This window comes from Photobacterium damselae, from assembly GCF_003026815.1.
Taxonomy (GTDB): domain Bacteria; phylum Pseudomonadota; class Gammaproteobacteria; order Enterobacterales; family Vibrionaceae; genus Photobacterium; species Photobacterium damselae.
Genome location: NZ_PYOG01000003.1, coordinates 1 through 230686 on the forward strand (window position 1 = coordinate 1; position 230686 = coordinate 230686).

Genomic DNA, 230686 nt, shown 5'->3' on the forward strand with positions numbered 1-230686 from the left:
TACGTATTAAGTGCAGGATGTATGCCAACTTAGACAAAAATTTAACTCATTGAATAAAAAGGAATTTAATTTTAAATGTTTTTGAGAATATTTTTTCTGGGCAAGATCTTGCTCAGAGGCGGGCAAGAAGTTGCCCAGCGAGCAAGATCTTGCCCGATAAAAAACAATATTTAACAAAAACAAAACATTTAATTTAACACTAAACCATAAAAAAAGACCTCAGACCGAATGGAACACGATCTAAGGTCTTTTTCACTCAATAATATTAATGATCTTTATTTATCATCATCCAACTCAACTAATTTTGTTGAACCACCGTGAAACTTCTCACGCTTACGTTGAACAACCGCGAAGAAACCAGGAATTAAGAAGGTGCCAGCAAGAAGCACACACAATAAGCCACCGGTTAAGGAAATACCTAAAGAGTTCTGACTGATATGCCCAGCACCTGATGCAAAGATCAGTGGTAAAATACCTAGGATAAATGACCATGACGTCATATTTACCGCTCGGAATCGTAGCTTACCACCTCGAACAGCCGCTTTATCAATATCAAGGTTATTATCTTCACGCTCGTTTTTCGCAAACTCAACAATCAAAATGGCATTCTTTGCGGCAAGAGCAATCAAGAGAACTAAACCAATTTGAGCATATAAGTTCAATGGAATCCCCGTAATGGCTAAAGCTAAGAACGAACCTAACGTTGCAACTGGCACAACTAAGATAATAGCTAGTGGAATACTCCAACTTTCATACTGAGCAACCATAAATAGATAGATAAAGATCAGAGCCAAAGCAAACGCGTAAATCGCCTGATTGCCCGCTTGAACTTCTTGATATGCCATACCAGTCCATTCAAACTGATATCCTTGCGGTAAAACTTCGGCTGCAACACGTTCCATTGCCGCAATGGCATCACCACTTGAATAACCCGGAGCCGGCCCACCTTGAATCACGGCAGAACGGTACATGTTATAACGCCAAGCCACATCAGGTTCAAAGACTTGATCAATGGTCACCAAAGTACTCAGAGGGATCATATCACCTTGAGAAGAACGAACATGGAAACGTTCTAGTGCCGATAAGTCATTACGATAATCACTGTCGGCTTGTAGTGTTACCCTAAAGTTCTTGCCGTACATCGTAAAATCATTGATGTACATAGAACCAAGGTTACCCTGTAACGTCTGGAATATTTCAGTTAAAGGAATTCCTAGTTGTTTGGCTTTAACACGATCAATATCAACGTAAAAATGCGGAACGTTAGCGCGGAACGTACTGAATGTATATTGGATTTCAGGCTGTGCATTAGCCGCTTGAATCACATCTCCCATCACTTCGGCTAAATCGGTACGACTGCGGCCTAATGTATCTTCAAGAACAAACTCAAAACCTGAAGCCGCCCCCATACCAGGAACCGCAGGAGGTCCCATGGCAAAAACAATCGCTTCTGGTAATGTCATCGCAGCTTGTGCATTAATACGATTAGTAATTGCAAATGAAGAGTTATCTCCGGCCATATTATTACGCTCATCCCAAGGCTTTAGCTTGATGAACATAGATGCACCGTTAGATGCCGCAGCTCCCGTTAAGAATGCATAGCCATTAGCAATGGTCACCCCTTCAACCGCAGGTTCAGCCTCTACTATTTTACGCAGTTTGGCAGTTGTTTCTTCAGTACGCGACAAAGAAGCTGAATCGGGTAATTGAACGTTAACTAATAAGATACCTTTGTCTTCTTGAGGAACAAAAGCCGTCGACGTCGTTTTGGCATAAAAGCCCACCGCTGCAACCGCAATGACAAATATTGCAGCAAGCAATGTCGCTTTTCTAACTAAGAAACCTGCAATCGCACCGTATTTTAGCGTTATCTTATTCAACCCTTGATTAAAGACTTTGAACCAACGAGCTGTATTGTCTCCCCCTTGTTTTAAAACCAGAGAACACATAGCAGGTGATAAAGTTAAGGCGTTAATAGATGAAATAACAACAGAAATACAAATGGTTAATGCAAACTGGCGATACATGATACCAGTAATACCCGGCAACATAGCCACAGGTAAAAATACCGCAAGTAGTACCAGAGTTGAGGTAATGATAGGACCTGTTACCTCTTTCATCGCAATTAAGGTTGCTTGACGAGGGGTTAAGGTTGGATCTTTTGCCATATTGGTATCAACGTTCTCGATAACCAAGATAGCGTCATCAACCACAATACCAATGGCTAATATCAATCCAAATAAAGTCACTGTGTTTATCGTAAAGCCCGTTGCCAACATAATGGCAAAAGTACCAATAAGAGAAACAGGAATCGCAACGACTGGAATTAACGTTGCCCGCATACTACCTAAGAATAGATAGGTAACAGCAATAACCAATAAGATCGCTTCAATTAATGTCTTAACTACGCCTTTAATCGATTCAGCCACAAATAGCGTCGTATCGTAGCTGGTCTCATACTCCATTCCCTCAGGCATATTGACTTTAAGCTTAGATAGTAGCTCCATCACAGCCTGTCCACTTTCCAATGCGTTGGCATCAGATTGTAGTGACAGTGTCACGATAGAGGCAGGTTGTCCATTAAACAGACCATTACCATCATAGAACTTTTTACCTAACTCAACTCGTGCAACATCTTTTAGGTAAACAATAGAGCCATCAGGGTTTGCACGCACAACGACCTGTTCAAACTCCTGTGCTGATTCTAAGCGCCCTTTTGTTACTAAGTTAAATTGCACTTCTTGAGCATTATTATAAGGAGGTGCGCCAACCTTACCTGCAGCGACTTGAACGTTTTGTTCAGCTAATGCGTTTTTGATATCCGTTGTCGTCAGTTTTAGGTTAGCCATTTTTTCAGGATCTAACCAAACACGCATGGCATACTCACCACCACCGATAACATTAACTTCACTGATCCCTTTCACACGAGCTAGCTGATCTTTTACATTCAAATTAATGTAGTTAATCAAAAACTGATCATCATATTTGCCATCGGGTGAGAAGAAGTTAAGAACCATCAATAGATCAGGTGAGCGTTTTTTAACCGTCACCCCAACCATGCGAACTTCAGCAGGAAGCTTTGATTCTATTTGTGAAACTCGGTTTTGCACATTCACCTGAGCCATATCAGGATCAGTGCCAATATCAAAGGTAACATTGAGACTGTATGATCCGTCATTGGCACTTTTAGATGACATATAGATCATATTTTCTACGCCATTTACAGACGCTTCAATAGGATCGGCCACCGCTTCTTCTACAACTTCAGCACTCGCACCTGAATAGATAGCCGTTACACTCACTGAAGGTGGACTGATTTTTGGGTATTCAGCAACGGGCAGATTTAATAATGCGATCGCCCCTGCTAAAGTCAAAATGATGGAAATAACCAAGGCAAATTTAGGCCGTTGGATAAAAAAGCGACTTAACATATCCCGTCCTTATGCCTTTGGCGCTGAGTCTTCATTTTGTAATCGCACAGTCATACCATTACGAATACGCTGCAAACCAATGGTGATCACCTCCTCATCCGCTTTTAGGCCTTGAGAAATGATAACACCTTGATCTGTTTGGGAGCCCATTGTGACATTACGACGCTCAGCAACCTTGCCGTCTTTAAGAACCATAACAAAATCACCTTCTAGATCACTTTGCACTGCACTTCGAGGTATCACCATCACTTGTTGTGGCGTTTTCTCTCGTAAGAAGATCTGCACATGCTGACCTGGTAATAATTGCTGATTCGAGTTGGCAAATTGTGCTCGCATGGCAAGAGTACCTGTATTGAGATCTATACGGTTACCCACAAAATCAAGCGAACCAATCTCGGAATACTGCTGGCCGTTATTCAAGGTTAATACCACTTCAACTAAACCTTTATTATTGCCATTACCACTGCCATCGAGTTTGTCTAATCCCATATTTAGACGCTCTCGCTCACTGATGGTGAACGCGGCATGCATAGGGTCAAGACTCACCAAGGTTGTTAATACGCCAGATGATGGTGAAATAAGATCACCGATACTCACTTTGCTATCACTGACTCGTCCACTAAAAGGTGCAGTAATCGTGGTATGAGACAAATCAACCTTAGCAGCAGAATACATCGCTTGGGCTGATTCTAGTTGGGCTTGCGCATTCAGTTTTTCAGCCAGCAAACGATCGTACTCAGACTTACTGATATTGCCTTTTGGAAGTAGATCCTGTGCGCGAGCAAAATCCATATTTGAGCGTTGTACTTGTGCTTTAGCTTGAGAAATAGCAGCAGCGGCACTTTTAACTTGGGCTTCATAAGCTGCCGATTCGATACGAAATAGAGGCTGCCCTTTCTTAACCATCTGACCTTCTTCAAATAGGCGCTCTTTTAAATAGCCAGATACTTGAGCAGAAATAGCGACATCTTCAACCGCTTCTGTTCGACCAACATAGCTTTTACCTTGCTGATATTGGATAAGTTGAACCGACTGGGCTTGAGCAAGAGGTGCCATTGCAGGCTTTTGACCTGAAGCGGTCTCTCCACATCCAACCAATAAGGCAGAACCAATTAAGGTGGCTAACAAAAGTGGTTTTTTCATTGTTGTGACCATAGATTTCTCAGTATATAGAGCACTTGCTTAACCCAAGTAGCATTAAGCAAAAAAGTGCCATTAGTGATAATATCTACGGTACCAAGTTGGGGTTAATGAAAGCTGAATACAATCAGGGGATTAGTCACAATTTTAGAGGGAAAGTGTTGCAAAATATTTCAAATCAACAGAAATATATACTTAAGTAGAATCGATATGAGATTGTTATTAGATAATCTTAAACAAGCAAACATAAGTGATTGTTTATTAGTAAAATAATTTGAATACCAATGAAGAATAACCCAAAGAGCAAAATGTAAGCAATGAAACATTTTAAACGCTTTTTCAGAGCAAGTTAACAATAAAAAAGGCCAGTAAAATACTGACCTTTAGAATATTTTATGCCTAACTATTAAAACTTAATCTTTACAACATTCCACAGCGTGTTGTTGGTTATTAAGTTTATCGTGTAACCATACGCCAGACGCTTTCATCGCATATCCAAAAATGGCACCTACGACTAACGATGGAACCACCAATTTCCAATCACCAGCGGCAGCAAAAGTTGCACATGAACCGATAAAAGTTCCTGGGATATATGCCAGCCATGATTTTTTCGCTTGGATACACATAAAGAAAGCAACAATGGCTGTTACAAAGTAACCAACGATTTCCAGACTGACTAAACTTGAAAGCCAAATGATCACCATTGCCCAAAACACACCACTAAGCATGGTTAGCAAACTTAAGCCCAGTCCTTTTATCCCATCTTTAGGACAAGCAAAATAAGCCGTGCAGCCTAAAAATCCCCCCCAACTTAATAAGCCAAGAGAAACCGCTACCCAAGCCCAGACGCCAGATAAAATTCCTGTTGTTAATGCTATTGCAGCCAATACGCTCATGATATGTCCCAGCCTTAATATATACCGATTAGGCAAAGAGCGTAGTCTACCTAACCAATAACTCAGATGAAACGATCTTGATCACGCAAAATCCATTTCGGTTGCATTGCTTTCTTTATATTTAGGACTCAGATCACAATTGACCATCAATAAATTTACTTTTCGGTTTTAAAATACTTCTGCCAATTTTCAGATATTGTTTGATAATGTTCGATACAAAATGTTTGGCGATCTTTGACATCTAACTTATTGATCTCATCAAGTAAGTTAGGATATTGCTTAGGTTCAGCGCCATAAACCAAACATAAAGTTGAAAAATAACGTTGTAAATCAAAACTATGTTCATCAATGTATTCTGATGAGTCGTAATAATCAGGCTTATCATCTGACTCAAAAGCAAACATATCTGCCGCACTTATCGTAATATCTGCACCTTTTTTGACGTAATTGATTAGTACGATTGCAGCAAAATTATCAACCGCATCTTCTTCCTTACCTAAAATCGGAATGCCATTATCATCGATGTATGCATGACCAACTTCATGTAATAGCGTATGCAAAATGGTATCAACTGCCGCCTCTTTTGCCGACTTACCATACATTTTTTGGTAACGATTCTGAGCAAAATAATGAATCGCTTGCGTATAAAATGCGTAAGGTATGAAGATAGTATGCAAGTCAGGATCGTATAATGGTCCATCCTCCCCGCCATAATGTATGGTCAATGTTTGGGTAAATGGAAAATGCTCATTAGATAATTTCCCAACCAACTGATTCACTCGGCTTGCTTTTATTTCATCGTAAGCCGATTTTTGTGACTGGGTATTTGGAGACTGAAATGTATATTCAATCCCTCCTGCTGCTGAAGTGGTGCCAGATAACGTCGTACATATCAAAGCCGAAGCAAAACACAGTTTCTTAAACACTAGCCTATCTCTGTTCTTTCTTGTTATACCGAAAGAGTATACATATACCCAAGTGACTTTATGTCATAGCGAGAAGAAGTTTTGTCTGCAATTGTAATAATAGTAGCAAAACTGCTGTTTTCTTCATCGACAATAAGAACAGAGCGATTACAGTACATCAAGAATATGCTAGCTTATGAACCAATAAAATGGACTCACCCTTGGAGCACACACATGGGACCTTTAATGCTGGATGTATCAGGTTTTGAACTTGATGCAGAAGAACGCGAAATTATCCAACACCCGACCGTTGGCGGTATTATCTTTTTTGCTCGTAACTATCATGATCGTAAACAGCTACGAGCACTGGTAAAAGACATTCGTCAAACGGCAAAAAAACCACTACTTATTGCAGTTGATCAAGAAGGTGGTCGCGTTCAGCGTTTTAGAGATGAATTTACAGCTCTACCACCAGCACGTGCTTTTGCTCAATCACCTAACGGCTTAGATCTCGCAAAGCAAGGTGGTTGGTTAATGGCTGCGGAACTTTTAGCTATGGATATCGATCTTAGCTTAGCTCCTGTACTTGATTTAGGTTTTGATTGTAAAGCCATTGGTGATCGTGCCTTTTCTAACGATCCTGCTGAGATTGCTCTGTATGCGGGCGAATTTATTCAAGGAATGAAGCAAGCTGGCATGGCTGCAACAGGTAAACATTTCCCAGGTCATGGTGGCGTAATCGCCGATTCTCACTTAGAGACACCGTATGACTCAAGAGACAATATTAAACAACATGATATGCAAGTATTCCAAACATTGATCAATAAAGGTTTGCTTGATGCCATGATGCCAGCTCACGTTGTCTTTGATGCTTATGATTCACAGCCTGCCAGTGGCTCTGAATATTGGTTAAAGCAAGTGCTTCGCCAAGACCTAGGCTTTAATGGTGTTATCTTCTCAGATGATCTTAATATGAAAGGCGCGGATGTTTTAGGTAGTTATAGCGAACGTGCGGTGGCATCAATGAATGCGGGTTGTGACATGGTTATGTTATGTAATAACCGCCAAGGTGCAATTGAAGCATTAGATGGCCTACCACAAATTCAAGTACCAAGTCTTGAAGCTCTGCTTAAACGCCCTACTGGTGAATACAGCGATCTTGTGCAAACTCGTACTTGGATTGAAACCTCTCGCAATATTGCGCGTTTGACTCAAGAATGGCAAGAACGTCAGAGCTAATCGACCTATTTTACAGATAACAAAAAAGCGCCTTCCTTTTCGTTGGCGCTTTCATCTTTCTCTCTACTATCGACTTTCTACTGACTGCCGTTTTATTGTTAATTTGGCTTATAAACTGTCACGAGAATAGTCTACATCTTTAGTACACTTCTTCTCTTTTAAAATGATATATGCCGCACCAATAATAAAAGCAATAACCAGAATGGTTTTCATAACTGACCTTTATCTTCAATTGTAAACATTTGCCTAAAGCTAATGAAAAGCAGAAAATTTATTGAGCGATAAACTGTAAATCTACCAATCTAGAAGCAATTTTTAGACACGAATAAAGATACCTTATTTGTTTAAATATTGCACCATATAGTTTAGTTTATGTGCTTCTTCACGCAAAAAATTTATAAAAAAAGCGACCCTTATAATGAGTCGCTATGTATTACCAATTAAGTAGAATGTAAAGTTATAACCAACGTTCTTGAGTGGTAAAGCTTACTGAAAACCAAGCATTTCCAAGGTCATCTTTGAGTTTTTCCCAAATCTTTTGACGCACTAAATCTTGGCGTTTCATGCTCCACTGTTTATCGTCTTTGATCAGAATATTAACTTCTAAATCGTATTGACGCCCCGTTTTTGCAAGGTGATGAGTATAATCATCAAAATTATATGTTTCAGAAAGCTCTGCAATAACGGTATCAACGTGAGTTTGAACTTCATCTTGAGGTGCAACTAATAGCACTTCTTTTACGTTACGACGTAAGACACTAATGGGTAATACAGATGCTGCAATAGCAAGTGTTGAAACCAAAATTGGGTCAACATAACGGTTCCACTGTGAATGACCAAGAGAATCAAAAATCATCACAGCAACAAAACCAACGAGAATCGCGGCACTTAAAATACCATCAATCAACCACTCTTGAGAGTCTACTCGCACCAATTCTGAATCCACAGAACGCGCAGTATATGTCTCAAAAAAGTAGATACCAAAACATGAGACGGTTGATAGCACAGCATAGACGAGTGCATCTTCAATTACGATATCACGACCACCACTGGCAATGGTTTGCACACCACTAACAAAGGCAAACAAACAGGTGACAAGGATGAGCAAGCCATTGACGACATTAATCAGCGGCTCGATATGAGCATAACCAAATTGGAACTGCTCGTCGTCGGGTTTAGATACAAGATATGCAGTATAAAGGCTAAGACCTGTCATACCCATACTGAGGAACGAAAACATGCCGTCTAACAAAATGGCGTTGGATCCGACATACAATCCATAACCAATACCCAAACTCGCTACCCAAATGGTACCTAGCAGGGAAAGTTTCAGCGCTAAACGTTCTTTACTAATTTTACGGCTGTGTGTTGCCATAAAATCCTCCTTATCGTTACTCAAAATAAAAACTAAAATTTGTGACTGCTAACATAAATTTTATGCTTCCCACCCATTTGCAAGAGGTCAAATTTTTGCTAGTTGTGCTCTTAGCTTACCATTAAAAATCGTTAAAAGAAAAAATTTACACTGTTTCTTTCATACCAACCGTCTACAAAAAAGATGACATATCGAATAAAAAACAATAAATATCAACAAATTAAAACGTTAAAATATAAAAAGCATTAATAATAACGATACTCAATAATTGAGGCAAAAACAGTGCCATAATCAGAAGGTTCAGCAGAAAAACTCTAATTGAAATGAATCTCTAACCGTTCAATTTCTGCATAAAATTCAACCAACTGTAAACGTGTAAGATCGTATTCAAATAAGGTCTTAGCGCAACTTTGATCAGCCAGCTCAGGTTTATCCCCTTGCTGACCATTCTGATACATACAGATTGCATTTTGTTTGCATGACCTGTTTCGACTATCAATTAATGAAGCCCATGTGTCGTTAAATTCTGAAATTGCTTGATTGAGTTGATTGATGTTCTTTGTGCTAAGTTGGTCTTTAAGCTGTGATATGTGAATTTGATGGCGGGTTATCATCGATGCAAAAGAACGATCATAATAATCAACCGAACCGCTGTCACAATACGATTCAGCAAATGCGTCTTGCGCTAAAATGGCTGTGATATCGGGTTCTTTTTCAGCGCAAGCACTAAGGCTAAGTACCAACACGCTAAATAAATAGATTTTCATAATCACCTCACCATCAGAGCGTTTAAACACAGTGCTTTGATATTAAGTATGAACAAGGAAACTCTATTTCGCTTATTTTACAGACATAAAAAAACCGAAAGCCCTATTTTGAACCTTCGGTTTTTAATGAACAGATCCAATTTACGATCAGTTAACCACTGTTGGTATACCCGTCTGTTGCTTTAACTCTTGTGCTAAACGCTGTTTTGCTGCGTTATCATCGCCAAGGCTCGCAATTAAAGAGTCATCGGCGGTTACAGGCTTAAATTCACCTAACTGCTCTTCATCTTTAGAAAGTGGTTGATGAACCTCAACGATAATTGAACCGTCTTTATCTACTGTGTGCTTTAACGGATCATTAATAATACGAACAGGAGTCCCTTTAGGTATTTGTGGGAACAACCATTCAATATCCCAAGGGTTCATTCGAATGCAACCAGAGCTTACACGCATACCAATACCAAAATCTTTATTGGTACTGTGGATCAAATACTCACCGTGGCCATAAGCTAAGCGCATTGCATAATCACCTAGCGGGTTATTTGGGCCAGCGGCAACAACGGGAGGTAGAGTCACCCCTTTAGCTGCGTACTCTTTACGAATGTTCGCCGTAGGTGTCCAAGTTGGATGACGAATTTTCTGACTGATCGATGTCGTCATACTTGGTGTTTCACGCCCTACACGGCCAATACCGATTGGGAACACATACACTTTAGATGGATCATCTTTCGGGAAATAGTAAAGACGAAGTTCCGCCAAATTAATTGTCACGCCATTATGCGGCACATTTGGCAAAATAACTTGGGTTGGAATTTCTAACAACGTTCCAGGTTGGGGTAAAAAAGGATCGACATCCTTATTCGCTGCCAATAACGCTAAAAAGCCAACATTAAACTTATTTGCGATATCAGACAGGCTCTCTCCTTTCTCAACTTCATAATATTCGATAGTACCAACGATATTGCTACCATCATCTGGTAACTTAAACTCAATCGCATTAACTGCACTTGAGAATAAGCACGTTAGTGAGAAAAGTAATGCACGATACACAACATCTACTCCTTCCTAGTCGTGATTGACTTATGTGTTTATACCCAAACCTAATTAAAAATATAGTGTTTAATCAAACTGATTTGGATATGGATATAATTAATCATATTACTTTATGTCTTATTATTGCGCCAGTGTAATCATTTGACTTGACAATGAACTAACTTGTGACTGTTATGCAACACTAAGCAAAGGTGATACCCACCGTTTCAAAACGTGCCATGGCGTTAAGATGATCAGAATGACCTACTTGGTAATAAGCTTTTGGCATACTCTTATCCAAACCTTTATTCACAAGTCGTTTATATTCTTCTCGAGTTACAATTACGTAATCTAATTGAGCATCCAGTAAATGTTGAATATTGGCGATGGTTGCTTGATCGTCTCGAACTAAGGCTTTTAATTGACCTATGATCACCGTCATTGGTAACCATAAATCACGACTCAACAATTTACGATCGCTGCATTGTTGCGCTTTAAGACTGTAGTTTGCCGTTGTAAATATGCCTAACCAATCTGGCTTACCATGACGAGTAACTAGATTATGCTTATAACAATAATACGCTTCACAATACTCTTTTAGATTATGGAAACGTTCGTTATACACTTCCAAATAAATATGTTGCAATTCTAGTTGCATATTAAATTGATTCACGTAATGAACTCTTATTCTTTTTTGAAATAAAAATAGGACTAACTCGGTCTATATGGAACAACGATGTCTGAATGAAGACGACACCGATTTACGATGATTATAAAGGATTAGTCTGTGATCAAAAAATCCCAATCTTGGATGATTTCAGAAAACGAAGTCACGCCTGAAACAATTTTTAAGCAACGCCGTGATATTTTGCTCAAACTCGGTATCACTGCCACAGCCTTACCCTTTGCTGCGCAATCAAAAGCTGGGTTACTGGATCTTTTTTCCTCCGATGAACCGAGTAAAACCGTTGATCATCGCCAAAACTTAGCGGGGGTTAGCTCTCCACTTTCAACATCTGATCTTTCGTTAACACCAGAGAGTAAAATACTTGAATACAATAATTTCTATGAATTTGGCGCAACAAAATCAGATCCAGCCCGTCTTGCTGCTAACTTCAAAACAGATCCATGGACAGTGGAAATTGATGGTTTAGTCAAAAACCCTATTAAGCTCCATCATGAAGATCTATTAAAGAAATTTACCATTGAAGAGCGTATTTATCGCATGCGTTGTGTAGAAGCATGGTCGATGAATATACCTTGGCTCGGATTTCAATTATCTGATCTATTAAAACTAGTTGAACCAACCTCTGAAGCAAAATATGTGGCCTTTCAAACATTGTATGATCCTAAAGAGATGCCAGGCCAAGCTTCTCGAAGTCTCGGCGGTGGTATCGATTATCCTTATGTAGAAGGTCTGCGTTTAGATGAGGCTATGAACCCATTAACCCTAATGTCGGTTGGTTTATACGGTAAAACACTCGCACCGCAAAATGGAGCCCCTATTCGCTTGGTCGTACCTTGGAAATATGGTTTTAAAAGCATTAAATCCATTGTGAGAATTACCTTAACCGATAAAGAACCGCCAACAACTTGGAATCGACTTGCCCCTCAAGAGTATGGTTTTTATGCCAATGTGAATCCTAATGTCGATCACCCTCGTTGGAGTCAAGCATCCGAGCGTTTTATTGGTCAAGGTAGTGTCTTTAGTAGCCGTCGCCAAAAAACGTTGATGTTTAATGGATACGAAGATCAAGTTGCCTATTTGTATAAAGGAATGGATTTAAGGAAAAACTATTAATGCGCATCACACCAAAGCAGATCACCATAATCAAGAGTATGGTTCATATCTTCTCTCTTATTTTTATGATTTATTTTATCTTGCTTACTCTGCAAGGGGGCTTTGGTGCAGATCCTGTAAAAGGTATGGAGCATTTTACCGGTAAAGCGGCGCTTAATATGTTGATCCTTACTTTACTTGTGTCGCCGCTAGCTAAGGGTTTTCGTCAAGGTTTATTGATGAAATTACGCCGAATGCTGGGGTTATACAGTTTTTTCTGGGCAACGCTGCATTTTGCCATCTATATTAGTCTGGATTTAGGTTTTGATTTTTCCCTATTGGGTGAAGAAATCTTCAAGCGTCCATACTTAACTATTGGGGCGGTTTGCTGGGTGATCTTACTACTATTAGCAGCAACATCATTTCAGAAAATACAGCGAAAAATGGGTAAAAAGTGGCAAACTTTGCACTATTGGGTCTATTTAGCTCTGATTCTGGCTCCAATTCATTATTACTGGTCGGTTAAATCGGGGCTTATCGAACCCAGCCTTTATCTTGTGGTCACCGTGCTTCTTTTAATATGGCGAAAAGATTTCTTTATGCGCTTACTTGGGAAGTTTTCGATTTCAGTGAAAAGTTGAGGTTATTATTGAAAAATAACGACATATTGACACACAAAGAATAAGACAAATTACAAATATCTGATACGATAACCCTATTCATATGCATGTTGAGGTTATAGTTTGTGATTAGCGATATTCTGGAACTCAGTATTGAGCAATTTATGCAAGATTGCTTACAACTGTGTGAACAGCAATACCCTACAATCCATAACCGAGGCATGCGAGAACAGCACATCGCCAAAGCGCTATTACGTCGAATTCAAAGTGGACTGCAGCAACGTGGTATAGAAGCTGAAATTAGCCAACCGTTAGAGCTGAAGTCTCTATTTAAAATCACGACGACCGACAGTGAACTTTGGTTAGTCGCTCATCATTTTCTCAGTGCTAACCTTGCCACTCGTAAAGCATTAATTGAAACCATTGATCTGGTTGTTCAGCAACCTAAAGAGCGAGTTTCAAGCTACCTTCTGATCATGGCCGATCATTGGTTTGATCGAACCAAAGCCAGTAAAGAGCTTCCAGCATGGTGGTTAGATGAACAACCTGAAGATTGGCAAGATTACCTTCATTCAGGAGTTCGCTTATTGCCAGCAGATGAGACTCTCTCACACCAGCTGAATCAAAATCATTACCCTCTGCTCGTAATGGATCGTCAACTGCATCACCCTTTGATACACATAAAACACCAAACGCATGTCAAACGTTACGTTGTCATGAGTGGTTTATATCAACTACGCTAGTTAATACCCAGACTTTCTCTTTATTGTTCTCGAATTAGCCGATATTATTCGGACACTTTACTATTCTTCTCACTTCAAGGACTGAAGTTATGACCTCGCACGCCAATAGTGCCACTCTCGCCCTTCGCGATGATTCTATCTATGCTTTGTTTTGGCGCTATAGTTTACCAACCATTGCAGCTATGTTGGTTACGGGTGTTTACGTCGCAATCGATGGCATGTTTATCGGTCACTTTATTGGTGAAGATGGATTGGCAGCCATTATTCTTGGTTACCCAATTGGCTCGATTTTGTATGCCCTTGGTGCTCTTATTGGTATGGGGGCATCTGCATTAGTCTCAATGAAATTAGGTGAAGGTAAACAAAAGCAAGCCCAACTTATTGTCGGTAACGCTTTTAGCCTCTCTCTTATTATTTCTCTTATTACCTGTATTTTAGGCATTAATTACGGCAAATATGCTTTGATCTGGCTTGGGGCTGAAGGCCATATCTTGCAAATGGCAACCGATTATCTGTTTTGGTATTTTGCGATGGGCGCTTTCGCAGTACTGTCGATGGCCTTCTCAGCACTATTACGCAACGATGGTCAGCCTAATCGCGTTACCTATATCATGATTTTGGGTGGTGTTTTAAATATCATCCTAGATTGGTTGTTTATTGTCGTGATCCCATGGGCGCTAACTGGTGCCGCTATTGCCACTATGTTATCTCAAGCGGTTACGGCTATTTTATGTCTTCAGCATTTTTTCTCCGACCGAACCCAACTAAAAATCACCTGGAATACGTTAAAACTTCGGGTAGCCATTGTTGTTCGTATTATTAAGTTAGGTACATCTAGCCTATTGATGTACATGTATTTATCTGTTGTATTAATGCTCCACAATAAAGCTTTTTTAACGGTAGGTAGTGCCCTTCATGTTGCAGCATATGGCGTCGTAACCTATGCCGAATCTTTCTTCTATTTAGTATTTGAAGGGATCGCTCTTGGTATTCAACCTATCACTAGCTTTAACTATGGCGCAGGCCAACAACAGCGAGTATTGCAAGCTCGTAATTTAGCCATTGCTATTACCATCGCCTTCTCTCTATTAGGTGTTGTTGTTCTCTATAGTTTTCCAGAAACTGCAGTATTTGTTTTTGCCGGTGATAACCCGACCCTATTACCAGAGGCTGTCCAAGGCATGCAGCTCTATTTTTGGGGGCTACCTTTTGAAGGACTGCTTTTGGTTGGTGCAACCTATTTCCAATCGATTAATCGAGTCAAGCAAGCTTCCATTCTTACAGGTGGTAAACTGATCTTTATAACGCTTTTTGTCATTCTTTTTGCCAAATTATGGGGTGTAACTGGTGTGTGGCTAGCACTTCCTGTGTGCAGTTTATTATTGGTTATCTGGATGGCTGGACAGATGATAAAAGAGCAAAAAAGTTATCAGAACGAAAACAAATGAGCTTGGTTTTATATCACATTATAGGTTGATAAATTTTGGGATAAATCACTAATGCAAACGATTTCTTTTGCAAAAAACTGGTGATTTAACCCATTTTTGACTCAAAGATAAGATTGTTTAAGATCGAGATCACAAATGAAAAGCAAGAAATGAAATAGTTATTTGCAATACTTTTTTGCTCTGTATTATCAACGCGAAATTCATCGTTCACGGTAATACTTCATGTTCAAAAAAACTTTACTTGCTGTATCGTTAGCTGCAACCTCTTCTTATGCTTTTGCGGTTGAAAATGTTGATCTATTAATTAAGAACGCTCAAGTTCTGACAATGGATAAAGACAAAACTGTGTTTGACCACGGTTTAGTTGCTATCAAAGGAAATAAGATCGTTGCCGTAACAGATGGCTCTGACATTAAAGAGTACCAATCAGCAAAAACTATCGATGCTGATGGCGATATCGTTATGCCAGGTCTGATTAATACCCATACTCACGTTTCTATGACGGTATTTCGTTCATTAGCTGATGATGTGCCTGATCGTCTGCACCGCTACATCTTCCCTCTTGAGAAAAAGCTAGTATCTCGTGATATGGTTCGCATCGGTGCGCAACTGGGTAATGTTGAGATGCTAAAAGGCGGCGTGACTACTTATGCTGACATGTACTACTTTGAAGATGAAGTAGCAAAAACCGTGGATCAAATTGGTATGCGTGCCGTTCTTGGTGAAACCATCATCAAGTTCCCAGTGGCAAGCGCGGCAACACCAGAAGATGGTATCAAGTACACGCTAAACTTTATTGAACAATATAAAGACCACCCTCGCATTACCCCTGCGTTTGCTCCTCATGGTCCTTATACCAATACCACTGAGATTTTGCAGAAGATCACTGAGCTATCGCTTAAACATGATGTGCCTGTGATGACTCACCTTGCTGAATCTGAGCGTGAAAACCAAGTGATTGCTGAGCGCTCTGGCGGCCTATCTCCAATCAAATACATGGAGTCTATTGGTGCATTAACGCCTAACTTTGTGGGTGCTCATGTTATTAATGCAAACGATGAAGACATTCAAATTCTGAAAAAGCACGATGTTGGTGTTGCGCATAATATGAGTGCGAACATTAAATCAGCTAAAGGCGTAGCCCCTGCGATGAAGATGTTTGATGAAGGCCTTCGTATTGGTCTAGGCACTGATGGTCCAATGTCGGGTAATACACTAAGCACTATCGATGAATTTAACCAAGTTGCTAAAGTTCACAAGTTGGTGAATAAAGATCGTGCAGCAATGCCACCGAAGAACGTGATTGAAATGGCGACCATTGGTGCGGCTCGTGCTCTTCATATGGAAGATAAAATCGGTTCTCTTGAAGTGGGTAAATTAGCTGATGTTATCGTAGTTGATACAAAAGCACCGAACATGGTTCCTGTCTACAATCCGTACTCTGCATTGGTTTACTCAGCGTATGCCACTAACGTTAAACACGCGATTGTTGACGGTAAACTGCTGATGGAAAACCGTGACGTATTAACCGTCGATGAAGAGAAGATCCGTATTGAAGCACAAAAATATGCAGACACTGTTCGTAAAACGGTCATTGAAAGCGGTGAAATCGTTCAGTAATGGTTGAATGATTTTATATTGAGGTTTGAAGGGAGGCATTGTGTCTCCCTTTTATTTTTATGGTGGTACTCTCCATCATGAGTGCATTAATCAACAGAGATGACACATAGACCTTCACTCATCGAACCTTGACCTTATTTGAGAATGGTTAGCTAATAGAATCCAAACTTATCTCCATGATGCATTCGTCATCACTAAGTCCAGTATTCCAACCTTGATAGAAGAAAATAGTGTGTTTAACGTCGATGAATTGTTGGAAATTTCTGCGAGTGTTAATTAGAAGGTCGTGCAGTTGGCGAAGCATTTAGTGGGAATATTAGCCCCTGTTTATGGGGGCTAGATTATATTTGGGCAGAAACAGATTAGGCTGTTTTCTCTACTAAGCCTGGATATTAGAAGAGGTAAAACTAACGTTCGGCATCGCCCTTTATAGTATTTCCAATATTTACTTATACAAGTTGGCGAGGGCTTGTCCAACACTTCGGATAAGTGTCGATTATGCGACACTTATCTTTATTTGTTAATCACTGATAGTAAATAACAAGTTATAATTGTAATTTTTAATAAAGCATCTTAATCTTGATGTTTATTTTATTATGCGGTTCTCCTTTCAACCATCATAGGTTCTTCTATTGAACCAATATGTTTAGTTAGAAAAGAAGCCAAAGAATCATGAGGTCTAATTCTTGGACCCATAATATCAATAACGTTAGCACTATTAATCTCAACATGAGCTTTGATATTAACAGCAGAAACACTTGATGAAACTTCCTTTAAGACCTTAACAAACTCAATAAAGAAATCCATTTCATTGTGGCCTCTAGAAATTTCTTTAATTTCAAATTTAGATAATTCATGTTTACAAGATTCTATACCTAAAAAATCCTCAGGACTTGTAGTAACTTTAGTTTTTACACTTAAATAATTATATAATTCTTCTTTAGTAAAAAGTTTTGTTAGCTTAAGGTTTTCATCAATACTGAAAAGATCTGTCGTTTTTATACAATCTAAATTAAGTCTTACACCACCTTTACGTCGTTGATACAATACCCAAGACATTAATTCTAGGGCAATAGTATTGTATTCATTATGTGCAATTTCAAATAACTCTTTTAGCTTCAACGATACTGATGTACCTGATGTTTGTCTAAAAATCTCAGCCCAAACTTGCTCTAAACTAGTACTATTAACTATATAGTTTTCAATCGCATATAGCGTTGTTTCGTAAATAGTTTCAGCTCTTACAACATCTACAGGTATTATATTATCAATATCTTTATCAATGAAAAATAATAACGGTTGAATAATACTTGTTTTATGTCCTATTTCTCTATAGTGATAAAGTACACTATCTTTTTTACCACATATATAGGTCTTTAATTCATAATCATCATCCAGCATATTTCTAATAGCTGTACCATAAAATGACTCATCTGTTTTTCCTTCAAAGAAGGCATGAACTACTTTTTTTGAAGGGTTAAAGTCAATAAGAAACAAATGATGCTCAATATTTTCATTACTTAATTCATTGTTTAAATAATCTAAGAAACTCATATTTAAATATAGAACTCCATCAATGATTTTGCCTTATTTTTCAACGTATTGTTATAAATAAATGGAGAATGTGTCACTGCAATTAATCCACTACAATTTGATGTTAATGCAATATCTTCAAGTAATCTTTTTTGCCAAGGAACAGATAAAGATAACTCCGGTTCATCAATAATAACAAGATAATCATCAAAGTCAGATAAGTACATATGAGCAAATAAAGAAACTATTTGTTTTTCACCTGATGATAACAACCCTAAGTCTATTTCATTTGGTGACTCACATAAAATGAATTCGCTATTTTCAAAATCTGGTACTAGTGGTAACCTAAATTCTTTATTATCAAACTCAAACTTTTTACCTTTTAGATAACTGTTTGTTAACTTGGCAAAAGTTCTAACTTTATCCTCTTTATTTAATTGATTTTTGTGTAAGTTCAATAATTGCTTAATCAAGTGTGCAGAAAGCATGTCAATGTCAGATGATAAACTTCCTTCATTAAGTGCATGGGCTGTTCTTCTTAAGTTAATCAAGTCATCACTAGAGAAAAACGATCCATCTCTTTCAATCTTTTCAAAAATAGCATCTAATTCAGAATCATTGAACTTATAAGTTGGAAGCGATTCCTCTTGCATATATTCTTTTCTTAAAATAACTCTCAAATAACCACTAGTTAAGGTTTCTAATGATGACCTAAACTCATTTTCTAATTCATTCATTTTTGAAGAAATCATAGACTGCACATCTTGCATACCGAATTCGACCAATTCAATATGTTCTCGGTTTCTAATAAAACTAGAATGATATCTATTATATTTTTTCAAATCATCCTCTAAAGATGGGAATATTTGTTTTAAATCTCTTTCTATTCTTCTATATGTCGGTAGATATAATACATGAAAATTTAATGCTGATTCTAAAGCGACTAAACTCTGTGGAATATCATTTAATGAATAATTAGATAGAGACAAGTCACCAAGCACTTTTCTAACTTTACTAGGACTACTAAAATTTTCATTACGTAGTTGTCCAAATAGCTTTGGTGTGAAATTATTATAGGCTTGAGTCGCAGTTAAACCCATTGACTTAAGCTTCATTAGTAACTGAAGTATGGGGGTATCACTAGCATCATCATAAATACTCTCAATTTCTTCAAATGTAAATTTATAATCTTTTCCATCAACACCGACTTCAATACTTTTAAACTGGTACTTAAGTAGTTTTTGCCACTGACTTGTTAAGGTGTAAAAGAGTATATTAATTATTGTGCTTTTACCTAATCCATTTTCTCCAACAATAATAAGTTGATTATCATCAAATTTAACGTCAAAACTCTTATGACCATAGAGTTTTTCAATTCGAACATATTCAATTTTTGACCTTTTCATATATTTCTCCTACTAATTTATAGTGTTAAATTTAATTTCATTATTCAGGGCACTTAATAGCTTATTAATAAGCATTCTTACTTCACGGAAGTGATGCCCCTAAAGTCAAATAATTATAATCAATTAAGTTCATAAACATAATATTCTTGATTAAATTAATTTTTTCAAAGTTTTTATTTAAAATTTAGAAAGTAAAAAAGGATTTAATCAGTATTATTAAAAACAGCACTCAAACTATAAAATCACCACGTTTTATTATAACTATTCATATATACAGAAAATAAAACTAATTAAAAATTACGTTAATACGATATGAACGAGTATTTGATCTAACAAGGAAAGGGGCATTAATGTGCTAGTTTCATCACTTTCTATCGAAAACAACTAGTCATCAATCCAGCCTTAATACCTACTAAGCTTATCCATGAACCCGCTATCAATATGCGTCAATTTGCTCACGCATTATCAATGCAACAACACGAAAAATCAATAGTTTTTCCATACAAAACCACACTTAGCGCCTTGTTATTTATACTAAAAATGGAAAAACCATTCCATGGTGGAATATTCAATTTGGAATGGTGTAGAAACGCTTCAGGACGGGATGGAACTTGAAAATTACTAGCTCAATATTCTTTAGATATCTGAAACTTTCAACAGACATAATAGGCATTGGTTTCAATTTGGGACTCGGTGCGTACCTAATTGTGTTGGAGCCCTTATCGCAATTTGACAAATTAGGGAGTTTGATAACGCATTTTTACTCTGACAATTCGTTACTTGCCTATTAAGCATATTCAAAGATAATAAAACCATGCTTATTATGGATTTTGAAAATGAAAATAGTCAAAACGGCGATACTTCTTACTGCCCTATTCGCTTATGCTCCATCTGCGATAAGTGACGCTGTCACAAATAGTAATCAAGAAGAAATCTTTAATGACATCCAAAATGATACTATTTATGGCTCATGGAAGATTAAAACGCCACAAAAAATAGGGAAACGAATTATTGCTGGCGCTTTGTACTTCGAAAAAAACGAGCAAGACCAGAACCAGTTCACTTTTGCCCTATTAGAGTCAAATGGTCATCATGGTTGTACTGATTTTATCGCGAATGGTCATGTGGAGTTTATTAAAGATGGTGATGTGTTTGCTCAGCAAGGATATTGGAAGTTTTTTATTGATGAGGACGTAAAAACGCTTCATTCTGGCGATCTATTCCGAGCGGAGGATCATCTTATTCTAAAGCTTAATAATGCCAATGATGAGTTAATTTTACAACCAGTATCAAAAGATCAATTAGAACACGATGTCTCGGTTGCTTGTCAGGCTAACAAAGATATTCCTGAATGATTTCAATTCATTAGGCTCGGAAAACATCATAGATATAAAGCCAAATAATAAATTGATAGTTTTATTTGGCTTCATACCGTGATTATTAACTATTCAAAGAATGCTGGATGATAGCTTACCTCACCAGATGGGATCTCACCTTCTAATGCTTTAACCAAAAAGAATTCAGGCGGCACACCATCAAGAGTCAGTTTTGGTGAAGGTGTAAACCCAAAGCGAGTATAGTATTCAGGCTCACCTAGAAGAACGACACCTTTAAAACCTAATTCTTGTGCTTGTAATATCCCTTGCTGGATAAGCGCATGACCAATCCCCTTACCTTGTTGGCTTGGAATCACAGATACCGGTCCAAGGCCGCACCATTGGCTCTCCTTTCCATTAATGCGTACAGGAGAAAATGCGATATGCCCAACAAGTTGCGAATCATCTTCACACACAAGCGAAATAGTCAGCGCATTACTCTCACGAAGTTTATTTACAATGAGATGTTCTGTTGGCTTTGCGCCTGGTTCATGATGTGGGTGATTTTCAAATGCTGCATAAGTTAGTGATTCGATCTGTTCGATATCTAATGGGCTTTCAGCTCTAATATTCATAGCGTTATATTCTTTGTTAATTATGTATATGGCTAAACTATAAAGTGTAAAGCTATAGACAGGTCAATAAAAAATTATAACCATCTTCGCACTTTTTTCTGGTAGTTCGTGTACTCATTGCCAAAACGCAACCACAATGCTCGCTCTTCTGGTTGAATCTGAAATCGGTCTAAATACCAGATAAAACCCAAGACAAAAACTAAAGTTAGCGGGGCTTGCAACCACATAGTAAGAGCCGCGGAACAGAGCACAAAACCAATATACATAGGGTTGCGACTTATTTTAAATATCCCATGTTGAACCAGTTCACTCGCTTTTTCTGGCACCATTGGATCCACTGTAGTTTGAGCAAGACGAAACGAATAAACCGCAGAAAAGCAGAATAGTAAACCAACAATCATTAATGTTAGTGCTAGCATCAAATAGATTGGATTAGGCATAGTGAATACGCTGTGCTCAGAAAATAAAGGGAGCAGGCAAAACATAATAAGGAGTTGAACCAAGGGCGGAATTTTCTTTTCAAGTCTGATCATGCTGCCTCTCTACACAAACATTGTTGTTTACTTTGCATACAGAGTAATAAAAAAGCATGCGGTTGAATGCATGCTTTTACGAATCATTTTCAGTCTCAAATTATGATCACAGTTAGATATGCTTTGCTAAAAACTGTTGCAGCTTTTCTGTGACCAGTTCTGGTTGCTCAAGGTTAGATATATGTCCTGCTTGTGGAATAACCACATATTCACTGTCTTTGATCGCATCATGCATTAATTGTGCTTCTAGCGGTGGACGAGGCATATCTTCCATTCCCACCATGATCAGTGTTGGTAGTTGCAAATGTTCAATATCATCAAATGTATCACGACGACCAAAAACCATCTTGCCAACTCGTGCAACGGCTTGAGCTTTATCACCTTGAAGTGCCGCTAATGAGCTACGAAACGCACTGACTAATTCAGGGTTTTGCTGTTCACCATTGCGAGCAAAAAACATTGGCGTTACTACATCAATCATCGGTGGCGGTACCATCTTCAATTCAGCAATAGTATCAAGCATTTGGAAATATTTGGCACAGGTTACCTCTGGCTCATAACCGATAAACGTATCCATCATAACTAGAGCTTGAACTCGCCCTTGAGCTTTGATCGCTAATTCAGCCCCCCACATACCACCAACAGATAAACCAACAATGGCAAATTTATCAATCTTTAGGTGATCAAGCAGAGCTAAAACATCATCGGCATAATCGCGTAACGTATTGGTTGAACTTGGCGCGGCATCTGAACCACCATGAGCCCACAAATCAGGAACAATACAGCGATAGTGCTGGCTAAGTACATCTATCTGAGGTTGCCACATTTTGTGATCCCATAAATAGCTGTGACCAAAGACAATCACAGGGCCTGTACCTTGGTCTAAATACGTCATGGTTTGAGAACCAACAGAAAATGTTTGCATCCTTTATCCTTCGAGGCAAATGTTAACCCGTAACTGGGTATACTTATAGCACATTTAATCATAAATAAACTACTAGTTAACTACAGCTTAGTCCTGAAAAATAGTTATAATTACAAAGCCATACTAAAAACGACAGGTACTTACTTTTGCTGATCACAACCAATCACGTTTACAAATCCGATGCACTTAGCTGGCTAAAGGAAATTCAAGATCAGTCTATCGATCTGGTTATTACTGATCCCCCTTATGAATCTCTAGAAAAGCATCGCGCAGTCGGCACTACAACTCGATTGAAGCAAAGTAAAGGATCCAGCAACGATTGGTTTCGTATTCTACCTAATGATCAATTTGAACCTTTATTACAAGAGATCTATCGAGTTCTCAAAAAGAATTCGCACTTTTATTTGTTCTGCGATCAAGAGACGATGTTTATCGTAAAACCTATTGCGGAGAAAATTGGGTTTAAATTTTGGAAACCTATCGTGTGGGATAAATGTGCAATCGGCATGGGATACCATTACCGCTCTCGCTATGAATTTATTCTGTTTTTTGAGAAAGGTAAGCGGAAACTGAACGATTTGAGTGTTCCTGATGTTTTAGAATTTAAGCGCGTGTGGCGAGGATACCCAACAGAAAAACCCGTTGAACTTCTAAAAACATTAATAGCCCAAAGTAGTGAGCCTAACGATATTGTTATCGATCCATTCTTTGGTTCAGGCTCAACATTGGTGGCAGCCAGTCAACTTCAGCGCTATTACATAGGTTGCGATGTTTCCGACAATGCCCATCAGCATTTTAGTCAACGTATTTCAGAGCTCTAACTCCAACTGTTTTAGATAGGCGTACATAAACTCAGTGCGCCTCCCCGCCTCTTCTTGAGCCGATCTGGTGTTCATTGTGTCGGTGAGTTTTAGTAACTTGGTATAAAAGTGATCAAGCGTATATTGGCTATCATCAGGTGATCGCTGCTGGCAGAAAGGATCATCAAGCTGATAAAGCGGCCTTTTAAGCTTTGCACTAACTAAAATACATCGCGTTACCCCAATAGCTCCTAACGCATCAAGGCGATCGGCATCTTGCACAATTTGAGCTTCTAAGGTTGTTGGTGTGACTTGCGCACTGAAACTGTGAGCGACAATTGCATGGTGAATCGCTTCAAAATACTCAGATGGGTAGCCAATACTGTTTAAAAATTCGACTGCTTTGTCTGCTGCTTTGTACGAGCTTAAATGACGGTCTGGATGATCTTTTGGATAAGAAAAGCAATCATGCAAGTAAGCCGCAGGTAGAACAATTGCTATGTTCGCCCCCTCTTGCTGACATAACATTTTGGCACTTTTAACCACCCTAAGTATGTGGTCGACATCATGTGCCATATCTTGGCTCATTTCTGATTTTAAATACTCAACTAAATCGACTTCAAATGCCAAGCAATCCATTTTATTTCCTTATTAAACCCACTAACGATGAGAAAAAAGAGCAACCCATTCGCTGCTCTTCTTCTGTTTATTCGTGACGATCACAATATTTAATTTTAACTTTTTTGATCCCTTGCTGATAAAACACCCATGCCATGATGCCCGCAGCAAAGTTACCTAACATCGCTCCAACAAACAGACCATGTAAGCCAGCCAGTTTCGCTCCCAACCAAAGTAGAGGCAAGAAGCAAACAAACAGACGTAAACCCGAAATAACCAAAGCGCGCATTGGGAGTGCCAACGCATTACAGATCGACACCATCAACATACAGATACCTAAAGAGCCTAAACTGATAGGTACCCAAGTAAGGTGAATAAGTAAGATAGAGCTTACAGATTGTTCTGGTGTGAGTAGCGTAACAAGGTATGGTGCCACCAGCCATAAAATTACTGCGATAACCAATTGCCATACAAGCACAAATCGAACAGCAATAGAAACTAATGCTTTGATCTTTGCAATCTCTTTGCTGCCAAGCATACGACCAACCATTGGAGGCATAGCCATGGTTAACGCTAACACAGTTACAATTGAGAAAAACTCTAAACGTGACCCCATTGCCCAAGCAGCAACTGCAGATGCGCCAAAACCCGCCACTAATTTGGTTGCGACCATTGAAGAGACTGGCGGTAATAACTGACTTAACATCGCTGGAGCCATAATATGCCCCAGTTCCTTAATGGAATAAATAATATCCAGCCCATGCCAGTTAAAGCTCATCCATTGACGTTTCATTACGAGAGGAAAAACAATCAGCATACCTAAAGAGAAAGAGGCAATCGTCGCCCAGGCAGCACCATTAATACCTAAACCAAACTTAAAGATGAACAGAGGATCTAGTACCATATTAAGGACACTGGTTATCATCATCATAACGCCAGGAAGCATGGTGTTACCATTGGCTCGGCATAAACTGTAAGCAAAATAGAGCATAGCTCCAACCCAAGTACTGCCTAACCAAACTGGCCAATAATCCTGAATTACGGGATAGACATTAGCAGGAGCATCTAACAGCTGCAAAATCGGCTCTCGAATAGCCCAAATCAGTAAACAGATGAGAAATACACCAACCGCACCAGTTGCGACAACCAGTCCACCAAGTTGCTTGGCTCGTTGAATTTCATTAGCGCCAATAACTCGAGAAATCAGTGCTGTTGTTGCAATCCCAAGCCCAACTTGTAAGCCAATCACCACCATCCCCATAGGTAGAGTGAAACCTTGAGCGGCAAGAGGAAGAACGCCCAATTGACCAATAAATGCACTATCAACTAGTTGGAAGCTCATTAAAGAGAGGACGCCAAACAGCATTGGCCACGTCATGGTAAATAACTGACGTGCAAGGCCCGGAAAATGTTCTGATTGTTGAGATGATGATCGCATGATGAAACGCTATTTTTGCAAATTATCCTAGTAGTTTACTGGGTTTTATTCGGTAATAATAGCGTCTAATGTATTGTGGTATGAAGCCTTGCATAATGTTAACAAGGCTACGGTTTATGATGGTTAATAATTATTGATACCAATTAGCGTATGACTAACTTAACCAAATCGGCAGGTCGATAGTAGAGCGATTTAAGAACTTTACCTTGACGAATGATCTTATCTTCTAGCTCAACATCTTTAGCACACTTCACAATAAGGTACTCGCCCTTCGGAGTTGAAGTCACTTCGATATTTTGTTTCGCATAATGGGCTTGAGTGTCATCGAACTCTTGTTGATTACGACATACTTTACTCATATTACTCGAGTGAATTTCATCCCAACAGGCGACAAAATCAATATTTAGACGCTGTGCTATCTGAAGTAGCAAATCAATCAAATAGCTTATGCCTAAGTTATCAGAGACTTGCTTATCACCAAGATGAACTAAACGACCCATTAAAACATAAACAGAATCAACAATAGCATCGGCTTGCTCAACTAAAGAATCAGCTTCGGCAAGCTCAGTCATTTCCTCAACAGCGAGAGAAGTGTGTAGTGTATCTGATTGTTCATTAAGAGATTCTGGCGCTTCAATAGCTAAATCAAAGGTCTCTCTAAACTCTCGAATATCACGATAGAGATGGTCATATAAGGGTTGGTCTAAAACAGTCAATTTCATATCGCGATTCCTTTTCGAGTAACAAACAGCGGGCGATCGTAATCCAAACTGAACCAAGTTACAAAGGCAATATGATTATTTTGATAAAACTATGACAGTTCATTTCTATTCTTTATACTCAGCCTAAATCAAACGAAATAAGCTTTGTTTTCTATATTAAAGTCACTTGGATCTCTATATTAAAGTCACTTGGAGCTCTCATCTTTTCATGCCAGAGCGACTTCCTAATTTATAGAACAAAAATACTCACTTTATTTGCGGTTAGGTTTAAACTAATAGTAATCCTACCTATACCATTTCATGTCTATTGAGCATAAAATACAGTTATGCAAGGTTATGAAAACTCAATTTCATAGCAGAGATTTTCTGTTGGAGCAGTAATGATCACAGGACACCGCGGTGCAAAAGCAATTGCACCAGAAAATACATTAATTTCATTTTCGATTGCCGCTCATTGTGGCGCAAAATGGATTGAGACCGATACCCAACTTAGTGCTGACCTTGTGCCAGTTATCTACCACGATAAAAACATTAATCGTTGTACCAATGGTTCAGGTATTGTTCGCAAACTGACCGTAGATGAATTAAAAAAATTCGATGCTGGAAGCTGGTTCGACCCTCAATTTAGCGAAGAGACGATTCCGACATTAGAAGAGTTACTTATTTGCTGTGACCATAACAACCTCAATCTGAATCTTGAAGTGAAGGTTCATGACGAAGATGAAGCTGAACTGCAAGTAGAAAAGACCATTGATGTCATTAAAGCGCATGGCTTCCCTATTGAAAAACTGATTCTATCTAGCTTTTCATATCGTGCAGTAAAACATTTTAAAGCATATTGGCCAGAAGTTCGCCGTGGCTTAATTATTGAAGAGTGGGTTCCTCAAATTGACCGCCTTGATGAAGAGTTAGAGCTTTTCAGTATCCATTTGGATCACCACCTATTAACTGAAAGCCTAGCTTCTGAAATTAAAGCAGCAGGAAAAGAGCTTCATATCTGGACAATGAATGATTTAAACTCAGTGATGAAATTTCGCCGCTGGGGTGTAGATAATATCATCACAGATAACCCAGGTGATTTAATCCCGATCGACAGTGCTTTCGATCTAGGCTATAGCGAATAGCTTAATCTTTTCATCACATCTACCTAGGTGATTCAATTAAACTTAGGTAGATGCTTTTCTTAATCAATTGAACGTTTCGGCAATATCTATTATTGAAATTTATCTTTCCACAATATTTGCCCGCTAACATATGAAAATTAATTAAAATACCCTCCTATTTTATTCATCCCCTATTCAAATAATATCCAATATTTTTATAGGGATTAATGCCAAGCTGATTGTCACTGATTTTGGTCTAAGAATCGATTTTTTCTGTCTATAGTTATTAGACGGCGTTAGGTCTTGCTAAGTGAACCATAATCCGCCATGGAGAGTTGTACCCTATGTCTGTATACGACACCATTTGTATTGTCGCAGCAATTGCTGTTTTTATTTCAATGTTCAACCATAGGTTTGGTAAATTTCAAACCACGATAGCCATCACTGGTTGGTCTATGATCATCGCTTTTAGCATCATGCTATTAGGCAAAATGGGGGTGATTGACTTTAATGACGAGCATTATCTGGTTCAGTTAATGAACAACATCCAGTTTGATGATTTCTTACTTAAAGGTGTTTTAGGCTTCTTATTGTTTGGTGGTGCTCTAAATATTGAGCTTAGTCATCTTAAAGACCAAAAAATTGAAATATCCATTCTTGCTCTTGCAGCAACCTTATTTTCGACCTTCTTTATTGGCACGCTTTTGTGGGCTATCTTAGCGGTAATAGGCGTTAATATCGGCTACATATATTGCTGCTTGTTTGGTGCTCTTATCTCTCCAACAGACCCAATAGCCGTGTTAGCGATTGTTAAGAAACTGAAAGCGCCACAGCGTATATCAACTCAAATTGAAGGCGAATCACTGTTTAATGACGGTGTCGGTTTGGTCATCTTCGTCACTCTATTTGAGGTCGCATTCGGTAACCACGCTCCAACCGTTTCCGGTACTGTCGCCCTATTTATTCATGAGGCCGTTGGTGGTATCGCTTATGGTTTAATTATTGGCGGTATATTCCACTATTTAATTAAGCATACCCACGACAGCATGATGCGCCTAATTTTGACTATGCTGGTTCCAACCTGTGGTTATGTTATTGGTGAGCAATTAGGGGTATCAGCGCCATTAGCCATGGTTACTGCTGGTATCATCATTGGTAACTGGACTCGTTCACTGATCAGCGCAGAAGAATCACATCAACTTAGCCACCTGTGGGAATTAGCAGATGAAATCTTAAATGCGATTTTGTTCCTATTAATCGGCTTTGTTATGGTGACTTTCTCTTTCCATGCCGTAGATTTAGTGGCTGTTATCATTGCTATACCTTTAGTATTGTTGAGTCGTTATATCAGCGTTAAGCTCTCTTATGTCGGTTTTGGTTTCTTTAGACGATATAACCCAATGTCGGTGAAAATCTTAACTTGGGGTGGTTTACGAGGCGGTCTTGCTCTTGCTATGGCGATGGCGATTCCAACCGGGATCCCAAGCGGTTTTGAAGGCGTTGATATCAAAGAGCTTATTGTTTTAATGACCTATGCGGTGGTTGTCTTTTCTATCATTATTCAGGGTTCTACTATTACCCCAATGATTGAAAAAGCTAAAAAATACGAAGAAACCGGTTATTAAGATCTAGCACCTAACAAATATCCAACAGCTTAGATGCATCGCGATATATTGATTATACCGACCCAATTAATTTAACGTTGATTTGGTCGGTATTTTTATATCCAATCTATCGCACAATTAAGATTGGATAAGTTTTCAATCGCTAGATGAGCATCTCGGGCAGGTGTTTTTCGTGTTGTCTTTAAAAAACCATGAAGAATAATCAGATTATGATCACTTCGAGCAAAAAGAATACGAGCTGACTGCTGACCACAATCGATACGTAGCTTATAAATTAGACCTTTATATTTCCAAATCTTAGGATTCAAGGTTTTTAAACTCTTGCAAGGGATAACATCACCATACTCTTTGTAGCGAGTAAACTTACTGCGGATCAAGCTCAAAAATTCTGTTGGGATAGATTGAAAGAAAACAGCTAGTGGATCGACATGTTCATTAAGAGAAATAATTTGGATTTTCATTATTAATAGTCATTTGAGTATATTTTTCAGTAAAACAAATCATCAAGCCATTTTCGAATCAATTTTTCTGAAGCTTTGCTTTAATAATCTTTAACCATTCATTGACCCAATCAATACAGCATAGGTATATACTATATTAAGTATTCAAATTAAGTCGCTCTCACTAAAACTTATGAGATAACTTGATTATTAATCTTAATGACTCAATGGATGAAAAAATGAAAGGAAAACGATTTTCTCTAACTTTACTGTCTTTGTTTGCTCTACCTACTCTAGCAGCAACGCCTAGTTTTGATTGCACCAAAGCCAGTAGCAGCGTCGAAGAACTTATCTGCTCAAACAATGAATTAGCAACATTAGATAACACATTGAATACGGTTTACAAACAAGCGATGGCAAATTATCCAAGTACTGAAAAGAAACAGCAAAAAGCCATGCAGCGTGGTTGGATTAAAGGCCGCAACGAATGTTGGAAAAGCAGTGATGTGCTATCTTGTGTTGCAGATAATTATCGAGACCGGATTCTAGAATTACAAATCACAGGAGGCTTACTTAAAGCGCCTGAAACCATTACTTTACAATGTAATAATGAAAAACAACCCGTAACAGTCGCATTTTATAACCAAACCGATCCTTCAAGTATGGTTTTTACTATAGGTGACGATCAACTTATAGCTCAGCAACAGCCGACGGCCAGTGGTATCCACTATTCTGGACAAAATCTAGAGTACATTGAACATCAAGGTAAGATTGATATTACTTACATGGCGAAAAAACTGCACTGCCTAGTACAATAATATGTATTAGACTCTTCTCTTACTGCACCATTAGTAGGCTTAAATTGAGAGTGATGAGTTAAATGGCCCAAATGCAATGTAATATTGTTGGGCCAATTGCTAATTCTATCCCTCTCAACTTACCTTCACTAGTGCATTAGCCAGATAATCAATATGCTGTTCTTGTAATCCAGCAATATTAATTCTGCCATCACCTACTGCGTAAATAGCATATTCATCACGAAGTCGTTGGATTTGAATAGGAGATAGGCCTGTCACAGAAAACATACCTTTATGTTGAGCTATAAAATCAAACTGGTCAGAGCCTAAATTACGAACCGCAACAGCAAGTTGATCTCGTAATCCGATAATTCGATGATTCATACTGATTAGCTCTTGCTGCCAAATACGAGTCAAATCCTCGTTCGTTAGAATATCGGCTACCAGTGCCGCACCATGATCGGGTGGCATCGTATAAGTTGAACGAGCTAATGTCAGAATACGTCCTTTTGCCTTTTGTGCATCAGATAATGTAGCCCCTATTACTATGGCAGCTCCCGTACGCTCACGATATAAGCCAAAGTTTTTTGAACATGAAACAGCAATGAGCATCTCTTCTACATGGTTAGCCATATACTTTAGACCAAGACCATCTTGCACTAACCCATCGCCGAACCCTAAATAAGCCATATCTACAAAAGGGGTAAATCCATTTTTAACCGCAAGTTCTGTCACCGCTTTCCAGTCTTCAAAGCCAATATCAGCTCCTGTTGGGTTATGACAACAGCCATGCAACAAAACAACATCGTCTTTACCTGCAGCAGCTAAAGCATTTAGCATGGCTTCACTATTAACTTGCTTGCTCTCTCGATCAAAGTAAGGGTAAAACTTAACCTTCAAACCAGCCGCTTCCATAACCGGTTTATGATTAACATAGCTTGGATCGGTAAGCCAAACAGTTGTATTTGGTTGAGCAACACGCATTAAATCAGCCAGCATACGCAGTGCGCCACTACCACCTGGAGTTTGAACACCAGCGGCACGGCTATGAGCTTGTGTACCTGATAGAAGCAGGTCTATCATCACTTCATTAAATAACTCATACCCTGCTAGTCCAACGTAAGACTTAGTTTTTTGGCTTTCAAGTAATCTCTCTTGGGCCAACTTTACCGCAGCCATAATGGGCGTTTCACCCACACTATTACGATAAACACCAATACCGAGATCGATTTTCGTATCACGAGTATCTTCTCGAAATGCTTGGGTCAACGACAAAATAGGATCCAGTTGCGCTGGTGCTAAGTCTTTAAACATACAATCAATTCCATTTAATTTTGTGAAATTTTATTCACGTTATCACTTCCTTTTTGCAACGTCATTAAAAAGTTGATCCAGATTAAGAATTGGTTCAATAACATGGTGAAGTGCCATCACTTATCTACACTAAACAAAGGGAAAACGCCTAATCATTGGGAGGCGATATGAAAAATAACTTAGATATCATCACGCTACTCTCCGCTTACGAGAAAATCTGTAAAAATGGGAAATTAACTGAGAGAGGAACCGAACTGAACGGTATTATCTGTAGTGAAAGTCATGATGGTTATAACGTGTATTTTGCTGATGAAGAAGTCAGTTTGGATATCAATTTTCACAACACCTATCGCTTTTCAACAGTAAGTAAAGAGCACAATATTAATCATACTCAAGCTGATCATGTTGATGTCGATGAAAAGAAAATAAAAACCTTTGTTAGTAAACTTCAACATATTAATGACGCATACAATTAACGAAAAAAAGCCCTTACAAAATTGTATAGTAAGGGCTTTAGCTTATATGCTGAAATTTAGGATTCTAATAAATTAATAACGTTCTATTACAGTTGCTATACCTTGTCCCATACCAATACACATAGTTGCAAGGCCGTAATGTCCATCTTTTTGTTCTAGAATATTAAGCAAAGTTGCAATCAAACGAGCACCAGAACAACCTAGAGGATGACCCAAAGCAATTGCACCACCATGTAAGTTTACTTTGTCATCTCTTACATCCCACAGATCAAGATCTTTAAGACATGGAATGGATTGTGCGGCAAACGCCTCATTAATTTCCACATAATCCATATCATGAATGGTCAGTTGGGCTTTTGCTAATGCTTTTGACGTTGCAGGAACTGGACCGTACCCCATAATTGCAGCAGGCACACCCGCAGTTGCCATTGAGATAATTTTTGCTCTTGGTTTAATACCTAAGGCTAACGCTTTTTCTTCGCTCATCACGACTAAGCATGACGCACCATCAGATAAAGCAGACGAGGTTCCTGCTGTTACCGTACCATTTACAGGATCAAACACAGGGCGAAGTTGCGCAAGAGTCTCTTCTGTGGTTTCAGGACGTATCACTTCATCGTGCTTGACCAAAAACGGAATACCATTTTCATCATGCCCCATCACAGGAACGATTTCATTATCAAATAGCCCTTCCAACGTTGCTTGATGAGCTAAACGATGAGAACGCGCACCTAATGCATCTTGCTCTTCACGAGTACATTTATGAATTTTACCTAAAGCTTCAGCCGTTAATCCCATCATCGCAGACGCTTGTGCTAACGTTTTATCATTAGATGGGTTCATATTGATGCCTTTAGTCATAGGAACATGTCCCATATGCTCAACACCACCCACTAGAATCATATCGGCATCTTCAGCCTTAATTGCACAAGCGGCAATATGAAGTGCATCCATAGACGACCCGCATAAACGATTAACCGTTGTAGCTGGCACTTCAACAGGAATATCGGCAATGAGAGCTGCATTACGAGCAACATTAAGCCCTTGTTCTTCTGTCTGCTGGACACATCCCCAGATAATATCATCAACCATAGTTGGTGCGAGTTGAGGATTACGTTTAAACACAGATTTCATTAATTCAGCAGAAAGATCATCGGCACGAACATGACGAAATACACCATTTTTTGAGCGTCCCATTGGGGTACGAACGGCATCAACAATAACAACATTTTTCATAATTTATCCCTCTCTTATTTTGTATAAAACGTTTGTTTTTGTTGCGCACGATTTAGAATACCTTCAGGAATCTGGTATAGCGTTCCTAAATGTTTAAATGTATCAGCTAACGAGATCAGCTTCTCCATACCAAGTTGATCCATGTAGTAGAACAAACCACCTCTAAAGGCTGGGAAACCCGTTCCATAAAGCATGGCAATATCAGCCTCTTCAGGACTTGCTACAATGCCTTCATCGAGACAACGAACCGCTTCAAACATCATAGGAAGCATCAATCGCATCATCATTGTTTCAGCGTCATCCTCACATTGAGAGGCAGCAAGTTTGGCAATCAATTCATCACTTTGAGTATTGCGCAGAGGTTTGAGGCGTCCCTTACGATCTGCCACATGTTGGTAAAAACCTTGATGGTTCTTCTGGCCCAAATATCCCTCATCGACTAAGGTCTGAATAATATTTTTTTGCGGTTTTTGTAATCGACCAGGGAATGCATCGTCCATAACATCAATACAGTGCGCTGTTGTATCAAGCCCTATAACATCTAGCAGCATTGCAGGCCCCATTGGCCAACCGAACTGCTTTGTCATGATCTTATCGACAATAGAGATATCAGCACCATCAGTCAGTAGTTGGTTAAATGCAAGGAAGTACGGTGTTAAACAACGATTGACCAAAAAGCCTGCACAATCATTGATAACAATTGGTGTTTTTCCAAGTTGTTTTACATATTGAACCGCTTTATTGATGGTTTCATCTGATGTTTTCTCTCCCTTAATCACCTCAACCAATGGCATACGATGAACAGGGTTAAAGAAGTGAATTCCGCAGAAATTTTCTGGGCGTTGTAGTGAGTTAGCCAATCCTGAAATATTTAATGTTGAGGTATTAGAAGCAATCAAGGCATTTGGGGCTTTCTGTTCAATATCTGCCAAGACGTTTGCCTTAACATTTGGGTTTTCAACCACCGCCTCAATCACAAGCTCTGTCTCCGCTAATGAGATATCATGCAGTGTTGGTTGAATTCGATTTAAAACTTGTCCCATTGCTAGCGGTGTTTTTCTTTTCTTAGTAACTTGCTTCGCTAACAGTTTATTTGCTTCTTCTAGACCTAAATCCAACCCCTGCTGATTAATGTCTTTTAAATGAACATGCATGCCCTTATCAGCTGAAACATAAGCGATACCCCCACCCATAATTCCAGCACCAAGTACAGAAATATCATTAAGAGGCTTTTGCTCTGAACTGAATCCTTTTGTTTTAGCTTTTACTGCCATATCACTTAAGAACACAGATACCAAAGCATCAGCAACGCCCGTCTTAACACATTGACATAAGTGCTCACGCTCAATAGCCAGAGCTTCATCTCGACATGATCCTGCGGCTTTTTCAATGGCATTTAGCATAATCATTGGAGCAGGATAGTGTTTACCTGCGGTTTTAGCGATCATGCCTTTTGCAACACTTACTGACATACCCAGTTCGTATTGATTCATTCGCAGCGATGATAATTTCTCTTTTTTACGCTCTTGCCAATCTAACTCACCTTTAAGGCATGAATCCAAAACATGAATTGCAGCTTCAACTGGATCTTGTTTATTGGAATCAATCACACCATCAGCGAAATGGCATGTCAGCGCTTTACTTGCATTAAATTTCTTTCCAGTCGTTAACCATTGCAATGCAGTATCTAAACCTAATAGTCTTGGCAAACGCGTTAGGCCACCCCAACCAGGGAAAATACCTAATTTAACTTCAGGGAAAGAAACAGCAGCATCGGTGGTCATCAAACGGTAATCAGCAAGTAGAGCTAACTCTGCACCACCACCTGCAGTAAATCCATTTAGCACGACAACTTTTGGTATATCTAAATCTTCAATACGGTTATAAATGCTATGAACCCATGTTAGATAGTCATTAACCGCTTGTTCTCCCTGGGCAAAAAGAGCGCGAAACTCTTTTACGTTTGCTCCACCGCAAAATAGCTTTTTATCAGAACGAATGATCAAACCAGAAAGATCAGATTGATCTATCGTATCCAATATTATTGATAGTTCTTCTAACGCAGCCTTACCTAACGTATTTACGCTATCTTTGGTTGAGGATAAAATTAGCTCACCAAAACTTTGGTTGCGTTTTAATTGAAAATATTCGCCTTGGTACATAAATGAATCCCTCTTTTTACAGCAAGCCAACTGCTTTTGCTTGTTCTATTAATTCATTACGAAAATCTGGATGAGCAATCTTAATCAGTTCTTGAGCACGAGCATTTGTTGTCAAACCGCGAAGATCGGCATAACCATATTCAGTCACAATAATCTGAACATCATTACGGAGAGTTGTAATTGGAGTACCAGCAGGAAGAGCCAATTTTATGGTTGAATCAACAGTTCCAGCTTTTTTGTCTGTATGGGTAGAAGCCAATGCAATGATAGAAAGGCCATTGTTTGACATACGCGCGCCACGAACAAAGTCAACTTGCCCACCAGAACCTGATATTTGTTGATGCCCAATCCCTTCTGATGCTACTTGTCCGGTTAAATCCACCATGATGCAGGTATTGATAGAGACAAAATTATCATTTTTAGCTATTTCGACAGGGTCATTAACAACACAGACATCTCCTATCTCAATATTGTCATTACCATCAACAAAATCGATAAGCTCTTGAGATCCAGCAGCAAAAGCCGCTACAATTTTGTTAGGTTTATAATTTTTACGAGAGCCGTTAATTACCCCTAATTTACAAAGTTCCATCATAGATTCAGTAAACATTTCAGTATGAATACCCAAATCTTTATGATTAACCAACCCCATACCTAAAGCATTTGAAATTGTACCGATACCAATTTGGATCGTTGAACCATTAGGAATGAGTGGTAACACATGGTCTGCAATATTTTTTTCAATTTGACCTGGCTGTTCAGGTTTTGGCCCTGCAATGGGATGATTACCAATTGCAAGAAAATCAAACTCATCAACATGAATTAAGTTATCTTCATTGGCAATAAATGGTTGATATTCATTGATAATCCCTATAACAAGCTCGGATGATTCGAGACCATATTTATTACCTACACCACCACATGCGCCAAGAGATACATAGCCAGCTGCATTTGGAGGTGTGACCTCAATAACTGAAACATTACAATTTGCTTGCTTTAACACTTCATCTGCATTGGACAAATGATAAGGAACAATTTTCGCATTTCCACCATGCTGAAATTTCTTTTCTAACGGCCCCATGAAAAGACTATTGTAATTAAGATGACCAAGATATTCAGGTTTTAAGAATTCATAAGGGTAAGTTAATAGGCCTGCATATAAAGTGGTGCCTTCTAATTCTGATGCATTTTTACTTAGTTCTTGAAGAAAATAGACTGGGACTGATAAGTATCCACCAGCCCATACATTATCTCCAGATTTTATTTTATTTGCAGCATCTTCTAAAGAAATGATTTTATTATCACAATTATTATAAACGTTCATTGTATGTCCTCTTATATTCTAGACACTTTATCTGTTCCACAACTTGATAATATCGAATATAAAAAGACTATTTTTTCTTATCCTGCCATAAATTTAGCCTAAATTGACAAATATATAATATATGACATGAGTCACACATTTACATAACAAATAATTCTTTTGCGTTTATTTAAATATGAAATAGTTTACCGCCAATTATTACGCTCAAGATCAAATAAATTTATAAATATCCTTGTATAATGAATTTAAGTATAAGGAAATATTTTATGAATAAAAAGCCAAATAAAAAGAACCTCTCCATAAATACGGGATGGTATAAGTTACTTAAACTGTCAGCTGAATATCTAAACATAGAATGTATTGATCCAGAACATACAAGTGATAATATCAATTTTAATTCCTTAGATGTACGAAGTGTAAGAAATTTCCAACGTTACTTAACGGAGCAAAAAAGTGATCCTCTTGTTTCGATAACCGCCGCGAAATTTGTCAAGCCCCTTTCCTTTGGTCATTTTAGTTTGTGCTTATGGACTGCTCCTAACTTACTTACCCTTTTAACAACAGCTTGCGATTACAGTAAAAGTCTTGGCAGTCCTATTAAGCTTCATTTTAAAATGACATTAAAAGGGGATGCTGAGATTTATATCATTCAACATGAACCTTATGATAAAGAGACCGTAATTACTCTGTAGTAAGTCATATCATGCTCCCTTCTTGGCCATTTTCAGATACGGATAGAAAATGGATTGAGAATGAAACTAACTGTAAAGTTCATATAGGTAGTACCATGCGTAAAATTATTATTGAGCGCAGATATCTTTATACAGAACTAAAAGATCGTGATCATGATGTTTATACCACAAGTCTTAATGCACTAAGACAACAGGTAATAGATTTAGAATCTAATGATATTCGATTATTAGTTTATAACTTTTTAGATAAGCAAAGTAATTTAGTCGATATAAATGGAACTGATATAGCCTCTTATTTAGGTATAAGCTTTAGAACACTAAATAGAAGACTTGCAGAAGCAGAAACCAGTTATCGTAGTATTTTACAAGAATATCGATTAGAAAAAGCACTAAACCTTTTGAATAACGATAAAATCAATATGGCTGAAATTGCGTTTCGATTAGGATTCTCAGACCTTAGTACCTTTTCTAGAGCATTCAAGAGATGGACGGGGGAATGTCCTAGCAAACTCAATATTAATAACTATCATCCAAATCTATAGTAATAAGGCCACAATTATAAATAGTGGCCTACTAGTTAACAACTTGCTACTTTATTACCAATTGGTATGCTTAACAGAGTTAATACAGAGCCGACCAATAATACTATTGATACTGCTTTAGTTTTTATAACGTTATTAATTACCATTAATTCCGGTTTGTTATAAGAAATTAGAGCTTTATCAAAGTAATCCATGAGCTGTTCATTACCCATAAAATTAATACCATTAACGATACTCTTGTCTAGAGTATCAATATTTAAAAACATGGTGTTATTTCCGATCACATCAACAAACTCATACTTTGTTGCATATGTTAGTAGCATACCAAAGCTAATAACACCTAATACATAACCTATGTTTTTTGCAGATGCTTGTGCGCCTGATGACTGTCCAGAAAATTTTATTCCAACTGAGCAATTTATAACTAAGTTTATTTTTGTTGCAAGAAATCCACACCCAATACCAATAGGAGCCAAAGCTATATAAAAATAATAGCTTGGTATTTTAGGTTGCATTACAAATGCTAAAGAAAATAAACTTATTGTAATAATGGTAAGTCCCATCGTATTGAGTTCTTGGCTAGTTTTATCTTTTAATACTGTTGCAGCAACAACAGAGGAAATGAACATCGATATAGCAAATATTGTTGTTGATAATGCAAGTGTTATTGATGGATATTGACCAAGGGAAATGTAACTTACGATTACAAATAGTACTCCCCCATAGATAACATACAATAATGCCAACATATAGAAGCCACATAGTGAAGTTAATGTATAAAAAGACTGTGGAATAATTGAATTATTTTCATTTTTTATATTTAAGTAGATAAAAAAAGTAGTGATTGACGTTAAAAATAGTATTAAAGGTATACTAATATAATCAAAGAGATAGAACCCTATTGATAAAGAAGGAGTGATAAACCCAAACTTTGGTATTAAAACAATAGCCAACAAAAATAGCATTAGAGTAACAAATACCAAGATAACTTCACTTAAATTAATTTTCAAATTCGACTTTATAAAATCAGGCTCTGGCATTTTACATGATAATCCTAGTACTACTAACGATAAAATTGCCAATATAATATATCCAGATCTCCACTCCCAATAGATATGAAGTGCATTAAGTAATAAAGGAAAGAGTGCAATAACAACAGCTACAGATGTTCCCCATATGCTAAATGCCAATACACGATTTTTTTTTCGAATTATTGTTGAAAGTAAAGAAACACAAGCAGGGAGAATAAGTGATGCTCCAAGGCCAAAAAATACTCTTGAGAGACCAACAAAACTGAGAAGGTGATGAGATGTTATGGCAAAAAATTCACCTAAAAAGGTAAAACAAAGCCCTAGTTGGAATATTTTTTTCCAATTTAAAAAATAACCAAAAATACCACTAATTATCATTAATGAAGCACAAATAACTGAATAGAACGCGGTAATTATTTGACCAGTAGATAAGTTAACATCAAAAAATAACATGATCTCCTTTATTGATAATGCTGTCGTAATATTATCTGCACTTGTAATGATTTGTGCCAAACACACACACAATAATAGATAGACTTCATAGGATAACCATCCTTCCCTATTATTCATAACGATTCCTTACAACGGAAAAAGCCCCAATAAAGGGGCTTTAGGCGTTAAATTAGTGTTCAAACTGCTCAAAGACTTCATCAACCTCATGATCTTTTTTAATCATAAGGCTTCGTGATGGTAGGTTTTTCAGTGAAAATAAGAACATCAACATGAAAATAGCGACTGCATATAAACCGGCTCTAGCAGCATTTAAACGCACTTGACTATTAATACTCACCGCTGTTGAAACTTCTTGAGTCTCTATAATATTTTTTTCATTGATATAAGCGGTAAATTCTTTATCGCTTAAGAATGGAACCGCCGATAATTGTTCTATAGTTTGCTTTGATTCTTGAGTAAAACTGGTCGTCTCCGCTACTTGCTGTTTGTAATCAGAAGTCATTACCATCAACATGGTTACCCCCATGATTGCAATACCTACCGCATAGCCAATATTTCTGACGGTTGCTTGAATACCACCAGATTGTTGTGCATCTTGAGGATCCAATGCATCTGTAACAATAATTGAACATTGTGATGCCATTGCACCCAAAGAACATCCCATCAAAGTTTGCCCTAGGATCAATAAGCCATTTACACCACCCGCTTCTAAGCCTAGAGACATAATGAAAGCAGAAGCTGCTGCTCCGATTAAACTAAACAAACAAACCGTTTTCACTTTTAACTGGCTCAATTTTGCAGGCAGCAGCATTGCTACAATCACAGTACCTAAACTCATACCTATCAACGTCATTCCAGCTTGTGCTGTAGAATAATCAGCAACCAACTGCATATATGGTATTGTTATAGCAACAGGAGCGGAAGAACCAACCCAAAATAGAGCACCAATGTATAACCCTGTTTGTACCTGCTTATTATAAATAATTTTAGCCGGCATAAGTGCCAAACCACCGTCAGCCTCATAACGCTTTTCCCAGACAAGTAGTAAAGCTAAGATCGCTAAACCCGCAATAACCATAATAAGGGCTGGAGATAAACCAAATACCGAAAATGCAGTAATTGGTGAAATTACTCCCCAAACTGGAGTTTTTAAGGTGCCAACAATAACCAGTAGTAAGCCAAATGCAGCTAAAATAATACCGATAATATCCAGTTTTGGTTTTTGCTCAGATACAGCAATATCCTGAACTTTTACAGAAGCAATAAGAACTAAAGCAAAAATTAAGCTCAGTAAAAGGTATGTAATCTTAAAACCAACTAAATCCAGCAAAGAACCAAAAACCACAGGCATTGCCGCTGCAGCAATGCCTGAGGCCGCAGCCAAAGCGCTAAATGCAATAGCTTGATCTTTACCCTGATAATTACCTGCGATCAAACCAAGTACGGCCGGAATCGTCAAGCTTGCTCCTGCACCTGTTAATACGCGAGCACCATAGATAAACGCCTGGATGTTTGGAGAGAAGGCTGCAACGATTTCACTAACACATAATAGTACTAAACCAATTCGAAATGATTTTCTCCAACCGAGAATCAACCCCATCAAACCACCAGCAATCATTAACGCGCCAGCAATAAGTGAATATGTTGCATTAGCCATTTGGAGCTGATCCATTGAAGCGCCGAATAACTTGGTTAAAGATGATGCTGAAACACCAACTGTGGCGTTATCGCCACTTGTACCTACTTGAGCTGCGCACAGAATAAGTAGAGTGAGCCATTTATTAGAGTTATTAACTTGTTGATTCATTATATTCATGAAAGGCTGTGGTCACACAGCCCTTACTCCTTTAATCGTAAACCCGTTATGCTTTTTCGCCACCAACAAAACAAGCTGTTGCATTTAATTGCTTCAACTGTTCGATATCACCCGTCATCCAATCAAAATCAAGTACAGTAAAGTCTGCAAGCTTGCCAGGTTCTAATGTACCAATTTGATTAAGTAGGTGCTGTTCAGCTGCATCAGATGTAATACAACGTAATGCTTCTTCACGTGAAATGGATTCTTGTGGAAGCACTTCTGTGCCATGAAAATCACGACGGCTCATCACGATATACGCGCCCATCATTGGGTTAGTTGGCATAAGAGGAATATCGGCGTTAACACTGATTTTCATACCAGCATCAACCGCTGAACGTGCTCGTTGTAATTGAGAGAAACAACTCTTTGGAAGCAGTTGTTCTTTCTTCCATGACTCATAGAAATGATAACTATAATAAGGGGTAATACTTGCTGATGGCTTATAAGGCATCTCTTTAACACGTTCAAAGAACTCATCATCAGTGAACCCCATATGCTGAATAAACATCTGACCATCACGGCCTTGTCCATCGGCAGATAAAGACTCTAGAGCATCGAGTACTTTCGCATGTGCAAGATCACCTTGAGTATGAATAGCAATATTAAAATCGTTATCCCAGAACATTTGCATATCTTCAGGCAAAGTATCTTCTGTTCTATCAGCAAAACGATGCAACCATCCAGTTTCACGGCCATCCTGGAACGGCTCTTTAGTGATAATCTCGTAATCTGATACCGCACCATCAGCAAAGAATTTAATACTCTTCACCGGAAATAGAGTTTGATTATCTTTATTATCCAAATAATGCTGGTTCACGTAATCAAAGGTTGTTTGTGCTGACCAATCTTTAGCTTCATACACTTTCTGCCAACCAAACATATAGCCTTTACGACACTTAGGCATATTGGGTACATTTTCAGATGCTCGTAGCAGCTGTAGTTCCGCTTCTAATGGCATTGTTATCCCAACACCCATATCTACGCACGATGTCACCCCTTTATTTCGGCCTTGTGCAAGAACACTTTCAAGTCCTTTCATAATATCGGCTGGCGTCGCCTTAGTGAGAATATGTTCAGCAGCAATCTTAAACATAGCTTGTTCAATAAGTACGCCCGTTGATTTACCGTCATCGCCACGCAGGAAACCAAAAATATCATCTGGTAATTCATTAACTTTAAATTCTTCGATAGCTTTACTGTTCATCGTCAATTTATGAATCGATGCACCCCAAACAGCAAATGGACGAGAGTTATCAATTTCATCTAGCATTGCTGTTGTAAGCGGACCATGCAAAGGCTCATAATGGCCCCAAACAACTAAGGTTTCTCGATCTTTAAATTCTTCAACTCGGGATTTTAATGCCGATAAAAATGACTCAGAATCACGAACTGCGGTATATACACGCCCATCTATTGTCCAATCAGTAAAACTTGCTGGAATTAATGTAGCAAACATAGCTGCAGTACCAAGAATATGTAAATGAGGTTCAATAAAACCAGGGTAAATATATTGTTCTTGATAATCATAATTAATAGTTGCTGTTGGATACTTATTGATAAGTGAGTCTAAATCACCAAGTCCAATAATTTTATCACCATCAACAGCCATTGCTTCTTCACAAGAGAAATCATTATCTACTGTATATATTTTTTTTGCTTTATAGATTTTCATATTAAATACATCCCTACTATTTATAATGTATATATATTAGAAGTAATAAGTCACACCAGCTCTGAATTGACGTTTATCGTCATTGGCATACATAGATTTATCAGGCATAGAACTAATGTCTGAGCTTAAATCACTGAAGGTTTCTTTGTATGTTACGTTAAACCACCAGCGACGATTTTCAGTAATTGGCGTACCTAATGTTGTTTCTAATAAAAGGTCTTGAGTAACATAACCATCAAAATCCAAATAAGAATACTGAGGGCTAAACATCATATACGTACCTTTTTTACTTAGATAAATGGCATTATATAAATTAACCTGTATACCGATGCCATCATCTGTTCCTGCGAGCTTATATTCATCTTTTACATTAGCTTGAACAACAGCAATATTTGGATAAATAACCCAATTGCTTAGTACAGGAACTTTAACAATACCACCAACAGCAATAATATTATCGATAACATCCGAGTCATCATTTGAACGATCAATAAAATCCAATGAATAACCAGCTTTAGGTAAACCAGCCAAACCAGTACCAAAAACCTGGAACCAACGAGCACGCATCTCTCTTAAATCAAAGCCATCTTCAAACGGATCTTCTTCTTTCTCTGCACCTGTCACAGAAATCATAGTTAAAAAGTTGTTGTCAGGATTGAAAGAACCGCCAATCTTTAACTCTCCTTCAAGAGCAAAATCATTATTATTACTATTTGTACCCGCAGATAATTTAAAAGAGGTGACGACTTTTGTTACATCTGCAGGATCTGGAGCATCTTCTTTTTTATTATCAGCAAATGTAACTGAAGAAGATAATAAACCAGCTGCTAAAATAGATGCTGTTAGTAATGTTTTTTTATTTTCCATGATTAATGAGTCCAATTTATATTTTTAATACGCAGACTCATTATAAAAAACAGAAAACTTAAAACCATAAATTCATATATATAGCAGATATTAGCAAAAGTAATAACCAAGAATAAATTAAAAACAACTCATATTTACAAAGCTATTTCTTAAATATTTATGGAATAGATCCTTTTCCATGACAGAATGCCAATACATATAACACTTTCCTTTTGGTAAAGTCATATCCAGCTCTATTTTAGATAACTCTTCCGTATTAACCAAACCTACAGGTATAAATGCAAGAAACTCTGTATCAATTAGTGCTTTTGCAACTAAATCATATTGTGAATAAGATAATATAGTATTTAGAAACTTCCCGTTTTTATTAAAAACACTTTTAACCTCAATACCTAGTTTCCCATGAAATTTGAAATCAATAAATTTTTCACTATAGAGTTCATCAAAAGTAACCTTGCCACTTTTTCGTTGTAATAATGGGTTATTTTTATCTGCAAATAACCCATACTCCATTTCTCCGATATTAACCTGATGGATATTATTTGATAATCCGTCAAAACTTCCTATTAATAAGTCTAAATTTCCATTATTTAAGTCTTCTACACAAGCATCATAACGGTTAATAATTTCAAATGAGACTGCAAAATTCATGTCTTTAAGAATATCCAAAGATTTTTTCGATACTAAATCCATTCCAATACCATCAATAATACAAATACGATACACTTTTTTCATCGTATCATTTGTTTTGTGTCTCATATGGAAAATATCAATAGCACTTGATATATGAGCTTCAAGCATTGGATATAAAGTTAATGCAAATGGCGTTAAAACCATCTCATTATTGATTCGAACTAGCAGATTATCGTTAAAGATGTAACGCAACTTTGAAAGTTTTTGACTAACAGCAGATTGAGAAATGCATAAATGCTTAGCGGCATTACTAATGTGTTTTTCTCTTAACAGTACGTAGAGAGCGACCATTAAATTTTGATCATACTTAATCAAGGGTTGAAGATAGTTGCTTTCCATTTTGATACTCTACTTATGCCAAGTGCAGTGATTCTTCGCTCGTAAGAGTAATTACTTTCTCACTCAATAATTGTTAATTCAGGACATTCTTTTGTCTTTTTATGCCAATGGATATTTTTTTGACATTACGCAATAAAACTAAGCTCATACACTAAGAGCACATTCTCTGTAATATTTGTCTTAGATCAAACAAGAAGGATATGGCAAGAAAAGTCAAACCATTGGCAGTCTACGCAAACTCTTTTGTCTCGATATCCGTTTAATAGTTATCAGATAAAATAAAGCAAGGTAGATCTTATGAAGCAGGAACATCAAATATTATTTACACCATTAAAAATTGGAACATTAACACTGAAAAACCGCTATTCTATGGCTCCGATGGGAACATTAGGGTGTGTAGATTCAGATGGCGCTTATAATGCTCGTGGCGTTGAATATTATGTTGCAAGGGCTAAAGGCGGTGTTGGATTAATCATCACGGGTGTCCAAATGGTAGAAAACGAGCTAGAGCAGTTTCCGATGCCATCGCTACCATGCCCAAGTTATAACCCTACCGCTTATATTCGAAGCGCCCGTGAACTGACTGAACGTGTTCATAGCTATGGTTGTAAAATCTTTGCTCAGCTTACCGCTGGTTGGGGACGTTCATGTATTCCTGGTTTTACTCCTAATGATAAATGTGTAGCACCATCAAAAGCTGCAAACCGTTTTGATCCAACCCTTGAGCATCGAGAATTAGCGACTCAAGAAGTTAAACATTTTATTGCTAAATTTGCTGAATCCGCGGCTATTGCTCAAAAGGCTGGCTACGATGGTGTTGAAATACATGCTGTCCATGAAGGATATTTACTTGATCAATTTTCTCTTAGTTTCTTTAACCAACGTACAGATGAGTACGGTGGCAGTTTTGAAAATCGTTACCGTTTCGCAGTTGAAATCGTAAAGGCAATCAAATCAGTTTGCGGTGAACGTTTCCCTGTATCTCTACGATACTCAGTAAAAAGTAATATGAAAGGCTATGGCCAAGGTATTCTCCCAGAAGAAGATGCTGTCGAAGTTGGTCGAGATCTAGAAGAAGGATTACGTGCGGCTAAATATCTTCAAGATGCTGGTTACGATGCGCTAAATGTTGATGCAGGTACTTATGATTCGTGGTATTGGAACCACCCAGCAAATTACTTTAAGCCGGGTATGTACCAACCTTATTGTAAGGCGGTCTCTGAGGTTGTTGATATCCCAGTTCTAATGGCTGGACGAATGGAAGATCCGGACTTAGCCGCTAAAGCTGTACAAGAAGGTGTCGCTGACGGTATCTCAATGGGCCGCCCACTTCTTGCCGACCCTGATGTTGTAAACAAAATCCGTAGTGGTAAGTTTGAACAAGTTCGACCGTGTCTATCATGCCATCAAGGATGTTTAGGACGCATGGCTGAAGTTGGCAATATTTCTTGTGCGGTAAACCCTGCTTGTGGCCGTGAAGAAGAATACAAACTGACTCCTTGTTTGATAAAAAAGAAAGTAATGATCATCGGTGGTGGTGTCGCAGGGATGGAAGCTGCGCGAGTTTCCGCTTTAAGGGGCCATGAAGTTCATTTGTTTGAAGCAACTTCATACTTAGGAGGTAACGTTATACCTGGTAGTCAACCACCCTTTAAGCATGACGATAAACTTCTGATTAGATGGTTTGAAGGTGAACTACAACGCCAAGGTGTTTATGTTCACCTCAATACCAAGGTAACTCAAGATATTATTCAAGAATGTAATGCTGATGCCGTTATCTTCGCAACCGGTTCAAAACCCGAGGTTCCCGCTTGGTTATCTGGTGCAGATCAATCACACGTATCCGTTGCAGAAGATATCTTAATGAATCCAGAACTAATAACGGGGCAATCAGTTTGTGTTATTGGCGGTGGATTAGTCGGTTCTGAGTTGGCACTATGGCTTGCTCAAAAAAACAAAGATGTTACTCTCATCGAAGCCGATAACGACATTATTGGCGGCCCTCATGGAACATGTTTTGCGAATTATCAAATGCTAAAAGAGCTCCTGGTAAAGCACAAGGTTGATGTGAAGCTTTCAACAAAACTGCGTACTATTACAGAAACGGGCATTGAAATAGAAGATCAAGATTCAAATATCTCTTCTATAGATTACCCACATGTTGTTTTAGCTCTTGGCTATAAAGCAGAATCATCAATGTATGATCAATTGGCTAACCAACTTGAAGTTGATGAAATCTATAATATTGGTGATAGTCAACAAGCAAGAACGATTATGGCAGCAATTTGGGAAGGTTATGAAGTTGCTCGTCAGATTTAAGTAGACATAAATAACCCCCAATGTTGATCGACCAACTATTGGGGGTCCGTTAATTATCAGGTTTCGCTTTTTACTCTCCTATTTCACTAACTCTTCAACGGCTTCTTTAAGCTTGGTATCAATTTCAGCGTTGGTAACTTTACCGGTCGCCATATCAAAATTATCGTAGAAACTTGGTAGTGAAACAGACGCTTTTACATCCCCAGCAAAGTATGGAGCCGAACCCACAGCACCTGCAAGAACATTTGCAGCACCACCAGGACCTGGAGATGTTGCTAATAGTAGCATTGGCTTTTCTTGAAAAACCTTTTGATTAATACGAGAAACCCAATCAAAAGTGTTCTTGTAAGCAACTGAGTAGGAACCATTGTGCTCGGCAAAAGAAATAATGATCGCATCTGCCTCACCCAGCTTCTTATAAAACTTTTGCGCGAGTTCTGGCTGACCTAATTGTTCTTCTCGTTCAAAACTAAAAATTGGTAGTTCATAGTCATTAAGATCTAATACTTCCACTTCCGCATTAGGGACTAAAGAGGCTGTATAACGAGCAAATTGTTGATTGATTGAGTTACGGCTATTGGTTGCACCAAATGCTAAAATTTTCATATTGTCGCCCTTCTTTTAATCATTGTTCTCTAAGCGTATCGCTCGACTTGATGGAATCAGTCTACATTAAGACCCATAAATCATTAATAGCACCAAAGTAACAACACTATTTCCAAATGACTTGCAATCAAGTAAAACAAGCATATTAACCATAGCAAGCAGATATCAGAATTCCATTATCAAAAATTACTTAAAACAGATTCAACAAGTTACCGCTTTATTAATATGCTAGTTGCACATATGATTTCTACAACAAATTATCTGACGCCTTTATATGGCGGTATTCTCTAAAGAAAAAAGGAATGGCTATGTCTAAATTGACTGTTGTTGCAAATATCATTGCAAAGGAAGGACAAATTGATCTCGTAAAATCAGAACTTTTGAAGTTGATTGATGTGACACGGGCAGAAGATGGCTGTATTAGCTACGACCTTCACCAAGATAATGAAAACCCAGCCCATTTTGTATTTTTTGAAAATTGGAGTTCTGAAGATAAGCTGCAAGCCCATTTAAATAACACACCAATTGCCGAGTATGTCAAAGCGACAGAAGGTGCCATTGAATTATTTACTATCAATAAAATGACTCATATTGGTTAGTCGATATATAGGCTTTTAGTGATATACCCAAGTGACTCAAGATGCCAGATTCAAAGCGACTAGATCTTAAAACGATCTAAAGCATGAAAGCGTGTAAAAACATTAATCTCGCAAAAATACGTACCTTGAATTGCTTGGGTGTAAAAATGATTTGAACTTTACTATTAAAACTTCCCGCTTTTCACAGCGGATAAAAATAAAATTAGGGTTTCATCATAGTCTAACACTTTAACGTTTTTGCAATGTCACTGCCGTACCAAAAGCCATAACTTCAGATGCACCCTCAGTAACGGAGCTTGTGGTAAAACGAACACCTACCACAGCATCAGCACCAAGATTTCTGGCTTCATCAAGCATTCGTTCAACAGATATACTACGTGCTTCATTGTACATTTCGGTATAGCCTTTAAGCTCTCCGCCAACAATACTTTTTAAATTAGCCATAATATCTCGACCCACGTGCTTAGACTGAACAACATTTCCTGTCACCACACCGAGCACATCTGTAATTTCATACCCTGGCATTGTTTCAATTGTTGAGTATTTCATAGGCAACTTACTTTATATGATTCCAAATCATGGGAGTAACTCATAGTCGATAGTACCGTTATTATGAATGGAAAATAGCCACATATTGCCATTTTCTTCATATTGATACTTAGCGATATTCTCGACAGGCTTAAGATGTTTCTCAAAATCACGAACTTCTTGTTGCGGTAAAGAAAACCGTCCACTTGAAGAATTCAGATCTAAATCATTATGTACAGTAATTTGAGTTGCATCTTTTGGTATCACTCTTGGTAACCAACCTCGATCAAACACACCATCATCAGCAGCAATCTGATAAGTCTCGTATTGGCTGGTCACAACATCAGAACATCCCAGAAGAGACAATGTAAGTAAAAGTATTCGTTTTTTCATAAAAATATCATCTAGCTTCTATATTTCTATCAAACTACTCCTATTAATGGCCAAACTCTGTCCTATTTTTGTAATAATACAGGCCAAACAATGGTTGTAAGGATACAAATAGTGAAGACGATATATTCACCATCGGCTCTATAAGTATTATCACGGTAATCAATTCCTTTTACTAAGCATAAATATGAGAAGATTAACCTAATGCGCTACGAATAAAGCCATTGTGGTTTGCTAATTGCTTTTTTGCTTGTTCTGCATCAAGCCCAGCCAAAATCATCAAAATAGCAGTCTTACAATGTCTATCGCAGGCACTTAACGCTTCTTCTGCTTGTGCCACATCACAATCTGTCGCTTGCATGACGATATTGGTTTGTCGTTGGATCAACTTAGCATTAGTAGCTTCCACATCAACCATTAAATTACCAAATACTTTACCAGTACGGATCATAGCGCCTGTTGTCAGCATATTAAGTACGAATTTTTGCGCAGTGCCCGCTTTCATACGAGAAGAGCCCGTTACAACCTCAGCTCCAACCACAGGAGTAATCGCAATATCAGCTATTTTTGTCATTTCACTTTGCGGATTACAACTTATCGCAACAACTTGAGCACCAATGGAATGCGCATACTTCATTCCTCCGATAACATAGGGAGTACGTCCACTAGCAGCGATACCAACCACTACGTCATTTTCGGTTAATCCTAAATTTTGAAGATCTTGTTTAGCCAACTCTTGATTATCTTCAGCATTCTCTACCGCTTTTAATATTGCTTTATGACCACCAGCAATAAGTCCAACCACTTGATTAGGATTACTTCCATACGTAGGTGGACACTCGCTGGCATCTAAAATACCCAACCGACCTGAGGTTCCTGCCCCCATATAGATAAGGCGTCCTCCAACCATAAAAGCATCAGCAATGGCATCTACCGCAAGAGCAACCTCAGGTAGTGTTTTTTCAACAGCTAAGGCTACTTTTTGATCTTCTTGATTGATAACCGTCACCATATCAAGTGTTGATAACGTATCTATTGCGTGACTTGCTTGGTTTCGACTTTCAGTTACTAGCTGAGATAAATCAATTTTCATAATAATTATTTCGTATTTCTAACAATCAGACTTACGCACATTATACCTAAGTCATCTCAAGGCGCTACGCTAGGGAAATCACCCTTTAGCCAGAAGCAAGAGTATAAATTCTGGATATTGAAGCTCTAGAGCTCAGCATAAAAATTGTCAAATATGCGATCACGACATAAGCTTTTTAGAATTGCCAGTGTTTTACGAGCAATCTATATGAAGAAACTTATATGAAGAAAGTAATGCAATTTTTTGCCCTGATACTAATGGCCTCAAGCTTGAGTTTATCGACTTATGCTTTAGAGTTATCCCCCCTTACGAGTGAGCCCTATACTGGCGATCTTGCGGTTATTGAAAAGAAGAAAGTCATTAGAGTGCTGGTTTCTGCCGATTTGGGGTTTTACTATATTGAAGATGGTCAACCGAAAGGAATTATTGCAGAGCTTCTCGCCCATTTTGAACAGCAACTAAAAAAAGAAAAAAGACCATTACATATCCAGATAATTCCAGTGACACGAGACCAGTTGATTCCGTTGCTGATTGAAGGCTATGGGGATTTGATCGTCGCAAATTTAACAATCACAGCAACACGAGAGAAAGAAGTCTCATTTAGTGACCCCGTTTTAGATAATATTTCAGAACTTATCGTTACCAATAAATCTCATCCACTGATTACAGAAATTACTCAACTTAGTGGGCAAGATTTCTGGGTAAGAAAAAGCTCTAGCTACTATCGAAGTCTGCTTAGAGTTAATAATCAACTTGAGTTACAGCAACTGGCTCCTATCAACATCCATTTTATTGATGAAACAATCCAAGACTATGAATTAATAGAAATGATTAACGTTGGGCTCATCAATGCAACTTTATTAGACAGCCATAAAGTAAAAATCTGGCTCTCAACCATGCCTAATATCCAAGTGAATGAACAATTCCCATTAAGATATAAAGGGGAAATTGGGTGGGCAGTACGTAAAGATAGTCCTAAATTTTTAGCTTTAATCAATAACTACATCAAAACAGTAAAATCAGGAACATTAATGGGTAATGTGATTTATAACAAGTACTTAAACCAACATTTATGGTTAAAGAAATTCCTCAGCCCATCTAAAATAGACAAAGCAAAAGAACTATCTAATGTCTTCTTCAAATTTTCCACTGAATACGATTTTGACTACTTGATGATGATGGCGCAAGGTTATCAAGAATCAGGACTAGAGCAAAACAAGGTTTCTTATAAGGGTGCCGTTGGTATTATGCAAGTATTACCAAGTACAGCTCGCGATAAAGCGGTCAATATTTCAAATATTTACAACCCAACAAATAATATTCATGCGGGAATTAAGTACATGGCTTACTTAAGGACATACTTTTTTTCCGACGAAAGCATTGATTATCAAAACCAAGTTTACCTTTCTTTAGCTGCGTACAATGCAGGACCAGGAAATATCTCTAAAATGCGAAGATACGCTAAAGAGCAAGGCTATAACCCAAACATCTGGTTTAAAAATGTTGAAGTTGTAACAAGAAAGCATATAGGGAAACAGCCTGTTGTTTATGTAAAGAATATTAACCGTTACTTTATTATGTATAAGCAATTAGTTGTCTTAAAAAAAGAACGAAGAGGTACGGTTAAACCCTTCCATCCTCCTTATAAATACAATCCAATAAGCTTATTTTAAAGAAAAAGCCTCAATGATCACATCACCGAGGCTTAATCTACAACTATCTAAAAATCGAATTATTCAGAACGACAAGTTTTAAAAATATCCAGCTTAGGATTGTATACCTTCGTCTGAACATCCATTACTCCAAGCATCGAATGGAATACGTTATCTTGAGAGAAGTGACCAGATTCCGCTTCTTTTTCTAAACATGATGGGTTGATACCGCGGTCTTGCTCAAACCCTTTCGACATCCAAACCATCATTGGAACAGTAGTTTGATACTTTGGTGCTAAGGCATAAGGTGTACCATGCAGATACAAACCATCTTCACCTAGTGATTCACCATGATCCGAAATATAAAACAGAGCAGTGTTATATTCTTTGCTATAACCTTTTAGTTTTTGGATTAACTGATCAATCACATAGTCAGTATACAAAATCGTATTATCGTAGCTGTTTACTATCTCTTGAGTTGTACAGTTTTCAATATCCGCACGTTGGCAATCTGGCTTGAAAAACGCATGATCTTTGGGATAACGCTTATAATAAGTAGGACCATGACTTCCCATAATATGTAATGCGATAAATTTATTTCCCTTCATATCAGAAACTTCTTTATCAAAATTATTAAGTAAAGCCATGTCATAGCATGATTCACCATCACATAATGGATTATCTGAACTTCGATCTAATACAATCTTATTTATACGGTCGGCCGCGCCTTTATCACCACCATCATTCTCTTTCCACAACATGGAAATGCCCGCACGATGTAGAATATCAATAAAGGTATCTTGGTTATAAGCCCGTTCTCGGTTGTAATCACTCTTATTCATAGCAGAGAACATACATGGAACAGAAACAGCAGTTGCTGTACCGCAAGAAGACACCGACTTAAATGATATTACGCCGTCTTTCTTCGTATATTGGTTAGTAGGTCGAGGGTAACCGTTTAGCTCATAGTTCATTGAGCGTGCTGTTTCGCCAAGAACAAAAACAAAAAGTGTCGGCTTACCATTATGTGTTTTGGACACTACTTGTTTTGCATCTGTACCAATTTCTTGATACTTCATTGGTTCAGTGAAATATGTTTTGTCTACGTATTTACCTAAAGCGTAAACATAAGCTGGGTTAATCACGCGGTTTAAGTAATGATTATTACGACCAACAGAGCTGTAATCTTTATAATAGAAAAACGCAACAAGACCAATAATAACTAATGAAGCTAAAATCGAAACCAACTTCATCAGTACAAACTTAAGAGCTGAAGAATATGGTTTTATGGGTGTTTTTAACAGTAAGATAACGGGTAAAACACCAAGAACTGTAACCCATACCACACCAGTAAGACTAAAGTATGACGTCGCTTCTCCTGCATTCGTCTCAAAAATATTTTCCATCATGCCATAGTCAAAAATGGCACCATATTGGTACATAGCATAGCAGACGAGTGCAGAGAAAAAGATGAGGATACTAAAAAAAGGCTTAGTAATATAAGGCCATGAAAATAGATTAAAAATAATGTTCAAAGCCGCAGTTAAGAAAATTGGCAAAGAAATAATAAAACCAATCTTAACAGCAGGAAGGGTTTGAAATATATGCTCAAAAGTACGCCAAAGCGGAAGATTAAGCACGATGGCAAAATAAAGAGCCAATAAGAAGGTAACCATCCCTACTGTTTTTGGCTGTTTAATATGAGTTAATAAATTCTTCATCTATTTGTTATCTATTTATCTTATATGAGGATATTGATGTAAAAAGTAAACAACTTCTAATTAACGGTGCGACAAAAGCCCGACAAGGCAATAAGATCTCGCATTAACCGTGAAATTTTTGTGAAACTTAGGTTCTAATAATAAAAATCAGTGAATTTTGACACAAAAAGGACAGTTAACAGCACAACAAATACGCAGAAGACATAAATCAGAAGGATACGAGCAAATTTCTGAATGGATACTTAACATTGAAGCAGTTAAGCTTTTAGATTCGTAGGTTGCGGAGATATTTAAGATAGTTGTTTCAGAATGCTAGACTGTAATTGTTCAAGACAAAATAACAGGTTCGCCGTATAATCTAGCCGTTTTTGTAATTTTACGGTATTAAATGTGACTCAATTAAGTCTAGAAGCGATTCGCCAACAACTCACCGAGCGTCATTTTCACGCAGATAAAGTTAAGATTGTCACTGTTGAAGCGATGGATCCAGCTGATTTAGAAAGCTGTACAACAGTTGAAAATGAAACTTTCTATAATAGCTATATGAATGTTATTTATGGCAAGGGCGATCGTTACGTTTTGGGCTACCGCTGTAATGAAGCCGAAATTATTGATCAAGCTATCATCCGTAAAGGTGATAAATACTATGATCCAACACTACAAGCAAATAGTGATAATTTCGAACCTTATCAATTTGCTCTTCTTACTGAATTTCAAGTTTTCGATATGATGAAGAATGCGAAATCAAATAAAGACTTTCCGCCTGACGTTGACTTCTTATTTGCTCGAGCAAAATACTATAAAAACATTATTAATAAGTAATAGAGCTCATTAATTTACAAATAAAGGGAGGTAGTCGCTCCCTTTATATTACTGATTTTCAATAACAAGTAATCGCGATACCTATCTCTGATGCTAAGCTTTGTAACTGCTCTTCTGTGTCTAATTTAATCGACCAACTAAGACCACTTCCTGTTGCTGTTACAACATTAGCGCCAGCAATCAATGTTATTTCATCAACTTGGGATTGCAGCGATACCCTAGCCTCACCGTTTAATCGAATAACGACTTCACGCTGATTCGCAATAATTTTTCCTTGAGAAAATTCAATGATCATGATTCTTTCTTTTTATGTTTCATCACAGCGATAGTTAAACGGCTTGTACACACTAAGCGATCTCGCTCATCAACAATATCTATTTGCCAAACTTGTGTTGTCACCCCTAAGTGGGTTGGTTTAGCAATACCTTTAACAAAACCACTACGCATCGCTCTAACATGATTGGCATTAATATCTAAACCAACACAATAGTGGCCTTCTGAAACACAATAATTGGCAGCTATTGAACCTAGAGTTTCAGCTAACACAACCGATGCTCCGCCATGCAACATCCCTAATGGCTGGTGTGTCCGATGATCTACGGGCATGGATGCCGTTAAACTTTCATCATCAAATGAAACATACTCAATACCAAGATGCTCAACTAACGTATTTTTTGACGTTGCATTCAAGTCTTCGAGCGTAAAATGACGCTTCCAAATCGACATACTAGCCCCTTTTTAAATGATCTATTGAATTTTAACGAAGTTAATACGATAACCCAAGCGATGATCTAGGTAACCAAAAAGAATACCTACAAAAAAAGGCATCCGAAGATGCCTTATTATTACAAAAGTAAACTCAATTACTCAGCAAGAACTTGAGTTACTGTTTCAATATCGATTGAAGGAGAAACGATCTCAACACGACGGTTCTGTGCGCGACCTTCTTCTGTTTGGTTAGAAGCAACTGGATCTGCTTCACCACGGCCTTCAGCAATGATACGAGAACCATCAACATTTAGGTGTGCACGAAGCGCATCAGCGACAGCATCTGCACGACGCTCAGACAGTTTCTGGTTGTAGGCTTCAGAACCTTTGCTATCGGTATAACCAACAACATAGATTTGTGCTGCATCTTGCTCTTGTAGACGCTGCTCAAATGGAACTAGCTTAGCTGCATCACCGGTAGAAATTGATGAGCTATCAAAGGCAAATGGAACAGCCAGTTTAAGCTCTTCTAAAGTCGCAACAGAGACTTGATCTACATATACAGGTTCTGCTACTGGCTCTGGAGCGCCCCAGCTATACACTAGGCTTAGACCATAGAAGTGAGTATCCCAATTTGCGCGAACATCTTTATCTTTTAATTCTACATCATGGTAGTACTGGTATTCTAGACGAGCAGATAAATGATCATCTAAGAAGAACTCAAGACCTGCACCTGCAGTACCTACTACACCGTCATCTTTATATTTCTCTGCACCAAAGCCTTTCGCTTCTGAGAAGTAGTATGCACCACCCAGTTTCGCATAAAGACCCATATAGTCTGTTGCATGCCATGTAAATTTACCAACAAGATCGATCGCCTGTTGATCAACACGCATTTTATAATCATTATTAAACTCAGCACGGCCTAGCCAAGTGTAGCCAGTTTCAACCGCGAACCAAGGAGTTACGTTGTAACCTGCAAACAAACCACCGCCCATATCATCGCGGTCAAATGCAGAATTACTATCTACGCCATCCACTGAAATATCATTATAGTGAGTAGCACCAACTCGGAAACCCGCATACCATGGGTTATCTGCTGCTGCGTTAGCGACACCTGAAATTAGAAGTGCCAACGGAAGAACATAACGAACTTTAGACATGAAATTATCCTTTTATTTTTTTACCACTGCCTTGTTGTTTTAGTCTAGAGATCTTAGCTAATACAAACCAAGGTCACAAAAGTGTTACCGACATCACATTTACATAGCAAATGATTAATCTAAACATTTATAGATTAACATAATATTTTATTTTAACCACAAATGTTATAAAGAATAGTAAATTAAATCAATTAGATATCAATAGACATTTGGTGAAAGATTATCACTATAATTTTGTTAAAAACCGATAGCATTTCACTAAAAATTTATATCGTTATGCACTATCAATTCCATAGTTTTCTTAACGTTTAATTGATTGTAATAATCAAGTAAAATAGCTCACAGAATATTTTTTGAGCTGCATAGGCAGGATATTGAGTACAACGCTATGGTTTTTCATAACAATAATAAACAATCAAACTGTAAAGTAGGTATTATTGGTGGTGGTGTGGCAGGTTCTACTGCAGCATTGCGTCTTGCCGAATTGGGTATCGATGTTGAGCTATTTGAAGAAGGTAAAAGCCTAGTTAATGGTCCTCCTATCTGCCACCTTCATGCCGGTGGTAACCTTTATCGTGAAATTAGTGATGAACAATGTGCGGTATTACTCAAACAATCCATTGATACTGTTAGAGCTTACCCCGCTTCTGTTAATGTGCGCCCTACGGTGTTAGCTGTTCCCACTCATGATGCTGGCGACCCTAAAGAGTTACTGCCACGCTTAACTATGTTACAACATCTTTATGCTCAACTGGTTCAACAAGATCCATGTAATTCAGTTCTGGGGAACCCTGATGATTACTATCGTCTATATAATGAAGCAGATATAACGGCACTCGCAGCTCTTGAACAACCTCTTAGTCCACAAACTCCCGATGAATGGATGATTCCTGTCGCAAAATCGATTAACCCGAAACAATTTAAGTACCCTATTGTGATGGTTCAAGAGTACGGTCTGAGTGTCTTTCGAATAGCCGCAACTGTCAGTCTAGCGCTAGCACAAAAAAGTAACTGCATCGTGCACACTTCAACTAAAGTGACGAACCTCTGTTATCTAGCGGATTCTCAATCTTGGACGCTGGAATATTCAAATAACAGTATAAATAAGCCACAAACCAAACACTTTGATTATATTGTCAATGCAAGTGGGTTTAGAACAGGAACTATCGACGATCTTATTCATGTAAAAAGAGACCGTTTAGTAGAGTTTAAATCGGCTTATGTTACACACTGGCAAGATTGTCACGCACAATGGCCGGAAGTGATCTTCCATGGCGAACGAGGAACTCCGCAAGGTATGGCACAATTAACGCCATATCCAAACGGTTACTTCCAACTTCATGGTATGACTGAAGATATTACTTTATTCAAAGATGGCTTAGTTCATAGTACAACCACTAGCTCTCAACCACATTTAGCAGCTAGTTTTTTAACAAAAATATCTGATCGTTGGCAGCAACAAGAAGTGTCTGAGCGAACAGAACGTGCCATTGCTCATATGAGTCAATTTGTACCAAGCTTCACCACAGCTACGGTTGGTGGAATGCCTCTATTTGGCGCTCAACAAATACCGGGGTTAGATCCTACGCTTCGTGCTGCTGATGTCTCATTTGCAGCACAACGCTATGCTCGTTCAGAAATTGTCAAAGCCTCTTCTGCTTTAAGTGCGGCAAATGAAATCGTTGCCGATCTTATTGCCAATAAACTGATTGATCCGCTTAATAATACAGACATTATTGAAGAAGAATTTAAAACCAACCAAACCCTTTCATTAGATGATGTTGTCAATAAAGCTGTAGCAATTGCCAAAGAGCGTGGATACCCTCAAGAACTCGCAATACCAACAGGCTATCAGCGAGCAATTTAGTTTTTATAAGCATAAATGAAAAGCAGAGCCTAAATTTAGAGCTCTGCTTTTGTTTATTTATACTGTTTATCTTGTCACAACTTAGCCGCGGATCATGCGAGCTCGGAAGTTACGACCTTTGATCTTACCATTTTCCAGTTTTTTCAGTGCTGCTTTAGCAATATCGCGCTGTACAGACACATAAGCACAGTAATCAAAGATATGAATCTTACCTACTTGGCTGCCTTGGATAGACTTATCACCGCCAGTTAGTGCGCCTAAGATATCTCCAGGGCGAACTTTTTGCTTTTTACCGCCGTCAATCAATAATGTCACCATTGCAGGACGGTATGGCGGTTGATTTAATACACTTTGATCCGGTAATGCTTCGCCAGAAATTGGGCGATCAAGGTAATCTTCAAGTAAAGCGACTTTATAGTGTTCTTTATCACTAAATAATGAACACGCAATACCTTTACTTCCAGCACGACCAGTACGACCAATACGGTGCACATGCACTTCAGTATCACGCGCTAGGTGGTAGTTAATCACAGCATCAAGAGCATCAATATCAAGGCCACGAGCGGCAACATCGGTTGCAACTAAAATAGAACAGCTCTTATTAGCCAAGCGAACTAATGTTCTGTCACGCTCTCGTTGTTCCAGATCACCATGAAGCGCTAGAGCACTAAAACCTTCGTCTACCAGCGTATCTGCCACTTCTTGAGCTTCTCGCTTAGTATTACAGAAAATAACCGCAGATTCTGGATGATGTTTAGCCAGTAACAAACGCACTGCATCCATACGCTCTTCATTATTATCTACTTTATAGAAATGCTGAGAGATACTGCTGTTATCGTGAGTCGCTTCCACTTTCACCATCGCAGGCTTATTCATAATGCTATTGGCAATCGAAGCAATTTGAGTTGGATATGTTGCACTAAATAGCAGTGTTTGGCGTTGCTTTGGTGCACAATCAATGACAGCATCAATGGCATCTTGGAAACCCATCTCTAACATGCGATCGGCTTCATCTAAAACCAATGTATTTAGATTATCTAGCGAAAGGTTACCTTTACGTAAATGCTCTTCTACTCGACCTGGCGTACCAACAATAATATGTGCACCGTGTTCAAGAGAGCCAATTTGCGGACCAAAAGGCATACCACCACACAATGTCAGTACTTTAATATTATGAATTGCACGAGCTAAACGACGGATCTCTTTAGCAACCTGATCAGCCAGTTCACGAGTTGGGCACAGAACCAATGTCTGTACACGAAAACGCTTAACATTAAGGTTATTAAGCAAACCCAAACCAAATGCCGCAGTTTTACCCGAGCCCGTCTTACCTTGAGCGATGATATCTTGACCCGCAAGAATAATAGGTAAACTTTGTGCTTGAATAGGCGTCATCTTTTCGTAACCCAGCGATGCCAAGTTAGCTAAAAGATCGGGATGAAGATTTAATGTTGCAAATGAGGTCTGAGTCACAACCATGTCCTGCTAGAAAAAAGGTTTTGGAGTATATCATTAACTAGCAAGTTATACCGAGCTGTATTTAAACAGCTCGGCGCAAATACTCTATTTCACCTGAGATTTAATATATTCGCCTAATTCTGAATGATGCAAAATCTTCGAAACAGGTAGAATGACATCACTTGGTCCCCATGCGAACACATTAACTGGCGTATGAGTGTGAGTTCCTGTTCCCCATACGATATTTTGCTTTGTTCCCTGCACTCTTGCTAACAAATTTGTTCTGTCATTGTAAGGATAGAAAGCATCAAAATCATGAATCGCTGGAATCGTACTTTCTGATAAATAACTATGCCCATCCACGTGGTAAGGGTTAGTTTTATCCGTTAATACCGCTTTTGCTTGTGCTTCAGTAATTGCAAATTCACTGTTGTTATTCACAATTTTCATTAACTGCTTTGCTGTCTGCTTATCCTTTGGCAGCTGCCCAAACTCAGTTAACATTCCAGAATATGTTTTTTTCTGTTGATATAACCCATCTAAGATTGTGAATGCTCCAAAGTTAAAATTTGGCGCATAATCGCGTTGAGCAAAAGCCTCACCAGAACGTTTCTGCGGCTCAGGTAACTGATATCCCGAGTAACTAAAACCAAATGATCCTGTTTCATGGTCTGCGGTAACAATCACTAATGTATCATCTCGCCCTTTAGCCCATTGATAAACAGCATCAATAGTATTATCAAATTTTAACATTTCATGCAGCATGGTACCTGCATCATTGCTATGACCCGCCCAATCAATCTGACCGCCTTCAACCATTAGGAAAAATCCTTTGTCGTTTTTAGCTAGGACTTCCAACGCCTTTTCCGTCATTTCACGCAATGTTGGTTGAGTACGAGCAGGATCTTCCTTAGTTTTACTGTATTCAATGCCGTCAGCCATTCCTGAGCTCGCAAATAAACCCAGCACCTTACTGCCTGTAGCTTCTTCTAACATCTGTTTATTAAATACAAGACTGTAACCTAAGTCTTTAGCTTCTAATAGTAAGTTACGTTCATCTTTTCGTTTTGATTTTAACCCAACATCACCATGTGTTAGGGTCTGTAATTGTTGGTAAATTTCGCCTTGTTGGTTTGCTGATTGTGGAATCCAGTTACGCAAGCCTCCTGATAACAGCACATCGACTTGAGTTGCTAACATATCTGAGGCTATTTCATTTTCTAATGAACGATGCGGTTGATGAGCAGCAAAAGCCGCAGGTGTTGCGTGGGTCATACGAGTATCAGAAACCAGCCCTGTTGCTTTACCCATACGCTTTGCTTTCTCTAATACCGTTTCAATAGCGTTACCGTCAGGATCAATACCAATCACCTCAGAACCTGTCGAGATACCGGTCGCTAACATAGTCGCAGAACATGCTGAATCCACAACGATGGCATCATCAGGATGAGTTAATGATGAACCAATCACACCATCTTGAGCTAATTGATAAAGGGCGGTTGGTTTGCCCTTATATATCGAGTTTGGTGCTAACTTAGCGTAACTTTCAAGCAAACCGACCTGCTGAGGCCCCATACCATCACCAATCATTAATATGACATTTTTTATTTCGGCAGAATGGGCGTTAAGAGAGAGGGTCGAGGCCGCAATAATTGTTGCCAACGGTTTAATGTACTTGTTCATTAATTATCCTTGTTTTTATTGATTCGGTTTTGATTAACTGGGCGTATTTAAACAAGGATTTTTGACAGATTTATGGCGATTTTAAGAAACAAAAAAGACACGTAAACTTTTGCCTATAATAGCGCGTCATTCCGTGTCTTAATTCTCTTTTATCTGTATTAGCAATAGGTTATCGCAACTAAAATATTCGAATCTAATAGGAATAATTACAATAAATTTGTAGGGATACCCTCTTTTTCAAACCCAGCTAAGATTCGAGTAATAAAATCGCCCCCTTCTTTATCGAAATCCACCATTCCATATGGCAGAGCATTGTTAACAGGTAACCACTGTTTCATTGCTTGTTTTATTACTTGATAGTTAGGATCCGAGGCCAAATTATGATGCTCATTGGGATCGAGATTACGATCATAGAGCTCTTCTGAACCATCACGATAACGAATATAAGTGTATTGCTCATCACGAATAGCATGACACTGATAGCCATAAGTCGTCACTGCAGGAATTTTTCTGTCAAAACGGGGATTATTCAGTAAAGGTTTTAAAGAGATGCCTTCATTCGTTGCTACTTTAGGTAAATGACAAAGCTCAATTAATGTTGGATACAGATCTAACAGGCTTACGGCTTCATCACACACTTGCCCTTTCTCTTGCTGCGGTAAGCGGATCATTAAAGGGACACGCGTCGATTCTTGCCACAGAGTTTGTTTACGATAATTCATATGCTCACCAAAGTTTTGGCCATGATCCCCCCAAAACATCACAATGGTATTATTGGCATAAGGACTCTTTTCCAAAGCATCTAGAACTTTACCAACTTGAGCATCCATAAATGCAATACAGGCTAAATATGCTTGCACCAACTCTTTACGAATCCCTAATTTATTAACGGCGGCTGCATCACCTCCAGGAATAATACCTAGAGCTAACGCTTTCCCCATAAGTGGAATATCAGTCATCTCTTTTTCAATCGTTTCAGGTACGATAATACTCTCAAGAGGGAACATATCGAAATATTCACGGGGAGCAGTATAGGGAACATGAGGTCGGATGAAACCACAAGCTAAGAAAAACGGTTTCTCATAATGGCGTTGTAATCTTTCGACGGTCCAATCCGCAAAATATTCATCAGGCATCACACCACCATTAGGAATATCATGACGATCTAATGCACCACTACATAAGCTAAACCCTCTAGTTCCGGGCCCATATTCTTGAGATTGAATAATTTGGCCCCCACCGACAGGAAACGGATAATACTTATGGTCATCCACACCATAAGAGCCATAACCGTAACCATTTGCTTTTAAATGCTCATCACGCGGTCCAATAACATACAAGGGTATTTCCTCATCCCATTGCTCTTTGTGACGATAATCAGCAGTACCATGATGAGAAATCTTTCCCGAAGCCATAGTGTAATAGCCGTTATTTTTAAAATGTTGAGGTAATACAGGCGTTGAACCTAACACCTGTTCAGCGACAGGATCGAACGGCTTAATGCCCAACTCCTTATTGGTATAAAGACCCGTTGTTGTGGGCGCCATTCCAGTTAGTAGCGCTGTACGAGATGGTCCACAGACTGGGACCTGACAATGAGCATTTCGAAATGCGGTCGACCGTTTATACAAACGATCGAGATTTGGGGTTTTAACTTGCGGGTGAGCTCCTAATGCGCCAATCCAATCATTAAGATCGTCTACTGCTAAAAATAACACATTAGGATGTTGCGTGGAGTGCTCCGCTTGCACAAAACAGCTGGAGGTTGCTGTCACCGCACCGACAGCTGCAGTTGATTTTAAAAATTTTCTTCTTGAAAGTTCCATTTTCCAAACACCTTAAATCGAAATATTCTTTTTTACAAAGCAAAGAACTATGAAAGCACAAATTATACACAATCGAAAAATCGCAATATAAATAATGATCACACTCTGTGCTTTGCCTTTATTTTCTTTCGACTTAAAGAACAATGAAAGTACAATCCGATTATAAACGAAATACCGAATTGCACTCTCTTTGGATTTATTTCGTCCAAGTAAATTTTTGGAACATAGGATCAACAGGCGTTTTGGCTACTCGATTAACGTAATTACTGATCACTTTTTGCGATAGGCCCAAAATGATTTCAAGAACTTGCTTCTGCCCATAACCCGCATCATAAAAAGCTTGTAACTCTTCATCCGACACATTGCCACGTTGACGAACCAAGCTCAACGTTAGATCTTTTAAGGCTTGAAGCTTAGGTGTTGGCATTACATCGTCATTTCGTAATGCTTCAATCAATACAGGATCGACTTTCATTGAATGAGCAATCAATGTATGAGCAGGAACACAATAGTGGCACTCGTGTTCCACATTAATAGTTTGCCAAACAACAGTGAGCTCTTCTTTATTAAACGAAGTTTCGGTAAATAGTTGGTGAAGTTCGGTATAAGCCTTAAGTAACTGCGGTGATTCAGCCAAAGTTGCAATCAAATTTGGGATACTTCCCATCGTTTTTTGAGCATTGTTTAAGATAGCTTTTGTCGTTTCAGGTGCTGTTTCAATTGTATGAATAGTAAAGACTTTCATTGTTCTTTCTCCGTATAGTATTTATTTCTATTAGCCTGTTGTTTGGCTTAATTAAACCTTACTTATTTTTGAACTATCGTTCAAGTTTAATTTTGAACAATTGTTCATTAATTAATACAATAGTAAGATAATCACCTGATTAAAAAGAGAAAAATCCTTTAATTTTTTCTTACTTTACAGAAGATAATCTACCGACTAAAATTTTGAACAATTACTCAAAAAAGAACGATATTATGGCAAACACTCCAAAATTCGACCGCCAACAAGTGATCGACAAAGCAACAAATTTGTATTGGCAAAAAGGCTTTCATGCAACGTCTATGCGTAATTTGCAAGACGCCATTGATATGAGGCCAGGGAGTATTTATGCCTCTTTTGGAAGTAAAGAAGGTCTATTTAAGCAAGCACTTCAACATTATCAGCAACAAGGTGTTATTGAGCTAAACCAATGTCTTGCCAATAGTGCATCTCCCCTTGCTGGACTAAAACACTTTATCCAACAACTGGTACTTGAAACACCAAAGTCAGCACCAAGTGGTTTGTGCCTTCTCGCAAAAACAGTGGCAGAACTGACTTGTGATAACCAAGAGTTGTTAGATGAGGCATGTCGACTTCTGAATAAAATGGAAGCGGAGTTTGAAAAAGTCATTATTTCGGCTCAACAGCATGGTGAAATTACGAAAGAAAAGAACTCTGCAGAGCTAGCTCGTTATGTACAAGTACAAATTGCAGGGCTACGAACTTACGCAAAAACACATCCAAACAGTGATGCGATATCTACAATGATCGATGATATTTTTGCTCACTATCCATTTGTTTAATATCAAAATATTTTTAGTATGTTTAGCCAAGTTACTATTTTATAAAATAAATTTTGCTAGAAAGTCGTGACAAGATAGTCATTCTTGATTAGGATAAATAACGTTAGTCGGGGAGCCTTTAGGCTGAGATCACGTAAGTGGGACCCGTTGAACCTGAACCAGTTAATACTGGCGTAGTGGAACTAACGGATACCCAATCTTTCACCTTCGATGTATCTATTGGAAATTACCTCTCAATACATCTTAGTGTCTCTTTGTGTAACTGCAGTTATCTCTACGCCATGTGGAGATCATGATGAATAATCAAGCAGTACCATCTAAAACCCCTATTACATTAACAATTGCAGGATCGGATAGTGGCGGCGGCGCTGGTATTCAAGCTGATATTAAAGCGATCTCTGCTACGGGTGGCTATGCATGTTCTGTAATTACCGCTCTTACAGCGCAAAACACCCAAGGTGTCCACAGTATTTACTCCATTCCTGCCAATTTTGTTGCCGAACAACTTGATGCTGTTTTCCAAGATTTGGATATAAAAGCAGTTAAAATTGGGATGCTAAGTGACAGCAATATTATTTCAATCATTGCCCATAAACTACGCCAATACCAGCCTAAATATCTAGTGGTTGATCCGGTTATGGTAGCAACCAGTGGCGATCTATTATTAGAACATAACGCCATCTCTACATTAAAAGAGCAGCTACTCCCACTGGCCAATGTGATCACCCCAAACCTTCCTGAAGCAGCTGCATTATTAGATTGTGCTCAACCTAAAACAGAAGAAGATATGGAAGCCATGATAGAGCAATTACGCCAACTGGGGGCTCATTCTGTTTTACTTAAAGGTGGACACCTTGGCAATACAACCAACAGTACTGACCTCTTAATTCTTCCACATGATGTGCTTCGATTTACAACGCCACGTATTGATACACCAAATACCCATGGAACAGGCTGCACTCTCTCTGCCGCCATTGCTTCTTATCTGGCCCAAGGATATTCGTTAACAGAAGCAGTGAAAGCCGCTAAACACTATATCAGCAATGCGATTGCTCATGCTGATGAACTGCAGATCGGGTCAGGGCATGGTCCGGTGCATCACTTTTTTAATCTAGCCAACAATAAGTAAGGTAACCTCATGGCGATCCTACTAACCTGCCACTCTCTTACTTACCCTAATGCCTCTACGGCAACGCTAAGCAATGTATCTTTACAACTACAAGCCAAGCAGTGGACGTGTCTGCTTGGCAAAAGTGGTAGTGGCAAATCTACCTTGCTACGACTTTTAGCAAGTCTGTTACCCGATGATGTGCAATTTATTGGCAATATTCAGACCGAACACGATGAAAATATCCACCAGCATATTGCTTACATGGCCCAACAAGATTTGCTTCTACCTTGGCTGAACGTGATTGACAATGTCTGTTTGAGTTATCAATTTGGCTCTCAAAAATGTCAGTCAGAATATAAATCCTGCAATGCGAAAAAATCCGTTTATCAGCAAGCGATGACATTACTCAATAAAGTGGGATTAAGACACTACGCAGAGCATATGCCCCAGCAGTTATCTGGGGGTATGAAGCAGCGTGTTGCCCTAGCCCGTACTCTCATGCAAGACAAGCCGATCGTATTAATGGATGAGCCATTTTCAGCATTAGATGCCGTAACTCGCTATAAGCTACAAAATCTAGCCGTTGAATTGCTTCGAGAGAAAACAGTCGTTCTTATTACCCACGACCCACAAGAAGCACTCAGGTTAGGCGAGCAGATCATTATGCTCACAGGTACACCGGCATCCCTACGCCAATTAAATATTCCTAATAGCCCAATCCCACGTCAGCTTGATAGCGAATTTGCGCAATATCAGCAGGAGATACTGTCAAATCTGGAGGCAGAATATGTCTGAGCTCTCCCCTGTAGACTTAAATAATCAGAGCAGACAACGCAAAATCTTAACTCCTGCTTATTTACAGCCCTATATCAGAGTCGTTGTTACTCTAGGTCTACTGCTTTGTCTATGGCAAGGAACCATTTGGCTCTTCTCTCTGCCTAGCTTTATTTTACCATCCCCCATTGCCGTACTAGACCGACTCTACTATCGCCATGATGTGTTATTACATCATACCTGGATAACGGGCTGCGAAATCATACTGGGATTAGCTCTAGGTCTACTGATGGGCTTATTCTTCGCTTTACTGATGTTGCTTTTTGCTCCAGTCAAACGTTGGCTACTTCCAATATTGATTGCCAGTCAAGCCATTCCTGTCTTTGCTATTGCGCCCATTTTAATGCTGTGGCTGGGATATGGGATGGCATCCAAAATTGTGATGGCAGGATTAATTATTTTCTTCCCTGTCACCACCTGCTGCTTTGACGGACTACGCCATACCCCTCAAGGCTATCTCGATCTTGCTAAAACCATGGGCGCAACACCGTGGCAATTGCTGAAAACCATCCGTTTACCTGCGGCCTTACCTGCCCTTGCTTCTGGCATTCGAGTCGCCGTTGTTATTGCGCCGATAGGTGCCGTGGTTGGTGAGTGGGTAGGCTCAAGTGAAGGTCTTGGCTATCTCATGTTACAAGCCAATGCTCGGATGATGATCGATGAAATGTTTGCAGCTCTGACCATCTTAGCGTTGCTTTCCATCTCTCTGTACTACTTAACCGATAAGTTATTAAAAAAACTGATCCCATGGCAATAACTCCAGATATCACAACATTGATTCAAGGAATACGATGAAAACAGCAACAAAAACAGCCTTAACTATTGTGTTAACCTCATGCAGTTTTAATCTATGGGCTGCACAAGAGCAGAATATCTCATTAATGCTCGACTGGTTTGTCAATCCAAATCATGGCCCGATCATTATCGCCCAAGAGCAAGGATTATTTGCAAAAGAAGGACTTAAAGTAACGATTCAAGAGCCCGCCGATCCAAGTGTTCCTGCAAAACTGGTTGCAGCGAATAAAGTCGATTTGGCCATCAGCTATCAGACCAGTTTAACCACAGATGTCGCAGCGGGTTTACCCTTAATTCGTTCGGCAACTTTAATCGCAACGCCTCTTAACACATTAATGACTTTAGATAATGGCAAAATCAAATCCATCGCCGATCTAAAAGGTAAAAAAATCGGAATTGCTGTTGCAGGAAATGAAGAAGCCACACTTGGCACTATGCTAAAAACGGCAGGTATAAACTACAAAGATGTGCAGATCATTAATGTTGGCTGGGCGCTTTCCTCATCTTTAGCATCGGGGAAAGTGGATGCGATTTGGGGTGGTTTACGCAATTTTGAGACAAACCAATTAGCGCTTGAAGGTTATAAGGCGAAGGCCTACTACCCAGAAGAGTATGGTGTCCCCTCCTATGATGAACTGGTGATTGTCGCAAACAAAAACCATTACAACAAAGCTACCATCAAAAAATTTAATCACGCCTTAGAGCTTGCGACTCAATATATCGTCAATCACCCCGTTCAAGCTTGGCAAACGTTTATTAAATACAATCCAGATACCCTAAATAATGAACTAAATCATCGAGCTTGGAACGATACCATTGCTCGTTTTGCCCTTCGACCATCAGCTGTTGATTTAGAACGTTATAACAAGCTCGCTAGCTTTATGTATCAACACCATATTATTAACAATGAGCCAAAGGCAAAAGATTACGTACCCGCGTTGTAACAGCACAACCGTTGAACACAATCATCGCTTTTATTTATGATCGGAATGCACTCTATGAATTACCAAGATCTTATTACTGCATGCCAACAAGATTGGAATTGTTATACCCAGCATAATTTTGTTACACAACTGGCAGCAGGTACTTTGCCTCATCAAGCCTATTTGCACTATTTAAAACAAGATTTTCTGTTTCTAAAACACTACGCTAGAGCCTATGCCTTAGCCATTTATAAAGCAGATAACCTAGCTGATATGAAACAAACGCTCCCAGGGCTACAAGCTTTAATCGAGCATGAAATGGATCACCATGTGAGCTACTGCGGGCAATGGGGATTAACGGCTTCAACAATGGAAAACGAACCAGAAGATGTTGGGACTGTGGCTTATACTCGATATGTACTTGAAACAGGACTAAGGGGAGATTTAATCGATCTGTTTGTTGCCCTAGCTCCGTGTGCAATTGGCTATGCCGAAATTGGTGAACACCTTATGTCTTCACCAACCACCAATAAAACTCATAATCCCTATTTAGACTGGATTGAACTCTATGGAGGAGCAATCTTTCAGCAAGGAGGCAATAAGAGCCGACAGAGACTGAATGATCAATTAAAAGATATTGCGCTCGATAGTCCCAAAGGCCAACGTCTATGCCAAATATTTAAAACAGCCACTCGAATGGAAGTCGGTTTTTGGCAACAAGCACTCGATCTATAATCTTAAGAGCCAACACACATACTGTTGGCTCTAATATTCCAACCAACCACTTTTCCTATTTAGTAAATATTTGTCTACTGAGACCCCATCCATTGCTGCATTATTGAAGAATAAATCAGCAACACAGACCTAGATGTAATAATTTGTGACAGATTTGACAACTTTTTGACGAACTTCTATTCTGATTATGCAAACTGTTCATTTTGTGCTTGAATTCAATGTATTGACAATCTAATGATGTTAACCACCGTTTTATTGCTAACATGAAAACTGTGATCTACGTCTTGATCTTGAATTCATTGACAATTGGGAGCACTATTTCACACTTGCGTATAAAACCTCAAGCTGTGCGTCCCATTGAGCACACAAAACATAAAAGAAGATAAGAAAATGTTTCACCTTTGGGGAAAGACCATGAGTCCAGAAGATAAGCAGTTTGCAATTGTTGGCCTAGGCCGTTTTGGTATGTCACTTTGCAAAGAATTAAGCGCGCAAGGTGCTCAGGTACTCGCGGTAGACTTAAACGAAGCCTGCGTTAAAAAAGCGGCAGATATCGCTACACAAGCCGTAGTCGCTGACTGTTCTAACGATGAAACTGTCGCAGAGTTAAAACTTGATGACTACGATATCGTCATGGTCTCTATTGGCGAAGACGTTAATGCAAGCATCCTGACCACTCTGGTACTCAAAGAAGCTGGAGTTAAAGCGGTTTGGGTTAAAGCAAAAGATGATCATCACGCCAAAATTTTAAGCAAAATTGGAGCAGACCGTATTATTCGTCCAGAACGAGATATGGGGATGCGTATTGCTCGTAACATGTTAGATAAGCGTATTTTCGAATTTTCTGATCTGGGTAGTGGTATCTGTTTGGCTGAAGTCGTAGTTTCTCGAAAAAATATGGGTAAGCAACTGTGTGAGCACCCGTGCTGTCGTCGCCAAGAGCTACAATTACTAGCCTTAAAACGAGGTCCTGAAGTGCGTAAAAATCCTGAATCAGGAACACAACTTCAGATTGGTGATATCTTAATTGTTACTGGTCCTCAAGCTATTCTTACCGAAACGTTGCGCCATCTATGAACCGTTTACCTAATAAGGGCGTTTTCGTCCCTATTAAAACTGAAAAACAAGGTAAAGGCTGGTCTGAGCCTCGTATCATTGTATTCAGTTTCTTAGCGATACTTGTTCCAGCCGCTATTTTGCTGACTTTACCTGTCTTTTCTGTTTCTGGATTAGATTTTACTGATGCTCTATTTACCGCAACCTCAGCCATCAGCGTGACAGGCTTAGGTGTGGTTGATACTGGCACGCACTTTACGCTAAGTGGCAAAATCTTGTTAATGATATTAATGCAGATTGGTGGTTTAGGTCAGATGACGCTATCTGCCCTACTGCTCTATATGTTTGGTTTGCGTTTAAGTCTTAAGCAACAATCGTTAGCAAAAGAGCAGTTAGGTCAAAGTAGTTCCGTTAACCTACGTCGATTAATTAAGCATATCATTACATTTGTGCTTATCTGTGAAGCCATCGGTGTGGTGTTATTATCCATTCGCTTTGTGCCACAAATGGGATGGGAAACAGGATTATTTACAGCTCTGTTTCATTCAATTTCTGCCTTTAACAATGCTGGTTTTTCAGTCTTTTCCAACGGCTTAGTTCCCTACGTTGGCGATCCACTGGTTATTATTACCATTGCCATGTTGTTCATTTTAGGTGGTCTTGGCTTTACCGTTGTATCTGATATTCGTAGAAATATTCGCCGTGGTATCAGTCACTTAGCCCTACACAGTAAAATCATGTTAACAGCAACGCCAATTTTACTGCTTGCTGGTACATTATTTATCTGGCTATTAGAAAAAGATAACCCAAAAACCTTAGGTCACCTTTCAGAAGGAACTCAATGGCTGGCGGCTTTTTTCCAATCAGCAACCGCTCGTACAGCTGGATTTAATAGCGTTGATATCTCACAATTTACCGATCCAACCATGTTAATCATGATCATTTTGATGCTTATTGGTGCAGGCTCAACATCAACCGGTGGTGGTATTAAGGTATCTACGTTTGTAGTAGCAATAACGGCGACATGGACATTCTTACGTCAACAAAACTTTGTTACTTTATTCAAACGTTCAGTGCCGTGGCCAACAGTCACTAAATGTTTAGCTATTGTGGTTGTGAGTGGATTCATTATTGCAACGGCAACATTTAGCTTGATGATTACCGAAAAGTCACCGTTCTTACAGACCTTGTTTGAAACAATATCAGCCTTTGCAACGGTTGGTGTTACGGCTGGTTTAACGGCTCATTTAACTGAGCCTGGTAAGTACATTATGATCGTGGTCATGATCATCGGTCGTATTGGCCCACTTACCCTAGTTTATCTATTAGCACGACCTAAACCGACTCTATTGAAATATCCAGAAGATAATGTGTTTGCCGGTTAATATTAATAGTCAAATGTAAATCTTTAAAAGGCTCATCTAATCAATTAGTTGAGCCTTTTTCTTTAATTAATTTTAAATAATGTCCGTAACTGAGTACCACATTCTCTTAATTGTGGTAATTGATTAGAGCGGGCCCAAGCAGAAGGATGTGTCGACTTTTTCAGTAATATATGACGTGGATTATAAGCATCATATAACTCTTTCATAACCAATCCAGCTAGATCAAAAGAGCCCATAAAAACCAACTTATCGTCACTGCTATTAACCGCATCACTGTAACCAAACTCTTCAAATAATAACAAACTAAAAGCTTGTTCAAAGTCTTGTCTGCGTCCCGATGAAAAGGCTTTAGTTTGTGTCATTTTACCCTCTCGCATTAAGTAAAAATCTCCCGCAGTACAGGCATTAATAGCAATAATGGGATCTAATTCTTGTAACCGTTTTTGCAGATATTCAATTCGACTTGGCCAGTATTTAATAAAGTTACGAGTCCGATACAAAGCCGTATCTTGACCTAAAGAACATTGCTCTTGTAAGGCGTTAATGACAATTATTGGATAATAGCCATCTTCTAGAGTCAGTTTGATTCCCAATAACAAGCCTATCAAATATTGGCGAATGTTATTCCCCGTTACACCATTCACAGGTCGAGCATGAACCAACTCTTGTGTTAAACAATCATAAACTTGACCCACTTTAAACTCTTCAACATGAGGACTTTCTGTCACAAATAAGATAGGGCGTTTAAATGCAGTTTGATTAGATAAGTAATAAGGAATACTGACAAACCGCTGTTGGTGATCTTTCGTTCTTCGAATGAATCCATTACCGTCTTTTACTACCAGAATACCAATGACCTCATCATGGCATGTCTTTAAGTTATCATTGGCATCCATTATTGTATCCTTTCTTTTATTTCTTCCTTAATAACTGGATATTTATCTTATACCCATTAAGCATTTCAATAAAGCACCCTCTTAATCTACTGATTTAAAATGATTTTATTTGCATTATTTTTTTCATCTCAACAATAAAAATTTTGATTTGTTAACGTGCTACAAGACTTTTATAACACGCAAAAAAACAATCATAAATGGCACAAAAATAATGAATAAAATCGATAAAATGCTCGACGCTCTTGCAACTGAAGGTTATTTCCTGTGGGATGATTTTTTAAACAACGAACAGGTTGAGCACCTACGACAGTGTATCCCTGACAATTGGAAAAAAGCACGTATCGGTCGTAATGATGAAATAATGCGAGAATCGTCTATCCGAAGTGACAAAATTCAATGGTTAACTCCAGAGCAAGGTTGGCCGATTCAAGATTACCTCGAGCGTATGGAAGTTATTCGCCGAGAGGTCAATCAGAATTTCTTTTTAGGATTGTTTGAGTATGAAGCGCATTTCGCTAAATATGAACAAGGTGATTTTTATCAGAAACATCTCGACTGTTTTAAAGGCAATGAGAACCGCCGACTCACCACTGTTTTTTATATGAATGAGAGTTGGAGCCCTGAAGATGGCGGTGAACTTGTGGTCTATGACTTAAATGATCAAAAAATTACAACCATCGCACCTAAATCAGGTCGATTGTTTATTTTTCTATCTGAAAAATTTCCTCATGAAGTGCTACCCACAAATGCCGAGCGATTTAGTATTGCAGGTTGGTTTCGTATCAACGGAGTTAAAGATAACCAACTTGATATAGCACAATAAATAATCTTATTGATACTTAGGTAGATAATACAACTACCTAAGTACTGTGATCTTGAGTCAGTATTTTGCATTAAAACCAGAAAGCAAACGATTGTATTACATATTTATGAGCTATTGATCACTCTTATTTTTTAGCGCTTTTTTATAATGCCCACCATCAACACTGTGACACTTTTCCCAAATAATTGAGCGCTACTATGAAAATTATCAAAACAATTGCGGCAGCTGCCATATCTACAGCCTTACTAGCTGGTTGTAATAGTGACAACAATATCTTTACTGACCCAACATCTTCTCAAGTCTCTATCGCTACTTTTAACTTATCTTTTGATCGTAAGACTTTTGAACAGTTAGTCACTGAAATGCAAATTTCTCCAGCGAAACAACAAGAGCTTGTTGACGGTTTCATTGCAAACACCTTGAATGGAACAGATAAAACACTGGCTGAAAAAGTGATTCAAATCCGAAACGTTGCAGCAATTATTCAGACAAAACGCCCAGATATCATCTTATTAGCAGAATTTAACAATGATGGTATTGGTGAAAATAAAGCAGCGCTTAAAGGATTCCAAGATAACTACTTATCGGTAGCACAAAGCCCTAATAGCATTGATGGTGGCGATAAATTAGAGCCTATCCATTATCCGTATTTTGAATCTTATGCTACCAATACGGGTAAGATGAGTGGCTTAGACCTTAATAATGACGGTAAAGTAAATAGTGGCCCTAACGATGCGTGGGGATTTGGTACTTATCATGGCCAATATGCATTTGCACTTATGTCAAAATACAAAATTGACACGGCTAACACTCGCACGTTCCAAAACTTTAAATGGAAAGATTTACCAACAGCTGAAAATCCAATTATCACTAACTGTAATGATCCTAAAAATGCTATCCCTGCGGGTATGAGTTGTGGTGATAATTGGTACACCCCAGAAGAATGGGATCAGGTTCTATTATCATCTAAAAACCACGTAGATGCTCCTGTGATTGTGCAAACACCAAATGGTGAAGAGACCATTCATATTCTAATGTCTCACCCTACTCCACCTGTGTTCGACACTGTTACTCAAAACAACAAGATGAAGAATCGCGATGAAATTCAGTTTTGGCACGAATACATCAGTGGTCAGAGTTTTATTTATGACGATAATGGTCAGCATGGTGGTCTAGCACAGAATGCTAAGTTTGTTATTGTTGGCGATTTAAATGCAGATCCACTTGCTGGGGATGGCTTTACAGGTACTATTGATTCACTACTAAAACATCATAGAGTTAATCAAGAAGCAACTATTGGCACATACGTTCCGACCAGTTTTGGGGCAGAAAACTGCTACCCAAGTAAAGAATGCCGCCAAGATAACCCGTATCCAAATCGTTTGACCAGTACGTTTGGTTTACGCGTTGACCATGCGATTCCTTCTGAAAACTTAGCAATCATTGATTCTGCAGTATATTGGCCAGCAGAAAACGAGTCGGGACATTTACTGATGAATGATTCGCGCATTGGTTATGGCAACGGTAAATCTATCTCTTCCGATCACCGTATGGTTTGGATTAAAGCTCAACTCTAATACCTCAGCTTCAATCGAACTACCTAATAAAGCTCGGCATTTTGCTGAGCTTTTTACGTAATACCACTTTACGTAACGTCATTTCAAATGCTCTATGGCACCACTATTTATATGCCAGATAAATAAGCATCATATGGAATATAAATCTACTAAACCCTCTTAATACATTAATATAATGAAATATTAATCACAATTTATGTAATTTTATTAATTAATATTTCAAAATATTGCGGCACGTCAATTACTCACATTATCTATATGGCTAATTTAGATATACCACTAAATAGTTATGTATTTAGATACAATGGATATGTGAGCACATCATGAAAATTAAAAAAACCACCGTCGCAGTTCTTGTTGCAGCAGGCATAGGAATTGGATGGTTAACCCTAGGCGGTACCCACTACGTTTTAGAAAAAACCTCTAGTACCGAATTTTGTTTATCATGTCATACCATGGAAACGCCTTATAAAGAGTATCAAGGCTCCGTTCACTTCAGTAATAGCAAAGGTATCCAAGCTCAGTGTGCAGATTGCCACATCCCTACCGATACCAAAGACTATCTTCTAACTAAACTGCGTGCGACAAAAGATATCTACCACGAATTTATCACAGGCAAAATTGATACTCCTGAAAAATACGAAGAACATCGAGCTGAATTAGCAGAAACAGTATGGGCACAAATGCGTGCCAATGATTCAGCGACTTGTCGTAGCTGCCATAATGAAGAAGCTATGGAAACTTATGAGCAATCAGAAGAAGCTCAAAAGATGCATAAATACGGTATAGAAAACGATCAAACTTGTATTGATTGCCATAAAGGTGTCGCTCACCTTCTCCCTGAAACCAAGATGGATTCAAGTGCGCTTAATCATCTCTTAGAGCAAGCCAAACAGACACGAAGTGGTGCTGAATTTGTTTATCCAATTCAAACAATTGCTATGGGTGATCTAGGTTCTATTAATCCAGCAACCCCACTCAAAGTGCTTAAAGACGATCAAAATAAACGTACAATTGAGCTTTCTGGCTACCAAATGCAAGGTGCCGAACAAGTTCTTTATATGGGACAAGGTCAACGTGCAATCATCGCAACTTTATCTGATAGTGGTGAGAAAGAGCTGAAAACAGGTAAATTTGTTACGGATAGTTACGGCAATAACTGGCGTACAGCATCATTAACAACCAAAATCGATAGCCCAGTACTTGATAGCCAAAAACCTCTTTGGAGTTACGCAGAACAACTCGACAACGTATATTGTTCGACCTGTCACGCCAAGATCCCTGCAAATCACTTTACCGTTAATGCTTGGCCATCAGTGGCTAAGAGTATGGGAGATCGTACTTCAATCTCGGCTGAAGATCTTGAAATCTTAACCAAATACTTCCAGTACAACGCTAAAGATGTTGTTGGTCATTAATTGCAGGAAAAGGATTATCTTATGACATCATTATCACGCCGTAGCTTTTTAAAAGGCGCTAGTGCATCTGCAGGTGCTTTAGCTATTTCAAATATTACTGCTCTTCCTGCATGGGCCGAAGAAAAAGCAACAAGCGCAATATTGAGTTCGACTCGTTGGGGACCGGTTATGGTCACCGTAGAGAATGGAAAAATTATCTCTTCTACCAACGCTCTACCCCAAACAGTTGCAAATAGTTTGCAAACAACAGCTAAAGATCAAGTTCATACAAAAGCCCGCGTTAAATATCCTATGGTTCGTAAAGGATTTTTAGAAAACCCTAGCGCACCTCAGGGCCTAAGAGGCAAAGATGAATTTGTTCGAGTAAGTTGGGAGCAAGCTCTACAACTCATTCATCAACAACATCAACGAATCCGTACCACCTATGGAGCTGAGTCGGTATTTGCTGGATCTTATGGCTGGCGTTCAAGCGGTGTACTCCATAAAGCACAAACCTTATTACAGCGCTACATGAGTATGGCGGGCGGTTACTCTGGCCATTTGGGTGATTATTCGACAGGTGCGGCGCAAGTTATCATGCCCCACGTAGTTGGCTCAATTGAGGTATATGAACAACAAACTACATTTCCAGTTGTAATGGAAAATAGTGATGTTGTTGTACTTTGGGGCTTAAACCCACTGAATACCTTAAAAATCGCATGGAGCTCATCCGATTGCTCAGGTCTTGAGTTTTTCCACCAGCTTAAAAAATCCAATAAAACCATTATCGCTATCGATCCTATGCGCTCAGAAACCATCGAATTCTTCGGTGATAATGTACAGTGGATCGCACCTCACCCAAGTACCGATGTGGCGATGATGCTAGGTATTGCTTACGCTTTAGTCGACAAAAAACAGCATGATGTCGCCTTCATCAACAAATACACAACAGGTTACGATAAATTTGAAGCTTATCTTCTTGGCAAAAGCGATGGTGTAACCAAAACACCACAATGGGCTGAACAAATTTGTGGCGTACCTGCTAAACAGCTTGAGATTTTAGCGGAGATGTTTAGCAAAAACCGAACTATGCTCATGGCGGGTTGGGGAATGCAGCGTCAACAATATGGTGAACAACGCCACTGGATGCTTGTTACACTTGCTTCAATGTTAGGCCAAATTGGTTTACCTGGTGGCGGTTTCGGTTTCTCTTACCATTACTCTAATGGCGGAAACCCAACTCGCGATGCCGGTGTACTTCCAGCTATCTCTGCTGCCATTGACGGAGCATCGTCAGCAGGTAATGACTGGGCAATATCAGGTGCCATAAACAGCTTTCCAGTAGCCCGTATCGTTGAAGCATTAGAGAATCCAGGACAAACCTATCAGCACAATGGTCACGAAAGAACCTTCCCTGAGATTAAAATGATATGGTGGGCTGGCGGTGCAAACTTCACTCACCATCAAGAAACGAATCGTCTGATTCAAGCATGGCAAAAACCAGAGTTAATTGTGATCTCTGAACCATATTGGACAGCAGCAGCCAAACATGCCGATATCGTACTACCAATTACAACCTCATTTGAACGCAACGATCTCACCATGACAGGCGACTACAGTAACCAGCACTTAGTGCCAATGAAACAGGTTGTGCCACCACAATTTGAATCTCGTAATGATTTCGATGTTTTCGCAGACATGGCAGAATTACTAAAACCTGGTGGTCGTGCTGTATTTACTGAAAACAAAACTGAGATGGAATGGTTAAATGGTTTCTACAAAGAAGCTCAAGCCATTGGTCGTCAAAATCGCATTGCCATGCCAAACTTTTCATATTTTTGGAAGCAAAACAAACTGATAGAAATGAAATGGAATACCAACAACGCTAAGTTTGTACGCTACCAAGCATTTCGTGATAACCCAATAATGAATCCTTTGGGTACACCTAGTGGTAAGATTGAAATCTACTCACAAACCATTGATGGCTACAACTACCCAGATTGCCCTCCGCACCCAACTTGGTTAGAACCAAATGAATGGGTTGGGAATGCTAAAGATGGCGAGATGCAGCTAATGACGTCACATGCGACAGACCGTCTTCACAGTCAGCTTAACTACGCTCACCTGCGTGAAAATTATGCCATAGCGAACAGAGAACCAATTTGGATTAATCCAGAAGATGCTAAAACCTTTGGCATAAAGACTGGCGATCTGGTTCGAGCTTATAACCATCGAGGACAAGTCTTAGTAGGAGCATTAGTTACCAATGGCATTAAAAAAGGCTCGGTGTGTATCCATGAAGGTGCATGGCCAGATCTAGATCCAACAACTGGTATCTGCCGAAACGGTGGGTGTAATGTATTAACGGGTGATATTCCAACATCTCGTTTAGCAAACGGCTGTGCTGGTAACTCATCAGTCGTTAAGATAGAGAAATATACTGGCCCAGTTCTACCTCTTGAAGCATTTACTCCGCCTCAAAATGCGTAACGATTTAGCGTAAAAACTCGTTCACGGCACCATTAAATCCAATCCCAGCACTAACTTATTTGCTGGGATTTTTTTATTTTTGATAACTTAAGATATACTAACTCCAAGTATTTAAATCAAAAATCTATAGTATCAACACTATGAAAAACATCATAAAATCAATTTTCAGCCATATAGAGTGCTACTGGAAACCCATCACAGTTCTAATTCTAATGACGATAACCTTACTCTCATTGCTACCTCAAGCAGAGTTACCCGCCGTGCCAGGAACCGACAAAACCCATCACTTTATTGCTTATGGAGCTTTGATGTTTGCAGTAGGCCTCAAAAAGCCTAAGAACTGGTGGATGATAGGACTATTTTTTGTAGCATGGAGTGGCGCAATAGAGCTCATTCAACCTTATGTCAATCGCTATGGTGAATGGCTTGATCTTGCGGCTAATACAGGTGGCTTGATTACCGGATTTATTGTTGCACAAATCATAAAAAAGTCGCTGAAATAACAGCGACTTTCCAGTTCAATCTGAGTCAGATTATTTTGCGTTAAAGATCTGGCTCGTTTCTAATTGCGTCATTGAGCGAATTTGACGCCACACAAAATAGAAAATACCAAACATCATCAACATTGATGGAATAGCGATCATTGGGTAACTTAGAAGAGTTAAGCGGCCAAGTTCTTCATTAAATGCTTCAGTACCCGTAGGGCTGGTTACTATCATCTTAGCAAGTACATAATTCATTACTGACGAAAATACGAATGTACTAGCAAATAGATAATTGGAAACCGTCAAACAACGATCAAATTCAGCTTCTTTATTCACTTCTGATAAACGTGTTTTAATGGTCTCTAGATTCAATACGGTATCATTTAAAATCATCTTCTTAACGATAGGATATCGAGTGAAGCTCGAACCCAATACAACAAGACCAATCACACCAGGAATAAAGGCTTCTTTGATAGCCAACCACTTGTTGTCTAACTCTAATAAACCAATACCACCTGTCATCAAAACACTCACGATACCCAGTAGCGAAATGAAGTTATATTTTTTATAGCGGATCAGTTCATAACCGCCAAAAGCAATAGGGAAAGCGAGGGCAACCAGCAAAGCACCTACCGCACCAAGGTCCTGTTCACCGCTGAATTTCATCAAAATAACCGACGGTACGATTACATTGAAAATAATCTCACTAAGTGGGCTGTTTTTCTTTTCAGTCATAATAAATTGTTATTCTCTGAATCCTGTCTCTTAAAGTCACTTGGGTATAGTGTGATACCTGCAAGTTCACTGTAAAGCGTAATATAGTTACAAACTATTACATGCTAACTGTGCTCTATCACTAGGTGCGAATTAAACTTGCTTCATAATCTAAAGTCTATGCCATTAATATGAAATGTAAATAAATGTGACCTTGATAACATTATCGCATCATTTATTTTGGTGTTAACGAAGGAAACTTATTCATTTACATAGAATCAATATTTCGCAACTAAGGCAACACTCCTTAAATCTATTATTCATCCAGAATATTTAGGCAAATTATATAGTTGTATCATCAATAGCATCTAATTCTTTTATATAAAAAGTTACGACTTAAATCACATATCCGTTACAACTAAAACTATATTCTGCCCCACATACACCAAAAGAGTGTTGTCCTCAAAAGCCAATTTTTTGGGGGATAAATTAAATTTATATGGAGATACGATCATGCGCATAGTTTTAGCATTAGGTGGCAACGCCCTACTCGCTCGCGGGCAAGCATTAACAGCAGAAAATCAAAGAGATAACATAAGAAAAGCCGCAGCAAGTATTGCGTCTATCGCTAAAGATAACGAAATCATTATAGTCCATGGTAATGGGCCTCAAGTTGGCCTACTGATGGAACAAAACGCCGCATATCAAGAATACTCTCCTGAAACTACACCTTATCCTATGGATGTATTAGGTTCACAAACATGCGGTATGGTTGGTTATATGCTGCAGCAAGAGTTACGAAATATTGATACCGAACTATCGGTGGCAACACTCATAACTCAAACAGTAGTAAGCCGAGAAGACAGTGCGTTTGCAAACCCAACAAAGTTTGTCGGTCCAGTTTACACAAAAGAAAGTGCAACAGAGATCATGCAAACCAGCGATAAAATTTTCAAAGAAGATGGTCAATACTACCGCCGCGTAGTTCCATCGCCAAAACCAACAGATATTGTCGAATTAAAACAAATTGAGACACTGGTAAAAGCAGATAATGTTGTTATTGCATGTGGTGGTGGTGGCGTACCTGTTTGCTTTGAAAATGGTACAAGCTCTGGGGTTGAATGCGTAATTGATAAAGATCTTACTGCCGAGCTTCTTGCAGAAAAGATCAATGCTGATCTCTTTATTATTCTGACTGATGGTTCTGTTTATAAAAACTACGGCAAAGAAGATCAAGCTGAAATGCGTCGTGCAACTCCAGCAGGTTTATCTGAATTTAATTTCCCTGCTGGCTCAATGGGTCCTAAGATCGATGCTGTATGTCAGTTTGTGAACTCAGGTCGCGGCAATGCTGCTATTGGTTCGCTGTTTGAACTTGATAAAATTATCGTTAATGAAGCTGGAACTCTAATTACCCAAGGCGAAGGTATTATCTATTACTAATCCTAGGTAAGCGAGTCACGCCTTAATAAAGCGCAGTTATGTCGGTTTCAGCTAGAAACACTATACTTCATTGCTGCGCTTTTCAATTTGTCACTAAGAATAAAACATCATTCGAATACAAACCAAAAAAAAGCCCCCACTCTTCTTGGAGGCTGAGCCAATTCTCAGTGTTGCCACTGATTCCATCACAAGTTACTCATCCCTTCTAGCTCACAAAATTTTATACCATTAACTCAATGGTAATTATCGGCAATGAATAAATCTATGTCGAAAAAATCGTTATACATTCCGATAATTGGTAACCAATATAGGCTGGAACAACAATCGTCCCTAGCAGTGTTATCAAAATCATCGCAATGCGCGTTACAATCTTTTTCATAACCAAATGACAACACTCAAAATGACAATGAAGTCGATTACTCATAATCATACTTCTCAGCGATTTCTCTACTTTACGTGTTTCATCTAGTGAGATAAATACTCATTAACAAACAGATTGTTGCACCTAGAATAACAATCTGTTTGTCATATAACCAATATAGAACAAAGTGGCGATAAAAAGTCTTACTCATGTCTTTTTTGATGAAATTAACAACAGTAATATTTCTTTTTTAGAACAACTTTACGAAAATATGCAAAAAGTATTTTTACTAGAAGAGATTAGTGGGCGTTTGATCAATAACAGATGAGCATTCACATATAACTAAAAAACCACCCCATAATAGTAAAGTGGTTTTTAGTTAAAATAAGGGACTAATTGTCTAACAAAAAGGGATTTTAATACCCTACAGCAGCGCCATAAGAAGATAAAAAGATCAGAAAAATAGCAAATGCCATGACATTCCAAACAGGCTTAGATTTGGTTAACAAAGGCATAAACCAAACACCTACAGCCGCTATCAATAACCCAAGACTGATCACTTGAGCGACAAATGGACCGAGTTCGCCTTGGTTAGCTTGTGTAGCTAAATCACCAAGTTGTGGTATACCCAATACTAAACATAGCAATGCAATACCAGCACCAATAAACGGAAGCCATGTATTAAACTCTGTGACTTTATGTTCAGCTTTCACCAAAAGAGCATGTGCTAATAACGCTCCGCCGCATAAAGTTGTGGCCACAAAATGCATTGCAACTAATAAATGGTTACTACGAAGCATAATACCAACAACAAAGTATGCGCATCCCATAAAAATCGCACAACTTAATAATATCTTACGCGCGGTATCATTTCCCATTAGCTGCTTTTCTGCAAACCAGTACGTTAATGCCAAGGCAAAAAAAGAAATCGCAAACAGAGTTTCTGTACCAATCGGCTTTGCTACATAGGTTTGGGAGAACATCAATGTCACTTCACGAATCACTAATGAAGCGAATAAAAGGAACCAAAGTCCAGGTAACGTGCGTTGAACACGATCATTTTGCCCAAAGCAGAGCTTACCGGTTAAGATCGCGCCACCTAAAAATAAAAATGCACCTATTGCTAATTGAGCTAGCACACTCGACAACAATAACGGCCAATCAGACCATAACATAACCTAATGCTCCTAAGGTTTGTTTTCTTAATTTATGCTAATGCCATTAGCGACTTTTTAATGCGGCGTATTGTGCCCAAATTCAAGCTAAATGAGAAGTTTTACCACCAAGGAAGTATTCTGTTAATGGTGCAATCTATACTCAAGTAGCGTCGAAATACCTAATCTAGTAAGTATGAGTGGCTGGTACACCAAGCAATGACTTTAAATATAGAGTGCTCAAAAAGACGTTATAGAAATAAAACCCTATGATGGGATTAACATAATCCTCTATTTTTAAATGCTACATTGGAGATATTTATTACCATAATGGTTTAATGGAGAACCCTATGTTGTTACCTATTATTTGCGATTGCGATCCTGGTCATGATGATGCCATTGCTCTTATTTTAGCGTTAAGCCGTCACGAATTAGATGTTAAAGCCGTGACAACCAGTGCAGGCAATCAAACTCCAGATAAAACACTTAACAATGCGTTACGAATATTAACTCTGTTAAACCGTACTGATATTGAAGTTGCAGGTGGAGCTAAAAAGCCGTTATCACGAGATTTAATCATTGCTCCTGATGTCCATGGCGAGTCAGGATTAGATGGACCAGAACTCCCTGATACTAAATGTAAAGCTTCATCACTTACTGCATTTGAATTAATAGCAAAAACCTTACAAGAATCTTCAGAACCAATAACTCTTGTTCCCACAGGCCCTTTGACCAACATCGCGATTTTTTTAAGCGCTTACCCTCATCTACACCGTAAAATTAAACAAATTGTTTTAATGGGAGGTGCGGCAGGTGTGGGGAATTGGTCTCCAGCGGCTGAGTTTAATATTTTTGTTGATCCAGAAGCTGCTGATATCGTATTTAAGTCTGGAATTCCAATTGTAATGTGTGGCTTAGATGTCACCCACCAAGCGCAAATTATGGATCAAGATATTGAGCGAATCCGTGCCATTCCAAATTCTATAGCTCAATGTGTCGCAGAATTACTCGACTTCTTTATGATTTATCATCGGAATCCAAAATGGGGGTTTGAAGGTGCCCCTTTGCATGACCCTTGTACGATCGCTTGGCTATTAAAACCTGAATTATTTGATGCCCAAGACTGTTATGTCAGTATTGAAACCCAAGGTGAACATACCCAAGGTATGACTGTCGTTGATCGCTATAACGTAACAGATAAAAAGCCTAACGCTAAAGTGCTATTTAGTCTTAATCGAGAAGGTTTTGTCGATCTGCTAGTTGAGTCATTAGAACATTATAATAAATAGCACTACACCTCTTTTTCCCAAAGAATAAAATAGACCGATAAAAAGAACGCCGCTGTTATATTTCTAACAGCGGCGTATTAACTGATTAAGAGTAGATTAAAAAATAATTATACTCGACGATAAGGTAAATAAACGGGTTCCCACATTTGCTCCGCCAATAAATGTTCGATATCTTGACCGCGCAAACAACTATTTGGATCCGTTGCTTAAATATGATTTAAGATCGCTTTTGCAACGGTAATAGAAACAGATTTCAAATCTCGGATATGAGGGTAAACACTGCCTTCGGCAAGATCATCTTCTGTAACACACTCAGCTAGTGCATAAGAAGCGGTTGTAAACATATCAAGAGTGATTTTTTGTGTCTTTGAAACAATGGATGCTAAACCAACCCCAGGGAAAATAAACACGTTATTTCCTTGGCCAATACGATACTCAAAACCATTATAAGTCACATTACCAAATGGACTGCCTGTTGCGACAATCGCTTGTCCATCACTCCACTGATAAATATCTACTGGTAGCGCTTCACAATTTGCCGTTGGATTAGACAAAGGGAAAATCATCGGACGAGGTGTATATTCCATCATCTTTTGAACATGCTCAGCTTTGAACGCCCCACCGATGCCACTGGTTCCAAGTAATACGGTTACCGGATAATTATTAAGAAGTTCGGTTAAGGTTACTTTACCCAATTCTTCCGTGTGCCAACCTTCAGCGATATCACGCGATTTTGCATAGCGTTTCTTATACTCATCTAAGCCATCACGATCTTCAAACACTAAACCTTGTGAATCTAGAATAAAGATTTTGTCTCGTGCCGCTTGGTGGGTACAGCCTTCTTTTAGTAAACCCGCATAAATTTGATCGGCAACACCTACACCACCAGCCCCAGCACCATATACAACGAAGGTTTGATCAACCAACGACTCCTTCTTCATACGGCATGCGCCAAGAACACCCGCAAGAACAACAGAACCAGTGCCTTGGATATCATCATTAAATGAAGGTAAAACATCTTCATAATCGCTGAGATTATCAAAAGCATTCGATTTACTGAAATCTTCCCATTGCAAAACCGCTTTCGGGAAATGACGTTTCACCTGTTTAACAAATCGTTTAATAAAGCGTTTATATTCTTCACCACGTAGACGTTTACGAGGGATCCCTAAATACATAGGATCATTGAGCAGCTCTTGATTATCCGTTCCAACATCTAAGGCGATAGGTAAACAGTGAGCTGGGTGAATACCAGCACCTAAAGTATAAAGAGATAGCTTACCAATTGGGATTCCCATACCCCCAACGCCTTGGTCGCCAATACCTAGAATACCTTGGCTATCTGTTGCAACAATAATTTTGATCTCTTTACCAGCAAAATGACGAGCCATCTCACCCATCTGACTGACATTGTCTTCGGTGACGTAAAGACCTCTAGCTTTTTGATAACGATGACTAAACTCCTGACACGCCTTGCCCACCGTTGGGGTATAAATAATAGGCGTCATCTCTTCAACATGTCGAGATAGTAGCGCATAGAAAAGTGTTTCATTACGATCTTGTAAGGCACGTAAAAAGAGATACTTCTCGATATCAGTAGAGGCACTGCGGAAACCGTCATAAACACGATTAAGCTGATCTTCAAACGTTTGAACACGAGGTGGTAATAACCCGTTTAACTGAAATGCCTCACGCTCTTCATAAGTAAATGCGGTACTCTTATTGAGGGTTCTATCATTCAGTAACTCGGTGCCAGTGAGCGAAACAGGACGAAACGCATTGCCTTGTTCATCTTTCCATCTCAGGTATTTTCCAACGGTCATAACCACGCTCCATAATAGATTTATAATGACATTGAATTATTAAGCATAAAATAAATATGAAAACAGATACTTAACTTATCAAGTGGATTGAAATATCTCATCATATCCATTGGTATCACTTTCAGTGTCAGAAAAAAATCATAGACCTCTCATTGTAATAAAAATGTGACAACGACCGATTAACTCAGTTTCTCTTGAGTAAATCTGCTAATTCTTTAACCACACCGTTATTTCATTTTGGATCATAAGGTTATTCAGTCGTATAATGTGAAGTCTGTTAAAAATAATCGTGATCTACTATGTCAATGAAGCTTGATGCCCAACTAACCCTGTTTGAAAATGGCAAAACCTTTGCTAATCCTCGTCGAATTGCACTCCTAAAAGCAATCGCTCAAACAGGCTCCATTAGCCAAGGCGCTAAAGTTGCAGGATTAAGCTATAAAGCAGCATTCGATGCAGTAAAAGATATGAACTCTCGCCCAGAGGGGCCGGTCATTCATAGTGAAAAAGGTGGCAAAGGTGGTGGCGGTGCAGAATTAACACGATTAGGACAGCGTGTTATTCAAATGTATGAGCTGTTAGATAAAATTCAAGATATGGGCTTAAAAGCGCTCAGTGATGATAATGCCCCTCTTGATAGCTTACTGGGTGTAATGAGCCGATTCTCACTACAAACCAGTGCTCGAAATCAACTATTTGGTCATATATCCAAAGTCGATCGCTTTGATCTACATGATGTTGTCACCATTGAGTTAGATTCTATTCATCAAGTGATCGCAACCATTACTCACGGCAGTACAATCCGCTTACAATTAATGGAAGGCAAAGATGCTGTAGCCTTGATCAAAGGTCCTTCTATTGAAGTGTGTTTACCATCAGAAATAGAAGCTAAAGGCAAAAATTTTGATAATCAGCTACTTGGAACACTCATATCCTTTAGCCAAGACAAAGAATTTACCGAATTAGAATTGGCATTAAGCAGTGATGTTACTGTATGTGCGCTGGTCAAAAACCAACAATTACCATCAACATCATTACAGATCGATATGCCTTTATACGCCCTGTTTGCCTCAAGCCAAGTGACTATCGCAACCCTTTGTTAAATCACATTATTCAACGCATCTACCAGTGAATGGCTGATACGTTTTTCCTTCTTGTACACACTGCGATAAATGCTGATAATCTTGATATTGCAAGGTTATCAGTACCATTACCATAAACAGCAAAACTAATATAGCTATCACAGCAATACTGTTTTTCTTTATTCTCAACCCATAGAGGAAACATACTATGGATATAGGAATTATGGATAAAGAAATAAACCATAGGCTATGCATTGATACCGCCATTCCTGTAACTACATCCCTATCCTGACTCAAACCTGAACCGATCATACTGTTTTTGTTTTTTGGTTAGCAAAGATTTCGCCTCATATTTGCGTAAATTTACAGATAACTGACAGTTCATTAATTAAACAACGTTTTCAATTTAATTAAGTCGAATTCTATAACTATTGAACTGTGATCACCTCCAAATAATTATTCTCCTTGGCAATATTGTTACCGATATTCATCACACTTTTTCTCTCTCTTTGCTGCAAACAATAACAGAAAAGATTACATTTCAGCCATCGAAACGTTTGCGTAATCGTTTCGATGGTGTTTTCTCAAACAGAAACATTCGCTGAAAACATCAAATAATAAAAACTCTACAAAAGGTTATCTCATGAAAAAGAGTGCGCTGATTAACTCTGAATTGTCTTACTTAGTTTCAACCTTAGGCCACACAGACGAAATTACGATTTGTGATGCGGGTTTGCCAATTCCTGATCCATCGCAACGTATCGACCTTGCACTTGTACCAGGAACGCCAAGTTTTATCGAAACCGTAAAAGCAATACTCTCTGAGATGCAAATTGAAGGTGTTGTACTGGCCCAAGAATTACCGCAGATCAATCCAACCGTACACGAAGCGTTAATTGCTTTAATTCGTGAAGAAGAAGCGCTATGTGGCAAACAAATCAAGGTTAATTACATCAGCCACGAAGCATTTAAACTGCAAACTCACGAGAGCAAAGCCGTTGTTCGTTCGGGTGAATGCACCCCTTATGCCAATGTCATCTTTCAATCTGGTGTCGTGTTTTAACGCCCAGGCTTAATCACAATCCAAATTAAGCTCTGCGTTCAACAAGCAAGGGAATCATTATGACACAGCCAATTCTCGCTCTTGAAGGTATCGAAAAAGCCTTCCCTGGTGTAAAAGCTCTGGATAACGCCTGCCTCAATGTCTACCCCGGCAGAGTTATGGCATTAATGGGAGAAAACGGTGCGGGAAAATCCACTCTGATGAAGGTACTAACCGGTATTTATAGTAAAGATGCAGGCGAAGTACGTTATCAAGGAGCACCCGTTCATTTTCATGGACCTCGCCATTCACAGGAAGCTGGGATCAGCATTATTCACCAAGAGCTGAACTTAATTCCTGAGTTAACCATTGCTGAAAATATCTTTCTAGGCCGAGAAAAAACCAATGCCTTTGGTGGCATCAAATGGGCAGAAATGTACCGTGAAGCAGATGCGCTACTCAAGCGTTTAAACGTTAAGCACAGCTCGCGTCAACTACTTGGTGAGTTAAGTCTTGGTGAACAACAAATGGTAGAAATTGCCAAAGCGTTGTCGTTTAAATCTCAAGTGATCATCATGGACGAGCCAACAGATGCACTGACAGATACCGAGACAGAGTCGCTATTTAATGTGATTAATGAATTACGTAGTGAAGGTTGCGGTATTGTTTATATCTCCCATCGATTAAAAGAGATTTTTGAAATTTGTGATGATATTACCGTGCTTCGTGACGGTAAATTCATTGGTGAATGTCGTGTTGCTGATACCGATGAAGATGGTCTGATTGAAATGATGGTTGGCCGTCGTTTGGATGAGCAATATCCCCGTATTGCAGTAAAACATGGCACTACCTGTTTAGAAGTCAAAAACTTAACTGGCTCTGGTATCAATGATGTGAGCTTTACTCTAGATCGCGGTGAAATCTTAGGAATTTCAGGCCTAATGGGAGCTGGACGTACTGAACTGATGAAAGTGATTTACGGAGCGCTCACCCGAGAAAGTGGAGATGTGATCCTAGATGGCAAGATTATTAACCCTATTTCACCACAAGATGGTTTAGCCAACGGTATTGCTTATATCTCCGAAGATCGTAAAGGCGATGGCTTAATTTTGGGCCTTTCAGTCAAAGAAAATATGTCGCTCTGTGCCCTAGAGCAACTGTCAAATGGTATCAAGATCGATCAACAACAAGAAGTTATTGCGGTCGAAGATTTCATTCGCTTATTTAATATCAAAACACCAACTCGAGATCAGATCATTGGTAATTTATCTGGCGGTAATCAGCAAAAAGTCGCCATTGCCAAAGGATTAATGACCAAGCCGAAAGTCTTAATCTTAGATGAACCAACTCGCGGGGTAGATGTTGGTGCGAAAAAAGAGATTTATCAATTAATTAACCAATTTAAAGCCGATGGTATGAGTATCATTTTAGTGTCCTCAGAAATGCCAGAAGTACTTGGCATGAGTGATCGCATTTTGGTGATGCATGAAGGTCGTATTAGCGGTGAATTTACCCCAGAAGAAGCCAACCAAGAAAAACTCTTAGCCTGTGCAGTAGGCAAACGTATTGATGAGGTAGCAGCATGAGCACCAAGACAATGAAAGCAGATAACGCTCAATCTAATTCCAATAAGCTGTTTACCAAAGAGTGGCTTATTGAACAAAAGTCGTTGATCGCCCTGATCTTCCTAATTGTGGTCGTTTCGTTTTTAAACCCCAACTTTTTTACTGTCGACAACATATTAAACATTCTGCGCCAAACCTCGGTTAACGCCATTATCGCAGTTGGTATGACCCTGGTTATTTTAACCGCAGGCATCGACCTCAGTGTTGGTTCAGTATTAGCTCTGTGTGGTGCTTTTGCTGCAACCTTAATTGCGATGGAAGTACCAGTTCTCATTGCCGTGCCTACTGCCCTATTAGCGGGTGCCATCTTAGGTGCTATTAGTGGTGTGATCATCGCAAAAGGTAAAGTGCAGGCCTTTATTGCCACACTGGTTACCATGACCTTATTACGTGGTGTCACCATGGTGTATACCGATGGTCGCCCTATCTCAACAGGCTTTACTGATGTAGCCGATAGCTTTGCTTGGTTTGGTACCGGTTATGCGATGGGAATTCCGGTGCCAATTTGGCTAATGGTGATTGTGTTTGCTGCTGCTTGGTACCTACTTAACCATACTCGTTTTGGCCGCTATGTTTATGCTCTTGGTGGTAACGAATCAGCGACTCGTCTATCAGGCATCAATGTAGATCGCGTAAAAATCGGGGTCTATGCAATCTGTGGTTTCCTCTCTGCGCTTGCCGGTATCATTATTACCTCTCGCCTATCTTCAGCTCAACCAACAGCTGGTATGGGCTACGAACTGGACGCGATTGCAGCGGTTGTTCTGGGTGGTACAAGCCTAGCCGGAGGTAAAGGTCGAATTATGGGCACGCTTATCGGTGCACTGATTATCGGCTTCTTAAACAACGCTCTAAACCTACTCGATGTTTCATCTTACTACCAGATGATCGCAAAAGCGGTTGTCATCCTACTTGCTGTATTGGTAGATAACAAAAATAAGTAACCCACGACGTGAACACGGTAAGTCGTTAAATATTAAAGGCTAGCGACTTACCGAACAGAAAAGGAATGATGTCATGAATAAACTAGCAACGCTTATTTCAGCCGCCCTAATTTCAGCCTCTTTTAGCTCTACAGCATCAGCACAAGATACTATGGCTATGGTGGTTTCAACTCTTAACAACCCATTTTTTGTCACCATGAAAGATGGCGCTGAAGCAAAGGCGAAAGAGTTAGGCTATGAGTTGATCGTATTGGATTCACAAAATGACCCAAGTAAAGAGCTATCTAACGTTGAAGATCTTACTGTTCGTGGTGTAAAAGCCATTTTGATTAACCCAACCGATTCTGACGCGGTATCAAATGCAATCCGTATCGCAAACCGCTCTAAAATCCCAGTACTAACACTCGACCGTGGTGCTTCTCGTGGTGATGTTGTAAGTCATATTGCCTCGGATAACGTTGCTGGTGGTGAAATGGCTGGTAAGTTCATTATGGAAAAAGTAGGACAAAAAGCCAAAGTTATCCAGCTAGAAGGTATTGCAGGCACTTCTGCTGCGCGTGAACGTGGTCAAGGTTTTATGGATGCGGTTAAGAAATACGACATGGATCTTTTGGCAAGTCAGCCTGCCGATTTTGACCGAACTAAAGGTCTTAACGTTATGGAAAACATGTTAGCGGCTAACCCAGATGTACAAGCGGTATTTGCACAAAACGATGAAATGGCTCTTGGTGCCCTTCGTGCGATTCAAGCATCAGGTAAAAACGTATTAGTGGTTGGCTTTGATGGTACAGAAGACGGTATTGCTGCAACCAAACGCGGTAAACTTGGCGCAACTATTGCTCAACAGCCGGATCTAATTGGTTCTTTGGGTGTAGAAACCGCAGCCAAAGTGCTTAAAGGCGAAACAGTTGAGAAGAATATTCCTGTTCCATTGAAAGTTATCACTCAATAATCCATTACAATTAGGGCTTGTTTATGGCAGGCCCTAATAAAATCAATCAATTAGTAAAATATATAATTTAACTTTTTCTTAATCGTGAAAAACTTAACTCATATATTTTCTATACTGATCCACCTCAACCCAATTACGGCGTTAGCGTGAAGAGTAATACTTCATTAAAAGGTTTTGATATGAATAAATTAGTTGTCTTAGGTAGTGTTAATGCTGATCACGTCCTTCAAGTTGCCTCTTTTCCTCGTCCGGGTGAGACCCTACACGGTAACAGTTATGCGGTGATCCCTGGTGGCAAAGGCGCAAACCAAGCCGTAGCCGCTGCTCGATTAGGTGCCGACATTGCTTTTATTGCTTGTGTTGGTGATGATAGTTTTGGTCATTCAATGCGTGAAGCTTTTGCAACTGAAGGGATGAATGTTGAAGCTGTCATGATTGAAGAGAATATGCCAACAGGAATTGCCATGATCCAAGTGGTAGCAACGGGCGAAAATAGTATCTGTATTTCTGCCGAAGCCAACGGTTGCTTAACCGCTGAAAAACTGGCTCCTCACCATCACTTAATTGAGCAAGCAGATACCCTATTAATGCAGCTTGAAACCCCTCTTTGTGCTATTGAACAAGCGGCCAAAGTGGCCAAAGCAGCTGGAACAAAAGTAGTATTAAATCCGGCACCTGCAAAAGTACTATCCGATGAACTATTAGCTTGTGTTGATTTAATTACCCCAAATGAAACTGAAGCAGAAGTTCTTACTGGCATTAAAGTTGTTGATATGGACTCAGCACAACAAGCCGCAGAAGCGTTACATGCAAAAGGCATTGAGCGTGTGATGATCACATTAGGCAGTAAAGGTGTTTGGATTAGTCAAAATGGTCATGGCGAACAAGTTGAAGGCTTCCGAGTCAAGGCTATTGACACCACAGCAGCTGGCGATACCTTCAATGGCGCATTACTTACAGCATTACAAGAAGAGATGCCACTTCGTGATGCTATTCGTTTTGCTCACGCAGCTGCGGCCCTATCAGTGACGCGCTTTGGTGCTCAAACATCAATTCCAACCCGAAATGACGTTGAATTGTTTTTAACTCAACAAAACTAATCTCACCCCACAATGAAAAAGTAAACTTAGTAACCAAACCTTGCAAAGACAATGGATTAGCTTTATTTGCTAGGTTTGGTAACATCTTTTCATCTTCTAATTAATTAGCCTAATCATTCTTATAAAGATTAACCATAAACTTAAAGTGACAACGTCACCAATTAAGCTCAACAGCAGGATATCACAATGGCAACAATCAAGGATGTGGCCAAATACGCTGGAGTATCCACTTCAACTGTCAGCCACGTATTAAATAAGACTCGTTTTGTTAGCGAAGAGATTTCACAGCGCGTAATGAATGCTGTCGAAGTTCTCAACTATGCCCCTTCTGCCCTTGCCCGAAGTTTAAAAGTCAACCAAACCAGCACCATCGGTATGTTGGTTACCACCTCTACCAATCCTTTTTTTGGTGAAGTCGTCAAAGGCGTTGAAAGGCGCTGCTACCAAAAAGGATACAATCTTATTTTATGCAATACGGAAGGTGATACTGAACGTATGCATTCCAATGTTGATATGCTGCTACAAAAGCGCGTTGATGGCTTATTGATTATGTGCAGTGAAGTTGAGCCAAATGATTATGATCTGTTTGGCCGCCACAAGCCGATCCCAACCGTTATCATGGACTGGGGACCAACCAACTTTCCTAGCGATAAAATTCAAGATAATTCTCATCATGGTGGCTATTTAGCAACGCAGCATTTAATTGACCAAGGGCATACAGAAATTGGCTGTATTACGGGCCCCCTAGATAAAATGACTGCCCAACAACGCCTATCGGGGTTCGTTCAAGCTATGGAAGAGAACCACCTATCCATTAAGAAAGAGTGGATTATTGAAGGAAACTTCGAATGTGACGGTGGAGAAGAAGCATTTGATAAACTAATTGTCCAAAAAAGCATACCAAGCGCCCTTTTTATCTGTAATGATATGATGGCTATGGGAGCAATTAGTTCAGCTTTTAAACATAAAATTCAAATACCCAATGACATGTCCATTATTGGCTACGATGATATAAAGTTAGCTCAATACATGACGCCTTCTCTAACCACCATCCATCAGCCAAAATACCGATTAGGGCAACAAGCCATTGATTTATTGCTTGATAATATTATTAATAAGCGAGTAGATAACAAGATAATACAATTGGAACCTACCCTTGTAATTCGAAATAGTACAGTTAAAAACAATTAATCTCTTTGTTATATATTAACTATTCTATCAATATATGACAAAGAGAGAACAATACCATAAATGCAAATACATGTTGTCAATTAAAGCATTGTTAATCGCATTTTATTGCTATATTTTAGAATAAAACAATTGATAGAGTTGTCTATTATGAGCAAAAATCAACAGAATAAGAAAAATATACCTTGGCTTCGTCATACTATTACTGTTCTTATTTTATTTGTTTTATTTTATATAATTTTCTATGTGGCGGGAGAATACTTATTCTAAGTTATTCCCTTTATATCCTTCCCAATAAAAAAGGCAACCTAATTATTAATCAGGCTGCCTTTTTTTAATTGGTTGGATTTAAAGCTTGCAAACTTCCAACCTGTTTAATCACTTGATAGAGCTTTTCGGTATGCTGTCGAACTAATTCACATGCGAGATCCAAGTTCCGATCTAGTACCGCCTTCATCATCGCCTCATGTTCACCATTATCATGGTATTGCGTTTCATGGGTAAACTTAGAGCCAAGAAGAAAATGACGGTAACGCTCTTGCTGGTCATAAATAGTGCTCATTAACCCCATGACAAACTCAGCGCCTTTGCATGATATAAGCGCCATATGAAAGTCCTTATGGCGACGTTCCCACAAAGTCAGGGTAAAATCTGGTGAGTTCGGATCTAGGCGGCTTAACTTATGGTATGTCGTTAAAATATTAAGTTCCCACTTTTCATCGCCATGTTCCATCGCTTCACATAACGCCATATTTCCGATAGCTAAACGCGCTTTAATAATGCTTTTTAATTCATCTAAAGACACATCAGCGACCCAAAATCCCTTTTGCGGTTTTAAAATAACGTATTTTTGCCAAGAAAGCTGGACCATTGCTTCCCGTAACGGTGAACCGCCAACGTTATAACGCTGTTTAAGATCACTCAATATTAGTTTTTGCCCTGCCTCAAATTCGCCATTTAAAATATCATTTCTAATTTGGTGCATGACACGATCACTGATCGTAGAAAAATTATCTTTCTCAAGGCTAGCCATTATTTCCTGAGTCTCATTATAATTGGTATTAATATAATATGAACGGATGATACACCTAAACCATAATTGGAACCAGCGTCACATTTTATTCTTATATTTATTCAACACATTTTATAAATATACACCGTCACGTTCAAGAAATAAACAAGCAATAATATGCTTTTATATACACAATTACATAGAAAAAAATACTTTTATAGAAAGCTTATTAAAAAATACACACTACAAACAAGAGTATTCTTAATTATTTAATTTATAAAATACAGATATGGATCCTGAATATCTATCAAGATTCATTAAAAAGACAAAACAACTGATAAATGATATTTTACCCATAATGAATAAAAAGGGAACGAATGCTCCCTTTTATTTATTAACCTCGATAATAGTTCTGAGCGACAAATGGCATTTTTGTCACTTGTACAGGTATTTTTTTGCCTCTAACCAATGCCCACATTTCCATACCAATATCAGTATGCGCAATATCGACAAAAGCCATTAAAACGGGTTGAGCAATCGAAGGTCCATAAGTACCACTGGTTACTGTACCTATCACCTGATCGTTTTCATCGAGCAATTCAGCACCTTCACGAACAGGAGCCTTAGTTAAACCAATTAAGCCGATACGCTTTTGAACAATTTGCTTAGTCTTAATTTGTTCAAGGATCACATCAGCACCAGGGAACCCTCCTGCTCGTTCACCGCCTAAACGACGAATCGGACTGATAGCCCACAATAGGCTGGCTTCAACTGGGGTGGTTGATGATGTCAGGTCATGACCATAGAGGCAAAGTCCACACTCTAAACGTAAAGAATCTCGCGCCCCTAACCCGATCCACTCCACTTCTTCAAACTCTACGAGATGGCACGCAATCTCTTCTACTTTATTATTCGGCACTGAGATTTCAAATCCATCTTCTCCAGTATAGCCAGAGCGACTCACAAAACACTCAACACCTAATAAATCTAAACGGCAAGCATCCATAAAGACCATATCAGAAACAGCAGGATTTAGTTGAGCCAATACTGCCGCAGCCTTTGGTCCTTGCAGAGCTAACAGAGCACGATCTTCTAAAACTTCAAGAGTGACACTTGGCGCAAGATGCTGCTTTAATCGCTCAATATCTTGATGTTTACAAGCGGCATTAACGACCAAATATAAGCAGTCGCCAAAATTTGTAACCATAAGATCATCTTCGATCCCTCCTTGCTCGTTAGTAAATAAAGCGTATCGCTGTTTACCAACTGGCAGATCAATAATGTCTACAGGGACTAATTTTTCTAACTCTTTCGCTGCCTCTTCACCAATTAAGCGTATTTGTCCCATATGGGAAACATCAAATAAACCCGCCTTCTCACGACAGTGCAAATGTTCTTTTTTGACACCTAAAGGATATTGAACTGGCATTTCATAACCGGCAAAAGGAACCATCTTGGCCCCTGCTTCTTTATGCATGTTATTTAATGGCGTCATTAACAAGCTTTCCGTCATCACTTTATCTCCTTTTATTTGCACTCTCTTACGAGCTATTTTTTGCTTAATTGTAAACAAACTAAGGTTCTGGTTACCGATTACGCACTATTCAATTCATCTATATTTTAAGCTTAGATAGTGATTAAACCGCTAAAGGTAAACGGTTGCTATAGTGATTTATTAGAAAAGTGCCCAACGTATCATTCTTTATATTTTTTCATTGCGCCTGATATATCCTCTCGGTATGTTACGTTGATGTTAGAACGATAATCACAGTTGTAGTCGAAAAGGAGTCATACATGGAAAAGACACTTAAGTTCACCAACAGTCATGAGTGGGTTTTAGATAATGGCGATGGAACCGTTACGATTGGAATCTCAGACCATGCCCAAGGATTACTCGGTGATGTTGTATTTGTGGACCTTCCAGAAGTCGGCGATACCATAGATGCAGGCGAAACATTTTCTCTTGTTGAATCCGTAAAAGCAGCATCAGATATTTATGCCCCTATTACTGGTGAAATCCTTGAAATTAATGAAGAACTCGGCGATAGCCCAGAGCTTGTAAATGATGAGCCCTATGAAGGCGGTTGGATTGCTAAAGTGAAACTTACTGACCCAAGTGAACTTGACGCACTGATTGATGGTGAATCTTACTTAGCAACGCTAGCAGAAGAAGCATAAATCAAATTCACGCCACTGTTCTAAATCGATTGAGCCAGTGGCGTATACCCAAGCAATCTCACATGGTTGGGTTTCGTGTTTCTTATCGATCTTTGATTATCTATCATAGGAAGAAAGTTTATGTCTCTGCTCACCACCTTCACTGATCATAATACCTTTGTAAATCGTCACAATGGCCCAACCTTAGAACAACAACAAACGATGTTAGCAGCCATTGGCGTTGATAATTTAGATCAGCTGATCGATCAAACGGTTCCAGCCAATATTCGACTTCCGCAACCGTTGCAGTTGCCTAAAGCGATAAATGAAGAAATGTTGCTGCAACAGTTAAAACATATCGCGCAAAAGAATATTATTAACAAAAGCTATATCGGCCAAGGTTACTACAACACTTATACCCCAAGTGTTATTTTACGCAATATCCTCGAAAATCCAGGATGGTATACCGCTTATACCCCCTATCAGCCAGAAATATCTCAAGGTCGATTAGAATCCTTACTTAACTATCAGCAAATGGTCATGGATTTAACGGGGATGGATCTGGCCAATGCCTCTTTGCTTGATGAATCCACAGCCGCTGCTGAAGCGATGATGTTGTGTAAGCGTGCGAGCAAAAATAAGAGCTCTGCGTTTTTTGTTTCCAATGAAGTGCATCCACAAACGCTTGATGTGATTCGAACCCGAGCTAAATTTGTCGGCATTGAAGTGATAACGGGTAACCTTGAACAACTTGATGACAATGAGGTGTTCGGAGCGCTGCTGCAATACCCAGGTTCTAGTGGTGAGATCCACGATTTAACCGCCATTATAGCTAATGCTCATGCGAAGAAGACCTTAGTTGCTGTCGCTTCTGATCTATTAGCATTAACGCTATTAACGCCACCGGGAGAAATGGGGGCTGATGTTGTTGTTGGTAGTGCACAACGTTTTGGTGTTCCAATGGGATTTGGAGGACCTCACGCGGGCTTTATGGCAACTCAAGATAAACACAAGCGCACTATGCCAGGGCGAGTTATCGGCGTATCAAAAGACAGTCAAGGTAACCAAGCTTTACGTATGGCAATGCAAACTCGTGAGCAGCATATCCGCCGTGAAAAAGCGACCTCTAACATTTGTACTGCCCAAGCTTTACTTGCCAATATGGCAGCATTCTATGCGATGTATCACGGCCCTGAAGGTCTGAAAAATATTGCTCGTCGAGTTCATCATTTTACGGCAATTTTAGCCGCTGGAATTCGTGATGTTGGTTTTGAGCGTAAAAACTATTACTTCTTTGATACCCTAACCGTTCACACTCTTAATCATACTGAAGTTATCTATCAAAAAGCACAACAACAAGGACTTAATCTGCGCTTAGTGGATTCAGAAACTCTTGCTATCAGTCTTGATGAGACCACAACTTTAAATGATGTTGAACAGTTATTGCAGCTTTTTGATGGCAATACTACTCAACTGTCTTTTTACAGTGAGCAAGTAGAACAAAACGAATTTTCTGCAATTCCTCCAAGTTGTTTACGTCATTCTACTTACCTGACTCATCCTGTGTTTAATTCTTATCATAGTGAAACTCAAATGATGCGTTATATGAAGCATCTTGAGAATAAAGACTATTCGCTCACACACGGAATGATCCCATTAGGCAGCTGTACGATGAAACTCAATGCAGCAACGGAGATGATCCCGATTACTTGGCCTGAGTTTGGTCAGTTACACCCTTTTGCGCCACAAGAGCAAAGCCAAGGCTATCAAGAGTTGACTCAATCTTTAGCGGCCATGTTGTGTGAAATTACAGGTTATGATGCTTTTTCTTTACAACCAAACTCTGGTGCTCAAGGTGAATATGCAGGTCTTGTTGCAATTCAACGCTACCATGAAGCCAATGGTGATGGGCATCGTAATGTTTGTTTGATCCCAAGCTCAGCCCATGGCACAAACCCTGCCTCTGCGGCCATGGTTTCAATGAAAGTTGTGGTTGTTAAGTGTGACCATTTAGGCAACATAGATATTGTTGATCTTAAAGATAAAATTGAGCAACACCGCGATAATCTGTCCTGCATTATGATCACCTACCCATCAACGCATGGTGTTTATGAAGAAGGTGTCCGTGAGGTATGTGAACTGGTTCACCAAGCTGGCGGTCAAGTCTATCTTGATGGTGCAAATATGAATGCACAGGTTGGCTTAACGTCACCAGGGTACATTGGCTCAGATGTCTCGCACCTAAACCTTCATAAAACCTTCTGTATTCCTCATGGTGGCGGTGGTCCAGGTATGGGGCCAATAGGTATTAAATCTCATCTCGCTCCTTTTGTTCCTGGGCATATTATTACGGCATCGTCTCACAATGATCCTCAATATGCGGTCTCAGGCGCACCATTAGGTTCGGCATCAATATTACCTATTTCTTATGCTTACATTGCGATGATGGGTGAAGCAGGACTGACAGAAGCCACTAAACTTGCGATATTAAATGCAAATTATGTGAAGGCGAAACTCAGCCCTTATTACTCGATTTTATATCAAGGTAAACAAGGACATATTGCCCATGAGTGTATTATTGATATTCGTCCGATTAAAGAGTCATCTGGTATCAGCGAAGAAGATATTGCTAAACGTCTGATGGATTATGGTTTCCATGCTCCAACCATGTCTTTCCCTGTGGCTGGTACGTTGATGGTTGAGCCAACAGAATCTGAAGATCTAGCAGAGTTGGATCGTTTCTGTGATGCGATGATTGCTATCCGCCATGAAATAGAGCAAGTGGAAAACGGTACATGGCCTTTACAAGATAATCCCCTCGTCAATGCCCCTCATACTCAGTTTGATCTGATGGCAGAGCAATGGACTCATCCATACAGTCGTGAATTGGCTTGCTTCCCTGCCAAACACAGCCGCTACAGTAAGTATTGGCCAACAGTAAATCGTGTTGATAATGTGTTTGGGGATAGAAATTTGATTTGTTCTTGCCCGAGTATAGAGAGTTACGAAGAGTGATTTTATGAGCAAAAATAGCTAGTTAAGTTGATTACTCTTTAATAATTTAAAAGCGAACTTTTGGGGTTCGCTTTTTTGTTTTTTCTTGGATTGAAAATGATAAACCGCTTGGTGATCACACACAGATGAGTTAGCTGGATAACTTATCTGTGGACAAAAACGATTTAAGAAATTGCCGTAAACCGATTTAATCAGATTAGAAATAGTATCTTGAAACCTTAAACGCTTGTATGGCTGAAATTTACAAAGAGTCCCTAATCGTTTTAAAAGCTTGTTTACCACTATCCTGAATCCAATAGATTTCATGTGCAAATGAACTAAGCAAGTCGTTGTTGCTATCTTCATCGGAGTAGTCATGTTTTTGAATTCGTTCTAGGTAACCCTCAAATATTTCTGTTAGGTGCTTTGTGTCCATACTTTTATCTATTTCTGCAATTAATCCAAGTCGTTGCATCCGTAGTACTGCGAGTTGAAAGTTTGAGTCATGTAGGGCCTGCTTTTCAAAATTTAGTTTTTCAGACTCTCGTGAAATTACATTGTTGGCTTCTGCTCTTGTCTCTTTAGGTGCATTTCGTGTTTCGAATGCCAACTTACTGCAATGAAAGAAAAAAGAAAAATTTTGCATATATCCTTGCACAACCAAGCAATAGCAATCTTCCGCTTCTAAAACCGCATTTAATTTTGGTCCCAAGAGTTGCTGTTTTTTCCAGCTCAATAATGTGATTAACGCAATAACCGCTGCTGCAATAGTAAACATTGCAGCAACAAAGTTAACTAGTGCTACTATTTCCGTATTCAAAAACTCAAACTTCAATTTATCAACCTACTACTATTTCTGCTAACGCCCGCTTAAGGGGTAAGCGAACGCGTGCTATGTTTGAGCGAAGCGAGTTCGGCACGCGTTTACGAATCCCACTTAAAACCACTGTTAATTGGCTTTTTTCACTTTTGCCAACACCTCTGGCTTTTTCAGCTCAGTCGTCAAGAATGTTACCCATTGCTTGGTGTATAAATATCCATCAAAACCCTCAATAAATGATGCATACTCACCTTTAAAAGCTGGTGCATTATCGCGAGGACGAGCTTCGAAATACTTCCAACACTTCGTATGAAGTGGCATGTTGAAAAACGGAAGTTTCTCACGGACAAGAGCCATTACTTTTGATGGTTTTAATTTGTATGGATTTTCAATACCTTTAATAAACGCTACACCCTGTTCGTAGTTTTGCAGTTCTTCTTCGGTGAGTTTGTTTACATTAATAAACTCAACAGCGATATCAGATGATTTAGCATGGTTGCCAAGCTTAGGAACTAACATAGCGCGAATACGATATTGTTGACTCTCAACTATGTTGTCTTCTAAGTCAGCGCGATAAGTTTCCATATAATGGCGAACAACTTTGTAGTTTTCTTTTTGGAGCTGTTTCATCGCATCAATTTGGGCTTGTTCAGATATGCGACTTAGTTGCATAGCAATAGCTAGGTTTGTACATAGTGCATGGGAGTCACCAAACTCTTCTGCTAACAAGTTTTCAAAATTAATAAGAGCAGCTTGGCACTCACCTGCAACCGCAAGCTCTATGGCAGGAAGGCTGCGATGTTCGATTTTGTTTCTTAGTCCAATCAAAAATTGAAGGTTATACTTCTCTGGACGTTCAACGCCATTCCAATACTGATTACAGCACTCCATTAGTTCCCACGCTTTTTCTTCGCCGTCGATAATGACGGGCTTCCCATCTTTTAGGTGGAAGTAATCAATGCCTTTCTTTTCAAAAATTGCGTGAAACAGTGCTGTATAAGCAATAACAATATTTACGATATAACCATAGGTTTTAAACTCAGTGTATGGGTTGTTGTATGTTGATACTGCTAGTAGTGCAAACTCTCTAGCTTTATGTAGTAACATACCTTTCGCAGACTGGTCTGCTACTTGTTGTAACTTTTGACTATGGACTGCCCTAAACTCATCTTTACTAAGGAATTTAATCCCAGTAGTGAGGTAATGAGAACCATCCTTTTGGACATATTGATGCCAGCGCTTTGATGGGTATGTACCACAGGTCTGCTTTTTCCAACCAGTAGCTTTAGCCAATTCATCAATCGTAAACGACTCGCCTTCATTTTCTTTTGAGGAAAGAAACTTATAAGCCAAATCTACTTTATCGTATCTACTCAATCCTATTACTCCTCACGGATTTAAAGTCAATTAATACCCTGTTATATTTCAAGAACGATGGGGTCAATAGATAACCTAGAGTTATCGGATATATCCTCGACAAACTCAGCCCATGCCCCCCTCTCGACTCTTCGGCTGCAATAATGTGATGTAGACCTAATGAAACCAATAGATACATCGTACAAATCTTGAATGAATTCTTCGATCGTAGCTTCATTGTTATCACCGTATGATAAAAATATAGAGTCGCGATAGTTAGCTTTTCCACGGTAACGAAATGCCTGAATAAGAAAGTTTACTTGCCCCTTTTCTAGTGCACGATCGCGAACTTCACGAGCAGCTTTCGTACGAAAGTTGTCAACACCCAGTGCTTTGAAATCACGAGAAGTTCTTACTCTTTCTTCTGTTTCCCATTTTTTATAACCATGAGTTCCCTTTAGATACGAAACCAATGCGCCATGAGCCGTTTCATTATCATAAGCCCTATCATTTAAATCGTAACGATTGCTCCCTCTATACGCCGTTATTTCAGCATCAGCAGTTTTGGAAACTAAGCTAGTTAGAAGAAGGTTGAATGGGTAAGGGATCAGTTCTTTTTCCGCAATGTCTGATTGCCATACTTTCGCTGTAGCTGTGTGCGTTTCTTGAATAGAACCAGAAGATGCTGCAACCATCGCACTAGCGGAAAAATAGATACTGTAATACCAAGATATAATAGCTGAACGACATATATCATATTTGTCTCGGGCATTTTCATTCATGCTCTTGAGGGAAGACAGATTATGTAAAGCCATCATTGTATTTTCAAACACAAGCGTGTCAGCTTCACGATTAACAGGTCTCCGTTGAACCCGAGCATATAAGTCACTTAATTTATCGTCAGCACAAACACCATCGTTAACAACTTCGGCAAGAGCCCTCATCCAGTTTACAGTGCCCTGAAATGCAAAGCGTGGCTCTGCCTGATCACCAGCTTCAAATAACGAGCTTGGTGGCTCTAAAAAGCTTTGGGGCAATTTTGAGCCAGCGATGTTCGTCTGACTCAATGTAGGAAATATACGTGTTGGTTAGTGCAGCAACTTAAGCCCCCAAGTTCGCCCGCTTTTCTCGGAAACAACACCAGTACGAGAGGCCTTTACTAGCGTTAGGCTCTAATTCTGGACATTTTTTCATAGTGTTCAGGATAGCCTGTCTGTTCAAAAACCAATCTAAAGCCTTCTTTAAAATCGTGGTAATCAAACTCCTTAAAATCGAAGATATTCTGACCTAATGAGTGCGACTCGCGATTGATGTAACGTACAAATGACTGAAATCTTGGATTCTTCAATTCAGGTTTTTGAACCACATTACTTAGATCGGCTTTCTGTACGAAGTTAAAGAAATATTCAATAATATTTCTCATACAATTAGCAATTAAAGCAGGTGGTTGTTTATCATCATTAATTACAGACCAATATGATTGGTAGTCATTTTGTACTTCTTCGTATTTCATTGTGTTAATTGAACTGCCGTTTTCGTTCTTCGATAGACGGTATAAATTTTGATTTTCTTTCCTTCTATTGTGATTCGCATCAGCAAGTTCATAGAAAAAGTACAAGCTATGAGTCAAGATAAATACTTGCTCAATATTTTCTGAATTAAAAAAATCATTTTTGATTAATTGGCCTATATTATAGACAAAGATGTGTGACAAGCTTGATACTGGATCGTCAATAACAGCTACTTTTTTCACTTGTCCTTCTGTCGCGCTCCGTTTCCCTTTGAATAACTCTCTAAAATACAAGAAGCTGATAATCATCTTTTCACCTTCACTTAATGATGAAAAGATTTTCGAGTTAGAGTCAGTACGAACTAAGCGATACAACTCATCTTCATACTTCTCTATGTAGAAGTCTGTAATGCCAATATCCGTTAAACCTTGGTTAATACTGATTATCGCATCATTAATATTTACTGTTGATTTTTGATGCTCAGCCCTTTCAACGTCTTTCGCTTCTTCTAGAGCTACCTTTGCAGCTTCCTCTTTAGTTTTGTCAGCGATGACCTTGTTAGCATCGTTTTGAACATCATTAAAATTGCTGATTGTTTGGTCATATTCGTATCGTAAGATTCGCCAAAACTCAGCCTTAATTTTTGTTAATTCATTTGCAGAGTTATCGATCTTAGCATTATGTTCACTTATAAGTTTATTAATCGAGTCAACGACAAGATTAAATGCTTCAACAGATTCAGAAACATCGGTCAAAACGACTTGTAGACTCGGATTTGAAACTTTTTGCTTGATGAGCTCAAGATTAATTTCGGTGTCTCTCGATAGTTTAGCGTAATGTTCATTTAATTGAGCTATATAGTCTGTAGAGAACTGAGTTACTTTATAATCGTCTAGGCTTGGAATACTCTCAACTATTGCGCTGTAACGAGCCTGAATTGCTTTAACTTCATTCACGCTGTTTTGGTATGACTCGTCAAAATAGCCACGAATTTGTTCAGCTAGATGTTCTGTCATCGTCTCTGATTGACAGAAAGGACACTGAGAACCCTCTATTTGCTCGAGATATTTAAGACCTTCACTTACCCAGTCAGAGTTTTTAAGCTTCCCGATAAGTTTTGCAACTGGACTGTCTTCGCTACCTACAATGATTTCATTTAACGAAGCTAAGTCATCAGCAGATAAATCAAACATGCCTAGCTTACTAAGAACAGAGTGTTTTATTGCAGTATCACCATCTATAGCATTTGCTTCTTCTTTGAGGTCTGCAATTGTCTTAGATGGTTTAGATGCGGGTAGGGGTATAGAGCAAAGATGGTTGAAAAGTGGCTCTTTACCGCCCATTTTGCCTTTCAGACAAAATTCAAGTACTCGATCCCCACCTGCGTAGTTGGTTTTGATTTCCCAAATTTTCTTCTGAGCCTTATCCTTTGCATCATTAATCTTAGAACGTTGTTCACCAATTTCTCTTTGGATCTGCTGCTTATCTTTAGCAATTTCCTCTAACTCAAGAGTAACTGCCTCTACCTTCTCTTTTGCTTCTTTATTTTCCTTAGATAGGCTAAAAATACCGTTAAGAGTATCTTTTGCGTAGAAGTTATCTTGGATGAATTTTTGGTTGTAAACGAGAACCGTATCACCAGAATCACGGTGAGAGCACTGCTGATATTTTGTACTTTCAGGATTATAAAAATAGTTTGAAAAAGTACTTTTTCCTGACCCGTTCAGTCCATAAATTATATTGACTTTTTTGTCAGTTCTTAGCTCGCTTTTCGACCTGTAACTCGCTACATTTTCTAGCACAATATTAGTTAACACTAGTTTTCCTTAATAAATCATAATGTTCCGTAGACTCTACCGACACATTACATTCATTAGAAAATGTTAGTCAAATAACTGATTAATAAATTGAGATATGAAATCAGACTGACAAGATTTGGGGCACTTCTAAGTTTCGAAATGCCATCAGTGAAGGTTCTGGATCGAAGTGGTTTAACTACCATACTAATACTTACGTTCGGACAAGCTAGGTTTGGTTAAAATGAAGTGGCATAATGAATTTGGAATTAAGTTATCTCGAATAGTGTTAAATTTTTTTAATTAGCGATGCTGCAATGCGTTTAAATGAGGCAAAGCAGGTATCAAAATCGTGAGGTTGTTGGTTAAAAACCATTGGAGTGACAAAAGCCTCAAAGCGTTGGCGATAAAGTGAATTAGCTTCTAATTCTGATAAGCCACTTTGTAGCTCTTTAGATGGATTATTTACAAATTCATCATGTTGATTACCAAAGCGAGTGATATCTTCTTGTAATACTGCATTAAAGAGCGGTGATAGTGATTCAATATCAATTGGTTGTGTTGCGTCTATGCAGTAAACATCGTAGATATGACGCACTAATGTGTGATCGTCTTTACGATTTTCATCACGCTTAGCCAGCATGGTACGACGAAGCATTGAAATGATCTTTTCAACTAACGTGACATGAACAGATACACAAGTAAATGCTTTAACTTCTTTCTTAGTTCGGTAAAGTTCCGCTACTAAGGATTGTATGCTTCGCTGCTCTGTTTCTTGTAATGGAATGGTTTCCATCAATTCAAGTTTGATAATGGGGCGTAAGCAAGGCGCTTGACTAAACTGCTGTGGATATTTTAAGTCATATTCCACATAGCGGTATTCGTCCCATGCTTGTTTATCTTCAATCGAAAAGGTATTTGACTCTTCAATCACTTTTTCAAGTATCTCAAGCAATAATTTACGAACAGTTTTTTTCTTACTTCTGCTTAATGTATAAAAGTCGGCATTAGGGATCAGCTTGATATCGACATCTTCAGACATGCGCATAATCTTCACATTGGATTTTGCCAATGCAGTACCGCCAGAAAAGACCAGTTGATGAGAATCTATGGTGAGTTTTTCAAGTTGCGCTAACAGTGCCACAACCCAATAATCTTTTTCAATGATAGCTGGGTTTCCGAGCGCTAAAGCATCGGAAACCTCAAGAAACTGATGTTTCAGCTTATTCATGATTAATTTGGCGAGTGTATAACACGACTACCCACTACCAGTTTTCGATTAAACTGTTTTAAGTTCCATGAGTAATTAATGGATGAAGGAATTTGAGTACTTTCACCCGATAAGCTTTGAAGAGACAGGCTATCTATCTCAAAATCTACGCCTTTCATCTTAAGGATTTCTCGCATAAGTGCGTCCGTCCCACCTGGATGAGTTGGCATTGGCTTACCTGTTAAACTATTCATTCGTGATTTGATGTAAAGGCCATAGCCGATTTTCATTAATTCGCCTTGGTTTACTAATTGTTTCAAAGCGCGACCGACTTGATCATAACAAGCTACACCTTCAAAGTTTTTACGTTCAAAAACATAACGTCTTGAACGTTTTATCTTTTGATAAATACGATCAGCTGTAGTCATTTGAACCTCCATACTCTGACTTATAGTGAGTATAACTTACAAGCTTGATTTAAGGAATAAATACGACATTACTTAAGTCTAAAAAACGACATTTAAAACACATTAAAAACCATTAAGCCACTGTTATTAAATGTATTTATTTTTAATTTAAAAGAGTGATGCATAACGTAATATCATCACGACATGATTTACGAGTCGATGTTTTCTGATATATTGAGAGCGTCGTCAATTTCTAAGCATGTTCGTATGCGCCAAATCTCCACTACACACAACCCTTGATAGTGATAGAATCCTCCCATCAGAATTACCGAGAAAATCTATGTTTATCCATCATGTAAACGACATCGACTGGCTGGTGATTACAGCTTTTGAAGAACTAAAAACGTTATTTATTGAAGATGCTGGCTCGATCCCCTCTTGCTTCTCTATTGCCAGCGAATTGAGCCTGATTGATCAAGCTAAGCGAACTTATGGATATTTACCTACACTCAGTGGCGTAATCACCGATACAGGCACATTTCAAAGCCCAAATAACGCAGAAGACTTAAACCCACAGCTTGCCTGCCTAGTTGAGGGACGTGGTCGAGTATTTATCTATCATGGTGGATTTGTCGCTTTTGTGGATGATGAGCAAACCTTTATTACCCAAATAGGCTAAAACATATCTATGACTTTACTCTATTAACGTTTGACGAATTATTAAGTAAATTACAGAAACTGAATTAAGCAGTCAAAACCTCTCATCAGCCACAAACGTCACGATTAAAGCGAGCCACTCATATAAGGTTCGCTTTTTATATTTCAACGAGTCAACTCACAGATAGTTATACACTTCCCTTCCCATTTATCGATCAACATCACAAATTTCAATCCTTATAGGTATAACATTTAACTATCGGTTATAGCCTAAGGAGCAAATCATGGTTATTAATCACTCAACGAAGTTACCAACACATCAACCTAATACCTTTTTTATGGCATTAAAGGGAGTTTGGAACTTTGCAGTGGCATATGTTGCGTTAAGTAGTTGTATTTATATTCTTTACGGCGCAGTCACTAAAGACTTGTGGGGGTTAGGGAATTATAACAACCTTATTATTGCGATAATCATCCCAGTATTGTGCCTAATTGAATTGAAATTTGGTGTGATCAGTTCTAGCGTAGCAAAAATCTTTACTAAAAAATGAGATACCCAAGAACGAAAGATAACTTAGGTATTCTCTCTTCACTGGTTTTCTGCTGAGTGGGCGATTTCAGCTTGAACTCGCTTGCTCAAACTTGCAAAAACTAAGCGATACGATTCTGTTAAATAGTATTTTAGATCATCATCTAAAGTACCAGAGGTCTCAATCTGCTGAATCCACTTCATACCTCGGCTAGCAAAATAAGGCGCAGGTTGATAGCCATCCACATGACACAGAAAAGCAAAGTTTCGCTCTGAAGCTTTAAAGCTAAACCCAGACGCTCCTGTTTTTGTGGTACTACCAATAGCAAAAACTTTTCCACCAACCTTCCAGACATGAGACTGATTCCACTGCACAACATAAGTCGTTGCCGTTAGATCACGACAAAAACGATTAAACTCATCAAATGTCATAAATTCACCAACATCAAATAAATCAAAAGCAACAATTTACTAATATGAACTAAGTTAGATTCTTGTTGTTCGATTGTAACCAAGATAATCTAAGAAAATTGAGCCATTTCGCAAGGAATTTTACCATGGATTTTCGTTCCGATACCGTAACACAACCTACCCCTGCTATGCGTGAAGCAATGTTCTCAGCCCCTGTTGGTGATGATGTATATGGCGATGACCCAACAGTTAATGAATTAGAAGCATTTGCCGCTCATTTAGCAGGGTTTGAAGCTGCCTTATTTACTACGTCAGGGACACAAGCGAACTTACTTGGCATTATGTCTCATTGCGACCGTGGAGATGAATACCTTTGTGGTCAACAGGCTCACAACTATCGATATGAAGCGGGCGGTGCTGCGGTTTTAGGTTCTATCCAACCCCAGCCTATTGAAAATAATCCAGACGGTACTTTACCTTTCGATAAACTCGCCGCAGCCATCAAACCTGATGATTTCCATTTTGCTCGAACTAAACTCCTCTCGTTAGAAAATACCATTAATGGCAAAGTGCTACCTTTAGCTTATTTGGCCCAGGCTAGAGAATTTACTCAGCAACACAACTTACAGTTACACCTTGATGGCGCTAGAGTATTTAATGCCGCCGTCGCTCTTGATGTTCCTGTAAAAGAAATTGCTCAATACTTTGATTCTATGACCATTTGCTTATCTAAGGGTCTGTCAGCACCTGTGGGATCACTTTTACTCGGCAGTAAAGAATTCATTGCAAAAGCTCGTCGTATAAGAAAAATGCTAGGCGGTGGCATGCGTCAGGCGGGTATTTTAGCTGCGGCGGGTAAACTGGCGTTAACAGAACAAGTTAAGCAACTTTCGGTCGATCATGATAACGCAAAATATCTGGCTCAAGAGCTATCACAGTTATCAGGTTTCCACGTCAAACCAGAGCTTGTTCAAACCAATATTGTCTTTGCTAAACTTGATGAAAATATTGATATTTCGCTTATCGCTAACCAGCTAAAAGAGAACGGAATTTTAGTTTCACCTAGTAACCCTATTCGATTTGTGACTCACAAAGATATTAGCCGCGATAATATTACGACACTGATTACTCAGCTAAAGTCTGTTCTATAATTTTACTTTGGACGACTAATAACAAGGCCCTTAAGCTCATCGAACTTAGGGGCCTTATTGTCTACGTATTTCTATTACTCATTTTGATTGTCTATCTAACAAGCTTTCACAACCAAAATAATACCTTCAACATCAATAACAACTATTTTGGTGCCTGCGGGTAAATCTTCATTACAACGAACAGCCCAAGTTGTATCACCCAAGTTCACACGTCCACTACCACTAACGAGAGCTTCTTGTAGTATTGTAGTTTGACCAATAAGTTGTTCATTGCGTTGATTTAATGTGCGTAGCTTGTCGTCTTTTTTATCCTGCTTATGCTGATAACGCCACCACAGCCAAGTTGTAAATAACGAAATAACAGCAAAACTTACCCACTGTAGCGACCAAGAGATAGGTAGCAGAAAGGTAAGAATACTCACAACTATGGCTGAAATTCCAAGCCACAGAAGATACCCTGCAGTTCCTAGTAGTTCCAACAATAATAAAACCAGTCCAAATACCAACCAATGCCATGGATTCATTTGGCTAAGCAGGTCAATCATCATTATTTACCTTTATCTTTACTCGACAGAAGTTCTGCAATACCTGCAACAGATCCCATTAGCCCCGTAGTTTCAAGTGGCATCATAATCACTTTATTGTTTTCTGATTTACCTATGGTTTTCAGAGCTTCGGTATAACCTTGTGCAACAAAGTAATTCACGGCATTCACATCACCTTTAGCAATAGCTTCAGATACCATACTGGTTGCTTTTGCTTCCGCTTCTGCCGCTCTTTCACGAGCCTCTGCCTGAAGTATAGCAGCCTGCTTTTCACCCTCGGCTTTTAAGATCTCAGATTGCTTTTGACCTTCAGCTCGTAAAATCTGAGCTTGACGCACACCTTCAGCTTCTAAAATTTCTGCACGCTTATTACGTTCTGCTTTCATTTGAGCATTCATCGCCGCGGTCAGATCTGCTGGTGGCTGAACATCACGAATCTCAATACGAGTTACCTTAATACCCCATGGATTTGTCGCTTGATCGACAATCGTTAATAAACGTCCATTGATTGTATCGCGCTGAGACAACATTTCATCAAGTTCCATTGAACCTAACACGGTACGAATATTAGTTAAGGTAAGATTGCGAATAGCAGACTCAAGATCACTAACTTCATACGCGGCTTTTGCAGCATCAAACACTTGAATAAAACAAACCGCATCAATAGTGACATTCGCATTATCTCGGCTGATCACTTCTTGGGCTGGAATATCAAGAACTTGTTCCATCACATTGACCTTTCTGCCAATTTTATCAACAAAAGGAACAATGATATTAAGACCGGGTCTTAGTGTTTTTGTATAACGACCAAAACGCTCTACCGTCCACTGGTGTCCTTGAGTTACTGTTTTAACAGCCGAACCAATTAACACGATAACGACAACAACGAGTGCCGCTATTGTTATTAATGAATCATATGGCATTCCTTTTCTCCTTATTCATTACTAATTGGAATACAATACATCAGAAAAAGATTCATAAGCAGAAGTTTTTTTGCAATTATGTCTTTGATCTCAAAGTCAACAGAAAACTATGTTGTATTTATCTTAGCTTACAAATATAAGTCGATTAATTTATGGTTATGACAGATTTTTTCTTAACCTATATTTAGATCTCAGGAATAGTAAAGAAGTACGAATATTTCGTTGCTTTCATTAATTAAACTTGTATTCTAAATCTACTGAAGTATTAATGTGTGTCATATTCATGGAAAGAACCTTAGCATTAGAAAACGCCTTTACAGCCTTCAAGAGTTCAAATCGGACTGATTATCAAGTGAATGGTCAATTAACAAATAATATAGATGCCGCCATTCTTTATTTAAAACAACATCTTGAACAATATCCAAATGATCACTACGCTGCTTTAACCCTCGGAAATCTTTATACTTTTCAAGGAAGATACTTAGCAGCCTTTTCGATTTGGCAACCCCTTAGTAACTTACCTAAAGTTGCTCATAATGCAAAAATAATGAATATTGCGTGCTTTTATTTGGCAACATGGCATCACTATAAAGATGAATTATTTGAAAGTGAATATTTCAGTCAACTGCTTCATAAATATGCTCCAAAGCGATCACAGCATTTTGATTTATTGATACATACCTTACACCACTGCCTGTCTCTTCCCATCAAACACAACCTACCAAATAGTAATTTAAATAATCACGCAATTATTGTTTTAGGCCACCAGCTAAATCCTGATGGGACCTTGTCCGACTTTGCAAAAGATAGACTAAAAATTGCAATTAAATTAAAAAAGAAAATAACCAATAGTCTGATCTTTCTTACCGGAGGGCGAGCACAAAACGGTATGAGTGAAGCGCAAGCTATGAAGCAATGGTTACAAGAACGCGGTATTGATCATTCTGATATTGTGTTAGAAGAACAGTCTCGTAATACAATCGAAAATGCACAATATACCGTACCTCTTCTTCATCTATATGCTATCGAGTCAGCAACAATAATCAGTAACTCAATTCATGTTCATCGAGCTTTGCTTGCTTTTTCACTATCGAATAATAAGCAGGAAAATTCCGCTATCGAATGGCAACATGTTGCGGTAAAGGATGGCTTACTTGCCAATAACATGATTGACGAAGAGACTAAACGTAATTGCTATATAGATGCCCTACGCTGCTTAGACCTTCCAGCATTTTATTGTCCACCTGAAATGATTTCAGTCTAAAACCTATTTATAACAGCTCCTTTTGTTGGGGCTGTTATAAACTCGAGGAAAAAATTCGCATTATTTCAACCTACTGTCTAATTTGTATATGAAACTAGACTCAACAAGGATGAAATACAATGCGATATACCCTCGTCGCCCTATTAGGAATAATGACTGTATTTAACAGTTATGCTCAAGAATCAAAGCCTGCCAGCGAGGCTACAAAAGCGGCAAATCAACAAGTTCAAAACAGCCTTCCATTTTCAAATAAACAAGATTTTGAAGATGCCCAAAAAGGTTTTATCGCCAAAGAAGAGCCATTAACGATTAAAGATGCGAAAGGCAATGTCGTCTGGGATCTAGAAGAGTACAAAAAATATATTGGGTTAGATAAAGCGGCTCCAGATACTGTAAACCCAAGCCTCTGGCGTAATGCTCAGCTTAATATGATTAATGGTCTATTTAAAGTTACTGATGGTATCTACCAAATCCGAGGCTATGATCTATCTAATATTACTTTTATTGAAGGTAAAACAGGTTGGATCGTATTTGACCCTCTAATTTCCCGAGAAACAGCAAAAGCGGCTCTCGATTTTATCAATAAAGAGCTCGGGGAAAGACCGGTTGTTGCGATCATTTACAGTCATAGTCACATTGATCATTTCGGTGGCGTCAAAGGATTAGTCACTGATAAAGATGTTGAAGACGGTAAAGTCGTTGTTATTGCATCAGATGGTTTTACTGAACATGCAGTTTCTGAAAATGTCATCGCCGGTAATGCCATGGGGCGCAGAGCAATATATATGTATGGCGCCTTATTACCAAGAAATGCATCCGGTGGTGTTAATGGTGGTTTAGGGCAAACTACATCAACCGGAATGGCCACTCTCATTAAGCCAACAGATCTTATTAAAGAAACCGGTGAAGTAAGAACCATTGATGGCGTCAAAATGGTATTCCAATTTACACCAGGTACAGAAGCTCCAACTGAAATCAATACTTGGTTCCCTGAGAAAAAAGCATTATGGATGGCAGAGAATAGTACCAATACCATGCACAACATTTTAACGCTTCGAGGCGCACAAGTACGCGATGCTTTAAAATGGGCAACCTATCTAAACGAAACCATTGAATTATGGGGTAATGAAGTTGAAGTTAAGTTTCAAAGCCATCACTGGCCAATGTGGGGTGAGAAACGCATTGTTGACTATCTTAAAAAACAGCGTGATATCTACAAATATATCCATGACCAATCCGTTCGTTTGATGAATCAGGGGTATGTTGGCTCGGAGATATCAGAAATGATCACTCTTCCTTCTGAATTAGAAAATAACTGGAGTACTCGAGGTTATTACGGCACGTTACGCCATAACAGTCGTGCTGTTTATCAACGCTATATGGGCTGGTATACAGGTAACCCGTCGGATCTTAATAACCTACCTCCAGTCGATGCTGCTAAAAAGTACGTTGAGTACATGGGTGGTGAGCAAGCTGTAATCGATAAGGCGCAAAAAGACTTTGATAAAGGCAATTATCGCTGGGTGGCAGAGGTTCTTAAACAGGCTGTTTTCGCCTCACCGGATAATGCAAAAGCAAAAGCTCTACTGGCTGATACATACGAACAGTTAGGCTATCAAGCTGAGTCTGGTCCATGGCGCTCAGTATATCTACAAGGAGCTTATGAGTTACGTAATGGCGTTCCTACATCAGGTGGAACTCAAACGGCAACACCAGATATTATTAAAAATATGCCTCCTGAGATGTACTTTGATTATCTAGCAATAAGGCTAAACCCAGAAAAGGCGGCAGGTAAAAACTTTATTATTAACGTTGACTTTACCGATCTAAAAGAAGAGTACACGCTTTATGTAGAAAACTCGGTATTAAACTACAGCAACAAAATTAATAAAGAACCCAATGTCTCACTTTCATTAACCAAAGCAACGCTAGATAAAATCCAGTTAGGTGAAATAACTATTGAACAAGCCATTAAAAACGGTGACGTTAAACTAACTGGTGATAAAGCGGTTTTAGAAGATTTTGTCGGTATGCTGGATACCTTCAATTTCTGGTTCAATGTAGTGACACCTTAATCGTCATATCACATATTTAACGACTCTAACTATCAAGCCCAATGTTCTCATTTGCATTGGGCTTTATTTTGTTAGAATCAAACAATCATTTGCTATGGATTGCCGATATGCCGTTATCAAAAAAGGTCGACCTCAATTTATTAAGAGTATTTGTTTCTGCTTATCAGACTCAATCCGTCACCAAAACAGCAGAGCAACTCGACTTAACGCAGTCAGCGGTGAGTAATGCCCTCAACCGATTAAGGGATAACTTGGGTAATGAGCTTTTTACTCGAACCGGGCGTGGAATTAAAGCGACTCGATTTGCTCAAGAACTATTTCAACAAATTGAACCTTCATACCTCACTTTGGAAACGGTCTTACAAGGCTTACATAAATTTGATCCTATCGAGTCATATCGAACCTTTTCTGTTTATTGCAATGAAGCCATTTTCCATTCATTGAGACAACGGCTAGATACCACTATTCATGACACAAATATCAGTGTTGTGTTACAAGAACTGCCACCTAATGAAGAACTCATTTATGAAGATTTAAGGCTTGAGAAAGTAGACTTGGTCATTGATATTGCAGCACCGAACAGTTCACAATTTCAGTCACAAGTTGTTCAACAAGACCATCTATGTTGTGTTGTTAGCCAACAACATCCAAGGATTACCGAAGACCAAGTAACCAAAGAACAATATTTACTTGAACGTCATGCGATTATGAATATGCGCCGCTTTAACCTACTGTTTATTGATTGGCTTGTTAGTGATGTATTACCACCACGAAAAATCTACAGTGAGCACAACTCATTACTCAGTATGTTATCAGCCCTTACTTACAGTGATGCTGTAGCCGTTGTGCCAGAATCAATCGCGGTACAATACAAAGATATATTTAAACTTCGTATGATCTCATTTCCTTTCGAAACTAAATCATTTGATTCTCATCTGATATGGCTCAAAAAGATGGAGACAAACCCTGCCAATACATGGCTAAGACAACTTATTACAGACATTATTAGATAAAAAACGAGATAAAAAAAACGGTACTGTTATTACCCAGTACCGTTGTGACCACAAGGACAATAAAATCAAATAGCAGCTTTGGATCTGATTTTGTCTTTTATGTTCTAAATAAACTCAAACACTTTGTCTTTATATTTGAAACTCAACTTATGGCGTTACGACACCAAATTTAGGGTCAAAAGTATCAAAGATTTGCATAAACTGAGTAAATCCTTTTGGATCTGATACCTTGAACTGCCCTTTCTTTATAGCGGTTTTTAAATCCAACTGATGCGTGACTAAATTAACAAATGTATCGCGAGAAAACTCAATCGTCATTGTTGGGTTATCTAACTGGCGACCTTTGTATGTTTTTAGTACTGAGTTAGACAGTAACAGAGCATATTCGCCATCCGCTTCTTTATCTCCTGCTACCTTTAAATTAATTGCCATATCCAGCCCTTTCGCTTGTTCAGGCATCACACGAATAGCTAACGATTCTAAAGCAGAATATACTGGCATATTGGATGCGATAGCTGTGGTATCTGGCGTTGGAGCTGGTTGGAAGCCATGACGCAGTTCTTTCGCACCAACAAGGTAATAGTTACGCCAAGGACCTGACTCGGCTTGATAGCCCAACTGTTCCATTGCATCTGCTTCCAAATAACGTGCCGTACTGTTATCTGGATTTGAGAACGTCACATTGTTAAGTAATGTCACAGCCCAACGGTATTCACCTTTACTGATCGCTTTCTTAGCAATCTCAATCACTTTTTCATCACCACCAATGGCTTCAACATACTTTGCAGCCTGCTGCTCTGGCGGTAATGGGTTTAGGTTCGCAGGATTTCCATCCCACCATGCACCAAAATAAAAGTCGTACGTTGCACGAGCATTATGTGACACCGTGCCGTAATAGCCTCGGTTGTACCACTCTTTACCTAAAGAATCTGGCAGCGTGATGGATGCGGAGATTTCATTTGGGGTATAGCCTTGATTTGCCAAACGTAACGTCTGATCGTGCACATATTTGTACATATCACGCGTCTTTTCTAGCTGATTGACAATATTACTCGTCCCCCATGTTGGCCAATGGTGAGAGGCAATCATAATGTCAGATTTTTTAGCAAACAGATCGAGAGTTTCATCGATATAACCGGCCCATGCGTTAGCATCACGAGTTCGAGCACCTCGCAAAGTTGAAATGTTATGTATGGTATGAGTCATTACCTCAGATGCCATTAACACCCGTTTTTGCGGAAAATAGAAAATAAATTCAGCAGGCGCTTCTGAGCCATTTGCCATCTGAAACTCGATTTCAACCCCATCTATATTGTGAGTTTCACCTGTTTTAACTACTTCCAAGTTTTCTTCAACAATACCGGGCTTACCTGTTGAGGTTGTTTTACCTAATCCTCCATCGACTTTGCCTTGAGGACCAGCTTCAACCATATTGCCATACATAAAGCTTGCACGACGACTCATGGTGTTACCCGCTAAAACATTTTCTGATACTGAGTGTTCAAAAAAACCTTCGGGAGCTACTATTTCAACCTTACCTTGGTCTACCGCCTCTTTCGTTGTAACTCCCCATACACCACCAAAATGGTCGATATGGGAGTGAGTAAATATAATCGCGGTAACAGGTAAATCTTCCACATGCTCTGTTAATAACTTAAGACCCGCAGCGGCAGTTTCCTCAGAAATTAGAGGATCAATAACTATCCAGCCATGCTCACCCCGAACAAAAGTCATTACAGAGAGATCAAAACCTCTAACTTGGTACATACCATCAGTGACTTTAAACAACCCATGGATATTATTCAGCTCTGCCATTCTACGCAGTGATGGGTTAACGGTATCTAAAACCTGATCAGAATTAACAAATTCAAACTTGGCAAAATCCCACACTACATTGCCATTTTTATCTTTAATTGTTTTATCTGGCCAGGTAGCAATAAAGCCTTTACTGGCTGCTGTAAAATCCTCTTTATTATCGAAATTTAGGTATTGTTTTAACTCATTATTTTTTTCGATAGTAAATGATGATGCAGGTTTGCTGTCGGCTGTAACGGTATAGCTTGTGGTTCCGGCATAAGATACTGAGCTTATGATAACAAGTGATAACGGTAGGAGACGTAATTTCATAGCAACCTCTTAAAGAGTCAAATGTGAGTAAGGTGTGATCGCCTTATCGCGTTGAAACCATATTAAGAAATTGATGATATTCAATCATTAGCGTAGACCTAGTATCAGATATTTATAATATTAATATCTGATACGATTGTGAGAAAACTTAACCGCTTTAATAGCGAAAATAGCCTCACAAAGATTTGTTCAATCAAACTTAACCCCTCCTTAAAAATTGTGCGATATTCTAAACACTTTCAACCTCTTATAGTGAGAAAAAAGAGAAAGATTAGAGTTTATTAGTTATGAATTATGTCTTCGAAGATAATCGTCATTTGCGTAAGTTTTTTCATCAACATCCCGATTATCAAGCCATCATTTATCAAGATGTCGTTCACCGTCTCACCCGGCTAATAGAAGAAAACAGCCCAAAAATTAAGATGATTAAACAATTTAAACATCTTGGATTAAAAATTTACGAATATAAGATTATTTGTGATAAATCATTAACTTGTCGTGTAGCATATACTTTAGATAAAGAAACAATTACTGTTTTTTTTATTAGTGAGACCATCATAAAAAATCAGTTCTGCCAATTACTAGGAAAGACCGAATTGGTTTAGTCGGTGAATAAAACTCAAGGAGTATTTTTATGGCGCTAATTCCAATGGGTCAAGTGATCCATAAAATTGAATATCAACTAAAAAATATGGCGATACAAGAAGCCATTGAAGTAAAAACATACAAAAAAGATCGGGGTTTTATTCTGCACAGAAGTAGCGAACAGGAATTTACTCTCGTTCAATTTGGCTATCAAAATCAAACAATAACAGCAGTAAAAAATGAGATAAAAAAAGCGTGTAAAAAGGCGCTCAAAGTCGAGTTCCCTCGTAGTAATCAAACTTGGGTCCAGTACTATCAAGAGGTAGAAGATCCCACTAATATAAAGCCACACCATCAGCCACAAATGGCGTTGTTCTAAATGTTTTACTGAATTCTGCCTCTTAATCTGGCTTGGGTATATAGTTAAAGATAGTCAGAGGAGAGTGCAGATGAAGACAGGACTGTATTTATTTCAAAACGATCTACGCTTACACGATAATTTAGCGCTATTAAACGCTACGACACAATGTGATCGGCTACTACTCGTTTACTGTTTACCTTATCATCAGGCTAACCGTTATCCTTATCACATTCACAATTATGGTGCACTGCGATTACAGTTTCTGCTTCAGTCCTTGCATCAACTTCATCAGCAGTTACAAGACCTAGAACAAGAGTTATTGGTTTTTCTTGAACACCCTCTTCATATTTTACCTCAGTTGATCAGCCAATATGATATTCATACCATCATTAGTAGCGAACAAGTTGGATATTATGAAAATCAAACATGGCAAACATTAAACCAGCGCTATCCGTATATTGAATTTAAGCAGTGGCCGACCCACACCTTACTTCACAAGGAACAATTGCCGTTCGACCTTAATAAATTACCATCAACATTTTCTCAATTTCGTCGGCAAGTTGAGCATATCGAATTAACACCGCTAACACCCTATATCTCCCATCTGCCACCATCACCAAATAAAATTGCTCACATTTCGATCTTAGACAGTTTCATTAGTCATCCTAAACCTTCAGATTTTATCGGTGGAGAAGCTACCGCAATATCACATCTCACGGCATATTTTAAATCTGATAAAGCAAGTCGTTATAAAGAAACTCGAAATGACCTGGATGGTTGGGATTATTCAACAAAATTTTCACCATGGTTGGCACAAGGTTGTTTATCGGCCAAACGGGTAATTTATGAGCTAAACCAATACCATCATCAGGTTGATGAAACACCGTCCAGTCAATGGATAAAATTCGAACTATTGTGGCGTGAATATTTTCAATGGTATGCCCATCATCATCAACAGAAAATATTCCAATTTAAAGGGATTAAATCATCATCGCCCCACACCAGTTTTTATCCAGAACGTTTCAAACGCTGGAGTGAAAGTAATACACCATACCCACTTGTTAACGCTTTAATGCGTCAGTTAATTACTACTGGATATATGTCGAACCGAGGAAGACAGATTGTAGCTAGCTGCTTTGTTAATGAATTAGAACTGGACTGGCGCTATGGTGCAGCCTTTTTTGAACAACACCTTATTGATTATGATATTGCGAGTAATTGGGGCAATTGGCAATATCTTGCAGGAGTTGGCGCAGATCCTAAAGGAAATCGTCATTTTAACTTAGATAAGCAGACGGAATTGTTCGATCCACAAGGTCAGTTTATTACTAAATGGAATGGAAATAATCACGATGGCAAGATAGATTCAGTAGATGCAGCAGACTGGCCAATTTATTAGTCGTAATCATGCTGAAGTAAGTCAATTAACAAAGCAGGTAAGGAATAACCAAACCTGCTTTTTTACCTCTTTAAGTCTTACAACTTTAGACTGTTAGAGATTGACCGTGAGTGGCGATAACTTGCTGATACCAATAGAAACTCTTCTTACGAGTTCGAGTTAGACTACCTGAGCCATCATTATGACGGTCGACATAAATAAACCCATATCGTTTACTCATTTCAGCCGTTGAGTTTGCAACTAAATCGATCGGCCCCCAACAGGTAAAGCCCATTAAATCCACACCATCAGCAACGGCTTCTCGTGCTTGAACTAAGTGATCGTTTAAATACTGAATACGATAATCATCAAGGATTTCACCATCGCTTGTCATTTGATCATGAGCACCTAGCCCATTCTCAACAATAAAGAGTGGTTTTTGATAGCGATCCCATAAGAAATTAAGCAAATAACGCAGTCCTTTTGGATCGATTAACCAACCCCATTCACTTTTTTCAAGGTAGGGATTAGGGACACTAGCAACAATATTACCTGTCTCTTTCTGCTTAGGATCTGCGCTTGCACAACCACTCGCATAATAACTAAAGGAAACAAAATCGACACTGGCGTTCGCTAACAACTCAAGATCACCCTCTTCTATCTCAAGTTGGATGTCATTTTCACGAAAATATCGCAACATATAGCCAGGGTAACGACCGCGAACCTGAACATCACCAAAAAATAGCCACTTATTATTTTCGTGCATTGCAGCAATTACATCATCAGGGGTACATGTTAATGGATAGTTCATAGCACCCAATAGCATATTACCAATTTTGGCATTGGGAATAATTTGATGGCACAGATTAACTGCTTTGGCATTAGCTAATAGTTGATGATGAATGGCTTGGTAGATTTGTTGTTCTGTCGAATCTTCGGCTAATCCCACACCCGTAAATGGTGCATGTAATGACATATTAATCTCATTAAATGTCAGCCAAAGTTTAACTTTATTTTTATAGCGTTCAAAAACGGTTCGAGCGTAACGTTCAAAAAAATCAATTAAACGACGATCAGCCCATCCCCCATATTGCTCGGTCAAATACATTGGCATTTCATAGTGCGACAACGTAACAAATGGTTGAATATCGTGTTTAGCTAACTCATCGAAAATACGGTCATAGTACGCTAATCCTAACTCATTTGGCTCTAACTCATCACCATTAGGAAAGATTCGTGTCCATGCAATCGATAATCGCAGTGTAGTAAAACCCATTTCCTTAAAAAGGCTAATGTCTTCAGGATAACGATGATAAAAATCAATAGCGATATCTTTAATGCCAGAAGTTCGCTCTGAACGAGGTTGATGAGGACTTAATATCCCTTTTGGTAGCATATCCGAAGTCGAAAGCCCCTTACCATCTTGGTTATAAGCTCCTTCTACTTGGTTTGCAGCGATAGCTCCACCCCATAAAAAATGAGGAGGAAAACCTAAAGTTTGTGTCGTCATCACCAATTTACTCTTCTAACAAAATAAAATATACAGTCTTGATCATTACATAATTTTCACCCGAGACCATGACAAACATCTCACATTTACAACGAGTTACAAAATATTTATCGAACAACGATTTTTAATTTAGTGTCATTCGTAACCCACCATATCGGATTCGTCTAAGTTATAAATTTTAATTAATTTTTAAAAATTCAATTAATTTTGTACTATTACTATTCAAATAATATTTAAGAAATCATACATGGCTTTTCGCTACATAATTAAATCGAATAAAAAAACACGCATTCCTAGTTTTGTGTGCTTATGCATTCTTTTTGCTACAGCATTAGTTGGATACATTTTTCATACGGTATACCAACAAAACCATATGAATAATTTTAAAAATTTAGTTACCCATCAAACTTATTTATTACAAAACCAAATTGAAAACGATTTACAGTTTATGGGGTCTATGGCTAACTTTCTTGAAGCGAGTTCTAATGCTAACTGGCAAAACTTTGAGTTATTTGCTCAACCTATTATTCAGAACTCCAAAGGGTTAATTGCTCTCCAATTACAGCAAAGAGTCTCTTCATCAAATATTCACAAGTTTACTCAAGAGTATCGATTCTTAGGAAAGCCCATTACGCCATATACTTTGGATAATGGTCGAGTACTTTCATTTAATGATGTAAAACAAGATCAAACGCTCTTTATTACAACCAAAGTTTATCCGGTTAACAAAGAAAATTTATCGGTTATTGGTTTTTATTCTTTAGGGGATAGAACCCGCTTAATATTGAATAATATATCTCATTCACGAAAAGCAAATATTTCCGACCGTGTTAGATTATTACAAGATAAACACTCATTTATTACCCATCTAAAAGCCCCGCTAAAGGGAAAAGATAACCTAGAGCAAGTAATTCCAGATAAAATCAGATTATCCTCGCCTAAAAGAGGAATGTTAATTTACTATCCTGTATTTCAACATAACGAAATGACGGCAGTTGTGATCGGGGTTGTTGATGTTACGATTTATTTAAAGACATTGATTACTCAAGCAATAGAAAACCATCATAGTGCAATCCAAATCATTGATACTGGATTTGGAGCCAATGATTCTCCAATTCTTTATCAAAGCCCAAGCTGGAAAAGTACTGATGGAGTGGAAATCACAACACAGATAAGTTATCCCAATCGCTCTTGGTTATTACATTTTAAACAAAGCACTGATTTCGATATGAATGAATATTGGATTTTAGGCGCTATTTTCATTGTGGGATTGGTTATTGCACTACTTGCAAGCTTAGTGACTTATCAGCAACTAAGTCAAAACCAGCGACTCCAATACGCATTAACCGAACGAACCAAAGAGCTGGAATTTTTAGTCAATCATGATAGTTTAACTCGATTATTAAACCGCCGTGCTTTTCGGTTAACACTGCCCTTATGGATAGAGAGTAAGCAGTTTACTTTAGTCGGTTTCGATATTGATAAATTTAAGTCTATCAATGATACCTATGGTCATATTGCTGGTGATGAAGCATTAATACATGTCACACAACTTGTGCAAGGCTTACTCCAAAAACATGAGCAACTTTACCGCTTAGGTGGTGATGAATTTGCCATATTAATGCCAGAGACCGACACAACAAAAATTTATGAAGTATTAAATAGAGTGCGCTCTGCCGTTGAGCACTCACCTTTGATATATCAAGGAGCTAAAATTTACTGCACCTTGAGTATTGGGGCAGTGGTACATTCCAACCAAGAAGCCGAAGCTTTGATTTATCAATCAGATCTTCAAATGTATAAAAGCAAACAGCAAGGTCGAAATCGTATTTCAATTACGTATTAATCTGCGAAAAAAAGCCACACTTCAATTTGATTGTGGCTTTTTTAGTTACTTATTTAAAATGAGTTACTGATTTCAAATTAAATCACTTTCCATGGGTCACCTTTATCCGGCTGATTTCCCTGACTCCACCACTTCGCTTGATAACTTTTTCCATTATAAGAAACTTTATCGCCACCAACGTATACATTTGATGAATCCCAAGTCGGTAGCATGGTTGTTGGCGGTTCAGATGGATCTGTCGGAGGCACAACTACTGGTGGTTCAGGATCTGTTGGGCCAGTATCGTCACCTGAAATATCTTTTATGTATTTCCATGGGCCACCAGCATCAGGTCTATCGCCTTGGGTCCACCATTTGGCTTGATACAATTTGCCATTATGGCTAACTTCATTACCACCGACGTAAACTTTACTAGCCTCCCATGCAGGTACAGTTGAAACCGGAGGATCCGTTGGATCGGTTGTTCCACCACCATTCCCATCACCGCCATCAATTTTATCTACTATGCGAACCGCTGGCCAATTTGCATGAGAACCATAAAAGTTTGTCACACACTTCTCATAATCACCTGGCGTAAGTGCAGAATATGCTGTTTGATAACCGACTAGCTCACACTCAAAAGAGACACCGCCTGGGCGATCTGAGTGATATTTCCAGCTCGCTTCCCAGTTAGTATAAAGCACATCTTTAGCGCCATTTAAATTGATGCTGCCATAAGGTGTTTGCTGCCAGCAGGTATTTTTTTCATCTGATTCAATTGGAATTTGATAATGAGATGATAAACCTTCCCAATAGCGAATACGGTTAACAGGTTGTCCTTTGTCTTTATTCTGTTCACCACACTCAATACCGCCATTTATCACATTAATGGTAGTACCAAAACCGTAACCTATACCTGCATCTAACTCGCGCTCAGACGGTACCCATGTGCGATCAATAACATGAAGCATGGCCGGTTTTGGAGCTTGAGGGGTTAAAAAGAACCAAATTGCTGAGGCTAAATTTAACCAAGAATCAGCAACTAAAGCAGGATTTTTCAGTAAGACAGTCGCATCACCATCAAACATCACTTCAGAAAATGCGCCATAATTAAAATGATAAGAAAGTTGTTTTGCGCCACGTCCAAAGTAGCCCTGTCCCTTCTCACAAGGCCAACGTTTATTTTGCCAATCATTTTGACCACATCCCGTCGTGTAACCTTCTTGGCCTTCAGACCAACCCATTTCACGGACATGGACAAGGGCTTGTTGCCACTCTTCAAGACCAAGAGGATTATCCCACGCATTATCTTTACCGATATGCCCCCCAGTTTCCTGAGCAAAATGAGCAAAGGCGGTCACAATAGACTTTTTACAAATAGCATCCGAATCTCGTCCATCAGTGTACTCACCACAAAATGCAGGGAACTTACCAATTGCACGTAAGAATCGAGTATAAGTATATTCAGGAGCCGCCATCCCAGTTAAAAAGTCCCACTCATACTCAGGGAAAACACGTTCAGCTCTTTTTACGTTATCTGGATTCGAATCGAGCCCTGGCAGAATCGCCTCAACCACTTTATTAGAAGTCGTCTGTAGTGCCTTCGCCCAAACGGCGTACATTGGATCGGCTGTTTTACTCTCTTCTGCCGCCTGTATATCAGCTTTTGGAATAATATACCCACCAGGATTTTCAGGATCTGGCTCTATTGTCAAAGCTTGAGTTGATAGGGAACCTAAGATTAATGCACTAGAGATCACACACGCTATTGGTCTTAATTTGCTCATAATGTTTCCTTGTATTAGGAGTACTTTTTTATTTGAGTAAATTTATAGAGCTGAAATACCACAAGCACAATTTTGCCCTTTGTTATTCTGGATCAACCTCAATATTTAGTAACATAATCATTACAAGCTTGCATGAAAATCCCACATCGAAATGTTCTATCTTATGCATAATCTTCTTTATTTATCATTTCACAACAATAGAAAACCCACCATATTGTTCTAAATTTAAATAAGTCGTTAACAATATTTTGCCGAATGCGTTGACCTAAGACAGGAGTCAATATGAGATCTTATCTATCCATCTTCATTCCATTATGCTTTTTCTTCTCAAATGTTGTTATTGCAGATATAGACCAAAGCCAATTTACTGTTGGTCAGCAAAAAGCAGCGGTCTGTATGACCTGTCATGGGGCAGACGGCATTTCAACTATTGATACCTACCCCAATCTTAAAAATCAAAAAATTCAATATATGGTGGCGGCACTTAAAGCCTATCAAGAAAAACAACGAACAGGAGGCCTTGCTATTTTAATGCATGCCCAAGCGGATGCCCTTAGTGAGCAAGATATGCTGGATATCTCATACTACTTTCATTACGCCAAATAGCCCCATCGCACAATCTTTATTCTTTAGGAGGGAAGATGGATACGACTCACTATGATACAAAAGTTGTTCGATATTTTATTATCAGCAGCCTCGCATGGGGAGTCATTGCCATGTTAATTGGCGTACTTCTTGCGGCACAACTCTATTGGCCAGCCTTAAATTTTAACTCTGAATACATTCAATTTGGTCGTTTACGTCCACTTCATACTAATGGCGTTATTTTTGGTTTTACTGTTAATTTGTTAATGGCGACATCACTCTATATTGTGCAAAAAACCTGTCGAGTCCCGCTGTTTAATCACAGCCTATCATGGTTTGTCTTTTGGGGCTGGCAGTTAATCTTAGTCTTAGCGCTTATCACGCTTCCTCTAGGCTTTACCACCTCAAAAGAATATGCAGAGCTAGAATGGCCTATTGATATCCTCATTGCTGTAGTCTGGGTCATGTACGCTATTTTATTTTTCATGACCATCGCGCGCCGCCAAGAACCTCATATTTTTGTCGCTAACTGGTTTTTTGGTGCGTTTATTATTGTTATTGCCATGATCTTTGTCGTCAACAACCTTGAGCTTCCAGTTTCTATGTGGAAGTCATACTCTGTCTATGCTGGTGCGCAAGATGCCATCGTACAATGGTGGTGGGGGCATAATGCGGTCGGTTTTCTATTAACCGCAGGTGTCATCGGCATGAACTACTATTTTATTCCCAAAGTCTCTGAGCGGCCGATTTACTCATATCGCTTATCTGTGGTGCATTTTTGGGGATTAGTCGGATTTTATACTTGGGCAGGAACCCATCACCTTATTTATTCATCGGTACCAGATTGGGTACAAAATGTCGGTATTATCATGTCCCTCATATTGTGGTTACCTTCTTGGAGTGGCGCTTTTAATAGCTTTATGACCCTACTATCGAATAAAGAAAAACTAAAGCATGATTACATTATGTGGTTCTTCTTTTCTGCTATTGCTTATTATTGTCTTGCTACCTTTGAAGGCCCATTATTGGCTATCCGCTGGTTTAATATGATTGCTCATAATACCGACTGGGTTATTGGTCACGTCCATTCTGGCGCGTTAGGTTGGGTGGGAATGTCTGCCATTGCGGTTTTTTACTATTTTATTCCACGACTTTGGCAGCGAGATTACATCTGGTCGAATCGGTTGGTTAAATGGCATTTTTGGCTGGCTCACCTCGGTATCGCACTTTATGCCATTGCTCTTTGGATTGCAGGAATTGGCGAAGGTTACATGTGGCTTAAACAAGAGCCGAATGGAGCACTAAGTTACAGTTTTGTTGAGGTGATGAATTTTAGTAAGCTTTGGCTGCTGATGAGATTTATTGGCGGAGCCCTCTTTGTTTTCGGTCTGCTATTAATGGTCTATAACCTCTATCGCACATTAACAGGCCCTAAATCTCGCCCTGTCTATGATAGTCAGGAGGCTTAACATGGCAAAGTTAAACGCAGACTTTACTCAATCGGTTATCATTCTTATTCTATCAACCGTACTTGTCGCCAGCTTTTCTCTTCTAGTATGGGTAGTGCCTTTCTTTTTTAATACCGAACAACTAAAAGCAGAATCTACGGCTAAACCTTTAACCGTCCTCCAAGTTGCAGGCCGGGATATTTATATTAGTGAAGGCTGTCATACCTGCCATACCATGATGGTTCGCCCCTTACCTGCTGAGGTAATGCGTTACGGTAAATACAGCAAAGAAAGTGATGATATTTACGAACATCCTAATTTATGGGGATCAAAACGAACAGGCCCTGATCTTACTAATTTAGGCCGTAAGTACTCCGATCAATGGCATGCTATCCACTTGGAAAATCCACGCCATGTTGTACCTAGTTCTATTATGCCCGCTTATCCTTGGCTATTTCATAAAACACTCTCGGGAGATGACATTGAAGCCAAGCTGCATGCACTGCAAACACTGGGAGTTCCTTACTCTGAGAATGAAATATCTCAAGCTCGTCTTGCAATTAAAGGTAAAACTCATGCTGAAGCATTAATTGCCTACCTACAAAGTCTCGGTGTTGAGTAAGGAGTCGCTCATGAATGCGTTTTGGAATACTTGGGTAATCACTTTAACCGTATTATTTCTCGCTATCATGGTCGGAGTTATTCTGTTCTATTGGCAAAAGCGTGCCAGTTCCGATCCACATAGAACTCTAGATACGTTCGATGGTATTCAAGAGAATGATGGTGCGGTTCCTAAACTCTTATTTATTGCGTACTTAATCTCTATCATCCTGACATTGGGATATTTTGTTCTCTATCCAGGTCTTGGTAACTGGCCTGGTCTTATGCATTGGAGTTCAACCAGCCAAGCAACTGTACCATCACAAACTACACTAGAAGCACAATATCAGAAGGCTAAACTTAACGCCGCTTCCCCTCTTGAGGAATTAAGTCAAAATGCAACTATCGTAAACACGGGCCAATCTTTATTTCAGACTCATTGTGCCGCTTGCCATGGCGATCAAGGCCAAGGACAAAAGCATTTTCCTAATCTTCTTGATAATTATTGGCTCTATGGCGGTACTGATCAGGACATATTGCACTCCATTAAGCAGGGGCGTAACGGCGTAATGGCAGGTTGGGAGAATATTTTAACATCAGAACAAATTACCCATGTTTCCCAATATATTGCCTCATTAGAACCTGAACGCGTAGTTAACGCCCCAGAAGTTAATTTTGAGTTAGGTTCGGCAATTTACACTGAAAATTGTGTTGCTTGCCATGGTGAAAAAGCACAAGGAAATCCGATATTAGGAGCTCCAAATTTAACCGATAATATATGGCTGCATGGAGGCTCTATCGATGAAATAAAGCATACTATTCGCCAAGGCTTAAACAACGTTATGCCAGCATTCCAAAGCCAACTTAATTCACTTGAAATTTCAGCCATTGCAGCTTACGTTAAATATGAAAACAAGCTACACATTGAAAGAAAACAATCACTTGACCCAGAGTTGATTGCAAAAGGTCGGTATCTTGCTCTAGCAGGAGATTGTATAGCTTGCCATACCAGTGAAGGCGGGCAACCTTTTGGTGGCGGACTCGGCTTTGTTACCCCATTTGGGACTTTATATTCAACCAATATTTCAACCCACCCCGATTACGGCATCGGTGATTATACCTATCAAGACTTTTACGATTCTCTGCATAAAGGGAAAGGGAAAAATGGCTATCTTTATCCTGCAATGCCCTACTCGTCTTATCAATACGTCACAGAAGAAGACACCAGAGCCATTTGGACTTATTTACAATCTATAGTCTCGGTTAATACGGTCAATACCGAAAACAAAATGATTTTCCCAAGTAACATTCGTCTTGGGTTACTGGCTTGGAATATCGCATTTTTAGATACAAATCCGCTGGAATATCCAAGTTATCGTCCTGCTACATGGAAAAGAGGCAAATATCTCACCATGGGGTTAGGCCATTGCAGCGAATGCCATACACCACGAAATATTGCTCAAGCCCTAGAACCTAAAAAACTATTTCAAGGTAATTTAATCGATGGTTGGCAAGCCCCTGATATTACGGCTGAACAACTGTATGAAACAGGCTGGAATATCGTTTCTCTTACCGATTTTTTAAAAACTGGACATTCAGAAAAAGGTACTGCATTTGGCGGAATGGCTGAGGTAGTTAAGAATAGTACCCGTCATTTAACGAGGCAAGATGTGGAAGCCATCGCTGAATATCTTATTGCTGGAGATAAATACAACGAAATAGAGCCCCATATTGTTCCCATTATTCCACCTGGATTTGGAGATTTAGCCAACCGCCCTGTAACTCAAACGATCAATGAAATCGACGATTCACTTAACATTGCTTCTAATACCAAAACAGGCATTGAAACACTTGATATTCAAAACCATGAAGAAGCCATGTATAACCTTTATGCTCAAACTTGTGGCGCATGTCATGGCCCTGATGGCAAAGGTCGTGCGGGTATCGCTCCTGCTTTGCTAAACAATGGCATCATTATGCATAAAGATCCTTATGATACCATTGCCGTTGCCATTCGCGGATTAATGCCAAGTTATATGAATCGAGGCACTAATTTTATGCCAATGAGTAGCTTTAACACCGTTTTAAGTGATGCTCAGTTGGCACAATTGCTCACTTTTGTTAGGAATCGATTAGGAGGACGCACCGTTATTATTACCGCCAAAGATGTCACAAATGTTCGTAAAGAACTCGAAAAATCAGGCTATATTGGTGCTATCCATCAACCTATGGAGTGATTCATCATAAAAAATGAAACAGATGCATTCCACGAGATAAAGAAACAAAAGCGGAGACAGAACATAGAATCAACACCGAGTTATGTACTAGACGTTTCTTTATTTTATGTCGAACTTGATATGCCAGTAGTGTTGCCATAATTGGAGCGGGTAACAACAACACACTATTATGGAAATCTTGATAAGAGAAGTTGCCTGATAGATGCAGTGCAATCAGAGAAATAACTCCGGTTATGGCAAAGAAAGCGGCTAAATTCGCACGGATTTTTTCAGGCTCTTCATTTTGTAGCAAAATCGCTAATGGTGGCCCACCAATTCCAGTCGCCGTTCCCATTACACCAGAAACAAAGCCAGCAATAAGCATATTGACGGGAGTTGGTGAAAGTTTCCATTTACCTAGGCTGAGCACAACAGCGATTAAAACCGTAACCCCAAGCATAATGGCCAATTGATCTGCCGTTACAATCATTAAAATATATGCCGCTAATACGGTTCCCGGTAACCGACCAATAAATGCAGAGAGCAACATTTTCGGTTCAAAATAGGCACGATACTGGTACCAAACAATCAGTGACATACTCATACCAAGAAAGATCACGGCACTTGGCATAAGTTGAGGTTCTAACACTAAAATAAATGGCCCCACCAGCACGCCCATACCAAACCCTATTGAGCTTTGAACGAAGCATCCTAATGTAAAAATGGCAAGGCACGCTAAAAATATTGATGAGTCCATAAACCAAACTTAAATATCATACAAATTATTTGAGTAATGGTATTTGAACATATTTGGTTTGATATTGTATATACAACAGATAAAAAAATAGCCTCGGGCTAGGAGGCTGAAATCAGAAGACGATCGTCCAAAAAGTCGAATCCTATGACTTTCCGAGCGAAACAATGCGGGTTAATAATACTTAAAATACGGACGTTTCCGAGATACTCTGTTCATTTTTGCGTAAAAAGATCCGCAATAAATTTAAAATACGTTATTACCGAAAAGCGTGTACATCTTTTAATTGCTCAACTAAATAAGCCACAGCATCGGGATGAGTAACATCTTTTCTTTGTGTCAAATGAAACTCCGTTTTATAGTCCGTATTGGGTATATCTAGCTTAATTAACTCCCCTCTTTGTACCCAAAGCTCTGCAAAATGCTCGGGCAAATGACCAATGTAATCACTTGATAACAATAAAAGTGCGGTCATTTCCATATTTGAGGTATAGGCAAAAACTTCACAGCCAAAATCTCTCACTGGTGTAATTTTATGCTCAGTAGCACGATCGACAATGGCATAACGCTTTAGGAAATCTAAAGTAAGTGGCTGTTTTTGCTTTAGAATAGGATGTTCGGCTCGACAATATAAAGATTGGTACTCACTAAAAATCTCAATGTATTCCAATCCATCACGACGAATTTCAGATGACGTAATAGCGATATCTAATTCTTTAGCCAGCAATAGCTCTTCAATTTTTAGTGTATCTTCAACTCGACTATCAATTTTTGCTAAAGGAAATTCTTGTCTTAACCGTTCTAAAGCACGCGTTAATAAACAATCTGGATTTGTTACGACACAATCAATCATGGCAAAACGAATATAGCCTTGAGATTGCATTTGCAGCTCTTGAATATTGACTTCAAAATCACGGATATGAGTAAATAGAGTTTCAACAAACTGGTAGAACTTCTCGCCTTCAAGAGTTAGTTTAAATCCCTTACGTCCTCGCTGACATAAAGTCATACCAAGTTGACGTTCAAGGCTAGCCATATTAGTACTAATTGTGGACTGTTGAGTTCCTAATTTCTCTTGAGCTTGAGAAAATCCACCACAATCGACAATCACTTTAAATAAGTGCAGTACTTTTAAATCCAATTTATTAATATCTCTTACCATGGTTTTGTTACCTATAGTTCCCATGGAGATGCAAAATAATACTTTGCACAGAAAGTCTCAACTAAATATATAAAATTAGTAACAAAAATTGAGAAAAAGAGGCAAAATGCATAGGAAATCAACAAAAAACGCATTCATAATCTAAATGCGTTCTTTGTAATATAGTGGATGCTATTTATTATTCAGGCTTGCTTTTTTGTGGCTTATTGCGTTTATTATGGCGACGAGTTCGGTTATGAGGAATCGCTTTTTTACCTTCTTTTGGTGCAGCGCCACCCTCACGCAAGTGTTTTGGTTTATAGTTCAAAATAGAAACAGGCACTGGCTTACGAGGTTCAAAACCTTCAACGACTCGACGTTCTAATAGATGACCCAAACGGCTTTCAATCATGCACAAGTTTTTGAAATTGTCTTTTGATACAAATGAAATCGCTTCACCTGATGCACCAGCACGACCAGTACGACCAATTCGGTGAATATACTCTTCTGCCGGGTATGGCAAATCGTAGTTAATCACGCGTTTTAGGTTGTCAATATCAATACCACGAGCAGCGACACCTGTTGCCACCATCAGCTTTAATTGGCCTGACTTAAAATCTTCTAATAACTGAGAGCGTACTGCTTGACTACGACCACTATGGAAAGCTTCTGCGTAAATATCACGCTTTGCTAATTGTTCTACAAGCTTAGCGGCACCATGTTTAGTCTCAATAAAAATAAGAGCCTGATCCCAATCATTTTCTTTAATCATATGACTAAGCAATGATGACTTCATATCTTTATCGACAGTCACTAACCATTGTTCAATTTTAGATGCCGCTGCATTACCTTTTGAAATTTCAGATAATTCAATCGGATTTTCAATCGCAGTTCTTGCTAACTCTCGCACTTGACGAGTCATGGTTGCAGAAAACAGTAATTGTTGGCAGTCTAATGGCAGACGATCCATAACTTTATTGATCGCTTCAATAAAGCCCATGTCCAGCATACGGTCAGCTTCATCAAGAACAACCGTTTCTACTTCATCCAAGTGAATTGCACGTTGAGTACACATATCCAGTAGACGGCCAGGAGTTGCAACTAAAATATCAACCCCTTCAATCAATGCTTGTTTTTGATGCTTATATTCAACACCACCAAACATAGCTAGCGTTTTAATATTAAGATGCTTACTGTACTTTTCGATATTTTCTGCAACTTGAGCGACCAATTCACGTGTTGGCGCAAGAATTAGACCTCGAACTCGCTTAGGACGAACTTTAACGCCATCATTAAAACGCTCTAGCATTGGCAGTACAAAGCTGGCGGTTTTACCTGTACCTGTTTGCGCAGCAGCTAATACGTCTTTTCCCAAGAGGATCACAGGAATAGCCTTATTCTGAATTGGGGTTGGCTCGTTATAGCCCAGTTCAGTAACCGCTTGAACGATAGGATCTGATAATCCCAACTTAGAAAATGACATAGTGTATCTCGAGAAATATAGAAAGGGACGGCAAGATAACAAAAAAACTCGCTATAGCCAATTAGCGATAGCGAGTTATTAAGGTCTATTTAGAAATCTTTACGCTTTTGCGGCATGTTTATAAAGGAAATCTAAAACTTCTTTTTTCTCTTGGTCATTCAAACCAGCACGAGGGAACATACTTTGCGTAATACCATCCCACTGTCCTTTAGTGTGTGATGCAGGATCTGGTGCGGCGTGACACATGGTACAACGTTCGTAAAAGATCTTTTCTCCAATGCTTTGTTGCGGCTTATTTGACACACTTGAATGCATAAATTTATTAATACGCTCAGGAATATTCAAGGTGGCTAAGCTCATCATCATTTGGCAATCACTTTCCGCTACGATGTGTGGTGGCTCATACGCTTGGTTTGGTGAACATGGATTTGTACACTTTTTATAGTATGCAAGGCACGTATTTGCACTGGTTCCTTGACTCAAACCACCACAAGAACGATCCGATGTAATCACATTAATTTGACCGCTATTACAACGACCTAATTTATCCAATTGCATCCATGCGCCTTCATGTAAGCAAGCCACGCCGCGGTGAAGATCTTTGGCTAAACGAGCACCACACAACAAGGCTCCACGGCCATTATAAAGTTCAACCAGATCACCATCAGCAATACCTTGAGCCTTGGCATCTTCTTCGTTGATTAATAAGAACTGTCGTCCATCAACACATTCATAACTGTTAGTGTCAGCATTGGCCATTTGTGAGTGTAAACGCATCCATGGGTGCGGACTTAAAATATGCAACTGACCCTTATCAGCATTACCTAAATACTCAAATGGCTGCATGAAGGTTGGAACAGGAGGACAATCCCAAATATTCATATCCGCAATAGCTTGGCTATAAAGTTCTATTTTTCCTGACGGTGTATGAAGTGGGTTTTTCTTAGGATCGTCATAGAAAGCACCATGACGCTGCCAATAATCTGCTGATTTAGGTACAGGTAAATGGGTTACTCCATCTTTCCAGAACTGATCAAACGGTTTAAGTTTTCCTGCGGTAGAGTTTGCATAAGCTTCTTTGATCAAGCCCATCATATCTTTACCTGTTGTATACTGCTGCTCAACCCCAAACAGTTTCGCTAAACGACGGAAAATTTCAAAATCATCTAAGCTCTCACCATAAGGTTCAATCACCTGCTGCATCGCATAGACTTTATCATTACTGTAAGTACCACCAGAGGTAATATCAACTCGCTCTAGTGCTGTTGTTGCTGGCAATACAATATCGGCATAACGAGCAGAAGCACACCACCAAGTATCCTGACAGACATAGGTTTCTACTTTCTTATTCATCGCATCTAACAGTGCATTTAGGTTTTGCTGGTGCGAGAATAAGTTATTACCTGAGTTATAGATCATAGTCACATCAGGGAACGTCAGTGTTTGACCATTATAAGTAAACGCTTTACCTGGGTGTTTCAACATTTCAGCTTGTAACACCACCGGACATCCCGCGCTGACTGCATTATGACCTTGACCAATCGTTACTGGCAGAGCCGCACCTGATTGAGGCATACCACCGTTACCATAGTGCCAACTAAAGCCAAAGCCCTCACCTGGTTTACCAATTTTTCCGGCCATCGCAGCAAAGTTAATGATAGCCCAGTGAACCATTTCACCATGATCGGCACGTTGTAATGCCCAACCAGCAGCAATTTGCGTTTTCTTATTCTTAAAGAGTTCAGTTAATTGTTTGATTTGTTCGGCACTGATCCCTGTTATCATCGCCGCCCATTCAGGAGTCTTCGGAATACCGTCTTTCGTACCCAGTAAATATTCAACATACTGAGGATAACCGACGGTATATTTATTCACATACGCTTCATCAACCAAGTTTTTATCATGGAGGTGATAAGCCATTGCATTAAATAACGCAGTATCGGTTCCTGGTGTAATTGAGATCCACTCACTACCTAAATTTTCATCAGTGGTGGTTCGTTGCGGGTTGATGGAGATGAATTTGATCCCTTTCTTTTTCCACTCAAGCCAATGGCTTTGCATTTGATGATCTGCAACGCGGAATTCAACCCGGTTTGTTTTCCACGGATCGGCACCCACTAAAACAAACACTTCGGTATTTTTCTCAATAACTGGCCAAGCAGTCTGAGGTGAATATACTTCCATATCGCCAACAATGTGCGGCAGAATAACCGTTGATGCGCCAGCTGAATAATCACCGATAGTCGTACTGCAACCGCCAATTAAGTTAAAAAAGCGACCTTGAACCACAGGTGGTCGTAATAGACCGGTATTAGACCAACCATCATAAGACGAGTCAAAGATACCCTGATTACCTTTTGTTTCAATGGTATGTAAAATCGCATTCGCTGTTAATTGTAAAGCGGTTTCCCAACTAACACGAACAAACGGTTCTTTACCCCGTAATTCAGGTTTGGTATTTCCGCCTAAATTTTCTAAATACGATTTACGTACCATTGGATACTGAATGCGAGTTTTATTATAAGTGCGACTTAATAGCCCTTTTAACAGCATTTCGGTAGGGAGAGGATCAATCTCTTTTCTTGGCTGAATACCAACCAATACCCCTTTTTTCACGACGGCATAAAATGGTCCCCAATGCGAAGCACTTGGAATCAAAACGGTATCGTCGGCAAAGGCATAATCCAGTGGAAATAAAGTAAGGCCATTTGCTGCAATAGCGGTAGCAATAGCCGACTTTAGGAATGAACGACGAGAAACGTCCATAGTAGCTCCTATCTATCTTTGTTATTTTCGACTCATCCTACTCCTTGTTAAAACCCTATAAAAAGTAGCATTAATTCAATCAATGTTTTTATAAATCATTCATTAAATATAGAAATCATTAATATAAGCAAAAATAATCTTATAAAACAGATCAATAGAACAATGCTCCTTAACTAATTGATAGTATTGTCAAAATAAAAACCAATGCAGACATCTTATATTGTAGTTAAATCCAACATTAACAATGTTTACAAACATGGTATTTATTAATGGATTATAAATAAAAGCACTCAATAATAATTGAATGCTTGCAGTTAAATAAATTGATCAATGAATTAAACGGACTACGAGGGAGCCCACTTCGCGCAATGATTCAATATTAAAGCTTAATACAATCCCTTCTTTGGGTGTGTAATAACGATGAGCTTCTTGCCCAAAAATATCATATTGAATGGCGACTAACTGCTCTGCTTCGACTTTCTCTAATAATGTCACTTGAGGAATAATAAAACCGCCAGTCAGAGCCCGAATTGAAGTCACTTCTTTTCCTTCAATCAATGCAGCTCTTATCGGTTCTTCTCGTTCTTCTGTTACGGCAATATTATACTGCTCTAATACTCGCCAAATCCCATTCACTGCCCGTTCAATAAACTCTAACTCAGTGATACGACCACATCCAACCTCAATGGTAATTGATGGAATTTGATGTTGATTCCATACCGTTTCTAATACCCCTTCTGCACCTGGATCATCCAAAATCACATCAGGCTCTATCAATCGAGCCATTGTAACCGCATCAGACAGTCGATAATCGGCAAAAACGTAAAGAGGATAACAGGTTCCAGATGTTTGAGTATGCAAATCAATGGCTAAATCTGCATTAGGATGTAATAAATGAGACCATATTGCAGCTAAATATTGCTCTGCAGCATTCCCATTTTTATTACCAGGGAAATAGCGGTTTAAATTTATCGAAGAGAGATCCAAATCAGAACTAAAAAAATCTCGATGATGATGTAATACGCCAGATAAATTAACAATAGGAACGACAACAACAGTCCCTTGGATATTTTCAATATTTTCTTGTAATTCTCGAATACACTGTTGAGCCGCTAATATTCCATTAAACTCATCACCATGAACTCCAGCGGTAATACATAAACGCTTACCTTCTTTAGCCCCCTTAAAGACCCATACTGGCAATAAGTTATTTTGTGCTAAAGCATTAGAAGATGCACTAAACCAAAACTGATGGCAACCTACTGGTAAATCAGACACATTTAAATGAGATATAACAGGTATAGATTGAAGAGTATCCCCTGTATATATTGTTTGAGCCATAACAAATCCTTAAAACTGAAAAGGCGCACTGCTTTAGTACGCCTTTAAATTGAACAATCATATCCCTAAATGACTTATACAAAGCCTGCGAGATGAGCACTTATAACCACTATGCTGGCCGTCACGAAAAGTAACAGCATAAAACGCCAACAGAAACGAGCCCAATCACCCCAGTCGATACGACACACACCAAGTGTTGCCATTAACGGAGCTGAAGTTGGCACAATCACATTGGTAAAACCATCACCTAACTGGAATGCGAGAACACTCACTTGACGAGAAATGCCAGCAATATCACCTAGAGGGGCTAATAAAGGCATAGTTAGTGCAGCTTGGCCAGATCCCGATGTTACAAAGAAATTAAAAATAGATTGGAACAGATACATCATCCAAACAGCGGCCACATCAGGAATACCGCTGATTACACTGCCTGCACTATTTAGAATACTATTAAGGACACTTGGCGTTGTTGCAGACCCATCACCCAAGATCAACAATACCCCTTTGGCACACCCCACTAATAGAGCAGGAGCAAGCATTGTTCCAGCCCCTTCTTTAAATGACGCTGCAATATCATTTAAGCGCATACCGTTTAGTTTGAATACAACCCCGATAATACCGGCAATAAAGCCCATAGTGAAAAATTGAGAGGCGATTTCAGGGATATACCAAGCATGAACAACCACGCCCCAAACAACCCATACAGTAGTAAAGACAACCGTTGCAATGACCAGGGTATAGCCAAGACACCAATCTGACTTTTGCACTTCCGCATTATGCTCTCGCATTGAAGCATCAGTACGGCGACTGTAAGAAAGCTCAGGGTTTTTCTTAATTCTCGCCGCATAACGCATGGTATAAAGCATACCTAGCAGAGTAAAACCAACCCACATTGGAATTCGAACTTCCATACCAGAAAGAACTGGAATCCCTGCAATACCTTGTGCGATAGCGACTGAGAATGGATTCATCCAAGATGTTGCAAAACCAATTTGAGTCGCAATATAGGTCACCATTACGGTGGTAATACCGTCGTAGCCTAATCGCAGCATCAAAGGAGCAATGATCATCGCAAAAGCAATCGCCTCTTCTCCCATACCAAACACGGCACCACCGAGAGAAAACAGCAAAAACAAGGTTGGAATAAAGAAGCGATCATTACCCTTTGTCTTATCAATAAGAACCAAAATGCCGTTATCAATAGCTCCCGTTCGCATCACAACTCCGAACGCACCGCCAATAACCAGCATAAACATGATAACGCCAATGGCAGAACCCCATTTACTGCCAGAAACCAAGCCCTCAAAGACAAAGTTCATTAAGCCAATGCCACCACCAGAGGCAAAAAAGCCAACTGAATTATAAACAGGCTCACCTTGATCGTTTAATGCGACTTTGAATGACTCAGGGTCAACAACCGAACGTGTTTTTTCAACACCATCGACAACATAACTGATTTCTTGTTGAGTAAAACTTCCTGCGGGAATGAGGTAGGTTAGAACAGTTGCGAATACACCGACTAAAAAGATAAGAATAAAGGTATCAGGTATTTGCCACTGTTTTTTCTTTGATCCAGTAGATCCTTTTTCGTTTGATACGGCTTGCAAAATATAATCCATTATTATCAGTAAAATCTGTATAATATATCATCTATTTCGCTTTAAAATGCAATTGCTATTTGTTGAAAACTTTAACAATATCTCTTTTTATAACAATTAGTTGCCTTATCAATTATTCCTATTTGAGATGCTTTTTGGATATTAATTCATTTTCTATTCTTAAATTTATTTAATTACATTTGATTTAGAAAATAAGATCGGGAGAAATCCAAAAATCTATTACACTCTCACCCGCTAGGATAAGTGCAATATGCCGATTCAATGCAATTAAAATGCATCATGATTTGATAAGCTGTACGTTATCTCGCGTTAATCTATACCCAATTTTTATTCACAACTTTTATTCACAGACATAGTTTACGAACACTTATTAGGGAAGATCGATGAAAAAAGTGTTAATTACAGGATTTGAACCTTTTGGCGGGGCAAGCATAAATCCAGCACTTGAAGCGGTAAAACAACTGGAAGCAATCTCTTTTACTAATGCTACTGTTGTTACTTGCCAAGTTCCTGTTGCTCGTTTTAAAGCTATTGATACGGTTATCAGTGCCATTGAGTACCATCAACCTGATATTGTTATTACCATTGGCCAAGCAGGTGGTAGAGCAGCAATAACTCCAGAGCGAATTGCGATCAATATTGATGACTTTCGAATTACAGATAATGATGGAAACCAACCGACGGATCAGCCTGTTATTGAGCAGGGGCCCGATGCCTATTTTAGCACCCTACCAATAAAAGCCATCACACAGGCTTTACAGCAACAAGGGATCCCATGTCAGGTCTCTAATACCGCAGGAACCTTTGTTTGCAATCATTTATTTTATGGTATTCAGCACTATCTTCGTGACTCAAACACAAAACATGGCTTTATTCATATCCCTTTACTTCCGGAGCAAGCACCAGCAGGTGATCAACCTAGCATGTCTTTAGATACCATTGTGTTAGGGCTTAAAATAGCCATTGAGGCAACAGTCAGTAACGAACAAGACATTTCAGTTGGTGCTGGAACCATTTGTTAAAGCATCAATAAGACAGGTTTGAAACGACTACCGAAATTAGCAACAAGCATCTGATTTATGGTGTTAATTTTTGGTAGTCCTGTCATCAATTTCAAGGAAAACCTCGCAAAATACTCAATCATGTTCCACACTTAAAGTGTACTAGCAGGATAGGAGTACGCTTATGTCTACAAGACTAAACGAAACCATCAGTTTAGAATTGCAGATTCAGTCGGCTGTCAGGGAGATGATCGCCTTTACTGAGCTCAGTAGTAAATCCAGCACCTATCAGGATCGTCTTCAAGGTGCTATTCACCATACTAAGATTCTATTGACTCTAAGTCTGATGACCCGTGCTTTTTTTAGTGAAGCACAAAATACCGCTAACAAATTACTTAACATTGAGCAGCGATTTTATGATTTTGAGTACGTTATTCAGCGCTCAATAACTTCGTATACTTTATCGTGCCGCGATCCGTCTTTACAGCAAGCAATCGCTCACAACAAAGCCAGTATGGTGAATGAAGCTGAGATACTTAACTACCTTAGCCAGCCATTAAGTCTTGATGTAGAAAATATGATTGCGGCCCTTGCAACCAAACACGTTAAAACTCTGGCGCTTGAATTTTCACTTCATGAAGACATTGATAATCAAATTGATGAGGCTTTTTGCCATACCCTAACTAGCTTATGGCTCGATCTTGGATTTTGCTTATCAGAAGATGCTACCTGCCGCTTGCTTGAACAGATCATTCATTCAAGAACTGGTACCATGTGTCTGCTATTTTTAAATATGACCGAACATCATCGAGAGCGAGAAGCCGTTAGATTGTATTTCGCTGAAATTGATAAATTTTATGCGGCTCTCACAGCCTCAGGACTAAAGCGCGGAATTAAGTTTTTAAACCACATAACCAAAAATCCAGATAGCGATGATAAATAATTTATATCAATACAACCGTATTTCTGAGGATATATCCACAACACAGATGACAGATATGGCATATAATGCTCGGGTAATCACAGCTACTTTAACTAGCTGATAGATTTTCCATTCAGATTTTGTCCCGCAATGATATTCACTGCGGGATTTTTTTTATCGCAATCAAAGTCTCTATTTCCATTGGTTGAACTCTGCTCTTACTCAACCAATGGTAACAAATAACTTAATCGATTTTATTTTCAACTCGGGTTTGAGTCTGTACTGTCTCTTCATTTTTAACCGTGGTTGCCTGAGTCGTCTCCGGCTCATCTCGCATAGCTTTTTGAAAGCTTTTTAGTGCATAGCCTAAATCACTGCCAACGGTTCTTAACTTTTTCGTACCGAAGACTAGAACACAAATAACGCCAATAATAAGCAATTGAGCAACACTAATACCACCCATCGCAAACCTCTTTTATATTATTAAATAGTTACTTAATACAATTATCGTGCAGCTGCACTAGTATCAACGGGTTTAGATTCATAAATATCTTTTACAGCAGATAAGATAAAAACGGCCGAAAAAAACAGACTGATGTACCACTTAGCATAGAGAAAATCTGTTAGATGCTGTTCCAATACTAAATGAATTAGCGTGGATACTGAGACAACTTGGAGAAAAACAATAATACCTTGTTGCCAGCGTGGTTTCTGATAACAACTAAAACGCATCATAATTAAAAAGAAAATTACAGATGCACTTGTTGCAAGCCAAACACTCATAGTTTATGTCCCTTATAATGAATTAATTTCATCCTAGCGACTTTTATCTATGGATAGTGTAAGTATTACTTAAGTGCATATAAATTTTTTATAAAGAGATTACCTATTTAGTCATCAGCAATTAAGCGATAGCCAACACCATTCTCAGTAATAATATGTTTAGGTTGAGCTGGGCAATACTCAATCTTATGTCGAAGTTGGGCTATATGAATTCGAACATAATGTGCATGCTCAGTATAATTTCCACCCCACACCTCTTTTAATATCTGCTTATGAGTAAGCACTTTCCCCATATTTTTAGCCATCAATAATAAGATCTTATACTCTTTAGGCGTTAATTTAATGGCTTCATCACCACGCATTACAGTTTGCATAACTAAGTCCATTGTTACATCACCAAACTGATAGCTGGTTACATCGCTGATTGGCGTCTGAGAAGTCAACCGTAATGCCACCCGAATACGAGCCAACAGTTCTTCACTGCCAAAGGGTTTGGTTAGGTAATCATTAGCTCCAGCATCAAGGGCTAAGACTTTATCGGTTTCTTTATCTCGCGCTGAAATCACAATTATTGGCGTTTCAGTCCAAGTCCTTAATTCTTTGGTAAAATCCAGTCCATCGGCATCGGGTAGACCTAAATCGAGCAAAATCAAATTAGGGCTCCAGGTTGCTATTTGTCGCAGTCCCTCTTGTGCTGTTTCAGCCGTTTTTACTTGGTAGCCGTGCCCTGTAGTTAAAATATCTAAGAAACGACGAATTGGCGCTTCATCTTCAATAATAAGAATTTTTATATCACTATTCATAAATATCCGTTAACTCATACCGTTCACAAGGGATCTGGACTGTAAAAATAGAACCGCCCCCCTCTCTAGATGCTACCGATATCGTTCCTTTGTGTGCTGACACGATTAATTTACAGATAGCTAATCCTAACCCTGTACCTTTCACTTTTACATGCTCTGAACGATAAAAACGTTCAAATATACGTTGAGTATCTTCAGGAGCGACCCCACAGCCACGATCGGCGATTGAAAAAACAAAAGCACCATCTAGATAACACGTTGATATATCTATAGGACTATTACCAGAACTGTATTTTGCTGCGTTTTCAATAAGATTTGCGATAACTTGTTCAATTAACGTGTAATCTAATGAGACTAACATCGTATCGCCTACCAAGCTAATAGGATGCTGCTTTAAGAGTAATTCGACCCGTTTTATTGCACTGCCAATAACCTCTTCAGGCTCAACCCAATCACATTTTGGCACAAGAGTCTTAATGCTATAGCGACTGATATCCAGTAACTTAGTTAAGCTTCGATTTAAGCTATACCCTTCTTCAGCAATTGATTGCAATAATTCTTGTTTTGTCTGTGGTGGCAAATGGATATTGGGATCATTAAGCGTTGTAGCTGACCCGATGATTGAACCTAAAGGCGTTTTCAAATCATGAGATACTGCAGCTAATAAGGTGTTACGCATCTGCTCCATTTGGTTAGCTTCTTTAACCATCGCCAAGGCATGATTGGCTTCTGAACGGGCCAGCGACAAACTGATTAAAGTACTTAAGATAGGATTAAACGTTGTAGGTTGATAAAACTCGACAACCAGTACACCAAACACACCGTTTTGACTATATAGCGGATGTAATTCCACATGGGCTGAAACGGACTGGATATCGTCACATCCCTTTTGATAATACGCTTCAACCTGCTCAATAAAATGGGTCTGTTCTAAATTCTCATGAGAAGCTAAGCAATATAAATTAGGTTGAAACAACCAGACTTGAGCTTTAATTTGTCGACAGCTTGCTAAATGCTGAATTGAAGCTTCGGCAATTTCTACGCTCTCATTCAGTGAGGCAAGAACAGAAGCAAGACCATAATTGCTTTTTAGCTCAGAACGAAGCGCGATATTTTTATGCAGCTCTCTTTGTTGCGATTGGGTGATCTTAACCGCAAATACCCCACTAAAAGCCATTACAGCAAAAGTAATGATGTGCTGATAGTTCTGAAATTTAAATGAATTGTGTTCAGGTAGTACAAAAAAATGAAACGCTACAATACTCATTGCCGTAATGACATATGCCATGCGTTTTCTTAACCAAAAACCACTTACAATATTAAGAAGTAACAATAACATTGCCGTATCGGTTTCAATGATAACATCACGAAAACGAACTCCGACATAAGTAACCAAAGCGTATAAGGTAAACAAACAGAGTATTTTCTTTCCATCAGCCCAAGTAAATTGATTGTTCATCAAACGTTCTATTCATCTAATAATCAAAGGAAAAGGCGTAACACTACGCCTTTATATATCTATCTTGTTATATCTCTAAGTGAACTCCAATTTCAATTAATCGATCCTGAGGTACACTAAGCCGTTCTGACGTTCGCAGCGCATTTCGACTCAATAAAATAAATAATCGAGCTTTTAAATCGTGCCACCAGCTAACATGTTTTACCTTCATTCGCTCTGAAGACATAAAGAATATGGTTTCTGCTGGGTGCAAAGTCAGTTCTTTAGTACAGCACCCATGATAAATCTGTTCAATATCCAATGTTTCCTGATAGCCCACATACGCAATCATCTGCCAAAACGACGGAGATAATTGACGAACTTCTAATCGCTTTAATGGATGGACCCAAGGTTGATCAACATATTTATACGTCAGTAGAACATTACGCTCATGAAGGATTTCGTTGTATTTTAAATTATTCACTAACGATGACGGTACCTGATTTTCGTTACTAGATAAATAAACCGCAGTACCTGATGCTCTAGACCATTGTTTTTGCTCAAGCTCTTTGACCATTGCATCAATGGAAAGAGATGGCTTGAACAGGGTAGTAATTCTCTCTCTTTCTTGATACCAGATGATCATAAGTAGGAAGACTAGTGAACCAATCGTCAGTGGTAACCATCCCCCATCTGCAAACTTTAATGATGTTGAGATAAATAACAATAGATCATAACTCACCATTAATATCGCGTAAGTTATCACTGTTTTTCTTGACCAATTCCACAAGTATCTTGAAACCACCAAAATAAATAGTGATGAAATTAACATCGTAGCCGTCACAGCAATGCCATAAGCCGCTGCTAACCGAGTTGATGAGCCGAAAGTTACGACAACGGTAATAACCAAAATGAACAGCAGAAAGTTCGCCATAGGCACGTAGATCTGCCCTTGCTCATGATGAGAAGTATGGTGAATACGTACAGGGGGCAAGAACCCTAAGTTAATCGCCTGACGAGTCAGTGAAAAAATCCCAGAAATAACAGCTTGAGAAGCGATCACCGTTGCAAAGGTAGCCAAAATAACAAGAGGCAGACGTAATGCATTAGGGGCTAACATAAAAAATGGGTTTTCAATTGCTTTAGCATGACTTAATACTAACGCACCTTGTCCAAAATAATTCAAAACCAGACAAGGCATTACAACAAAAAACCAAGCTAAGCGTATTGGTTTAATCCCAAAGTGACCCATATCTGCATATAGCGCTTCAACACCTGTCACCGCAAGAACCACAACCCCCAAAGTGAACAGAGTGGCAACTCCATGATGAAAAATAAACCCTACAGCATAATGTGGAGACAACGCTTTAATCACAATTGGGTTATCAATAATGGCATTGGCTCCTAATACCCCAATGCAGACAAACCAAATAAGCATGACAGGAGCAAATAATTGACCGATTTTACCCGAGCCAAACTTTTGAATAGCAAATAATGCACAAATAATCGTAATTGAAATAGGCAGAATCATAGGTTGTAAATCAGGGTTGATTACGCTGATACCTTCAACCGCAGATAAAACCGACATGGCTGGAGTGATGATTGCTTCACCAAAGAAGAAACCTGCAGCCAACATACCCAAAAATAGTATTGAGATTTTTAACTGCTTTGGCGCTACACCATGAGCTAATGAAGCAAGGGTTAAAATCCCTCCCTCACCTTTGTTTGAAGCCTGAGTGACCAGAGATAGATACTTAATACAAACAGTAAGAATAAACGTCCAGAAAACCAGCGAAAGGATGCCAAAAACGTTCGCTTGGTTTATCGCGATTGAGTGTTCACCATCAAACATTGCTTTGAATGCGTATAAAGGGCTCGTACCAATATCGCCATACACAATCCCAATAGATAGGCATGTTAATACCAATAAAGACTGTTTTTGATTTTGCATTTTGTTGTTATGGGCCGCCTAATTGTTTAGGACACGACACAATACCTTACGTCATTTAAGAAGGAGGAAGAGTAACAAGCGGCATGTAAAGTTGCGGTATATATTCGGCTGGGAGATATAAAAAAGATATAAAGTTTGTTTAATTAACAAGCTAAATGATATGTTTATCAACACTGTTTATTTGACATTTTTAGCATCTAGCAGATACAAAAATACCGATACCCAAAGGCATCGGCATTTTTAATAAATTGATCGATTATAGATTTTCGATATTCTTACCCGACGTTTCAAAACGATACTTATGAGTAACCCAAGCACCCAACAAAGAAGTAACAACAAGAGTCAGTAACAGTGAAAAGACACCAATCACATGTAAGAGTATAGGGAACATAAATGCAGTAAGAATCGCCCCTAACTTAGCAATGGATGCAGCAAATCCCGCACCTTTAGCTCGGATTTTTACTGGAAATACTTCTCCTGAAATCAAATATGTTTGTGCATTTGGGCCTAAATTATTCATAAAGTTGAACAGCATGAAACCCAAAAATAGTACATAAATCTGATAATCACTATGTACTTTTACCGATACTGCCGCTAACAAAAGTCCTACTGCGCAGCCAACAAAGCCATAGATCTGCAGTTTCATACGACCAATCGATTCTGAAAAAATAATCGCACAGATAACACCAACAATTAATAGCGAATCAATTAGCGCCGTACCTTTAGCAGAATAAATAATATTGGCAATAGTGTTATGTAACTCATCAGCCCCAGCTATGGTTTGATGCTCTAGGACTGAGGCCAAAATTACCGGGGTAAAAATACCAATACCATAAGTCCCCAGATCCTGAATAAACCAAGGAGCAGAGGCCAATATTGTTTTTGCTCGATATTTTTCTTTAAACAGCTTTTTATAACCGTGTAACCATGACTGGACTTCTACTTCATCTTGTACTGGCTCACTGCGAAGTGCCATATCACATGCTTGGTCACGGTTTAGTAAACGTTTTAGACAGCGCTCTGCATCTTGCTTTCGATTTTTAGATAGTAACCAGTGAGCACTCTCCGGTATAAAAAATCGGGCAATAGTAATCGCTAACGATGGCACTAAAGCTAAAACATACATTACTCGCCATGCATTAACATCTTCCACGTAAGAGAGCACTACAATACCAGTTAAAATGCCCATCAAGACGCCAACGGACTGGAAAGCAAACGCCCCAAGAACCAATTTACCACGATTCTTAGTTGGGATACTCTCGGAAATCATTAGGTGCGCAGTCGGATAATCACAGCCTAGTGCTAAACCAATACCAAAGTTGAATAGCAATACACACCAATAGGATTGACTAAATGCCATACCGACCAAGCACACAGATAGCAAGGCCATCTCTATAATGAACATTTTCTTACGTCCATAGAGATCAGACAGTCCACCAAGTGCGCTAGCGCCAATTAAAATACCAAATAATATAGAAGAACTAATTGTACCTTTTTGAAACTCAGTTAATTGAAATTGAAGTGTAATCAATGGCAGCGTTAGCCCCATCATAAATACGATCATACCTTCAAAAAACTTTCCAAATGTCGCCAACAACCAAATACGCCATTGCACCTTGGTCATTGACATATAAGAAATCTTTGACTCTTCATGCCAACTTGATATGTCATCAATATAGGTCTGAATTGTCTTTTGTGATTGAATCTCAATTTCTTGATTCATGTTATACGTCAACAGTGTTTATAGCCAACACGGCTAATACGAGTATTAAACATGCGGGTATTCAAACATAGATACCAATCAGAAATAAAATATATTTTATTATGCTAATTCACCAAGCTATGTACTTTGCCTTGATGAATAGTGCTATAATACTAAGTTGGCTGACTCAGAATCAAAAAAGATATTTACAAATCAACAACTTAGCTAGATAGCGCTTAATGCCGCCAACACTTTTTGTTTGTATTTTAAGCAAAATTTAGTTGTATCCGATCATATTTAAAATCTTATATATTAAAATCGATATGATATAGCATACTGTTAAAAACAGTGTTTTACCCTCAATTTAAATTATTTGTTTAAAAAATCGCAAATGAGTTAATTTAGAGTAACTTAGAAATCTCGAATAAGTAATTGCTATCTTTATGAAAAATTTATACAAAAAAGTAAGTACTTAATAGTATTCTTATACAGTAGTAATAAAAATAATAAAGCGACTGTGAATATTATCTCAAAAAATCGAAATATCTTTTCGACTTTACCGCTAAATAAAATAATCCATAAAGCCGAAAACCAATTTACAATGTAGTCTTAAAATTAAATCGATAAAAATCACTTCGACAAATCGCTGTACCATATTCTAAGACGACACCGTTTTGATCTTTACTTGATAGCTCAACCTTCATTAATGGCGATCCTTTAGGGATATCAAGTAAGAGCGCTTCATCCGCGGTTGGAACATAGATACTTAACGAATAATCTTGTTGCTTAGGCACGATACCCATAGTTTCCCAATACTCATATAAAGATCCATCCAGTAAATCAGGACGAGGCATAAAACACTGTGGAATGTAGGTCGTTTCAATTGAGACTGGAACATTATCGATCAAGCGAACTCGTTTAATATGAGAAATTACGTCACCGACAATGACGCCCAGTTTTCTAGCTAAAAAATCATCTGCACAAACAGGAGTTCGAATAATCCAACGGTTAGTGACCTTCCCTTTTGATTTCAATTGCGATGAAAAACCACCACCAGCAAGATCATACTGGACTGGCAACTGGATCACTGTTCCTTTACCGTGTTGTTTAACTACAGTACCTTCAATTTGTAATTCAGCTAATGCTTTTACAATTGTCACTCGTGACACGGCCAATTCTTGAGCGAGCTTCCTTTCCGAGAGCAAAACGCTGCCATGAACTAACATCTTGTTATTTATAGCTATTTCAATCGAATCTTTTAACTGAATATAGAGCGGCTTACTCAATTCAGCATTAAGATTATTTTTTATAAATCTGATTAAAGACAGTTCCATTGCATGAGCCTTTATAATTATTATCAATGATATGCTGGCAACTATAGTAACAAATAATGTGGCGATAATCACAATGGAATCATAAAACAATTTAACTGGACTTAAACTGGATTTATCATGCACGAAGTTTAATTTATAGGACAGACTTAGATGACTCATGCTGATATCGTCACACTTATTCATACTCAAGATCGTATTTTAGGCTGCCTGTATGGTCAGGCATTGGGTGATACCATGGGGATGCCTTCTGAACTTTGGCCAAAAAGCCGTGTTGAACAACATTTTGGATGGATTAACACTCTACTTGATGGTCCTGCAGAAAATATTGCCGCCAACGAGTTTAAAGCAGGCGAATATACCGACGATACAGCCCAATGTGTTGCTCTTATGGATGCGATTATTGAAGCTAAAGGTGATATCGAACCCTATCTTATCGCTTCACATATTATGGCTTGGGCTAAACGTATTAATGCATTTGAGAAGAACATCTTAGGTCCAACATCAAAAGCCGCTTTAAATGCTCTTGATCAAGGTATTTCTTTTGAAGAGATTGAAGCAAACGGCGTCACTAACGGCTCAGCAATGCGAGTTTCACCCATTGGTTGCTTACTGCCGACCTATGATAGAGCCGCTTTTATTAATGGGGTTCGTCTTTCTTGCCTACCAACCCATAAATCCGATATTGCGATTGCTGGGGCCAGCGTTATTGCTTGGGCGATCAGTCGAGCCATTGAAGGTGCAAGCTGGAACATCATAAAACAAGAAATTATCCCCCTAGCGAACGAAACTCAACAAACGTTTGAGTCTACATTCAGTCCACTTCTTGGCGAACGTATCCAATATGCGTTAAATGTTGTCGCCTCTGAACATAATGAACAACAAGGCCTAACCAATTTATACCAAAAAGTAGGCGCGGGAATGGACATTATTGAATCAATTCCAACCGCTATTGCTTTGGTTGAACTGTCCAACACTGATCCACATTTGTGTGCTGAGCTAGCCGCTAATTTAGGCGGAGATACCGATACCATTGGCGCAATGGCAACTGCAATCTGTGGTGCTATCCATGGAATAAATCGCATTTCAAACGATACCGTTGACCAAATTAATCAAGCAAACCACATCGATTTTACCCCTTATGCAGCGGCGTTATGCCAATTCCGCGAAGCTAACTTGTCAAAATAAAGGACTACTTATATGACAATGCACAATTCAACCGATAATCAATTTGATGTCGACAGTTCTATTGATGAGTTAGGTATTGGTTTAATACCCCCTAGCCATCAAACCAAAAAGCCTAGCGAACTATTTTTTGTTTGGTGTGCCGCCAATATTGGTATTTTAGGTGTGGTATATGGTGCGATTATTGTTTCTTTTGGCTTATCATTTTTTCAATCAGTATTAGCCGCCATAGTAGGGGTAGCTTCATTCTCTTTAGTTGGCATCTCAAGCATTGCTGGTAAAATTGGTCGCACTACTACCCTCACACTGTCTCGTTCTAGTTTTGGTAAGAAAGGTAATATTGCTCCTACTGCGTTTTGTTGGCTCAACCTTATGGGCTGGGAAGCTGTTAACATCATCACTGGCACATTAACATTGGTTGCTCTGTTTGTTGCCGTTGGTTTTGAAGAAAATACGTTCTTAACCACATTCTCATTAATTCTATTTGGCGGCTTAACCGTTGCGGTTAGTATTCTCGGTCAAGATACCGTATTAACCATGCAAAAATGGATCACCCGAACTTTTGGTGCAATGACATTCGTTGTTGCTGTCTATCTGATGTTTACCGCTAACTGGCATACAATTTTAGCGCTGCCTTCTGGTGACTGGCTAACAGGTTTTCTTCCAGCAGTTTCAATTATTGCCGCAGGTACGGGTATCAGCTGGGCCATAGCGGGAGCTGATTACAGCCGAGATCAAAGCCCTCACTCAAGTCAAGGTTCTATTTTTCAGTCGGTTGTTGGCGGTGCTGCTCTGCCTTTAATTATGCTGATGCTAACCGGTATTCTACTGACCAGCCAAATCCCGGACTTAGCCTCAAATGAAAATCCAATTTCTGCTATTGGTAAATTGCTGCCAAACTGGATGGCTATTCCATATTTAGCCGCAGCAGTTGCAGGTATTATCACTATTGCAGTACTAAGCCTTTATTCAGCAAGCTTGAACCTTCTTAGTATGGGAGTGAAATTAAAACAGCGCACGGCAATCACTCTCGATGCAATCATTGTATTAACTATTGCAGTCTATGTGTTGTTTATCTCTGGTGACTTCTTAGGGCCTTTTATCTCATTTCTGGTTTTCTGTGGTATTTTCTTAGCGTCTTGGGCTGCGATTTTCGTTACCGACTTCTATCACAACCACGTCAAACAAGGTTACACAGAACAAGAACTTTACGGTGATACTGGGATTAATAAACCAACTCTTGCATGCTGGCTTATCGGCTCTCTATCTGGCTTGATGGTATCTAAAACAGGCTTTATTGATGGCCCATTTGCTATAGGTGTCTTCGCCGATTCGAGCCTAGGTTTATTTATCTCTTTTGCTGTCGCTATGATTTTGTATCGTATTGTTCTCATATCGAAAAAGGCGCGCTAATGATCGATATTTTACATTTACACCCCACTCGTCCTGTTATTGTAATTGGTGCAGCATTTGGCGATCTAATGCTAGAAGTAGATCAACTGCCAACCAGTGGGGCTGATATTGAAGCCAATGAAATGGGACAACACATTGGTGGATGTGCCTTTAACGTAGCCAGAGCTCTCAGTCGCCTTTCCATTCCTGTGATAAATGGCATATCAATTGGTAACGGCAAATGGGGACAAGCTATTGAGCAGGAAATGCAAAAAGAACATCTGTCCCCTTTGCTCTTCCATCCAACAAAAGATAATGGATGGTGTATTGCTTTAGTTGATAAGACAAAAGAACGTACATTTATTACGGTTAACGGTTGTGAGCAAGAGTGGAGCCCTGAACTATTGGCTAAAATCCCCACCCCAGATAATGCCATTATTTATGTGTCAGGGTATGAATTAGTCGGTACGCATGCACAACCACTACAGCAGTGGCTACTATCACAAACAAATGATAAGACGTTATACCTTGATTTAGGTCCTCGAATTAATGAACTTAGTAGTGAGTTTTTAATTCAGCTAATAGAAAAACAGCCTATTTTAACGTTAAATCGTGATGAATTGGCCATGTTGATGAATCGTATAGATCAACAAGAAGGCGATAATGTCGTTGCGGCTCATTTCTTTGCCAATCAACATAATTGTCAGCTTATTTGCCGTTTTGATTGTGAAGGGGCAACAGTGTGCGAACCGGATAATATTCCCATGACAGAACCGGCATTTCAGGTTGAAGTTGCCGATACAATTGCAGCTGGTGATAGTCATTGTGCGGGAGTTATTGCAGGATTAGCATCAGGCTTATCTCTGGTTGAATCTACTCGGTTAGGTAATATGGTTGCAGCCATTGTTGTGAGCAAAGTTGGCTCAGATGGTGCACCAACACGAGATGAACTGGCTATTTTTGCACAGAATCAATGATAAGATACAAATCAGCCGCAGATCTCACTCTGCGGCTGATGATTATGCTGACTGAGCTTTATTGATTTTGAGCCAGAAAGACTCCTGACAACGATTGATAAAATGCTTTTTATTCGGAGATATATTTATTGATTCTGGTGAGAATAGCACTTCATAAGAAATCCAACATTCAGGGCATACCCCCTCTTCTTGAAAATGAACCTGCTCAAATTCTTCTTCGAGTTGGACCACTACATCATCTTCAAATTTCACAGTCTTAATGAGCGTTTCAACCAATACACCATCATCATTTACTACATATTTTTCAATTTCTGTTGATGCTATGCGTTGTTCTGAGCTATACCCTTTGATGGCTGCAATATAGTTATAAAGTGGAATCATAGTTGCTTATAGAAAATACTGTGTAATAAAAACAACCGGCTCAAACTCATGAGCTGGTTAATGGTATTATTTACAAGGTACGATGGTAAGAACCGGTCGAGGTTTATCTTTGGATGGTCTTGAATAATCGATATAACAACTAGCGTCAGGTTTTAAAACAACCTGGTTTGAACTTAATCTTTCAACATTATTTTTAAACGTGATAGCTAAATCGTCTGAAGTTTTTCCTTTTCTTACAGCAACAAAATCATCCGACGGAGCATGTTCATTAGCTGAGATTCCATTAACAAGGACAGCTAAGGTTGGACCATAATCACTTGGATAACCATACTCAAACAAACAACGACCATCTTTATTACATCCAAATGTTGATAAATCTGCGACAACTTCATTCTCATGCTTACCAGTAGGTTTATCAACTACATAAGCAGCATTTTCTAAGCCTAACGTTGCAAGTTTAGCGTAAGTTACATCTAACGTTGATTCTATGCTACCTTTTAAACCTTTCAGCGAAGCATCTCTTGCGTCTTGTTGTAAATTTAAAAACTTAGGTGCTGCGACAACCGCTAAAATACCCAAAATAACAATCACAACAACCAATTCAATTAAAGTAAATCCATTCCGCTTCATTAAGAGACACCCATACGTCAATCAACTGTCAATTCATTGACCTATATTATATGCTGACATAGCATACATTCAATAGGTAAACATAGATTTATCGATAGCTAACAACGCGCTTTAGGTATTCAGGGAATAATTAGCTTTAATGAAATAAATGATAGGTACAAAAAAAGCCCATACCTAAGTATGAGCTTTTCTTTAAAATTCTTGGAGCGGGCAGCGGGAATCGAACCCGCATCATCAGCTTGGAAGGCTGAGGTAATAGCCATTATACGATGCCCGCTTGGATACTTGTTGAAGTAAATCAGAAAGTTACTTCGCATCGCTTGAGTTGTAATATGCTCTTTCTAATTGAGTTTGAAAACCCCATAAAACAAAAAGTGAGAACCACGTCACAATTTATCACCGCTTTTGATCAATTAAAGATCAATAGGTTCAATTAGTTAGCTAACACAAAAGCCTTACCTTGAAATAACAAGAGTAAGGCTTAAATAATTAAGGTGACTTAAAACGAGATACGCAAGTTACCGTTAGATCAACTGCCAAGGACCGTTAGGATTTCCTGGTTGATCGCCTTTAGTCCACCATTTCGCTTTATAGGTATTACCTTCAAACGTTGCTTGGTCACCGCCATTGTAAACTTTATCGGCTGACCACTCTTTTAGAGAACCATCATCAAATGCTTGCCATACATCACTAGCTCCTGGCTTATCCCCTTGAGTCCACCACTTCGCAGTATAAGTTACACCATCATATATAACCGTATCGCCTGTATTATAAACAGCGTTAGGATCCCAAGTGTTACCGGATGCCGCTTCAGCTTTTACAGTAATAACGACAGATTGCGAGGCTTCAGCTTGACCATCAGAAACCGTAACGACAAGGTTTACTGTCGTATCAGCATCAACGACTGGTGCTGTGAAACTGATATCGGCACCTGAAGTAGTAGATGTTACGGTTCCTTGCGATGCGGTATAAGTCAAACTATCACCTTCAGCATCGGTCGCTGATACAGAAATGACAAGAGTTTCACCACTTTTCACTTCAGCAGTCGCAGGTGCTGTTAATGTTGGTGGTGTATTTTCAACAACACCAGTTCCTTTTACATTAATAACAACATCTTTACTGACACTCTTACGACCATCAGATACCGTTACTTTGACTACTTCTTGCTTATCAATGCCGGTATTAGGGGCAATATAGGTAACCGTTGCACTACCATCGCCATTATTGACAATGTCAGCACCTGTTGCACTAAAGGTTAGCTTATCGCCATCGGCATCTGTTGCAGACACAACAAAACTGATACTTTGAGTCGCATCGACATTTTGTGCATCAGGAACTGTAAGCACCGGCGCAGCATTTGGCGTTGTATTAGCACTAAAAACCGAATCAATGGCTTCAGCTAATGGTGAGCTAAGATCGGTACACTCTTTGAGTTTTGAACCGTGATTGATGAAAGTACCTTTACACTCAATATCACCATGAACCTGCCATACGATCACGCCACCAAGTTCATTATCAACAATATACTGTGCTTTTTTCTTAATAGACGGTACATCATCATAACTTAAGAAATACTTACCCTTGATGGCATATGGAACTTGAGCGTTATCATCCCATTTATGCTCCCATCCAGCCACTTTCTTAAGGTAATTGTAGTTTGGCTGCCCTTCAAACTCTTTCCAGTTATCAAGATCGACTGACGACATTAATGGACCATCAACACTCATATTGACCATACGTTTATCGGTTGGAGCGCCTAAGTATGCTGTTGATTCTGTCGTTTGCACACCACGGCCATAGAATGCAGCACCGAAGTTAATTTTGTCAGAAGGGATACCTTTTTCTGCCATCCAAATACGTAATGTATCAAGATCCAGACCTGCATACTCTTCTTCTGGATATGGGTACAACGGCGCATTATGACCAGTTACATTTGACCAACCACCATTAAGGTCATAGGTCATCATGTTAAAGTAGTCCATTGAAGCAACAAGACGAGGCCAATTAAATCCTTCTAATTTAGCGGTTGATGCAGCAAAGGCCGCAGTAAGCAGTTTATCTGGACCAATACGCTTACGAATATCTTCCATTAACTGTTCAAAGTTTGCAAAATCATCAGGACTACCTTGGAAGTTCATACCGCCATGGCCTGGATATTCCCAGTCGATATCAATACCATCAAATCCTAATGCCATTAATTTATCGACATCAGCTAAGAAACGAGCTTTTTTCGCTTCATCACGCGCCATCTCAGGGAAGTGTTTAGACATACTCCAACCACCTAGAGATGCCATGACTTTAACGCCTTTTTCATGCGCTAGATCGATAAGACCTGGAGCACCACCGGCTTTCTTCAAAGGGATCGGATATTGACCTGTGATGCCCGTAGGCTCATGTTTCCAACCATTACCATGTTTCACAAAACCTTGTTCTTGTACTTTTTTCAGGTTCTCAGCATCCCACGGCTCATCATTTGGATATTGGTGAATATATTCAAGCTCTCCCCATAAAATATGAAAATCCCAACTTGAATACACATCAGGGTGAAGAAGTGGTCCAGGCTCTTGTACTGCTCCCGGCTGATAGATAGATTTATTACGAAGATCGCCACTGTGTAGTGAACCATCTTTCGCCACACCAAAGAAAGAGAAGTTCAAAATTGAGTAAATATCCATATCAACGTTTAGGTGAGTTGCTTCACCTTTTACGCTAAAGCCTGCATTGGTTCCTTTCCATGCTTCCCATTGAGTGATGTAACCAATAACATTTTTATCATGACTTGGCGCAGCTTGAACCGATGTGATTCCACCAGCCATCATAATACTTGCTACAACACCTGCAATTTTGGTCAGGCAATGTCCCTTTTTCATTCCTTGTACTCCACGTTTACAATTAAAAATAATGTGACTTACACTGTCTCCACTATTCAGCCATACAGCTCTAAACCACAGTTTTAGTAATGTCATTCAGAGATAACAGCTTTTGCATTGTTTTATGCTTTTTTCGGTGGCTGAATACTGCTTTTATTCTTGATGAAGTTTTTTTAGAACGCGAAAAAGTTTTGCAAAAATTGAATCAGTGTACAAAAAAATGCAACTTAATTACGCTATTTTGTGTCAATTAGTCAGATTAGTTCCGTTTTTGATAACATTTCCGTTACTTATATTAAGCTAGTTTACTAGATAAAAATAAGTGGGTTCTGATATAACACTTTGTACAACAGCATAAAAAGAACTCGATATGATACTGGGCTGTTTCCTTTAACTTGAATCGATTATCTTACTTTTAAATTGCTATTTTTTGTGGTTAACGTAGCCTACCGCACAGCAAATAAAACCGTTTGCTTTTTTGCAGTTAGAAATAAAGATGAGGATGTTATGAAGTACCAATGGATCCTATTTGATGCCGATGAAACCCTATTTCATTTTGATGCATTCAAAGGGCTACAGCTGATGTTTTCTCGCCATAATATTGTATTCACAGAAGATGATTTTCTCGAATATCAGCAGCTTAACAAACCACTATGGATTAACTATCAAGAAGGAAAAATCACAGCATCAGAGTTAAAAACCCAGCGTTTTCAACAATGGTCTGCCAAGTCTGGACTTTCTACTGAGCAACTCAATCGAGATTTTCTCAACGCCATGGCTGATATTTGTACGCTACTTCCCCATGCCAAAGAGCTGATTGATAGCTTAAAAGGCCACGTTAAATTAGGTATCATTACCAATGGCTTTACTGATTTACAACAAATTCGGTTAGAAAAAACTGGGCTGGGCGATGCTTTCGATCTCTTAGTGATCTCAGAGCAAGTAGGTTATCCAAAACCCGCTAAAGAGATTTTCGATTACGCTCTAAAACATATGGGGCAAACAGAACCAAACCATGTCTTAATGGTAGGAGATAATATTGATACCGATATTTTAGGGGGTATCAATGCAGGAATGGAGACATGCTGGTTAAATGTAGATGGAAAAATTCAACCAAATCATATTAAGCCATCACTATGTGTTCAGAGTTTATTAGATCTTAAACAGTATCTTCTTAACTGATTTTTAAGCATTAACAGAGATAAACAAAATTAATACAAACTTTTTCTTTACAAAAGAGATGAATCCATTTAATTTCTGACTATCCCATGTTACTGAAGAGTTAGTTATATGTCTATTACGTCATACAATCTGAATTCGCGTTCTGCCTATGCAGCGTTGATCTCTAACTCTTCTGTCTCTGTCGTCGTCGTCAAAATCTGACGCTGACGGTATGTGTTTATTCGTCGGCTAAGCTGGCGGGTAAACAGATGAATATCAAATCTCCTCTACTATCCGCAAGTTAACCGACATAACTTAGAAGGTATGTTGTGTGAAAAGAACGGAACTTGCAGCGATAGGATTCATGACTTTTGCCCTTTTTCTTGGGGCGGGTAATCTAATATTTCCACCGCTAATGGCTCAACAGGCTGGCGAAAACTGGTTGATTGCGATTGGTGGTTTCTTACTAACTGCGGTTGGTTTACCTGCTCTAACTTTATTAGTTTTAGGCCGTTTATCTTCTGCTGATAAACTCACCGCCCGTTTGCCTAAATGGCTAGATCGTACCTTTTGGTTTCTTGTTTTAACCACTTTAGGGCCTGCCTTTGTATTACCTCGTGCGGTAACGGTTGCTTATGAGATGGGTATAAAGCCTTTTGTTGGCAGCAACGATGGCCTTATGATCTTCTCCATTATCTTCTGTGCTTTAACGCTACTTCTTGCGGTAAAACCAGGAAAATTAGTTGATTACATCGGTAAAGTAATGACACCAGCACTGATTTTAATGCTTGCTGTGTTAGTTATTGCCGCGCTGGTTAACCCTTTAGGTGGAACTCTTCCAGCAACAGAAATCTATCAGAAGGCCCCTGTTGTGAATGGTTTAATTCAAGGGTATATGACTCTAGATGCGATTGCTGCAGTGGCCTTTGGTTGGGTAATTATTCAAACCATTCGTAGCAAAGGTGTTGAATGTAATAAAGCCCTATCCGGTTATATCTTCAAAGTCGTTGCTATCTACGCAACATTGATGTCTCTATGTTACTTAGCGATGGGTTATCTAGGCGCAACCTCTTCAACAATTGCAGCCAATGCAACCAATGGTGGTGAAATTCTAACGCGCTATGCTGCGGGTGAGTTTGGGGCATTAGGCCAATTTTTACTTGCTGCGATTACCCTAATGGCATGTTTAACCACAACTATCGGTTTAACCAATGCAAATGCCGAGTATTACCAAAACACATATGGCATCAAATTTCGTCATAGTGCAATGGTGATTACCCTACTGACCGCTCTTGTATCTAATGTCGGCCTTGAAACAATTATTGAAGTAAGCTTACCTGCGATTCTTATTTTGTGCCCGATCGCAATTGCGCTAATCATCGCGACTATTGCATTAGGCAACAACCAAGCAAAGTCTGTATCACTAGAACAAACAGCTATTGTAATCGTTGCAGCTCTATTTGGTTCTCTTGATGCCCTAAATATTTTAGGTAAGCTTTCTGAAGGGACAAAAGAAGTGTGCCAACAGTGGATCCCTCTATTTAATTCGCATGTAAGTTGGTTAGCACCTGTGTTTATTGTCATTATTGCAGTAAAAGCTGTAACGCTCGTTAAACGTCGAACAGAAGTTGCACCTGCCCAATAAGAACTAAGCGACTTATTTCCTTTTCACTTACATACGTTAACCAAAGAGTCAGAAATTTCTGGCTCTTTTTTTATATCAAAAATAGCCACATATACTCTCATAACAAAATGCGTTAATACACTGAATATAAATAATAAAAAACAATTAATGCACAAAAATCATATAAAAAATGAAAAGCATTCATTTTACACATATTGATATTATCCCTATAGTGAAAACAATTAAGAGTGGTTGTGACTACAACATTCAATTTTTTGATTTATCAATAAATTAGGGATCTATCGATGACAATTCCAACAACAGATATGTTAGATGCGTGGACTGGTTTTTCTGCTGGCGAATGGCAAAAAAGCGTTAATACCCGAGACTTTATTCAAACCAACTACACACCATATGAAGGCGATGAATCTTTCTTAGCAGATGTCAGTGACTCAACTACTGCTCTATGGAACCAAGTTTTAGAAGGTATAAAAGAAGAAAGTCGTACTCATGCTCCAATTGATTTCGATACCGATCTTCCATCAACCATTATTTCTCACGATGCCGGTTACATTAACAAAGATCTGGAAAAAATTGTTGGCTTACAAACCGATAAACCATTAAAACGTTCTATTATTGCCAACGGTGGTATCCGTATGGTGAAAAACTCTTGCGAGGTATACGGTCGTCAACTTGATCCTAGTGTAGAGAAAATCTTTACCGAATATCGCAAAACACATAATAAAGCGTGTTTTGACCTTTATACCAAAGAAATTCTTGCTTGCCGTAAATCAGGTATTATTACGGGCTTACCAGATGCATATGGTCGAGGCCGAATTATTGGTGATTACCGCCGTTTAGCTTTATATGGTATTGATTATTTAAAAGCAGATAAAAAAGAACAATTTGATTCAACACAAGCTTTCTTAGAACAAGGCCAAGATCTTGAGAAAACACTGCGTCTACGTGAAGAGTTAGCAGACCAATTCCAAGCACTAGAAGATATCCGTCAAATGGGTCTTAAGTACGGTATTGATATGTCGCTACCAGCACGCACTGCCCAAGAAGCTATCCAATTTACTTACTTTGGTTATCTTGCTGCAGTTAAGTCACAAAATGGTGCGGCGATGTCTTTAGGTCGTACATCGACATTCCTTGATGTCTATATTCAGCGCGATCTGGAAAATGGATTGATCAATGAGCAACAAGCTCAAGAGATGATTGACCACTTTATTATGAAACTTCGAATGGTTCGTTTCCTTCGTACCCCTGAATACGATTCATTGTTCTCAGGTGATCCGATTTGGGCAACAGAAGCAATGGCGGGGATGGGTGTTGATGGTCGTACCCTAGTAACCAAGACAACATTCCGCTATCTGCATACATTGCACACAATGGGTCCTGCGCCAGAGCCAAACATGACAATTCTATGGTCAGAACAATTACCATTGTCGTTCAAGAAATATGCAGCAAAAGTGTCAATTGATACCTCTTCAGTTCAATATGAAAATGACGACTTAATGCGTCCTGATTTCAATAATGATGATTATGCAATTGCGTGTTGTGTAAGCCCTCAAATTGTGGGGAAACATATGCAGTTCTTTGGAGCTCGAGCTAATTTAGCAAAAGCTTTACTGTATACAATCAATGGTGGTATTGATGAGAAATCTAAAGCTCAAGTCGGCCCAAAAACAGATAAAGTCGTTGATGATATCTTAGATTTTGATACCTTAATGCCTCGCTTTGATAGCATGTTGGATTGGCTTGCAACTCAGTATGTAACTGCATTAAATATTATTCACTACTCACACGATCGTTATAGCTACGAAGCATCATTAATGGCACTTATGGATAAAGATGTTTATCGTACGATGGCATGTGGTATTGCAGGTTTATCTGTTGTTGCCGATTCATTAGCAGCGATAAAATACGCGACAGTAAAACCGATTCGTGATGAAGATGGTGTTGCTATTGATTTTGAAATCAGCGGTGATTATCCAAAATTCGGTAACAACGATGCTCGTGTTGATGATATAGCCTGTGATCTGGTAGAACGCTTTATGAAGAAAATTCAAAAAATGCATACCTACCGAGAAGCGACACCAACTCAATCAATTTTAACCATCACATCAAATGTAGTATATGGTAAAAAAACGGGTAATACCCCAGATGGTCGTCGTGCAGGTATGCCATTTGGCCCAGGAGCTAACCCTATGCATGGTCGTGATGAAAAAGGTGCCGTAGCATCGCTAACTTCAGTATCTAAACTGCCTTTTGCTTATGCAAAAGACGGTATCTCTTACACTTTCTCTATTGTACCAAACGCATTAGGTAAAGATGAAGAGACGCAAAAGCAGAATCTAGCAGCGCTGATGGACGGCTATTTCCACCACGAAGCACACGGAAATCATGAAACGATCGAAGGTGGCCAGCACTTAAACGTTAATGTGTTAAATCGAGATATGTTACTTGATGCGGTCGAACATCCTGAGAAGTACCCTCAATTAACAATTCGAGTTTCTGGTTATGCAGTTCGTTTCAATTCATTGACTCGAGAGCAACAGCAAGATGTAATCAGCCGAACATTTACTGATAAATTGTAATTACTCACTATTAATTATACCTATAAGTAATATATAAAAATCAGTTGGTTAGTTAATTTAAATTCGTACTAATAGTAATAAGAAACTGTTGGTACGAATTTTTTTCATTATAAAATTTTGAAATTTCCCTTTACTTCACAGATTTTTATTTATATTTTAGCTCTGTTGTTTCGTTTTTATTTGGAAGTCGTTAGTCATGATGTCAGCAAAGTTTGCACATTTTACCGCCAAGGTACCGACTAGCCATCGAGGTTCGATGGTGACGACTACGTTACAGATGTTGACTCGAACAACACGAATTATTACCGCTATTATTCTAGTGATTATTCGCTAGGCTGGCGGTGACACACTTCCGTCAGCCGAGCTGACGGGAGATTGCATCTCATTATTTGCCTTTCTTTCTCAGCTCCTGCCGGAACAAATACTTAAGCAATCCCAATACGTATAACACTCTACTTAAAAGTGTTGGTAATGCGATAAAAAACAGCAGGAAGTACACAGTGAAAACACAAGACTTACTCGCCATTGGCTTAATGACCTTTGCCCTCTTTCTAGGGGCTGGTAACTTAATTTTCCCGCCATCACTCGGATTGGATGCAGGTACCTCTCTTTTCACCGCAATGAGTGCATTTTTGGTCACTGCGGTTGGTCTTCCTGCTTTTACTATTATTGTTCTAGGTCGAATTAGTTGTACTCAATATTTGACAAATGCATTACCAAAATGGCTCGCAACCACTTTCTGGGTTCTTCTGTTCACGGCGATAGGCCCTGCATTTGGTATGCCACGAGCAGTAACCGTTGCTTATGAAATGGGAATCAAACCATTTATGACTCAGGATCATCTAATGGTTTTCTCTATCATTTTCTCTGCCTTAACTCTCCTACTCGCATTTAAGCCAGGTAAGCTTGTTGACTACATTGGTAAATTTATGACTCCAGCACTGATCCTAATGCTGCTTGCACTTGGTTTATCTGCATTTATTTCACCACTTGGCGTTCCTGGTCACCCTGTAGGTGATTATCAACATAAGGCTGTTACTAGTGGTTTAATCCAAGGTTATATGACAATGGATGCGATTGCTGCTGTAGGTTTTGGTTGGGTTATTATCCAAGCCATTCGAGCAAAAGGAATCACAGAGCCAAAAATGATCTCTAGTGTGACGTTTAAAGTAGCGTTGATCTATGCAGTTCTAATGGGCGGTTGCTATATTGCAATGGGTTATGTAGGTGCAACAGCCTCAGCTATCGCCGAACATGGCGTGAATGGTAGTGTTATTTTAACTCGCTATGTTGCGGGAGAGTTTGGCCCTTATGGTCAATACTTACTGGCCGCTATCATCATCATGGCTTGTTTAACAACAACTGTTGGCCTAACTAATGCGTGCGCTGAATACTACAAAGAAACTTTTAATGCCTCTTTCGGCTTAACTGCAACCTGTGTTGTTGTTCTAACCGGAATTATTGCTAACTTTGGCCTAGAACAAATTCTAAAAGTCAGTCTGCCAGCTATTTTAGTACTTTGCCCGGTCGCTATTGCCCTTGTTCTCGCATCATTTACTGCATCTACCGTCAGTGTGTCGGCTTATACTCATACTGCAATGTTATTTACTGCAGCAGTATTTGGCAGCGTCGATGCTATCAGTATTTTGGGTAAAATGCCTAAAGAACTTAATGATCTATTCCAACATGCTTTGCCGCTATATAACGCACACGCAAGTTGGTTATTACCGTGCCTAGTTATTTTGGTTTTAACATCAGCTTTAGGGACTTCAAAGTTAGGTGGTGAACGCATTGGTCGTATTGATTATCGCCTTAAAACACAAGCCTCTAACTCACTAAACTAAATAAAAACAGATCACAAAACACAACATCGAATTAAGCACACCATGGTATTTATTCCTATAGTTTAAGGAAAAATAACATGGTGTACTTTTTTATGTCTGTATTTCAACGTGTTGCTAAGGCTTTCGAACCTTTTATGCTGGTGATGGGTATCGTGGGACCGCTTGCAACCCTGCCTCAACTTTATAAGCTGTTCTTTTCTCATAGTGAACACGCTGTTGGTTTATCGCTTATTACTTGGGTACTCTATGCCCTACTGGCACTACTTTGGGCTATCTATGGATTTGTCCATAAGAACCCACCTATCTGGGTCGGTAACAGCTTAGGTTTTCTGATGGATGCTGCTATGGTGTTTGGGATCTTTATTCATACTGGTGGTACATTCTAAGAGCAATAAAAAACCGCAGCTTAACGATAAGCTGCGGCCTGTTTTATCTAAATGATTTAATACTAACTAACAGTAGTCATTAATAGTACTGGAACATCTTCTGAACATCTTTGTAGTCTTTGGTTTGAGTCAAAGACAACATTAGCAGAATACGAGCTTTCTGCGGGTTCAATGTACCTGATGCAACAAAGCCATATTTTGCATCATCAATTTCAGCATCTAATGTCGTTGAGCCTGTTGGAGTACGAGAACTACGTACGACCATGATGCCATCTTTGCTGGCTTTCTCTAGCTGATCAAATACTGTGTGATAAAGGTTACCATTACCTACACCCGCACTCACAATACCATCAAATTTCGCGTCAATAAGCGCTTTAACTGGTAGGTCAGAAGCATTAGCATAGTTGTACACAATGCCAACTTTTGGTAGCGAAGTCAGTTTTGAAACATCAAAAACAGTTTCTGTTGTATGTTTGCGCTCAGGGCTACGCTGATATTTTGCATCGCTGTTGTGAACATAGCCCAAAGGACCAAAGTTTGGTGACTGGAAAGTATTTACAGAAGTGGTATTTGTTTTTGTTACATCGCGTGCATCAAAAATAGTGTCATTCATTGTCACTAATACACCACGACCTTTTGAATCTTCATCCGTAGCCGCAACCACAGCATTGTAAAGGTTAACGGGACCATCAGCACTCATTGCAGTTGATGGACGCATCGCACCAACCAACACAACAGGTTTTTTACTCTTTACTGTTAAATCAAGAAAATAGGCTGTTTCTTCCATGGTATCCGTACCATGAGTGATCACAATGCCATCAACATCATCTTGAGCTAATAATTCATTTACACGTTTAGCTAATTTAAGCCAAACTTCATCGTTCATGTCTTGTGAACCGATACTGACTACTTGTTCGCCTGAAATATCGGCAATTTTTGTCATATCAGGAACAGCAGCAATAAGCGCATCAACACCAACTTTACCCGCAGTATAATTAGATTTAGTCGCAGATTGACCAGCGCCTGCAATTGTACCGCCAGTGGCTAGAATTTTAATATTTGGCAGATCGGTTGCAGCAAAAGAGAAAGAACTGAAACACAGGCCAGCAGCCAGCATACCTAGGCGAATAGGATTTTTTTTCATTGGGAATCACCAGTAATGTGAATGAAATATGAAAATATGTTTTGGGAATCGAATAAATCCTAAAACGATAGGCTGGATATTTTTGAGGTCAAGGTCACTAATTTATAAATAAAAAATGTGATCTATCAAACAGTAAGTGAGATCTAGAGCGAGCAATTAACGGTGTTCACATATTAATTTAGCAAAATAAACTTTGTGATAATTGTATTAACATTTTTTCAAATTCTATTCATCTAAATTTTTTATGCATTGTGGTTATATTCAATAAATTGCTCTAATTGGGTCTATTTCAAAATATCGACATTTGGCAGAACTGTTCGCTGTTGGCTCAATATATTGGCGTAATGATTCTATTGAATCGACTTCCCAAATACAGCGACAATGCCCACTAATAGGATCAAGCATTTGAGCATGTAATTGAATCCCAGAAGGTAAGTCGCAAGACAAGTTATCCGCATAGCTTTCAAGTGAGGTGTGCTCTGCCATTTGTAGCTCTGTTGCAATAAACATAACGATCTCCTTCAACGTCATTGGTTAAGTATATACCCAGTTTTTAAAGTTGTTTTAACAAGCCAAAAACCATAATTAAAAGCGTATTTTCATCATGTTTATTTATACAGTGTTCAATCACTGTGTAGTGTTTATACAGTAATGAAAGCTATGTGTAAAAATCCAGCGAGAGATTGGCTGAATCAATGATTTATAAGGGATTTGATCACAAATTAATGTATCCTATTGCAACATATTCTAATTCCTATATTTGTTGCTTAAAAAAGTAGCAAATAGAGCACGGCTCATATATCTAGATTTAATCATTATGCTTTATAACGAAAAACAACCAATGCGATACCCTAAAGGGATGTTTGCAATGTGGACGGTATACAGTTTTACTGGCGCCTCTATTCTTGCCTCAATCGTATTCTCACTATTACTTTTCTTATCCATCGATAATGACCCATTAATGAAGGTTCTATTTGGTGGACTGGCTGTTATCTTCGAACTAGGAAAATTTTTCGCTTGGTATGAAGTTGGCGAACGTCGTGCTCGTAAAAATTATGGTGGTGCACTGTCGGCCCTATTGTTTTATGCCGTCTTAGCCGCAATTTCTATTGGTGGTTCCATTGGCGGTATTAACAGTGCAACTAACCAAGCACAAAGTCATGTCAATGTACAAAAAAGCAAAATCAATGCATATAACATGCAGATTGCTGCAATTGAAAAGCAAATTGAACTTAATAACCAAGCGGCTGAAAAATACATTCAAATGGAACGTATTGCCTCTGGTGTAAGTCGAATCCAACGTGCTAACGAAAAATTACGAGAAGATCAGCAAAAGCTTGCAATAGAGCGAGACAGCCTGCCTGTTGTAAGTCAGGGTTCGGTACTTGGTCTAATTGACAGCTTAGCAAACTCTTTAAATATATCACCGCAGAAAGCTCAGCTTGGTTTAGTCGTCTTTTTATCCGTATTATTAGACTTCTTCGCGGCATTTTTTGTTGGTTTAATTGGTGAGGAAAATCGCTTCCGTCAACAATATCGTCAACTTAACGCCCTTTCTCTTGCTGGTATTAACGGCCAAGTAAAAGAGATCAAGCTACTTGAGCATTTCAACCCATCAGAAGTTGGTACCTCTGAGATATCAGATGAAGAAATTGAAGTGACAATCGTTCCTGAGCCTGAACCCGAAGAGCCTAAAACGCCTTATGAACAGACAATTGATGCGTTAAGTACAAATAAAGTTAATTGTACTAAGCGAGCTGTTAGTAACTTCTTAAAACTGCCAACAGATGAAGTGGACGCTATTTTCAAACAATTACTTGAAGAAGGCATTGTGACGAAAAAGCCCAACAACCACTACCAATGGATTGGGGTTAAAGACGCCGCGTAATCCAATTATACCGCGAATGATATATAAAGCCTGAACATCTGTTTCAGGCTTTTTATTTGATAAAATCATCTCTAAAAAACAGCCTTCATCACAGTTTTACATTCCCTTACATAAACCCTAAATAAATTGCGGAAATTAAGTGTCTAACTCATTACAATGCCGCCACTTATTTGATTGTTTCTGTTATCCAATGACTCTTATATCTTTTTTTAAACGCCATGGCCTAGTTCGCGCATCTCAAATGTTAGCGGCAGGTGTTGTGGCGACATTAACCGGCTGTGCTCAAACACTACCTCAAAATGATAAAGCGACCAGTTACTCATACGTAGATAATCATGATACTGCGTTATATCAGTATGCAAAGCCTTACACTCAAGCTCATCCTGGTAAAACTGGTTTTTATCCGTTAGCCGATGGCCGTAGTGCGTTTCTAGCTCGCCTTGCGACTATTGAAGGTGCTCAAAAAAGTTTAGATGTTCAGTACTACATCTATCGTGATGATGAAACCAGTAAATTAATGACATGGTATTTGCATCAAGCGGCAGAACGCGGTGTACGTGTTCGTCTTCTGCTTGATGATATGCAGTCTCGTGATGATGATGCTCTTGCAAGTCTTTCAGCACATCCAAACGTTGAAGTTCGCCTATTCAATCCATTTGCAAATCGCAGTATTAAACAAGTTGGTTTCTTACATGATTTTGGTCGTCTTAACCGTCGTATGCACAATAAAGCCATTATTGCTGATGGTACATTTGCAATTACGGGAGGACGTAACATTGGTGATGAATACTTCTCTGCAAATAACAGTGTAGAGTTTGGTGACTTTGATCTGTTACTTGTTGGTAAAGTAGTACCAGAAGTTGCTAAACAATTTGATACCTATTGGAATAGTACGCCAGCCATTCCAATTGAAAGTTTAGTGGATGATATTCATCTACCAACCCAAGATCAGATAAACCAATGGCGTACAGCTCAGATGAAATATCTCCAAGAGTCTGAGTATGCTCAATCACTAAAATCGCATCCAATGGTACAAAAACTAATGGCAAATAGCTTACCATTCTATTGGGCCGATGCGACCTTAAACTACGATTCGCCGTATAAAGTATTGGATAAAACCAATGACTTATTAATGCACGACCTTGCTTTGGCTATCAAAGAAGCAAAAACAGACTTTGTTCTTGTTTCACCTTATTTTGTGCCAACCAAACAAGGTGCAGAACTTCTTGCTAATAGTGCAAAGAAAGGCCTTAACGTCACTGTTGTTACAAACTCGTTAGCATCTAATGATGTCTTTGCTGTACATGGCTGGTACGCCAAATATCGTGACATTATGCTAAAAGGTGGGGTAAAACTTTACGAAACTAAGGTTGATCCAAAACATAAAGCGAAACGTTCACTAGTCGGCAGTTCTCGCACTAGTTTGCACGCTAAATCATTTGTTATCGATAACCGTAAAGTGTTTGTTGGATCATTTAATTTTGACCCTCGTTCAGCGTACCTAAATACAGAAATGGGTATTTTTGTTGATTCCCCTGAATTTGCTGAAGTCGTCAATAAAGATTTAAACAAGTTACTGACTAAAACAGCATATCGCCTTACTTTAGATGATGATGATGATGGTGATATTGTTTGGCATGATGATGAAACAGGAGAAACTTTCACGTCAGAGCCAGATAGCAGTGTATGGTTAAAAATGGGGGCATGGTTTGCAGGTGCCCTACCAATTGAAAGCCAACTCTAATCAATCATTGTTGATGTAAGAAAACAAAAAGCGGAGCCGTTATAAGCTCCGCTTTTTATTTGAACATAAGCTCTCTTATAATAAACGAGCAATCTCTGCCTCTATCGATTCAGGTGTCTTTGTCGGAGCAAATCGCTTGATCGGCTTTCCATCTCGATTTATTAAGAACTTTGTAAAATTCCACTTTATATTACGACCAAAGGTTCCTGGCAGTTGAGATATTAAATAGTTAAATAGTGGGTGAGCTTGTGCGCCTTTCACATCAATTTTATGAAAAACAGGAAAAGTGACACCGTAATTCTTCTGACAAAAGGCACCAATAGCTATGGCATCTCCCGGCTCTTGTCCGCCAAATTGATTACAAGGAAAAGCCAAGATGGTTAAACCTTGCTGATGATATTTATCATATAACGCTTGGAGTCCTTGATATTGGTGGGTAAATCCGCATTCACTTGCTGTATTTACAATGAGTAAAACATCCCCTGCATATTGAGACAACTCAACTTGCTCACCTGATAATAAAGGGGCCGAAAAATCATATATTGTTGTCATCTGATATCCTTATGTTTGTACAAGATCTACCGACTGCTACCATCTTCACCTTACTTTAGTATACTGTTCAGTAATTATATTAGCTGGTTTATTTACCATGACTTTAGAGCAACACTTTCTCGCCATATACCAAGATAATTGGTCTTTTTCAGCAAAAGAACAAGAATTTATTCAAAGTTTTATCGAAAATCAGCAATTACGCTTTCAAGATATATGTCAGAAAAAAGATAAAGATAGCTTTCAGTTATTACTGGGATTAATGACCCATCTTTGGCAACAAGAACAAGATAACTTGGAACACCATAGAGATGCTCACAACGCTATGGATGAAATGTTAACACATACAATAGGGAAGTTACATAAGCAGAAGTTTACCAATCAAGATAGGCTCCATTTTGAGCTACTTAGCCAGCTGTATCTGGCCGTTCAAGGCGCAACGGGGATTGATATCAGCTATGCAAATGAACAAGCTGAAATCGCAGCAGAGACACTCAATTCTGAGCATCTACATCAGAGCCGAAGTTCATTACTAAAACATTATTATATTGGCCGAGAATACTATCAGAGCCAAAAACCGTCTTGGTGGCGATGCTTACTTAAGCGTTTAACTCATTAATATATTTAATTAAGTATGAGGGAGGGAGTAATGACCCCTCTAATCCCCCTTTTAGGTAAAAATTAGAGAGGTCATAACTTAATAATTAAAATCGTTGAAATCGGCCTTTTACCATCATTGCGCCAACTAAGGACATGACTAAACCTGTTAATAAGACAATAAAATTCTTATGACGAGCTGCGGCTAAACTCTGCTCCATACTCTTGCTAATTAATTGACTATCACTAAATTGTACAAAGTGAGACATATCTGCAAACACCTGCTCTTGCCCCACCATGCCACTTAAAGAAATACAGCCCCAAATTAATGAAAGCATCCCAATTGCAATAGAAGCAAAGCCCCAACTTTTTTTCACATCCATTTAAAACAGCCTACAGCTAAAGAGTACAATACGTGCTTAATATAACGCTTTTTTCTCATTTGAAAATAAGCGATATTCTAAAAACGTTGACCTATTTCACTTAATTAACATATGAATCATATAAAACACCGAACAATTCCTCAAAAATCAATATTGCTTATTTCTTAGCCAAAAGAATAGTCCTGCAATTATCATGATAAAAGCGGAGGTAAACAATAGACTCAGTGATAAATGATTAACATATGCGGTAATATTTAATCCTAAACCTAACATTAAATAATAAAATAAACCAAATATTGCTCCTGCACTGCCAATGCTGGTTTTGTAGTTATTTAGCGCAACACTTAATATGTTCGGTATTGCCAAGCCAAAACTGCAAACTATCACTAAAACCGCAGCAAGTAACCACAAAGAGTTGCTTAGCTGATAAGCGCAAAGGCCACCAAAAAAACTTATAACGCCGGCAATCGCTATGACAAAATAAGAGGTGTAGCCCATTGATAACAGACGGCGATTCAGTATACCGCCACCGAAGGTTCCAAGAGCTAACACAATTCCAGAGTAACCAAATTGCTGTGATGAATAGCCTAAACTCTCAAAGAAAAAAGCGCCTTGCTGATAATAAACAAAAATAAGTAAATTAAACCCTGCTACCAAGCATGCGCTTAGCCAGATTTTAGTATCCATTACCATTTTCTTAGCAACAGAAAAAAAAGAGTCGGTTACATTTAATTCATTTTGAGTTTCATTAAGTCTTGAATAACAAATTATAAATATGAACAAAGCTAATACAGCAAGCATAATAAATACGATGCGATAGCCACCTAATATATTTAATCCTGTGCCAGCTAATAAACCAATTATAGGGCTGATTGAGATGGCTAATCCCATAATATTGAAAGTCTGAGCGAGATCTTTACCACTATAGCCATCCCGCAGGATAGTTTGTGATATAACAGACCCAACAGCTAGCCCAAAGGCACTCATCGCTCGTGCCGCAAGTAAAATAGAAAAACTGTTTGTCAGTGCAGCAACAATACATGCCAAGGCATAACACAGTAAACCTAAAAGCATACTGCTCCTTCTCCCGAGAATATCGGCCATGCGTCCCCAAAATACCACTCCAACAGCAAAGGCAATAAAATAAATCGACAATGTTTGCCCTGCATCCACCACGCTTACATAAAACGCTTGCGAAATACTCGGTAATATTGGGCTGTATATGGTCTCTGCTATCTGAGGTAACATCATTAAGCAGACCAATAACCAAATCGGGGGTAATTTCTTCATCCTAACCTCTCGTCGCAACACCGATTGTTCAACTTAGACGGCTAGTATATAAAGCGCTATAATGTTCATATAACGACATTAAGACTAAAAACATCAAAAAGAAGACAAATGGCGCTGATTGATCATCAAACCACATTCGATTTGAACTTAATTGATAATCAAATCGTTGGTATTGCTGCACAAGTAGGAAGACACGATTCAGGATTGCATAAACACAACAAAGACCAATTGTTATATGCTCCTTTTGGTTGCATGAATATCACCTTAGACAGCCAGAAATTGCTCTTACCCCCAACAAGGGCTGCGTGGATTCCTGCTAATACGATTCACTGTGCAAAAATGACGAATGTTGTTGAGTATCGTTCAATTTATTTTGATACAGCACTCACTCAGGATTTAAAACTGTCCTTAAAAACGGTTGAAGTAAACCCACTGCTTCAGGCCCTGATTGAACGAATGGCATTTTGGTCATGGGAGAAGCCTTTTGTTGAGATGACCAATACTTATAGATTGTTTTTGGATGAATTGGTCGAAGCAAAAGAGCAAACTTTAGCGCTTCCACTCCCTCAAGATCGTCGATTACAACTCTGGCTCGAAAAACTTAATCAACACGATCAACCTATTGATAACCTTGCTCAATTGAGCTTAAAAATAGGTGCCAGTAGCAAAACAATCTCTCGGATATTCAGCAATGAAACAGGAATGAGTTTTCAGGAATGGCGGCAACAATGGCGTTTAATTCAAGCTATAGAAAAGCTAACCGCAGGATATCAGGTGAATGATGTGGCCTATCAACTTGGCTTTTCTAGTGATAGTGCCTTTATTGCCTTTTTTAAACAGCAAACAGGCACTACGCCGTTAAAATACTTAAGTTAAAACCATAGTTGAGGCTTGATTTGAAAAATAAGATCAATAACGGGAATGGCTTCGTTTAAAGTCTTCAATCTGCTGTTTTGCCTTTGCGTATTCCAATTGGAGATGATCAATATTGGATTGATTATCTTGAAATTGTTCAAGCTGTTGCAAAATATTTTGGCGCTTTCTCGGTGTCAACTCATCATAAATCAGCTTGTTTTTAAGACGTTTAATCTCACTTTGCTGATAGTTATTATCAAATTCAGCTTGATCTAACTGATCCTTTATCTCACTAGCTTGTTGACGTAGTTGGTTCAGTTTTCGGCCTTGTTGGTAACCTTTTAAGAATTGATTCTCTAAATTCTTTGGGCAGATCCCACGATAGTTATATCCATTACTTGCCACATAATAACCATTAGATTCAGTACAAAATGCCACAACGCCTTGTTCATAGCCGGATTTATATTGATTAAAGTTCACAGCAACATTGTATTCAGCACAAGCAGAACTACGATTAGATAGACTGTTTGCCATATCACTGCCATTCATACCATCGGTATAACCTAAACTATACCAATTAGCAGTACGACACTCATTTTCATTCATCGCAGAACATCCTGATAAAATAATCACAGTGGAAAGCGAAAACATCAATAACTTAGCGCGTAAAAACACATTTAATACTCATGAAACATAAATTCTTTGAGCATTATCCATATATCACCAATCAACCTCAAGATAACTGGCCCACTACCAATATTTCAAACTATCCATATTTATATACCCAAGTGACTTCAAGATGCAGGATTCAGAGCGTTGTCACTGATTAAAAAGCACATAGAGCAGACAAAGATAGCGACTCAAAAGGTAGCGTAAGATTTTTCTTAGCCATAAAAAGAAGGGATAAAATAAAGAATGGAAGAAGATCAAAAAAGGCGCAATATATTATACGCGCCTTATCTATCGAATCGTTTTAATAATCAAAAAATGCCGAACTGTCCTTAGCTTAGCGTTGATTAATATTCATCGTAGTCAAAATTACTGAACTCTGGACCGTCATAACGCTGACGAGTAACCCGACGCTTCTTCTTGCGTGATGCATTACCAAAATCTTGGAAATCATCATCATAATCCGTTTTGAACTTAGACTTACTGCCCTTAGAAAATTTTTGGTCTAACTTAGCCATTTTTGTATCCTGAAATAGATCCAGAGAAAGTAATTAGATAGAAAACCGCATTGGCATAGTGATTTTCTAATATCAATAATAGACTAAGGTTAATGACAGTCTGATGAAAAGTCCTAGTATTCAACCAGATTAATAGTCTTAACCCGTCTTGGGCTAAGACTAATTCAGTTTCTGACTGACTGTACAACAAGATTTTTTTATGATGTTAAACAGTTATTCTGATGTACTGATTTCGATCACAGAATTAAACGGAACCTCAACAATAGCATCGATAAGTTCACGTTTTTCATTATCGTCACACCAAACTAAATACAAACTTTGCTCCATAACTGGGGCATCTTCGACCAAAAATAATTGTTGATTAGCCACAGCATCGGCAACGATAAGAGAAGGTAAATACCCTACACCACCAGAGCCAATCAGGTAATCTAGCGCCATTTTACTTGAGTGAGTATGAAGCACTGGTGTTCTTTGCAATTCAGCAATACGACTGTGTTCAACTGAAAAACGTGTACCCCAATCTAGATATACTAACGGCAATTGACGAACTTGTTCTAATTCACAGTTTTCGCAACTTGAAACCAATTGCAATTGGTAGTCGCGCACTTTTGCAACCTTTAATTGTTCAATTTTAGGTGGCTCACTGGTTAAAAACACATCAATATTTCGATTAAACAGCTTTTTCGCCATCCCCTCACGAGCAACTGACTCCAACCGTAAAGCTAAACCAGGTACAGCACCGTATACGCGATTAATCCAATCTGAAATGCCATCAAATTCCCACAATAACGGCGATGCACCTATTGCGATTTGGCTATTTAAATTTTCAGATAGCGCAACATCTTGCTTGGCTCGTCCCCATGTTTGCAAAATCGCCTCAGCATAGGGACGTAATCGTTCTCCTGCCGCAGTTAAATGAACATTACCACGTTGGCGAGAGAATAATGGGTTACCCAACTGTGACTCTAACTGACGGATACGAAAGCTTACTGCCGACTGAGTCAGATACAAATTATCCGCCGCACGCCCAAAATGACGCGTTTTTGTGACTTCTAAGAAAGTTTTAAGTAATTCTGTATCCACAAAGCGATTCTCAAGGTATATAAAGACAATTGATATATTAAGCGTTTTGCCTAACTTTCTGTTAAGTGATAGTACATCCTAATTGCATCGACTTTAATAAGAATTTTATATCAAAACAACAAAAATAATTTGATTTACATAGTTTCCACTCTGGATAAATATCAGCGCAAATTACATCAAGGACTTTATGAATGAGAAGTGAAGGTAAATTTTACGACGATAAAAATTTCCCACGCGGCTTTAATCGATCTGGCGTATTTACAATTAGTGAAGCCACTGTACTGGAAAATTATGGTCGCACTATGAGGGGATTGTTCGAGGGGACACTCTTGCCTGTCGATGAGTCGGAGCTTCAATTTGTTGCCGAAGTAAAAGGTCAACAAGAAGCTATCTCTGATTTTGGTAAATGTTGGCTTAAATACCTAAATCAGACTAACCATAAAGTTCGCAGCTACACCCTTTGCGTATCACAACGCTCTAAAGGGTCGTACGGCGAAGATGACGATGACGGAAGCGATGTTGATAACGATATCGACTACTAATCGCTAAAGGGACTCAGTCCTGTCATCACAAATGAATTAAACGATAAGCCATCCACCTCTGTGCGATGGCTTGTTTCTTATTATGCGCCCGACTTTTGGGCCGATATTTTGGTATTGCTATGAAAATTTGTTTTGTTATGTATCCGTGGGACCAAGTTGAACCAGAAACTGATTCAACACTTCGTCTGATTCACGAAGCAGCAAGTCGCGGTCATACGGTTGCAATTACAACACCTAATAATTTAACAATGCGCGACAGTATGGCGATTGCATTCTGTCATGTGTTGAAAAAAGGTGATGTATCTAACAACATTCCAAGTTTTTACCGTAAAGCGGAATTTAACCAAGCTCAGCTACCTCTAGCAGGTTTTGATACTATTTTCATGCGAGCTAACCCACCGCTAGACACAATGGCGCTTAACTTCTTGGATTCAGTTCGTGACGATACTTTCATCATGAACGATATTGATGGTCTACGTGTAGCAAACAACAAGCTATATACAGCATCACTACCCGATCCAAACAATGAATTTATTCCAGTCACTCACGTATCAAAAAATCGTGATTACTTAGAGCGTGTATTGGATGAATCACCAAATGATCGCATGATCCTAAAACCTCTAAACGGTTACGGCGGCAAGGGCGTGATCTTGGTAGAGAAAAGTGCAAAATCAAGTGTGAAGTCTCTACTGGATTTCTACATTGGTGATAATAAAAACTACGTTATTCTTCAAGATTACATTGAAGGTGCCGAGCAAGGCGATGTGCGTATCATGATGCTAAATGGTGAGCCTATTGGTGCTATGCGTCGTGTTCCAGCTCAAGGCGACGTTCGTTCGAATATCCATGCAGGCGGCCGCGAAGTAAAACATACGCTAACTAAACAAGAAATTCGTCTATGTAAGCATATCGGTCCAAAACTGGTTCGTGACGGTCTGTACTTTGTTGGTCTTGATGTGATCAACGGTAAATTGGTTGAAGTTAACGTACTAAGCCCTGGTGGTATCACACGTATCAACCGTCTAAACCGCGCTCGTCTACAAGCTGATGTTTTAGACTTTGTTGAAAGTGTTGTTCGTGCAAAAGAAGTAAGTATCGCGCGTAAGACTGCATTCCGTAAGGTAATTGAAGATGCTTCAACTTTCTGAGTCTCAAGTGCTGGAGAAGATCCAGCACCTTGTTCCTTTTGAAGCTCAACTTGATGACGGTAGTTTAACTATTCGTATCAGTGAGTATCAGCCTTATATTGCAACGGCGATTCACCACGGTCATAACCTACGTGAAGAGCTACTTGCAAAATGTGCGCTATCAGAAGAAGAACGTTATTTTGAAGAAGATCCGTTTACTGGGGACTTTATTACTTCCCTACCGATCATTCTTCAAGGCGAAGATTCGCGTTACGAGTATGACTTAAACCGTGCTCCAGATAACTGTATCTATGAAGATGCTTGGGGCAAAGAGGTTTGGACTGAAAGCTTAACTGAGCAAGAACGCCAAACAACTCTTGAAAAACACGCTCGTTACTACCGTATTCTTAAATGCTTAATTGAAACGTTAGAGAATAAGTTTGGCTTATGTTTGTTATATGATATTCACTCATATAACTACCAACGTATTGAGCGAGAAGTACCGACCTTCAATTTAGGTACTGAACAAGTTAATTGTCGTCGCTGGCGCAAAGAATTAGATGTACTGCTTGAGCACTTAAATGCAATCGAGCTACCTAATATTGACGTAGTCGCGAATGAAAACGACGTGTTTAAAGGAATGGGCTACCAAGCAACCTTTGTTAAAGAGAACTTTAGCAATACGTTGATCATGCCTCTTGAAGTGAAAAAAGTGTTCATGAATGAGCAAGCAGGTGATGCTTACCCACTTGTGATCGATAAACTGAAAGAGTCGATGAAAACAGCCATTACTGAGCACGCTGCATTTACGATTAATAAGCGAACTAAGGCAAAAGGATTAACCAGTAGCGATCTACTTGCTTCTAGTCTATCCAAAGAAGCCATTAAGCTAGATCGCCAGCTGTATAAAATTGCTCGTGGGTTAAATACATTAAGTTATATCAACCCAACAAACTTAAAGCAGGAAAAACGTCGCTTTCTAAGTAAACCTCACACTTATGTGCCTCAGTTTACTTATCGTCAGCTAGACCTGGATCCTTATAAGTTTCGTGAGCAACTATACCGTTTGCCTGTAGAAGATATCCGTGATGCAGACGTACAAAAAATGTACCGTCGTGTTATTGATCAGCTAGCAGTACGTATCGACCTTTTGTGCACTATCGGTACTGATGAGTTTCTGTACAACTCGCTTCGTTACTATGGTCAGCCAGATGAGCGAGATATTGCTAACGCTAAGTTTATTCTTCACGCTTGCGAATATGCAAAACAAGAAGAAGCAACGATTAATGCCGCAGGTGCGATACAAGCATTTAAAGAAGCTGCCGCAGATTATGGTCTACCTTGTAAGATCGTGATGTCTAAGCAGCTGATTGCTCGTGCGTTAGTAAGTGGTAAAACAGTTAAGGTCAATCCTAACAGTACATTTAGCAAACCAGACCTTGAAGCTCTGATTCACCATGAGTTAGGAGTTCACTTGGTGACATCGGTTAATGCTGAACGTCAACCATTGCGCGTACTGCAATTAGGTTTGCCAGGTAACACGCACACACAAGAAGGCTTAGCAATCTTATGTGAGCATCTATCAGGCAATTTCCCATTACATCGTTTGAAAACACTAGCACTGCGAGTGGTAGCGGTTGACATGATGGTAAATGGCGAGAGCTTTAACGATACCTTTAATACGCTAAAACACGATTATGATGTCAGTGATGATGAGGCCTTTACGGTAACAGCTCGTGCCTATCGTGGCGGTGGTTTTACTAAAGACTATTTATATCTTCGTGGTTTGAAAGACGCAATTAAAGCGTATCAAGAAGAAGATTTAACATCATTGTTTATTGGTAAAACTGGGTTTGAATTTAAACCTGTGCTTGATGAATTAATTGAGCGTGGAATTTTAAAACAACCTGAGTTTTTGCCTAAAGCATTATCAATGAATGCAGAGCTTGATCCTGTTATGGAGTTTATGCTCAGCTCTATTCGATAAAAACTCTTACAAAAGCGACTTTCGAGTCGCTTTTTGTTTGCCTGCCCTTTCGTTATACTAAGCAACTCACTTATGTTTGATTCTCAACTTATTGAGAATGAAACTTATCACCATGGACACGGTCTCAATAGACTCATCTATTATTTTTCACTAAACGGTTCTTTATGCAACGACCTTCAAATAAACACAATTCCGCCTACTTCATGTTATGCATGGTGGTATTTGTCGTTGCATTCTGTTTCAGTCAACAAGCTGGCTGGCGTTTATCTTGCTCTAACCCCACATCACAGAAAACAACCGAGCAACAAATCCAAACTAACGAGCAATCCTCACCGCCCATTACTGAGAAAAAATGCAGCTTAAGTGATCATCTTCTGCAATTATCTCAACATATGTTAGAAGGATTACTCTTTGTTATCAGTTTCATCTTGATCTTACAAATCATGGTGTTAGCTTGGTACTACTCGGTTCCAATTTTAACCGAGCCAATACCCCAAACTCGACGGCTTCATTTAACCTTGTGTGTATTTAGAGAATAAATAACACCGATAACAAACAACAAATCGTTATTTATTTTTTGGAGATTTAAATTGAAAACATTACGCTTTACTAAGCCCTATTTTGGTTTAGTGATTATGACTATTTGGGCACTAATGATGTCCTTATCAGTACACGCAAGTACACTCACGACAGGATGGGTTCATAATCCTCAACACCCTCCAGTTGCCGTTCGTTTAATGCTAACTGGTGAAAAAAATGAAGCAAATAAAACCGTAGAAGGCTTACTCGAAGTTAAGTTAGATAAAGATTGGAAAACCTATTGGCGTTCTCCTGGCGAAGGGGGTACCGCGCCATCTATCAATTGGGAGTTATCAAGTAACCTCAATAGTGTGGATTGGCATTGGCCCTTACCTAAACGTTATGAATTCTTAGGTGTGGAAACATTAGGCTACAAACACGATGTCATTTTCCCAATGACATTCCACCTAGATGACATGAATAAGCCTGTATTTCTCTCTGGCAAGCTGACTATGTCATCATGTACTAGCATCTGTGTTCTTACTGATTACGAGTTATCACTTGATTTTAATCCAGAGAAACTTGTCCCATCTGTCGATGCTATGGTGCTATACAATAAAGGTAACAGCCTAGTTCCTAAACCATCTACCGCAGTAGAACTCACACAAGTATCTTATGATGAAGCCAAAAAGATCGTATCTATTGTTGCGACCAATAAAGCAGGATGGACGAATCCCGATGTTTTTGTTGATGGGCAATCTAAACCCGTAAAACAAACATCCTTTTTAACACCAAAGATTGATGTTTCTGGTGAACAGCTTATCGCCCAAGTTCCTGTAAGCAGCTGGTTTGGTACACCAAAATTAGTTGGTGAGCCACTATCGGTCACTATCACAGATAAAGATATCGCTGTTGAATTAAGTAAAACTGCCGACAACAAACCTGTTATTGCTTTACAAAACGATAGCTTACTTAAAGTTATCGGCTTGGCACTGCTTGGCGGACTCATTTTAAACATCATGCCGTGTGTATTACCTGTATTAGGAATGAAGCTCAGCAGTGTCATTTCAGCTAAAGGGCTTGAACGTCGCCAAATACGAGCTCAGTTTATCGCTTCGGCTCTTGGTATTTTAGTTTCATTTTGGTTATTGGCAGGCTTTTTGGCTCTGCTTAAAGTATCAGGGCAAGCCCTTGGGTGGGGTGTTCAATTCCAAAGCCCATGGTTTATTGGTGCTATGATGATCATCACCGGACTATTTGCAGCCAATATGTTGGGCCTATTTGAGATTCGCCTCTCAAGCAATACCAATACCTGGTTAGCAACTCGTGGTGGTAACTCCTATGGTGGTCATTTTGTTCAAGGTATGTTTGCTACCTTGTTGGCGACGCCATGTAGTGCGCCATTTCTTGGTACTGCAGTAGCTTTTGCATTAGGAGCTAACTACCTTAACTTATTTGCTATTTTTACAGCACTTGCAGTTGGTATGGCTGCGCCTTGGTTACTCATCGCCTTATTCCCTCAGCTGGCTAATGCACTACCAAAACCCGGAATGTGGATGAACACAGTTAAAACGATTTTTGGCCTAATGATGCTTGTTACCTCTCTTTGGTTACTGAGCTTAATGGCTAACTTCTTTAGCTTAAAAATCGTTATCGTAATTGGTGTTATTGCTCTTGCCCTACTGCTATCACAACTGTGGCGTATTAAAGGTAAAAGAGCCACTCTGCTTACGGTCGGCTTCTTAATCATTGTAACGGCGATAGGTTTGATTATTGGCAGTTTAACCGCAGACAAATGGGCCAAACCGCTACCACAAGATCATCACTGGACACCTCTAAATGTTGAGCAAATCAAACAAGATGTGGCACAAGGCAAAACGGTTTTTGTTGATGTGACAGCTGATTGGTGTATTACCTGTAAAGCCAATAAGGTTGGCGTGATCTTACAAGAGCCTGTCTATTCAGCACTTGACCAAGAAAATATTGTGTTAATGCGAGGTGATTGGACAAAACCATCCGATTACGTCACTAATTTCTTACAGTCTCATGGCCGTTTTGGCGTACCATTTAATATTGTTTATGGTCCTGCAGCACCGAACGGTATTGAATTACCTGTGATCTTAACATCTGAACAAGTATTAGATGCATTAAAACAAGCTTCATCTAAGGAGTAACTTTTGCCCAAACCGTCAACAAACAAGAATCGTTTGTGGCACTGGGGTAAAGAACTGATATTGATGATTGTCTTACTGACGATCATCAGTATTGGCTTAGATCTTTGGCGATCACAACAAATACCAAAGGGCCAAGAGCCTATACTCAATGTAATAGACATCAATGGTGAGCAAATTAATTTAGCCAAGTTAAGTGCAGATAAGCCTATTATTGTTTATTTTTGGGCAACTTGGTGTTCTGCTTGCAAAATAACGTCACCCAGTGTGAATTGGCTAGCTCAAGACTATCCAACGATATCTATTGCCATTCGCTCAAAAGATAATGAAATACTCAAAGCATACATGAAATATCATGATTATGACTTTAAAGTTATCAATGACTTAAACGGTTCGATATCAAAGCAATGGGGAATCAGTGCGACACCAACTATTATGGTGGTTAAGCAAGGTAAGATAGTCTCAATAACGACTGGTGTTACCTCCCCGGTAGGGATTTGGCTTCGTTATCATCTTGCTTAGAAGAGTTCTTAGCTTATAAACAACAAAGCCGCTAGATAGAATCTCTACTAGCGGCTTTTTTTATGCTTTGAAGTATACCCAAGTGACTTCAAGATACGAGGTTACTTGGGTATATATATTATTTAGGCATACGGCGAATTTGCCAAAATGTTCTGCGCCAATACGGATTATCTAAACTAGAGATAATAACGCCTTTAGAACGTGACGCATGTAAAAACTCAGAATTACCTAAATAAATACCAACATGTCGAGAGTTTCTTCCTGTTCGGAAAAAGACCAAGTCTCCTTCTCTAGCATTGGCTCTCGATATTTTCTTACCTTTTTTAACCTGTTCTGCTGTTGTTCTTGGTAACGCCAAATCGTAAACATTTGAGTATCCAACTTGAACAAAAGCAGAGCAATCAATACCCCGTCGAGTAGTACCACCATAGCGATAAGGCGTACCTTTCCAACTACGATATACACTACTAAAGCCACCCGATGCTTGAGGCTTGGTTTTATTTCCTTGATTTAAACTAGCAATCAAATTACCAATTTGATCAGGTTGATTTTCTGTATAATTTGCAGAAGCTTGTTTATTCGACTCTGATTGAACGCCTTCGGTTGAAGAACATCCTGTTACTAACGACACTAACAAGCCCACAAAAAGAAATGTTTTATTCCTATTAGTCTTAATCACAACTAACCCTGTTTTTTCTTTTTCATTCTTTGTGACAACGTATTATGGACTAATGATAGCAAGAAATCTTGGTGACGCTCCGCAAAATAGCGAGATTTTAACAAAAACCATAAAGAGCTTAATAAAGAACACCATTCAAAATAGAAATTAAAAAAAAGGCTTGTTGATACAAGCCCAAAGATCCACACAACAAAATTTAATTCACATTAAATCCACATAAAAATAACATCTAGAGCACAATTACACATGACCCAATTAATGTCACTTTAGAATAAATTTATTTAGAGTCACTTCTCACTCAAATAACTGCTTTTAACAACAAAGGTCGAACTTGACCCAAAATCTCAACAATATAGATTCACATCACTAACCTTTGTGATCAATTAAATATTATTTTTTAATCGGTTATGTTAATAATAAATATATGGATATTGTTCATAAAAGGAGTTTATGTGCTTGGTTTTATCCGTCTTGTGATTGTCACAATCTATATAATCGTCATGGCTATCGTCGGCTTTATCTATTGCCTTATTAATCACCCTCGAGATCCAAAGCATGTCTATACTTTTTGTCGCTGGTTTAACCAAATACAAAAGATTATTGGGGTAGAAGTGGAACAAAGGGGGCTTGATAACGTACAAAATATAACAAATGCTGTTTATATTTCGAATCACCAAAGTGTGTATGACTTTGTCACCTCTCCTGGAATGCTTCGCCCAAGAACAGTCTCCATTGGCAAAAAAAGCTTATTATGGATTCCCTTTTTTGGCCAACTGTACTGGATAACGGGTAATATTCTGATCGATCGTGAAAATAAAACCAAAGCACGTAATACGATAAAACAAGTTGTTGAAGCAATTCACCAGCGAAATCTTTCGGTTTGGGTCTACCCAGAAGGGACTCGTAGTAAAGGACGGGGATTATTACCATTTAAGTCTGGAGCATTTAGGATGGCGATGGAAGCCAATGTTCCGATTATTCCTATGTGTGTCAGTACAACCCACAATCAATTTGATCTCAATAGAAAAGATAATGGTCGTGTGATTTCTGAAATGATGGAACCGATTGATATGACTCTATACCAAACGATGTCAGCGCGAGAGTTAGCCGACTATTGTCATGGATTAATGGAGCAAAAAATCGCACAGTTAGATGATGAGTTGAAACAAGAAACCATAGCAAGAGAAAGCGTTAACTCTTTAAATTGATTCTTAATATAAAAAAATCCAGAGCCCCACAGGCTCTGGATTCAAATCAATATCTAAAATAATAAATTATAGGTAAAGCTTAGCAACATCAGCAGGCTCGGCTTCAACGCCTTCTAGCTGAGCATTCCAGTTTAGACCAACAAGAACACCATCTTCTGCTAGTGTAATCATCCAGTCTTCAAGGAAGATATCTAGTGGTAATTCACTTGGGAAAAACTCTGCCCACTCATCAGAACACTGTGCTTTAGCATCCGCTTCGTTTGACCAGAAAGGCATCACTTCTGAATCTTCAAACTCAGAAGATTCAACAGATAGCCACTCACCTTCTTCATTGCGCAAAGTCCATACTAGACGCGTTTCTTGTGACTCAGTAACAAATAGCTCTTTGTTTGCTTGGATATCTGATGTTAATTTAGACATGGTTTTAAACCTTTAGTAATCACATTCGTGCTTGTCGAATATTCTACCAGACAAACCCAATAATCCCCAATATTCTTCACCCTTACTTTTTCAAATAGCAGAGCCAGAACATTCTATTTAGATCGGTATATTGAAGCTATTCGGGTATGAAAAATCGAATCTCTAGCAAATATTTCTCTTATTGATAGATAACAACAAATACACTTGGGGAAGTAATTAATTAAGGGTAGAATACGCACTTCATCAACACTGGTTTTCCCAAAGCCAATACTTTCTGTTCTGTTTTAGGTATCCAAATGCAGTCAAGTCGAGCTGGTAATGCGCTTGCGGCTTTTTCATTTATTTTATGGGGGATTCTTCCTCTGTATTATCAATACTTGCCACAAGCTGATATCAATGAGCTTCTTGCACTAAGAATTATCTTCTCTGTGCCATTTATGCTTATTGCCATGTTACTACTAGGTAAAAAACTTCCTAGTTTATCTGAGCTATTGGCAGATAAAAAATCACTCATAATGTGTTGTATTGCAGGCATAGTGATGTGTGTTTCATGGTACGCTTTTACTTGGGCGATGACCCATGGACAAGTTTTAGCTGCCAGCTTGGGTTATTTTATCAACCCACTATTTGCTATCTCTCTTGGCGTGATTTTTTTAAAAGAAAAGTTGAGCCCAGCACAATTAGCCGCAGTAGTATTGGCAGCCGCCGGGATCAGTTTTCAAGTCTGGTCATACGGTACTTTACCTTGGCTGGCACTTGTCATGGGTTCTTTCTTTGCTATCTATGGCTTAACAAAGAAATACATTAAATACGATGCCCTCACATCGGTGACATTAGAAGCTGTTGTTCTTACTCCATTTGCAGTTATCTACATGATTTATGACTATATGAGTGGCAGCAGCGTAGCGTTAACCTCGGGAATGTCTACATTCTGGCTTTATGTGGGTTCTGCGCCTGTTACGCTTGCCCCATTAATCTTTTTTGCATTAGCGATCAATCGAACCAGTTTAACTATGGTTGGATTAATGCAATATATTGAGCCAACGTTACAACTTTTACTTGCAGTATTCTTATTTGGTGAAATTTTTGATCACACCAAAGCGGTCAGTTTTGGCTTTATTTGGCTTGGATTAATTTTGTGTGGTGTTGAAGCAATGGCTCGATACTACAAAAAGAAAAAACGTCCACCAATGCAAATGTTGTAAACTCTCTCGATAGCGTTTAACTGGATAAAATGTATGTCTGAGCTTCAAAAAATCCAACAACAATTGCGTGACTTTGCTAACGAACGTAACTGGGAACAATTTCATTCGCCGAAAAACCTAGTGATGGCTCTAAGCGGTGAGGTTGGTGAGTTAACGGAAATTTACCAATGGCTCACAGCTGAGCAAAGTGAAAACTTATCAGCAGATAAAAAGCAACATGCCAGCGAAGAGATGGCGGATATCATGCTCTATTTGATTCGTCTTGCCGACAGAAGTGGAATCGATCTTATTGCTGCTTGCCAAGCTAAACTAGAAAAAAACGCACAAAAATATCCGAGTGATAAATGTTATGGTTCAGCTAAAAAGTATAATGAACTATAACAATAGAAATAAAAAAATAGAGCCTTTAATTGGCTCTATTTTTTTATCATTTATGGCCTACGCCGCGATTTTCCTTTGGTAAAAAGGCTATCTTGCCAAATCCTAACTTACGGAAATGGCTATCACGAAAATCACGAACTGCTTTCGCACTTGAGGAAACCATCTCAACTTGCAGCTCCATCTTAAGGTAACTGGTTAAATCGATACCTTCTGCTGCTGCAACTGCCTCGTGAATATTGCGGAACTGATCGTAAGTAAATGAGATCTGCTTTTCTTCATTCTTATATGTATAAACAACCGTACGAGCCATAAAGCCTCCGCTAAAATTAAAGGAGGCGAATCTACCCTATTACTAAAGAAAAATAAAGTCACAAACCACTTTTAAGCTTCGATTAACTTCTGCGCGACAATCTCTTCAAGGGGCATTGGCTTGTAATAGTAAAAACCCTGAACATAGCGAACACCCAATAAAGAGATAAAGTGAAGCTCATCGTCAGTCTCAACCCCTTCTACAATAATTTTTGCATTCGCAACTTTACCCAGCTGCACAACAACACTAAAAAGCTCTTGTCCTTTTATAGAGTTAAGATTTAACACTAATGATCGATCAATTTTAATTTTGTTAAATTCAAAACGAGATAAATACGCTAACGATGAATAGCCAGTACCAAAATCATCAAGGGCAACAGATACGCCAAGTAATTGTAATTCTTTAATAATCTCCGATGTTTTATTTTCATCTTGAACTAATAGTTCTTCAGTGATTTCGACCTCTAGTTGATGGAAATCTAGCGAACTTTTATTAACAATTTTCGCAAAATTAAAGACAAAATCTTTGGTTAATACGGTTGTTGGCGATACATTAATCGACAGCTTAAAATCTGGATTTTTCTCAGCAAGTGGCGTCATCATCTGAACCGAACGCTCAATAACCCAAAAATCAAGTTCAGGCATTAAACCAAGCTGAGTAAATGACGACAAAAATGTAGGTGGTCGAATATTGCCATCACTGTCGCGATATCTAAGCAGCGTTTCCATAGCTACTACTTTTTTACTGTGTATATCCACTTGTGGTTGAAAATACAAAATAAACTCTCCTTCTTGCTGAAGCTTCTCAACTTCGCGTTGTGCTTGAAGGTTTTTATGTAGTGATGGAATAAAACTGGTTAACTTACTTTTTGCCTCTATTTCATCAGACGTAAAGAATCGATTATTAAAAATAGAGGTGACATCAACACCTAAACTGCGTTTATCCATAAACTTAAAAAATGGATAATATAAACCAATTCCAATAATAATAATGATGAGCTGTAACAAAGCACCAGATATTGCCCCTGTGCCAAGATAACCACTCACTAAAGGCGGCATAATCCAACTCTGTACGGTGCTTAATGGTGGAACCAACCCTATTGCAATCGCCCCATAAGCCACCACAAAACTAACCATTGGTACCAATAAAAATGGAATGATCATAATCGGATTAAAGATCACGGGAATACCAAAAAGTATCGGTTCATTAATGTTAAATAAGCTGAGAATAAGCACTGTTTTGGCTAGCGTTCGGTAATTACGGCTACGAGCAAATAACAAAATACAAAGAACTAGGCTCAATGTATTACCACTACCACCAATACCAGTAAAAAAATCATAGAAGTTAGTACTAACTATGTTCAGATCGACACCAAAATTCTGCCAGTCAGCAATATTTGCAGTTGTTAAACTGTACAGCTCAGTTTTATACATATGCAGAACATTATGACCATTAATACCAAACGACCAGAACACCCCACGTAAAAACTCGTACAGTAATCCGTCAGTAAATGATAAAGGATTTAGCTCTGGCAATATTGAAAAATGAAAATCTATACTTTCAATGAGACAATGAATACCAGTACTCACACCAACCATAACAATAATGGATACTGCGCAAATAGAGATAATATGACCAGAGTTATCAATCGCACTGGTAAAAGGATCTACTCTAAAAATAGGTAAATTTTGCGCTTTAAATATCAAATGACAACTTAAGTAGGCCGACAATAAAGCTAAAGCAAAACTATTGGGTAGCGGCACAGCAACCGAAATAAGGTTCCATTGCTGGGATACTAAGAAAAACACCACGAGTGAAGTGGCAATCGCAACGGACTTTGGAATTCGTTTGATTGATGCTAGATATGACGACAAATAGATATTAATCAAAATAGGGAACATTTGTGCAATCATTTGGCCAACATAGCCAGTGGTTATTGAAAGTGTGTCCCATCCCATTTTTTGCGAGAAAATTGCAGTCAAATCACAGAATGTTGAGATCAAAGAGATCGGCAACGCCATCAAAAACACATTCGATACTGCAACAAGATACTTATTTGATGATAGATTAGACAGTAATTGAGAAAGTGTCATAATCGCATTGCCTTAACGCCCATTAGCTAAATAAACCTCTATAAAACCCTAACTATACAAAATTTTTTATCGTTTTTTCACAAATAAACTTAATGGTTATGACAAATGGATTTCATAACAAATGAATGATATCGGTTGCACTTAAATTGATGCTAAACCGATTAAAACGCATACCTTTATTTCTGTACCAATTTATTTGTTATTTTCACGACCCATATCAGATTATTCACCCATTTTGAGTTGTTGTTGCCTATTTTTTTCAACATCACAACGTGAACTCAGACTCAGTATCTACACTTATTTCTCTTTTATCTCACACAAATTATCGCTATTAAGCGCAAAAAATTCCTGTAGTAAATTAGCTTACAAATTCAATCTTAAATTTAAGACATTCAATAGGTTAGTAATCATTAAACTTAAATCATTCATATAAACTTAGCGTTTAGATCGTCTCAAGGTGTTGTTATGTCTTACCGTTCACTACCTTATATTCTGTATACGGGACTTGTTTTTCTTCCTCTTAGCGTCCCCTTCCCTTCCCATTCTGCCGAAGGCGTTGGATTGGTATTTCAAAGCACGCTGTTAGATATTGGGGGAAATGGTGGTGGCGAGTTTGGTGAACGCTTGTGTCCATCAGGGTTATTAATGACCGGATTTGATTTTTATAATTCAAACACAGGAGGTAACTTAGATGGTAGAGCATTACGCGGGCAATGTTCTCAAGCAACGGTATCTGGAGGCACTGCAACATTAACAAGAGCCGGTGAAACACCATGGGGAGGTCCAGTCTCTGGTACACTTTATTCAGGCTCCTGCCCTGCAAATCAGGCGGTGGTTGGCGTAGATGCACAAACGACAACTTGGCCGGTCATGGGATGGTTCCGACTCTATTGTGCTCCTGTGGCGTTTAATACAACGACTAATAAATTAGAAATAGGAGCCGCTCCAGGAGGACCATCAACAGGAAGAATTGGCCCTAACTTTGGTTATGGTGGAACCTATTATAATCGAGTTGTCGCTCCAGCAGGCCAAGCGTTAGGAGGTTTTAATGGTCGCTCAGGAGCCGCTCTTGATAAAGTTCGCTTTAGAGCTTACTCATTTGTACAAGCCAGCATTACGCTAAACGCCAGTGTTATTTCAGGTTCAGCTCTTCCTACCGATTTTACGCTCATTGCAACCGATTCAAACTCGATCCCCGCGGTATTTAGCCATGGTGATACTAAGGCGATGACCCCCAGTAATTATACTTTTACTTGGACCGGGCCTGCCGACTATGAATTGGTGTCTTTCTCTTGCGCAGATCCACTTAGCGTTACAAATGGCAACAGCTACAACTGCACTTATACTTTTCGCTCAACCAAAGTAGATTATGGCGATGCTCCTATCAGTTATGGCGGTTTAACAACAGCAAGTCATGGCTTTGGGAATAGTGCTATTTATCTTGGTAGCGTTGAGCCCGATTTTGAAGACGATCGGTTTACCAACGGTATCGACAACTCTCTTAATGCCACCGATGATGATAGCGAAGGAACGACGCCTAACGATGAAGAAGCATTAGTCCCTGGTTTTATTGTATTAAACAGCAGTGCTAATGCTACGTTATACAGCTTAGCCATTCCTTGTAATGATTTCGATGGTTCTGATTTAGGCGCAACCGTATATGGCTGGATTGATACAGATAGAAATAACAGCTTTGACAATGATGAATTTGCTTCTGCCAGCTGTAATGATACATCAGCCACATTAAACGGTAATGCCATTCTCAGTTGGAGTAACTTAGATATTTCGACGGTATCTGGTATGAGCTATATTCGCTTAAGAATTACTACATCGAGCTTATCTGCCAGCGATCAACTGACAAACGCAGCCGATGGTGAAATTGAAGACCATCAATTTGAATTAATTAATCAAATAACCTTACGAGGAACCGTTTTTGAAGATAACAGCGGTAACGGTTCAGGTATTGCGCACAACGGCATTATTGATGGTAACGAACAAGGTATTGGTAATGCAACGGTGGAAGTTGTACTAAATGATACAGGTGTTACTGGATACAACCTAGGAGATGTCATTACCAGCAGAAAAACATCGGGCAATGGTCGCTATACCTTTATTTTACCCGTTGAATTTTCAGGGAAAAATTTAATCATCAGAGTACGCCCTGTTGCAACGTTAATTGATATTAGTGAGAGTGACTTATCAGCAATTCCCCAAGCATCGAGTACCAGTGTCACCGATTCTGAAATCAATATAAATGCACAAGCGGGCGATGATATCGATGGGTTAAACTTTGGCAAAGTCCGAGAGCCCATTATGGAACCTAACCATTATGTTGAGATTATCCCCAACCAAACCATCACCTTAAACCACCAATTTAGATCGTACACCGATGGTAACGTAACATTCAGTTTAGTGGATACCGAAACAATCCCAGCGCAACCTCAGTGGAGTGCAATTTTATATCAAGATCTCAATTGTGATCAGCTTATTAACAGTAATGAAGTGAGAATTACAGCCCCACTCACGGTGACTGAGTCTTCACAAATCTGCTTAATCAGTAAAATATTCTCTCCTGCTAACATTTTCAATCAAAGCAAATTTAGCTATAAAATTCAAGCAGATGTAAACTTTGATGATCCAGCCACTACCAACCATAATATTTCGCGTCGCCTTTATAATACAGACACAATCAAAGCCATATATGGTGGTTCAGGACAATTAGAACTTAATAAAACAGTGCAAAATTTAACGCAAAATGGGACGATTGCAACAGCCAATACAGCAAAACCTGGTGATATTTTGGAATATCGTATTATCTTTACCAATGTGGGTAATGCCGATATCAGCGATCCACAAATATTTGACTCGATACCCAAACATACAAGAGCTCAAACTGCCATTAGTTGTGGTGGAAATGTGCCAACAAGTCTGTCGTGTAATGTTTCAACTCCAGATGGAACAAATAATACGGGCTACCTAGGAAGTATTTATTGGAGCTTTACTGGAGCACTAGCATCGGGTGCCAGTGGAACGGTGAGTTATAGAGTGGTTATTGACTAAACTGGTTGAAATAAAAACAAGAAAACAAAGTTATCCACTGTTTCTGTGTATAACTTTGTTGAAATAGCAGGTACAAAATATTCAATAGCGATCTAGTCTTCGATCTCTTTAAAATAATGAATCACTTGATTTTCACTGCCTTTCCATACGAGAGAAGGGTCATGCTTATCTTGTTCAAATTTACCATCGACTAATACATCGATCAGCGCCACAACTTCTTGTTGGGCTTGAGTCAGATTCGCTAACGTATAACCTGTCCACATCCAAATGTCTTTACCAACACATTCAGCCCGTACCCGTTTCACCAATTGTAATACGGACTCTACGTTCGCTGGATGTAATGGGTCGCCTCCAGAAAGTGACAAACCTCGACGTTTAATACGCGTGTCATTAAGATCAGCAATCACACGATCTTCCATCGCTTGATCGAATGGATGACCAGAATCTAATCGCCATGTACTCTGGTTATAACACCCTCGACACTGATGCTCACAGCCCGACACAAACAAAGTTGCGCGTGTACCTGGGCCGTTAACAACATCAACTGGATAGTAATTATGGTAGTTCATGACGGTTCTTCTTTGGTTTATAAACTGTTTTTAAAAACAATAGAAGCGCCCGAGAGCGCTTCTTATTTTAAGATCAAGGCTTAAAATCTTGAATTACATGTGCTTAACGCGACGCTTAACTTCTTCTTGCTTACCGAAGTTAAACGGACGTGCATCAGGGCTACCCAAGTAACCACATACACGACGAGTTACAGATACTTTTGATGGCTCATGGTTACCACATTTAGGACAAGTAAAGCCTTTACTGGTACACGAGAACTCACCTGTAAAGCCACACTCATAACACTCATCAATTGGTGTATTCGTTCCGTAATATGGAACGCGAGAATAGCTGTAATCCCACACATTCTCTAATGCTTCAATATTGTGTTGAATGTTTGGATATTCACCGTAACAAATAAAACCACCGTTCGCGATTTCTGGATAAGGCATCTCAAAATCAATCTTATCGTATGGGTTTACTTGCTTTTCAACATCTAAGTGGAAGCTGTTTGTGTAGTAACCTTTATCTGTTACACCATCAACCACACCAAACTCTTTCGTATCTAACGCACAGAAACGACTACATAAGTTTTCACTTGGTGTGCTATACAGACTAAAGCCGTAACCCGTTTCCTCTTTCCACGCATCAGTAGCATCACGTAAGCGCTGAACAATAGCTACTGCTTTTTGGCGTAGTTCTTCATTATCGTATACGTGAGTTTCATTACCATATAAAGCGTTAACTGTCTCATGAATACCGATGTAGCCAAGAGAGATAGATGCACGACCATTTTTGAAGATTTCAGAAACATTATCATCTTCATTCAGACGTACACCACATGCACCTTCCATATATAGAATAGGAGCAACACGAGCTTTAACACCCTCTAAACGTTCAATACGAGTATCTAGAGCGCGACGAGCCAACTGTAGACGCTCATCCAATAAAGTAAAGAAGCGAGCTTCATCGCCTTTAGCTTCAAGCGCAATACGAGGAAGGTTCAAACTAACAACACCCAGGTTATTACGACCTTCGTGTTCTAGCTCGCCTTGTTCATTTTCATAAGGACCAAGGAAACTACGACAACCCATAGGAGTTTTAAATGACCCTGTCACTTCAACTAATTTGTCATAGTTAAGAATATCTGGGTACATACGTTTAGATGCACACTCTAATGCCAGCTTCTTAATATCGTAATTAGGATCGCCTTGCTTATGGTTTAGGCCATCTTTGATAGCAAAAACAAGTTTAGGGAATACCGCTGTTTTGTGATTTTTACCCAGACCAGCAATACGATTACGTAAAATAGACTGCTGGATCAGACGAGAAGCCCAAGTTGTACCAAGACCAAAGCCAAAGGTTACAAATGGCGTTTGACCATTGGCTGTATGTAGTGTGTTTACTTCATACTCAAGAGATTGGAACGCATCATAACACTCTTTTTCTGTACGAGCTTTGGCAAACGCTTCAGGATCAGCGATACCCCACTCATTCGCAACAGCTAGATGCTTGTCATAACTCACTTGAACATAAGGAGCCAAAACTTCATCGATACGGTTAATCGTTGTACCACCGTAAATATGACTTGCGACTTGAGCGATAATTTGAGCCGTTACTGCTGTTGCCGTAGAAATTGATTTAGGAGTATCAATCTCTGCGTTACCCATTTTAAAACCGTGAGTTAGCATGCCATTTAGGTCAATTAGCATACAGTTAAACATTGGGAAAAACGGCGAGTAATCGAGGTCATGGTAGTGAATTTCGCCTAACTCATGAGATTTAACGATATCGCGCGGCAATAAATGTTGTGTCGCATAGTGTTTAGCAACGATACCTGCAAGTAAATCACGCTGAGTAGGGATTACTTTGCTGTCTTTGTTTGCGTTTTCATTCAGCAAAGATGCGTTGCTTTGCTCAATCAAACCGCGAATTTCATTATTTAGACGGCTTTTTTTCTCACGCGAGATATCACGATCATGACGATATTCAATATAAGCGCGAGCAACTGCTTTATGTGGACCTGTCATTAATTGAGTCTCAACTGCATTTTGAATTGCATGAATCTCAACTTCTTCAGCGTTAACAAATTGTGCTAAAACAGCCTCTGCTACTGTTGTTGCGTAAGCCTCATCCATACTGATGTTTTCTGAATCGCTGATTGAACGCGAGGCACCTAATACAGCCTCTTTTATGCGTAAAACATCAAAAGATACACGGCAACCATCACGCTTTATTACTACAGGTTTCACACAAGGCTCCTACTCATCCACAAAAAAAACGTAGCCCCCATAAAACACAAAATATAGTTCTATATATATGGGTGACTACAATATGTAGGGTATTAGGCGACATTTCGCAGAAAGAAACATTGATCAAGATCAATTTTAATTATTGGCAGTTTGTCTTGTGAGCGATGATTTTGAAGCACTGCAGATTTTTAAATGTAAGAATATTTTGCATTCCAGATGTCAATGGAATTATTTGAGTTTCTCCCCAAAAAAGTAAAAAAATTTGCTTGATTTTTAAGAGATCATGTAGGATTTAAATGATAATAAAAAGATAGAAGATTGTTAATATGACAACATTGCCACTACGCAATAGTTTAGAACGCGCTGTTTATAAAAATCTCCAACAGGGAATACGCTGGTGCTCGGCCATTTCTCTCATAGTTATGGCAATGATGCTGTTTACACTAAAAACCATGTCTATTGATAAAGAGCTATTTGATTGGGAGCCCTCTAGTTACCAATATAGCTTTCAGCTAGTCATTTATGTGGCAGGACTCTTTAGTTTTTCTACAACACCTCATCGATACTGGCGTTATGAGTGTGATACATACGCAATCTTGTTTGGTCTTAGCTGGTCTATTGCCATTTATCATATTGCAATCATTTATCAGTCTTTCTTAAGTGCAAGTATCTTTGCCAATCTACTCATGATGGCAGCACTATTAGCCTTATATTCCCGTACTCAAACACTCTATCTTGCCGTTACACCGATCTTTCTTATCAGTAGTTGGAGCTATTTTGTTCGTGATGACTACGCTATCCTAATCGCACTACAAGAAACCACAGCGACTATATTAATTATCGAAACCGGTCGTAGAATTCTTTCTCGATGGTTTACAAGAAGTGTAGAACGCGATGTTGAGAATAAACGCCTACTTAGTGAACTCACTCAGCTCGCTTCCAGAGATCAGCTGACCAATTTATATAATCGTCGTTTCTTTGAATATGAACTTGATAAGCAAACTGTACAAGCAAAGCGTTACAACATTCCTTTCTCCGTTATTTTAATCGATATTGATTATTTCAAACGCTATAACGACGCTCTGGGTCATTTACAAGGTGACGAGTGTTTAAAAATCGTAGCAAAAGTGCTCAATGCAAGCTTGCTCCGTGGGGCTGATTCTGTTTCTCGCTATGGTGGTGAAGAATTTGTCGTGATCTTGCCCAATACTGATATTGATGGTGCCATACTGGTTGCGGAGCGGATACAGTCCAATATGGCTAAAATGGTCATCCCTCACCCTGACTCAGAGATTAGTAATGTCGTTACTTTAAGCCAAGGTATTGCGGCATGGAAGAATCACAGAGGTCCAACTCAGCTAATAAAAGAAGCGGATAATCACTTATATCAAGCAAAAGAACTTGGTCGTGCGCAATATAAAGCCGCTTAAGCTAATACTCGCTTATATAGCGTTAAGTCCTAATGTTACTACAGCTGAAGAATTGCGTATTATGTCTTGGAATATGCAATGGTTAAATCATCATGCTTCTTCGCCCGTTTTGCGAGATACCGATGATTTTTCGCAGATAAGAAGCATAATCGAACAGGTCGATCCTGATATTTTGGCTTTCCAAGAGGTAGGAAGCTTAAAAGCCATGACTATGGTTTTACCACTTAAACAATACGATATTTTACTTTCATCCCGTGCTGATCATCCAAGATATACATTCCCTAACACCAATCAATTTACAGGCTTTGCCATTAGAAAAAATATTCGGTATCGAGAACTCCCTGACTTTACTAAGATCAATCTGAATAAAAAAGGCTTACGATATGGCAAGAATCTCAAGATCTGGTGGCAAGATCAGCAAATACATTTACTCAATATTCATTTAAAAGCAGGATGTAAACAGAGCAAGAGATCAAAAGCATGTCGCCAACTCAAAAAACAGCTAAAGCTTCTATCATTGTGGTTAAAAACTCGGATTGAAAATAATCACTCTTATATTCTTCTCGGTGATTTTAATTATCCTCTATATACCAGTTTAAACAATAAGAAAGAAAAACAACATAACCACTGGTTTTTCAAACAATTAGGAATACCGACCACAGCCTTAAAACAACATAAAACCTCTTTTTCCTGTCAAATTAAAATCCACCATAAAAAGAGTCGGCTTATCACTTATACCCAACCAATCGACCACGTTATCTCAGATAAGATCAATATTTCAAAACTAGAAACTTATCAATACACAAACAAAGAAATGAGCAGCAACCAGTTATCTGATCACTGCCCCCTTTATTTTTCAATACCGTAATCATTAAGCTCTGATTCTATCTCCATCTGGAAGAATTTGGTGTTTGCTTAATAAGCGATACATAGTTGCTCGGGAGATGCCTAAATCTTTTGCAGCAGACATCACTTGACCATGATGCAAATGCAAAGCGGAAAGTAAGATGTCTTTTTCAGCCTCATCTTTGATGCTTTTTAAGCTTCTTTTTGCGCATTTTGTAGATGGTAACAAAAACGCATCAGATGTAATCACAGGGCCTTCAGAAGAAATAACGGCTTGTTTGACCTGGTTTTCCAATTCAATTAAATTATTTGGCCACGGATAACTAAGCAATAATTTATCAATATCTTCTGAAAATTTAACTGCCATCGTATTAATTTTATTAAGATGAATATCAAGAAAATACTGAGCAAATTTACGTATATCTTCACTTCTTTCTCGTAAACTTGGAACATCCAAATGGAATATATTTAACTTATAAAACAGCTCTTTATTAAATTGATATTCATTAAGTAGTGTGTCCGGTTGTATCGAAGAAGAAGAGATAATTTTAATATCATTTTGAGTCTCTAAACGTAATCTGGATTTTAAGTCTAAATTGAAAAACTCTAATAATTTCAGTTGAAAATCTTGAGGCAATGATTGAAGATTCTTTAAATATACTGTTTCATTTTTAAAATTTTCAATATTTTTTGCCGAATTAGAAAAGTAGTGATAAAAAATGTCTCTCTGGGTCGATGACGTCAATAACAAATCACAATCAATGGTAAAAAAACGTCCGTACTTTCTACCACTGGAATGCCATAAATAACGTGCTAATGATTGTTTTTTGGTCCCATTTTCTCCAGTAATAAAAATATTCACATCCGAAGAACTTACTCTTCTTACTAAATCTTTTAGCCGCTTGACTTTTTTGCTTTCCCCTGAGAGTAATAATTTTATTAACACATCTTTTGGATTTTTATTGTTAGTAATTTTGGTCATTCCCATTTGATGTTTAATGAATGGCATGAATTGACCATCGACAATGGGAGATAGAAAATAATCTGAACAGAATTTACCGATGAAGCTACGAACGACATCTACGTCAAGTTGCTCTTTATTTAAAATTGTAACCCATCTTACATGTTGATTATTCATAGCTTTTGTCGTAATACATGCGAGACTAAAGACACAATTAGTTAGATCAGCTATACAAATGCAGTTTGTTTCGTCTTCAAGTATAGCATCTAGTTCTCTAATATCTTTACATCGAACAACATCATAATTATTCCTTTCTAGTAGCAAAACCCAAGAGTCATTACTACTGCTTAAAATAACAACTTTTTTATTCACTTTCTTAACATTAGCTTGGTGATTTACAATCATAAGGAATTTCCATAAAAAGTTTCATATTACATAATAAATATAGCGCAAATTTATGATTCATCTTATTTTGAAGACAGAAGAATAATTAATTCCTAATTTTAAGATATGAAAATTTACATCTATTTTCAAAATAAAAATAATTTACCAATTTAAGAGAAATAGAATAGAAATAAAAATAAAAAAGCCACACTAGTGTGACTTTTTTCATACAAGTCATATCTTAATTTATAAGACGACTGTCTTTCATATTTGAAACAAGAATTCCAGCTAACTCATCACTAATATTATTAATATTCGTTGGATCTACAGATTCAGATGATGTTGACCAAATAGGCTTATGTGATGCGGTATCAAACAAGGTAAACTCAATATTTACAAACTCATAAGATACTGTATAGCTATCATCATAAATGTAACTGTATGATGAACTGTAGTAATTAGTAAATGTAACTGAATTTGAGAATCCATTTCCTGGATAACGAATATTTTTATCTTCAATATTAATCAATTGTCCGACAAAAACAGTTTGAATATTATTTTTCTTAACATAATTACCAATAATCTCTTTTGACGGCAATTTATCAGGATAGACCTGAGAACTTGCTATTGCATTAACACCTTGAGCTTTTAGCTTTTGTACCATACCATCTTCGAAAATACGCCTCACTCGAAGATTATCAGACATAGCAATCACTAACATACTCTTTATTGGTGTTTTCGTGTAAGTACGATCAACCCATGCTGAGGTTAATGTACTTTGGGCACAAGCAACTAAAAACACAGCAAACAAACTTGAAATAATAATACGATACATAAGGCATACCTTTTCTCTATGTTCTAAAATTAAAAATAGTACAAGGAAGCGAGAAATCAATTATGAAAAAATTATTATTGAGTAGTTTAGTCATATTATCAGGTTGCACTTTAGATTCTAATAATGAGATGCAAAATACAACAGATAACACTATTACTAATATTCAGCAAAATATCGATAAACTCACGGAATTAGACCAGATAATTTCAACAATTGAAGATGAGAAAACTTCAGATACGGAATTAAAAAAACAGTTAGAGAAATTAGCCTATATGGCTAATGAGAATTCAGAGGCGATGCTTTATCTTGCATCTCTTTACGAAGAAGGTGATATCATTAGTAAAAATTTAGCCCTTGCAAGATCATATTACAGCAAGTCGTCTCAAAAAAATAATACACTTGCGAGATATTATTATGCTCTCATGTTAATAGATGGCAGAGGTGGAGAGACAAATCATAAAGAAGCAAAAGAGCTATTACAAACAAATATAAAAGACAATCATGAACAGTCAACATACGCTCTAGCCTATTTACACTTTATTGATAAAGACTATCAAAAGACTATTAACATTCTCAGTACAAAGAAATCAATCGATTCTCCATCATCAAAATATTTATTAGGTATCTCTTTGTTAGAGCAAAATCAAAATATTGATAAAGCTATTGAATTATTAACGCAATCATCGACAGAGAAAAATATTTATGCCAGTCATGCTCTCGGAAAAATCTACGCTCACGGCAAACACGGACAATTAAAAGATCCAAAAAAGAGTTTTTTTTATTTAAAGCAAGCCGTACAAGACAATGACCCCAATGCTTTGTATGACTTAGCGATGCTAACACTAGAAAACCCTGAATTTATTGACAATGATTATAATGCGTCGATTGAAAAGCTGATCCATGCCGATAAATATGGAAATAAGTTCGCCAGTTTTGAAATTGCAAAATTATATGACCAAGGAAATATAGTGAAACAAAACTACGAAAAAGCAATTTATTGGTATAAGAAATCTGCTGAAAAAGGAAATAATCGGGCCATGTATAATTTAGCCAGTATGTACGCTAATGGAGATGGTGTTTCTGTATCAATGAGTGATGCTGAATTTTGGTTAAAGCAATCTGCTCAATATGGTAACCAACGAGCTATTGAGTTATTAAAATAGTTACCTTGCTACAGAAAAATCATCTGCACTCAATCTTAAACTGGCTTAAATCAATACCCCAAAAATAAAAAGACTTTTCACCCTAAATTGAAAAGTCTTTTTATTTTGTCTACCACCCGAGCAAAAAAAACTTGCTTAGCATATCAACTAAGCAAGCTGTTCCCGTCAAAGATTTAACGAAACTCTAATTATCAATGCGAATACCAAATATCAAGGTCTCGGATTCACCAGGAGCTACCGTTCCTACGGTACCGATAATTGACCCTGTTGTTCCATTAATAACAGTATTAATAGTCCCCTCTGTAATACTTGGGATACCTCCTGTGACATTAAATGTTGTGTAAGCAGGAGTTGCATCTGTTAACGTCACATTATGCGCATCTTCAATCGCAATATTCTCAGTAGTCAAACGATAGATAATGCACTCTCCAGGAGCGACGGCAAAATTTGTAGTGACGAAATTACCCGTATCTGATGTACCATTACAATCTAAATCTGGTGTTTGTTCTTTTGTCACTTTCATATTGGTATTAGCAATAGTGGTAGTATCAATAATCTGTAACGTACCACAAGCAACGGTTGTTTCTACTGTTGTAATATTATCTTGACCTTGAGATGCATTGGCAGGAGCAAGTACTTTAACAAACAGAACTTTCTGAGCCCCTCCCGCTAAAGAAGCAATCGAAGTAATGGAATTATCAGCACCAGTAAGTACGTCATCGCCATTGGTATCTTCATAAATTACAGCAGAGAAATCTGAATCAGAGTTAGTTACGGTTAAAGCGATATTGGTATAAGCATCATTACTGGTGTTATTTAAGATATGTTTATAGACAATACTACCACCAGCATAGGTAACACCATTTGCGTTAGGTGGGCCAAATGCTAAACACTGAGAACTATTGTCTATTGTCACCGCGTCACGTTTAATATCAGATGCACCTGTCGTTGGTGATACAACCTTAAAGTACACATCTTGAGTTGCTGTTGTTGCATTCTCTGGTACTGTTACATCTGCATAGACGAGCATCGCATCATCAGGCCCAAGTACTGGTATATTCGTAATAACCTCTCCTGCGGCATTCTTAAATACAACACTCCAATCTGCGGGCATCGTATTTTCTGCAAAATTAGTACTACTATACTGCAGCTCATAACTGTCGGCGGCTCCCGATGTATTGGTGACATAAAGAGTAAAACGAGTTGTTGTTCCAGGAGCTGTGGTATTTGTAGTTACTGGCGTTGCTTCAGGTCCGGCACCAATACCACAGTTATCATCAGCAGCATCACAGCTATCCTCAACCGTTAAGCTGGTTTCTGCTCTAAAATTATTCGTTAAATCAACTGTGCTAGCCGTAATTGTTCCTAATCGATCAATAACCGTATTAGTTTTCGATGTATCACTTGATGACGTTGCTCGTTTGGTAATTTGATATGGTCCACCCAACGCAGAGGCTGGTAATGTAGCAACTAAAACAACTTTATAACCACATAGATTTCCATCGGTTACTAAATAAGAAGGACACGTTTCACCAGCCGCTGGGATAACCCCCGTATCAGGATTGCTATCATTATCTGTATCAATTAAAGGTGTAACTCCATCACTCTTATATAAAAAGAAACTCGTTCCACTTGGGAATGTTGATGACTCTATGGAAATATTAAAGATATCTTCATCATTACCCGTATTCCATATGTAGTTGGTAAAGCTAACTCGTGCCCCTTGTGACGCAGAAGCAATATCAACTATCTCGTGATTAGTATCATCAGAGCCATCACAATTATTGTCGGTTCCTACATCGCAACCACCATTATTGGCAATAACCGCATAATTAGAAGTAATCAAAAAAGGCACTCGGTTTGTATTCGTACTGTCTTGTTCACCGACATCCACAGTACCACTGTTGTCTTCATCAAAACCGTAAGTACCTTGGTTATATAACGTTGTTGCTGATAATCCCGAATCAATATTAACTTCAAAACTTATTGTTGCCGATTCATCTGACGCTAAACCATCCATCACAAACTGAATTTCATCATTATTTGGACATGATGCATCTGGAGCAATACAGGTTGTAAAAGCCAGATCTTGATCTCCTGATGTCTCACTCCCCCCTGTTGTTGTTCCTGAGGCCGTAATGGTCGTGCCAGATATACTCCAAGAGACTGCACCATTGAAACGCATCCCCTCAGGCAGAACATCATTTAAGATAACCCCATTCGTTTGTAACGGATCCATATCGGTCAAACCCACATTGGTGTAGGTAAAGGTTACGGTATAAGGTCCGCTTGGTGATGCTCCTTCACTTGAGCTAAGGGCTTTAGTTATCTCAACAATCGGAAGATTGGTCGCTGTTACCGTATCAGTATTGGTTTGAGCACTAACCCCACCATTGGCCACAGCAACACCATCAACAACAACAGCCTGACTGGTTGCTGTAATCGTTAAAGCATTAGATGAGTTTATTGTTGCAGCAGGATCAATATCCGCTACGATAACAAATTCAAAACTCTCACCTGGTGCAAGCGGTCCAACCACATCTCCTGAAGCAATGGGGGTTGAACCAGGGTCTGCTACCCCATCATTATTTGTATCTGGATAGATGGTCGCAGAACTAATGACAGAGGCAGGAAGAACCATATCTAGGGCAAAAGAATCGGTGCTATTACCTGTGTTGGTTAGCACGTGGTTAAATGTCACAGTTCTACCTGGTGCCCCTAATTTCGATTGATCATTGATCAACGTTAAAGCTGCAACAGGTTGAACAAGGGTTTCAACCAAATTGGATGTTGTACTACGTAAGATATTGGCACTATCTCGATAAGTAGCACCTGCTTGGTTTTTAATCACTGTACCTGATTCAGTTAAAGCCATTGCAGCAAAACTGATACTGGCAACAGCGGTTATACCCACTTTGGCGATACCCTTGAAGACATTCATATGAAGCTCCCCTTGCACTATTGCGCACTAGAATGACTAGCAGCTGGACTGTATTGCATGCTAACTGGATTATAATCAGCGCCTAACAAAATCAGCTGTGTTCTACGATTGACCCGATTTTCAGCTTCGTTGTTAGTGACGACAAAAGGTTCTCGAGATCCGGTTCCCAATGTGACAATTCGGTGAGGTAAAATGCCGTGCTGTTGTAAATAATTGGCAACAACATCTGCTCGCTCTTTGGCTAGCATATCATTATAGCTATCTTTACCCGCTGAATCGGCTGAACCAATAACTGCAACGTTTAGATTAGGATTAGCTTTCAATAATTGTGCCGCTTGTTTGATAGCATTCTGTTGTTGTAAATCTAATTGCTTTTTATCAAATCCAAAATTGACAACTGATGGCCAAAAATGTCCTTCAATCACTGTTGTGGAACCACCGCAGGCAAGCTCACCATAATCAGCATAAATTGCTTCATTTGAGACACAACCAGCTAACCCGATGCTGACTAGAAATACAGATGTAGATAGAAGTTTCATGATTATTTTCCTCACCACTATTCGCTTAACCAACCAAACAAGTCTTCATCAAGCTTAAACATAATGTCGAAGTAAAAGCCTTGTAAGTTATAACCTTGTGGGTCGAGGTCATCATCATCAAAACCAATCACGTTATAACCAATACCTGCGCGTAGATTTTCCATCACAAGATAGTTTACTCCTGCGCCAAAAGAGTAACGACGACTATCAAACCAGTCTGTTCCTAACATCCCCGCATGAAGATCTAAGTCCCAACGACGGTTGATGTAGTAGATAACACGACCATCAATAATTGTTGCTACCGAATCATAGTCTTGCTCATACTCGGTAAAATCTTCCCACTTTAGACCTACTCGACCAGAGATTGTCCATTGAGGAGATAATTGGTAATTTTGGTGGGTTGATAAAATATGAGCATTACGCGTTGCATCATTACGTTCCGTCTTCCATTCGTATGCTCCTAGCATGTGATAACGATTGGTCAATCTTGGACGATATGCAAAGCCTAAACTGAAGTGATTACTCCATGTATTTTGAGCACCATCTTTATCGATATAACGATATTCTTCACGAACTAACCCGCTCCAATCCTGACTTAGACGTGTAACCCAAGCACCTAAAATACCGTAGTAATCTTCTGAATCACCATGGCGGTACTCAATACGACCTGTTGTTTTGTAATTAGGATTTCGGATATCCGCTAAACCAAGCGATAGTGCTAACCCAGAGGTACCATCACCTTCAAGTACTTCTACATATTCAATAGATGGGTCAATACTGATTCCTGACACCATTTCAAAGCGGCCGCGATAACCATTTGCAAGTTCTAAACTACGTCCATCAGAAGCGCCACGCTGTCTAAACTCACTGAACGTACTACCACCATGTAACCAGTCAACATCAATACCAGCAGTAAACAGACTGGTTGTACCGCTACCTAAGTTAGTAATACCGCTGAGTGAATCAATGTATTCATATTGAGTGTAAATACTGGCTTGTTTGTGAACTTTTAAATCAGCTTTAATATTGAAACGACGCTTACTATCATGACCAAAGCTTTGCTCATATTCAGTATCAAAGCGACCTGGACGCCCCCATACGCTGAAGGTACGACCGACACCCACAATTGCAGTGGTGTACTCTTCTGAATCTGTTTCGGTTTCATTTTTGATGTAACGAGAACCTAAACGCGTTGTCCATTGAGAGCCAAGGATCTTCGTATCAACAGTGGCCCCAATCGATTGTTGCTTCTCGGTATGAATAAGAGATTCTGAGTGATTAGCTTCGATATTTAAATTCATCAAGCCAGTTAACTTCTGACGATGGCGTAAACGAAACTCTTGGCGAGCAGGCGTTACCCCACCAGTGGTATTGGTATACCCTTCCTCGGCATAAACATACTCTAATTCAGTTACCGCTTGTGCACTCCAATCACGCTTAATTCGGAGTTTATAAGCCATGCCATCTTTAAGTTTACTATCGGTCCCAGTTGAAGAAGTCAGATTATTAGCACTCTCACTACCTTCATGAGACATATGAGCCACGGCTGCGGTTATTTGCGTTTTACTATCAAAATCATAGTTAACCCAAACACTGCCTATGTTATAACCTTCAACATCATTATCGTTATATTCGTAGCTCGCACCAGCAAGTAAATATGGGGTGAATAAATAAGAGAGTCTTGCTCCTGCTACGGTATAAGCATCACCATCGCCTTCTACATCATAAGAAACACGAACTTTAATCGGATTTAAATCAGGATCATAGGTTGGAACTACTCGATTAAAGCGCATATCTCCTGTGAAATAATCAATGGTGTAATCAATATAACGAGTTAATGGTTGTTGTCTTAATACCAGTCCCTGATTATCTCTGTCATAGGTGACCAAATTAACCGTATCAGAATGACGGACGATACGTGTATCACCAATGCTGTAGAACATAGCGGTGCCGTTACCACTAAACTCAACCACTTTATGTAAATCTTCTGGGCGAGCACCGTATAACTGAGCCATCACTCGACCATCGTTATACATACTATTAAAGCCGTTTAAAACTTGGCTGGTGCGACCAATATCTGACTCATCAGCACCATCTGCGGTGTTATAATCACCCCACATTGCAAAGTGACGTTCTTTTTCAAGTTTTACATAAAGCTTGCTTGTACTACGAGCATCATATCCTTTGATGCTGGCATCACCTGGCATTGGGTAATAGCTATCTGGTGAGATTTCACGATAGAAGTCTTCATCTGATTTATTACTGTCATAACTTAATGTTAAATGCATACCGCCTTTTATATTACCTTTCATAAAGGCTGCAGCTCTTTCATCATGACTGTAATTTTTATCTTCATAACCGTCGGCTTGAGCTGGCGGCTCTTCTCCACTAAAGCGACCATATCGACCGGTATAATTTAAAATACCCGAAACAAATAGTGGTCTTTTAGCTGCTACTTGGTACACCTTGATACTGTCAGAAAAATCTTCAACCGAGGCTTGTACATTTATCTGCCCTGTATTTTCAGTACTACGTAGATAAACTGTTTTCTCACCATTAATTACACGAACTTGGTGACCTGTTTCATTTTCCTGAATATCTGGATCTAGCCATGAATCACCATGATCAGTATTTAACGTGACAAAGTAAGTACCACGAGCAAGGTTATTGTTTTCATCATAGAGTTTAATAATAACGGGAATGACAGAACGTCCACCGTCTGCACGCAGTACATCACCATCAGCAACGACACTGATACGTTTTGCCGATTTAGGGTGAGAGAAATTCTTACCAAGGACTAAACGCTCATTACCGAATGGATCAACTGTTTTAATTTCAACGACATTCTCGCCGTCTTCAAGAGGAACACCATACCAACCAACAATTTGCGCATTTTCACGTTTATTAATAATGCGCTCACCTAACTGATCCACACTAATCGCTTGGCCATTAACGTATAACGTTGGTTCAACATCGCCTCGAATTACAGCAATAAAGCGTCCGTCATAGCTATACTCATTTGTTGGCCAGTACCAAGTTCCTTTTTCTGCTTCAGCACGTGTGATATTTTTCGCTTCTTTTTCAGGTAAAGGAATGGCTTCTTGCAGTACATTATCGATACGGAATTTAGCTTCTTGCGGAATACTACTGTAAGCCGTTGGAACAATAGTGGTTTCAATTTTATAGTGTGATAGCGCTGTTCTAAGAGCTTTCAATTTATCTTGAGAGTCACTAAAACCAAAACGAATGGATGATTGATTCTCAGCGCCTGGATAAACATAAGCCTCATCCTGAACTTCTTTCGGATAGATAGAAATAATACTTTCTAAATCCTTCTTACTGCCTTTTCGAGATTCTAAAGCAAAGCCTTTAAAAACACTCAGAGCAGAAGATGAACTTGATGCTTTTTCTACTTTATTGGTTGATGATGTTGATGGACCACTAATTACTCCTGATTGCAACTCTTCAGACTTGAGGGCTTTAGGCTTAGCATCGTATTGAAGTCCTTTAAAGCTCTCTGCCGTTTTAAATAACCATTCACCGTTAATATTGGTATTACGCTCTAATAGTTCTTGATAAATGGCTTCTTGATTTTCTGTTGGACATGGCGCAACAAAATCAGCTCGATGCATCTCACCTCGGCGCATATCCACAAATCGGGAGTCACCTTTTCCTGCATTTCGTGTATCTATCGGTTGCAGTTCAATACCAACAGGAAGTGTCTGCTTATCGACTTTAATGACATGATTACCCGGCTTAATACCAAACATTGAGTATTGACCGTTCTCATCAGTAATAACATAGTCGCCGGTTTCTAAGTAAAGCTTCACGCCGCCAATTGGCCACATCTGGTTTTTCATAATGTCATTACACTGAGCATCAATGAATACCTTACCGAAAATGATACCTCGATCAGACATGACTCCTGTTTGAGTAACTTTCACCTGATATTTGTCAACATTTGAAGTAATTCGGGAGCCACTACTTCCACCAAATGTTGCAGCATCGGCATAAACAGAGTTAATACCATCAGAATCTACGGCACCGGCTGTCAGTTGAAGAACGTAAGTCAGCTTATAGGTACCATTTTCTGGAGGCTGAGAGCTACCATTTAATGTACCAATATCGAAACGATAAGTGTAAGTATCAATACGAATAGGATCCTGATATGGCTGGTCATTTAGACGAGTACTGCCTTCCATATACTTAAAACCATAAGGCATCGAATCGTAAACTTGTGCATTAAACAACTGACTGTCTGGTAAGTTATTTTTAATAGTAATGGTGTACTTAACAAAACTACCTATCTCTGCACTGTCTTTATCTGCATCCTTCTGTATGGTTAAACGACGGTCCAAATTCTTAGGATCTATAGGAATATCAAAGGTATTAACCCGATCCCTTACCGCAATAGGAAATAGACCTGAGTTTTCAACATCCTGATTACCAAATGGGCCATACGATGCAGGAACAACATTATGAAGATTAAAGTTATCTAGAACCGTATAAGATGAAGGCCATACATGGGTTTCAGGTGGAACGACTGAGATATAGTATTGGTTGCCATCAATAGGTGCTAATTTAGGGAAAAAGACTCGGCCTTCTGCATCAGAGGTCGCTTCTGCAACAGGAGTTAACCCATCCACATTCGGCACTCTGATTTTAGCTGCAGGGGCTACATTGTTTTCGGTTTGATAAAACTTAACAATTGCATTCTCAATACCGTTAAAGTTTGTTGCATCAAATACAACAAATTGAGGGCTAATGTAAGCTAGATCGGTCAGAATAATCTTATTACCATTCCGAGGATCAAATACCTCAATCACTAATTCATCATCTGGGTTAGACTGAATTTCACAATCAAACGCCGTTGAACCATTTAAATTGAAGCCACTAAAGTTAATAGTTTGATCAATATTTGCTAATAACTCAGGTCTGATTGCAGAACCCGTACGCCATGGTGTTACTACATCTTCTAGACAATGGTTTGTACCAGTTCGGGTATAATTATCTTTCGGCGCTACAGCATGCGCTGGAATAACACTTCGGAAAATACCTGTATTAGGGCCAGTTTCTGCAAAGACCCAGTGGAATGAATCACCATAAGTAGAGCGTAATGTTACAGGGTAATTAGAAGAAGCGGGGCCAATAATATCAATGGTTGATGCATGCTCATTACCTTGAGGCAAAATAATTTGTGCATGGATACCATCAAATTTTTCATCAAATCCTGTTGTATCGGCATGATAGTAAAAGTTAGTAGGAATAAAATGATCGTGGTTGCTATATTCAATGGTAAAGTCACTATCAGGAGTAAGAACTTGATCATCTAATAATTCAAAATCAATTAAATTAGCTTCATCTTCACCAATGAGAGTATTACAAACCTCACCACTTCTTGAGATGTTTTGATCAGTACTTGATAAATTAACTTCCGCTTCACTATAGATTTTAAATGGCTGCTGACCTCTAACATTATTTACTTGTGTATAGTACGTAAAGTGACCTGAACTGTTTGGTTTCATATAATCAGACTTAACTAGAAAACCAACTTTTTCAACATTCCCAGTTCCATCCCAAGAACTGTATACGTACCAATCTAAATCATGATCAGCTTGCTCAAATAAAAAGTTATTATTGATACCAACTAATACCACTCCACCATCAAAGTTATTTTCTGGAGAGACTAGTGTAATAGGTGAATGATCTTTAGCTGGATTTCCATTAATAATTTTATCTTGTAATAATGTAATATTCGCAGGTAAATTAACAGAGATAAGAACCCCTGTATGGCTAACTTGTACAATATCACCAGACGATTCAGATTTAACAAAAATATTATATGGTTGAGCTGAATCTTCCGGTTTTGTTAAGCCGATACTAGTATAATTTACTCTAAAATCAATCTCATTAAATGAGGTAACTGTTTGTTGGCAAACAGGAGAATTTTCAATGGTAAGATTGACAATTGGCCCATCAAATACGGTCAACCTTGTATCACTGGTTTTCACAACAGATGGCTTAGCTTGTGATGTTACTGCTGTTGTTAAATCATAAAAGTCATCATCTTTATCAGTAGTTGGTATTTCAACTTGATAGACAAGATTAATAGACTCACCAGGTTTTAGTTGAGGAATAATATAATCACCAGCATCATTCTTATTTAATTCAGGCTCACCCGGATCATGAATACCATTACCATTAGTATCAAAATATATTTTAATTTCATTTGTGTCTGGTGATGTTAAATTACCATTATCGCCGTCTTTATTGTCTACGGTAATAATATAACTATCTTTTATATTACCTGTATTTGTTACTGTATGAGGAATACTAACAATAGAACCTGGTGCAACGTTTTTCTCAGTTGCAGCACCACCAGCAGTATCCGGTGTTAATTCTACATCATAAACGTTTTCGACTTTAACATAGGAAATATTCGATAAAACACGAATAGTTTCTCCAGAGCCAGAGTCAAAATAAGTCATGATGGCCTGGTTCGATATTTTCGTTCCAGCGCTAGTTAATCCAAGTGCAGTTGAGCTCACGCTCAGTAAAATGAAAATAACTAGGTACTTCATTTTAGTTATTACATTTAAGAGGGCCATAAGCACTCTCCACAGGCTAATAATTCAAAGATATGGATGTAGGCTTATTGAACTTACTTTTACGTAAATTTAATTAATAATATGGATAAATAAGTTCAATAAGCCTCCCTACTAAGTAGGGAGGACTGAAGTTTATTATTTAGTCAACTTTCACAACAAAGTGGCCAACAGCTTTATCACCTGGAACCAACGTTCCAACAGTGAAGGTAACAGTATTACCACTTACCGCACCTGTAACATCAGCACCAGTTGTACCATCAGGTAGACATAGAGGACCTAAATCATCCGATTGTAGAGGGTAAGTCGCATCAGCTAGAGCAACAACAGTACCGGCATCCGTTGTATTACGACAACTTACTAAGCTACCACCAGCTTCAAACTGAGTGTACTCGGTTAGTTGGTCAGTAATTACGGTATTTAGTGCATCTGAAGTACCTTCGTTAACAGCAATCAGTTTCCATACAATACACTGTCCAGGCTCTACAGTGGTTGTATGCTGCTTCAAGAAAGTTTTATCAGTATCAGCTGCTCCATCACAATCAGTATCTAAATCAGCATACTTATAAAGACGAACCTGACCTTTAATCACTTCAGAATTATCTTGACCTTCCGCTGTTACTGTTGGATCAGTTGTTGATACTGCAGTAATAGTCGTGATGTTATTAGTACCAGAAGTTGCATCCGTTGGGGCAAACACTGTCACTTCCATTGGAATTGTTTCACCTGGTTCTAGTGTTAATGAAGGAACGGTATCTGAACCATCCGTTGCATCACACGTCACCTCGACATCAGCCGTTGAACCGTCAGCTTGTTGAACAGTAATTGGCGATGTTACAGGAGCATCACACAAGTTACCGACTTCAGTATCTGGTGTGCCATCACCATTGGTATCAATCGAAATTGTGTTATTAAAGCCAGTAGTGTTATTACCAGAGCTTAAATCTACCGTTTCAGTTGTATTACCAGTATTACCTAGCGTGTGCTCATAAGTCACACTACCACCTGGTTCAATCTGATTACTTAGTGAAGTAGGTGTAATATCGATACTTGCACTGGTTGCAACATCAAATGCTTCAACCTTACGATCAATTGCACCAGAGGCAGTTGATTGAACAGTTAGCGAGATGATGTAATCCAGATCGCCATCAGTATTCGCATCGATTGCAGATGCTTGATCACTATCAGCTAAAGCTTGAGTTGGATCAGATGGAATCGTAATTTCTGCAGTTACCCATAGCACAGCGCCTGCAGGGATTGTTGGTGTTGATGTGATAACAGCACCTGTTGCTGCAATATCTACTGTACCATCGGCATTTGTATCAATACCATTGTGCTTAAACACAACAGTCCAACCCGCTGGAAGAGCCGTTTCCCAACTTGCACCGTTATAGCTACCTTCAGCACCTAGTAAGAACGAATCAGAGCTACCACCTTCGTTAGCAATATAGATAGGAGCTGTAACTGTTGAACCTAGAGGCTCATCATTAAATACAGTTGCAACATCCGCACTTGTAAAGCCATCACCAGTATCAACAGGATCAACATCTACTGCTGGATCAATCGCTGTAATTGGCGTATTCGCAATATCTACAGTTGGTCCAGTGATATTATCTAAGCGTTCAGTCTTAGTATCACTTTGCGTTGCATCATTGTACGAAGTAGCCGTTGTTACAGCATCAAACGGTGTTGTTGAGTCAGCTGCATCAGATGGTAGTTTAGCCACTACGCGGAACAGCGTTTCATTACAGTTAACGGTAATTCCATCAATTGTTGTTGCTGCATCTGTACATGTAGATGGGTTAACTGGTCCAGTATCAGGAGTAACATTACCGTTAGTATCAACTAACTGCGCGCTACCATCTGCATTCCAATACTCAAATGTTGTACCCGCTGGGAAGCTTGTATTGACCGTTGTTAAATCGAAACTATCAACAGTGTTACCGTTGTTGATAATCTTGTTGTAGAAGAAGACATCACTACCTGCTGCTGCAGAATCAACAGTCTGGGTATTGTTGTCAGTACCATCAGAGTCACCACCACCAGATGTACCCGTTTCAGTACCAGTATCAATGATACCTACACCGGTAGTCGTCGTGGTTGTGGTTGTGGTTGGGTTTGAAGGATCAGGACCTGCTGTTGTTGGATCTGGATCATTACACTCTCCAGCATCTACATAATCACCATCACCATTAAGATCCGAACATGAATATGCTACGTTACCAATTTCAGTATCACCTTGCATTGTTTCTGGTGAATAAGCTACGTAGAATGTCATTGAAACAGTAGTATTAGAAGCGAGTTGATCGTCTACTGCATACACACCTGGCACCGTAGTATCAGTAGTGACACCATTACCATTAAGGTCTAAGCCACCATCAATTTGACTTTCAGCAGTATCGTTTGTACTGTCCTGATCCAAATCAACACCATGAGAGGCTTCATCCACCAAATTTGCGGCATAAGCAATTGGGGTATCGCCATTTACAGTCAATAAACCACTACTGGTTGCATCATATGCAGCACCAGTACTGCCCGTTACAAATACTGTTCCATCAGGTATACCATCAAAGATAACAACATCTTTTGCATCAGTATTACCGGTATTAGAAACTGTTACTGTATAACGAATTAAGCTTAATGCTCGATCTGTAGCACCATCACCATCAAGGTCAATGCCTAAAGAACTCTCTGTTCCGATATTTTCCAGATGCGTAGCTGATTTTGTCATATTAATTACAGCATCATTTGTTACTGTAATTAAACTTGCATTGGTATCGTCAGCACTATCATTGTTATCACCAATATCGGTCACAGAACCATCAACCGCAGATCCTGTACCATTATTAGCTTCAGCTTCAAGTGTGACACCGAGAGTATCGCCAGGTACTGCTGTTGTTGGTACGGCAGCGGCAACAATCAAGTTCATTTGCTCACCACCAGCCAAGGTGACTGTATCGCCAGAGCTAAACTCTGCTTCACCAGCATCTGGCTGACCATTATTATTTTCATCATTGAAAAGCTTAATGGTTGTAGCATCAATAGTATCTGCACCACGAGTATCTGTACCAGGTAAGTTCTGAGCAAAGGTTAATGTATAAGTATCAGAACCGTTACCTGTATTAGTAAGAACGTGTGGTAGATATACTGTCTGACCAGGAGATCCCGTTGTATTGATATCCTGCTCTATAGTTGCACTATAAATTTGAGCTACGGTTACAACGGCCTCATTAGATGTCGCTTGATAAGAGTTGCCCGATGAGTCTTCATAAGTAACTGTTGCTAAGTTTTTAATGTCTGTTCCAGCGGCAGTAGCAGCAAGGGCTTGGCTAGATAAAGTACCCGCACCTACCGTTATGAGTCCCGCTGCAACCCATTTTGATATAGGTTTTAAATGCGTATTCATAAAGTGGTTACCTTTATAAGGTTTAAGATTAATTTCATTTAGATGTCGCTAATCCCTTGCTCTGACGCATGGGTATGGCTTTCTCCTAACGTTTATTTAACTTCGATACGATAGGTGAAAATTTGTTTTTCCTTAGAATTAATTGGAACTTCAGGAATCCAACGAACAGCTGTGTATTTTTCAGGTGGAATAATAACTTCAACCTTTTTTCCATCTTTCATTACTTCTCGTTTTACCGGCTCTGGTTCAAATGTTTTTCCTCCATCAATACTTACAACAAACTTGGATTTCACTTTCGTTTTATCCGTGTCACCAACATAAACTGTATTTTGTGGAATAGGACCGGTAATCACTAATCCATCAAGCGCTCCCTTACTATTATTAGTGTAAGTTAGCTTATATTCGATCTTATCTTTGGGATAAACTGTATCCGCAGGTTTTAAAACTTCGTCTCCATCTTTATTTACCTCAATTAAATAAGCATCCATTTGACTAACCAGTGGCTCTTTATCATCAGCGAATGCAGAGAAAGATGTTGTTAAACTTAGTAGGAACAAAAATAGTAAACTTTTCACATTACACCTCATCATATTTATACAAAGCACTAATCTAAATGCGATTAACATGCCAAGACTGAACACGATAAAAATAAGTAAATTCAAAGCATTAAAATATTCAACAAAAGAACTCCCCATAGACACCTCAATTTATTCAATTTGCAATTTTTTATTATCGCATTGCATATCAGTATGAGATTTATATTATTTGTACACTTACGATCTATTTAATAATATGAGAAACACTGTTAATAACCATCTTAGATTTAAGATTTAACAGGTATAATTAGAAACATCCATATAGTTTATTAATTCAAAGTTTCAATAATTAAAAACGAGAATATTTATATTATTTTTACTCGATATATTAAAACACCTGATGAATTTGGTTCTAATACCCCTGATAATATCCATTTTATATTACCTTGATATCCAGAATTATTAACACCATGTTCTGTTTCTATATTGCACAATGAAATCGAAGATGGAATCACTCCATTATTACAGTCAACTACTGACTCTAATTCTGTATATGAGGGTGTGTCATCTGAAATGGAAATATCAGTAATATTCCCTGTACCAACATTAGAAAAAATGATTTCATATTCTAATATATCTCCAGGCCTTCCCTGATTGCTGACTCCTTTCTCGGTTCCCTGAGTTATATTTGTGACCTTTTTTTCTAGTTTTAATTGACCAGCGCCTTGGAAGGAAACTTTAACCGTATCCGTGTTTGATAATGACCTTGTTACCCCATGATTGGTAATCGCGGGATCAGTAAACGTAGCTAATGCGGTTAAATTATAATGAAAAATTGCGTTCAGAGGCGCTGATATGGGGGCGTATACCTTGGATAAAATACAGACTTCTATGCTACCTACTGCTGAAATTACTGAAGTAATCGCATTATCACCACTATCTACTCGACCATTGCAATTTGCATCTTGATAAATTTGAGCACTCCATTCACTGATATTAGGATCAGCAACCATATTAGCAATAGAGAGTAAAACGTCACTTGAGGTATACGTTATTAACTTATGTGAGAAGTTCACAAACTGCCCAGGCTCAATTTCAGTGAAATTATCAGCCTCTAACCTCGGAGAACGTACTTTACCGAAATCTAATGACTCTATTGTATCTCCTGCATTAGCAGTAATGACCATCTGATTATCAGTGACATTACTGCTTTGGACTTGGCTAATCGCACTAACATCGCTTTCACTAATATCAATCCACGTAGCTTGTGGTATCACATTAAGCAACACTGGCTGACTCGCAACTTCAACGGGAAGAAGCAATTCATAGCTGCCATCACCCCGACTTCTCGTTGTTGCCAATATATCACCTGATGTATAGCTACCTTGAGTGATTCCTTGATAAATAGCTTGTACAATAAATCCACTTAAACCCGTTTCTGCTCCTGACTGAATACCATCATGTGCAACGCCACCACCAGCAGCATTATCTTCAAAAATAATGCCTCTGATGAGAATCTGATTGATAAGCTCAAATTGATAATCTTCTATCTCACCATTTATGGCAATTTCACCTAAAGAGGTATCATCAGGTTGGTTACATTCATCGGCATTAGCACATAAACGAAAGCGCATCGTTGTATTACCGTTATAGCCAGATGTAAATGCGGCAGGCAATAGAAGTTGAACAGAATTGGTTCCATCTATAACATCTAATTCATTAACAACTTGCTCACCACTATCACGATAACTGCCATTACCATTTAAATCAGCCCACACATTGAGCTTTAAAGAACTCAAATCTTGGCTGGTAACATTTACATCAACGTTTACCAGACTATTAACAACAATAGATGCGGGCATAACTACGCCATCTTCATCATCAATGTCTAATAGATCATCCCCTGTTGCATTCGGATCATCGGGCTGGGCCAGCTCAGGGTCAATAAGCAAACCTAATCGGTAATCAGCTTCGCCATCGCCGTTATTATCATAAAAATAATGTCGTGCTGTACCATCAGTTATAAGATTTGTATCACCGTGATCAACCGATTCAAAACAGCCGGCAGCATCAAAACTATTAGGATATGCATTCGCCATTGCACCAATCGGTACAATATCTCCACTATGTAAATTTATTCGATACATCGCAGAACCTGTGAAATCAATGCTACCATCCCGATTAAGGTCATGATCTCCAGTATTACTGATTGCATACATAAAAATGCCATTGTCCATAAATACTGCGCCAAACCCACCGCCATTTTGAGGCGGACTCACGCCATTCCATACCATAGCCTGTGAAGAAATAGTCCCTGTAGTTACATCCAATTGATAAATTAAACTATTAGAGACATCAGGGTTATAGAGATAACCATCTGATGCAAATGCCATATCTCCTCCCATTCCATTAACAGGAGAAGAAAAAGAAACCACATCAAATATTCTTTCAACAAGATGAATTCGAATCATTTGGTGCCATTCTTGATGGTGGATATAAAGATAGGTTCCGGTAGGATCCACCGCACCTCTTGCCGCAGATTGAATAATCTGACCACCAACATCTCTCGTTAAAATTTGGCCTTTAGAAAAACTAACGGTACCGACAGTATTGTGGGTTAGTGTTTGATTTTGCGATGATGCTACAGTTCCAAGATCAATCACCTCTGAAGCACTTTGATCGGTAATTAATAAATGAATATCTCTTTCAGGCGTAGAGGTATCCATGGCAATGCCGTAGATCAAATAGGTTTCAGGATGAATACCCAATGCATTGAGACTATTAAAATTAGTCAGATCATTAATCGTGACTGGGTTTTGTAATATGTTGGTTGAAAATGGCGGTGTTGTAGTAGGATCGAGTGCTTCTAATGTGAACACTCCCGATGCTCCATGGGATAAAATCGCGCTATCACAGGTTTCAGATACTAGAGTGTTGGTAGATGTCCATACTTGATAATCTTCAACCTCTCCATCGCCAGCTTGTTGACCTTGTTCAACATCGTTAGCTTTGTCACAAAGATTCACGGTAGAACAAAATCTTACTCGAGCTATTGTGGCTCCACTATAGGACCCCATTGCAGCAGAATCTAATAAAATGGAAAGCGTTTGCGAGCCAGAAGTGACAGGGTAATTAATTAATAACTGCTCTGATGATTCAAATGACCCACCTTTTTGATAATCCAGCCACAAGTTAATCACTCCTGCTTGATTGGTAATAACAGTAATCTCATTATTACCTGATGTCATAACCGCTGGGAAAATAACGCCATCTTCATCAATTAATGAATGTAGATTATCGTCGCGAGCCGTCACACTTTGATGAGCAATAAACTCACTATCCCACAAATTGCCTAGATAAAAATCCGTTATTCCGTTGTTATTGCTGTCTGTATATAAATGACTGGCAACACCATAACTACTTGCCGCATCACTATAATCAGTAGCAGTTGTAATACAACCAGCAGCATCAGCATACGTGCTTGTTATACTGGATATAGACTCAATAAAAATCGCTTGTTTTGATTTAGTGTTAATTTGATAGAGTGCTTGACCTGTACTATCTAAAGAGCCATTTCCATCACTATCATAATCTCCATCAATGACCACGTATAAATGGCCATCTTCGCCCTTTACCATGCCATATGAGCTTGCTATTGGTGGCGTAGAGTCAAAATTGAGAGCCATTGCACTGATAGCACCAGTTTGCGGGTTGACGGAATAAAGCGTCTGAGTAGATATTTCAGCCGAACATAATTCTTGCGATTGAGAGTCATAAACCCAATCACCATCAAATGGTAATGAAATTCCTCCACCAACAGTCATACCAAGATCAGGTAAAAGAATATTGATGGCCTGTACCGTAAAGCTATTTAAGTCTACCTGTAATATTTGACCGCTATTTGGATGACCCAAATACAGATATTGGCCATCATCACTAATAGCACCCTGATCACCAACAATATCACTACTCACTATGATGGGATCCCCCGACGTAATAGACGTTATTACACCAGTCCGTACATCAACAATATTGAAATTTTCTGCCGCCGTTGGCATACCTAAATCAACAATATTGCCCTGCTTATCAAACAAAGCGATATGTAAGGTGTTACTACCATCAAAAAAGGCACCATAAAATGCTCCACCGGCCAAATCAAAAGCAATACCATTTAGCGAATCGTACCCCGCTTGATTGGTGAATACACTTACGGGACTAAAAGGGACGGTAGAAAGATCTATACGATCGAACTGATAATTTGTCCCAGTTGTTGAACTCGTTTGATAAATGCCATCACAGGTCGTATCTGGAAATACACCTTCAATGACTTTTGCTGTGTGATCTTCTATTTCACCGTTACTTGCAAGACCCGTTGGAGAGCTACAACCTGAAGCGGCATCGTCAGTACAGATTCTTAGACGAATATAAGTATCCCCTGTTACAACTGATGCCAATCCAGACCAAGTAACGGTAACCGTTCCAACAGTCTGCGATGCTAAAATTGCACCAGACGCACGTTCTACTGCTTCAAAGGTTCCATTTTGATCGAAGTCAACCCAAACATACACTGTCGCGGCTTTAGCTGAGTTATTGGTAAATGGCACATCTAAGCTGCCAGCCCCACTGTTAATAAAAACTCGTACTTGATTACCAAAAGCATCTTCATCATCAGGTGTTGTACCTGACAAATCATCACTATCTGCATCTGTTGAGCCGTATCCATCGACATCATTATCAGTATTTTCAATACCTAACCAGATAGAATTGCCGCGAGTAATATGATGAGGACCCACATCAGCATAAGAGGTAATAAAACTATCTGGAGCATCACCAAAATCGAGGCCTAAAGGAGCGTAGCGACAACGTGCACCATCATTGGTCGACATAGTAAAGCCTAAATTGGATACTATCGTTGCGGTATAATTTGCAGATGCCCCATTACCTATCGGAATTTGTAGTACTGGCGCAGCAATACTTGGTGTTGGGGGCGAGTAATTACCATTATTGACTGCATACATATTGCCCGCTTGATCAAAATAGATCGCACCATAACTGGATGAGAAATGGCTCCCGCTATAAGTACGTGTTGTGCCATTTTCTATAACTTGCGTAACGGATTTACTATTATCACGAGTCTGAGTCACAGGATCGTAAATTGCGATAACGCCATTTGCTCTCAAACCATAGATTTTTCCATCAACTGGATTGATTGCAAAATCAGCGGTAGAAAATGCGGAAATAGAAGGACGACCAATTTCTTGTAAATATGTTTCATTAGCCGGATTGACATCAACCATCAAAATATAACCAGTCCCCCCCCCTGTCATATATAAAATACCGTCATCAGAAATGGTGGCATTATTAAAATTAATGTTGATATTGGATCCAGTTAAAGTAATCGGTAATAAATGGACATTGTAATCACCGTCAACTAAAGCGATCACTCGCAGGTTTGTGCCACTTATATCACCAATAATATGATTGGTTTGCATGGCATAACCAACTTGTAAACCATTATTGTTATAGTCAGCGGTGGTGTCAGGGGCGAGTTCTTCTGTTGCACCAGAAAATAAATCCACCGCAAATAGATCTGCTGGGGTTCTTAATGTTAAATAGCCATCAGCATCACAAGAAGCAAACTCAGGCGCTAAAAAGTCGGCAAAGTTATTATTGCTGCTGTCACCTGTAATAACGCCTAACGAAATGATATTGGCTGAACTCGAGCCATAGCCATCAGGATCTGCAATAGTATTATTGATCAGTAAGCCATCAGTATTTACGGCACCAACTTGAGGAGGACATATTGAGGGTGCGGGTAATGTTTCATTTGCGGTTTCAAACAGTTGGTAGCTATGGCCATCAAGTGCAGCCAAAGAGTAATCACCATTACTGTCTGTCAGGGTCGATTGACAAGTACCAGATGTTTGATCAAATAGTGTTATGACCACTCCAGCGATTCCAACCTCACCAATATCAAGTGAGCCATTATAAAAAGGATAAGCCGTTGAAAAACTGGTATCAGTACCTAAATCATTAAAAACCTTACCACTAATACGACGACCAATAATAACGGTGAAATCTTCCACTTCACCATCACTGGCAACTCCAGCATAATCATTGGCGGTTAAACTATCGGTTGTAATTCTTAATCGAGCAAAAGAAGTGGTTGGTGTGGCCGATACCGTAAAGCCGGAAAATGCTAATAAAGCAGAGCCGTCACTATTGCTGTCTATATCATTACAACTGATCTGTGCAAACTCACCGCTATCAGAAAAATCTCCGTCAGCATTAAAATCAACCCAACCATAAACGGTTGCCGCTAGATCTGTTGTACCATTATGATCGTTACAGATAGCATTAATTTGGTAAGTCGTACTGTCAAGAAAAAGTCCTTCCATGCCTGTAACAGCATCTTCATCATTACCACTCGCAATACCTGATGTATCATTACTATCATCATCAAGCGCCGTATTGGGAAAATCTTCTATACCATCAGAAAAACCATCACTATCAGCATCAGGAGCCGTATTACCAAGATATATTGTGTAACGGTTCCCGCCCAAACCGTGCTCAGCCCCGCCACTGCTTGCCAGAGTTTGATAAGAATCAGGAGCATCACCAAAATCACTTTCTTGACTAAATGTAATGACGTGATCTTCAATTTCACCATTTACTACTGAGCCTGCACTTCGCTCATCCCAATTTGTTGCAATATCATCAAAAGGCAGAACACTATCGGTAATTCTTAATCGTAAATACGTTGTTCCCTCTTGCACATTATCAATATCAATCCAGCGCAACAGAGCTGAACCCGGATTACTCGGATCGGTATCAATGCATTCTCTTGAGGTAAATTCAGACTCTTCAAACCGGTTATTTTGGTTAAAATCAATCCAGCCATAAACAGTAGCACCAAGATCAACCCCAGTATCGTTATCATTACAAGGAATCGTTAGGGTAAAAATATTTTTTGCCGAATCAAAAACAACACCAGCAACAGCATCTTCATCATTGCCTACTGATAATATTGAGGTATCTGTTGTATCGTCTAAGTCTGCAGTAACGCTCTGATTCAAACCTAAGTCACTATCAGGAGCAATCGATCCAAGATAAATACTTGGAGTAGAAGCATTACTATGAGATGCGCCATCAGAGGATAGTAAAGTATGGTAAGTATTGTCTGAACCGTCATCAGGAGCGTCACCAAAGTCAATTTGACGGATATCAAATAGATAATCTTCAACTTCGCCATCACTTGCCGTACCTGTTGGCGTTGCACAATCTCCAGTAGAACAAGTTCGTAAACGTAAATACGTTGTAGAAGTCGTTGTCGGCGTAATAAAACCACTGAAGGTCAGGTTAGCTATACCATCATTTAAGGATCCGCTTCCATCGTTGGTATCAATACAGTCAGCTTGAGCATTGGTTTCAAATATTCCATCCTGATCAAAGTCAATCCAGCCATAAACCGTCGCACCTAAATCCCCCCCACTTGAGCTATCAAAATCGTTACAAAGTACAGCTAAGTCATAATTCGTTGCACCAACAACAGTCCAAGGATCAGAAGAAAGCCCATCTTCATCTGCCATATTATCTAGCTCATCTGCATCTGCATTTGCATTTTGCAATAAGCCAGAATCATAATCAGGTTGCTGTGATCCCAAGAAAACAATGTCTATGAAAGGATCTAAATGCTTGGCCCCATTATCATTTTCTCGGGTATTATAATTATTAAGGCTGGTTCCTGATGATGGATCAGGAGCATCACCAAAGTCGGCAAACTCAATAAAATGATCTTCAACTTCGCCCCAACTCACACTCCCTGTTGGAAATGGATTGGTAATAAAAGAGGACTGATTAGTAATACGAAGACGAATAAAAGTATTAATCTCTGTTGCTATAATGTTATCCCACCAAATAACATAGACATCACCATTCGTACCAGAAGGAACATTAGCCATTCCAGGCATAAGTTGAGATCGCTCAGTCGGATTATCAAAAACACCGTTATTATTCCAATCCAACCATCCAGCTAACATAGCTCCTGAACCAGAAACATTGCGAGCAGGGACTTCAATACAATAGGTATTTTCATCCATTGTGATCGTAGATAACGCCACAATACCTGTCGTTGTATCTTGAACTAGCCCAGAACACGTTGCCCCTAATTCCCAAGGCGTAATGACAACACCAGTCCCCTCATCATTAGTACCCGAATTATCGTCACCGGTTGCGGTACTATTACTTAAGTTACTGTTTTCATAATCAATATCAACATTACCAATACGCATTGTTTTTGTCGTACTAGTATAAGTATGCCCAGCTAAGCCATAACTACTCGGCGCATCACCATGGTCGTCACAATAAACAGAAATCGTATTAGATGAGGTATTACCGCCAATGTTATAGGCACTGATAGTATAATTCACAATGGTTTGAGTTGGTCCCGATAACCAAATATTCATTCCAGCGTTTATATGTCCAGACTGAATACGTCCCCAAATTCGATTTCCTGACCAGTTTAAAGATTGGAATCCGCAACTGCCACACACATCGCCAACAACGTTTGTTAAAGATACACCTGGCGGTAAATTAAGATTAAAATCAAAGTCTTTATCAACATTTCCGTTACCATCAGACCAATCAACAACCCAGATACTTCCCGTCATCTGCTGACCGCATTGATTCGCACTAATGGTCATGCCTTGTATGTTGGCTTCACCCCATACAAAGGAAGAAAACAGCAGGAAGAATAGAAAGGTGATCTTTGTCAACCGATTGATGATAACCATAAAAACCTCTCGTAGGTGAAACTTCGTCTAAGCAGTCTTTATGATTTTCTTGTTGCAAAAAAAAGACTACTTTGAAAGCAAAGCAATCTTTATTCCAACATGTTAACAAGACCTCAATAGGCTGAATTCAAGATAAAATTACCGAGGCCTTCTCAATAAACGCAAAAAGCTACCACATATATCTTTGTGGTAGCTTTTTGTCATATAGCTAAAATGATTTTTAATATCAGTCAATCACGACTCGATAAATCACTGTACCTTGCTCACCAGCTAATAAACTACCAGTCATATCCCAACGTACTTCCCCCTCATAACCTACCGTGTTTGTACCGTTAGCGGTCACAGGAATACAGATCAGTGAAGTGGGTACAGAGCCTGAGGTACAATCAATCGCTTGAGAAAGCTCGGTATAACTTGGCGTACTATCAAAAATACTCACTTCGGTTAAATCACCACTACCCACATTGGTAAAGGTAATCGTGTATTCCAACACATCACCTGGACGCCCTTGGTTACTCACTCCAACCGCAGTACCCTGTGTAATATTACGTACTGTTTTCTCTAATTTAAGTTCACCTGCGCCACTAAACGTCGCTCGAACCGTATCTTTATCAAGTACTTGACGAGTCACTCCATGGCCAGTGGCGGCACTGTCAGCAAACGTCATGTCTGCAGCAATATCGTAGTGATATAAAGCGTTAAGTGGCGCATCTGCTGGCACAAATACTTTGCTAAGTAGACATACAGCGGTATTGCCACTTACTGCAACTGGGTTGACAATTTGAGTATCCGCCCCATCTATTACCCCATTACAATCATTATCTTGATAGAGCACCGCATTCCAACCATCATTAACAGGTTCAACTTCTGTATTAATGATTGAGAAATTCACACTCCCTGCTGTCGCAGCGGTAAATTTATGAGAGAACAGCACCGATTTACCCGGCTCTGCTTCACTGAAATTATCTGGCTCCATACGAGGCTCTTGCACTTTACCAAAATCTAATCCAGAGATGTCATCCCCCGCATTAGCATTCACGCTCATTTGACTGTCGGTCACACTGCTACTGGTAACTTGCGTAATGCCCGTCACATCGGCCTCACTGATGTCGATCCAATCTGCTTGCTTGACTACGTCTAACAGCAGATCTTTACCTGAGAAATCCACCCCTATCACAAATTGGTAAGAGCCATCGCCGGAGGTAAGGTCTGTGGCTATAACATCACCGGGTGTAAAGCCTGTCACTCCAGTATCATTAAAGGTTACCGTTACCGTAAAGTTACCCAAACCTACTTCTGAGCCCTCTTGTAACCCATCATGCGCAGCTGTTGCCCCTCCAACGCCATTGTCTTCAAACACGACGCCACTGAGTACAATTCGATTCAGCAGTTCAAACCAGTGATCTTCCACTTCACCATCATTTGCAGCACCATCAAAGGTATTACAGCTGTTAGCACTAGAGCACAGACGTACTCGCATCACAGTATTGCCATTAAACCCTTCGGCACTGGCGGCATCTAATATGACCGAAATACTGTTGTTGCCCGTTGTGACCGCTTGATCGTTAATTAACTGCTCATTGCTATCGGCAAAATCACCATCATTATTTAGATCAACCCAGATACTGACAAAACCATCACCGACAACTTGAATTGGTAGCGTGGTGCTGGTCTCAACAATAATTTGAGTCGGGATCACTAAATCTTCATCATCTTGCCCGTAATTATCATCGCCTGAAGCATCAACGCTGAGCCATGGACCAAACTCAGGATCCCAACGAGCACCAAGATATAAGTCGGCCGTACCATCAACAGCCACATCAAAATAGGCATGGCTAGCTTGGCCATAACTGGCTGCTGCATCCCCATAATCTGTCGAATCATAACAACCTGCTCCATCATTACCTTGTAAACTGCCTTGATCTGAAGCCGTCACATACTCAACCTCTTGTGTCATCACATTGATACGATAGACCACCGCCCGCTCATTAAGATCAATCACACCGTTATTATCAGTATCGTGATTACCACCATTAGTTAAGGCGTAGAGACTCACCGCGTTATCCATCACTAACGCACCAGCTTGCAATTTGCCATTAGTGTCTAACGTCGGCTCTGCACCAAAATACGCCAACGCTTGTGCTGTAACAGCCCCCGTCGATAGATTCACGGTATAAAGATTATCGCCATTGAGATCGACCAAATAACCCAATCCCGACTGACTACTGATGGCTAAATCTGCGCCCACTTCAATAGAGCCACCACCATAAGATCCCCCCATGGTTGCAATATCTAAAGGTACGGTCGTGAAAGTTTGAGTATTGAGATCAATTTTAACTAGGGAATCCCAAGAAGTACGCCACACAATTAAATGGTTACCATCAGCGGTAACATCCCCCGCAGTTGGGGAGCTTAAAACGGTTGACGTTGAGCTGTATCCGGTATGACGTAATGAATCTCCGGCTGCAAAATCAAAACTTTCCCCATCTTGCAGACGACGAATAGTGGTGGTAGATTCCGCGCGGATCTCCCCCAAATCGATAAAACTGGTCCCCGTTTTATCAGTCACAAACAAGTGATGAATGCGATCGGCTTGTGACATATCGGTAAAAGTACCGTAAATCAACCCACTGATACGGTTAAAGCCCAATGCATTAATATTGGCGATATTACTTTGATTCACAATAGTGATTGGATTCACGATATCAGTAAAGGTAATTGGATTACTCGGCACATCCAGTGAAGTATAGGTATAGTCAGTGGCAGAAACGGGAAGGCGAGTTTGCATGATCAAATCACACTGATTATTACCGACAAGATCTGAGATAAGTACTCGATAATCTTCCACTTCTCCATCATTGGCCAACCCAATTGGGCTATCACACCCCACATCACTACACAGACGAACCCGCAAGTAGCTGTAACCTACGACGGCCCCGGCAGGGATCGGGACACTGTAACTGTTATTACCAATAGCGGCAGAGGTATCGGCTACGATCTGCTCTCCCGCATCATCCCAATCACCGTCGAGGTTAAAATCTAACCACGCATAGAGACGTTGTCCGGTACTTGCTCTGTCACTGTCTTCAACCACGTTGACTGTAATATCAAAGTTTTCCCCTTTGGTCGCAGACTGTACAAGTGTCACACCGTCTTCATCATCAAAATTGTTATTATCATCCGCAATGGCACCAATATCTTGTAAGTTGCCTAAATCGGCATCCCACAAATTACCCATTCGCAAATCGATAAAGCCATTATCATCAGTATCGGCCTGCACATGCATTGCACCATCATTTTCATATGTGGTGGTGTAGTTATTAATGCCAGTACCAACAGTGGTATCCGGTGCATCACCTAAATCAGTACCCAGTACATTCGGAGCGGCAGTGAAACACCCTTTTTGTAAGTTGTACGCATCTCCCGTACTGCCCGTAAAGCCAAACCGAACTAAATTCCCACCTAAATCTGCAATTAAATCACGAGTAAAAGAGCCAACTAAGACCCCATCCATGTAATACATCATGGTGTTAGTACTTGGGTCCCACTCAAACTGAGTAATGTGATAGCGCCCATCTTCTAACTCACCCCCATTCACTGGATTTGCGGCAATCAAGGTGTTACCTGCACTTGGCGTATAAACATCACCATGTAGATACACCGCAGTATGATCCAATTTGCCAAGGCCATCATCTAAATCATCGGTAGCCCCGATATAGGTATTATCGAAGGTATCAAATTCCACCACCATAGAAGGGGCAATTCGCGTTTCGGTTGAACCAAAGATATTGGCATTACCGATCCCATCAACGCCTAAATAACCCCCTAAGCCACCTTGTGCGTTCAATCCGCGCGGGTCGTTAGATAACACAAAGGTCATACCGTCACCACCAGCTTCAATATTAAAAGGAGGCACAACATTAGCACTGCGATCACCTAGATACACTGCAAGCTCAATGTAAAACGGTTGATTTAAATCGATAAAACCGTAACTCCATAAGAAACCGTATTGATTGGTTGCATTAGGGGTTACAACATACTCACCATTGGTATCAAGGTAGGCATTTCCCGCTGCAAAGGCACGCGGTGCATCACAGGTTCCAGGCTGTACCGTATTGGAGATAATTGGCGTAACGGTATCGGTGTCATCTTCACCATTACCAAACCCATTATTAGGGGTAGAATCAATATCATTGATGCTGGTCTCTATAATCTCTGCGCTAATCGCTGGCGCAGTAAGAGATTGAGGCGCCAATCGGATCACCGCATAATCATTAAAGCCAAGGCCAACTGCGCCTAAATCCAACTCGCCCGTAACGGGATCATAGGTGGTAATTTCAGTGACCCCATCTCCTGCGTAAGCTTTCACAAAACTGTATCCAGCAGGGATCGGCAAGGTTACTTTGGTATTAAGTGCTACTGTTGCTCCCATATTTTCGACACTGACCACCACATTAAAAGGAATACCTAAAGTGACATTCGCACTAGGGTCAAGGGCTAACATTAAGGCTAAATCGCCGGGTGGTTTAAGAGAAATAAGGTGATCTTCTACTTCACCATCCCCCGCACTACCTGTTGGTTGAGCACACACTTCTCCACTAGAACAGATACGTAAGCGAGCAAATGTATCCATAATTTGAACATCGGCAGGAACCGTAAAATTTAAGGTGCTATTACCTGATGCATTAACTGTAACAGTTGCTGTTTCATCGTTATCGAAAACACCATCCAAATCAAAATCAATCCAACCATATAAATTGTCACTACCCGATGTCACCACAGGAACAGTCAAAGAGAGTGTATCTCCAGCCACAAGAATGGTTGGAATGAATGGCTGAGTAAAGCCATCTTCATCATCAGGGGTTACACCATTGGTATCGTCACCATTAGCAGTAGCAGTTGGTTGACCATCATTTTCATTATCTGCCGTATTGCCCCCTAAATATGGCAAACCAACATCTGTTTGGTGACGAGGTCCATCTGCTGTTAATTCAGTCGCATAACCATCAACAGTTGGCGCATCGGCCCAATCTAGTGGTACTGGTGCATATCGACAACGGGCACCATCATTGCCTGCAGCAGAAGCATTGGTTTGAGAGAACAGTGTCGCGGTATAGCTGCCAGCAGGTTTTGAGCCATCTAATACATCGATACGGTAGATTCGGCCTGGGGATGGATTTTCAGAGATATACATATACCCTTGGTCATCAAAGTACATCGCTCCATAAGGACCCGTGGCGATACCTGATAAAAGACCTAAAGATGTCCTAACCCCTGTTGTCGGGTTAAAGCGATATAGAATTCTAGAACCATCGCTTGGTACAGAATAAATAAAACCATCAATTGGATTAAAAGCGATATCAGCGTAATTCAAACTTGTGGTAGGTAGTGTACCCACTTGAGTTAAATAGGTCTCACTATTGGGGTTAGTATCAAATAGATAGAAGGTGCCACCATTATGAGCATACAAAATCCCATTATCATCGATATCACCATTATTAGAACCGCTTGGCATGGTTGAGTTAGTTATAGATAATGAGTAAGTGTTATAAGCACTATCAAATAAATTAAGCGTACTTGTCCCTTGCATTCCTGCTAATGTATTGGTCACCATTGAGTACCCAACAGCACTACCGGCTGTAACAGGAGAAGTTAACAGATCAATACTTCCTGTCGCTAAATTCACTGCATTAAGCTGAGTAACACCACCACTACTTTGAGTTAAATATGCCGCTGACGAACAGATATCAAACGAACTTACTGCAAAGTCACCAAAATTAACGTTTGTGACTACTCCTGCGCTAACGGTGACAATATTTGCACTACTGGATTGGAAAGTTGAGGGATCACCTATCGTTCCTCCGACATAACTGCCCGTATTCGTATCTAATGTTGGAGCCGTTGGTGGACAGGTTGGTGAGGCTATATTAGTTTCATTTACGGCTTCATAGACTTTATAAGTACCAGCAATACCTGCTGTAATCGTATAAGCTCCTGTTGTCGCATCAGATATAGCCGCATAACACAGCCCTGTTATTGTGTTGTAAGCTACAATAGGAACTGCTACACCAAGACCTGTTTCTGAGCCATCTTTAATCCCGTTAGTTGCCGCCCCACCGCCGCTACCATCATCATTAAAGACAAAGCCTGATATTTGAGCAGCAACAACTGTAATTAAATAATCTTCCACTTCTCCATCATCAACTAAATCTAATGGAGTGTTACAATCAATATCAGATCAGACTCGAACCCTTAAATAAGTATTGCCTAAAGATGCTGCTGCCGGAATAGTAATTGTATAATTTTGTGTTCCCGTATTAGCGGATGTATCAATGATTGCTTGTTCGTTGGCATCGTCCCAATCGCCATCTTGGTTCCAATCAGCCCATGCATATAACCTTAAGCCAACCAGCGTTGATTCAGGATCTTTAGTTATCGTAATTGAGGTATCGGCAGATCCTCCACGTATGAAGCTATCCGTCCATATTACGCCATCCTCATCATCAGAACTATCTAGGTCATCAGCCGTTGCCGCAATATTATGTAAATTGCCGTCATCATTATCCCATAAGAGACCTAAGACAATATCATTTTGGCTATCCCCATCAGTATCATTAAATGCATGTCCGGCTCCACCATTATCATAAAGCGTTTGATAATCGCCAGAAGCCGTACCTGTTGAAGTATCAGGAGCATCACCTAGGTCATAATCATTGGCCTGAAAAATTGCTCCACCTAATGAACTAAATAATAAACGAACAGAATGAATCGAAGCATCATTAATTACGCCAAGTCCCCATTGCACACCGATACCATTATCGGTTCCAGTATTGGTATCAAGTGTATTGTCCAGTAAAAAGGGAGAACTATTTAAATTCGTTCCTATCATGGTGGAATATTGTCCAGAAAAATAACGGTCCCAAGATCTATCAAGCTCAAGGTATCCCATAAACTGGTCATTAATTGTGTAATTTTTAGTTACCCCTACCAATGAATAAGGTGGAGAAGCTGGTTGATAGTTAGCTGTGTTATAAGGAATCGTAAATGCCGCGCCTTGATCACCCCCATTTAAATAGGTATCAAATCCTTGCGCTAAACCAATACTAGAGCTATTCAAACCATCTGCTGAGTCGACACAATATTGTTGATCGAAAAACTCATCGCCATTAGTGTAAGTAATTTTCGTCACAATCCGAATGTCGCTATTATCAAACAAGTTATTACCATCACGATCCCAATAGCGTGATGACCATATAACATAAGGATCTACCGTTGAACCACTACCCGTTACATTACTAACTAGGTAGTCTTTATAATTACAATATTCTCCATTACTACCGTCATTAACATGCATAAAAGGAAATGTTCCACCACATGAATACGACGTATAT

The 230686-nt window shown here is 39.0% G+C and carries 180 protein-coding genes, 1 tRNA gene and 1 riboswitch (1 of these 182 cut by a window edge); of the genes, 84 read left to right on the forward strand and 97 right to left on the reverse strand.

Going from position 1 to position 230686, the window contains the following annotated elements:
• Positions 1-275: 275 nt before the first annotated feature.
• The 4 genes from CTN07_RS04450 to CTN07_RS04465 form a co-directional block, all read right to left on the reverse strand.
• Complete coding sequence (locus tag CTN07_RS04450; protein WP_005304752.1) at positions 276-3431, reverse strand: efflux RND transporter permease subunit; 3156 nt, start codon at positions 3429-3431, stop codon at positions 276-278.
• A 9-nt stretch (positions 3432-3440) separates the two neighbouring features.
• Positions 3441-4574 (reverse strand): efflux RND transporter periplasmic adaptor subunit, encoded by a 1134-nt coding sequence (locus CTN07_RS04455; protein WP_005304749.1) that lies wholly within the window; start codon positions 4572-4574, stop codon positions 3441-3443.
• Between the two features lie 410 nt (positions 4575-4984).
• On the reverse strand, positions 4985-5467 hold the full coding sequence (locus CTN07_RS04460) for a DUF1097 domain-containing protein (RefSeq protein WP_036765585.1): 483 nt from the start codon (positions 5465-5467) through the stop codon (positions 4985-4987).
• A gap of 155 nt (positions 5468-5622) precedes the next feature.
• A complete protein-coding gene (locus tag CTN07_RS04465; RefSeq protein WP_005304746.1) occupies positions 5623-6393 on the reverse strand; it encodes a DUF4344 domain-containing metallopeptidase in 771 nt (256 codons plus the stop codon).
• A 213-nt stretch (positions 6394-6606) separates the two neighbouring features.
• Between CTN07_RS04465 and nagZ the strand changes: the two genes are divergently transcribed.
• Positions 6607-7611 carry a beta-N-acetylhexosaminidase gene (gene nagZ / locus CTN07_RS04470; protein ID WP_036765583.1) on the forward strand — a complete coding sequence of 335 codons (1005 nt, stop codon included), beginning with the start codon at positions 6607-6609 and terminating at the stop codon, positions 7609-7611.
• Positions 7612-8068: 457 nt separating this feature from the next.
• On the opposite strand, the gene CTN07_RS04475 is transcribed toward nagZ, so the two are convergent.
• The 4 genes from CTN07_RS04475 to CTN07_RS04490 form a co-directional block, all read right to left on the reverse strand.
• Complete coding sequence (locus CTN07_RS04475; RefSeq protein ID WP_005304742.1) at positions 8069-8986, reverse strand: cation diffusion facilitator family transporter; 918 nt, start codon at positions 8984-8986, stop codon at positions 8069-8071.
• Positions 8987-9300: 314 nt separating this feature from the next.
• Positions 9301-9753 (reverse strand): hypothetical protein, encoded by a 453-nt coding sequence (locus CTN07_RS04480; protein ID WP_107183677.1) that lies wholly within the window; start codon positions 9751-9753, stop codon positions 9301-9303.
• A 147-nt stretch (positions 9754-9900) separates the two neighbouring features.
• The gene (locus CTN07_RS04485) at positions 9901-10803 is read right to left on the reverse strand and encodes a L,D-transpeptidase family protein (protein ID WP_005304740.1); all 903 of its coding nucleotides are present in this window, start codon (positions 10801-10803) and stop codon (positions 9901-9903) included.
• A 184-nt stretch (positions 10804-10987) separates the two neighbouring features.
• Complete coding sequence (locus tag CTN07_RS04490) at positions 10988-11458, reverse strand: hypothetical protein (RefSeq protein ID WP_228125750.1); 471 nt, start codon at positions 11456-11458, stop codon at positions 10988-10990.
• 138 nt (positions 11459-11596) lie between these two features.
• Between CTN07_RS04490 and msrP the strand changes: the two genes are divergently transcribed.
• From msrP to CTN07_RS04515, 5 genes are all read left to right on the forward strand, one after another.
• Complete coding sequence (gene msrP / locus CTN07_RS04495; RefSeq protein WP_036765969.1) at positions 11597-12586, forward strand: protein-methionine-sulfoxide reductase catalytic subunit MsrP; 990 nt, start codon at positions 11597-11599, stop codon at positions 12584-12586.
• Entirely contained in the window at positions 12586-13206 is a 621-nt protein-coding gene (gene msrQ, locus CTN07_RS04500) for a protein-methionine-sulfoxide reductase heme-binding subunit MsrQ (protein WP_005304737.1), read from the forward strand. The genes msrP and msrQ overlap by 1 nt, the downstream gene beginning before the upstream one ends.
• A 104-nt stretch (positions 13207-13310) precedes the next feature.
• Positions 13311-13928 (forward strand): hypothetical protein, encoded by a 618-nt coding sequence (locus CTN07_RS04505; RefSeq protein WP_005304735.1) that lies wholly within the window; start codon positions 13311-13313, stop codon positions 13926-13928.
• Positions 13929-14017: 89 nt separating this feature from the next.
• Positions 14018-15376, forward strand: coding sequence for an MATE family efflux transporter (locus tag CTN07_RS04510; RefSeq protein ID WP_005304733.1), 1359 nt, complete (start codon positions 14018-14020; stop codon positions 15374-15376).
• Positions 15377-15598: 222 nt separating this feature from the next.
• Positions 15599-16996 carry an amidohydrolase gene (locus tag CTN07_RS04515; RefSeq protein WP_005304731.1) on the forward strand — a complete coding sequence of 466 codons (1398 nt, stop codon included), beginning with the start codon at positions 15599-15601 and terminating at the stop codon, positions 16994-16996.
• A gap of 594 nt (positions 16997-17590) precedes the next feature.
• Here CTN07_RS04515 and CTN07_RS04520 read toward each other — a convergent pair.
• Both CTN07_RS04520 and CTN07_RS04525 read right to left on the reverse strand, forming a co-directional pair.
• Positions 17591-18550 carry a DUF4435 domain-containing protein gene (locus CTN07_RS04520; RefSeq protein WP_005304730.1) on the reverse strand — a complete coding sequence of 320 codons (960 nt, stop codon included), beginning with the start codon at positions 18548-18550 and terminating at the stop codon, positions 17591-17593.
• 2 nt (positions 18551-18552) lie between these two features.
• Positions 18553-19935, reverse strand: coding sequence for an AAA family ATPase (locus tag CTN07_RS04525; protein WP_005304729.1), 1383 nt, complete (start codon positions 19933-19935; stop codon positions 18553-18555).
• Positions 19936-20771: 836 nt separating this feature from the next.
• Here CTN07_RS04525 and CTN07_RS04530 point away from each other — a divergent pair.
• Entirely contained in the window at positions 20772-21290 is a 519-nt protein-coding gene (locus CTN07_RS04530) for a hypothetical protein (RefSeq protein WP_036765577.1), read from the forward strand.
• Positions 21291-21379: 89 nt separating this feature from the next.
• On the opposite strand, the gene CTN07_RS04535 is transcribed toward CTN07_RS04530, so the two are convergent.
• The 3 genes from CTN07_RS04535 to CTN07_RS04545 all read right to left on the reverse strand — a co-directional run bounded on the left by CTN07_RS04535 (position 21380) and on the right by CTN07_RS04545 (position 23344).
• A complete protein-coding gene (locus tag CTN07_RS04535; RefSeq protein WP_036765574.1) occupies positions 21380-21886 on the reverse strand; it encodes a GNAT family N-acetyltransferase in 507 nt (168 codons plus the stop codon).
• 74 nt (positions 21887-21960) lie between these two features.
• Positions 21961-22419, reverse strand: coding sequence for a methyltransferase family protein (locus CTN07_RS04540; RefSeq protein ID WP_036765572.1), 459 nt, complete (start codon positions 22417-22419; stop codon positions 21961-21963).
• A gap of 112 nt (positions 22420-22531) precedes the next feature.
• Positions 22532-23344 (reverse strand): alpha/beta fold hydrolase, encoded by an 813-nt coding sequence (locus CTN07_RS04545; protein WP_005304727.1) that lies wholly within the window; start codon positions 23342-23344, stop codon positions 22532-22534.
• A 146-nt stretch (positions 23345-23490) separates the two neighbouring features.
• Between CTN07_RS04545 and CTN07_RS04550 the strand changes: the two genes are divergently transcribed.
• Positions 23491-24165, forward strand: coding sequence for a DNA-methyltransferase (locus tag CTN07_RS04550; protein ID WP_005304726.1), 675 nt, complete (start codon positions 23491-23493; stop codon positions 24163-24165).
• Here the strand turns inward: CTN07_RS04550 and CTN07_RS04555 are convergent.
• The 3 genes from CTN07_RS04555 to CTN07_RS04565 form a co-directional block, all read right to left on the reverse strand.
• Entirely contained in the window at positions 24154-24783 is a 630-nt protein-coding gene (locus tag CTN07_RS04555; protein WP_005304725.1) for an HD domain-containing protein, read from the reverse strand. The genes CTN07_RS04550 and CTN07_RS04555 overlap by 12 nt on opposite strands.
• A 67-nt stretch (positions 24784-24850) precedes the next feature.
• A complete protein-coding gene (locus CTN07_RS04560; RefSeq protein ID WP_005304724.1) occupies positions 24851-26200 on the reverse strand; it encodes an MATE family efflux transporter in 1350 nt (449 codons plus the stop codon).
• Positions 26201-26343: 143 nt separating this feature from the next.
• Positions 26344-26922: a nucleoside triphosphate pyrophosphohydrolase family protein gene (locus tag CTN07_RS04565; protein WP_005304722.1), complete on the reverse strand. Its 579-nt coding sequence runs from the start codon at positions 26920-26922 to the stop codon at positions 26344-26346.
• 380 nt (positions 26923-27302) lie between these two features.
• Here CTN07_RS04565 and CTN07_RS04570 point away from each other — a divergent pair, with 380 nt between their 5' ends.
• Together CTN07_RS04570 and CTN07_RS04575 are read left to right on the forward strand one after the other, a co-directional pair.
• Positions 27303-28046 carry a glycerophosphodiester phosphodiesterase family protein gene (locus CTN07_RS04570; protein ID WP_005304720.1) on the forward strand — a complete coding sequence of 248 codons (744 nt, stop codon included), beginning with the start codon at positions 27303-27305 and terminating at the stop codon, positions 28044-28046.
• A 323-nt stretch (positions 28047-28369) separates the two neighbouring features.
• The gene (locus tag CTN07_RS04575) at positions 28370-29650 is read left to right on the forward strand and encodes a cation:proton antiporter (protein WP_005304716.1); all 1281 of its coding nucleotides are present in this window, start codon (positions 28370-28372) and stop codon (positions 29648-29650) included.
• A 95-nt stretch (positions 29651-29745) separates the two neighbouring features.
• Here the strand turns inward: CTN07_RS04575 and CTN07_RS04580 are convergent, their stop codons facing one another.
• Positions 29746-30111, reverse strand: coding sequence for a type II toxin-antitoxin system RelE/ParE family toxin (locus CTN07_RS04580; RefSeq protein ID WP_036765569.1), 366 nt, complete (start codon positions 30109-30111; stop codon positions 29746-29748).
• Between the two features lie 218 nt (positions 30112-30329).
• Between CTN07_RS04580 and CTN07_RS04585 the strand changes: the two genes are divergently transcribed.
• Positions 30330-30908: an MliC family protein gene (locus CTN07_RS04585; protein WP_005304713.1), complete on the forward strand. Its 579-nt coding sequence runs from the start codon at positions 30330-30332 to the stop codon at positions 30906-30908.
• 114 nt (positions 30909-31022) lie between these two features.
• Here the strand turns inward: CTN07_RS04585 and CTN07_RS04590 are convergent, their stop codons facing one another.
• A complete protein-coding gene (locus CTN07_RS04590) occupies positions 31023-32201 on the reverse strand; it encodes an amino acid aminotransferase (protein ID WP_005304710.1) in 1179 nt (392 codons plus the stop codon).
• 167 nt (positions 32202-32368) lie between these two features.
• On the opposite strand from CTN07_RS04590, the gene CTN07_RS04595 reads away from it, so the two are divergent.
• A complete protein-coding gene (locus CTN07_RS04595) occupies positions 32369-32677 on the forward strand; it encodes a DUF3081 family protein (RefSeq protein ID WP_036765567.1) in 309 nt (102 codons plus the stop codon).
• A gap of 72 nt (positions 32678-32749) precedes the next feature.
• Here CTN07_RS04595 and fadA read toward each other — a convergent pair whose 3' ends face one another.
• The 3 genes from fadA to CTN07_RS04610 are packed head-to-tail and all read right to left on the reverse strand — an operon-like array spanning position 32750 to position 37399.
• Positions 32750-33913 carry an acetyl-CoA C-acyltransferase FadA gene (fadA, locus tag CTN07_RS04600; protein WP_005304707.1) on the reverse strand — a complete coding sequence of 388 codons (1164 nt, stop codon included), beginning with the start codon at positions 33911-33913 and terminating at the stop codon, positions 32750-32752.
• 14 nt (positions 33914-33927) lie between these two features.
• Positions 33928-36075, reverse strand: a complete 2148-nt coding sequence (gene fadB / locus CTN07_RS04605) for a fatty acid oxidation complex subunit alpha FadB (protein WP_005304704.1) — start codon at positions 36073-36075, stop codon at positions 33928-33930.
• Positions 36076-36091: 16 nt separating this feature from the next.
• A complete protein-coding gene (locus CTN07_RS04610; protein WP_005304701.1) occupies positions 36092-37399 on the reverse strand; it encodes an acetyl-CoA hydrolase/transferase family protein in 1308 nt (435 codons plus the stop codon).
• A 266-nt stretch (positions 37400-37665) separates the two neighbouring features.
• On the opposite strand from CTN07_RS04610, the gene CTN07_RS04615 reads away from it, so the two are divergent.
• Together CTN07_RS04615 and CTN07_RS04620 are read left to right on the forward strand one after the other, a co-directional pair.
• Complete coding sequence (locus tag CTN07_RS04615; RefSeq protein ID WP_036765564.1) at positions 37666-38091, forward strand: hypothetical protein; 426 nt, start codon at positions 37666-37668, stop codon at positions 38089-38091.
• Positions 38092-38186: 95 nt separating this feature from the next.
• On the forward strand, positions 38187-38633 hold the full coding sequence (locus CTN07_RS04620; protein WP_036765964.1) for a helix-turn-helix domain-containing protein: 447 nt from the start codon (positions 38187-38189) through the stop codon (positions 38631-38633).
• Positions 38634-38668: 35 nt separating this feature from the next.
• Here CTN07_RS04620 and CTN07_RS04625 read toward each other — a convergent pair whose 3' ends face one another.
• The 5 genes from CTN07_RS04625 to CTN07_RS04645 form a co-directional block, all read right to left on the reverse strand.
• Positions 38669-40234: an MFS transporter gene (locus CTN07_RS04625; RefSeq protein WP_005304698.1), complete on the reverse strand. Its 1566-nt coding sequence runs from the start codon at positions 40232-40234 to the stop codon at positions 38669-38671.
• Positions 40235-40286: 52 nt separating this feature from the next.
• On the reverse strand, positions 40287-41924 hold the full coding sequence (locus tag CTN07_RS04630; protein WP_005304695.1) for an MFS transporter: 1638 nt from the start codon (positions 41922-41924) through the stop codon (positions 40287-40289).
• A 55-nt stretch (positions 41925-41979) separates the two neighbouring features.
• A complete protein-coding gene (locus CTN07_RS04635) occupies positions 41980-43647 on the reverse strand; it encodes an amidohydrolase (protein ID WP_005304692.1) in 1668 nt (555 codons plus the stop codon).
• A gap of 36 nt (positions 43648-43683) precedes the next feature.
• Positions 43684-44514: a hypothetical protein gene (locus tag CTN07_RS04640; RefSeq protein WP_005304689.1), complete on the reverse strand. Its 831-nt coding sequence runs from the start codon at positions 44512-44514 to the stop codon at positions 43684-43686.
• A gap of 117 nt (positions 44515-44631) precedes the next feature.
• Complete coding sequence (locus tag CTN07_RS04645) at positions 44632-45546, reverse strand: LysR family transcriptional regulator (RefSeq protein ID WP_005304687.1); 915 nt, start codon at positions 45544-45546, stop codon at positions 44632-44634.
• Between the two features lie 297 nt (positions 45547-45843).
• Here CTN07_RS04645 and CTN07_RS04650 point away from each other — a divergent pair, with 297 nt between their 5' ends.
• Complete coding sequence (locus CTN07_RS04650; protein ID WP_005304684.1) at positions 45844-47865, forward strand: oxidoreductase; 2022 nt, start codon at positions 45844-45846, stop codon at positions 47863-47865.
• A gap of 78 nt (positions 47866-47943) precedes the next feature.
• Here CTN07_RS04650 and CTN07_RS04655 read toward each other — a convergent pair whose 3' ends face one another.
• Positions 47944-48471 (reverse strand): NADPH-dependent FMN reductase, encoded by a 528-nt coding sequence (locus CTN07_RS04655; protein WP_036765558.1) that lies wholly within the window; start codon positions 48469-48471, stop codon positions 47944-47946.
• A 308-nt stretch (positions 48472-48779) separates the two neighbouring features.
• Between CTN07_RS04655 and CTN07_RS04660 the strand changes: the two genes are divergently transcribed.
• On the forward strand, positions 48780-49070 hold the full coding sequence (locus tag CTN07_RS04660; RefSeq protein WP_036765555.1) for a putative quinol monooxygenase: 291 nt from the start codon (positions 48780-48782) through the stop codon (positions 49068-49070).
• 228 nt (positions 49071-49298) lie between these two features.
• Here the strand turns inward: CTN07_RS04660 and CTN07_RS04665 are convergent, their stop codons facing one another.
• The 3 genes from CTN07_RS04665 to murQ all read right to left on the reverse strand — a co-directional run bounded on the left by CTN07_RS04665 (position 49299) and on the right by murQ (position 51081).
• Entirely contained in the window at positions 49299-49619 is a 321-nt protein-coding gene (locus CTN07_RS04665) for a YbjQ family protein (RefSeq protein WP_036765551.1), read from the reverse strand.
• A gap of 27 nt (positions 49620-49646) precedes the next feature.
• A complete protein-coding gene (locus CTN07_RS04670) occupies positions 49647-49991 on the reverse strand; it encodes a YbbD-related protein (protein ID WP_036765549.1) in 345 nt (114 codons plus the stop codon).
• A gap of 193 nt (positions 49992-50184) precedes the next feature.
• Complete coding sequence (gene murQ, locus CTN07_RS04675) at positions 50185-51081, reverse strand: N-acetylmuramic acid 6-phosphate etherase (protein WP_005304677.1); 897 nt, start codon at positions 51079-51081, stop codon at positions 50185-50187.
• A 221-nt stretch (positions 51082-51302) separates the two neighbouring features.
• On the opposite strand from murQ, the gene CTN07_RS04680 reads away from it, so the two are divergent.
• The gene (locus CTN07_RS04680; RefSeq protein WP_005304674.1) at positions 51303-52754 is read left to right on the forward strand and encodes an MltF family protein; all 1452 of its coding nucleotides are present in this window, start codon (positions 51303-51305) and stop codon (positions 52752-52754) included.
• 59 nt (positions 52755-52813) lie between these two features.
• On the opposite strand, the gene CTN07_RS04685 is transcribed toward CTN07_RS04680, so the two are convergent.
• The gene (locus tag CTN07_RS04685) at positions 52814-54454 is read right to left on the reverse strand and encodes a phosphoethanolamine transferase (RefSeq protein WP_005304673.1); all 1641 of its coding nucleotides are present in this window, start codon (positions 54452-54454) and stop codon (positions 52814-52816) included.
• 390 nt (positions 54455-54844) lie between these two features.
• On the opposite strand from CTN07_RS04685, the gene CTN07_RS04690 reads away from it, so the two are divergent.
• Entirely contained in the window at positions 54845-55276 is a 432-nt protein-coding gene (locus CTN07_RS04690) for a hypothetical protein (RefSeq protein WP_005304671.1), read from the forward strand.
• Positions 55277-55334: 58 nt separating this feature from the next.
• Here the strand turns inward: CTN07_RS04690 and CTN07_RS04695 are convergent, their stop codons facing one another.
• The 3 genes from CTN07_RS04695 to CTN07_RS04705 form a co-directional block, all read right to left on the reverse strand.
• Positions 55335-55571 carry a DUF3389 domain-containing protein gene (locus CTN07_RS04695; RefSeq protein ID WP_036765547.1) on the reverse strand — a complete coding sequence of 79 codons (237 nt, stop codon included), beginning with the start codon at positions 55569-55571 and terminating at the stop codon, positions 55335-55337.
• Positions 55568-56002 carry a hotdog fold thioesterase gene (locus CTN07_RS04700; RefSeq protein WP_036765544.1) on the reverse strand — a complete coding sequence of 145 codons (435 nt, stop codon included), beginning with the start codon at positions 56000-56002 and terminating at the stop codon, positions 55568-55570. Before CTN07_RS04700 ends, CTN07_RS04695 begins: the two co-directional genes overlap by 4 nt.
• Positions 56003-56139: 137 nt before the next feature.
• The gene (locus CTN07_RS04705; RefSeq protein WP_005304666.1) at positions 56140-57147 is read right to left on the reverse strand and encodes an OmpA family protein; all 1008 of its coding nucleotides are present in this window, start codon (positions 57145-57147) and stop codon (positions 56140-56142) included.
• A gap of 388 nt (positions 57148-57535) precedes the next feature.
• Here CTN07_RS04705 and CTN07_RS04710 point away from each other — a divergent pair, with 388 nt between their 5' ends.
• Positions 57536-59014 carry an FAD-dependent oxidoreductase gene (locus CTN07_RS04710; protein WP_005304662.1) on the forward strand — a complete coding sequence of 493 codons (1479 nt, stop codon included), beginning with the start codon at positions 57536-57538 and terminating at the stop codon, positions 59012-59014.
• Between the two features lie 81 nt (positions 59015-59095).
• Here CTN07_RS04710 and dbpA read toward each other — a convergent pair whose 3' ends face one another.
• From dbpA to CTN07_RS04730, 4 genes are all read right to left on the reverse strand, one after another.
• Positions 59096-60487 carry an ATP-dependent RNA helicase DbpA gene (gene dbpA, locus CTN07_RS04715; RefSeq protein WP_036765962.1) on the reverse strand — a complete coding sequence of 464 codons (1392 nt, stop codon included), beginning with the start codon at positions 60485-60487 and terminating at the stop codon, positions 59096-59098.
• Positions 60488-60577: 90 nt separating this feature from the next.
• Positions 60578-62155 (reverse strand): alkaline phosphatase, encoded by a 1578-nt coding sequence (locus CTN07_RS04720; RefSeq protein ID WP_005304656.1) that lies wholly within the window; start codon positions 62153-62155, stop codon positions 60578-60580.
• A gap of 206 nt (positions 62156-62361) precedes the next feature.
• Positions 62362-63981: a sulfatase-like hydrolase/transferase gene (locus CTN07_RS04725; protein ID WP_005304654.1), complete on the reverse strand. Its 1620-nt coding sequence runs from the start codon at positions 63979-63981 to the stop codon at positions 62362-62364.
• A gap of 196 nt (positions 63982-64177) precedes the next feature.
• Positions 64178-64726 carry a carboxymuconolactone decarboxylase family protein gene (locus tag CTN07_RS04730; RefSeq protein WP_036765540.1) on the reverse strand — a complete coding sequence of 183 codons (549 nt, stop codon included), beginning with the start codon at positions 64724-64726 and terminating at the stop codon, positions 64178-64180.
• Positions 64727-64959: 233 nt separating this feature from the next.
• Here CTN07_RS04730 and CTN07_RS04735 point away from each other — a divergent pair, with 233 nt between their 5' ends.
• The 8 genes from CTN07_RS04735 (at position 64960) to CTN07_RS04770 (ending at position 72386) form a co-directional block, all read left to right on the forward strand.
• Positions 64960-65547: a TetR/AcrR family transcriptional regulator gene (locus CTN07_RS04735; protein ID WP_005304647.1), complete on the forward strand. Its 588-nt coding sequence runs from the start codon at positions 64960-64962 to the stop codon at positions 65545-65547.
• 98 nt (positions 65548-65645) lie between these two features.
• Positions 65646-65745, forward strand: a riboswitch (TPP riboswitch).
• 97 nt (positions 65746-65842) lie between these two features.
• On the forward strand, positions 65843-66676 hold the full coding sequence (gene thiD / locus CTN07_RS04740; RefSeq protein ID WP_005304645.1) for a bifunctional hydroxymethylpyrimidine kinase/phosphomethylpyrimidine kinase: 834 nt from the start codon (positions 65843-65845) through the stop codon (positions 66674-66676).
• 9 nt (positions 66677-66685) lie between these two features.
• Entirely contained in the window at positions 66686-67453 is a 768-nt protein-coding gene (locus CTN07_RS04745; RefSeq protein ID WP_005304642.1) for an ABC transporter ATP-binding protein, read from the forward strand.
• Positions 67446-68249 carry an ABC transporter permease gene (locus CTN07_RS04750; RefSeq protein ID WP_005304639.1) on the forward strand — a complete coding sequence of 268 codons (804 nt, stop codon included), beginning with the start codon at positions 67446-67448 and terminating at the stop codon, positions 68247-68249. Before CTN07_RS04745 ends, CTN07_RS04750 begins: the two co-directional genes overlap by 8 nt.
• Positions 68250-68283: 34 nt before the next feature.
• The gene (locus CTN07_RS04755) at positions 68284-69231 is read left to right on the forward strand and encodes an ABC transporter substrate-binding protein (protein ID WP_005304636.1); all 948 of its coding nucleotides are present in this window, start codon (positions 68284-68286) and stop codon (positions 69229-69231) included.
• Between the two features lie 54 nt (positions 69232-69285).
• A complete protein-coding gene (tenA, locus tag CTN07_RS04760) occupies positions 69286-69945 on the forward strand; it encodes a thiaminase II (RefSeq protein ID WP_005304634.1) in 660 nt (219 codons plus the stop codon).
• Between the two features lie 414 nt (positions 69946-70359).
• Entirely contained in the window at positions 70360-71022 is a 663-nt protein-coding gene (locus CTN07_RS04765) for a potassium channel family protein (RefSeq protein WP_036765538.1), read from the forward strand.
• On the forward strand, positions 71019-72386 hold the full coding sequence (locus CTN07_RS04770) for a TrkH family potassium uptake protein (RefSeq protein ID WP_005304629.1): 1368 nt from the start codon (positions 71019-71021) through the stop codon (positions 72384-72386). Before CTN07_RS04765 ends, CTN07_RS04770 begins: the two co-directional genes overlap by 4 nt.
• A gap of 62 nt (positions 72387-72448) precedes the next feature.
• Here the strand turns inward: CTN07_RS04770 and CTN07_RS04775 are convergent, their stop codons facing one another.
• Positions 72449-73282 carry a hypothetical protein gene (locus tag CTN07_RS04775; protein WP_005304627.1) on the reverse strand — a complete coding sequence of 278 codons (834 nt, stop codon included), beginning with the start codon at positions 73280-73282 and terminating at the stop codon, positions 72449-72451.
• A gap of 211 nt (positions 73283-73493) precedes the next feature.
• On the opposite strand from CTN07_RS04775, the gene CTN07_RS04780 reads away from it, so the two are divergent.
• From CTN07_RS04780 to CTN07_RS04800, 5 genes are all read left to right on the forward strand, one after another.
• Positions 73494-74105 carry a 2OG-Fe(II) oxygenase gene (locus CTN07_RS04780; RefSeq protein ID WP_265414172.1) on the forward strand — a complete coding sequence of 204 codons (612 nt, stop codon included), beginning with the start codon at positions 73494-73496 and terminating at the stop codon, positions 74103-74105.
• Between the two features lie 197 nt (positions 74106-74302).
• A complete protein-coding gene (locus tag CTN07_RS04785) occupies positions 74303-75682 on the forward strand; it encodes an endonuclease/exonuclease/phosphatase family protein (protein WP_005304611.1) in 1380 nt (459 codons plus the stop codon).
• A gap of 323 nt (positions 75683-76005) precedes the next feature.
• The gene (locus CTN07_RS04790) at positions 76006-77100 is read left to right on the forward strand and encodes a NapC/NirT family cytochrome c (protein ID WP_005304609.1); all 1095 of its coding nucleotides are present in this window, start codon (positions 76006-76008) and stop codon (positions 77098-77100) included.
• 21 nt (positions 77101-77121) lie between these two features.
• Positions 77122-79569, forward strand: coding sequence for a molybdopterin guanine dinucleotide-containing S/N-oxide reductase (locus CTN07_RS04795; RefSeq protein WP_005304606.1), 2448 nt, complete (start codon positions 77122-77124; stop codon positions 79567-79569).
• 212 nt (positions 79570-79781) lie between these two features.
• Complete coding sequence (locus CTN07_RS04800) at positions 79782-80072, forward strand: VanZ family protein (protein WP_225314520.1); 291 nt, start codon at positions 79782-79784, stop codon at positions 80070-80072.
• A gap of 30 nt (positions 80073-80102) precedes the next feature.
• Here the strand turns inward: CTN07_RS04800 and CTN07_RS04805 are convergent, their stop codons facing one another.
• Positions 80103-80789 (reverse strand): VC0807 family protein, encoded by a 687-nt coding sequence (locus tag CTN07_RS04805; RefSeq protein WP_005304603.1) that lies wholly within the window; start codon positions 80787-80789, stop codon positions 80103-80105.
• A 492-nt stretch (positions 80790-81281) separates the two neighbouring features.
• Between CTN07_RS04805 and arcC the strand changes: the two genes are divergently transcribed.
• Entirely contained in the window at positions 81282-82211 is a 930-nt protein-coding gene (gene arcC, locus CTN07_RS04810; RefSeq protein WP_036765535.1) for a carbamate kinase, read from the forward strand.
• A 777-nt stretch (positions 82212-82988) separates the two neighbouring features.
• On the opposite strand, the gene CTN07_RS04815 is transcribed toward arcC, so the two are convergent.
• Positions 82989-83747, reverse strand: coding sequence for a DmsC/YnfH family molybdoenzyme membrane anchor subunit (locus tag CTN07_RS04815; RefSeq protein ID WP_005304598.1), 759 nt, complete (start codon positions 83745-83747; stop codon positions 82989-82991).
• Between the two features lie 329 nt (positions 83748-84076).
• On the opposite strand from CTN07_RS04815, the gene rihA reads away from it, so the two are divergent.
• A complete protein-coding gene (gene rihA, locus CTN07_RS04820; protein ID WP_005304596.1) occupies positions 84077-85015 on the forward strand; it encodes a pyrimidine-specific ribonucleoside hydrolase RihA in 939 nt (312 codons plus the stop codon).
• 206 nt (positions 85016-85221) lie between these two features.
• On the opposite strand, the gene CTN07_RS04825 is transcribed toward rihA, so the two are convergent.
• Positions 85222-86838, reverse strand: coding sequence for an NAD-dependent malic enzyme (locus tag CTN07_RS04825; protein WP_005304593.1), 1617 nt, complete (start codon positions 86836-86838; stop codon positions 85222-85224).
• Positions 86839-87137: 299 nt separating this feature from the next.
• Here CTN07_RS04825 and CTN07_RS04830 point away from each other — a divergent pair, with 299 nt between their 5' ends.
• The 7 genes from CTN07_RS04830 to CTN07_RS04860 all read left to right on the forward strand — a co-directional run bounded on the left by CTN07_RS04830 (position 87138) and on the right by CTN07_RS04860 (position 94774).
• Entirely contained in the window at positions 87138-87941 is an 804-nt protein-coding gene (locus CTN07_RS04830; protein ID WP_005304591.1) for a TOBE domain-containing protein, read from the forward strand.
• Between the two features lie 622 nt (positions 87942-88563).
• A complete protein-coding gene (gene rbsD, locus CTN07_RS04835) occupies positions 88564-88983 on the forward strand; it encodes a D-ribose pyranase (RefSeq protein ID WP_036765533.1) in 420 nt (139 codons plus the stop codon).
• 59 nt (positions 88984-89042) lie between these two features.
• The gene (gene rbsA / locus CTN07_RS04840; RefSeq protein ID WP_005304585.1) at positions 89043-90548 is read left to right on the forward strand and encodes a ribose ABC transporter ATP-binding protein RbsA; all 1506 of its coding nucleotides are present in this window, start codon (positions 89043-89045) and stop codon (positions 90546-90548) included.
• Positions 90545-91531 carry a ribose ABC transporter permease gene (gene rbsC, locus CTN07_RS04845; RefSeq protein WP_005304582.1) on the forward strand — a complete coding sequence of 329 codons (987 nt, stop codon included), beginning with the start codon at positions 90545-90547 and terminating at the stop codon, positions 91529-91531. The genes rbsA and rbsC overlap by 4 nt, the downstream gene beginning before the upstream one ends.
• 73 nt (positions 91532-91604) lie before the next feature.
• Positions 91605-92483 carry a ribose ABC transporter substrate-binding protein RbsB gene (gene rbsB, locus CTN07_RS04850; RefSeq protein WP_036765530.1) on the forward strand — a complete coding sequence of 293 codons (879 nt, stop codon included), beginning with the start codon at positions 91605-91607 and terminating at the stop codon, positions 92481-92483.
• Between the two features lie 179 nt (positions 92484-92662).
• Positions 92663-93583: a ribokinase gene (rbsK, locus tag CTN07_RS04855; RefSeq protein WP_036765528.1), complete on the forward strand. Its 921-nt coding sequence runs from the start codon at positions 92663-92665 to the stop codon at positions 93581-93583.
• Between the two features lie 186 nt (positions 93584-93769).
• Positions 93770-94774, forward strand: coding sequence for a substrate-binding domain-containing protein (locus tag CTN07_RS04860; RefSeq protein ID WP_005304572.1), 1005 nt, complete (start codon positions 93770-93772; stop codon positions 94772-94774).
• A gap of 331 nt (positions 94775-95105) precedes the next feature.
• Here the strand turns inward: CTN07_RS04860 and CTN07_RS04865 are convergent, their stop codons facing one another.
• Both CTN07_RS04865 and gcvT read right to left on the reverse strand, forming a co-directional pair.
• Positions 95106-95804 carry a GntR family transcriptional regulator gene (locus tag CTN07_RS04865; protein ID WP_005304568.1) on the reverse strand — a complete coding sequence of 233 codons (699 nt, stop codon included), beginning with the start codon at positions 95802-95804 and terminating at the stop codon, positions 95106-95108.
• A gap of 373 nt (positions 95805-96177) precedes the next feature.
• Positions 96178-97296: a glycine cleavage system aminomethyltransferase GcvT gene (gene gcvT / locus CTN07_RS04870; protein ID WP_005304565.1), complete on the reverse strand. Its 1119-nt coding sequence runs from the start codon at positions 97294-97296 to the stop codon at positions 96178-96180.
• Between the two features lie 281 nt (positions 97297-97577).
• Between gcvT and gcvH the strand changes: the two genes are divergently transcribed.
• Both gcvH and gcvP read left to right on the forward strand, forming a co-directional pair.
• Entirely contained in the window at positions 97578-97961 is a 384-nt protein-coding gene (gcvH, locus tag CTN07_RS04875; protein ID WP_036765525.1) for a glycine cleavage system protein GcvH, read from the forward strand.
• Positions 97962-98081: 120 nt separating this feature from the next.
• Positions 98082-100955 (forward strand): aminomethyl-transferring glycine dehydrogenase, encoded by a 2874-nt coding sequence (gene gcvP, locus CTN07_RS04880; protein WP_005304561.1) that lies wholly within the window; start codon positions 98082-98084, stop codon positions 100953-100955.
• Between the two features lie 241 nt (positions 100956-101196).
• Here the strand turns inward: gcvP and CTN07_RS04885 are convergent, their stop codons facing one another.
• From CTN07_RS04885 to CTN07_RS04910, 6 genes are all read right to left on the reverse strand, one after another.
• Complete coding sequence (locus tag CTN07_RS04885; protein WP_005304559.1) at positions 101197-101769, reverse strand: hypothetical protein; 573 nt, start codon at positions 101767-101769, stop codon at positions 101197-101199.
• A 114-nt stretch (positions 101770-101883) separates the two neighbouring features.
• Positions 101884-103131: a DUF3644 domain-containing protein gene (locus tag CTN07_RS04890; protein ID WP_005304554.1), complete on the reverse strand. Its 1248-nt coding sequence runs from the start codon at positions 103129-103131 to the stop codon at positions 101884-101886.
• A gap of 41 nt (positions 103132-103172) precedes the next feature.
• Positions 103173-104177 (reverse strand): hypothetical protein, encoded by a 1005-nt coding sequence (locus CTN07_RS04895; RefSeq protein ID WP_225314647.1) that lies wholly within the window; start codon positions 104175-104177, stop codon positions 103173-103175.
• Positions 104178-104275: 98 nt separating this feature from the next.
• Positions 104276-106438: an AAA family ATPase gene (locus CTN07_RS04900; protein WP_005304548.1), complete on the reverse strand. Its 2163-nt coding sequence runs from the start codon at positions 106436-106438 to the stop codon at positions 104276-104278.
• A gap of 268 nt (positions 106439-106706) precedes the next feature.
• Complete coding sequence (locus CTN07_RS04905) at positions 106707-107648, reverse strand: nucleotidyl transferase AbiEii/AbiGii toxin family protein (RefSeq protein WP_005304544.1); 942 nt, start codon at positions 107646-107648, stop codon at positions 106707-106709.
• A gap of 2 nt (positions 107649-107650) precedes the next feature.
• A complete protein-coding gene (locus tag CTN07_RS04910; protein WP_036765520.1) occupies positions 107651-108055 on the reverse strand; it encodes a DUF6088 family protein in 405 nt (134 codons plus the stop codon).
• 319 nt (positions 108056-108374) lie between these two features.
• Here CTN07_RS04910 and CTN07_RS04915 point away from each other — a divergent pair, with 319 nt between their 5' ends.
• Both CTN07_RS04915 and CTN07_RS04920 read left to right on the forward strand, forming a co-directional pair.
• Complete coding sequence (locus tag CTN07_RS04915; protein ID WP_036765519.1) at positions 108375-108713, forward strand: hypothetical protein; 339 nt, start codon at positions 108375-108377, stop codon at positions 108711-108713.
• A 262-nt stretch (positions 108714-108975) separates the two neighbouring features.
• Positions 108976-109242 (forward strand): hypothetical protein, encoded by a 267-nt coding sequence (locus CTN07_RS04920; protein WP_036765517.1) that lies wholly within the window; start codon positions 108976-108978, stop codon positions 109240-109242.
• 38 nt (positions 109243-109280) lie between these two features.
• On the opposite strand, the gene CTN07_RS04925 is transcribed toward CTN07_RS04920, so the two are convergent.
• The gene (locus CTN07_RS04925; protein ID WP_036765515.1) at positions 109281-109652 is read right to left on the reverse strand and encodes an MmcQ/YjbR family DNA-binding protein; all 372 of its coding nucleotides are present in this window, start codon (positions 109650-109652) and stop codon (positions 109281-109283) included.
• 125 nt (positions 109653-109777) lie between these two features.
• On the opposite strand from CTN07_RS04925, the gene ltaE reads away from it, so the two are divergent.
• On the forward strand, positions 109778-110782 hold the full coding sequence (gene ltaE, locus CTN07_RS04930; protein WP_005304539.1) for a low-specificity L-threonine aldolase: 1005 nt from the start codon (positions 109778-109780) through the stop codon (positions 110780-110782).
• A gap of 95 nt (positions 110783-110877) precedes the next feature.
• Here the strand turns inward: ltaE and CTN07_RS04935 are convergent, their stop codons facing one another.
• On the reverse strand, positions 110878-111327 hold the full coding sequence (locus CTN07_RS04935; RefSeq protein ID WP_036765513.1) for an NfeD family protein: 450 nt from the start codon (positions 111325-111327) through the stop codon (positions 110878-110880).
• Positions 111328-111329: 2 nt separating this feature from the next.
• Positions 111330-112250: an SPFH domain-containing protein gene (locus tag CTN07_RS04940; RefSeq protein WP_036765510.1), complete on the reverse strand. Its 921-nt coding sequence runs from the start codon at positions 112248-112250 to the stop codon at positions 111330-111332.
• A 283-nt stretch (positions 112251-112533) separates the two neighbouring features.
• On the opposite strand from CTN07_RS04940, the gene CTN07_RS04945 reads away from it, so the two are divergent.
• From CTN07_RS04945 to CTN07_RS04955, 3 genes are all read left to right on the forward strand, one after another.
• Entirely contained in the window at positions 112534-113514 is a 981-nt protein-coding gene (locus CTN07_RS04945) for a YdcF family protein (RefSeq protein WP_005304527.1), read from the forward strand.
• A gap of 119 nt (positions 113515-113633) precedes the next feature.
• On the forward strand, positions 113634-115589 hold the full coding sequence (locus CTN07_RS04950; protein WP_005304523.1) for an alkyl/aryl-sulfatase: 1956 nt from the start codon (positions 113634-113636) through the stop codon (positions 115587-115589).
• Between the two features lie 107 nt (positions 115590-115696).
• On the forward strand, positions 115697-116602 hold the full coding sequence (locus CTN07_RS04955; RefSeq protein ID WP_005304518.1) for a LysR family transcriptional regulator: 906 nt from the start codon (positions 115697-115699) through the stop codon (positions 116600-116602).
• Positions 116603-116749: 147 nt separating this feature from the next.
• Here the strand turns inward: CTN07_RS04955 and CTN07_RS04960 are convergent, their stop codons facing one another.
• A complete protein-coding gene (locus CTN07_RS04960) occupies positions 116750-118729 on the reverse strand; it encodes an alkyl/aryl-sulfatase (RefSeq protein WP_005304517.1) in 1980 nt (659 codons plus the stop codon).
• 634 nt (positions 118730-119363) lie between these two features.
• Here CTN07_RS04960 and CTN07_RS04970 point away from each other — a divergent pair.
• On the forward strand, positions 119364-119693 hold the full coding sequence (locus tag CTN07_RS04970) for a hypothetical protein (RefSeq protein WP_036765505.1): 330 nt from the start codon (positions 119364-119366) through the stop codon (positions 119691-119693).
• A 70-nt stretch (positions 119694-119763) separates the two neighbouring features.
• Positions 119764-121074: a DASH family cryptochrome gene (locus tag CTN07_RS04975; protein ID WP_005304514.1), complete on the forward strand. Its 1311-nt coding sequence runs from the start codon at positions 119764-119766 to the stop codon at positions 121072-121074.
• Positions 121075-121159: 85 nt separating this feature from the next.
• Here the strand turns inward: CTN07_RS04975 and CTN07_RS04980 are convergent, their stop codons facing one another.
• Positions 121160-122563 (reverse strand): glycoside hydrolase family 1 protein, encoded by a 1404-nt coding sequence (locus CTN07_RS04980; protein WP_005304511.1) that lies wholly within the window; start codon positions 122561-122563, stop codon positions 121160-121162.
• Positions 122564-122936: 373 nt separating this feature from the next.
• Between CTN07_RS04980 and CTN07_RS04985 the strand changes: the two genes are divergently transcribed.
• A complete protein-coding gene (locus CTN07_RS04985; protein WP_168443810.1) occupies positions 122937-124409 on the forward strand; it encodes a sensor domain-containing diguanylate cyclase in 1473 nt (490 codons plus the stop codon).
• Positions 124410-124486: 77 nt separating this feature from the next.
• Here the strand turns inward: CTN07_RS04985 and CTN07_RS04990 are convergent, their stop codons facing one another.
• On the reverse strand, positions 124487-126175 hold the full coding sequence (locus CTN07_RS04990; RefSeq protein WP_005304507.1) for a chitinase: 1689 nt from the start codon (positions 126173-126175) through the stop codon (positions 124487-124489).
• 282 nt (positions 126176-126457) lie between these two features.
• Between CTN07_RS04990 and CTN07_RS04995 the strand changes: the two genes are divergently transcribed.
• The 4 genes from CTN07_RS04995 to ccoP are packed head-to-tail and all read left to right on the forward strand — an operon-like array spanning position 126458 to position 131045.
• Positions 126458-126781, forward strand: a complete 324-nt coding sequence (locus CTN07_RS04995; RefSeq protein WP_036765501.1) for a c-type cytochrome — start codon at positions 126458-126460, stop codon at positions 126779-126781.
• 35 nt (positions 126782-126816) lie between these two features.
• Positions 126817-128229, forward strand: coding sequence for a cytochrome-c oxidase, cbb3-type subunit I (gene ccoN, locus CTN07_RS05000; RefSeq protein WP_005304504.1), 1413 nt, complete (start codon positions 126817-126819; stop codon positions 128227-128229).
• A gap of 1 nt (position 128230) precedes the next feature.
• Positions 128231-128830: a cytochrome-c oxidase, cbb3-type subunit II gene (gene ccoO / locus CTN07_RS05005; protein ID WP_005304501.1), complete on the forward strand. Its 600-nt coding sequence runs from the start codon at positions 128231-128233 to the stop codon at positions 128828-128830.
• Between the two features lie 10 nt (positions 128831-128840).
• Positions 128841-131045, forward strand: a complete 2205-nt coding sequence (gene ccoP / locus CTN07_RS05010; protein ID WP_005304498.1) for a cytochrome-c oxidase, cbb3-type subunit III — start codon at positions 128841-128843, stop codon at positions 131043-131045.
• 4 nt (positions 131046-131049) lie between these two features.
• Here the strand turns inward: ccoP and CTN07_RS05015 are convergent, their stop codons facing one another.
• From CTN07_RS05015 to yfcC, 6 genes are all read right to left on the reverse strand, one after another.
• Entirely contained in the window at positions 131050-131781 is a 732-nt protein-coding gene (locus CTN07_RS05015; protein WP_005304496.1) for a sulfite exporter TauE/SafE family protein, read from the reverse strand.
• A gap of 256 nt (positions 131782-132037) precedes the next feature.
• Positions 132038-132940 carry a LysR family transcriptional regulator gene (locus CTN07_RS05020; RefSeq protein WP_005304493.1) on the reverse strand — a complete coding sequence of 301 codons (903 nt, stop codon included), beginning with the start codon at positions 132938-132940 and terminating at the stop codon, positions 132038-132040.
• A gap of 178 nt (positions 132941-133118) precedes the next feature.
• A complete protein-coding gene (locus tag CTN07_RS05025; protein ID WP_036765499.1) occupies positions 133119-134402 on the reverse strand; it encodes a DEAD/DEAH box helicase in 1284 nt (427 codons plus the stop codon).
• A 99-nt stretch (positions 134403-134501) separates the two neighbouring features.
• A complete protein-coding gene (locus tag CTN07_RS05030; RefSeq protein WP_005304487.1) occupies positions 134502-137168 on the reverse strand; it encodes a molybdopterin-dependent oxidoreductase in 2667 nt (888 codons plus the stop codon).
• A gap of 327 nt (positions 137169-137495) precedes the next feature.
• Complete coding sequence (locus CTN07_RS05035) at positions 137496-138509, reverse strand: succinylglutamate desuccinylase/aspartoacylase family protein (protein WP_005304485.1); 1014 nt, start codon at positions 138507-138509, stop codon at positions 137496-137498.
• A gap of 74 nt (positions 138510-138583) precedes the next feature.
• The gene (gene yfcC / locus CTN07_RS05040; RefSeq protein ID WP_080551764.1) at positions 138584-140128 is read right to left on the reverse strand and encodes a putative basic amino acid antiporter YfcC; all 1545 of its coding nucleotides are present in this window, start codon (positions 140126-140128) and stop codon (positions 138584-138586) included.
• Positions 140129-140511: 383 nt separating this feature from the next.
• Here yfcC and pcp point away from each other — a divergent pair, with 383 nt between their 5' ends.
• On the forward strand, positions 140512-141150 hold the full coding sequence (gene pcp, locus CTN07_RS05045; RefSeq protein ID WP_005304478.1) for a pyroglutamyl-peptidase I: 639 nt from the start codon (positions 140512-140514) through the stop codon (positions 141148-141150).
• A gap of 163 nt (positions 141151-141313) precedes the next feature.
• Positions 141314-142072, forward strand: coding sequence for a hypothetical protein (locus CTN07_RS05050; RefSeq protein WP_005304475.1), 759 nt, complete (start codon positions 141314-141316; stop codon positions 142070-142072).
• Positions 142073-142295: 223 nt separating this feature from the next.
• Here the strand turns inward: CTN07_RS05050 and tatA are convergent, their stop codons facing one another.
• The 7 genes from tatA to CTN07_RS05085 all read right to left on the reverse strand — a co-directional run bounded on the left by tatA (position 142296) and on the right by CTN07_RS05085 (position 150062).
• Positions 142296-142514: a twin-arginine translocase TatA/TatE family subunit gene (gene tatA / locus CTN07_RS05055; RefSeq protein ID WP_036765495.1), complete on the reverse strand. Its 219-nt coding sequence runs from the start codon at positions 142512-142514 to the stop codon at positions 142296-142298.
• Between the two features lie 41 nt (positions 142515-142555).
• Positions 142556-142834, reverse strand: a complete 279-nt coding sequence (locus CTN07_RS05060) for a hypothetical protein (RefSeq protein ID WP_036765492.1) — start codon at positions 142832-142834, stop codon at positions 142556-142558.
• A 107-nt stretch (positions 142835-142941) separates the two neighbouring features.
• Positions 142942-143637: a response regulator gene (locus CTN07_RS05065; RefSeq protein ID WP_005304472.1), complete on the reverse strand. Its 696-nt coding sequence runs from the start codon at positions 143635-143637 to the stop codon at positions 142942-142944.
• Positions 143630-145096, reverse strand: a complete 1467-nt coding sequence (locus CTN07_RS05070; protein ID WP_005304469.1) for an ATP-binding protein — start codon at positions 145094-145096, stop codon at positions 143630-143632. The genes CTN07_RS05065 and CTN07_RS05070 overlap by 8 nt, the downstream gene beginning before the upstream one ends.
• 67 nt (positions 145097-145163) lie before the next feature.
• Positions 145164-147026 (reverse strand): potassium transporter Kup, encoded by a 1863-nt coding sequence (locus CTN07_RS05075; RefSeq protein WP_005304466.1) that lies wholly within the window; start codon positions 147024-147026, stop codon positions 145164-145166.
• 256 nt (positions 147027-147282) lie between these two features.
• Complete coding sequence (locus CTN07_RS05080) at positions 147283-148749, reverse strand: MFS transporter (RefSeq protein ID WP_005304463.1); 1467 nt, start codon at positions 148747-148749, stop codon at positions 147283-147285.
• Between the two features lie 575 nt (positions 148750-149324).
• Positions 149325-150062 (reverse strand): GntR family transcriptional regulator, encoded by a 738-nt coding sequence (locus CTN07_RS05085; RefSeq protein WP_036765489.1) that lies wholly within the window; start codon positions 150060-150062, stop codon positions 149325-149327.
• A 150-nt stretch (positions 150063-150212) separates the two neighbouring features.
• Between CTN07_RS05085 and CTN07_RS05090 the strand changes: the two genes are divergently transcribed.
• From CTN07_RS05090 to CTN07_RS05100, 3 genes are read left to right on the forward strand one after another with little or no spacing between them, the layout of a single operon-like run.
• Complete coding sequence (locus CTN07_RS05090; protein ID WP_005304458.1) at positions 150213-151247, forward strand: ADP-ribosylglycohydrolase family protein; 1035 nt, start codon at positions 150213-150215, stop codon at positions 151245-151247.
• A gap of 12 nt (positions 151248-151259) precedes the next feature.
• Positions 151260-152657, forward strand: a complete 1398-nt coding sequence (locus CTN07_RS05095; RefSeq protein ID WP_005304455.1) for a purine-cytosine permease family protein — start codon at positions 151260-151262, stop codon at positions 152655-152657.
• Positions 152657-153613: a PfkB family carbohydrate kinase gene (locus CTN07_RS05100; RefSeq protein WP_005304451.1), complete on the forward strand. Its 957-nt coding sequence runs from the start codon at positions 152657-152659 to the stop codon at positions 153611-153613. Before CTN07_RS05095 ends, CTN07_RS05100 begins: the two co-directional genes overlap by 1 nt.
• Positions 153614-153655: 42 nt before the next feature.
• Here the strand turns inward: CTN07_RS05100 and CTN07_RS05105 are convergent, their stop codons facing one another.
• The 4 genes from CTN07_RS05105 to CTN07_RS05120 all read right to left on the reverse strand — a co-directional run bounded on the left by CTN07_RS05105 (position 153656) and on the right by CTN07_RS05120 (position 157494).
• A complete protein-coding gene (locus CTN07_RS05105; RefSeq protein WP_036765487.1) occupies positions 153656-153994 on the reverse strand; it encodes a hypothetical protein in 339 nt (112 codons plus the stop codon).
• A 66-nt stretch (positions 153995-154060) separates the two neighbouring features.
• A complete protein-coding gene (locus tag CTN07_RS23215; protein ID WP_005304449.1) occupies positions 154061-154624 on the reverse strand; it encodes a type II secretion system protein in 564 nt (187 codons plus the stop codon).
• 202 nt (positions 154625-154826) lie between these two features.
• Positions 154827-154901: transfer RNA gene (locus CTN07_RS05115), tRNA-Gly, on the reverse strand.
• Positions 154902-155148: 247 nt separating this feature from the next.
• Positions 155149-157494 carry a glycosyl hydrolase family 18 protein gene (locus CTN07_RS05120; protein ID WP_036765485.1) on the reverse strand — a complete coding sequence of 782 codons (2346 nt, stop codon included), beginning with the start codon at positions 157492-157494 and terminating at the stop codon, positions 155149-155151.
• 507 nt (positions 157495-158001) lie between these two features.
• Between CTN07_RS05120 and yjjG the strand changes: the two genes are divergently transcribed.
• From yjjG to CTN07_RS05145, 6 genes are all read left to right on the forward strand, one after another.
• A complete protein-coding gene (gene yjjG, locus CTN07_RS05125; protein WP_005304443.1) occupies positions 158002-158676 on the forward strand; it encodes a pyrimidine 5'-nucleotidase in 675 nt (224 codons plus the stop codon).
• 310 nt (positions 158677-158986) lie between these two features.
• The gene (gene brnQ, locus CTN07_RS05130; RefSeq protein WP_005304441.1) at positions 158987-160300 is read left to right on the forward strand and encodes a branched-chain amino acid transport system II carrier protein; all 1314 of its coding nucleotides are present in this window, start codon (positions 158987-158989) and stop codon (positions 160298-160300) included.
• 284 nt (positions 160301-160584) lie between these two features.
• Positions 160585-162882: a formate C-acetyltransferase gene (gene pflB, locus CTN07_RS05135; RefSeq protein WP_005304438.1), complete on the forward strand. Its 2298-nt coding sequence runs from the start codon at positions 160585-160587 to the stop codon at positions 162880-162882.
• Between the two features lie 196 nt (positions 162883-163078).
• Positions 163079-163216, forward strand: coding sequence for a hypothetical protein (locus tag CTN07_RS22745; RefSeq protein ID WP_153274600.1), 138 nt, complete (start codon positions 163079-163081; stop codon positions 163214-163216).
• 166 nt (positions 163217-163382) lie between these two features.
• On the forward strand, positions 163383-164726 hold the full coding sequence (gene brnQ, locus CTN07_RS05140) for a branched-chain amino acid transport system II carrier protein (RefSeq protein WP_005304436.1): 1344 nt from the start codon (positions 163383-163385) through the stop codon (positions 164724-164726).
• A 92-nt stretch (positions 164727-164818) separates the two neighbouring features.
• Positions 164819-165112: a SemiSWEET transporter gene (locus CTN07_RS05145; protein WP_036765951.1), complete on the forward strand. Its 294-nt coding sequence runs from the start codon at positions 164819-164821 to the stop codon at positions 165110-165112.
• Positions 165113-165191: 79 nt separating this feature from the next.
• Here the strand turns inward: CTN07_RS05145 and ansB are convergent, their stop codons facing one another.
• Positions 165192-166256 (reverse strand): L-asparaginase 2, encoded by a 1065-nt coding sequence (gene ansB, locus CTN07_RS05150; RefSeq protein WP_005304433.1) that lies wholly within the window; start codon positions 166254-166256, stop codon positions 165192-165194.
• Positions 166257-166517: 261 nt separating this feature from the next.
• Positions 166518-166766: a hypothetical protein gene (locus tag CTN07_RS05155; protein ID WP_036765481.1), complete on the reverse strand. Its 249-nt coding sequence runs from the start codon at positions 166764-166766 to the stop codon at positions 166518-166520.
• Between the two features lie 307 nt (positions 166767-167073).
• On the opposite strand from CTN07_RS05155, the gene CTN07_RS05160 reads away from it, so the two are divergent.
• Positions 167074-168144: a Preprotein translocase subunit SecY gene (locus CTN07_RS05160; RefSeq protein WP_370469540.1), complete on the forward strand. Its 1071-nt coding sequence runs from the start codon at positions 167074-167076 to the stop codon at positions 168142-168144.
• Positions 168145-168334: 190 nt separating this feature from the next.
• Positions 168335-169888, forward strand: coding sequence for a phospholipase D family protein (locus CTN07_RS05165; protein ID WP_036765480.1), 1554 nt, complete (start codon positions 168335-168337; stop codon positions 169886-169888).
• A 75-nt stretch (positions 169889-169963) separates the two neighbouring features.
• Here CTN07_RS05165 and CTN07_RS05170 read toward each other — a convergent pair whose 3' ends face one another.
• The gene (locus tag CTN07_RS05170) at positions 169964-170440 is read right to left on the reverse strand and encodes a glutathione peroxidase (protein WP_036765477.1); all 477 of its coding nucleotides are present in this window, start codon (positions 170438-170440) and stop codon (positions 169964-169966) included.
• A 97-nt stretch (positions 170441-170537) separates the two neighbouring features.
• On the opposite strand from CTN07_RS05170, the gene CTN07_RS05175 reads away from it, so the two are divergent.
• Entirely contained in the window at positions 170538-171056 is a 519-nt protein-coding gene (locus CTN07_RS05175; RefSeq protein ID WP_005304425.1) for a hypothetical protein, read from the forward strand.
• 85 nt (positions 171057-171141) lie between these two features.
• Here the strand turns inward: CTN07_RS05175 and CTN07_RS05180 are convergent, their stop codons facing one another.
• Together CTN07_RS05180 and CTN07_RS05185 are read right to left on the reverse strand one after the other, a co-directional pair.
• Positions 171142-171417, reverse strand: coding sequence for a hypothetical protein (locus CTN07_RS05180; RefSeq protein ID WP_036765474.1), 276 nt, complete (start codon positions 171415-171417; stop codon positions 171142-171144).
• A gap of 147 nt (positions 171418-171564) precedes the next feature.
• A complete protein-coding gene (locus CTN07_RS05185; RefSeq protein WP_005304423.1) occupies positions 171565-172707 on the reverse strand; it encodes an MFS transporter in 1143 nt (380 codons plus the stop codon).
• A gap of 108 nt (positions 172708-172815) precedes the next feature.
• On the opposite strand from CTN07_RS05185, the gene CTN07_RS05190 reads away from it, so the two are divergent.
• Positions 172816-173583 (forward strand): AraC family transcriptional regulator, encoded by a 768-nt coding sequence (locus CTN07_RS05190; RefSeq protein ID WP_005304420.1) that lies wholly within the window; start codon positions 172816-172818, stop codon positions 173581-173583.
• A 33-nt stretch (positions 173584-173616) separates the two neighbouring features.
• On the opposite strand, the gene CTN07_RS05195 is transcribed toward CTN07_RS05190, so the two are convergent.
• The 3 genes from CTN07_RS05195 to hdfR form a co-directional block, all read right to left on the reverse strand.
• Positions 173617-174168: a DUF2799 domain-containing protein gene (locus tag CTN07_RS05195; RefSeq protein WP_005304417.1), complete on the reverse strand. Its 552-nt coding sequence runs from the start codon at positions 174166-174168 to the stop codon at positions 173617-173619.
• Positions 174169-174578: 410 nt separating this feature from the next.
• Entirely contained in the window at positions 174579-174749 is a 171-nt protein-coding gene (locus CTN07_RS22750; RefSeq protein ID WP_005304414.1) for a hypothetical protein, read from the reverse strand.
• 213 nt (positions 174750-174962) lie between these two features.
• Entirely contained in the window at positions 174963-175832 is an 870-nt protein-coding gene (gene hdfR / locus CTN07_RS05200) for an HTH-type transcriptional regulator HdfR (protein ID WP_005304412.1), read from the reverse strand.
• Between the two features lie 191 nt (positions 175833-176023).
• On the opposite strand from hdfR, the gene CTN07_RS05205 reads away from it, so the two are divergent.
• The 6 genes from CTN07_RS05205 (at position 176024) to CTN07_RS05230 (ending at position 182700) form a co-directional block, all read left to right on the forward strand.
• The gene (locus tag CTN07_RS05205; protein ID WP_036765472.1) at positions 176024-176374 is read left to right on the forward strand and encodes a MaoP family protein; all 351 of its coding nucleotides are present in this window, start codon (positions 176024-176026) and stop codon (positions 176372-176374) included.
• 119 nt (positions 176375-176493) lie between these two features.
• Entirely contained in the window at positions 176494-177522 is a 1029-nt protein-coding gene (gene gshB / locus CTN07_RS05210; protein WP_036765470.1) for a glutathione synthase, read from the forward strand.
• The gene (locus CTN07_RS05215) at positions 177506-179488 is read left to right on the forward strand and encodes a flavohemoglobin expression-modulating QEGLA motif protein (RefSeq protein WP_005304405.1); all 1983 of its coding nucleotides are present in this window, start codon (positions 177506-177508) and stop codon (positions 179486-179488) included. The genes gshB and CTN07_RS05215 overlap by 17 nt, the downstream gene beginning before the upstream one ends.
• A gap of 164 nt (positions 179489-179652) precedes the next feature.
• Complete coding sequence (locus CTN07_RS05220; RefSeq protein ID WP_050787810.1) at positions 179653-180027, forward strand: hypothetical protein; 375 nt, start codon at positions 179653-179655, stop codon at positions 180025-180027.
• A 96-nt stretch (positions 180028-180123) separates the two neighbouring features.
• Positions 180124-182181: a protein-disulfide reductase DsbD family protein gene (locus tag CTN07_RS05225; RefSeq protein ID WP_050787835.1), complete on the forward strand. Its 2058-nt coding sequence runs from the start codon at positions 180124-180126 to the stop codon at positions 182179-182181.
• Between the two features lie 3 nt (positions 182182-182184).
• Entirely contained in the window at positions 182185-182700 is a 516-nt protein-coding gene (locus tag CTN07_RS05230) for a protein disulfide oxidoreductase (protein WP_036765468.1), read from the forward strand.
• 118 nt (positions 182701-182818) lie between these two features.
• On the opposite strand, the gene CTN07_RS05235 is transcribed toward CTN07_RS05230, so the two are convergent.
• On the reverse strand, positions 182819-183331 hold the full coding sequence (locus CTN07_RS05235; RefSeq protein WP_107183683.1) for an NlpC/P60 family protein: 513 nt from the start codon (positions 183329-183331) through the stop codon (positions 182819-182821).
• Positions 183332-183831: 500 nt separating this feature from the next.
• On the opposite strand from CTN07_RS05235, the gene CTN07_RS05240 reads away from it, so the two are divergent.
• Entirely contained in the window at positions 183832-184587 is a 756-nt protein-coding gene (locus tag CTN07_RS05240) for a 1-acylglycerol-3-phosphate O-acyltransferase (protein ID WP_005304397.1), read from the forward strand.
• A 66-nt stretch (positions 184588-184653) separates the two neighbouring features.
• Here CTN07_RS05240 and CTN07_RS05245 read toward each other — a convergent pair whose 3' ends face one another.
• Positions 184654-185007, reverse strand: coding sequence for a DUF2750 domain-containing protein (locus CTN07_RS05245; protein WP_005304393.1), 354 nt, complete (start codon positions 185005-185007; stop codon positions 184654-184656).
• 296 nt (positions 185008-185303) lie between these two features.
• On the opposite strand from CTN07_RS05245, the gene rarD reads away from it, so the two are divergent.
• Positions 185304-186212, forward strand: a complete 909-nt coding sequence (rarD, locus tag CTN07_RS05250; RefSeq protein ID WP_005304390.1) for an EamA family transporter RarD — start codon at positions 185304-185306, stop codon at positions 186210-186212.
• 33 nt (positions 186213-186245) lie between these two features.
• Positions 186246-186593, forward strand: a complete 348-nt coding sequence (locus CTN07_RS05255) for a nucleotide pyrophosphohydrolase (RefSeq protein ID WP_036765465.1) — start codon at positions 186246-186248, stop codon at positions 186591-186593.
• A 46-nt stretch (positions 186594-186639) separates the two neighbouring features.
• Here CTN07_RS05255 and CTN07_RS05260 read toward each other — a convergent pair whose 3' ends face one another.
• Both CTN07_RS05260 and CTN07_RS05265 read right to left on the reverse strand, forming a co-directional pair.
• Positions 186640-186903: a DUF2960 domain-containing protein gene (locus tag CTN07_RS05260; RefSeq protein WP_005304389.1), complete on the reverse strand. Its 264-nt coding sequence runs from the start codon at positions 186901-186903 to the stop codon at positions 186640-186642.
• A gap of 71 nt (positions 186904-186974) precedes the next feature.
• Positions 186975-188996: an EAL domain-containing protein gene (locus CTN07_RS05265; protein WP_005304386.1), complete on the reverse strand. Its 2022-nt coding sequence runs from the start codon at positions 188994-188996 to the stop codon at positions 186975-186977.
• 465 nt (positions 188997-189461) lie between these two features.
• Here CTN07_RS05265 and CTN07_RS05270 point away from each other — a divergent pair, with 465 nt between their 5' ends.
• Positions 189462-192056 carry a GEVED domain-containing protein gene (locus CTN07_RS05270; protein WP_005304383.1) on the forward strand — a complete coding sequence of 865 codons (2595 nt, stop codon included), beginning with the start codon at positions 189462-189464 and terminating at the stop codon, positions 192054-192056.
• A 92-nt stretch (positions 192057-192148) separates the two neighbouring features.
• On the opposite strand, the gene nrdG is transcribed toward CTN07_RS05270, so the two are convergent.
• Both nrdG and nrdD read right to left on the reverse strand, forming a co-directional pair.
• The gene (gene nrdG / locus CTN07_RS05275) at positions 192149-192625 is read right to left on the reverse strand and encodes an anaerobic ribonucleoside-triphosphate reductase-activating protein (protein ID WP_036765462.1); all 477 of its coding nucleotides are present in this window, start codon (positions 192623-192625) and stop codon (positions 192149-192151) included.
• 93 nt (positions 192626-192718) lie between these two features.
• Positions 192719-194857 carry an anaerobic ribonucleoside-triphosphate reductase gene (nrdD, locus tag CTN07_RS05280; protein ID WP_036765459.1) on the reverse strand — a complete coding sequence of 713 codons (2139 nt, stop codon included), beginning with the start codon at positions 194855-194857 and terminating at the stop codon, positions 192719-192721.
• A 326-nt stretch (positions 194858-195183) separates the two neighbouring features.
• Here nrdD and CTN07_RS05285 point away from each other — a divergent pair, with 326 nt between their 5' ends.
• Both CTN07_RS05285 and CTN07_RS05290 read left to right on the forward strand, forming a co-directional pair.
• Positions 195184-196287, forward strand: coding sequence for a GGDEF domain-containing protein (locus CTN07_RS05285; protein WP_005304378.1), 1104 nt, complete (start codon positions 195184-195186; stop codon positions 196285-196287).
• Positions 196265-197155 carry an endonuclease/exonuclease/phosphatase family protein gene (locus CTN07_RS05290; protein WP_005304375.1) on the forward strand — a complete coding sequence of 297 codons (891 nt, stop codon included), beginning with the start codon at positions 196265-196267 and terminating at the stop codon, positions 197153-197155. The genes CTN07_RS05285 and CTN07_RS05290 overlap by 23 nt, the downstream gene beginning before the upstream one ends.
• Before the next feature lie 3 nt (positions 197156-197158).
• On the opposite strand, the gene CTN07_RS05295 is transcribed toward CTN07_RS05290, so the two are convergent.
• Positions 197159-198499, reverse strand: a complete 1341-nt coding sequence (locus CTN07_RS05295; RefSeq protein WP_005304372.1) for a sigma-54-dependent transcriptional regulator — start codon at positions 198497-198499, stop codon at positions 197159-197161.
• Between the two features lie 220 nt (positions 198500-198719).
• Positions 198720-199313, reverse strand: a complete 594-nt coding sequence (locus tag CTN07_RS05300) for a hypothetical protein (RefSeq protein WP_005304369.1) — start codon at positions 199311-199313, stop codon at positions 198720-198722.
• 62 nt (positions 199314-199375) lie between these two features.
• Here CTN07_RS05300 and CTN07_RS05305 point away from each other — a divergent pair, with 62 nt between their 5' ends.
• Positions 199376-200476 carry an SEL1-like repeat protein gene (locus tag CTN07_RS05305; protein ID WP_005304365.1) on the forward strand — a complete coding sequence of 367 codons (1101 nt, stop codon included), beginning with the start codon at positions 199376-199378 and terminating at the stop codon, positions 200474-200476.
• A gap of 184 nt (positions 200477-200660) precedes the next feature.
• Here CTN07_RS05305 and CTN07_RS05310 read toward each other — a convergent pair whose 3' ends face one another.
• From CTN07_RS05310 to CTN07_RS05345, 8 genes are all read right to left on the reverse strand, one after another.
• Positions 200661-203417, reverse strand: a complete 2757-nt coding sequence (locus CTN07_RS05310; protein WP_005304363.1) for a hypothetical protein — start codon at positions 203415-203417, stop codon at positions 200661-200663.
• A gap of 17 nt (positions 203418-203434) precedes the next feature.
• On the reverse strand, positions 203435-203956 hold the full coding sequence (locus tag CTN07_RS05315) for an OmpA family protein (protein WP_036765456.1): 522 nt from the start codon (positions 203954-203956) through the stop codon (positions 203435-203437).
• A 17-nt stretch (positions 203957-203973) separates the two neighbouring features.
• A complete protein-coding gene (locus CTN07_RS05320) occupies positions 203974-210564 on the reverse strand; it encodes a DUF11 domain-containing protein (protein WP_005304359.1) in 6591 nt (2196 codons plus the stop codon).
• A gap of 139 nt (positions 210565-210703) precedes the next feature.
• The gene (locus CTN07_RS05325) at positions 210704-213967 is read right to left on the reverse strand and encodes a beta strand repeat-containing protein (RefSeq protein WP_036765454.1); all 3264 of its coding nucleotides are present in this window, start codon (positions 213965-213967) and stop codon (positions 210704-210706) included.
• A 92-nt stretch (positions 213968-214059) separates the two neighbouring features.
• A complete protein-coding gene (locus CTN07_RS05330; protein WP_005304353.1) occupies positions 214060-214662 on the reverse strand; it encodes a hypothetical protein in 603 nt (200 codons plus the stop codon).
• A gap of 206 nt (positions 214663-214868) precedes the next feature.
• Complete coding sequence (locus CTN07_RS05335; RefSeq protein WP_005304350.1) at positions 214869-223295, reverse strand: GEVED domain-containing protein; 8427 nt, start codon at positions 223293-223295, stop codon at positions 214869-214871.
• 226 nt (positions 223296-223521) lie between these two features.
• Positions 223522-229485: a GEVED domain-containing protein gene (locus CTN07_RS05340; protein WP_005304347.1), complete on the reverse strand. Its 5964-nt coding sequence runs from the start codon at positions 229483-229485 to the stop codon at positions 223522-223524.
• Between the two features lie 48 nt (positions 229486-229533).
• Positions 229534-230686, reverse strand: the final stretch of a protein-coding gene (locus CTN07_RS05345) for a DUF4347 domain-containing protein (RefSeq protein WP_170107342.1). Its footprint extends 1670 nt past the window's final position; only the last 1153 of its 2823 coding nucleotides appear in the window; its start codon lies off the right edge, out of view; the stop codon is at positions 229534-229536.

Bases quoted from the DNA above. Each gene is read 5' to 3' on its own strand.
- CTN07_RS04755 (WP_005304636.1), top strand. From the start codon at position 68,284: ATGAAAACAGCAACAAAAACAGCCTTAACTATTGTGTTAACCTCATGC.
- CTN07_RS04695 (WP_036765547.1), bottom strand. From the start codon at position 55,571: ATGATCATTGAATTTTCTCAAGGAAAAATTATTGCGAATCAGCGTGAA.
- CTN07_RS04815 (WP_005304598.1), bottom strand. From the start codon at position 83,747: ATGTTATGGTCTGATTGGCCGTTATTGTTGTCGAGTGTGCTAGCTCAA.
- CTN07_RS05170 (WP_036765477.1), bottom strand. From the start codon at position 170,440: ATGACAACAATATATGATTTTTCGGCCCCTTTATTATCAGGTGAGCAA.
- yjjG (WP_005304443.1), top strand. From the start codon at position 158,002: ATGAAGTACCAATGGATCCTATTTGATGCCGATGAAACCCTATTTCAT.
- CTN07_RS05330 (WP_005304353.1), bottom strand. From the start codon at position 214,662: ATGGGGAGTTCTTTTGTTGAATATTTTAATGCTTTGAATTTACTTATT.
- msrP (WP_036765969.1), top strand. From the start codon at position 11,597: ATGATTTCAGAAAACGAAGTCACGCCTGAAACAATTTTTAAGCAACGC.
- CTN07_RS04795 (WP_005304606.1), top strand. From the start codon at position 77,122: ATGACATCATTATCACGCCGTAGCTTTTTAAAAGGCGCTAGTGCATCT.
- CTN07_RS04595 (WP_036765567.1), top strand. From the start codon at position 32,369: ATGAAAAATAACTTAGATATCATCACGCTACTCTCCGCTTACGAGAAA.
- rbsC (WP_005304582.1), top strand. From the start codon at position 90,545: ATGAGCACCAAGACAATGAAAGCAGATAACGCTCAATCTAATTCCAAT.
- CTN07_RS04805 (WP_005304603.1), bottom strand. From the start codon at position 80,789: ATGACTGAAAAGAAAAACAGCCCACTTAGTGAGATTATTTTCAATGTA.
- rarD (WP_005304390.1), top strand. From the start codon at position 185,304: ATGCAGTCAAGTCGAGCTGGTAATGCGCTTGCGGCTTTTTCATTTATT.
- CTN07_RS04540 (WP_036765572.1), bottom strand. From the start codon at position 22,419: ATGATCAGACTTGAAAAGAAAATTCCGCCCTTGGTTCAACTCCTTATT.
- CTN07_RS04625 (WP_005304698.1), bottom strand. From the start codon at position 40,234: ATGAATAATAGGGAAGGATGGTTATCCTATGAAGTCTATCTATTATTG.
- CTN07_RS04670 (WP_036765549.1), bottom strand. From the start codon at position 49,991: ATGAAAAAACGAATACTTTTACTTACATTGTCTCTTCTGGGATGTTCT.
- CTN07_RS04980 (WP_005304511.1), bottom strand. From the start codon at position 122,563: ATGACGACACAAACTTTAGGTTTTCCTCCTCATTTTTTATGGGGTGGA.
- ccoP (WP_005304498.1), top strand. From the start codon at position 128,841: ATGAATGCGTTTTGGAATACTTGGGTAATCACTTTAACCGTATTATTT.
- CTN07_RS04660 (WP_036765555.1), top strand. From the start codon at position 48,780: ATGTCTAAATTGACTGTTGTTGCAAATATCATTGCAAAGGAAGGACAA.
- CTN07_RS04680 (WP_005304674.1), top strand. From the start codon at position 51,303: ATGAAGAAAGTAATGCAATTTTTTGCCCTGATACTAATGGCCTCAAGC.
- CTN07_RS05085 (WP_036765489.1), bottom strand. From the start codon at position 150,062: ATGGAACTGTCTTTAATCAGATTTATAAAAAATAATCTTAATGCTGAA.
- ansB (WP_005304433.1), bottom strand. From the start codon at position 166,256: ATGAAAAAAAATCCTATTCGCCTAGGTATGCTGGCTGCTGGCCTGTGT.
- gcvH (WP_036765525.1), top strand. From the start codon at position 97,578: ATGGAAAAGACACTTAAGTTCACCAACAGTCATGAGTGGGTTTTAGAT.
- CTN07_RS04775 (WP_005304627.1), bottom strand. From the start codon at position 73,282: ATGGATGCCAATGATAACTTAAAGACATGCCATGATGAGGTCATTGGT.
- CTN07_RS04975 (WP_005304514.1), top strand. From the start codon at position 119,764: ATGAAGACAGGACTGTATTTATTTCAAAACGATCTACGCTTACACGAT.
- rbsD (WP_036765533.1), top strand. From the start codon at position 88,564: ATGAAAAAGAGTGCGCTGATTAACTCTGAATTGTCTTACTTAGTTTCA.
- tenA (WP_005304634.1), top strand. From the start codon at position 69,286: ATGAATTACCAAGATCTTATTACTGCATGCCAACAAGATTGGAATTGT.
- CTN07_RS04825 (WP_005304593.1), bottom strand. From the start codon at position 86,838: ATGACCGTTGGAAAATACCTGAGATGGAAAGATGAACAAGGCAATGCG.
- CTN07_RS04615 (WP_036765564.1), top strand. From the start codon at position 37,666: ATGAATAAAAAGCCAAATAAAAAGAACCTCTCCATAAATACGGGATGG.
- CTN07_RS04575 (WP_005304716.1), top strand. From the start codon at position 28,370: ATGTCTGTATACGACACCATTTGTATTGTCGCAGCAATTGCTGTTTTT.
- CTN07_RS05255 (WP_036765465.1), top strand. From the start codon at position 186,246: ATGTCTGAGCTTCAAAAAATCCAACAACAATTGCGTGACTTTGCTAAC.
- CTN07_RS04555 (WP_005304725.1), bottom strand. From the start codon at position 24,783: ATGGATTGCTTGGCATTTGAAGTCGATTTAGTTGAGTATTTAAAATCA.
- CTN07_RS05100 (WP_005304451.1), top strand. From the start codon at position 152,657: ATGATCGATATTTTACATTTACACCCCACTCGTCCTGTTATTGTAATT.
- ltaE (WP_005304539.1), top strand. From the start codon at position 109,778: ATGGATTTTCGTTCCGATACCGTAACACAACCTACCCCTGCTATGCGT.
- CTN07_RS05220 (WP_050787810.1), top strand. From the start codon at position 179,653: ATGCAACGACCTTCAAATAAACACAATTCCGCCTACTTCATGTTATGC.
- CTN07_RS04800 (WP_225314520.1), top strand. From the start codon at position 79,782: ATGACGATAACCTTACTCTCATTGCTACCTCAAGCAGAGTTACCCGCC.
- CTN07_RS05320 (WP_005304359.1), bottom strand. From the start codon at position 210,564: ATGGCCCTCTTAAATGTAATAACTAAAATGAAGTACCTAGTTATTTTC.
- CTN07_RS05025 (WP_036765499.1), bottom strand. From the start codon at position 134,402: ATGTCATTTTCTAAGTTGGGATTATCAGATCCTATCGTTCAAGCGGTT.
- tatA (WP_036765495.1), bottom strand. From the start codon at position 142,514: ATGGGTGGTATTAGTGTTGCTCAATTGCTTATTATTGGCGTTATTTGT.
- murQ (WP_005304677.1), bottom strand. From the start codon at position 51,081: ATGAAAATTGATTTATCTCAGCTAGTAACTGAAAGTCGAAACCAAGCA.
- yfcC (WP_080551764.1), bottom strand. From the start codon at position 140,128: ATGGATTATATTTTGCAAGCCGTATCAAACGAAAAAGGATCTACTGGA.
- CTN07_RS05295 (WP_005304372.1), bottom strand. From the start codon at position 198,499: ATGATTGTAAATCACCAAGCTAATGTTAAGAAAGTGAATAAAAAAGTT.
- nrdG (WP_036765462.1), bottom strand. From the start codon at position 192,625: ATGAACTACCATAATTACTATCCAGTTGATGTTGTTAACGGCCCAGGT.
- CTN07_RS04645 (WP_005304687.1), bottom strand. From the start codon at position 45,546: ATGGAAAGCAACTATCTTCAACCCTTGATTAAGTATGATCAAAATTTA.
- ccoN (WP_005304504.1), top strand. From the start codon at position 126,817: ATGGATACGACTCACTATGATACAAAAGTTGTTCGATATTTTATTATC.
- rihA (WP_005304596.1), top strand. From the start codon at position 84,077: ATGTTGTTACCTATTATTTGCGATTGCGATCCTGGTCATGATGATGCC.
- rbsA (WP_005304585.1), top strand. From the start codon at position 89,043: ATGACACAGCCAATTCTCGCTCTTGAAGGTATCGAAAAAGCCTTCCCT.
- pcp (WP_005304478.1), top strand. From the start codon at position 140,512: ATGAAAAAAGTGTTAATTACAGGATTTGAACCTTTTGGCGGGGCAAGC.
- CTN07_RS04450 (WP_005304752.1), bottom strand. From the start codon at position 3,431: ATGTTAAGTCGCTTTTTTATCCAACGGCCTAAATTTGCCTTGGTTATT.
- msrQ (WP_005304737.1), top strand. From the start codon at position 12,586: ATGCGCATCACACCAAAGCAGATCACCATAATCAAGAGTATGGTTCAT.
- rbsB (WP_036765530.1), top strand. From the start codon at position 91,605: ATGAATAAACTAGCAACGCTTATTTCAGCCGCCCTAATTTCAGCCTCT.
- CTN07_RS04475 (WP_005304742.1), bottom strand. From the start codon at position 8,986: ATGGCAACACACAGCCGTAAAATTAGTAAAGAACGTTTAGCGCTGAAA.
- CTN07_RS04630 (WP_005304695.1), bottom strand. From the start codon at position 41,924: ATGAATCAACAAGTTAATAACTCTAATAAATGGCTCACTCTACTTATT.
- CTN07_RS04950 (WP_005304523.1), top strand. From the start codon at position 113,634: ATGCGATATACCCTCGTCGCCCTATTAGGAATAATGACTGTATTTAAC.
- nagZ (WP_036765583.1), top strand. From the start codon at position 6,607: ATGGGACCTTTAATGCTGGATGTATCAGGTTTTGAACTTGATGCAGAA.
- CTN07_RS22750 (WP_005304414.1), bottom strand. From the start codon at position 174,749: ATGGCTAAGTTAGACCAAAAATTTTCTAAGGGCAGTAAGTCTAAGTTC.
- CTN07_RS04530 (WP_036765577.1), top strand. From the start codon at position 20,772: ATGAAAATAGTCAAAACGGCGATACTTCTTACTGCCCTATTCGCTTAT.
- CTN07_RS04640 (WP_005304689.1), bottom strand. From the start codon at position 44,514: ATGGAAAATAAAAAAACATTACTAACAGCATCTATTTTAGCAGCTGGT.
- CTN07_RS04545 (WP_005304727.1), bottom strand. From the start codon at position 23,344: ATGCAAACATTTTCTGTTGGTTCTCAAACCATGACGTATTTAGACCAA.
- CTN07_RS04510 (WP_005304733.1), top strand. From the start codon at position 14,018: ATGACCTCGCACGCCAATAGTGCCACTCTCGCCCTTCGCGATGATTCT.
- CTN07_RS04585 (WP_005304713.1), top strand. From the start codon at position 30,330: ATGAAAGGAAAACGATTTTCTCTAACTTTACTGTCTTTGTTTGCTCTA.
- CTN07_RS04460 (WP_036765585.1), bottom strand. From the start codon at position 5,467: ATGAGCGTATTGGCTGCAATAGCATTAACAACAGGAATTTTATCTGGC.
- CTN07_RS23215 (WP_005304449.1), bottom strand. From the start codon at position 154,624: ATGAAGCGGAATGGATTTACTTTAATTGAATTGGTTGTTGTGATTGTT.
- CTN07_RS05260 (WP_005304389.1), bottom strand. From the start codon at position 186,903: ATGGCTCGTACGGTTGTTTATACATATAAGAATGAAGAAAAGCAGATC.
- CTN07_RS05245 (WP_005304393.1), bottom strand. From the start codon at position 185,007: ATGTCTAAATTAACATCAGATATCCAAGCAAACAAAGAGCTATTTGTT.
- CTN07_RS04910 (WP_036765520.1), bottom strand. From the start codon at position 108,055: ATGACTACAGCTGATCGTATTTATCAAAAGATAAAACGTTCAAGACGT.
- CTN07_RS05060 (WP_036765492.1), bottom strand. From the start codon at position 142,834: ATGAGTGTTTGGCTTGCAACAAGTGCATCTGTAATTTTCTTTTTAATT.
- CTN07_RS05030 (WP_005304487.1), bottom strand. From the start codon at position 137,168: ATGGACGTTTCTCGTCGTTCATTCCTAAAGTCGGCTATTGCTACCGCT.
- fadA (WP_005304707.1), bottom strand. From the start codon at position 33,913: ATGAAAAATGTTGTTATTGTTGATGCCGTTCGTACCCCAATGGGACGC.
- CTN07_RS04945 (WP_005304527.1), top strand. From the start codon at position 112,534: ATGGAAAGAACCTTAGCATTAGAAAACGCCTTTACAGCCTTCAAGAGT.
- CTN07_RS05070 (WP_005304469.1), bottom strand. From the start codon at position 145,096: ATGAACAATCAATTTACTTGGGCTGATGGAAAGAAAATACTCTGTTTG.
- CTN07_RS04525 (WP_005304729.1), bottom strand. From the start codon at position 19,935: ATGAAAAGGTCAAAAATTGAATATGTTCGAATTGAAAAACTCTATGGT.
- CTN07_RS04915 (WP_036765519.1), top strand. From the start codon at position 108,375: ATGTTTATCCATCATGTAAACGACATCGACTGGCTGGTGATTACAGCT.
- CTN07_RS04455 (WP_005304749.1), bottom strand. From the start codon at position 4,574: ATGAAAAAACCACTTTTGTTAGCCACCTTAATTGGTTCTGCCTTATTG.
- CTN07_RS04750 (WP_005304639.1), top strand. From the start codon at position 67,446: ATGTCTGAGCTCTCCCCTGTAGACTTAAATAATCAGAGCAGACAACGC.
- CTN07_RS04780 (WP_265414172.1), top strand. From the start codon at position 73,494: ATGAATAAAATCGATAAAATGCTCGACGCTCTTGCAACTGAAGGTTAT.
- CTN07_RS05335 (WP_005304350.1), bottom strand. From the start codon at position 223,295: ATGGTTATCATCAATCGGTTGACAAAGATCACCTTTCTATTCTTCCTG.
- CTN07_RS04770 (WP_005304629.1), top strand. From the start codon at position 71,019: ATGAACCGTTTACCTAATAAGGGCGTTTTCGTCCCTATTAAAACTGAA.
- CTN07_RS05205 (WP_036765472.1), top strand. From the start codon at position 176,024: ATGAGAAGTGAAGGTAAATTTTACGACGATAAAAATTTCCCACGCGGC.
- CTN07_RS04655 (WP_036765558.1), bottom strand. From the start codon at position 48,471: ATGAAAATTTTAGCATTTGGTGCAACCAATAGCCGTAACTCAATCAAT.
- CTN07_RS05020 (WP_005304493.1), bottom strand. From the start codon at position 132,940: ATGGTAAGAGATATTAATAAATTGGATTTAAAAGTACTGCACTTATTT.
- pflB (WP_005304438.1), top strand. From the start codon at position 160,585: ATGACAATTCCAACAACAGATATGTTAGATGCGTGGACTGGTTTTTCT.
- CTN07_RS04995 (WP_036765501.1), top strand. From the start codon at position 126,458: ATGAGATCTTATCTATCCATCTTCATTCCATTATGCTTTTTCTTCTCA.
- thiD (WP_005304645.1), top strand. From the start codon at position 65,843: ATGAATAATCAAGCAGTACCATCTAAAACCCCTATTACATTAACAATT.
- CTN07_RS04790 (WP_005304609.1), top strand. From the start codon at position 76,006: ATGAAAATTAAAAAAACCACCGTCGCAGTTCTTGTTGCAGCAGGCATA.
- CTN07_RS04905 (WP_005304544.1), bottom strand. From the start codon at position 107,648: ATGAATAAGCTGAAACATCAGTTTCTTGAGGTTTCCGATGCTTTAGCG.
- CTN07_RS04590 (WP_005304710.1), bottom strand. From the start codon at position 32,201: ATGTTTAAAGACTTAGCACCAGCGCAACTGGATCCTATTTTGTCGTTG.
- CTN07_RS04970 (WP_036765505.1), top strand. From the start codon at position 119,364: ATGGCGCTAATTCCAATGGGTCAAGTGATCCATAAAATTGAATATCAA.
- CTN07_RS04565 (WP_005304722.1), bottom strand. From the start codon at position 26,922: ATGAAATTGACTGTTTTAGACCAACCCTTATATGACCATCTCTATCGT.
- CTN07_RS05065 (WP_005304472.1), bottom strand. From the start codon at position 143,637: ATGAATAGTGATATAAAAATTCTTATTATTGAAGATGAAGCGCCAATT.
- CTN07_RS05315 (WP_036765456.1), bottom strand. From the start codon at position 203,956: ATGAAACTTCTATCTACATCTGTATTTCTAGTCAGCATCGGGTTAGCT.
- CTN07_RS04700 (WP_036765544.1), bottom strand. From the start codon at position 56,002: ATGTCGATTTGGAAGCGTCATTTTACGCTCGAAGACTTGAATGCAACG.
- rbsK (WP_036765528.1), top strand. From the start codon at position 92,663: ATGAATAAATTAGTTGTCTTAGGTAGTGTTAATGCTGATCACGTCCTT.
- CTN07_RS04610 (WP_005304701.1), bottom strand. From the start codon at position 37,399: ATGAACGTTTATAATAATTGTGATAATAAAATCATTTCTTTAGAAGAT.
- CTN07_RS05325 (WP_036765454.1), bottom strand. From the start codon at position 213,967: ATGAATACGCATTTAAAACCTATATCAAAATGGGTTGCAGCGGGACTC.
- CTN07_RS05305 (WP_005304365.1), top strand. From the start codon at position 199,376: ATGAAAAAATTATTATTGAGTAGTTTAGTCATATTATCAGGTTGCACT.
- CTN07_RS05215 (WP_005304405.1), top strand. From the start codon at position 177,506: ATGCTTCAACTTTCTGAGTCTCAAGTGCTGGAGAAGATCCAGCACCTT.
- CTN07_RS05160 (WP_370469540.1), top strand. From the start codon at position 167,074: ATGCTTTATAACGAAAAACAACCAATGCGATACCCTAAAGGGATGTTT.
- CTN07_RS04620 (WP_036765964.1), top strand. From the start codon at position 38,187: ATGCGTAAAATTATTATTGAGCGCAGATATCTTTATACAGAACTAAAA.
- ccoO (WP_005304501.1), top strand. From the start codon at position 128,231: ATGGCAAAGTTAAACGCAGACTTTACTCAATCGGTTATCATTCTTATT.
- CTN07_RS04865 (WP_005304568.1), bottom strand. From the start codon at position 95,804: ATGGCTAGCCTTGAGAAAGATAATTTTTCTACGATCAGTGATCGTGTC.
- CTN07_RS04935 (WP_036765513.1), bottom strand. From the start codon at position 111,327: ATGATTGACCTGCTTAGCCAAATGAATCCATGGCATTGGTTGGTATTT.
- CTN07_RS05180 (WP_036765474.1), bottom strand. From the start codon at position 171,417: ATGGATGTGAAAAAAAGTTGGGGCTTTGCTTCTATTGCAATTGGGATG.
- CTN07_RS05090 (WP_005304458.1), top strand. From the start codon at position 150,213: ATGACTCATGCTGATATCGTCACACTTATTCATACTCAAGATCGTATT.
- CTN07_RS04735 (WP_005304647.1), top strand. From the start codon at position 64,960: ATGGCAAACACTCCAAAATTCGACCGCCAACAAGTGATCGACAAAGCA.
- CTN07_RS04570 (WP_005304720.1), top strand. From the start codon at position 27,303: ATGATCACAGGACACCGCGGTGCAAAAGCAATTGCACCAGAAAATACA.
- CTN07_RS04665 (WP_036765551.1), bottom strand. From the start codon at position 49,619: ATGAAATACTCAACAATTGAAACAATGCCAGGGTATGAAATTACAGAT.
- CTN07_RS04830 (WP_005304591.1), top strand. From the start codon at position 87,138: ATGTCAATGAAGCTTGATGCCCAACTAACCCTGTTTGAAAATGGCAAA.
- CTN07_RS04860 (WP_005304572.1), top strand. From the start codon at position 93,770: ATGGCAACAATCAAGGATGTGGCCAAATACGCTGGAGTATCCACTTCA.
- CTN07_RS04985 (WP_168443810.1), top strand. From the start codon at position 122,937: ATGAATAATTTTAAAAATTTAGTTACCCATCAAACTTATTTATTACAA.
- CTN07_RS05185 (WP_005304423.1), bottom strand. From the start codon at position 172,707: ATGAAGAAATTACCCCCGATTTGGTTATTGGTCTGCTTAATGATGTTA.
- CTN07_RS04720 (WP_005304656.1), bottom strand. From the start codon at position 62,155: ATGAACAAGTACATTAAACCGTTGGCAACAATTATTGCGGCCTCGACC.
- CTN07_RS05310 (WP_005304363.1), bottom strand. From the start codon at position 203,417: ATGAATGTCTTCAAGGGTATCGCCAAAGTGGGTATAACCGCTGTTGCC.
- CTN07_RS05105 (WP_036765487.1), bottom strand. From the start codon at position 153,994: ATGATTCCACTTTATAACTATATTGCAGCCATCAAAGGGTATAGCTCA.
- CTN07_RS04520 (WP_005304730.1), bottom strand. From the start codon at position 18,550: ATGAGTTTCTTAGATTATTTAAACAATGAATTAAGTAATGAAAATATT.
- CTN07_RS04955 (WP_005304518.1), top strand. From the start codon at position 115,697: ATGCCGTTATCAAAAAAGGTCGACCTCAATTTATTAAGAGTATTTGTT.
- CTN07_RS05175 (WP_005304425.1), top strand. From the start codon at position 170,538: ATGACTTTAGAGCAACACTTTCTCGCCATATACCAAGATAATTGGTCT.
- CTN07_RS04920 (WP_036765517.1), top strand. From the start codon at position 108,976: ATGGTTATTAATCACTCAACGAAGTTACCAACACATCAACCTAATACC.
- CTN07_RS04705 (WP_005304666.1), bottom strand. From the start codon at position 57,147: ATGTCTAAAGTTCGTTATGTTCTTCCGTTGGCACTTCTAATTTCAGGT.
- CTN07_RS04765 (WP_036765538.1), top strand. From the start codon at position 70,360: ATGAGTCCAGAAGATAAGCAGTTTGCAATTGTTGGCCTAGGCCGTTTT.
- CTN07_RS05225 (WP_050787835.1), top strand. From the start codon at position 180,124: ATGACTATTTGGGCACTAATGATGTCCTTATCAGTACACGCAAGTACA.
- CTN07_RS05165 (WP_036765480.1), top strand. From the start codon at position 168,335: ATGACTCTTATATCTTTTTTTAAACGCCATGGCCTAGTTCGCGCATCT.
- arcC (WP_036765535.1), top strand. From the start codon at position 81,282: ATGCGCATAGTTTTAGCATTAGGTGGCAACGCCCTACTCGCTCGCGGG.
- CTN07_RS04745 (WP_005304642.1), top strand. From the start codon at position 66,686: ATGGCGATCCTACTAACCTGCCACTCTCTTACTTACCCTAATGCCTCT.
- CTN07_RS04685 (WP_005304673.1), bottom strand. From the start codon at position 54,454: ATGAAGAATTTATTAACTCATATTAAACAGCCAAAAACAGTAGGGATG.
- CTN07_RS04580 (WP_036765569.1), bottom strand. From the start codon at position 30,111: ATGAAAATCCAAATTATTTCTCTTAATGAACATGTCGATCCACTAGCT.
- CTN07_RS04960 (WP_005304517.1), bottom strand. From the start codon at position 118,729: ATGAAATTACGTCTCCTACCGTTATCACTTGTTATCATAAGCTCAGTA.
- gshB (WP_036765470.1), top strand. From the start codon at position 176,494: ATGAAAATTTGTTTTGTTATGTATCCGTGGGACCAAGTTGAACCAGAA.
- CTN07_RS04785 (WP_005304611.1), top strand. From the start codon at position 74,303: ATGAAAATTATCAAAACAATTGCGGCAGCTGCCATATCTACAGCCTTA.
- CTN07_RS05120 (WP_036765485.1), bottom strand. From the start codon at position 157,494: ATGAAAAAGGGACATTGCCTGACCAAAATTGCAGGTGTTGTAGCAAGT.
- CTN07_RS04925 (WP_036765515.1), bottom strand. From the start codon at position 109,652: ATGACATTTGATGAGTTTAATCGTTTTTGTCGTGATCTAACGGCAACG.
- CTN07_RS04990 (WP_005304507.1), bottom strand. From the start codon at position 126,175: ATGAGCAAATTAAGACCAATAGCGTGTGTGATCTCTAGTGCATTAATC.
- CTN07_RS04725 (WP_005304654.1), bottom strand. From the start codon at position 63,981: ATGGAACTTTCAAGAAGAAAATTTTTAAAATCAACTGCAGCTGTCGGT.
- CTN07_RS05050 (WP_005304475.1), top strand. From the start codon at position 141,314: ATGTCTACAAGACTAAACGAAACCATCAGTTTAGAATTGCAGATTCAG.
- CTN07_RS04940 (WP_036765510.1), bottom strand. From the start codon at position 112,250: ATGCCATATGATTCATTAATAACAATAGCGGCACTCGTTGTTGTCGTT.
- CTN07_RS04635 (WP_005304692.1), bottom strand. From the start codon at position 43,647: ATGAAAATCTATAAAGCAAAAAAAATATATACAGTAGATAATGATTTC.
- fadB (WP_005304704.1), bottom strand. From the start codon at position 36,075: ATGTACCAAGGCGAATATTTTCAATTAAAACGCAACCAAAGTTTTGGT.
- gcvP (WP_005304561.1), top strand. From the start codon at position 98,082: ATGTCTCTGCTCACCACCTTCACTGATCATAATACCTTTGTAAATCGT.
- CTN07_RS05300 (WP_005304369.1), bottom strand. From the start codon at position 199,313: ATGTATCGTATTATTATTTCAAGTTTGTTTGCTGTGTTTTTAGTTGCT.
- CTN07_RS05190 (WP_005304420.1), top strand. From the start codon at position 172,816: ATGGCGCTGATTGATCATCAAACCACATTCGATTTGAACTTAATTGAT.
- CTN07_RS04535 (WP_036765574.1), bottom strand. From the start codon at position 21,886: ATGAATATTAGAGCTGAAAGCCCATTAGATATCGAACAGATCGAATCA.
- CTN07_RS05035 (WP_005304485.1), bottom strand. From the start codon at position 138,509: ATGGCTCAAACAATATATACAGGGGATACTCTTCAATCTATACCTGTT.
- CTN07_RS05015 (WP_005304496.1), bottom strand. From the start codon at position 131,781: ATGGACTCATCAATATTTTTAGCGTGCCTTGCCATTTTTACATTAGGA.
- CTN07_RS22745 (WP_153274600.1), top strand. From the start codon at position 163,079: ATGATGTCAGCAAAGTTTGCACATTTTACCGCCAAGGTACCGACTAGC.
- CTN07_RS05285 (WP_005304378.1), top strand. From the start codon at position 195,184: ATGACAACATTGCCACTACGCAATAGTTTAGAACGCGCTGTTTATAAA.
- CTN07_RS05195 (WP_005304417.1), bottom strand. From the start codon at position 174,168: ATGAATGAAAATGAGTGTCGTACTGCTAATTGGTATAGTTTAGGTTAT.
- CTN07_RS05075 (WP_005304466.1), bottom strand. From the start codon at position 147,026: ATGCAAAATCAAAAACAGTCTTTATTGGTATTAACATGCCTATCTATT.
- CTN07_RS05155 (WP_036765481.1), bottom strand. From the start codon at position 166,766: ATGTTTATTGCAACAGAGCTACAAATGGCAGAGCACACCTCACTTGAA.
- CTN07_RS05265 (WP_005304386.1), bottom strand. From the start codon at position 188,996: ATGACACTTTCTCAATTACTGTCTAATCTATCATCAAATAAGTATCTT.
- CTN07_RS04560 (WP_005304724.1), bottom strand. From the start codon at position 26,200: ATGCGATCATCATCTCAACAATCAGAACATTTTCCGGGCCTTGCACGT.
- CTN07_RS04515 (WP_005304731.1), top strand. From the start codon at position 15,599: ATGTTCAAAAAAACTTTACTTGCTGTATCGTTAGCTGCAACCTCTTCT.
- CTN07_RS05270 (WP_005304383.1), top strand. From the start codon at position 189,462: ATGTCTTACCGTTCACTACCTTATATTCTGTATACGGGACTTGTTTTT.
- CTN07_RS05095 (WP_005304455.1), top strand. From the start codon at position 151,260: ATGACAATGCACAATTCAACCGATAATCAATTTGATGTCGACAGTTCT.
- gcvT (WP_005304565.1), bottom strand. From the start codon at position 97,296: ATGACGGAAAGCTTGTTAATGACGCCATTAAATAACATGCATAAAGAA.
- CTN07_RS04480 (WP_107183677.1), bottom strand. From the start codon at position 9,753: ATGAAAATCTATTTATTTAGCGTGTTGGTACTTAGCCTTAGTGCTTGC.
- CTN07_RS04710 (WP_005304662.1), top strand. From the start codon at position 57,536: ATGGTTTTTCATAACAATAATAAACAATCAAACTGTAAAGTAGGTATT.
- CTN07_RS04730 (WP_036765540.1), bottom strand. From the start codon at position 64,726: ATGAAAGTCTTTACTATTCATACAATTGAAACAGCACCTGAAACGACA.
- CTN07_RS05080 (WP_005304463.1), bottom strand. From the start codon at position 148,749: ATGAATCAAGAAATTGAGATTCAATCACAAAAGACAATTCAGACCTAT.
- CTN07_RS04650 (WP_005304684.1), top strand. From the start codon at position 45,844: ATGAAGCAGGAACATCAAATATTATTTACACCATTAAAAATTGGAACA.
- CTN07_RS05145 (WP_036765951.1), top strand. From the start codon at position 164,819: ATGTCTGTATTTCAACGTGTTGCTAAGGCTTTCGAACCTTTTATGCTG.